Here is a 230686-nt window from a genome sequence, read left to right as displayed (position 1 = left end):
GCCGCATATTGGTTCGGCCACCGGTGAAACCCGCGAAGCCATGGCCAACCGCGCCGTGGACAACCTGCGCAGCGCCCTGCTGGGCCAACGCCCGCAGGATCTGGTGAACCCACAGGCCTGGAAGGGCTGACACTGGACTTAATGTGGGAGCTGGCTTGCCAGCGCCCACATAAACAGTGCCCGACACAAAAATCCGGTTAAAGCCCAGGCCAGCCAAGTCGATAACTCTCTATAGATCGTCATCCCTGATCCACAGAAGGTTTTTATGTCCACCACCAAAGCCCGCGCAGACTCACTCTCGCTTCTGCTCTTTACCTTGCGCAGCGGCAAGCTGATGGCCATCAACCTGTTGAAAGTCAGTGAGATCATCCCCTGCCCGCCGTTGACCAAGCTGCCGGAGTCCCACCCGCACGTCAAAGGCATCGCCACCTTGCGCGGCGCTTCGTTGTCGGTGATCAACTTGAGCCGCGCCCTGGGTGAAATGCCTTTGCAAGACCCGGACGGCGGCTGCCTGATCGTCACCGATGTCAGCCGTTCCAAGCAGGGCCTGCATGTTCAGGCGGTGAGCAAGATCGTGCATTGCCTGACCACCGATATCCGCCCGCCGCCCTACGGCTCCGGCGGCAATCGGGCGTTTATCACCGGTGTGACCCAGGTGGAAGGTGGCCTGGTGCAGGTGCTGGATATCGAGAAAGTCATCCACGGCATCGCCCCGGCACCGATTGAAGCGGCGCCGACCGACCTGACCATGGAAGAAGCCGAAGTGCTGGGCAACGCCCGCATCCTGGTGGTGGACGACAGCCAGGTGGCTTTGCAGCAATCGGTACACACCCTGCGCAACCTCGGCCTGACCTGCCACACCGCCCGCAGCGCCAAGGAAGCCATCGACGTGTTGCTGGAACTGCAAGGCACGGTTGAACAGATCAACGTGGTGGTGTCGGACATCGAGATGTCTGAGATGGACGGCTACGCCCTCACCCGCACCCTGCGCGAAACCCCGGATTTCAAGGACCTCTATGTGCTGTTGCACACCTCTCTGGACAGTGCGATGAACAGCGAAAAAGCGCGCCTGGCCGGCGCCGACTCGGTACTTACCAAGTTCTCATCCCCAGAGCTGACCAAATGCCTGGTGGTCGCCGCGCAAACCGTGGCGCAAAAGGGGCTGTAAGCCTTGGCCGAGTATTACCAGTTGCTGCGTCGCGACCTCACCGGCAGCCTGCCCGCCCCGCAGTGGCCAGCGAATACCCGGCTGGATCATTATCGCGATGAGCTAGCTCCGGCGATCCATGCCGTGCTGCGCATGACCCAGGACCAGGGCGGCGGCCGTGTCGGCCACCTGGAGGAGTGGCGCCAGCAGTTCGTCACCGATGCCGACTACGACCCGACGCTGTGTCTGGTGGCCAGTAACCACGACGGTATTCTCGCTGTGGCACAATGCTGGACCAGCGCCTTTATCAAGAACCTGGCCGTACACCCCTGTGCCCAAGGCCAAGGGCTGGGCCGCGCCTTGCTGCTGCACAGCTTCCAGGTATTCAAGCAGCGCGGTGAACCCTATGTGGACCTCAAGGTGCTGGAGAGCAACCTGCGCGCCCGGCAACTGTATGAAAGTGCGGGCATGCGATTTGTGCTGCGCGACATCGTATCCAAGGGCTGATCCTCACTGGCGCATAACTTGCTTCCAGAGCCCCTGAGCGGTAGATAGAGGTAAAAACCCGTCACCCCTCAAGCGTGCCCTCTGACCTTGCCTGGTGACAGATCCGCCATGAACACACACTTTTCCTGCGTCGGTTGCGGTAAATGCTGCAGCGACCATCACGTGCCCCTGACCCTCGAAGAAGCCCGCAGTTGGGCGGCGGACGGTGGCAACGTCATCGTTCTGGTCGAGGGCTTTCTTGGCAATGGCCTGGGCCTGCCCCTGCAACAACGGGAACACGCTGAGCGCCGCTCAGTGGTCGTGCCCAGCGGCAATACCGAGGCGTTTGTGGCAATTACCTTTGCCGCCTACAACGCCGGACGCTGCCGGAATCTTGACGAAGACAACCGCTGCCGCATCTACGAACGGCGCCCGCTGGTGTGCCGCATCTACCCGATGGAGATCAACCCGCATATCCCGCTGAACCCGAGCGCCAAGGACTGCCCGCCCGAATCCTGGGAGCAAGGCCCCGCGCTGATCGTCGGTGGCGAGTTGATGGACGCACAACTGGCCGAACTGATTCGCCGCTCACGCCAGGCCGACCGTGATGACGTGCAGACCAAAGAAGCGGTGTGCGCGCTGCTCGGCATCCGCACGACCGCGCTCAAGGGCGACGGGTTTACCGCGTACTTGCCGGATATGCAGGCGTTTGCCCAAGCCATTGAACAGGCGGTTGAACAGCCGGCGGTGACCCATGAATGGGTGTTTCATGTGTCCGGGATGGACGTCGCCGAACAGGTGCTGGATGCCGGAGCGCAAATTGCCACTGAGGTGCCAGCCAATTATGCGTTTATCTCGTTGAGGGCGGCTTAAGCCGCTGCGGCTTCATGACGGTATGGGTATCTAATTCAACTTCGGGTGCAAAGCTGCACACACATTAGCGCTCATGGACGGGCGGGCAATACACCGAGGCGATAGGGCTGGAGGATGCGTTGGTATTCGCCATTCTGCATCAGTTGCTCAAGCGCATGATTAAGCTCATTACGCAACGCGGTATCGGTTTTTCGCACCGCGATCGCCACGCTATTACCCAGCAGGCCAGACGACACAGGCGGGCCCATGAAGTCGAAGTCCAGGCCATCGGCCGTGTCGAGCAGGGCTTCACGGATCTCCACGACGCCTTGCAGGGTCGCATCGATATCGCCCGAAACCAGGCTCTGCACCAGTTGGTCGTTCAGCCAGAAACTCCTGATGATCACTCCCGCCGGAGCCCACTGCGACAGGGCGTAGGCTTCACGATTACTGCGCACCAACACCCCGACCCGCTTGCCCTTGAGCAAGCGCCGATCAGGGCGCAGGCCTGAGGTTTTACGCGCCACCAGCCGCGTGGTGATCGGGTAGAGGTCATCGGTGAAACTCACCCGTTTGCGCCGACGACAGGTGGGCGCCATGCCCATGATCGCGTCGAACTGCCTGGCTTCAAGGGCCGGGAAGTTTTCCATCACGACCTGGTCAACCCAGGTACAGCGCACGTTGAGCTGCTCGCAGAGGGCATTGCCCAGTTCGATATTCAGCCCCACCAATTGCCCTTGGGAATTGCGGCTTTGAAATGGCGGGAAATGCGCGGCAACGGCGAAACGGATTTCACGCCGCGGTTGCACGTCGACGGCAACCGCAGTCGACGAGAGCAAGAGGACGAGCACCGCACAGAGGTGTATCAGGGCCACGGGAATGTCCTTTTCCGGAAAGCTGACTCACCACGCCCCGATGAGCGTCATCGGGACGAAGCAAACGCTGTGCAAGCTTTCAAGAATCGGTCGCGGACCTACAAGCAGAAATTTCTACGGGCAATGTAGGTAACAGCCTATAACGCACCTACGGTTTTAATCTCAGCGTTTACCCATGGACCGGCGAGTGCCCGGAGGCGCCATGCCCGGCGTCTTGGTATGGCCGTTCTTGGCGCCGCCTTTGTACCAGGGCTGGCTGGCATGCTTGGCGCCAGCCAGCTCGCCCGGTTTGAAGGGGAACTTAAACGCCGGGATCTCGGTTTTTTCAACGCCGTCGGCGGTGGCCGAATCGACGAGGTCAGCCGCGTCGACAGGGGGTTGGGTTGGGGAAGTCATAGGGGCTCCGGCGCAGCTATAGGTGTAAAAGCGCGAGTATACGGGGGCAAAGCAGCAAGCGGTAAGCTTCAAGCCACAAGTAAAAAGCGCTAGCTGTCGCGGCTGTCAGTTTCGCGTCACCGTGCTGACCGTATTACCGGGCTATAAAGCAGCTACCCAACCTTCAACTGGCAGCTTGCGGCTTAAAGCGTGCAACTGCGTCCGGCGCCTCCCATGCAGATAAAACGAAACACGGCCCTGATGGTGGGCGTCCTCTTGATACTAGCGGTGGCCGCCTGGGCCGTAACACGGCCTGCCAAGCCCCGGCTGGCTGCGCCCACAGCGATCCCGGTACGGGTGGTGAGCGTCGCGCAACAGGACGTTCCCAGGTTCATCAGCGGCATCGGCTCAGTGCTGTCGTTGCACAGTGTGGTGATTCGCCCGCAGATCGACGGCATCCTCACCCAGTTGCTGGTCAAGGAGGGCCAATCGGTGAAGGCCGGCGACTTGCTGGCGACCATCGATGACCGTTCGATCCGCGCCAGCCTCGACCAGGCCAGGGCGCAATTGGGCGAAAGCCAGGCGCAGTTGCAAGTGGCGTTGGTCAATCTCAAGCGCTACAAAGCGCTGAGCATCGACGACGGCGTGTCCAAACAGACCTATGACCAGCAACAGGCGCTGGTCAACCAGCTCAAGGCCACTGCGCAAGGTAATCAAGCGGCCATTGATGCAGCTCAGGTACAACTTTCCTATACCCAGATTCGCTCCCCGGTCAGCGGCCGCGTGGGCATCCGTAACGTGGACGAAGGCAACTTCCTGCGCATGAGCGACACCCAGGGGCTGTTTACCGTCACCCAGCTCGACCCGATTGCCGTTGAGTTCTCCCTGCCACAACAGATGCTGCCGACCTTGCAGGGCCTGATTGCCGCCCCCACCCGGGCCACCGTCGACGCCTACCTGGGCGCCGACACCGACAACCAGACCGGCGACCTGCTCGGCGAAGGCCACCTGAGCCTGATCGACAACCAGATCAGTTCCACCACCGGCACCCTGCGGGCCAAGGCCGAGTTCAGCAACCCGGCGCATAAGCTATGGCCGGGGCAACTGGTGACCATCAAGGTCCAGACGGCCCTCGACAAGAACGCCCTGGTGGTACCGCCGACCGTGGTGCAGCGCGGGCTGGACTCACATTTCGTGTACCGCGTAAGCGCTGACAAAGTCGAGGTGGTGCCGGTGCAAGTCGCCTACCAGAACAGCGACATCAATATCATCAAAGGCGTGCAGGCCGGCGATGTGCTGGTCAGCGATGGGCAATCGCGGCTCAAGGCCGGTGCGCAGGTGGAGGTGCTCAAGGAGCCGCCGCAAGTGATCCACACCGCCAACGCCCAGGTGCAACCATGAGTGCAAGCCGGTCGCCCTCGGCCTGGTGCGTTGACCACCCGGTCGCCACCCTGTTGCTGACCTTCGCCCTGGTGTTGCTGGGGATTATTGCCTTCCCGAACCTGGCCGTCGCGCCACTGCCGGAAGCGGAATTCCCGACCATCCAGGTCACAGCGCAACTGCCCGGCGCCAGCCCGGACACCATGGCCTCATCGGTGGCCACGCCTCTTGAGGTGCAGTTCAGTGCCATCCCCGGCATGACCCAGATGACCTCCAGCAGCGCCTTGGGCTCCAGCCTCTTGACCCTGCAGTTCACCCTGGAAAAAAGCATCGACACCGCCGCCCAGGAAGTCCAGGCCGCGATCAACACCGCGTCCGGCAAGTTGCCCAGCGACATGCCGAGCTTGCCCACCTGGAGGAAGGTCAACCCGGCGGACAGCCCGGTGTTGATCCTCAGCGTCAGTTCCAGCAGCATGCCCAGCACCGAGCTGAGCGACTACGTGGAAACCCTGCTGGCGCGCCAGATCAGCCAGATCGACGGCGTCGGCCAGATCAACATCACCGGCCAGCAACGCCCGGCGATCCGCGTGCAGGCGTCGCCCGACAAGCTCGCGGCCATCGGCCTGACGCTCGCCGACATACGCCTGGCCATCCAGCAGTCGAGCCTGAACCTGGCCAAGGGCGCGATCTATGGCGAAAACAGCGTGTCCACCCTGTCGACCAACGACCAGCTGTTTCACCCGGAGGAATACGGCCAACTGATCGTTTCCTACAAGAACGGTGCGCCGGTTCAACTGCGCGATATCGCCAAGGTCATCAATGGTTCGGAAAACGCCTACGTGCAAGCCTGGTCCGGCGATACGCCAGGGGTGAACCTGGTGATTTCACGCCAGCCTGGCGCCAACATCGTCGACACCGTCGACCGCATCCAGGCCGAGTTGCCGCGCCTGCAAGACATGTTGCCAGCCTCGGTGCAGGTCAGCGTGTTGACCGATCGCACCAAGACTATCCGCGCCTCACTGCATGAAGTGGAAATGACCCTGCTGATCGCCATCCTGCTGGTGGTGGCGGTGATGGCATTGTTCCTGCGTCAACTGTCGGCGACGCTGATTGTGTCTGCGGTATTGGGTGTGTCGCTGGTAGCCAGTTTCGCCCTGATGTATGTGATGGGGTTCAGCCTGAACAACCTGACCTTGGTGGCCATCGTGATCGCCGTGGGCTTTGTGGTGGACGATGCGATTGTGGTGGTGGAGAACATTCATCGGCACTTGGAAGCCGGCTTGGGCAAACGTGAAGCGGCGATCAAGGGCTCGGGTGAAATTGGCTTTACCGTAGTGTCCATCAGCTTCTCGCTGGTGGCGGCGTTTATTCCGCTGCTGTTCATGGGCGGCGTGGTCGGTCGGTTGTTCAAGGAGTTTGCGTTGACGGCCACCGCGACCATTCTGATTTCAGTGGTGGTTTCGCTGACATTGGCCCCGACGCTGGCCGCCTTGTTCATGCGTGCCCCTACCCACCCTGCCCACGCCAAACCCAGCTTCAGCGAACGCCTGCTGGCCGGCTATGCGCGCAACCTGCGCCGGGCCTTGGCGCACCAACGCAGCATGGCCGCGATCTTCGTGGTAACCCTGGCCCTGGCGGTGGTCGGCTATGTGTTCATTCCCAAGGGATTCTTCCCGGTGCAGGACACCGGTTTCGTGCTCGGCACCAGCGAAGCGGCGGCCGATGTGTCGTACAAGGACATGGTCGCCAAGCACAAGGCCCTGGCCGAGATCGTCAAGGCCGACCCGGCGGTGCAGGCGTTTTCCCATTCGGTGGGCGTTACCGGCAGCAACCAGACCATCGCCAACGGCCGCTTCTGGATCGCCTTGAAAGACCGCAGTGAGCGCGATGTGTCCGCCAGCCAGTTCATCGACCGCATCCGCCCACAACTGGCGAAGGTGCCTGGCATCGTGCTGTACCTGCGCGCCGGCCAGGACATCAACCTGAGCTCCGGCCCCAGTCGCGCCCAGTACCAATACGTGCTTAAGAGCAACGACGGCCCGACGCTGAACACCTGGACCCAGCGCCTCACCGAAAAACTGCGCGCCAACCCGGCGTTTCGCGACCTGTCCAACGACCTGCAACTGGGCGGCAGCATCACCCATATCAGCATCGACCGCCAGGCCGCCGCACGTTTCGGGCTGACCGCCACCGATGTCGACCAGGCGTTGTACGACGCCTTCGGCCAGCGCCAGATCAACGAGTTCCAGACCGAGATCAACCAGTACCAAGTGATACTTGAACTGGACAGCCAACAGCGCGGCAAGGCCGAAAGCCTCGACTATTTTTACCTGCGCTCGCCATTGACCAACGAGATGGTGCCGTTGTCGGCCTTGGCCAAAGTCGACCCGCCCACGGTCGGGCCGTTGTCCATCAGCCATGACGGCATGTTCCCTGCTGCCAACCTGTCGTTCAACCTGGCGCCCGGCGTAGCCCTGGGCGATGCAGTGATCATGCTCGACCAGGCCAAAAACGAAATCGGGATGCCGAGCACAATCATCGGCAACTTCCAGGGTGCGGCCCAGGCGTTCCAGAGCTCGCTGGCCAGCCAACCCTGGCTGATCCTCGCGGCGCTGGTGGCGGTCTACATTATTCTGGGTGTGCTGTACGAGAGTTTTGTGCACCCGCTGACGATCATTTCCACCCTGCCCTCGGCGGGCCTCGGTGCGCTGGTCATGCTGTGGCTGCTGGGCCAGGACTTTTCGATCATGGCCTTGATCGGCCTGGTGCTGCTGATCGGCATCGTGAAGAAAAACGGTATCTTGATGATCGACTTCGCCCTGGAGGCGCAGCGGGTACGCGGGCTGCCGCCCGAAGATGCGATTTATGAAGCCTGCGTGACACGGTTCCGGCCGATCATCATGACCACCCTTGCCGCGTTGCTCGGCGCCGTGCCGTTGATGCTCGGCGCAGGCCCTGGGGCGGAACTGCGCCAGCCGCTGGGCATCGCGGTGGTCGGTGGCTTGCTGGTGAGCCAGGCGCTGACGCTGTTCACCACGCCGGTCATATACTTGTACCTTGAACGTTTTTTCCACAGGCCCAAACCAGCGCTGACGCTGGCGACCACACACTGAGGCGGTCATGCGCGTCCTGATTATTGAAGATGAAGAAAAAACCGCGGACTACCTGCACCGCGGCCTGACCGAGCAAGGCTACACCGTCGATGTGGCCCAGGAAGGTATCGAGGGCCTGCACCTGGCGCTGGAAAACGATTACGCCGTGATCGTGCTCGACGTGATGCTGCCCGGCCTGGATGGCTTCGGTGTGTTGCGTGCCTTACGCGCCCGCAAGCAGACGCCGGTGATCATGCTCACCGCTCGCGAGCGCGTTGAAGACCGCATCCGCGGCCTGCGCGAAGGCGCCGACGATTACCTGGGCAAGCCGTTTTCGTTCCTGGAACTGGTGGCCCGCCTGCAAGCCCTGACCCGCCGCAGCGGCGGCCATGAACCGGTGCAGGTCACCGTTGCCGACCTGTGGATCGACCTGATCAGCCGCAAGGCCAGCCGCAACGGTGTACGCCTGGACCTGACCGCCAAGGAGTTCTCGCTGCTCAGCGTATTGGCGCGACGCCAGGGCGAGATCCTGTCCAAGACCGCGATTGCCGAGATGGTCTGGGACATCAATTTCGACAGCGATGCCAACGTGGTGGAAGTGGCGATCAAGCGTCTGCGCGCCAAGCTCGACGGGCCGTTCGAACACAAGCTGCTGCACACCATTCGTGGCATGGGCTATGTGCTGGAGAACCGCATGCAGGAAAACCACAGTGGTCGCTAATTCCATCGCCCTGCGCCTGAGTGGCATGTTCACCCTGGTGGCGCTGCTGATCTTTCTGTTAATCGGCGGCGCGCTGTACCAGCAGGTCGACCGTGGCCTGGGGCTGTTGCCAGGTGCCGAGTTGGATGCGCGCTACAGCGTGCTGGAATCGTCGATCAATCGCTTCGGCACGCCGGAACATTGGGCCAAGATCAGGTCCAAGCTCAAGCTGTTGGGGGAAGAAGACAAGCGCATCCGTTTCTGGGTGGTCAGCAGCGACCCGAGCTACGAATACGGTGAGCCGGACGCGCAGATTCGCGCCTTTGCCGAAGGCGCCACAGGTAAGCGCGACCTGCGCCTGCCGGGTCACGATTATCCCTTCAAGGTGCTGGTCAGCCAATTTGCAGCCAAGGACCAGCGCCCGGCGTTGCGCTTTATGATTGCCATCGACACGGAGAACTTCCGCGCCACCCAGCATCACTTGCTGGTGGCGTTGATCAGCCTCGCGCTGGTGGGTGTAATACTGGCGGCACTGCTGGGGTTCTGGGTCGCGCGTATCGGCCTCAAGCCCTTGGGCAAACTCTCGGATGAAGCGCAAAAGCTTGCGCCGCCGAAACTCTCCGGGCGCCTGCAATTGTCACCCTTGCCGCCCGAGCTGAGCCAATTCGTCAATTCATTCAACGCCACCCTCGACCGGGTTGAGCAGGCGTATTCGCGCTTGGAATCGTTCAACGCCGACGTTGCCCATGAACTGCGCTCGCCGCTCACCAACCTGATCGGCCAGACCCAAGTCGCGCTGACACGCGGGCGTTCGGCCGAACACTATTTTGAGGTGCTGCAATCGAACCTGGAGGAGCTGGAACGGCTGCGCTCGATCATCAACGACATGCTGTTCCTTGCCAGCGCCGATCAGGGCAGCAAAGCCACCAAGCTGATCGAATGCTCCCTGGCCGATGAAGTGGCCACCACCCTCGACTATCTGGATTTTATCCTCGAAGACGCCCAGGTTCAGGTGCGCGTGGACGGCGATGCCCTGGTGCAGATCGAAAAAGCCCACCTGCGGCGTGCGCTGATCAACCTGCTGAGCAATGCCGTGCAACACACCGCACCCGGACAGATTATCGACGTGCATATCCAGGTGCAGGAGAAGCAGGTGGCAATCGGCGTGACCAACCCCGGCGACGCGATTGCCAGCGAACACTTGCCACGCCTGTTCGAACGCTTCTATCGGGTGGATGCCTCGCGCAGCAACAGCGGGGCCAATCACGGATTGGGGCTGGCGATCGTCAAGGCGATTGCGTTGATGCATGGCGGGGATGTGTTTGTGCGCAGTGAAGGCGGTGGCAATACGTTTGGTATCACCCTGCCGATCTAAACAACTCGGTCAAAATGTGGGAGCTGGCTTGCCTGCGATAGCATCACCACGGTAGGCCTGGCATACCGAGGTGTCTGCATCGCAGGCAAGCCAGCTCCCACAGAAGATCCCATGGCCCTCACTGTTGCGATTTGGGCAATAGTTATTATCTTGTTACACTCTGTATCGCACCGCTCCCCTGCGTTACTTTGACGCATCGATGAGCGCGACGGCAAAGACAGCTGACCACTCACCCGAATTTCCCTCGACTTATTTCCAGGGCTCTACACTGGGAATCTGTCTTAAAGCCGCTGACTTCAGCGGCTTTTTTTTGCCGTGAAAAAAGGCCGGGCACACCCCACGACACTGGCCGTTCATGATTGACCAAAGGAGCTCCACCGGTGAAGAACTCGCTGACGTTCACCCCGTTATTCCTCGCAATCGCAGCAACGATCATCCCGCTTGCCCACGCGGCAGACGCCCCGCCCGTCGAAGGCTTCGTCGAGGGTTCACACCTCACGATCAACACCCGCAACTACTACATGAACCGCGACCGGCGCGATATTCATACCGATGACAGCAAGGAGTGGGGTCAGGGTTTTATCGGCACCTTCGAATCCGGCTACACCCAGGGCCCCATCGGCTTGGGCCTGGACGTCAATGCCATGCTCGGCCTCAAGCTCGACGGCGGTGGCGGTACGGATGGTTCCAGCATCCTTCCGTATGGCAGCGGCAACGGCAAAGCGCCGGGTTCGTTCTCGACGGCTGGCGGCACCTTGAAGCTGCGCGCCTTCGACACCGAACTGAAAGCCGGCGACCTGTTCCTCAACAACCCGGTGATCGCCGGCGGCATGACACGCATGTTGCCGCAGACTTTCCGTGGCGTGAGCCTGACCAACCACAGCTTTGACGGCTGGATGTTCGAAGGTGGCCAGGCCAGTTTCACCAAACTCTATAACCAGAGCGGCCATCGGCGTATTGGTACCAGCTACGGCACGCTGCCCGCCAACACCGACAGCCAGCACCTGGACTGGGCTGGCGTGTCGTTCAGCGGGATCGAGGGGCTGACCAGCAACCTGTACGCGTCCGAGCTCAAGGACGTCTGGCACCAGTATTACTACGACCTGGAATACACCTACGCCCTGAACGACCTGGTCAGCCTGACGCCCGGCCTGCACTACTACCATACCCAGGACACCGGTCAATCGCTGCTGGGGGATATCGACAACAACACCTACAGCCTGCATTTCACCGTGGGCGTGGGTAACCACAGCGTCACAGCGACTTATCAGCGGGTCAATGGCAACACGCCGTTCGATTACATCACCCAGGGCGACAGCGTGTACCTGGACAACTCCCAGCAGTACTCGGATTTCAACGGGCCCAATGAGCGCTCCTGGAAGCTCAAGTACGCCTACGACTTTGCCGGCCTCGGCGTGCCCGGCCTGACGTCCGCCGTGTCCTACATCAGCGGCAAGACCGACCTGACCAAGGTCGACCCCAACAGTCGCGGCTACAGCAACTGGTACAGCGCCGATGGCAAGGATGCCAAGCACTGGGAGCGCGATATCGACCTGAAATATGTGGTGCAGGACGGCAAGGCCAAGGACTTGGCCGTGCGCCTGCAATGGGCGACCAATCGCGGCAGCAATGGCTACTCGGCGGTGGACCGGGATGTGGATGAATACCGTGTGATCGTGGACTACCCGATCAACGTGTTCTGAGTACAGGTAGGAGCGAGCTTGCTCGCTCCTACAGGTTGGCTTTGCGCCATATTTAAGAGTTGCTACTACGCTAAGGGCATTCTCAATGCAGAAGTGTGCCCGATGAGTTCAAGCCCTACCCGCCCCAACCGCCGCCCGGAGCGCCTGCTGATCCTGGGCAGCACGCTCACGGTGTTGCTGATCGTGGGGGTCGTCACTGCGCTGCTGATTCGTGAACATGCCAACACCCTGCAGACGGCCAAGCGCACCGCCAACACCATCACCCAATTGATCGACGCTGACGTGCTGCGCAATGTCGAACTTTACGACATGGCCCTCAAAGGCTTGATCAGCGCCACCGAGCGCACCGACCTGCAAGACGTTTCAGAGAGCATCCGTCATTTGGTGCTGTTCGATCGTTCCGCAGCGGCGCCCTACAAGGGCGATATCCTGCTGTTGGACCCGGCTGGCGAGGTGATTGCCGATTCCTCCCTGCTCACGCCCAAACTGGGTAACTTTGCCGACCGGGACTACTTTCGGGCGCACCGCACCAACCCCGACCTGGGCCTGTATATCAGCCGTCCGTTCATGGCGCGCTGCCAGTGTGCCGACCCCTGGCGCATCGCGTTCAGCCGTCGCGTTTCGTCACCGGATGGGCGCTTCCTGGGAGTGGCAGTCGCGTCCATGCGCCTGTCGTACTTTCATCAGTTATTCAGCAGCTTGAACATCGGCAGCAACAGCACCATCAACCTGCTCAACCACCAAGGCATCCTGCTGGCGCAAGAGCCTCTGCTGGAAGCAGATATCGTCGACAAGGACCTGAGCCAGCGCCCGAATGTGGCGCGCATGCTGCGCGAACGGGACGGCAGCTTCCAAAGTATCTCCAGTGTCGATCGCCAGGCACGGCTCTACAGTTTTTCGAATGTGGGCAACTTGCCGCTGATCGTGGCAGTGGCCTTGTCCAGCAATGAAATGTTCGCCCCCTGGCGACGCGCGGCGTGGCTGGTCAGCATCGCGACCGGAGTGTTGTGCGTGGGCCTGTTGTGGCTGACCTGGGCACTGTGCATGGAGCTGCGCCGTCGCCATCGCGCCGAACAGGTGCTGTCAGAACTGGCAGCCACCGACGCCCTTACCGGCCTGGCCAACCGCCGCACGCTGGACGAACGCTTGCGGCTGGAATGGGACCGGGCACAACGCTCCATCGAGTCGTTGAGTGTGCTGATGATCGATGTGGACCACTTCAAGGCCTTCAACGACCGCCACGGCCACCAGGGCGGCGATGAGGCGTTGCGCGCAGTCGCGCAGGTGATCGCCAGCCATATCCGCCGCCCTGCCGACCTGGCGGCGCGCTATGGCGGAGAGGAGTTCGCGGTGGTGTTACCCAATACCGACGCCAAGGGGGCGTGGGTGATCGCCGAGCATATCCGCAAGGGGGTCCAGCACTTGCCGCGCAAGGCCGGGGATGAGCAACCAATCACGGTGAGCATCGGCATGAGTACTTGGCAAAAGCACAGCCGTATTTCCCTTGAAGACCTGCTGCTCAAGGCTGACCAAGCGTTGTATCAGGCCAAGCACAGCGGCCGTAACCGGATAGTGGATGTTTCAAAGACCTCAAACTGATGAGGTCAGGTGTGGGAGCTGGCTTGCCTGCGATGGCGGTGGGGCAGCTATCTATAAGCTAACTGGCCGACCGCTATCGCAGGCAAGCCAGCTCCCACATTTGGATATTCGTCAGGCATAAAAAAAGGCCACCCGAAGGCAGCCTTTCAAAACTAAAGAAAGAGAGTTGTTACTTACACCGCCGCAACGGGACGCATGTAAGAGATCGGTGCGGTGCTGGCATCTTCGAAGGTCACGACTTCCCAAGCGTCTGTCTGCTCAATCAACTTGCGCAGCAGCTGGTTGTTAAGGGCGTGGCCCGACTTGAAGCCTTTGAACTCGCCTATCAGGCTATTGCCCAGCAGGTAGAGGTCACCGATTGCATCGAGGATCTTGTGCTTCACGAATTCGTCTTCGTAGCGAAGGCCGTCTTCGTTCAGTACACCATCCGCGTCGACCACAATGGCGTTTTCCACGCTGCCGCCGAGTGCGAGGTTGTGCTTGCGCAGGTACTCGATGTCACTCATGAAACCAAAGGTACGGGCGCGGCTGACTTCTTTTACAAACGAAGTGCTGGAAAAATCCACGCTTGCACTTTGGGTGCGGTCACGGAATACCGGGTGATCGAAATCGATCTCAAAGCTCACTTTAAAGCCTTCGAACGGGACGAAGGTGGCGCGCTTGTCGCCGTCTTCTACTGTCACTTCCCGCAGAATGCGAATGAACTTCTTGGCTGCGTCCTGTTCTTCCAGGCCGGCAGATTGAATCAAGAATACGAAGGGTCCAGCGCTGCCATCCATGATCGGGACTTCGGACGCGGAGAGCTCGACGTAGGCGTTATCGATGCCCAGGCCAGCCATGGCCGAGAGCAAGTGCTCCACCGTGTCCACTTTGACGTCACCGTTGACCAGAGTGGTCGACATCGTGGTTTCGCCAACGTTTTCCGCGCGAGCAGGAATCTGCACCACAGGGTCCAGGTCGGCACGAACAAACACGATGCCGGTGTCGACAGGTGCGGGCTTGAGGGTCAGGTATACCTTCTCCCCGGAGTGCAGACCTACACCTGTGGCACGGATAATATTCTTCAGGGTGCGTTGTTTAATCATGGCTTGGACCGCTTCAGCGCAAATTGCGAACTGGTATCAACAAAGGCTGGCGATAATAACAGACCAGACCTTTGCTGAACACCAATCACCTTCATAGCCCTGATACATTCCATTAATCGGCCTGACGACGCAGGAATGCCGGGATGTCCAGGTAGTCCAGGTCATCTTGCGGATTCGGGCTACGGGACGCCGCAGCACCGGCCTGAGCCTGGTTGCGCATCACGGTCGGACGGTCCAGGTCACGGTAGTTCACCGACGGCAGTTCCTGGCGAGCAGGGGCTGGGGCAGCAGTTGCCTGGCTGGCCTGGCTAGTGTGCAGGGTGTTGTCGATGACCTTTACAGGCTTCTCGATTTTCGCACCCAGGCCGGTCGCAACCACGGTTACATGCAGTTCGTCGCGCATGTCCGGATCGATAACGGTACCCACCTTGACCATGGCGTGCTCGGACGCGAAGGCTTCGATGATGCTACCCACGTCGGAGTACTCACCCAGGGACAGGTCGGGACCGGCGGTGATGTTCACCAGGATGCCGCGTGCGCCTTGCAGGTTCACGTCTTCGAGCAACGGGTTGCGGATGGCCGCTTCGGTGGCCTCGCGTGCACGGTTCGGACCGCTGGCGCAGCCAGTGCCCATCATCGCCATGCCCATTTCGCTCATGACCGTACGAACGTCGGCAAAGTCGACGTTGATCATGCCCGGACGCTTGATGATGTCGGAGATACCGCGAACGGCACCGGCCAGTACATCGTCAGCCTTGGCGAACGCAGACAGCAGGCTTGCGTCCTTGCCCAGGATGGTCAGCAGTTTCTCGTTGGGGATGGTGATCAACGAGTCGACGCTTTCAGACAGCAGACGGATACCTTCGTCGGCGATCTGCATGCGCTTGCGGCCTTCGAACGGGAACGGACGCGTCACGACAGCAACGGTCAGAATCCCCATTTCCTTGGCCACTTCGGCAATGATCGGTGCAGCACCGGTACCGGTACCGCCGCCCATGCCGGTGGTGATGAACACCATGTTGGTGCCTTGCAGCACTTCGGCAATACGCTCGCGGTCTTCCAGGGCGGCTTGACGGCCGACTTCCGGATTGGCGCCAGCGCCGAGGCCTTTGGTCACCGCGGTGCCCAATTGCAGGATGGTCCGCGCGCCGATGCTTTTGAGCGCCTGGGCATCAGTGTTGGCGCAGATGAACTCAACGCCTTCAATGTTGCTCTTGACCATGTGGTTGACAGCGTTGCCGCCGCCACCGCCGACACCGATTACTTTGATAACCGGGCTAGCGGGGATGTTGTCTACGAGTTCGAACATGTTCCCTCTCCTTTCATTTTCTCTAGTTTTTTCGCCTACTGCTTGTTGCGGGTGTTGCGGTGTCGCGGTAAATCTTTAGAAATTGCCTTGTACCCAGCTTTTGATCCGGTCCAGCAGCGGCGCTTTCTCATCGTCATCGCTGCGGTAGCTGTCACGGATGCTCGGGCCCGACAGGGAAATGCCGTCGGTCTGCTTTTGCAGCCCGTACAACAGCAAGCCCACACCGGTGGAATAAATCGGGTTGCGCACCACGTCGCCCAGGCCCTTCACGCCATGGGGCACGCCCAGGCGCACCGGCATGTGGAAGATCTCTTCGGCCAACTCGACCGCGCCTTCCATCTTCGAGGTACCACCGGTCAGCACGATGCCGGCCGGGATCAAATCTTCGTAGCCGCTGCGGCGCAGTTCAGCCTGAATCAGGGTGAACAGCTCGTCGTAGCGTGGCTCGACCACTTCGGCCAGGGCCTGGCGCGACAGCTCGCGGGGTGGACGATCACCCACGCTTGGCACCTTGATGGTCTCACCGGCACCGGCCAGCTTGGCCAGGGCGCAGGCGTAGCGGATCTTGATTTCTTCGGCGTACTGGGTCGGTGTGCGCAACGCCATGGCGATGTCGTTGGTGACCTGGTCGCCGGCAATCGGGATCACGGCGGTGTGACGAATCGCACCCTCGGTGAAGATCGCGATGTCGGTGGTGCCGCCGCCGATGTCCACCAGGCACACGCCCAGCTCTTTTTCGTCGTCGGTCAGTACCGAGTAGGCCGAGGCCAACTGCTCGAGAATGATGTCGTCGATTTCCAGGCCGCAGCGGCGCACGCATTTTTCAATGTTCTGTGCGGCGTTGACGGCGCAGGTCACCACGTGAACCTTGGCTTCCAGGCGAACGCCCGACATGCCCAGGGGCTCGCGCACGCCTTCCTGGTTGTCGATCACGTAGTCCTGCGGCAGGGTGTGCAGCACGCGCTGGTCCGCCGGGATCGCCACGGCCTGGGCGGCGTCGAGGACGCGCTCAAGGTCGGCCGAGCTGACTTCACGGTCGCGGATCGCCACGATGCCGTGGGAGTTCAGGCTACGGATGTGGTTGCCCGCCACGCCGACGAACGCCGAGTGAATCCGGCAACCGGCCATCAGCTGCGCTTCTTCGATAGCGCGCTGGATCGACTGCACGGTGGACTCGATGTTCACCACCACGCCCTTCTTCAGGCCCCGGGACGGATGCGTGCCAATACCGACGATTTCGATCGCGCCGTCTTCCCCGACCTCGCCCACCAGCGCCACCACCTTGGAGGTGCCGATATCGAGACCGACGATCATTTTGCCGCTTTGCACGTTTGCCATGGGTCCTGCCTCTTCTTAATTCTTCGCGACAGCGGGTTGTGCTGCCGTGGGCGCAGCCGGTGTACGCCAGCCGACGGCCAGGCCGTTGGCGTAACGCAGGTCGACGCTCGCAATGTTCGTAATCTGTTCTTTCAAGGTTTTTTCATAGATGGCAATAAAGCGGCGCATCTTTTCCACCAAGCGGTCGCGTCCCAGCAACAACTCGATGCCCGGGCCGGAACTGCCTGCCCCGGTCGTCAAAAACCAGCTGCCCCGCTCACGCAATTCCAGGCGTGCAATGGAGAAGCCCAGTGGCCGCAGCATCTGGCTCAAGGCCTGGTACTGCTGCATCACTTGCTGCTGCGCCCGCTGCGGCCCGAACAGCTGCGGCAGGTGTTCATAATTGGCCAGCTCACGCGGGGTGAACGCCTGGCCCTGGTTGTTCAACAGCGCTTCATCGCCCCAACGGGCCACGGGCAGTTGTTCTTCCAGGCGGATCGTGACCTGGTCCGGCCATACACGGCGAACTTCGGCGTGGGCGATCCACGGCATCTGTTCCAGCTCCGAGCGCATGCCAGCCAGGTCGATGGTAAAGAAGCTCGCCGCCAGGTATGGGCCGATGCGCTGCTGTACCGCTTGCTGGCTGATGTAGCTCAAGTCGCCCTGCACGCTGATCTTGGTGATCGGCCGGTCGGCATACGGCAACAGACGCTGCGCGCCTTCGTACGTGCCAAAGCCCAGCACCACCAGCAGCACCGGCCAGAACAGCGCCTTGATAAAACCAAAGTTGGCTTTTGGCAGGCGCGCCGACATCGGCTCTTTAGCCACCATTCGGCTTGCACCCCGTGGCACCGGCTTGCGGCTCGGTGCTTGTGGGGGCTGATGACGAAGCGATGCGCCGTTCATGTGTTTAGCCTCTTGGCTCAATGCTGTCGGCCAGGATCGCCAGCACTAACTGCTGGAAATCCAGACCGGCGGCACGGGCAGCCATGGGAACCAGGCTGTGATCGGTCATGCCCGGTGCGGTGTTGACTTCAAGGAACCAGAAATTCCCTTGGTCATCCTGCATCACGTCTGCCCGCGCCCAACCGGCGATACCCAGCGCCTCACAGGCTTTCGCCGTGAGGTCCATCAATTCTTGTTCCTTGGTTGCTTCGAGGCCGCATGGGATCCGGTACTGAGTATCGGAAGCCAGGTACTTGGCGTCGTAGTCATAAAAGGTGTGGGGCGTGCCCAAAGCGATGGGCGGCAATACCTGGCCACGCAGGGTGGCGATGGTGTACTCGGGACCGGAAATCCACTGTTCCACCAACACTTGCGAATCGTAGGTACTTGCCGCTTTCCATGCGTCGATCAATTCGGCGGCCGAGTTCACTTTGGCCATGCCGATACTGGAGCCTTCATGGGCTGGTTTGACGATCAAAGGCAGGCCCAGTTCCTTGGCCGCAGAAATACAATCGTCTTCACTGCACAGTACGGCGTGACGTGGGGTCGGAATACCCAGGCTGTGCCACACCTGCTTGGTGCGCAACTTGTCCATCGCCAAGGCCGATGCGAGGATGCCGCTGCCGGTGTAAGGGATGCCGGCGCATTCGAGCAGGCCCTGCATGCTGCCGTCCTCACCGCCGCGGCCGTGAAGAATGAGAAAGGCGCGGTCGATTTTTTCAGCCTGCAGACGGGCAAGGAAGTCATCGCCCACATCGATACCGAAGGCATTCACGCCAGCACTTTGCAGCGCCTCAAGCACCGCATTGCCGGACTTGAGCGACACTTCGCGCTCGGCGCTCTTGCCGCCGAACAACACGGCCACGCGACCGAAGTCGGCAGGCGCAAGGGTGGAAAACAGGGAGCCGTAATCAGTGGTCATTTCGACTTCCCCTTGGCGGCGGCTGCAAACAGCGGGCTCGCCAGCAACTTGGGCGCAAGGCCACCGATATCACCGGCGCCCTGGCACAGCAGGATGTCGCCGGCGCGCAGCAGCGGCTTGACGATAGGCGCCAGGTCCACGCCACGCTCGATGTAGATCGGGTCCAACTGGCCGCGCTGGCGGATGCTGTTGCACAACTTGCGGCTGTCAGCGCCCGGGATCGGTTCTTCACCGGCCGGGTAGACTTCCATCAGCAGCAGCACGTTGGCATCGGCCAGTACATTGACGAAATCGTCGTACAGGTCGCGGGTGCGGCTGTAGCGGTGCGGCTGGTACACCATAACCAGCCGGCGCTCCGGCCAACCACCGCGCACGGCCTTGATAACGGCCGCAACTTCGGTCGGGTGGTGCCCGTAGTCGTCCACCAGCATCACGTCACCACCTTCAACCGGCAGTTGGCCGTAGACCTGGAAGCGACGGCCCACACCGGCAAAGCGCGACAGGCCCTCGACGATGGCTTCATCGCTGACGCCTTCATCGGTGGCAATGCAGATGGTCGCCAAAGAGTTCAGCACGTTGTGGTTGCCCGGCATGTTCACCGACACGTCCAGCGGCTCGCGATCGGGGCGCAGCACGGTGAAGAAGGTTTGCATGCCTTCCTGGCGCACATTGATTGCGCGCACGTCGGCGTCTTCGCTGAAGCCGTAGGTCACGGTAGGGCGTTTGACCTGGGACAGGATTTCACGCACCACCGGGTCGTCCAGGCACACCACCGCCAACCCATAGAACGGCAGGTTGTGCAGGAAGTCGACGAAGGTTTTCTTCAACTTGTTGAAGTCGCCGTCGTAGGTCGCCATGTGGTCTTCGTCGATGTTGGTGACGACGGCGACCAGCGGTTGCAGGTGCAGGAAGCTCGCATCACTTTCATCGGCTTCGGCGATCAGGTAGCGGCTGGTGCCGAGCTGGGCATTGGTACCGGCTGCATTCAGGCGGCCACCGATGACGAAGGTCGGGTCCAGGCCACCGGCGGCGAACACCGAGGCGATCAGGCTGGTGGTGGTGGTCTTGCCATGGGTGCCGGCGACGGCGATGCCGTGGCGATAGCGCATCAGCTCGGCGAGCATCTCGGCACGCGGCACCACAGGGATACGGCGCTCAAGGGCGGTGGCCACTTCCGGGTTGGACGTGTTCACGGCGCTGGACACCACCAGCACATCGGCCTCGGCAGCGTTCTCGGCACGGTGGCCGATAAAGATCTGCGCGCCAAAGGACTTCAGGCGCTCGGTGACCGGCGACTCTTTCAAGTCCGAGCCGGACACCTGGTAGCCCAGGTTCAGCAACACTTCGGCAATCCCGCACATGCCCACGCCACCGATACCGACGAAGTGAATACGACGGATACGGCGCATCTCGGGTTGCGGCATGGCTTTCTGATTCTCAACCATGGGCCACCTCCAGGCAGATATCGACCACGGTGCGGGTTGCGTCAGGTTTGGCCAGGCGGCTTGCGGTGCTCGCCATGCTGTTGAGTCGTTCCGGTTGCATCAAAACCTCGGTCAGGCGTGCGGCCAAATCGGCGGCGCCAGTCGTTCTTTGCGGCAGCAGGAAGGCAGCGCCCTCCCCGGCCAAATATTCGGCGTTGCGGGTCTGGTGATCGTCGATGGCGTGGGGCAAAGGCACCAGCAAGGACGGCAGACCGGCGGCCGCCAGTTCACTGACGGTCAGCGCACCAGCGCGGCAGACCACCAGGTCGGCCCAGCCATAGGCTTGGGCCATGTCTTTGATGAAGGGCTGTACATTGGCCTCTACACCGGCCTCGCGATAACGCGCGGCGGTGACTTCATCGTGGTTCTTGCCGGCCTGGTGGAAGATCTCCGGGCGCACATCCTCAGGAAGTTGCGCAACGGCTTCAGGCAGCAATTTATTCAGCGGCTCGGCGCCCAGGCTTCCGCCCAGGATCAGCAGGTGAGCCTTGCGCCCCGCCAGCGCGTCACGCGCAATGGCCATGAACAGTTCGGTACGCACCGGGTTACCGGTGGTGCGAAGCTTGTCGGAGGCGGCGAAGGTTTTCGGGAAGGCTTCACACACCCGCGCAGCCAACGGCACTAGCAGACGGTTGGCAGTACCGGCGACGGCGTTCTGTTCGTGAACGATCACCGGCACACCCGCGAGTTTCGCCGCAACACCACCAGGGCCGGTCACATAACCGCCAAAGCCGAGTACACACACCGGCTTCAACTCGCGAATGATCCTGCGCGCCTGCATGACCGCCTTGAGCAACACGAACGGTGCCTTGAGCAATGACAACTTGCTCTTGCCACGCAGGCCGGTGACGTTGATCAAATGCAGCGGCAAGCCGGCATTGGGCACCAAGTCGTTTTCAATGCCACGGGGCGTACCCAGCCAGTGCACGGTGTAGCCACGGTTCTGGAATTCACGGGCGCAAGCCAGGGCCGGGAACACATGGCCCCCGGTGCCGCCCGCCATGATCAGCACGTTAGCGCCCATGGGTCGGCTCCTCGGCGAAGTCGCTTTCGCTGAACTCCATCTCTTCGCTGCCCAGGTGGGTGCGACTCTCCCACTCGATACGCAGCAACAAACCGAGACAGGCGCAGCAAATCACCAACGAACTGCCGCCGTAACTGAGGAACGGCAAGGTCAGGCCCTTGGTCGGGAGCAGGCCGACGTTCACGCCGATGTTGATCAGGAACTGGCCGATCCACAGGAAAGCCAACCCATAGGCCACGTAGGCGGCGAAGAACTGCTTGGCCTTCTCGGCCCACAAGCCGATGTACATGGCGCGCACGCAGACGAATACAAACAGTGCCACGGTGCACAGCGAACCCACCACACCCAACTCTTCGGCCAATACCGAGAACACGAAGTCGGTGTGGGCTTCCGGCAGGTAGAACTGCTTCTGCACACTGTTGCCCAGGCCCACACCCAGCCACTCGCCGCGACCGAAGGCGATCAGCGCCTGGGTCAACTGGTAGCCGGAGCCGAACTGGTCGGACCAGGGGTCGGTAAAGGTGATCAAACGCGCCATCCGGTAGGGTTGCGCCTGCACCAGGATGGTCACCGCCGCGACGGCCAGCACCACCATCAAGGTGAAGCGGAACAGCCCGACACCACCCAGGAACAGCATCGCGGCGGCGGCGCCCATCATCACGACCGTGGCCCCGAAGTCGGGCTCCATCAGCAGCAGGCCAGCCATGGGCAGCAGCACGATGAACGGCTTGAAGAAACCCATCCAGCTTTCGCGTACTTCTTTCTGACGGCGCACCAGGTAACCGGCGAGGTAGATCACCACGAACACCTTGGCGATTTCCGACGGCTGCACGTTGAACGCGCCGAAGCCGATCCAGCGCATCGAACCGTTCACCTCGCGGCCGATGCCGGGCACGATCACCATGACCAGCAAGCCGAACGCACCGATCAGCATCAGCCAACCCAGACGCTGCCAGGTAGCAATCGGAATCATCATGGTGACGATGCAGGCGCCCAGGCCGATCACCAGGTACACCAGGTGGCGGATCATCATGTACAGCGTGTTGCCCGACTGCACGGCGGCCACTTCGGAGGACGCCGAAGTGATCATCACCAGGCCCAGGCCGAGCAGCGCCAGGCAACCGGCGAGCATCGGGAAATCGAGGTCGATGCCGCGCCCGGTAATGATCGGCGACGGGTATGGCTTGATGATGTTTCTCAGGTTGAGGCTCATGCCAAAGCCTCCACGGCGCGGGCGAACAGTTGGCCGCGCTCTTCATAGTTCTTGAACATGTCGAAGCTGGCGCACGCGGGCGACAGCAACACAGCATCGCCAGGCTGGGCCAGGGCTTTGCACTGGGCAATGGCGTCGTCCAGGGAAGCTGCGCGTACTTGCGGTACAGCGTCACCGAGGGCGGCGGCGATCAGGTCCGAATCGCGGCCCATCAGCACCACGGCGCGGCAATGGGCGGCCACTGGAGTTTTGAGGTCCTTGAAGTCGGCACCCTTGCCATCACCACCGGCGATCAGCACCAGCTTGCCGTCGATATCGGCCCCCAGGCCTTCGATGGCCGCCAGGGCTGCACCGACATTGGTGGCTTTGGAGTCGTTGTAATAGCTGACGTCATTGAGGTCGCGCACCCACTGGCAGCGATGCTCAAGCCCGGCAAAGGTGCGCAGGCTCGCGAGCATGGCGTCGAACGGCAGGCCAACCGCGTGACCGAGCGCCAAGGCCGCCAGGGCATTGGACTGGTTGTGTGCGCCACGGATTTTCAGTTCGCGTACCGGCATCAGGTTCTGGAATTCGAACGCCAGGTACTTCTCGCCGTTCTCTTCACGAATGCCGAAGCCTTTGAAGTCCGGTTTGCCCAGGCCGAAGGTCCAGCAGGGCATGCCCTCGCCTATCAGCGGACGGCTCAGGGCATCCTGGCGGTTGACGACAAATTGCTTGGCGCCACGGAAGATCCGGTGCTTGGCCAGGTGATAAGCCGGCAGGCCGCTGTAGCGGTCCATATGGTCTTCGCTGACGTTCAATACCGTCGCCACTTCAGCGCCCAGGTCGTGGGTGGTTTCCAGCTGGAAGCTCGACAACTCCATCACGTACAACTCGACGTCGTCGCTGAGCAAATCCAGTGCCGGCACGCCAAGATTGCCGCCGACGGCCACACGCTTGCCCGCCGCAGCCGCCATCTCGCCGACCAGAGTGGTGACGGTGCTTTTGGCGTTGGAACCGCTGATGGCCACGATCGGCGCCTTCGCGTTGCGTGCGAACAGGTCGATATCGCCAGACAGCTTCACACCACGGGCCGCAGCCGCTTGCAGGGCCGGTGTCGCCAGGGCCAGGCCCGGGCTCACGTAGAGCTCGTCGGCACGGCACAGAAACTCGACATCCAGCTCGCCACAGCGCACTTCCACGTGCGGGTAGTCACGGCGCAGCGTGACCAGCTCCGGTGGATTTTCCCGCGTATCGGCCACGGCAAACGACGTGCCCCGGTTCGCCAGGAAGCGAACCAGGGACATGCCGCTCTTGCCGAGGCCGACAACGATGCGGAAGTGGTCTGAAGCGATCAGGGACACTCGTTTCTACCTCAGTTTCAGGGTGGCAAGGCCGACCAGTACCAGAATCACGGTGATGATCCAGAAGCGGACAATCACGCGTGGCTCAGGCCAGCCCTTGAGTTCAAAGTGGTGGTGAATCGGCGCCATGCGGAACACGCGGCGCCCGGTCAACTTGAAGGACGCCACCTGGATGACCACCGACAGGGTTTCCATCACGAACACGCCGCCCATGATGAACAGCACGATTTCCTGGCGAACGATCACCGCGATGGTGCCCAAGGCCGCGCCCAGCGCCAGTGCGCCGACGTCGCCCATGAAGACTTGTGCTGGGTAGGTGTTGAACCACAGGAACCCCAGGCCGGCACCGATCAGCGCACCGCAGAACACGATCAGCTCACCGGCGCCCGGTACATAAGGGATCAGCAGGTATTCAGCGAATTTCACGTTACCGGAGAGGTAGCAGAAGATGCCGAGCGCGCCGCCCACCATCACCGTCGGCATGATCGCCAGGCCGTCGAGGCCATCGGTCAGGTTCACCGCGTTGCTGGAGCCGACGATCACGAAGTAGGTCAGCACCACAAAACCGACACCCAGTGGGATGCTCACATCCTTGAGCATCGGGATGATCAAGGTGGTTTCCACGGCACTTGGCGCGGTGGTGTACAGGAAGATCGCGGCGGCCAGGCCGAACACCGACTGCCAGAAATACTTCCAGCGGCTTGGCAGCCCCTTGGAGTTTTTCTCGATCACTTTGCGGTAGTCATCCACCCAGCCGATGGCGCCGAACAGCAGGGTCACCAGCAGCACCACCCACACGTAGCGGTTATGCAGGTCGGCCCACAGCAAGGTGCTGACGCCAATGGACGACAGGATCAGCGCGCCGCCCATGGTCGGAGTGCCAGACTTGGACAGGTGCGACTGCGGGCCGTCGTTACGAACCGATTGACCAATTTGCAGGTTCTGCAGGGTGCGGATCATCCACGGCCCTAAAAACAGCGACAAAGACAGCGCGGTCAGCACACCCAGAATCCCGCGCAGGGTCAGGTACTGGAAGACCGCGAAGCCTTTGTGGAACTGTTGCAGATACTCAGCCAGCAGCAGCAGCATTAATGTTTCTCCGTACTTGAGCCACACAAGGCTGCGACGACGTTTTCCATCACCGCGCTGCGCGATCCCTTGATCAAAATGGTTGTGTGTTTGTCATGTTCAGCCGCCGTCAACGCCTGGATCAGCTCGGCCTGGCTTGCGAAATGCCGCGCGCCAGGGCCGAAAGCGTTGACCGCATGGGCCATGTTCGTGCCAACGGCGTAGAGCGCATCCACTTTGCCGGCGGCATAGGCGCCGACTTCACGGTGGCCTTGTTCAGCCCAATCGCCCAACTCGCCGATATCGCCCAGCACCAGCACCTTGCGCCCATCGAAGCCTGTGAGCAGGTCCACAGCGGCATTGATGGAGGACGGGTTGGCGTTGTAAGTGTCATCAATCACGCGCATGCCGTTGCCAGCCAGTTGCGCCACAGTGCGGCCCTTGACCGGCTGCACCGCGCCCAGGCCCGTGGCAATGCCGAACAGCGACACACCCAGGGCATGGGCGGCAGCGGCGGCGGCCAAGGCGTTGGCGACGTTATGGTTGCCCAGCAGGTTCAACTGCACGTGCTCATCACCTTGCGGAGTGTGCAAGGTGAAGGACGGGCAGCCACGGGCATCGACATTGATGTTGGAAGCGTGAAAATCGGCTGCGGCATTCAGCACTGCAAACGTCAGGACCTTGCGACCGGCGGCGCGTACACGCCAGGTCTCGAACGCCTTGTCATCCAGGTTCAGTACCGCAGTGCCCGAGGCGTCGAGGCCCTCAAGGATTTCGCCCTTGGCTTCGACGATTTTTTCCGGGCCGCCGAACTCACCGACATGGGCGGTACCGGCGTTGTTGATGATCGCCACGTGAGGCCGGGTCAGCGCCACGGTATAGGCGATTTCGCCGATGCGCGAAGCCCCCAGTTCAATCACTGCCGCCGTGTGTTCCGGGGCCAGTTCGAGCAGGGTCAGCGGTGCGCCGAAATCATTGTTCAGGTTGCCACGGGTCGCGAGTACCGGCCCGCGCGTACGCAAGACGCCAGCAAGCAGTTCCTTGACCGTGGTCTTGCCGCTGGAACCGGTAATGGCCGCCACCGGCTTATCAAAAGCAGCACGGTTAAGCGCACCCAGTTGGCCCAGGGCCAGGCGGGTGTCGGCTACCAGCAATTGCGGCAGGGCAGAATCGGCCACTTCACGCTGTACCAGGGCACCGACGGCACCTTTGGCGGCAACGTCGTTGAGGTAGTCGTGACCATCGAAACGCGGGCCGGCCAGGGCGACAAACAGCTGCCCCGGCTGGATGTTACGACTGTCGATACTGACGCCGGTGAATGTGCAGTCGCTCGACAGCACACGGGCCGACAGGGCCTGGGCCAGTTCGCTGAACGTCATCGCTTTAAGCATGGGCGACCTCCCAGGCGGTCAAGGCGTGATCCGCCTCGACCAGATCGGAGAAGGCATGGCGCTCACCGTTGATTTCCTGATAGTCCTCGTGGCCTTTACCCGCGAGCACCACGACGTCGTCCGCGCCGGCACTGGCGATCAGCTGGGCAATGGCGGCGCCGCGTCCAGCCACAAACGTAACCTTGGAGGCGTCTTTGAAACCGACACGGATGTCGTCGAAAATCTGGCTCGGGTCTTCGCTGCGCGGGTTGTCGTCGGTGACAAGTACGCCGTCGGCCAAACGCTCGACGATCTCGGCCATCAATGGGCGCTTGCCGCGATCGCGATCACCGCCGCAACCAAACAGGCACAGCAGTTTGCCTTTGGCATGTGGGCGCAGGGCTTCGAGGACTTTTTCCAGGGCATCCGGTGTGTGGGCGTAATCGACCACCACCAGCGGTTGCGTGCCGCCACCCAGGCGCTGCATGCGACCGGCCGGGCCTTCCAGCTTCGGCAGTACCCGCAGGATTTCATCCAGGGCGTAGTCCAGGCCCAGTAATGCACCGATAGCGGCGAGCACGTTGCTCAGGTTGAACCGCCCGAGCAAGGTGCTGCGCAAGTGGTGCTCGCCCTGCGGCGTCACCAATGTGGCGCGCACGCCTTCATCATTGAATTGGGCTTCGCGGCAATACAGGTAGGCACTGGCATCTTGCAGGCTATAGCTGATCAGGCGCGCATCGCTGTCTTCGCCCGCCAGTTGGTGGCCAAACGCGTCGTCGAGGTTGACCACCCGGCACTTCAGGTCATTCCAGGCAAACAGCTTGGCCTTGGCGGCAGCATACGCCTCCATAGTGCCGTGGTAGTCGAGGTGATCGCGGGACAGGTTGGTCATCACCGCCACGTCAAAGGCCAGAGCAGTGACACGCCCTTGGTCCAGGCCATGGGAAGACACTTCCATGGCAACCGCCTTGGCGCCGGCCTTTTTCAGGTCGGCCAGGGTCGCTTGCACGGCAATCGGGTTTGGCGTGGTGTGCAGGCCGCTTTGCAGCGAGCCATAGAAGCCGGTGCCCAGGGTGCCGACGATGCCGCAGTGCTGACCCAGCAGGTCCAAAGCCTGGGCGACCAATTGGGTCACGCTGGTCTTGCCGTTGGTGCCCGTCACGCCCACCAGGTTGAGCTGGCGGCTCGGGTCACCATAGAAACGCCCGGCGATGTCAGAAAGCTGCGCAGCCAGGCTCTTGACCGGAATCAACGGCACATCGGTGATCGGCAGCACGGTGGCGCCTTCCACTTCATAGGCGACCGCAGCCGCACCGCGTTGCAGGGCATCGGCGATATGCGCACGGCCATCGAGCTTGCCGCCAGGTACCGCCAGGAACAGGTCGCCGGCGCGTACATTACGACTGTCCAGGGTCAGCTCACGAATCAGCAGATCGTGGCCGGCATGGGCAAAAATCTTGTTCAGGCTAAGAGACATCAGCCGCGCCCTCCATTGGCTTTGACAGCGGCAGCCGGTGGACCAGCGTTGGCTTGTTGCGTCGGCGGCAGGTTGTCCGGCGTGATATTCATCAAGCGCAGGGTGCCGGACATCACTTTGCTGAACACCGGCGCCGAAACCAGGCCACCGAAGTAGCCGGCTTTACTAGGCTCGTCGATGACCACGACGATGGCGTAGCGAGGGTCGCTCATCGGGCCGAAGCCGGCGAACAGCGAACGGTAGGAGTTTTCGGCATAGCCCTTGGTGCCCACCGAGGTCTTACGCGCCGTACCGGACTTGCCAGCAACGTGGTACGCCGGCACCTGGGCGCGGAATACGCCGCGCGGTGCCTCGATCACTTGTTGCAGCATGCCTTGCATGGTCTTGGCGACGTTTTCCGGGATCACTTGGGTGGCTTTTGGAGCTTCGTCGACGTGGATCAGGCTCAGCGGAACCATACGGCCGTTATTGGCCAATACAGAGAACGCGTGGGCCAACTGGATGGCGGTCACCGACAGGCCGTAGCCGTAGGACAGCGTGGCAGTCTCGGCTTTTCTCCACTCGCGGTAGTTCGGCAGGTTACCGACCCGCTCGCCCGGGAAGTCGAGGCCGGTGGGTTGGCCCAGGCCGATCTTTTGCGCCAAGTGATAAATAGTCTCGCCGCCGATATCGAAGGCCACCTTACTCATGCCGACGTTACTGGAGTTGATCAGGATGCCGGTCAGGTCCAGCACTGGCCCCTCGGTGCGGGACACGTCACGAATGGTGTACTTGCCCAACTGCAAGGTGCCTGGGTAAACCTCGACCTTGTCGCTGGGTTTCCAGCGGCCGGTTTCCAGGGCAGCGCTCATGGAGATCGCTTTCATGGTCGAGCCCGGCTCGAACACGTCGATCATCGCGCGGTTACGCATCATCGCCGGCTGCAGGTTGCGACGGTTGTTCGGGTTGTAGGTCGGCTGGTTGACCATGGCGAGGATCTCGCCAGTCTTCACATCCATGATCACCAGGCTGCCGGCCTTGGCGCCGTTCTCGATGATCGCGTTACGCAGTTCGCGGTTGGCCAGGTATTGCAGGCGCAAATCGATCGACAACGCCAGAGGCTTGCCGGCCTTGGCGTTTTTGGTGACCTGGACATCCTTGATCAGTCTGCCGCGCCGATCCTTGATGACCTGCCGCTTGCCGGGAACGCCGGCCAGCCATTCGTCGTAGGCCAGTTCGACACCTTCGCGACCATGGTCATCGATATCGGTAAAGCCGACCATATGCGCGGTGGTTTCACCGGCCGGGTAGAAACGACGAAACTCCTCGATGCCGTAGACACCGGGGATTTTAAGGTCGAGCACTTGCTGGCCTTGCTCAGGGGTAAGCCCGCGCACCAGGTAGATGAATTCTTTGTTGGCCTGGGCTTCCAGGCGCTCGGTCAGGGCCTTGCGGTCTTGCCCCAGGGCAGCGGCCAGTTCAGGCCACTTGTCCTTGGCAACTTGCAGTTCCTTGGCGTTGGCCCACAGGGTGGTCACCGGGGTACTGACGGCCAGAGGCTCGCCGTTACGGTCGGTGATCAGGCCACGGTGCGCAGGAATCGGAATATGCCGCAGGCTGCGGGCGTCACCCTGGCCGATCAGGAAGTCGCGGTCGACGACCTGCAGGTCGAAGATGCGCCAGACAATCGCCCCCACCATCAATGCCAGCAAGCCGAGCATCAGGCGAAAGCGCCACGGGTAGAGTGCCCCTTCGAGTTTCATCATGGCGCCACCATGCGAACTTCAGCCGCGCCAGGGATGTGCATCTTCAATTGCTCAGTGGCCAGCACTTCGATACGGCTGTGAGCCGTCCAGGTGCTTTGCTCAAGGATCAGCCGGCCCCACTCTGCCTGGGCTTTGTCACGCACGCTCAATTCCCCGTACAGGGTATTGAGCAACTGGCGGTTCCAGTGGGCGCTGTAGGACACCGCAATCGCGGATACCAACACGCCGACAAACAGCAGCAACATAAAGAAGCTGCCGCCCGGGAGGGGCTTGGCGAAAAGCTTGCTCACCGCAATTTCTCCGCAACACGCATGACGGCGCTACGGGAACGCGGGTTGGCCTTGAGTTCGGCTTCGGAAGCGAACTGCGCTTTGCCATGGATTTTGATTTTCGGCACAAAGGCTTCGAAACGCACCGGCAGGTTGCGCGGCAGGTTATCGGATTCGCCCTTGACCAGGCGACGCATGAACAGTTTGACGATGCGGTCTTCCAGGGAGTGAAAGCTGATCACCACCAGGCGACCGCCCACTTCCAAAGCATCCAGAGCGGCTTCGAGGCCGGCCTCCAGATCGCCCAATTCGTTGTTGACGTGGATACGCAGGCCCTGGAACGCGCGGGTAGCCGGGTTCTTGCCCTTTTCCCAGGCAGGGTTGGCCACTTTCAGCACTTCGGCCAGGTCAGCGGTGCGTTCGAACGGCTGGATTTCGCGGCGCTCGACCACGGCACGCGCCATTCGACCGGCGAAGCGCTCCTCACCGTATTCCTTGAACACACGGGCGATTTCTTCCACCGGCGCGGTGGCGATGAATTGTGCGGCACTGACCCCACGGGTAGGGTCCATGCGCATATCGAGGGGGCCGTCGTTCATGAAACTGAAGCCGCGCTCCGGGTCATCGAGCTGTGGCGAAGACACGCCCAGGTCGAGCAGAACCCCGGCCACCTTGCCCGCCATGCCGCGCTCGGCAACTTCGGCCCCCAGCTCGGCAAAGCTGCGCTGCACAACGACAAAGCGGCCGTCTTCGGCCGCTAGCGCTTGCCCGGTGGCAATCGCTTGAGGGTCTTTGTCGAACCCAAGGAGTTTGCCGTCGGACCCGAGCTGGCTGAGTATCAACCGGCTATGCCCGCCCCTGCCGAATGTGCCATCGACATAGCAGCCATCCGCGCGTACGGCGAGAGCCTCGACGGCTTCGTCAAGCAGTACGGTGATGTGGTTAAAGCCGCTATCAATAGTCACAGGATCAAATCACGCAGTTCATCAGGCATGGCGCCCGGTTGTTGAATAGCAGCCAGGTCCGCTGCAGACACAGCATCCCAGGCATCTTCGTCCCACAATTGGAACTTGTTCAGTTGGCCTACTAGCATTGCGCGCTTGTCGAGCTTGGCGTACTCGCGCAGTCGCGGCGGCACCAGGAAACGACCACTGCCATCGAGTTCAAGGTCGACGGCATTACCGATCAGCAAACGCTGGAGTCGGCGGTTTTCTTCACGCAATGAAGGCAGCGCGCGCAACTTGGTTTCAATCAACTCCCACTCATCGAGGGGGTAAACGCATAAACAAGGATCAACGGCGTCAATCGTGATGATTAATTGCCCTGAACTTCGCGAAATGAGCTCGTCACGATACCGGCTCGGCATAGCGAGACGGCCTTTTGCATCGAGACTGATAGCGTTAGCTCCGCGAAACACAGATGCGTTTCTCCAAATTTTAGCGTTTTACGTTCAAAAAACCCACTTTGTGCCACTTTCCGCCACTTGCGCACACTATAGGAATGCGCCTACCACACCGTCAAGGCGCGTATTCAAGGAAAAGCCTTACAGAACGGAGATTTAGGAGGGTAAAAGGAGGAGAAACGAGAGTTTTGCGATGTTTTTGACTCAACAACAGCAAATAGCTCAAAGAGCTAGAGCGCAAAGTTAAAGTAATTTATTAAGAGTAAGATTTTTTTGGTATTACGAAGATGCATCTGCCAATGATTTGGCAGGGAGGGATTCTTGCGTTACTACCGGGTTTGCGCACGAGATTCGAACGCAAGGAAAAAAGGTGGAGAGTCGATCTGTAAGCCGGGTTCTGTCTTGAACAGTCATTCGTCTACGATGGCCATCACTGGACATCTTTAGCAACCTACCCGGTCCCAGCGCGGGCCACGCCTTGGGACCCTATTTGGTCTTGCTCCAAGTGGGGTTTACCTAGCCACGAACTGTTGCCAGTCGTGCGGTGCGCTCTTACCGCACCTTTTCACCCTTACCGGCACCGAAGTGCTTAGGCGGTTATTTTCTGTGGCACTTTCCGTAGGCTCACGCCTCCCAGGCATTACCTGGCACTTCGCCCTATGGAGCCCGGACTTTCCTCCCCCCCCTAATTTTCATAGAGGGCAGCGACTGTCCAATCGACTCTCCGCCGCGAAGGTTAACGGCACGGCGGCTTGAGGACAAGTATTAAAAGTGCAGCATTGCCATCACGTTCAGACGAAATACAGATTTGCCCCTGGAACTATTCGGCCTTCTGTTTATCGAGCGCGACCTGATACAACACATTCTTGCGCACACCGGTAATTTCGGCAGCCAGGGCGGCGGCGCGCTTGAGCGGCATTTCCTTGAGCAGCAAATCGAGGACGCGCATGGCCTCGCTGCCCACCGCGTCTTCATTCTCCGGCGCGGTCCAGCCTGCTACCAGCACCACGCATTCGCCGCGCTGCTGATTGCTGTCGCCCTCGACAAACGCTCGCAGTTCCTCCAGCGGCAACCCCTTGAGGGTTTCGAAGGTCTTGGTCAACTCCCGGGCCAACAAGGCCAGGCGCTCGCCGCCGAACACCAGCTCCATGTCTTGCAGGCATTCAAGAATGCGATGCGGGGCCTCATAAAAGATTAAGGTGCGCGGCTCTTCTTTAAGTGCCTGCAGACGCGCCCGACGCCCTACGGCCTTGGCGGGCAGGAAGCCTTCGAAGATAAAGCGGTCCGAGGGCAACCCGGCGGCCGATAATGCAGCAATCAGCGCGCAGGCTCCTGGAACAGGCACTACATTGATACCAGCGGCGCGCGCCTGGCGGACCAGATGGTAACCAGGATCGGAAATCAGGGGCGTGCCCGCGTCGGAAATCAGCGCCACGTCATCACCCGCCAAAAGACGCGTGATAAAGCGGCTACCCTCTTCACGTTCGTTGTGTTCGTGGCAGGCCGCCAATGGCGTGCTGATACCAAAATGCTGCATCAACCGTTGGGAGTGCCGCGTGTCTTCTGCCGCGATCAATTTCACCTCGCGCAACACCTTCAGCGCCCGGGCACTGATGTCGTCCAGGTTGCCAATGGGCGTCGCCACCACAAAAAGCGAGCCAGCAGTGGAATTCAAAGGACCTGGAGCAGTCAAAGCGCACACCTCGATGGTTGGCAAAAGCCACATTGTAGCGCGTAGACGCCTTGAAAATATGCCATCACGGCCGATGCCGTTTCAGCCACCGTCAGCTATTGGCAACATTTGCACGACCTAAATCCACGGTTTAACGCCATGAACATCGCGCCTGGGCCAGTGCTTGGGTACACTTCCACGCTAATTTGATCGGTATCAGGAACACTTACATGATCGCTTGCCTGCGGCTGCTCTCCGCCCTCTGCCTCGCTGCCTTGCTGGCCGCTTGCGCCAGTTCGCCCTCCTCCAGTCTTGGCGAACTGCCACGCACGCCCGATGCCAGTATCGAGCAACTGCTCGAACAGGCGACGAACGCCAAGACGCCAGAAAAAGCCGCGTTGCTGCGCCTGAGCGCGGCGGACCTGGCCTACCAGCAGAACAATCCCGGCCGCTCCTCGCAGATCCTTGCGCAAGTGCCCCTGGATGCCCTGAAGCCAGCCGCGCAAGTATTTGCCAGCACCCTGGCCGCAGAACTGGCCATGGGGCGCAACCAGCCCAAGGCGGCCTTGGCAGCGCTGAACCACCCTAGCCTGCAAAACCTGAAGGAACTGCCGGCCGACCAGCAGATCCGCACCGGTACCGTACATGCACGCGCCTATGAAGCCGACGGCCAGACCCTCGCCGCCGCTCGCGAGCGGGTGGCCATGGCGCCCCTGCTGACGGCTGAAGCTGCCAGCAGCAACCACGAGGCTATCTGGGTATTGATTGCCGCGCTGCCAGCCGAACAGCTGCAAGCTACCGGCAACCCGACGCTCGATGGCTGGATCACTCTGGCCCAGGCGGTCAAGGGCGCCGGTACGCTGGAGCAACAACAAGCCGCCATCGACACCTGGCGCGCTCAGAACCCAGGGCACCCGGCGGCAGTGCAACTGCCAGCACCGCTGACCAAGCTCAAGGAACTGGCCAGCCAGCCCCTGAACAAGATTGCCCTGCTGCTGCCGCAGGAAGGTCCGCTGGCTGCTGTAGGCAAAGCGCTGCGCGAAGGCTTCATGGCGGCGCACTACCAGGCTGAGCAAGCCGGGCAGAAGCCGCCGGTCATTGAGTTCTATGACAGCTCGCGCCTGGCCTCCCTCGACGAGTTCTATGCCAAGGCCCAGGCCGCCGGTGTGCAACTGGTGGTCGGCCCGCTGGAAAAACCGCTGGTCAAGCAACTCAGCGCGCGCCCGCAGTTACCGATCACCACCCTGGCCCTGAACTACAGCGAGACCGATCAGGGCCCGGCGCAGTTGTTCCAATTCGGCCTGGCCGCTGAAGACGAAGCCCGCGAAGTGTCGCGCCGTGCCCGTGCCGATGGCCTGCATCGCGCCGCCGCCATGGTGCCCCGTGGCGAATGGGGTGAGCGTGTCTACAAGGCGTTCCGCCAGGATTGGGAAGCCAATGGCGGCACCGTCATGGGCGTTGAATATGTCGACCAACCTGTGGCCCTGGCCCAGCAGATCGCCGATCTGTTCCAACTGCGCAAGAGCGAAGGCCGCGCCAAGAGCCTGCAAAGCACAGTCGGTACCGACGTCGCCGCCCAGCCTTCGCGTCGCCAGGACATCGAGTTCATCTTCCTGGCCGTCACGCCGCAACTGGCCCAGCAGATCAAGCCGACCCTGAACTTCCAGTACGCCGGGGATGTGCCGGTATACGCAACCTCCCACGTGTACAGCGCCAGCGGTGATCGTAACCAGTACCTGGACATGACCAACGTGATGTTCTGCGAAACCCCTTGGCTGCTTAATACCACCGACCCACTGCGCAACCAGGTCGCCGCGCAATGGCCGCAAGCCAATGGCAGCCTGGGCCGCCTCTACGCGATGGGCGTCGATGCCTACCGCCTGGCGCCACGCCTGGGCCAGCTCAAGGCACTGCCGGACACCCGTGTCGACGGCCTCTCGGGCAACCTGGGTATCAGCGCCAACCAGCGCGTTGATCGCCAGATGCCGTGGGCGAAGTTCGTCGGCGGCGACATTCAGCGCCTGCCCGATACCCCACGCTGATGCCCGAGCGGTCCAGCGCACACAGCGGCAAGGATGCCGAACTGCATGCACTCAACTACCTGCAACAACAGGGTCTGCGCCTTCTGGCGCAGAACTGGTTATGTAAACGCGGCGAGCTTGATCTGGTCATGCTTGACGGCGATACAGTAGTATTCGTCGAAGTCCGCTACAGAAAACACGCACAATGGGGTGGCGCGCTCGCCAGTATCGACGGGCGCAAGCGTCAAAAGCTGATACTCGCTGCGCAGTTTTTTCTGCAAAAAGAGCATCGCTGGGCTGACTGCCCCTGCCGTTTCGATGTGGTTGCCATGGAAAGCACCCCGTCAGGCACAGCTGATCTGACCTGGCTCAAAAATGCCTTTGACAGCTGATTCGCCGGGCACCTTCACCACTCATTTTTGCTCTTTGCTTTGCGGGCTGCACATTACCTGTGCCAAACAGCCGCGCTACTTAAGGTCACACAGATGGACATGCAATCCCGAATTCGCCAGCTTTTCCAGGCCAGCATCGACACCAAGCAACAGGCGATGGACGTACTTGCACCGCACATCGAGCAAGCCAGCCAGGTGATGGTCAATGCCTTGCTCAACGAAGGCAAAATGCTTTCGTGCGGCAATGGCGGTTCGGCTGGCGATGCCCAGCATTTTTCCTCCGAGCTGCTCAACCGTTTCGAACGTGAGCGCCCGAGCCTGCCGGCTATTGCCTTGACCACCGACTCATCGACGATCACTTCGATTGCCAACGACTACAGCTACAACGAAATCTTCTCCAAGCAGATCCGCGCCCTCGGCCAGCCGGGCGATGTATTGCTGGCGATTTCCACCAGCGGCAACTCGGCCAATATTATTCAAGCGATCCAGGCCGCACATGATCGCGAAATGATTGTCGTAGCCTTGACCGGTCGCGACGGCGGCGGCATGGCTTCGCTGCTGCTGCCGGAGGACGTGGAGATTCGCGTCCCGGCCAATGTCACTGCACGCATCCAAGAAGTTCATCTGCTGGCGATCCACTGCCTGTGCGATCTGATCGACAGCCAACTGTTCGGGAGTGAAGAATGACCGTTAATCGCCTCAGTCTTTTGGCCATCACGCTGTGCGTCGCCATCAGCGGCTGCAGCTCGGCTATCACCGCTACACGGGACACCCCTATCCAGGACGACCGTGGCACACGTACCTTCGGCAGCACCATCGATGATTCGCTGATCGAAACCAAGGTCAAGGTCAACGTCGCCAAGGCGGCTACCGACCTGGGCAACGGTGCCTCGCGCATCGTGGTGACCAGCTTCAACGGTGTGGTCCTGCTGGCAGGCCAAACCCCGCGCGCCGACCTCAAGGCCCAGGCCGAGCAAGCCGCCGCCGGCGTGCAACGCGTCAAGAAGGTCCACAACGAACTGCAGGTCATGGACCCGATCACTCTGCTGGCCATCAGCAATGATGCGCTGCTGACCACCAAAATCAAGGCCCAGATGCTGACCGACAGTGCAGTGCCAGGCTCGCGGATCAAGATCGTCACCGATAACGGCATCGTCTACATGATGGGCCTGCTGACCCAGGCAGAAGCCACCCGCGCCGCCAACCTGGTACAGGGCGTGTCGGGCGTACAGAAGATCGTGAAGGTGTTCGAATACATCGACTGATGTAGATCGAAGGTGCCTGATCGTTCCCACGCTCTGCGTGGGAACGCATCCCGTGACGCTCCGCGTCACCGCACACGCTTCAGCTTTTGCGCCAAGAGTAGGACGCGGAGCGTCCGAGCGGGCATTCCCACGCAGAGCGTGGGAACGATCAAAACACGCAGCCACTAAAAAGGGCGCCGTGCATTGACTGCACGGCGCCCTTTTTAGTGCCCAGGGGTTTACTGGTATTGCTGGTACGGGTTGCCCTGGAACTGGTTGTTCTGCTGTGGCGCCTGCTGCTGGCCAGGCTGGCCGTATTGCTGGCCAGGGATCGGGCCGAGGTTGACCTCGACACGACGGTTCTGGGCACGGCCATTCACGTCGGCGTTGCTGGCAATCGGGTTATCCGGGCCGGCCCCGCGTGCGCTCAGGTTGGCACCGTTGACACCTTGGGAGGTCAGGTAGTTGGCCACGCTCTGCGCACGGCGCTGGGACAGGTCCATGTTCAGTTGACGGCTACCGGTGCTGTCGGTGTAGCCAACGATCTGGATGGTGTTCTGGTTGAACTGCTTGAGGGAGTTGGCCAGGTTGTTCAGCGGCTGATAGAAGCTGCTGGAGATCGCGTCCGAGTTGGTGGCGAAGGTAATGTTACCCGGCATGATCAGCTTGATCTGGTCGCCCTGGCGCTGCACCTCAACCCCGGTATTGGCCATGCTTTCGCGCAGTTTTTTCTCCTGCTGGTCGGCGTAGTAGCCGTAGCCCGCCGCACCGGCACCCGCAACGACTGCGCCAATCAGCGCGCCCTTGCCACGGTTGTTATGGTCGATGGCTGCACCGGCCAATGCGCCAGCCAGCGCACCGAGGCCGCCGTACTTGGCGGTTTTGCTCATGCCGCTTTCGGAACCATTGCTGGCCTGTCCCTGGCTGCCGTCATAAGGGTTAGGTGAAGCGCAGCCAGACAACAGGGCTACGGCGGTAGCGACAACAAGCAGACGACGCGGAGTGAACATGAAGGAAGCTCCTACTTTTGCATTCTGTGATGCAGAGGACATTGGCAATGGACCTGTGCCGAGTTTGGAACGCGACAAACGGCAAAAATTCCGTGCAGGGGTGCGTAAAGCATAGCTGTCTTTGGCTCGGGCCTGTGCCTGTGTGTCTGTACCGGCTTGTATCAGAGCCGACAACCCATCACGCACGCACGAAAGGATTCTCCCGCATCTCATCGCCCAGCAACGTATCCGGCCCATGCCCAGTGACCACCGTCGCGCCTTCGTCCAGCGTATACAGGCGCTGCTTGATCGACCGCACAATCGTCGCCTGGTCGCCGCCCCATAAATCCGTACGCCCTACCCCGCGACGAAACAAGGTATCGCCGGCGATCAACAGCTTGGCGTCGGCAAACCAGAAACTCATCGAGCCCGGTGTATGCCCTGGGGTGTGCAAGGCCACGCCGCAGCCGCAGGCCAGTTCTTCGTCATGCTCCAGCCAGCGATCCGGAGACGGCACCGGGACGTAGGGCACGCGAAACATTTGGCATTGCATTTCCAGGTTGTCCCACAGAAATTGATCATCCTTATGCAGGTGCAACGTAGCACCGGTCTTTTCCTTCAATTGGCCGGAAGCCAGGAAATGATCAAGGTGAGCATGGGTGTGGATAATGCTCACCACCTTCAGGCCCAGCGCATCAAGGCGCGCCAGAATCAACTCGTGATTGCCGCCGGGGTCGACGACGATGGCTTTTTTTGTGACCGGGTCACCAATGATGGTGCAGTTGCACTGCAACGGGCCGACGGGAAAGGTTTCGCGAATCAACGGTTGTTTTTCAATAGTCATGGGTGTCCTGCAAGCTCTCTGGCGCGTTCCAAGTGCAGTATGGTGTAGCTTGCCCCTGCTCTGGAAGGAGTCGATTGCGCGGTCTATCCGCTGCTAAGCTACACACGCGCCATTGAAATCCCCCGCTGCAGTCAGTCGCATTTGGAGCAACACCCATGGCGAATCAACAGATCATCTGCGAGCACTGCGACTGCGTGTACGAGAAAGTCACGCTCGCCAAACATCAAAAAGCCCTATGCGTACGTTGCTCGGGCGTACTGCAGCGCTATAACGGCTTGTCGGTGCAGCAACGCCTCGCCCTGACGGTGACTGCCGCAGTGCTGTGGACCTTCGCCAACTTTTATCCGGTGATGAGCATCAGCCTGCAGGGCTTGAAAAACAGCGCCACCCTCTGGGACTCAGTGGTTGCACTGAGCCTGGGGCCGATCACGTTCATTGCCTTGGTAGCGGCGATTTCCATCATTATCGCGCCGGTGTTTCAGCTGCTATTGCTGATCTGGGTGCTGAGTTTCGCCTTGGCCGGCAGGCGCTCGCCGGCGTTCAAGCTGTGCATGCGCTGGCTCGAAGCACTCCGGCCCTGGAGCATGCTGGAGGTGTGCCTATTGGGCGCGATGGTCGCGGTGTTCAAGCTGGCCGGCATGCTGGATGTGATCCCAGGCACCGGCCTGTTCGCCTTGGCCGCCCTGAGCCTGTTGCTGATCCGCATTGCCGGGCGCGATGTGCGCGACCTGTGGGACACCGTATGAATTCACCGCCCACCGCCCGCGAGCTGAACCTGTGCCTGTGCCACACCTGCGGCCAGCCCTGCGACATGCGCCTTGAGCCCACCGAGTGCGACCGTTGTGGCGCCGCGCTGCATCGGCGCAAGGTGCAGTCCCTGACCCGAACCTGGGCCTACATGCTCACCGCCCTCGCCTTTTATGTCCCGGCCAATTTATTGCCAGTGATGAACACCACCATGCTCGGCTCGGGCGCAGACAGCACCATCATGAGCGGCGTGCTGGAGTTCTGGCAACATGGCGCCTGGGACATTGCGCTGATCATTTTCATCGCCAGCATTGCCGTGCCGGGCATCAAGTTCCTGTCGCTGGGGCTGCTGCTGGTCACTGTGCAGCGCAATAGCCAGTGGGCGCGCAAGGAGCGTTCGAAGCTGTTTCGGTTTATCGAACTGATCGGCTATTGGTCGATGCTCGATGTCATCGTGGTCGCCCTGGTGGCCGCACTGGTGAAGTTTCAAGCCCTGGGCACGATAGAACCGCGCCTGGGCATTCTGTTTTTTGGCCTGGTGGTCGTGTTTACGATGCTCGCGGCCATGAGCTTTGATCCCCGGCTAATCTGGGAAAACCCACATAACGAGGAGACCTCGGATGAGCTCATCCAAGGCTGACACCCCTGCGGGGCAACCCGTGATCAAGACGCGTCGTTTCAGTGTCTCGCTGGTCTGGATCGTGCCGATTGTCGCCGTACTGGTGGGGATCTCGCTGGTGATTCACAGCGTCATGCAACAAGGGCCGACCATCGTCCTCAACTTCAAGACCGGCAGCGGGCTGGTTGCCAACAAAACCGAGGTCAAATACCGCAACGTGGTGATCGGCCAAGTAACCGCCGTAGCTCTGAGTGATGACCAGAAAAGCGTCAATGCCACCGTCGAGCTGGTCAAACAGGCCGAAAGCTTCACCCGCGAAGATTCGAAATTCTGGGTGGTGCGCCCGCGCATCGGCGCAGGCGGCGTGTCGGGCATCGACACGTTGTTGTCCGGCGACTACATCGGCGCGGACATCGGTCAATCCGAGACCCGCGCCAAGCACTTCACCGGCTTGGAAAACCCGCCGCCCATCACCTACGGCGAGCCGGGCAAGCGCTTCACCCTACACACCCAGGCCCTGGGCTCCCTGGATATCGGCTCGCCAGTCTATTACCGGAAGATCCCGGTGGGCCAGGTAGTGGCCTATGAGCTGGACAACGAGGGCAAAGGCGTGAATGTCGAAATCTTCGTGCATGCGCCCAATGATGTGTACATCACCGAGAACACGCGGTTCTGGAATGCCAGCGGCGTCGACTTGAGCGTCGGCGCCAATGGCTTTGCGCTGAAAACCGAATCCTTGTCGTCCATGTTGATGGGGGGGATTGCCTTCCAGGCGCCGCCCTACAACCCCAATGACAAACCGGCCGAAGAAAGTCGCAGCTTTGAATTGTTCGAAGACCAGCAAAGCGCCCTCGCCCCGCCCAACGGCAAGGGGCAATACATGGTCCTGCGCTTCGATCAGGCCCTGCGCGGGCTGAAAGTCGACGCACCGGTGGAGTTCCTCGGCGTCGAGTTCGGCAGGGTTGTATCGATCAACCTGGATTTCGATGCGAAGAAACGCACCTTCCCGGTCAATGTCGGCATCGTGATCTACCCGCAACTGCTCGGCGAGGCCCACACCAAGCTGCTCAAGGCCATGAACAATAACCCTGACGATGAGGCAGCCGGCGTACGCCTGATCGGGACCTTCATCGAAAACGGCCTGCGCGCCCAGGCTCGCAGCGGTAACTTGCTGACCGGCCAGCTCTACATCGCCCTGGACTTCTACCCCAAGGCGGAAAAAGTCGCGTTCGACCCGAACCAGCGCCCCGTGGGCATCCCCACCATCCCGGGCAACCTGGAACAGCTGCAAGAGAAGTTCGAAGGCATCGTCAACAAGATCAGCCAACTGCCTGTCGAGCGTATTGCCGGCAACCTCGACGCCAGCCTGGTCGAACTGCGCAAGGGCCTGGCGCAATTCAACGCCAAGACGCTGCCGGGTGTGCAAACGACCTTGGCCGACGTGAGCAAGACCCTGCAATCGGCCAGTTCAACCCTGGCCGAAGACTCGCCGCAGCGTGAACAACTGACCCAGACCCTCGACGAGTTGGGGCGCATGTCGCGTTCCCTGCGCGAGCTTTCGGATTATCTGGGCCGGCATCCGGAGTCGCTGATTCGCGGCCGCCCCGATAACGCCGCACCGACGGACCTGCAAGGGCCACCCAGCAAATGACCATTGGAGCCGCCATGACATTGCCGTTGAAGATCACGTTACTGAGCGCCCTGCTGCTGCTCGGTGCCTGTCGCAGTGAACCCATCGCTTTTCATACCCTGACCCCGGCGCACTTGAGCCCGAGTACGCGAGCAGAGGCCGGCGGTGTGCGCATTGAGAGCATCAGCGTGCCGCCTCAGGTCGACCGCGCGCAGATAGTGATCCGCCAGGGCGACAGCGGCCTGGCGATTCTTGAAACCCAGTGGTGGGCCGCCACCCTCGCCGATGAACTGAGGAGCGCCTTGGTCGATCAATTGGCCAACAGCAATGCCCGGCAAGCCGTGGCTTTACGCGTAGACGTGCAGCGGTTTGACTCGGTACCGGGGCAGTACGCATTGCTCGATGTGCGCTGGCGCCTGAGGCAAGTCAATGGCGATCGCCCGGCCTTGACCTGCCGCACCACCTTGCAATCACCTGCCGGGCCGAGCATCGACGAGTTGGTGGTGGCGCATCAGAACAACCTCAAGCGTTTCGCGGCGCTGATCAATCAGACCGTCGACACCTCACTCAAAGGCTGCCCGACCACGCCATAAACCCAGGGCTCAGGCCAACAAGCCCATGGCCTTGGCCCGCGCTACTGCCTGGGTACGACGCTCCACGCCGAGCTTGCTGTTGATGTGGCTGGCGTGGGTCTTCACCGTGTGCAGAGAGATGAACAACTGGTTGCTGATTTCCTGGTTTGAACAGCCTTGGGCAATCAGTTGCAGCACCGCCAGCTCTCGGGTGCTGAGGGTTTCCTGTTGAGGTGCGGCTTCAACTGCGCTGACTTGGGGCAGCAACGCCAGCAAGCTCTGATTGAGCAGCCCATGGGAATCCTTGCCCAACTGCTCGCGCATCCACTGCGGGTAACCCTCCAACAACCGTTGAAACGGCTGCAACGCACCACCCGAACCGGCTTCCAGGGCACGGGCGAACACCGGCCTGGCCTTGGCTTCCTGGCCATTATCCAGAAGTAACTGCACCTGCTGGACCAGCGCCATCAGGGCAATCATCTGGCGCCCACTGTCATGAGCCTGCTGGGCCAGCGCTTCCAGGCGTTGCAGCGCGCTGTCGGGCTGATGGCGCGTGGCATCGAGCGCGGCTTGTTGCAGCTCGATATGTTGCGGCAAGTGCGGATGAAACTCGGGGGCGGCCGCAGCGTGCTCGCCGTTGTAGGTCTGCCCCAGGCGGGCCAGCCAGGCGTCGGCCAGGTCAGTGCGCCCCTGGGCCAGCCACAACTCGCATTTGATCAGGGTGATCATCGCCAGGTAATAGATCGGCGGCACATCCCAGATGTGCATCAAGCGCTCGGCCTCGGCCAGTTCGGCAAAAGCATGGGCAAACTCCCCACGCCGCCCTTCGAAGCTGGCGATGACGCAGTGCCCGATCAGCACGCTGATATCGCGGCAGGCACGGGCCTCGGCCAGGCCGGCGCGCAAACGCGCCAGGCCGGCTTCGGGCTGGTAACGCACCAGCAGCAGGTACCCCTCGTACAGCGACAGGCGTGCGCGCACGGCATACAGGCGCTGGGGCGCCAGCCCATGCAGGCGCTCGAGGCCCTGGCGGGCTTCATCCAGGGAACGCAGGATCTCCCCCCGCGCCTGCAGCACCCGCGCCCGGTCGTAATGGGCCAAGGCTTCAAACAAGGGGTTACCGACGCGCTGCGCCAGCTCCAACGATTCGCGGTTCAGACCACGAGCGCGCCACAGGTCGGCATCGACGATCGCCAGGTTGGACAGGGTCGAGAGGCACATCAGGCGCTGGCCGTAACGCTTTGGCGGCAAGCTTTCCAACGCTTCGTTGCAATAGCGCTGGGTCAGCTCACGGTCTCCGCGCCCACGGGCAATAATCCCGCTCAGCGCCAACCATTGGGCCAACATGGATTTTTGCGCGGTGGCCGATGGCGCCGGCAGGAAGCGGCTGAGGTAGCTGGACAGCTCCTGCGCTGCATCCAATTGGCATGCGAGCCCCAGCGCCCAGCTGTACAGCACGATCAAACGCGGCGTGCTGATCAGCAGGCTGTCGGGCAAGTCCATCTTCCAGCGCAGCAGCATGCCGATGTTCTGCTCTGCCAGCAGTTGCTCTTCGGACAGGTTCTGCACCAGATTCGCCGCCACATCCAGATGCCCGGCCCGCAGCGCCTGCTCCACCGCCTCGTCGATCAAGCCCTGGGTGTTAAACCAGCGACAGGCGCGCAAGTGCAGGCTGGCCGGCGGCAAGGTGGCGCTTTTCTCGCGGCGGGTACGCAGCAGGTCGGAGAACAAATGGTGATAACGGTACCAGTGCCCTTGCTCATCCAACGGCACCAGGAACACTTGATGAGCCTGCAAATAGCGCAGGATTTCTGCGCTGTCATGGGCCTCGCGGACGGCGTCGCATAATTCGCTGCAAAAACGCTCCTGAGGTGCGGTGTCATACAGGAACGCTTGCACTTCTGCGGGCAGGCAGTCGATGACTTCTTCGAGCAGGTAATCGCGAATCAGCCCTTCGCCACCGTGCAGGCTTTGCGGCAAGGCGCCCTCACTGCCGGCTTCGGAGGCCGCCAACAACCAGAAGCGCAGGCCGGCGACCCAGCCCTCGCTACGACGGATCAGGTTTTCCAACGCCTCACCGCGCAATGCATTGCCGTGTCCATCCAGCACCGCCAGGGATTCGTCATGGGTCAGGCGCAGGTCTTGCTCATGCAGTTCCAACAGGTGTCGCGACAGACGCAGGCGTGCCAGGTGCCAGTCCGGACGCTGCCGGCTGGTGACCAGCACCACCAGGCCATCAGGCAAATGATTGAGAAAAAACTGCAGGCAGCGATCCAGCACCGGGCCTTGGGCCAAGTGATAGTCATCCAGCACCAGCAATAACGGCGAACGTGCAGACAGGTGCACGGCCAGTTCGTCGAGCAGGCCATCGAGCCATTCTTCGAAGGCAAAGGGTTGGTGACGCTGGCGCATTTTCAGCAACCCCAGGGATTGGGCGCCGAGTTGCGGGAAATACTGTTGCAAGCCGTCGAGCAGCCGCTCCAGGAAACGGCCGGGGTCGCTGTCACGAGGGCTCAGGCCCAACCACAGGCTTTGCCACTGGGCTGGCAAGCCCTGGCAGAACTCCACCGCCAACGAACTCTTGCCGAACCCCGCGGGCGCGCTGACCAGCAACAGTCGCCCATCAAGGCCCGCATTCAGCCGTTCGCACAGGCGCGGGCGCAGCACGTAGCCGTCAGGCAGCGGGGGCCGGTAGAAGCGGCCTTCCAGCGGCGGCATCACCACACTGGCAGGCCCATGGGTTCGGGACAGATCAGTCATCGCCGGGCTCTTGTAGAAGGCTGTTGTCGGCATTGCAGATGTCCGCAGACTAGCGGTAAAAGCGGCGGGATTGTAGATCTTTGCAACAAATGGCTGAAAAAGAACTGCGACAAGAAATATCCCTTCCAGCCGCCAAGCAAGAAGCAGGAGCGAGCTTGCTCGCGAAGCACAAAAAAAAACGCGCCCATCCAGGAATGATCGTTCCCACGCTCTGCGTGGGAATGCAGACTTCGACGCTGCGCGTCGACTTTTGAGGCGTGACGCAGAGCGTCACAGGAAGCACTCCCACGCAGAGCGTGGGAGCGATCATTCAGAGAGCATCAGCAGAGGTTAGCGAACACCGTCCTGGCGCAGGGCCGCAGGGGTGAAGTCGCTGGTGCTGGCGGTGAAGCCGAAGTCATAGGCCTGCTTCTCTTCGTTCTTCATGCCCAGGGCTAGGTAGCGGCCGGACTGCAGGTCGTAGAGGGTTTCCAGGGCGTACCACGGCACTTGCTTGTCGTAGTAGTTCTCACCATGGGCCTCGGCGACGCGCCACAGTTGGCCACGACCGTCGTAGTGGTCGATCACCGCTGCCTGCCAGGTGTCTTCGTCGATGTAGAAGTCACGCTTGGCGTAGATGTGGCGCTGGCCTTCCTTCAAGGTGGCGACCACGTGCCAGACACGGCGCAGCTCGTAGCGAGCCAGGTCCTGGTTGATGTGGCCAGCCTTGATGATATCGGCGTACTTGAGCTTGGGATCGTCGATCTTGTAGCTGTTGGAGGCAATGTAGATTTCTTTCTTGCCTTCCAGCTTCCAGTCGTAGCGGTCCGGCGCACCGTTGTACATGTCGAGGTTGTCGGAGGTGCGCAGGCCATCGGCGGCAGTACCCGGCCCGTCATAGGACACTTGCGGCGCCCGACGCACACGGCGCTGCCCGGCGTTGTAGACCCAGGCCGAACGCGGTTCTTTGACCTGGTCCAGGGTTTCGTGCACCAGCAGCACACCACCGGCCAGGCGCGCTGGCGCAGTCACTTGCTGCTTGAAGTAGAACAGCACGTTGCCTGGGTTTTTCGGATCGAAATCCTTCATCTTGTCACGGAACACGAACTGGTCGCGGAAGTACACCAGGCTGTAGGAACCGTTGGTTTGCGGGGTGGCCTGGGTAACCAGGCGGGTCACGCTGCCGCCGCGGTAACGGGTAATGTGGTTCCAGATCACTTCAACGCCGCTCTTGGGAATCGGGAACGGGACGGCGGTTTCGAAGTTTTCCAGACCGTTGCCGCCGGACACCAGGTTGGTGGTGGTGGCGTTTTTCTTGATCGAGGCAAACACCTCGGCCGGCACGGTGGCGCCGCGATGGGTCGGGTACACCGGCATCTTGAAGCTGTCCGGGTAACGCTTGAACATCGCGTATTGCCCGGGGGCCAGCTTGTCTTTGTACTGCTCGACGTTCTGCGCGGTGATGGTGAACTGCGGTTGCTCGCTGGCATACGGGTTGGCGAGGAAACCACGGGCGTCGACCGCACCGGCATTGGTCGGCAATGGCGACCATTTTGGAATGGTGCCGGCCGCGTTACCGGCCATCTCGGCGCCCATCGGGGTCAGGGTCGTGCCGAGCTTGGCGGCTTCATCTGCCGAGACTGCCGCCATGACGTTACTCGCCAGGATCGACAGCCCAAGCACACCCACGTGCAACAGACTTTTTGTTATTTTCATGCTCTGGTCTTCCTGAATACATGCCACTTGAAAAGAGTGTGCTTAGAAGTTGGCGCCGAAGCTCAAGGCGACAAAGTCGCGGTCATCCACGGTGCTGAACTTGCCACCAAAGAAGTTGGTGTACGCCAGGCTCGCGGTATAGGTGTTCTGGTATTCGGCATCCAGGCCCAGGCTGACCGCCTTGCGACCTTCTTCAAAGTTGCCGCCAGGGCCTGGCGAGTAACCTTTGACGTCATGGGACCAGGCCACGTTGGGTTTGAGGTTCACGCCGGCGAACACGTCCGGGTATTCCCAGATGGCACGGGCGCGGTAGCCCCAGGACGTTGCGGTGGTATAGCCGTCGTTGTTGCAGTTGGTGTTCAGGCCAGCAGCGTTGGGCAAGCCGGCGCCGTTGGCGGTGGAGTTGTTGAGGGCGTTGCAGAACCCACCTGGCAGCGTGCCTGGGCCGAACACCGGGTCGCGGCCGTAACGAGCCTGGGATTTGCTTTCCAGGCCACCCACGTGGGTCACGCCGATTTCACCGACGGTGGTGAGGCGGCTGGCGCCCATGACCTGGTCGAAGAAGTGCGTGAAGGTGGTCTGGAACTGGGTGACCTCCTTGCGGTTGTAGCCGTGCAGGTCCTGGCCCGGCGTGCCCTTGAGCACGGACGCATTGCCAAAGCCGGGGATCGGCGTGACACCGGCGAACAGAATGTCAGTGGTGCTCAACTGCACCGGCGCATTCGGACGGTAGCTCAACTCACCGCTCCAGGCGGTGCCGGTAGGCAAGGTGGTGGAGAAACTCAGGCCGTAGAGGCGAATATCTTCCGGGTACTCGACGAAGTAGTTCGAGCTACCCGCCACGATCAACGGTCGCAAGGCCCCCAGTGGCCCCAGCGGACGCGTGTAGGCCGCCGATGGCGCGCCCTGCGCGCTGAAGATCGGCGCACGGCTGTGGTAGTTCATGAAGTAGGCGCCGAATTCGGTATCCAGCGGTTCGAAGTTGTAGCGCATGGCCACGCCAAACTGGCCGCTGTCGCGGGCATCACGGTCCGGCCCACGGCGCACCAGCACGCCTTCGCTGTTCACGTCCACCCCCAAGGCACCCAGGGTCGGCAGGGCGGCGGCAGGAATGGTCGAACGCTTGTTCAGTACCCGCAGGTTATTGCTGCAACCATCGGAGATCACGTCCGGCTGCGAGAAGAACGTGCCGCAGTTATCGGTCACGGTCTGGTCCCACTCCAGCTGGTAAAACGCCTCGGCCGACAGGTTGTCGGTGAGCGACTGGGACACGTAGAACATGTTCACCGGGATCAAGCCTTCCTTGATCTCGGCCCCCGGACGGCGAAACGCCGACACGTCGATCGGGTTAATGGAGTTGATGCCGCCGCCGATGAAGGTACTTTCGCCCCAGCTCACCACCTGCTTACCAAAACGCACGGAACCCGGCGCATCGGCAATCGAGTAGTTGTGGTAGACGAATGCGTCGAGAATCTGCCCGCCCGAAGACTTGGCGCCTTCCTTGCGGTTGTTGTCGCTGATGTCCTTGAACGGACGGCTTTCGTCCTTGAGTTCAAAGTCGTACCAGTACTTGCCCCGCACAAACACACCGGTGTCGCCGTACTTCAGTTCCAGGTCGTGGATGCCCTTGAAGATCTTCGAGAACGTCTCGCCGCGCTTGAAGTTCAAGTGCCCGTCATCGGAGGTCTGGGACAGGCCCTTGCCGCCGTTGTTGGCACCGATCAGGTCACGATTGGGTTTGGCCGTGGACCAGCTCGCCCCCACGGAAAGCGACGAGTCAAAGCTCCCTTCGATTTCACCAATGTTGAAACTGACGCCGAATGCCGGCCCGGCGAGCGTAGAAGCGAGGCTGACGGCCAGGGGCAGTCTTGCCCGGCGCCAGAACTGGTTTACTGAGGTCATCGACGCTACTCCATGTGCATATTTTATTGTTATGGCAGTGAGCCCTTTCTTCAGATGTAACGGCCGGGATACAACGATTCCAATGCCGCATCGCCACCGAGCCTCCATGGCTCGAAGCGCAACATCCGCGAAAAACTCTGAAAGGGACTATAGCCAGAGGGGGGTAGTGCTTGATCCCTCTAAAGTGTGATTTGCATCACCAACCTGTCTGCCACAACCCTTTCGCCACGCCGACGAAGGTCGACGCGGGAAGGATGGCTGAAATTCGGCAAATCACAAGTAAAGGCTTGATATAGAGCATTGCCGCGCCCGAACGGGCGCGGCGAGAAGGTTTAGAGCGTGGACAGGAACGTGCTGTTGTTGGCCTGCCATTCGATGATGTCGACACGGATACGTTTCTTGTCGAGTTTGCCGACACTGGTCTTGGGAATTTCAGTAACAACGGCGATCTGGCTCGGGATCGCCCACTTGCTCAAATGGCCCAGCTCGACAAAAGGCTTGAGGTGTTCCTTGAGCTCTCGCGCATCGATCACATGCCCTTCACGCACCACCAACAAGGCGAAGGGCCGCTCGCCCCATTGCGGGTCGGCAATGCCCACCACCGCCACTTCCCGTACCGCCGGGTGGCGGCTGACCAGATCTTCGAGTGCCAGGGAAGAGATCCATTCGCCGCCGGTCTTGATCACATCCTTGATGCGGTCGCGGATATCAATCACACCGAAGGCATCCAGCGTGGCCACATCACCGGTGTGCAGCCAGCCACCGGCCCATAGCTCGGCGCCCTTGTGCGGCTCGTTGTAGTAACCCTCGGTCAGCCACGGCGCGCGCAGCACCAGTTCGCCCTGGGTTTCGCCATCGGCGGGTAGGAAACGACCGTCGGTGTCCATGATTGCCGCCTCGACCAACGGGCCCGGCACACCGGCCTTGATGCGGTAGGTGGTGCGCTCATCTTCGCTGCCGGCCATCAGCTCATCATTGAGGTGAGCGCAGGACACCAGCGGCCCGGTCTCGGACATGCCATACGCAGCGGTCAGCTGAATGCCACGAGCCTTGGCAGCTTCATACAGCGAACGGTTGAGGGCGCTGCCGCCGATGACGATTTTCCAGCCGCCGAAATCCACGTTCTGCGCAGCCTTGGCGTTGAGCACCATTTGCAGAATGGTCGGCACACAGTGGGAGAACGTCACCTTCTCCTTGCGCCACAGTTCCACCAGGTATTCGGGGTCGTAGCGGCCGGGGTACACCTGTTTGAGCCCGAGCATGGTCGCCACATACGGCAAGCCCCAGGCGTGTACGTGGAACATCGGCGTGATCGGCATATACACATCGTTGGTGCCCAGCAGGCGCACACTGTCGACGCTGCCCATGATGGTCGCCACGCCAATGGTGTGCAGCACCAGTTGCCGGTGGGTGAAGTACACGCCCTTGGGGTTACCGGTGGTGCCGGTGGTGTAGAAGGTGGTGGCGACCGAGTTTTCGTCGAAATCCTCGAAGTCATAGATGGGGCTGGCCGCGGCCAGCAGGGTTTCATACTCACCCACCAGGTTGGGTAGCTCGGCGGTGAGGGTGTCACCATCGGTAATCAACAAGGTCTTGTCGACGGTGGTGAGCTGCCCGGCAATGGCCTGGTAGAGCCCCACGAACTCACTGTTGACCAGCACAAAGCGGTCTTCGGCGTGGTTCATGGTGTACAGAATCTGTTCTGGCGACAGGCGCACGTTGATGGTGTGAATCACCGCGCCGATCATCGGGATGGCGAACATACACTCTAGGTAACGGTGGCTGTCCCAGTCCATCACCGCCACAGTATCACCAGCCTTGACCCCGGCTTCGGTCAGCACATTGGCCAGGCGCGCAACGCGCTCGATCAGCGTCGGGTAGCTGTAGCGCAGCTTGTCGCGGTAGATAATTTCCCGGGTCTTCTCGTAGCGAGTCCCGGACATCAACAGGCGCTTGATCAACAGCGGGTACTGGTACGCACCTTCGGCGGGCGGGATAACACGGGTCTGCAACATAAGAATCCCTTTAATGACTGCACGGTCTTGGCTTGAAGACCTGCACTGTAGAGCGCTTATGTTTCAGCCAAATCAGCCAAAGGAATGATTTGCAGGGACCAGCAAATGCTAGCGTTACGCCATTACCGAGGACCTAATGAGACCCAATGTGGGAGCGGGCTTGCTCGCGAATGCGGAGTGTCAGCCAGTATATCTTTGACTGAACCACCGCATTCGCGAGCAAGCCCGCTCCCACATTTGGACTGTGCTGACTTGAGAAAAGTGATTATTTCATGCTGGTAAAGGCCAGCTTCACCCCGATGGCAATCAACACCGCGCCCATGGTCCGATCAAACCAATGACCCATCTTTGCAAACCCGGCGCGCACGCGCTGCTGGCTGAACAACATGGCCACCAGGCAAAACCACAGGGCCGTGGCCACCGCCAGGTACACACCGTAACCAGCCTGTACCGCCAGCGGCGTGTGGGGGTTGATCACCACGGTGAACAGCGACAGGAAGAACAGCGTGGCCTTGGGGTTCAAGCCATTGGTCACAAAGCCTGCGGTAAACGCGCCGCGTGGGGTGCGCTCGCCCGCTTCACGGTGCAACTCGCCCTCGGCTGCAGGCTTGGCCGGCTGAGCGCGCAGGGCCTTGAAGCCGATGTACAGCAGGTACGCGGCTGCGGCCCACTTCAACGCATTGAACAGCACAATAGACTGGGACACGATCAAGCCGATACCCAGCAACGAGTAACCCACATGCAGGAAAATCGCCGAACCGACACCCAAGGCCGTCCAGGTTCCGGCACGGCGGCCGTGGGTCACGCTTTCACGCACCACCACGGCGAAATCCGGGCCGGGGCTCGCCACTGCCAACAAGTGAATCAAGGCTACGGTCAAAAACTCGGCGACGTACATGCTCACTCCATTAAGTAACTGATTATTTCATCTGATAGGCTCGGCAGATTACGCCTTCGAACCTCGTCGCAAAAGGTACAGTTGATCATGAACAATCGCCGCGCCGTCTTCCTCGACCACCCTTCCCTGGACTTGGGCGACCTCGACCTCAGCGGTTTGCATGACTGCTTCAGCCAGCTTCAGTTGTTTGAACAGACCACGCCAGAAAATGTGCTGGAGCGCTTGCAGGGCGCCCAAGTCGCCATCAGCAATAAAATCCCGCTCACGGCGCAAACCCTGGCCGCCTGCCCCGAGCTCAAACTGATCCTGGTGTCGGCCACTGGCACCAACAATATCGACCTTGAAGCGGCCCGCGCCCACGGCATCACCGTGAGCAACTGCCAGGGCTATGGCACGCCGTCGGTGGCACAACATACGATCATGCTGCTGCTCAACCTCGCCACGCGCTTGAAGGACTATCAACAGGATGTGGCCGCTGGCAAATGGCAGCAGGCCAAACAGTTTTGCCTGCTGGACCATCCGATCGTCGAACTGGAAGGCAAAACCCTCGGCCTGCTCGGCCACGGTGAATTGGGCAGTGCCGTGGCACGCCTGGCTGAAGCGTTCGGCATGCGCGTGGTGCTCGGCGCGATACCTGGGCGCCCTGCCCGCGCCGACCGTGTGCCGCTGGACGAATTGCTGACCCAGGTCGATGCGCTGACCCTGCATTGCCCACTCAATGAACACACCCGCGACTTTATCGGCGCCCGTGAACTGGCGCTGCTCAAGCCCGGCGCGTTTATCGTCAACACCGCACGCGGTGGCTTGATCAATGAACAGGCCCTGGCCGACGCGCTGCGCAGTGGTCATCTTGGCGGCGCGGCGACTGACGTGTTGAGTGTCGAGCCGCCAGTCACTGGTAATCCGCTGCTGGCGGGAAACATTCCACGCTTGATCGTCACGCCCCACAACGCCTGGGGCAGTCGCGAAGCGCGGCAGCGCATCGTCGGCCAGCTCACGGAAAACGCCCAGGGCTTTTTCAACGGCACCCCGCTGCGCGTCGTCAGTTGATAAACTGCGCCCCTTTTCAAGGAGCAGACTATGGATCCGCGCAGTGAAGTACTGCTTCGCCAGGCCGAACTTTTTCAAGGCAACCTGCTGCTCGTAGGTTTGCCTGCCGACGATTTGCTTGGGCGCCTGCCCAATGCCCACGGCTGGTGCTGGCATGCCGGTGACCAAGCGGCGCTCGATGCGCGCTTCGCAGAGCGCAGCCAGTTTGGCGTGACGGTGCCAGAGCGCGCCTTTGATGCGGCGGTGATTTTCCTGCCCAAGTCCAAAGACCTCACCGACTACCTGCTCAACGCCGTGGCCGCGCGCCTGCCTGGCGCTGAGCTGTTTCTGGTGGGCGAGAAAAAGGGGGGTATCGAAAGCGCCGCCAAACAGATGGTTCCGTTCGGCAAACCGCGCAAGCTCGATAGTGCACGGCATTGCCAGCTGTGGCAGGTCACCGTCGCCAACGCGCCGCACGCCGTGGAGCTTGAGAGCCTGGCACAGGTCTTCGACGTACCGCTGGCCGAAGGCCCGCTGAAGGTGGTGAGCTTGCCAGGGGTGTTCAGCCATGGTCGCCTGGACCGCGGCACCGAGTTGTTGCTGGAGCACTTGGACAAGCTGCCCAGCGGCAACCTGCTCGATTTCGGTTGCGGCGCCGGGGTGTTGGGGGCTGCGGTCAAACGCCGCTACCCGCATAACACCGTGACGATGCTGGATGTGGATGCCTTCGCCGCCGCCAGCAGTCGCCTGACGCTGGCAGCGAACGGCCTGGAAGCTGATGTGTTGACCGGTGACGGTATCGACGCCGCGCCCATGGGTTTGAATGCGATTTTGAGCAATCCGCCGTTCCATGTCGGCGTGCACACCGATTATTTCGCCACGGAGAACCTGCTGCGAAAAGCGGCGAAACACCTGACAAAAGGTGGCGAACTTCGCTTGGTCGCCAATAGTTTCCTGAAGTACCAGCCACTGATCGAAGAGCATTTGGGCATCTGCGCAATCAAGGCCGAAGGCAATGGTTTTCGCATTTACCGCGCCAAGCGTCCCTGACGGAGGTTTGAAAAAGAACGCTTGCCGAATGGGTTTTGCCTAGGCAGAATCCGCAGCGTCCTAGGGGAGTAGTCTCCCACGAGCGCCATGCTCGTCCGGCATACGTCAACATACTTGGTCAGCAGACCATGGCGTATGCGACCCAGGAGTCCGCACAGACGGACCGGGGTTTGACAAGACCTATGACACGCACACCTTACCCGGGGCGGGAAGGCTGTACGTGTCATAGCCGTGTCGACCCGCCCCTGGAAACTACCTGATGCTGGATTCACTACTCGTTCCTACCGCAATCGTTGCCTTGGCCGAAATCGGCGACAAGACGCAACTGCTCGCACTCATCCTTGCTGCGCGCTTTCGCAAGCCCTGGCCGATCATCGCCGGTATCGTCGCCGCGACCCTGGCCAACCATGCGGCGGCCGGTGCCGTGGGCGCCTGGTTCGGGAGTTTCTTCTCGGATGCGGTGCTGCACTGGATCCTCGCCGCGAGCTTCTGCGCCACGGCGCTGTGGACCCTGGTGCCGGACAAACTCGATGATGACGAAGCCAGTACCACCCGTAAGTTCGGGCCCTTCCTGACCACCTTGATTGCATTCTTCCTCGCCGAAATCGGTGACAAGACCCAGATCGCCACGGTGATGCTGGCGGCGCAATACCCGGAACTTTGGCTGGTGATTATCGGTACCACCCTGGGCATGTTGATTGCCAACGTTCCGGTGGTGCTGGCGGGGAATTTTGCCGCGGAGAAGCTGCCGCTGACCTTGATTCGTCGCTTGGCGGCTACGGCGTTCTTCGTGCTGGCGATTATTGCGGTGTACAAGGCCATGCAGAGCAGCGGCTGGCTGTAAACCGATCAGGGCGGGAGGAGCGGGCTTGCCCGCGATAGCGGCGTATCAGTCACTGAATCTGTTGCTGAACGGGCGTTATCGCAGGCAAGCCAGCTCCCACAGTGGTCCAGAATCAGCGCCTGGCATAGGACCCTGTGGGAGCGGGCTTGCCCGCGAAGGCGAGGTATCAGTCACTGAATGAGTCACTGCAACACCGCATTCGCGAGCGAACTCGCTGCCACAGGGCGTCGATCAGGACTTCTTGGCCTGCTGGTAGAGCGGCATTACCTTCGGAATCGCCGCCTGCAAGGACGCGATGCGGCTGTCGGAAGCCGGGTGCGTGCTCATGAATTCCGGCGGTGCGCCTTCCGAAGCCTTGGCCATCTTGTTCCACAAGGTGATGGCCGCGTTCGGGTTGTAACCAGCGCGGGCGGCCAGTTCCAGGCCGATCAGGTCGGCTTCGTTTTCATTGCTGCGGCTGTTGGGCAAGGTCATGCCGTAGTTGGCCACGGTATCGGCCAGTGCCAGGCTGTCCTGGCCGAGACCGAATATTGCCCCGGCGCCCTGCTTGGCCATCTGGATACCGTAAGCCTTGGACATGGCTTCTCGGCCGTGCTCACGCAAGGCGTGGGCGATTTCATGGCCCATCACGGCGGCCAGTTCGTCATCGGTGAGCTTGAGGTTGTCGATCAAGCCGCTGTACACCAGGATCTTGCCGCCAGGCCCGCAGTTGGCGTTCATCTCATCGCTTTTGATCAGGTTCACATCCCAGTTCCACTGGGCCGCATCCGCGCGGAAAGTCGGAGCCTGGGCGATCAGGCGCTTGGCAATGGCCTGCACGCGCTTGGCGTTGGCGCTGGTCTTGTCCAACACCCCTTTGCTGCTGGCTTCACCCAGGGTCTGCTGATAAGACTGGGCATACATCTGGTCGACTTCCTGGCTCGACAGCATGCTGAACATGTACTGCTTGCGCTCCACCCCAACGGCGCCGCCGCTGGTGGTATTGACCGACTGACAACCCGCCAGCAGCATCGCTGCAACCAAACCGCTTACCACCAATGACTTCTTCATGAACACGCTCCCTGAAAACATGGCGCGTATCGTAGGCGGTCATTGGTATCTGCGCCAGATACACCAGACGTTTAACCGCTGAATTTCAGATACATCCGAACGCGACCGGACTGGCAAAGCTCACGCCGGGGTCAGGCACTCGGGCCCATTGAGCTTCGGATCGTTGACCATATTGGCCAGCACCCGCTCGCGCAGCACGGCAGGCTCAGCCGCCAGCAGGCTCTGCAATACATGCAGCGGTGTCTCGGGGTCGAGCCAGGCGGCCTGCGCTGCCGCGTCCAGGATCAATGGCCGGCGCTGACTTTGCGCCGCTTGGGTAACCACCGCCGTACTCAGCCATACCTGCTCCTGCACCGGATACGCTTCCCACACTGCGGCAAAGAACAACGTGGAGCCCTCCCCCGGCGTGAGCCAATACGGGCGCTTGCGCTGGGTGCCGCGCCATTCGTAGAAACCGTTGGCCGGCAGCAGGCAGCGGCGCTGGCGGAACGCTTCACGGAACATCGGTTGTTCGGCCAGGGTTTCGGCGCGGGCATGGGCTGGAGTACGCGACAGGTCTGTCAGCCAAGGCGGCGTAAGGCCCCAACGGGCACGCGCCAGGGTGAGCTGGCCTTCGCTCAGGCGCTGGATCAGTACCGAATCATTGGGGGAAATGTTCCACTGGGCCTGCTGATCCGCGGGGAAGCCGGGCAAGGCAGCAAAGGCAGGGTTCCAGCGAAACAGGGCATAACGTCCACACATGGGGCAACACGACTCTTGGGGTAAACCGACCGACAGCCTAACAGACCAATACGTCGGGGAAGCTGTCGGGTTCGTCGCCGGGCAACGGTTGCGCGCCGATATAGGCAGTGATCAGCTCGCGGGCAACAGCCGCCTGATCGTTATCGACCTCCAGCCCCAGCAAGCCGAAGATCGGCAACTCGCCCGTGCCGCCGAGCAGGTGGCGCCCCACCAGATGCGCCTCGATGCCTTCACTGGCAAGCATCTGCTGCAACAACTCGCCCTCCATCAGGTTTTCCGGTTCGTAGACTCGCTGCATGGGCGTACCTTTTTATTCGTTCCCGCTGCGCATTATTCATTTTCGCTGCGGGTTTCAAGCATCCACTCTTCACCATGAACTTGCAGGTCGAATGTGATCGGCCGGCAACACACTTGGCAGTCTTCTATATAGGTCTGGTCACCACCGGACAAATCCACCGTTGTCTCGACCCCTTCGCCACAATAAGGACAATCGTACAGCGCAGTTTCGAGCATCGCAGTCTCCCAGGTGACTTGTGCGTATAATCGCCGGTCTATTTACAGGGCTATTCTTGGCCGGCCCCTTATTCGGACCGCACCCTGACATTTCCTTTTACTTACCCTAGCCGTTTCTAACAAGAGAGCATGATGGGCGAATTCGATACCATCCGACCTTACAACGACAGCGAAGTCCCGGCAGTGCTGGCGCGCCTGTTCAGTGACAAGGCCTTTCTGGACATCCTGACCCACTTCCGCTTCCCGCGCTTTGCAGGCGCCCTGGGCTGGCTGCTCAAGCCAATGATCGCGCGCAAACTGCGCCGTGAGTTCGCTGGCGTCACCACCGTGGCCACGCTGCAGGACAAGGTCGAGTACTACGTTGACCACACCATTGACCGGGCGACCGACGGCGTGACCTATACCGGCGTCGAGCAACTGAAATCCGGCACCGCCTACCTGTTCCTGGCCAACCACCGCGACATCGTGATGGATCCGGCCTTCGTCAACTACGCCGTGTACCACGCCGGCCTGCCGACGCCGCGCATCGCCATCGGCGACAACCTGCTGCAAAAGCCGTTTGTCAGCGACCTGATGCGCTTGAACAAGAGCTTCATCGTGCACCGTTCGATCACCGGGCGAAAGGAGAAGATGGCGGCTTACAACCTGCTGTCGGCCTACATCAACCATTCGATCCGCAACGACTGCCAGTCGATCTGGATTGCCCAGGCTGAAGGCCGGGCCAAGGATGGCGATGACCGTACCGAATCGGCGATCCTCAAGATGTTCCACGTCAGCCGCAAGGACGAGCCATTTGCCGAGGTCATCCAGTCGTTGAACCTGACGCCGGTGTCCATCAGCTACGAGTACGACCCTTGCGATGCCGCCAAAGCCCGCGAGTTGTATATCCGCGCCACCACCGGTACCTACAGCAAGGCACCGGGCGAGGATGATGTGAGCATTGCCCTGGGCATTACCGGCTATAAAGGCCGGGTGCACGTGAACTTTGCGCCGCCGATCACCGAGCGTTTCGAAGACACCAAGCTGCTGGCCGTGGAGATGGACCGGCAGATCCTGGGCGGCTATCGGTTGTTCCCGGTGCACTACCTGGCATATGCGCAGTGGAGTGACGCCGACCCGCAATTGCAGGTGCCCAAGGCGGCGGACGTATTCCCGGCCGATGAGCTGGCCAAGGCCAAGGCGGAATGGGAGCGGCGCTTGAACGAGTGCCCGGCGGAGCACCGGCCTTATCTGGTGGTGCAGTATGCGACGCCGGTACGCAACCAATACCGAGTCAAGGCTGGGATCCCTCTATAAACACCCAACCCAAATATGTGAGCCCACTGGGGATATGGGGCAGGCGCTGATTCTGTGGGCAGTACATGGCCAGTGTGGGAGCTGGCTTGCCTGCGATAGCGGTGGGTCAGTTAAAGATTCAGCGGCTGATACACCGCCTTCGCGGGCAAGCCCGCTCCCACATTTGGTTTTGCAGTGGAATTAGAAGTGGGTGCTGAGCCAGGAGATGGCCAGGGCCAAGCCAAGGCAAGCAAAACCGACGCGGTACGCCAGGCGATGCGCCCGTTCGGTGCGTGTATCCAGAAACAGCATCGGCTGGTCGATAGCGCGCTCTTCGCTGCGCAGGGCCAGGTCGGCCATCGCACGCTGTGCATGCAGGCGGGTGATGAACAGCACCCAGGCGCCCGAGCAGGCAACCAACAGGGCAACAATATTAATGAGCAGTGCGGGCAGCGCCATCGCAAACCTCGGTGAACCAGTGTTCGGGTATCAGTCCAGATACACTCCTGAACGATCGTCGCCTCCTGCGCCTTTAATGCTCCTTCCCCATGGACGGCTAATGTATCCAGTAATTTACGCCGTCACCTGAACGTCACCTTAACAAGCCACTCTGTTGCCCTTCGACGCTTGAGGAGCTTGTCATGCTGCATGCGCAAAACCAGGATCGGCTGTATCTGATCGCCCAGAGCGATGAACAGGAGGCGCTGATCGGCAGCCTCGCGTTCAACGTTCAGGACCGCCATTGGCTGGTGTATTGCGCCCTCGGCGGGCACCAGCATGCCGATCTGCCGGAGCTGGATGTGCTCACCGGCGTGAGCATGCTGGACTTTTATGTCGATACGGCGGCATGACAAAACCACAGGCATAAAAAAACCGGGCTCAGCGATGAGCCCGGTTTTTTTGTGAGCGGCTTATTGCGCGCTGAGCAGTTGGCCGATGCTTGGGTCCTTGAACAGGCGGGTCAGGGCATCGCTGAGCACGTCGCTGACCAGCTTGGTGTTGGTTTCCTGGTTGGGCGACATGCCGAAACGCTGGTTGAGCGAGGCGGCGTAGCGGCCACTGTAACGGCGGGTGCCGGCACTGACGTCAGACTTGAAGGTGGCGCCGATGGAAGCCTCGGTCACATACAGGCCGTCTTTGGGCGACTGGTATTTAAGCTCGGCCAGGGTCACGGTCAGTTGTGGTACGCCTGGCGAGTTGGTCGGCGTAAAGCCCAACAAACGCACAGCAGCTTCAGCCTGGGCCTGCAACTTGGGCAGCACATCCTGGCCGGTCACCGAAATCAGTGCGGTCTCCGGGTACAGGCCGCCACGCGAGCCCAGGGTCGGCGACGGACGACCGTCGACCACGCGCACCGACACCGGCTGGCCATGGCCTACCGCAGCCAACGGCGCAGTGACTTTAGGTTGCGGGCTGAGTTGTTGCGGGCTGTTGGCGCAGCCGACAAGGGTCAAACTGGTCACAGTGATCAAACCGAACAACAGGCGTTGCAACATCGCATTTCTCCAGGACTAGGTGCAGACAGGTCGCCAGTATAACGGTGCACGCGCGCCACTCACCAGCGATCCTGAACGACGACTGAAGCCCCGGTGCAAATTACAAATTCGCATAAATTCGTCACCCCAGTGTCATGCCACACTGGCAACCTTCAAGCATGTAACACACCAGGTACACAGCCATGCGCCTTCTCAAGACCCTGTTCATGTCACACACCCGCCATCGTCACTTTGCCTTGCTCGATGCCAAAGGCCATTGCCAGGCATTCAAGCAGTGCAGCCTGCCGCCCGTCGGTGAAGGCTGGGTGGAAGTGACCGAGACTCACCTGGGCTGGATGCACCGCCCACTGCCGGCCAGCGCCCGGGTCAGCCCGCAGGTTTTTCGCGCACAACATCGGCAAGCGTTGGCCTCCTGACCGGGACCCGAATAAAAGTCATAAAACACGCCCATTTCCTTGGCATTCTTCGCTACAATCTCCCCCCGATTATAAGGACGTCTCCTGATCGGGCCCCGCAGCATCGTTAATGCCCAGGCATTAGCCCCCAAAATCGCCCACAGAGAGCCGCCCACACAGATCGAGTGAAGCTGGCGTGCTTGCTGTTTCCTTTGCAAACCACCCCGTCTTTCATCGAATCTGCCAGAGCTGCCATTGCGCTCGGCCACTTGAGTTGTTTGCCCGTTTTGCCGCGTGTCGGCAGAGGTTTACGGGCCAGGTGCCAGGCTGGGGCAGCCCTTTTTTGAGGTTCACGTCTTCAAAAGAGCGTGAAAAAACGGGTTTTCACAACTTCACAAGAGTGTGGCGAGCAAATGAATAGTTTGGCGTTTGTACAAGCACCATCAGCGTCTGGGTCAGCCCAATTACACAGGATCGAGCCTTCCTCAAAAACCGGAGCTTGAGCCTGTCCGCTACGGATTGGTTGCACGAATCGCACGCTTTGACCATAAGTCGAATTGCCACAGGCGCCCATGAATGCGTTCATAGGCAGATTAGCCCGGCAGGAAGCGTGTGCTGAAGTTGCAAAGAATTGCGAAACGGACATGGCGATCCTGGCCATGGGTAACCTGGGGCAACACGTGAATCGCCCCGTCACTCCTGGCAGCCATGCCGTCAATTTGGTGCTGCAGATTTTGGAGACGCGTTAAATGGCGCATAACGAAGCAGTCGACGTAGTACTGGTAGGGGCCGGCATCATGAGTGCCACCCTGGCCGTACTGCTCAAAGAGCTCGACCCCAGCCTCACGCTGGAAGTCGTTGAGCTGATGGACTCGGGTGCCGCGGAGAGTTCCAACCCGTGGAACAACGCCGGCACCGGCCATGCCGGGCTGTGTGAGCTGAACTACACGCCACAGGCCGCCGATGGTTCCATCGACATCAAGAAAGCCGTGCACATCAACACCCAGTTCGAGGTGTCGAAGCAGTTCTGGGCTTACCTGACCAAGAAAGGCACCTTTGGCTCGTCCAAGTCGTTCATCAGCCCGGTGCCGCACCTGAGCTTCGTGCAGGGCGACAAAGGCGTGTCCTTCCTCAAGAAGCGCTTTGAGACCCTCAGCCAGCACCACGCGTTTTCGGACATGCACTACACCGAAGACCGCAGCGAAATGGCCGAGTGGATGCCGTTGATGATGCCGGGCCGCCCGCTCGACGAAAAAATCGCCGCCACCCGCGTGATGAACGGCACCGACGTCAACTTTGGCGCCCTGACCAATCAGCTGCTCAGCCACCTGACCAGTTCGCCAGACGCCCAGGTCAAGTACTGCAAGCGCGTAACCGGCCTCAAGCGCAACGGCGCAGGCTGGACCGTGAGCATCAAGGACGTCAACAGCGGTAACAGCCGCGACGTCGATGCCAAGTTCGTGTTCCTCGGCGCTGGCGGTGCGGCGCTGCCGTTGCTGCAGGCCTCGGGCATCGAAGAGAGCAAAGGCTTCGGCGGCTTCCCGGTGAGCGGCCAGTGGCTGCGTTGCGACAACCCGGAAGTGGTCAAGCAGCACCAGGCCAAGGTCTACAGCCAGGCTGCCGTGGGCTCGCCGCCGATGTCCGTGCCGCACCTGGACACCCGCGTGGTGGATGGCAAGAAATCCCTGCTGTTCGGGCCATACGCTGGTTTCACCACCAAGTTCCTCAAGCACGGCTCGTTCCTTGACCTGCCGATGTCGATTCGCGCCGGCAACATCGGCCCGATGCTGGCCGTGGCCCGCGACAACATGGACCTGACCAAGTACCTGGTCAGCGAAGTGCGCCAGTCCATGGAACAGCGCCTGGAATCCCTGCGTCGCTTCTACCCGGAGGCGAAAGCCGAAGACTGGCGCCTGGAAGTGGCCGGCCAGCGCGTGCAGATCATCAAGAAAGACCCGAAGAAAGGCGGCGTGCTGCAGTTCGGCACCGAACTGGTCGCGGCCAAGGACGGTTCGCTTGCGGCACTGCTGGGCGCGTCTCCTGGTGCTTCGGTCACGGTCTCGATCATGCTGGAGCTGATCGAGCGCTGCTTCCCGGAGAAAGCCGCCGGTGAGTGGGCTACCAAGCTGCATGAGATCTTCCCGGCACGCGAGAAAGTGCTGGAGACGGACGCCGAGCTGTATCGCAAGCTCAACACGCAGAACAACATCAGCCTGGAGCTGGTGGAGCAAAGCAACGAGGCTGAAAGCTACGCGTGAGGTCGTGACGCAGAGCGTCACAGAATGCATTCCCACGCAGAGCGTGGGAACGAGCGCGAAACGCCCCGGCCTCTCATGAGGCCGGGGCGTTTTTTTGTGGCTCGGATAATCAGCCGCGGGCGTTGTCGATCAGCTCGATGTATTCGGCGGCGTTGCGCTGGTCTTTGATCAGGTCGACGAAGGTCTGGCCATGCTCGTCCTTGCCGTCCAGGTCCAGGCCTGCTTCTTTGAAAAAGCCCAGGAAACGCTCGAAGTCGTCGATACGCAGGCCGCGATAGGCCTTGATCAGTTTGTGCAGGGACGGCGACGTCGCATCAACCGGCTCGAAGTCCAGGAACAACTTGATCTGGTCGTCACCGATTTCGTCGCCAATCACCTGTTTCTTATCTTTACGCATTACCGACTCCAGCCTGCAGACATTTACACGGGGCTTGAAGTCTACCTGCGCGACGCCGGCTTCGAAAGCGGTGAGAAAGCAATGTGGGACGGGGCTTGCTCAGTCGAACTGGGCAAGCATCCAGCGATGATACTCAGCCATACCTGCCTCGCCTTCACGGGGAGCCCAGTCGGCCAGCTCACCCTCACCCACAGCGCGGTAAGGGCCAGCCTTGCACTCAAACATCACGCTGTCCGGCTCAAGCACTACCAGGCCATGGAACACGCCGGGCGACAGGTCGACGCCCTGGCATTCCCCGCCCGCTTCCAACACACGCGTGCTCAACACTTCCCCCGTCTCGCTGAAAATCAGGATTCCCAGACGCCCTTTGAGCACCAGCAACGTCTCCGCCTTATCGGCACTCAGGTGACGGTGAGGCTGTACATAGGTGCTGGGCTGCAAACCGACGGCCATGCGATGACAAGGCTCTTGCATCTCATGGAAGTTAACGTTTTGACGACCACGGGGATTGGCGGCCGCTTTCTCGGCCAACTCGGCAAACAGCGTCTGATCAAGAAAGCGGGCCATCGATTACATTCCTTTAACGGCGTAGATGCCATTGGCATTACGCCAGTAGCCCTTGTAGTCCATGCCATACCCGAAGATATAACGGTCGACGCACGGCAACCCGACAAAGTCGGCTTTCAGCTCTGGGCGCGCCTTGCGGTCGTGGTCTTTGTCGATCAGCACGGCGGTGTGCACTTTGCGTGCGCCGGCATGTTTGCAGAAATCGATGATAGCGCCCAGGGTGTGACCTTCATCGAGAATGTCATCGATGATCAACACATCGCGGTCGATGAACGACACTTCCGGCTTGGCCTTCCAGAACAAGTCGCCGCCGCTGGTCTCATTGCGATAGCGGGTGGCGTGCAGGTAAGAGGCTTCCAGCGGGAACTGCAGGTGAGTCAGCAATTTACCGGCGAAGATCAGGCCACCGTTCATCACGCAGAAGACCACCGGGTTGGTGTCGGCCATTTCGCGGGTGATGTGCGCGCCAACCTTGGCGATCGCTGCTTCGACTTGCGCTTCGGTGTACAGGCAGTCAGCCTCGTGCATGATTTGACGGATATGCTCGAGATCAGCAGACATGGCGCTCTCCAAGGGGGTGCTGTGGCAAGAAAAGCGGGCGAAGGTACGCTTCTCGTGCGCTCCAATCAAGCCTTTATGGACTAACGTACTTGATGTCTATAGGACAACACCCTCGGATAGATTAATCTAGGCCGGTTTTTTTGCCCGCCGCCGGAGCCTTTCCTATGCCCACTCGCGAGATCCGCCACCCGCTGATCCGACACAAACTCGGCCTTATGCGCCGTGCCGACATTAGCACGAAGAACTTCCGTGAGCTTGCTCAGGAAGTCGGAGCGTTGCTCACTTACGAAGCCACCAAGGATTTGCCCCTGGAAACCTACGAGATCCCCGGTTGGGCTGGTCCCGTACAAGTGGAGAAAATCGCCGGTAAGAAAATTACCGTCGTCCCTATCCTGCGTGCCGGTATCGGTATGCTCGAAGGTGTACTCAGCCTGATCCCGGGCGCCAAGGTCAGCGCCGTGGGCGTAGCCCGCAATGAAGAAACACTGCAGGCCCACACCTACCTGGAAAAACTCGTCCCGGAAATCAACGAACGCCTGGCCATGATCATCGACCCGATGCTCGCCACCGGCAGTTCCATGGTCGCCACCATCGACTTGCTGAAAAAAGCCGGTTGCCGGGACATCCGCGCCATGGTGCTGGTGGCCGCGCCAGAAGGCATCGCCGCCGTCGAGAAGGCCCATCCGGATGTACAGATCTACACCGCATCCATCGATGAGCGCCTGAATGAACACGGCTACATTATCCCGGGCCTGGGCGATGCCGGTGACAAGATCTTCGGCACCAAGCAGAAGGACGCGTGAGCATGCAGGATGAATTCAACGACCCGCTTTGGCGCCAGATCCTGTCTGGCGCACAAATGCTCTTCGTAGCATTTGGCGCGTTGGTGTTGATGCCGCTGATCACAGGTCTTGATCCAAACGTCGCGCTGTTTACCGCAGGCCTGGGCACGTTGTTGTTCCAGGTGGTGACAGGGCGGCAGGTGCCGGTATTTTTGGCATCGAGCTTCGCGTTCATCACCCCGATCATTCTCGCCAAGGGCCAGTTCGGCCTGGCGGCGACCATGGGCGGCGTGATGGCGGCGGGTTTCGTCTATACGTTCCTGGGACTGGCCGTGAAGGTCAAGGGCACCGGTTTTATCGACCGGCTGCTGCCGCCCGTGGTGATTGGCCCAGTGATTATCTCGATCGGCCTGGCCATGGCGCCGATTGCCGCCAACATGGCCATGGGCAAGTCTGGCGACGGTGCAGAGCTGATCCACTATCAGACGGCGATGCTGATCTCGATGCCAGCGCTGCTTACCACTTTGATCGTGGCGGTGTTCGGCAAGGGCATTTTCCGCCTGGTGCCGATCATTTCCGGCGTGCTGGTGGGTTTTGCCATGTCGTTCTACTTTGGTGTGGTCGACACGGCGAAAATCGCCGCCGCCCCCTGGTTCGCCCTGCCCCACTTCACCGCGCCGGAGTTCAACTGGCAGGCGATCCTGTTTATCGTCCCGGTAGCACTGGCCCCGGCGATCGAGCATATCGGGGGTGTGATTGCGGTAAGCAGCGTGACCGGCCGCGATTACCTGAAAAAGCCTGGCCTGCATCGCACGCTGCTGGGTGACGGTATCGCCACCACGGCTGCCGGCATGTTTGGCGGCCCGCCGAACACCACCTACGCCGAAGTGACCGGCGCCGTGATGCTGACCAAGAACTACAACCCGAAAATCATGACCTGGGCGGCAGTGTTTGCCATCAGCCTGGCGTTCATCGGCAAGTTCGGCGCGCTGCTGCAGAGCATCCCGGTGCCGGTGATGGGCGGGATTCTGTGCCTGCTGTTCGGCTCGATTGCCGCGGTGGGGATGAACACGCTGATTCGCCACAAGATCGACCTGGGCGAGGCGCGCAACCTGGTGATTGTGTCGGTAACGTTGGTGTTCGGGATTGGCGGTGTGCTGGTGGGTACCGGCACCGGCCCGGATGATTTCGGCCTCAAGGGCATCGCCCTGTGTGCGGTGGTGGCAATTGGTTTGAACTTGCTGCTACCGGGCAATGATGGCTGGAAGAACAAGAAGCCGGATGAGCCGCTGCTGTAACTGACTAAACGCAAATCAGTGTGGGAGCTGGCTTGCCTGCGATAGCGGTGTATCAAACGACAGATAGGTCGACTGTTACACCGTCATCGCAGGCAAGCCAGCTCCCACATTTGATTTTCAGCGTCTGTTAGAGCTCACCGAGCCCGTCGATCAGCGCCTGGTTCTGCTCCGGCGTCCCGATGCTGATCCGCAGGAACTGGGCAATCCGCTCCTGCTTGAAGTGCCGCACGATCACCCCTTGCTCACGCAACTTGGCGGCCAGCCCTGCAGCGTCATGCCGCGGGTGACGGGCGAAGATGAAGTTCGCTGCCGATGGCAATACCTCGAATCCCTTAGCTTCCAATTGCGCGACGACCTGGTTGCGGCTGTCGATCACCCACTGGCAGGTTTTCTCAAAGTATTCACGGTCGTCAAACGCGGCCGCCGCGCCAACAATCGCCAACCGATCCAACGGGTAGGAGTTGAAGCTGTTCTTGACCCGCTCTAGCGCCTCGATCAGGTCTGGGTGGCCCACAGCCAGGCCCACACGCAAACCGGCCAGTGAGCGCGATTTGGACAGGGTCTGGGTCACCAGCAGGTTCGGGTAACGGTCGACCAGGCTGATGGCAGTTTCGCCGCCGAAGTCGATATAGGCTTCATCGACCACCACCACCGAATCCGGGCTGGCCTTGAGGATCTGCTCCACCGCGTCCAGCGCCAGTACGCAGCCGGTGGGCGCGTTAGGGTTGGGGAAGATGATCCCGCCGTTGGGCCTGGCATAGTCAGCGGCCCGAATCTGGAACTGTTCGTCCAGTGACACCGCGTCGAACGTAATGCCGTACAGGCCGCAGTACACCGGGTAGAAGCTGTAGCTGATATCCGGGAACAGCAGCGGCAGATCGTGCTGGAACAGGCCATGGAAGATGTGCGCCAAGACTTCGTCAGAACCGTTGCCGAGGAACACCTTGCCGGCATCGATCCCGTAATACCTGGCCACGGCCTGCTTGAGCAGGTCGCTGTTGGGGTCCGGGTACAGGCGCAAGTTGTCGTTCAACTCGGCCTGCATTGCCGCCAGCGCCTTGGGCGATGGGCCGTAGGGGTTTTCGTTGGTGTTGAGCTTGACCAGTTTGGTCAGCTTCGGTTGCTCACCGGGTACGTAAGGCACCAGGTCCTTGACGAAAGGGCTCCAGAATTTGCTCATGCCTTACGCTCCCTTGACGATGCGGTATTCAGCGCTGCGTGCGTGCGCGCTGAGGGATTCACCACGGGCCAGCACCGAGGCGGTCTTGCCCAGCTCGGAAGCGCCTTGTGGCGAGCAGAAGATAATCGACGAGCGCTTCTGGAAGTCGTACACCCCCAGCGGCGACGAGAAACGCGCAGTGCCGGAGGTGGGCAACACGTGATTGGGGCCGGCGCAATAGTCGCCCAGGGCTTCGCTGGTGTGACGGCCCATGAAGATCGCCCCAGCGTGACGGATCGATGGCAACCAGGCCTGTGGGTCCGCTACGGACAGCTCAAGGTGCTCCGGTGCGATGCGATTGGCCACTTCAATGGCCTGCTCCATGTCACGCACCCGAATCAGCGCACCACGGCCGTTGATCGACTTCTCGATGATCTCGGCACGCTCCATGGTCGGCAGCAGCTTATTGATGCTGGCGGCGACCTTGTCGAGGAACTCGGCATCGGGGCTGACCAGGATCGCCTGGGCGTCTTCATCGTGCTCCGCCTGGGAGAACAGGTCCATGGCGATCCAGTCCGGGTCGGTCTGGCCGTCACACACCACGAGGATTTCCGAGGGCCCGGCGATCATGTCGATACCGACCTGGCCAAACACATGGCGTTTGGCGGTGGCGACGTAGATATTGCCGGGACCGACCACTTTATCGACCTTCGGCACGCTTTCGGTGCCATAGGCCAGCGCTGCAACGGCCTGGGCGCCACCAATGGTGAATACCCGGTCGACACCGGCGATGCAGGCGGCAGCCAGCACCAGCTCGTTGATCTCGCCACGGGGGGTCGGCACCACCATGACCACTTCGGTCACGCCGGCGACTTTGGCCGGGATCGCATTCATCAACACCGACGATGGATACGACGCCTTACCGCCCGGCACGTACAGGCCGGCGCGGTCCAGTGGCGTGACCTTCTGGCCCAGCACAGTGCCGTCGGCCTCGGTGTAGCTCCAGGAGTCCTGCTTCTGTTTTTCGTGATAGCTGCGTACCCGCGCCGCAGCGACTTCGAGGGCTTCGCGCTGCGGTGCGGTGATGCGCGTCAGCGCCAGCTCCAGGCGTTCACGCGGCAGGATCAGGTCAGCCATGGACTGCACGTCCAGGCCGTCGAACTGGCGGGTGAAATCCACCAGCGCAGCATCACCGCGCTCACGCACGGCCTTGATGATGTCGAGCACCCGCTGGTTGACCGAGTCGTCAGACACGCTTTCCCAGCTCAGCAGATGATCCAGATGATGGGCGAAATCCGGGTCGGCAGCGTTGAGTCGGGCAATTGCAGTGGACGTGGTCATAGCGAGGGCCTCAATAGAATTGGCAAAAACTCAGGCGCCCTAAACTAGCAGTCGTTTCCGCTTGGGCACCTGAGAATTCTGGCTATGAGGCGGATAGACGGGCGCAGCTCTTCAGCTACGCGGGTGAGTCAACCGCGGTGTCGAGACTCCACTGCCTTGCGCAGGGTGTCGATCAACGCCTGAATACGGGCGTGCTGCATCTTCATCGATGCTTTGTTGACGATCAGGCGGGAGCTGATGTCAGCGATAAAATCCTGGGGCTCCAAACCGTTGGCACGCAGGGTGTTGCCGGTGTCGACCACGTCGATGATCTTGTCGGCCAGCCCGATCAGCGGTGCCAGCTCCATGGAGCCGTAGAGCTTGATGATATCGACCTGACGGCCTTGTTCGGCGTAATAGCGCTTGGCAACGTTGACGAACTTGGTGGCGACCCGCAGGCGGCCCTTGGGCTCGACATCACCCACGCGGCCAGCGGTCATCAGCTTGCACAGGGCGATGCGCAGGTCCAGAGGCTCGTACAGGCCCTGGCCACCGTATTCCATCAGCACGTCCTTGCCGGCAACACCCAGGTCGGCGGCGCCATGTTCAACGTAGGTCGGCACGTCGGTAGCCCGCACGATCAGCAGGCGCACGTCGTCCTGGGTCGTGGGGATGATCAGCTTGCGGCTCTTGTCCGGATTCTCGGTCGGCACGATGCCCGCTTCAGCCAGAAGCGGCAACGTGTCGTCAAGGATGCGGCCCTTGGACAGTGCGATGGTCAACATGGGAAATGTCAGTCCTTCATCAGGCTATTGCTGTCCGGTCGCAAACGGCGCCAGACACAGATCGAGGCCATGACAGCCTCGATTTGAAACAAACCAGTCAACAACAAACTGTGGCGAGGGAGCTTGCTCCCGCTGGGACGCGAAGCGGCCCTCGAAGAGCGGGACTGCTACGCAGTCCAGCGGGAGCAAGCTCCCTCGCCACAAACAGGGACTAGCCCGGTACGCGGCGAATCTTCGCGCCGAGCATCTGCAGTTTCTCTTCGATGCACTCGTAACCACGGTCTATGTGGTAGATGCGGTCGATCAGGGTGTCACCTTCGGCGCACAGTGCCGAGATTACCAGGCTGGCCGAGGCACGCAGGTCGGTTGCCATTACTGGCGCGCCCTTGAGCTTGTCGATCCCGGTGACGATGGCGGTGTTGCCTTCGACCTGGATCTTGGCGCCCATGCGGTGCAGTTCATACACGTGCATGAAGCGGTTTTCGAAGATGGTCTCGATCACAGCACCGGTGCCTTCGGCAATCGCGTTCAAGGAGATGAACTGCGCTTGCATGTCGGTCGGGAACGCCGGGTACGGAGCGGTACGCACGTTGACGGCTTTTGGCCGCTTGCCGTGCATGTTCAGCTCGATCCAGTCTTCGCCGGTGGTGATCTCTGCGCCGGCTTCCTTGAGTTTTTCCAGGACGGCTTCCAGGATGGTCGGATCGGTGTCCTTGACCTTCACACGGCCACCGGTCACGGCAGCGGCAACCAGGTAGGTACCGGTCTCGATGCGGTCAGGCATGACTTTGTAGGTGGCGGTGTGCAGACGCTCTACACCATCAATAGTGATGGTGTCAGTGCCAGCGCCGGAAACTTTGGCGCCCATGGCGTTGAGGAAGTTGGCCAGGTCGACCACTTCCGGCTCGCGTGCGGCGTTCTGCAACACGCTGCGACCGTTGGCCAGGGCAGCGGCCATCATGATGTTCTCGGTACCGGTGACGCTGACGGTATCAAAGAAGAAGTTCGCGCCGCGCAGGCCGCCTTCCGGCGCCTTGGCTTTGATGTAGCCGCCTTCGACGTCGATGACTGCGCCCATGGCCTCAAGGCCACGGATGTGCAGGTCGACCGGACGCGAACCAATGGCGCAACCGCCAGGCAAGGCTACTTCGGCTTCGCCGAAACGGGCAACCATCGGGCCCAGCACCAGGATCGACGCACGCATGGTTTTCACCAGTTCGTACGGGGCAATCAGGGTCTTGATGGTACGTGGGTCAATTTCGACAGCCAGTTTCTCGTCGATCACCGGCTCAATGCCCATGCGACCGAACAGCTCGATCATGGTGGTGATGTCGTGCAGGTGCGGCAGGTTGGCCACAGTCACCGGGCCATCGCACAGCAGGGTCGCTGCCAGGATCGGCAAGGCGGAGTTTTTCGCACCGGAAATGCGAATCTCGCCATCAAGGCGGGCACCGCCGGTAATAATCAATTTATCCATAAGAATCTCGACGCCTTGGGGGCTCAGGTGCGCTCGGCCCAGGCCGCGCGGCTGAAAAATTTCATAGTGACCGCATGGATGCTGCCATCGGTGATCCATGGGTTCAAATGGGCATAGATCTGCTGCTGACGCTTGACCGGGCTCAATGCCGCCAGTTCATCGCTAATCACGTTCAGCTGGAAATTGCAGCCTTCGCCTTCGACTTCTACAGTCGTTTCAGGCAGCTTTCCTTCAAGGAAGCTCTTAACTTCTAGGGCCTGCATGCTCAACCTCTATCGGCGCCCAGTGCGCACGGGTCGCACATCATACAAAAAAGCCCCGCGCCTGCGAACCCCGCATAGCAGGACTCTGACGGGGGGCTTCTTTAACAATGTGTATTAAGGATGCGCCAGTAGCTCGGTCAAACCGGAAACTTCGGCAATTTCGCGCATGTCTTCCGGCAACGCACGGATACTGACCGGTTTTTTCGCCGCCTCGGCATCACGCATGAAGCACAGCAACAACGACAGGCCGACGCTGCTGGACTTGGTCACCGCCGAGCAATCAAGCACCAGCTCTGGCGCTTTGCTGGCCTTGATTAACGCCTGGCCCTGCTTGCGCAGGTCAGGCCCGGTGCGGTAATCCAGCACGCCGCTGAGGAACAGCTCGCCGGCGTCGCCGATACGAACAGCCGACTCGGTCATTGCGCAGGCTTCCCGGCAGCTTTGTCGGTTTCTTCCTTGGCCTTGGCCACTTCACCGGCCCAACCGTTGATGGTCTTGTCCAGATCGTTGCCATTGCGCTGCATCGCGTCGGCGAACTGATCACGGAACAGCTTGCCGATGTTGATACCGTTGATGATCACGTTGCGCAGTTTCCACTCACCGTTGATCTTCGTCAGGGTGTAGGACACAGGGTACACGGCGCCATTGCTGCCGGAGACTTTCATCCCGACTTCAGCACGGTCGCCCGACTCGTCCTTGGGCGCATCAACGATAATGCCCTGGTTGTTGTATTCCAGCAGAGCGTTGCCGTAGAACTGGAACAGACCCTTCTTGAAGTTTTCCTGGAACGTCTGCATCTGCGCAGGCGTAGCCTTGCGCGAATACTTGACCGTCATGATGCTTTTGGAGATGCCTTCAGCATCGACCACAGGGCCAACGATCGTGTTGAGCGCGTTGTAGAACTTGGAAGGGTCTTGCTTGTACTGTTCTTTATTAGCCTTGAGGTCAGCCAGCATTTTGCTGGTGGTGTCCTGCACCAAATCGTGGGCAGAACCTGCCGCGTTGGCCATCATCGGCAATGCTGCAAGCAGTACCAGCAGGCCACGTCGCAAGGTAGAGATCATGAACAGATTCCTCATTTGGCGTCTTTATTGACCGTATTGAGCAAAAATTTTCCGATCAGGTCTTCAAGCACCAGCGACGACTGTGTGTCGTGGATGGTCGAACCATCCTTGAGCAGGGCTGTTTCCCCGCCCACGCTGACCCCGATGTACTTCTCGCCCAGCAAACCCGCAGTGAGGATAGATGCCGTGGAGTCAGTTGGCAGATTATCTACCTTCTTGTCCAGTTGCATCGTCACCCGACCGGTAAAGCTGTCGCGATCCAGATCGATTGCCGTGACTTTGCCGATGGTGACACCGGCCATGGTCACTTTGGATCTGACCGTCAAACCGGCGATATTGTCGAAGTACGCGTAAAGTTTATAGGTATCGGCGGTAGGGCTGGCCGACAGGCCGCTGACTCGCAGGGCCAACAACAGTAAAGCCAGGATGCCAGCCAGCAAGAAAAGGCCGACACCGATTTCCACAGTGCGGTTTTGCATCAGAAATCTCCAAACATCAAGGCGGTCAAAATGAAGTCAAGGCCCAGTACCGCCAACGAGGCGTACACAACGGTCTTGGTGGTGGCACGGCTGATCCCCTCTGAAGTGGGCTCACAGTCATAGCCTTGGAATACGGCAATCCAGGTCACCACAAAGGCAAAGACGATGCTCTTTATAATGCCGTTGAGCACGTCACCGGTGAAGGTCACGCTGTTTTGCATGTTGGCCCAGTAGGAGCCGTCGTAGACCCCCAGCCAGTCAACCGCCACCCACGAACCACCCCAGATACCCACCACGCTGAAGATCATTGCCAGCAGTGGCAGGGAAATGAAGCCGGCCCACAGGCGCGGGGCAACGATGTACTTGAGCGGGTCCACGCCGATCATTTCCAGGCTGGACAGCTGCTCGGTGGACTTCATATTGCCGATTTCAGCGGTCAACGCCGAGCCCGCACGCCCAGCGAACAACAAGGCGGTGACCACCGGGCCAAGCTCACGCAACAGGGTCAGGGCCACCATCTGCCCTACCGCCTGCTCCGAGCCGTAGCTGGACAGGATATTGAAACCCTGCAGGGCCAGCACCATGCCGATGAACACGCCGGAGACCACGATGATCACCAGGGACATCACCCCCACCGAGTGCAGTTGCTTGACCAGCAGGCCAAAGCCGCCGCCGATGCCGCCGCGCCCCAGCAAGGCGTGAAACAGGAAAATGGTCGAACGCCCCAGCACTTCGACGATGTCGATGCCCGAACGACCGAAAAGGCGAACCTTCTCGATAAGAGATGTCTTGCGCATCAGCGCTTCCCCAGAAGATCTGAGCGGTAGTCCGCCGCCGGAAAGTGAAAAGGCACCGGGCCATCGGGGTTGCCGGTCATGAATTGGCGAATGCGCGGGTTATCGGCGTTCATCAACTCTTCAGGCGTACCCTGCCCCAGCACCTGGCCATCACCGACTACATACAGATAGTCGGCAATGCTCGCGGTTTCGGCCAGGTCGTGGGAGACCACGATACTGGTGATTCCCAGTGCATCGTTGAGCAGGCGGATCAGGCGCACCAACACGCCCATGGCGATCGGGTCCTGCCCCACGAATGGCTCGTCATACATGAGGATCTGTGGGTCGAGGGCAATGGCCCGCGCCAGGGCGACACGGCGCTTCATGCCACCGGACAACTCGTCCGGCATCAGGTCGATGGCGCCGCGAAGGCCTACGGCCTGCAGCTTCAGCAACACGATGTCACGAATCATTTCATCGGACAGCTGGGTGTGCACCCGCAGCGGGAAGGCCACGTTTTCGAACACATCGAGGTCGGTAAACAGCGCGCCGCTCTGGAATAGCACGCCCATATGCTTGCGCGCATCGAACAGATCGCTGCGTGACAGCGTCGGCAGGTTCTGGCCGTTGACCCACACTTCCCCGGCACTGGGGCGCAATTGCATGCCCATCAGGCGCAACAGGGTGGTCTTGCCGCAACCGGAAGGCCCCATGATGCCCGTGACCTTGCCGCGAGGAATGCGAATATCGACGTTATTGAAGATGCTGCGCGTCCCGCGCTTGAAGGTAAGACCCTTCAGCTCGACCGCGTAGGCGTTATCGGCACTCATCTAATCTCCTTGGGATGCAGCCTTTCACTCAGACACCATGTGTGCGACTTTGGTTTTCAACAGATGCGCAATAGTTGAGCACATGGGTTGGGCGGACCGAACTGGCGGCGAACTATATCACTGCTGGTACAGAGCGCCCAAGGCCGGAACAGCGCTGGTTCAGATTTGAGACAGGGAAAAAACGTTGCTTGCTATGTTGCCCACGGTGGTTTTCAGTTATCCCGCGCACAAAGCCTGACGAACTTGCGTGAGGGAATCGATCATTACCGCTATAATCGCCGACTTTTCGTCAGGCTATACGATTTCAGACATGAGCCAATCCAGCGACCTTATTCAATCCGCACAACGCACCATACGCCTTGAGCTTGAAGCCGTAGAGGGCTTGCTGGCGCATATCGACGCGGATTTCGTGCGCGCCTGCGAGATGATTCTGGCCAGCAAGGGCCGCGTTGTGGTGGTCGGCATGGGCAAGTCCGGCCACATTGGCAACAAGATCGCGGCGACCTTGGCGAGCACGGGGACCACTGCGTTTTTCGTGCACCCGGCCGAAGCCAGCCACGGCGACATGGGCATGATCACCAAGGATGACGTGATTTTGGCGCTGTCCAACTCCGGCACCACCAACGAAATCGTGACCCTGTTGCCGCTGATCAAGCGCCTGGGCATCCAGATGATCAGCCTCACAGGTAACCCTGAGTCAACGTTGGCCAAGGCTGCCGACGTCAACCTGAACGTGCACGTGACCCACGAAGCCTGCCCACTGAATCTGGCGCCCACCTCCTCCACCACCGCCGCGCTGGTAATGGGCGATGCCCTGGCGGTGGCATTGCTGGAGGCTCGCGGGTTTACGGCCGAGGACTTCGCATTTTCACATCCGGGTGGCGCACTGGGCCGTCGCCTGCTGCTGAAAGTGGAAAATGTCATGCATCGCGGCGCCGAGCTGCCGAGCGTTCCACGCGGCACTCTGCTTCGGGATGCGCTGATGGAAATGACCCGCAAGGGCTTGGGCATGACCGCCATCGTCGAAACCGATGGCCGGCTGGCCGGGATATTCACCGACGGCGACCTGCGTCGTACCCTTGACCGCACCATTGATATCCATACCGCGACCATCGACGCCGTGATGACCCCTCACGGCAAGACCGCCCGCGCCGAAATGCTCGCGGCTGAAGCGTTGAAAATCATGGAAGACCACCGGATAGGCGCACTGATCGTGGTCGACCACGATGATCGGCCGATCGGGGCCCTAAACCTAGGCGACTTGCTGCGCGCAGGAGTGATGTAAATGATCAGCGACCTGATGCAACGCGGTAAAAACATCAAACTGGCGATTTTCGACGTTGACGGCGTGCTGACGGATGGCCGCCTGTACTTCCTCGAAGACGGCAGCGAATTCAAGACCTTCAACACCCTCGATGGCCAAGGCATCAAAATGCTGATGGCAGCGGGCGTGCAAACCGCAATTATCAGCGGTCGAAAAACACCGGTTGTGGAACGCCGCGCACAAAACCTCGGTATTCCTCACCTGTATCAGGGCCGCGAGGATAAACTGGTGGTGCTGGACGAGCTTCTTGGCCAACTCAACCTAAGCTATGAACAGGTCGCCTATCTGGGCGACGACCTGCCAGACCTGCCGGTGATTCGCCGGGTGGGCCTGGGCATGGCCGTCGCGAATGCCGCGGCGTTTGTCCGCGAACACGCCCATGGCATCACCACCGCCCGTGGCGGCGAAGGTGCCGCCCGCGAGTTCTGCGAGTTGATCCTGCGTGCCCAGGGCAGCCTTGAAGCGGCCCACGCCGCCTACCTATAGAGCGTTATATGCTGAGCAAAAAGATTCGCAACTTCCTGTTATTCGGGGTCATCGCCGCGCTGCTCCTGGCGGTGGGCTACTGGAATATCAGCCCGGAGCGCTTCCTCGACAAGCCTGTTGCGCAGGTTGACGAAGGTCTTATCGACTATTACGCCACCAATGCCTACAGCATTCAGTACCTGCCTGACGGCAAGGTGCAGTATGAGATGACATCGGACAAGGTCGAGCACTTGAAGGCTTCCGAAGTCAGCCTGCTGACCAATCCGGACCTGAACCTGTATCGCGGCACCGAATTTCCCTGGCACGTCACCAGCAAGCGTGGCGAGGTCAACCCGGATGGCACCGAAGTTGAACTGATCGACTCGGTTCGCGTCGCACGTACAGACGCGCAGAACCGCGACACCATCATTACCAGCAGTCGCATGACCGTATTCCCACAGAAGCAATATGCGCAGACCGAGCAAGACGTTAGAATCGACGGCGCTGGCGGTGTATCGACTGGCAAGGGAATGAAAGCGTATTTGAAAGAAAGCAGGATACACCTGCTATCGAACGTAAGAGGACAGTATGAGGCTCGTTAAAACCCTCCCTATTTTGCTCGGTCTGGGCGCAGCACTGGGAAGCGTGAGCGCCTGGGCTCTGCCGAACGATAGCCAGCAACCGATCCATATTTCGGCTGACGATGCACAGCTCGATGACAAGAAAGGTGTTGCCACCTATACAGGCGGCGTGATCATCACCCAGGGCTCGATGAAGATCACCGGCAACACGGTGACTCTGACGCGCACCCAGACAGGCGACATTGACGTGGTGACGTCGGTGGGCAACCTGGCTTATTTCGAGCAGAAGCAGTCCGCTACCGACACCGGCCCGATGAAAGGCTACGGCAAGACTATCCAGTATCACGCCCAGCAGAATCGTATCGTGTTGATCGACCAGGCCAAGGTACTGAGCCCAGACGGCAACTCGACCGAAGGTGAAAAGATCACCTATGACACCGTCAAGCAGATCGCCAACGCCGGTCGCGCCAACGGCTCCAAGGTCACTGCACCGCGCCCGCGCATCGACATGGTTATCCAGCCGAAGAAGAAGGCCGAGTAATGGCAACCCTGAAAGCCCAGCATCTGGCCAAGGCCTATAAAAGCCGCCAGGTGGTACGCGACGTCAGCCTGTCGATCGACAGCGGCCAGATCGTCGGTTTGCTCGGCCCCAACGGTGCCGGCAAAACCACTTGCTTCTATATGATCGTCGGGCTGGTCCAGGCAGACCAGGGTCGTGTATTGATCGACGACCTGGATGTCAGCCATCAACCCATGCACGGTCGTGCACGGGCAGGTATTGGCTATCTTCCCCAGGAAGCGTCGATCTTCCGCAAACTGTCGGTAGCCGATAACATCATGGCGATTCTCGAGACCCGCAAGGAACTCGATCGCGATGGCCGCCGCCAGGAGCTGGAAAGCCTGCTGCAGGAATTCCACATCAACCATATTCGCGACAACCTCGGCATGAGCCTGTCCGGTGGTGAGCGCCGCCGCGTGGAAATCGCCCGCGCCCTGGCGACCGCGCCGAAATTCATCCTGCTGGATGAACCCTTTGCCGGTGTCGACCCGATTTCGGTGGGTGACATCAAGCAGATCATCCATCACCTCAAGGCCAAGGGCATTGGCGTGCTGATCACCGACCACAACGTGCGCGAAACCCTCGATATCTGCGAAACAGCGTATATCGTCAACGATGGTCAGCTGATTGCCGAAGGCGATGCCGAGACTATCCTGGCTAACGAGCTGGTGAAGGAAGTGTACCTGGGTCACGAGTTCCGCCTGTAAACACAGGGGTATCGCGCTTTTCCCTGGAGCGCGCGGGAGTCAATGGAAACCTCGGTTTTTTTATTGTTACCGCGCTCTAGGCAAAGGCCCCGAGATCAGGCATATAATTTGCTTATGTTTGGCGCTCACGCGCCCTGTCGTGGATGGCGCATTGCGCCGGCGAATAAGGTGTTAAGCCCCTGCCATGAAACCATCGCTAGTCCTGAGAATGGGCCAGCAGCTGACGATGACACCGCAGCTGCAACAGGCCATCCGCCTGCTCCAATTGTCGACCCTGGACCTGCAACAGGAAATCCAGGAGGCCCTGGAGTCCAATCCGATGCTCGAACGCCAGGAAGAAGGCGACGACTTCGATAATGCAGACCCGCTGGCCGACAACATCGAGCAAAAACCCAATCCCGACGTGCAGGAACCCTCCTATCAGGAAACCGCCCCGACGGTGGACAACCTGGAGGAAGGCGACTGGAACGAACGCATTCCCAACGAGCTTCCCGTGGACACCGCGTGGGAAGACGTCTACCAGACCAGCGCCAGCAGCCTGCCGAGCAACGATGATGACGAGTGGGACTTCACCACCCGTACGTCGGTGGGCGAGAGCCTGCAGAGCCACCTGTTGTGGCAACTGAACCTGGCGCCGATGTCCGATACCGATCGCCTGATCGCGGTCACCCTGATCGACTGCATCAACAACCAGGGCTACCTGGACGAAACCCTCGAGGAGATCCTTGAGGCCTTCGACCCGGAACTGGATATCGAACTGGACGAAATCGAAGCCGTCCTGCACCGCATCCAGCAATTCGAGCCCGCCGGCATTGGTGCCCGCACACTCAGCGAGTGCCTGTTGCTGCAACTGCGCCAATTGCCGGCCAAGACCCCATGGCTCACCGAAGCGCAACGCCTGGTCAGTGACTACATCGACCTGCTGGGCAGTCGCGACTACAGCCAACTGATGCGCCGTATGAAGCTCAAGGAAGATGACTTGCGCCAGGTCATCGAGCTAGTGCAAAGCCTCAACCCGCGCCCAGGCTCGCAGATCGAATCCAGCGAAGCCGAATACGTAGTGCCCGACGTCATCGTGCGCAAGGACAACGAACGTTGGCTGGTGGAGCTGAACCAGGAGTCGGTACCGCGCCTGCGGGTCAACCCGCAATACGCAGGTTTTGTGCGCCGCGCCGACACCAGCGCCGATAACACCTTCATGCGCAACCAGTTGCAGGAAGCGCGGTGGTTCATCAAGAGCCTGCAAAGCCGCAACGAAACCCTGATGAAAGTCGCAACCCAGATCGTCGAACACCAGCGCGGTTTTCTGGAGTACGGCGACGAGGCCATGAAGCCTCTCGTGCTGCACGACATCGCCGAAGCCGTCGGCATGCATGAATCGACGATTTCCCGGGTGACCACGCAGAAATTCATGCATACCCCACGGGGTATTTATGAGCTGAAATACTTTTTCTCCAGCCACGTCAGCACCTCTGAAGGCGGTGAATGCTCGTCCACGGCGATCCGCGCGATCATCAAAAAACTGGTTGCCGCTGAAAATCAGAAAAAGCCGTTGAGTGACAGCAAGATCGCTGGTTTACTGGAGGCACAAGGCATTCAGGTCGCCCGTCGAACCGTCGCCAAGTACCGCGAGTCCCTAGGGATCGCGCCATCCAGCGAGCGTAAGCGTTTGATGTGACGGGCGGGCCACAGCGTTCCAGTGGTGGGTATTCCTGCCCACCGCTTTATGCACTGGCAACGAAGGAGAAGCTGTATGCAAGTCAACATCAGTGGACACCAGCTGGAAGTCACCAAGCCCCTGCGTGAATACACCGAGAGCAAACTGAACAAGCTTGCGGGGCATTTTGACAAGATCACCAACGTGCAGGTCATCATGGAGGTCGATAAGCTCAAGCAGAAAATCGAGGCCACCCTGCACGTACCGAATGCCAAGCTCGTCGCCAATGCGGAACATGAAGATATGTACGCGGCCATTGACTCCCTCTACGACAAGCTCGACCGCCAACTCATAAAGCATAAGGAAAAGAATCTGCACCTGATGCAAGGTACAGGTCGTTAACTCTCCCCCCATGATCCGACTTGAAACCATCCTGACCCCCGGCCGTTCCCTCGTGAACGTGCCGGGCGGCAGCAAGAAAAAAGCCCTCGAACAAATTGCCAACCTGATCGCACGCGAAGTGCCGGATCTGGAGATGCAAGATGTCTTCGAAGCGTTGATTGCCCGTGAAAAACTCGGTTCCACCGGTTTTGGCAACGGCATCGCCATTCCGCACTGCCGCCTCAAAGGCTGTGAAACACCTGTGAGCGCCTTGCTGCACTTGGATCACCCCATTGATTTCGACGCCATCGACGGCGCCCCGGTCGACCTGCTCTTCGTGCTGCTGGTCCCGGAAGCCGCCACCGATGCGCACCTGGAACTGCTCCGGCAGATCGCCAGCATGCTGGACCGCAAGGATGTACGCGACAAACTGCGCAGCGCCTCCAGCAATGAAGCGTTGTACCAAGTTGTCCTGGATGAACAAAACGGGCAGTAATCATGCGTTTGATCATCGTCAGCGGTCGCTCCGGCTCGGGTAAGAGCACCGCCCTCAATGTGCTTGAGGACAACGGCTTCTATTGCATCGACAACCTGCCCGCCGGCCTGCTGCCAGAGCTGGCGGAACGCGCACTGATCCATACCGAATTGGCGCAGCCGCTGGTGGCGGTCTCGATTGATGCGCGCAACCTGCCTAGCCACCTCTCGCGGTTCCCGGAACTGTTGGAAGAAGTGCGTGCCAAGCACATTCATTGCGATGTGCTGTACCTGGATGCCGACGAAGAGACCTTGCTCAAGCGGTTCTCCGAAACCCGTCGACGCCACCCCCTCAGCAGCGCCAACCGCTCCCTGGCCGAAGCCATCGAGGACGAGACCAAGCTGCTCGGGCCGATCATTGACCTGGCCGACCTGAAGATCAACACCACCAATCTGAACCTGTATCAGTTGCGCGACGCGATCAAGCTGCGCCTGCTGAACCAGCCTGAGCCGGGGACGGCGTTTCTGGTCGAGTCATTTGGCTTCAAGCGCGGCATGCCGGTAGATGCCGACCTAGTGTTCGATGTGCGCTGCCTGCCCAACCCTTACTGGAAGCCGGAGTTGCGCGATCAGTCCGGGCTGGATCAGCCTGTGATCGACTACCTGGCCGCACAACCGGATGTGGAAGAGATGTTCCAGGACATCTCCAGCTACCTGCTCAAATGGTTGCCGCGCTTTGCCGCCAGCAATCGAGCCTATGTCACCATTGCCATTGGCTGCACCGGCGGCCACCACCGCTCGGTCTATTTGACTGAACGGCTGGGCCAGGTGCTGCAACAAACCCTCAAGAACGTCCAGGTTCGCCACCGCGACCTGAGTTGAAAGGAACACCTGCGCGATGCCTGCTCTGGAAATTGAAATCATCAACAAGCTGGGCTTGCACGCCCGGGCGTCGGCTAAATTCGTCGGCGTGGCCGGGCAGTTCCCCTGCCAGATCCGTGCTGGGCGTACGCCAGAGTCCATGGTCGATGGCAAAAGCATCATGGCGATGATGATGTTGGCGGCCGGCAAAGGCACCAAAATCCATCTGCGCACCGAAGGCGAGCAAGAAGACGAAGCAATGGCCGCACTGGTCGCGTTGATCAACAACTACTTCGACGAAGGCGAATAACCCTACTGTAGGAGCTTGCTCGCGAAAAACGTCAACGATAACGCGGGCATCCTGGTTAACGCAGTGCTCTCAGTTTTTTTGCGAGCAGGCTCCCTCCTACAGGGAACCACCCTCAGCCTAACGCCGTATCCATCACCATCATCAGGCAAAACCCGAGGCACAGCCCAAGGCTGGCGAGATTTTCATGGCCATTGCGGCGCGACTCGGGGATGACTTCATGAGTCACGACCAGCAACATTGCCCCGGCGGCCAACGCCAAACCCAGCGGCAACAACACTTCGGCAAGGCTCACCAGCCATGCACAGAGCACCGCAAATACCGGCTCAACCAAGCCTGATGCAGCGCCAATCAAAAAGGCTTTGATCCGCGACATTCCCGCCCCAGCCAATACCAGCGCAATCACCAGCCCTTCAGGCACATCCTGCAGGGCAATGCCCATGGCGAGGCTGTCGGCATCCGCCATGCCTCCGCCCGCAGAAACCCCCACAGCCATGCCTTCCGGAATGTTGTGCGCAATGATGGCAAACACGAACAACCAAATACGCGGCGGGATAACCGGTTTATCCGGTGTACCCACCAGCATTTCCGGGCTGGCGCCAGAAACCTTGCGGTCTACGAGGTACAGGCCGAACGCCCCGAGCATGATGCCGAAGCTGATCAAGCCACTGGCGCCCCAAGGTGAAAGTCCCAGGCTTTCGGCGGCGGCGATGCCCGGTACCACCAGAGAAAACTCAGTCGCCGCCAGCATCACACCGGCACCAAAGCCCAGCAGGGTGTCGCTAAGCGCCATCGGCATGCGCCGAATCACCAACACCGGCACCGCGCCCAGCGCCGTGCCAAGCGCGCAGATCGCCCCACCCTGCAAAGCACGCAGTATGCGCGGTTCCAGGTTCAACCAGGCCAGCCCATGGGCCACCAATAACGCAGTACCTGCCAATAGCAGCAGCGTGCCAAACGCATAACGAAACATTCGCACGCTACCGATCGCCAGTGTTTGAGTGCCCATAGTCGGCCTTAGATCTTGTTATGGAGTGAATGTCAGGCCAAAGCGGCCTGATAGCGCGCGGCAACCTCCGGCCAGTTGATGACGCTATAGAATGCATTGATGTACTCCGGTCGTCGGTTTTGATATTGCAGGTAGTAAGCGTGCTCCCAGACGTCCAGGCCCAGCACCGGCGTATTGCCGCTCATCAGCGGGCTGTCCTGGTTGCCGCTGCTTTCCACCACCAGCGTTTTTTGTGGCGTAACGCTCAGCCAGGCCCAACCGCTGCCGAATCGCGTCAAGGCCGCCTTGGTGAACGCCTCCTTGAAGCTGTCGAAACCACCCAATTGCTCGTCGATAGCCTTGCCCAGCGCGCCCTCGGGTTTGCCGCCCCCTGTCGGTGACATGACTGCCCAGAACAACGAGTGGTTCGCATGCCCGCCTCCTTGGTTGACCACAGCAGCGCGTAATTTCTCCGGCAATGTTTGGACGCTGGACACCAGCTTCTCCACCGGCCAGCCGGCGAACTCAGTCCCCTCGACCGCAGCATTGAGGTTATTGATGTAGGTCTGGTGGTGCTTGGTGTAGTGAATTTCCATGGTTTGCGCGTCGATATGCGGCTCGAGGGCGTCGTAGGCGTAAGGCAAGGCCGGCAAGGTATAGGTCATATCAATGTGCTCCATAGTGGGACGTGGACGTTGGCGTCGCAGCACTGCCCAGCAGCCGATGAGTGCGTGGGTATTCGCCGTGATCGCTGATGAAATTCAGCAGCTCGACGTAGGTCTTGCTGCTTTGGCGCAGCGCGGCCTCGCGCAGTGACGGGCTGAGTCGCGGGTTCTGCATGGTCTGTAAGAGGCGCTGATGGATAGCGCAGAGGTATTCCGCGCTTTCCTCAGGCTGGTTCAGGCGCAAGTGCAGGTCCGCCAGGTTGTGATGGGAAATGACGCAAGCCGCCACCGCTTCGTCAGCATCCGCCCAGCGTTCGAACAACACTTGGGCCAGGGCCAGGGCTTGCAGATAGGCCTCGCGAGCGTCAACCAACTCGCCTGCCATAAAGCAGCGATTGGCCCGTTCGATCGTGCGTTTCCAGTGCTCCATGGTGAGCCTCCAGGGCAGGGTCGTTGATTACACGCCGCCAGCGGTGAGCTTTTCCGGGTCCAGCAGGACTTCCAGTTGGCTGCGCGGCAGGTCGGTGTGTTCGAGGGCGACATCGATCACCGGGCGGCCTTGCTGATACGCCTTCTTGGCGATTTCAGCGGCTTTCTGGTAGCCGATGATCGGGTTAAGTGCGGTGACCAGGATCGGATTGCGTGACAGCGCTTCCTTGAGCTTGGGTTCGTTGACCTTGAAGCTGGCAATGGCCTTGTCCGCCAGCAACCGGCTGGCATTGGCCAGCAACTCCAGGCTGCTGAGCAGGTTTTGGGCAATGATCGGCAGCATCACATTCAGCTCGAAATTGCCCGACTGGCCGGCCACCGTGATCACTGTGTCATTGCCGATGACCTGGGCGGCCACCATGGCGGTCGCTTCCGGGATGACCGGGTTGACCTTGCCCGGCATGATCGACGAGCCCGGCTGCAGCGCCTCCAGTTCGATTTCACCCAGGCCGGCCAATGGCCCGGAGTTCATCCAGCGCAGGTCATTGGCGATCTTCATCAGCGACACCGCCGTGGCTTTCAACTGACCAGAGACCGCAACGGCGGTGTCCTGGGAGCCAATCAGCGCAAACAGGTTCTTGCCGGGTGTGAACTTCACTCCGGTCAACAGGCTCAGTTGCTGGCTGAAACGCCCGGCAAACTCGGGGTGTGCGTTGATCCCGGTGCCAACCGCCGTGCCGCCCTGAGCCAATGCTTGCAGCGCCGGTAGCAGGTCCTGCAAGTGACCGATATTGGCCTTGAGCTGCTGCGCCCAGCCGTTCAACACCTGGCTCATGCGCACCGGCATGGCGTCCATCAAATGCGTGCGGCCGGTCTTGATGAACGGGTGAACCGCCTCGGCTTTTCGCTCGATGACTTGCACCAGATGCAGCAGGGCCGGCAACGTTTGCTCGTGCAGCACCAACGCGGCACTGACGTGGATGGTGGTGGGGATGATGTCGTTGCTGCTCTGGCCGCAATTCACATGATCGTTGGGGTTGACCGCCTCGCCCAGCAAACGGCTGGCAAGGGTCGCGATCACTTCATTGGCGTTCATGTTGGAGCTGGTGCCGGAGCCGGTCTGGAAGATATCCACCGGGAAGTGCTGCATGTAGTCGCCTTCCAGCAATCCTTGGGCAGCATCGACAATAGCCTTGCCCTGCCCTTCGCTGATTTGCTTGAGGTCGACGTTGACCTTGGCCGCGGCTGTCTTGGCCAGGATCAGCGCGCGGATGAATTGCGCCGGCATGGGTTGATGACTGATCGGAAAGTTGTTCACCGCACGCTGTGTTTGTGCGCCATACAAAGCTTCTTGCGGCACATGCAGTTCGCCCATGCTGTCGCGTTCGATACGGGTGTTACTCATCATTAGATCCTTGCACCAAGTCAGAAACGGAAATCGAAGGCAGTAATTCGCAGCTCGCCAATTGCCAGGCAAAGGTCTGCCAGCGCTTGAGGCGGCAGGCACAGTGGGAGAGTTTTTCCAGGTCGCGCAGTGGTCGCCAGGCCTGGTCCAGGCACAGGGAGCGCCAATGCCAGGGCAAGGCGACATCAGCGGCGGTGTCGATCAACAAACGAAATGAGGTTTCAGCGATGGTCCACGGATGGGTTGCGGTGCAACACGCCAGGTACCGACCTTCGTTCAGGTAATGCTCAATCAGGCGGGGTTCATTGGGATCCAGGCCACAGCGAATCTGGCGGCTCATCCAACGCCAGCTTTCCAGATAGGGATCCTCATGCAAGACAGAACTCATGAGACACACTCATTCGGTAATGATATTTATTATTAAATGATATTGAGAATCAAAACAAGAGTGGCCCATTAATCCTGTCAAAAGAGGCGCAATAAAAAAGGCGCGCCATCTTTGCGATGGCGCGCCTTTCAGAACGTGCGGGAGGGATTAGCTGCCAGCGACCGTCATGCGTTCAATAAGCACCGAACCCGTGCGGATATTGCTGCGCAGTTCAAGGTCGTTACCCACGGCAACGATCTGCTTGAACATATCGCGCATATTGCCCGCGATGGTCACTTCCTGGACGGCGAACTGAATCTCGCCATTCTCCACCCAGAAGCCCGCCGCACCACGCGAGTAGTCACCGGTGACCATGTTCAGGCCATGGCCCATCAATTCAGTCACCAGCAACCCACGCCCCATCCGCCGCAACAACGCCGCCTGGTCTTCATCACCGTGGGTCACGAACAGGTTATGCACGCCGCCTGCGTTAGCGGTGCTTGGCAGGCCCAGCTTGCGACCGGCATAAGTGCCCAGCACATAGGACACCAGCTCACCTTGCTCGACAAACGGCTTGGCATAGGTCGCCAGGCCATCGCCGTCGAACGACGAACTGCCCATCGCGCGCATCAGATGCGGGCGCTCGTCGATGGTCAGCCACTCAGGGAACAGCTTCTGGCCGATGGCGCCTTCCAGGAACGAAGACTTGCGATACAGGTTGCCACCGGAAATCGCGCCGAGGAAGCTGCCGAATAAACCACCGGCCAGCTCTGCGGAAAACAGCACAGGCACTTCGCAGGTCGGCACCGGGCGCGCGCCCAGGCGGCTCGCAGCCCGTTGCGCCGCACGCAGGCCAATGCTTGCAGGGTCTGCCAGTAAATCGCCTTGGCGGTTTACGTCATACCAGTAATCACGCTGCATCTGCCCGTTGGCTTCGGCGATCATCACGCAACTGAGGCTGTGACGCGTGGACGCATAGCCACCGATAAAGCCATGGCTGTTGCCGTAGACGCGGCAACCCTGATGGGTACTCAAGGTGGTGCCGTCCGCATTCTTGATGCGGGCATCGGCATCGAAGGCTGCCGCTTCGCAGGTCAGCGCCAGCTCGATGGCTTGCTCAGGCGTGATATCCCAGGCGTGGAACAGGTCAAAATCCTGCACATCCTTGGCCATCAACGCCTTGTCGGCCAGGCCCGAGCTTTCATCCTCGGAGGTGTGCTTGGCAATCGCCAGTGCTGCGGCGACGGTCTCGCGAATCGCCTCAGGGCCACTGGCGGAAGTGCTGGCCGAGCCTTTTCGCTGGCCCGCATACAAGGTAATGCCAAACCCTTGGTCGCGATTGAATTCAACCGTTTCCACTTCCCGCTGGCGCACCGAAGTCGACAACCCTTGCTCCAGCGACACCGCCACTTCACAGGCGCTGGCCCCCTGGCGCTTGGCTTCGGCAAGGATCTGCTCGACTTGTTCCTGCAGGGCCGGTAACGCTTGTGGACCGACGCTTTGGGCTGCACTCATGGTTTTCTCCACTCAAATTCTGCTTTCGGTAATGGCCATCGAGCGACCGGGCCGGACAAGCGGCCCCCGACTGGTTATCATGGCGGCGTTTCTTTGCGGACTGCCACCATGGTTGATTCTTACGACGACTCCCTCGATGGGGAGAAAAGCAAAACCCAGGTCAAACGTGAGCTGCATGCTCTGGTTGACCTTGGCGAGCGCCTTACAACGCTCAAAAAAGATTTGGTTGCCAAACTGCCACTGACCGACGAAATGCGTCGGGCCCTGGCCGATGCGCCCAAGCACACCGCGAATATTGCGCGTAAACGGCACATCTCGTTTATCGGCAAACTGATGCGCGACCAAGACATTGACGCCATTCTGACTTTGCTCGATCAAACCGATGCCTCCACTCGCCAGTACAACGAACGCTTCCACAACCTGGAACGTTGGCGTGACCGCCTGATCTCGGGCGATGACGCGGTGCTGGAGAAATTCGTACTGGACTACCCGGACGCGGACCGCCAGCAATTGCGCTCCCTGATCCGTCAGGCCCAGCACGAGCTGGCGCATAACAAGGCGCCGGCCACCAGCCGTAAAATCTTCAAATACATCCGTGAGCTGGACGAGACTCAACGCGGCCTGCGCTGATCCTCTTCCCCGGGTGGCGGTCTTCGCCACCCGAAGCTTGCGTTCCTACGATCCCGTACCACCCACGGTGATCGCATCAATTTTCAAGGTTGGCTGGCCGACACCTACCGGCACCGACTGCCCATCCTTGCCGCACGTGCCCACCCCGCTGTCCAGCGACAGGTCGTTACCGACCATCGACACCTTGCTCATGGCTTCCGGGCCGTTACCAATCAGCGTCGCCCCTTTGACCGGCGCGGTAATCTTGCCGTCTTCGATCAGGTACGCCTCGCTGGTGGAGAACACGAACTTGCCGCTGGTGATGTCCACCTGGCCGCCGCCGAGGTTGGCGCAGTAGATACCGCGTTTTACCGAGGCAATGATTTCTGCCGGATCGCTTTGGCCACCGAGCATGTAGGTGTTGGTCATGCGCGGCATTGGTAGATGCGCATAGGATTCACGACGACCATTACCGGTGCGCGCCACGCCCATCAGGCGCGCGTTGAGCTTGTCTTGCATGTAGCCCTTGAGCACGCCGTTCTCGATCAGGGTGGTGCATTCGGTCGGCGTGCCTTCGTCATCGACACTTAGCGAACCACGGCGGCCGGCCAGGGTGCCGTCATCGACAATGGTGCACAGCTTGGACGCAACCATTTCGCCCATGCGCCCACTGTAGGCGGAACTGCCCTTGCGGTTGAAATCGCCTTCCAGGCCATGGCCCACGGCTTCGTGGAGCAACACGCCAGACCAACCCGAGCCCAGCACCACCGGCAAGGTGCCGGCGGGTGCCGGAATCGCTTCCAGGTTGACCAATGCCTGGCGCAGCGCCTCACGGGCATAGCCCATGGCACGGTCGTCAGCGAGGAAATAACGGTAGTCGGTGCGCCCGCCGCCGCCATGCCCTCCGCGCTCGCGGCGCCCGTTCTGTTCGACGATCACACTCACATTGAAACGCACCAGCGGCCGTACATCCGCCGCCAGCCCACCGTCTGTGGACGCCACGAGGATGCGCTCCCACACGCCCGCCATGCTCACGGTCACTTGCTGGATACGCGGGTCCAAGGCGCGGGTGGCTGCGTCGATTCGCTTGAGCAGCTCGACCTTTTCCGCACGGCTGATCACTTCCAAGGGGTTATCCGGCGCATACAACTGCGCCACGTCCTGGGTACTGAACGCCTGCACCGTGCCATTCTGCCCGGCACGGGAAATCGAACGGGCGGCACGCGCCGCCAGGCCCAGGGCCTCCAGGGTGATCGCATTGCTGTAGGCAAAGCCGGTTTTCTCACCCGATTGCGCGCGAACGCCTACGCCCTGGTCAAGGTTGAAACTGCCTTCCTTGACGATCCCATCTTCCAGCGCCCAGGACTCGGAAATCTGCCCCTGGAAATACAGGTCAGCCGCATCGATACCCGGCCCGGCCAGATCGCCGAGCACGGTTTGCAGGCTTTCGATGGTCACGCCACCGGGTGCCAGGAGGTGATCACTGACTGAGGACAACAACTCGCTCATAGGTTTGGCCTTAAATTCATCGTTCTGAAGCAGGCCGCTGCGCGCCCTGCGAGAAAAAGCGCCGGTGATTGGCCACCGGCATGCGCGCCCGTATCGACGCCTGTTCACTGCTATCGCGTTCGGCCAGTAACACCGCCTCGCCTTGATCCTGTTGCGCCAGCACTCGGCCCCAAGGGTCGACAATCGCCGCGTGGCCAAAGGTTTCCCGTGGGCCTGGGTGCACACCGCCCTGGGCGGCTGCCAGCAGGTAGCACTGGGTTTCGATGGCACGTGCGCGAATCAGCACATCCCAATGCGCAGCCCCTGTCACTGCCGTGAAGGCCGAGGGCGCGGTAATCAGTTCAGCCCCCGCCGCACGTAACTCGCTGTACAGTTCGGGGAAACGCAGGTCGTAACACACCGTTAACCCCACACGGCCCACCGGCGTATCCGCCACCACCACCTGGTTACCGAAAGCATAGTCGTCAGATTCGCGATAACGACCGCGAGCATCCGCTACGTCCACATCAAACAGGTGGAGTTTGTCGTAGCGAGCGACTATTTCACCCTGATCGTTGATCAGCAGCGAGCAAGCATTGGGTTTGGCGTGGGGCTGGTCCTTGGGTGGCAGCGGCAAGGTGCCGGCCACTATCCATAAGGTGAGGTCGCGGGCGGCCTGTTTCAACCAGGGCAGCACAGGGCCTTGCCCCAACGCCTCGGCGCGGCCAATGTCGGCCACATCGCGGCGCCCCATGGCGGCGAAATTCTCTGGCAGCACCGCGAGTTTCGCGCCATCGGCCGCCGCCTGCTCCAGCAGGCGACGCGCCTGGGCGAGGTTGGCCAGCACGTCACTCTGGCTGACCATTTGAATTACCGCAAAGGACATGGGCCGACACTCCATACAGGGCATGGGGCCATGCTACTCCACAGGCTCTCAGTTTGGCTTTTCAAATGGCTTGTCGAAGGTGATTTTTGGATCCTTCCAGGGGCCTTGCACCTTGTATTGCACACTGGCGAAGCGCGAAACCCGGTCACCGATCAGCTTGTCGATCAAAAACAGCGCACCACCAATGGCCGGCGCACCGACAATCAGCGCCGCAATCGGCAGGTTGTTGGTCACAGGCAAGGTGACCAGCAATTTGGCGTCGACGCGATCGGCAACCAGATCCAGGGTGCCGTTAAGCTCCAGATTGGTGGAAGGCCCGGTCATGGTGATGGGCTCGCGGGTCACGAACACGCCATTACTGGCGGCCAACAAGCCCTTGACCCTGTCGTAGCTCAAGCCCTTGCCGAACAAGTCGGAAAAGTCCAAACGCAAACGCCGGCCAATGGAGTTGAAGTTAAGCAGGCCAAACACTCGCAATGCCTGGGCCCCGCCCTCCACTTCGACGAACTGACCTTTACGGAACGCGGCATCCAGGCTGCCGGAAAACCGCTTGGGCCCGACCCAGGCCGGCGAGCCCGGCCAGCGGCCATCGACGTCCAGATGAAAGTCTTCGCTGGTCACCGTAGGCGCAAAACCCCAGCCCTTGAGCACGTCGGCAATGTTGCGCCCATCGAGGCGGCCCTTGTACCAACTGCTGCTGGCGCCTGGCGCACCTTCCCAACCCCCAGCGCCCTTGAGCAGCATGCCCTTGAGGCCAAGGTCGAGGTTATTGAAGGCCAGGCCCTTGGCGGTCGGGCGGATTCTCAGCGACCAGGCCCCGATCAGGTCCGAGCCCTGGAACAGCTGGTCGACGGCAATATCCAGTGCCGGAATGCTCTTGGGGTCGATATCGGCCAGCGGGTCCGGCGCGTTTTCGTCCGCCTGCGCGGTCGGGTCTGGCGCAGGCAATTTCACATACTTGAGGTTGACCGCAATCGGCGCGCCTTTGGCGTCCGGCAGGTTCACCGCGCCCTTGGCTTGCTGGCTATCGAGTTGCAGGCCCCAGGCCGCTGGTTTGCGATCGAGCTGCAAGCTGACCTGGTCAAACTGGGTACCAAACCCGGTCAGCTTGCCCACTTTGAAGTCCGCACCGCTGAGCAGTTGCTTGGCATTGCCACCTGGATCATTGCCCGCGTAGCGATCCACAAGTTTCTTCCAGGGATCGATATCCAGTTCCGACAGCACGCCACGAATGCGCAGGCCCTTGGCACCGGGCAGCACGGCATCACCATCGCCGAGGAACAGTTCGCCGCGGCCATCATTGAACTTGTCCGGCGGCGCAGCAAAGGTGAAGTTAGCCAGCTCGCCGTAATCAAACCAGTAACGGCGTTCAGCGCCCTGCAAAGTCATGCGGAAGGTGCTGTCACGTCCCTGGCTGGCCGGCATGCCGAACGGTGCCGGCAGGTCCACCGCGACACCCTTGAGGTTGGAATTGACCATCAACTGGCTGTCCGCGCCGTCGAGGATCACTTGCAACTGGTAGGGAATATCGCCGGAGACCGGCAACGGCTGGCTGATTTTCAACCAGTCCGTAAGGCGCTTGACGGTGACCTGGCCATTGGCAGTCACCCGCGTGCTGATATTGCCCGGTTTGCCTTCGGCAAAGATCTGCGCCGTGATGGGGCGGTCGAACGCCTGGGCCGAGATCTTCTGCCCGCTCAGGCCCTTGGCGCTGTCGAAGCGAAAATCACCCTTGAGCTGGGTCAGGTCCAGCGGCGGTTCCGCCAATTGCAGGCGCGCTTTGTCGGTCTTGAAGTCCACCACGATCTTGGGCTCAGTGCCTTTGGCCAGCGGTACGTCCAGGTCCAGGCTACCTTGCAGGTCGCCCTCGCCTTTCCAGCCAGCGAACGTAGACGCCGTGCCAATCGGGGCTTCTTGAAGGATCTTGAGGCCGTCGCCCAAACCGCCGGAGAACCCGCCCGTGAGCAGCAGATGACTGTCCCCGCCCGCTGGGGCGTGGGGGATATTGACGTAGACATCCTTGACCTGGGTGTCGAGCAATTGGCCCTTGCTCGCCAGAATGCGTACGCCGCTCTCCTCGACAAACACTTCGCCATTGACCTTGTTCACGTGCGGCCAGCCCGGCTGGAAGGCGAGTTCGGCATCATGCACCTTGAAGAACAGGCTGATATTGCGCGACGCGGGCAGTGCATTGTGGCTGAGCGAACCCTGGTACTGGAAGAAGCCTTCGTCCACCGCGCCCTTGAGGATCGCCGTGCGCAACCACTCATCCAGCGCCGGGCTCAACACGGCGGGCAGGTACTTGGGGGTGAAACGGCCATCGCCATCGACCATGCCGACCCGCAGGTCCATGTAGTCTTCCTGGCTGTGGTCGAAATGCAGGCGAATCAGGAAGTCCGCCGCCACCTTGCCTTCCTCGCCCAGTACCTTGATATATGGGGCGATCAGGGTGAAGCCTTGCTTGTCCAGCTTCCAGGTCAGGCGTGCATTGGCCTGGATGTACTGCCACGGCTTGGCGAAGATCGGATACAGATGCAAGGAAAAGTCCTTGCTGTCCATGCGCAACTCGCCCTGGCCCAGGTCGCCACTGATGCTGCCGGACACATTGCGTGCGGCTGGCGCGCCAAAGTAGGCATCGAAGCCGACACGTTCCAGGTTGGCGGCAAAACTGAGTTTTCGGTCGGTGGTGTCTTGCGGTCGGAAGTCCACCAGCACATTGCGTAACAGGCCAGTGGCTTTGAGGTGTTCGACGGCCTTGGCGAAACCGTCCGGCAGCGGCGCCAAGGCGTTGAGCAGCGGGGTAATGGGGGCCAGGTCGAGACGGTCGGCCTGCAATTTCCACACCTCCTGTTCTTTGTCGGTCGCCAGGTTTTGCTGCAATTGCAGGCGCGATTCCCAGCGGGTTTCGCCAATGTTCATCGCCAGGGAATCAAACAGCACCTTGAGGCCAGTGTCACTGCGTTGCAGGTAGGCGGTCAGGGCCAGGTTTTCAAGGTGCACCGGCTTACGGTCGGCGTAGCTGCCCTTCACTTGGGGCGAATTGAGGCGTACCGCCGCGCTTTGCACCGTGCCTTTGGCCCAACTGAGCCAAAACTCACCGCCGGCCTTCAATTGCGTCAGCTTCCATTGCTGGGTCAGCCTGGCGGGAATCCACTTGGCCCAGTCGCTTTGCGGCAGGCTCAGGTAGGCATCGACCTCAGCGTCTTTCCACTGACTGGCGCGAATGCGGCTGCGCAGGCTGACCGCCAACGGTTGGCCATCGGGCAATGTCAGGCGAGCATCCAGACGCTGCTGGCTCATGCCGGTATGCAGGCTCAGGCCCACATAGGTCACGGTCACTGGCGCCTGGTCGAAGGGTTGCAGGGTCACCTGGCTGTCCAGCACCGACACGCGCTTGACCATTTGCATGCGCGTCAGCAGTTGTTGCGGGTCCAACGGCTGGTCGTCCTGCACCGGCAAGCCTTGCAGGGTCCAGCGGCCGTCCTGGTCCTCCTTGACACTCAGTTGCAAGCCACTGACTTGCAGATGGGCGATACGCACTTCACGGGCCATCAGGCTGGCCCACATATCCGGCACCACTTCCACCTGGTCCAGGCGCAAGGCACTGCTGCCCTCGCCGACCATGACGTCGTGGGCCAGCAATACCGGGGCAAACCCGCTCCAACGGCCTTCAAGACTACCGATATGCAGCGGCGTATCCAGCGCAGCCTGGGCCTTGGCCTCGACTTCGGCGCGGTATTCAGCCACCAGCGGGGTGAGTTCGCGCCCCAGGCTCACATACACCGCCGCCAATACCAGCGACAACGCACACAGGCCCAGGCCCCAACGGGTCAAAGCGGCAAAAAAGCGTATCAGACGCTCCATGTCAGGCGACCCTCAAAAAACAGTTAGCGGACCGCAGATCAAGGTCTGCCGGTCTCGAAGAAAGTGCACAGTTGGGGATCAGAGCAAGACCACGTCGTATTGTTCCTGGGAATACATGGTTTCGACCTGGAAGCGAATCGTGCGACCGATAAAACTTTCCAGTTCGGCGACGTTACCGGACTCTTCGTCCAGCAGGCGATCCACCACTTTCTGATTGGCAAGTACTCTATAACCTTCGGCCTGATAGGCGCGTGCCTCCCGCAGGATCTCGCGGAAAATCTCGTAGCAAACCGTTTCCGGGGTCTTCAGTTTGCCGCGCCCTTGGCAACTGCTGCACGGCTCGCACAGGACCTGTTCCAGGCTTTCACGCGTGCGCTTGCGAGTCATCTGCACCAGGCCCAACTCGGTGATGCCGATGATGTTGGTCTTGGCGTGATCGCGCTCCAGTTGCTTCTCAAGCGTACGCAGCACCTGGCGCTGGTGCTCTTCATCTTCCATGTCGATGAAGTCGATGATGATGATGCCGCCCAGGTTGCGCAGGCGCAGTTGGCGGGCAATAGCGGTAGCCGCCTCGAGATTGGTCTTGAAGATGGTCTCTTCAAGGTTGCGATGGCCCACGAATGCGCCGGTATTGACGTCGATGGTGGTCATGGCTTCTGCCGGGTCTACCACCAGGTAGCCGCCGGACTTGAGTGGCACCTTGCGTTCCAGGGCTTTCTGGATTTCGTCTTCGACGCCATACAGGTCGAATATCGGCCGCTCGCCGGGGTAGTGTTCCAGGCGATCGGCGATTTCTGGCATCAACTCAGCGACAAATTGCGTGGTGCGCTGGAAGGTTTCCCGCGAGTCGATGCGAATTTTCTCGATCTTCGGGCTGACCAGGTCGCGCAGCGTGCGCAGCGCCAGGCCAAGGTCTTCATAGATGACGCTGGGCGCGCCGATGGTCTTGATCTGCGCGTCGATCTGATCCCACAGGCGCCGCAGGTAGCGAATATCCATGAGGATCTCGTCAGCGCCAGCGCCTTCTGCGGCGGTGCGCAGGATAAACCCACCCGCTTCCTTGATGCCCTCGGCGGCGACGCAGTCGCTGACCACCTTCTTCAGGCGCTCGCGCTCGGCTTCATCTTCGATCTTCAGGGAAATGCCCACATGGGCAGTGCGCGGCATGTACACCAGGTAGCGCGAGGGAATCGACAACTGGGTGGTCAAGCGGGCGCCCTTGGAACCGATAGGGTCCTTGGTGACTTGCACCACCAGGCTCTGGCCCTCGTGCACCAGAGCGCTGATGCTTTCCACCGCAGGGCCCTCGCGCAGGGAAATTTCCGAGGCATGGATAAACGCTGCACGGTCCAGGCCGATGTCGACGAAGGCCGCCTGCATGCCCGGCAATACACGCACCACCTTGCCTTTGTAGATATTGCCGACGATCCCGCGCTTTTGGGTGCGTTCGACATGCACTTCTTGCAGAACACCGTTCTCTACCACCGCCACGCGCGATTCCATCGGCGTGATATTGATCAGAATCTCTTCACTCATGGCTGGGTCTCGTTCAGGCGTTTTCACAATAGTGACCGGTCGCTTAAGGCTTGGCGCTGGAATACGGCGTTCAGCACACGGTAAGGTTTTGCCAACAGGGTATGCCGAATTGCGCCAGGAGTTGCGCGGTTTCGCACACAGGCAGGCCCACCACCGCGGAATAACTGCCATTGAGCCCGGCAACGAACACCGAACCCAACCCCTGGATAGCATAGCCGCCGGCCTTGTCCTGCGGTTCACCACTGTGCCAGTAGGCGGTAGCCTCCTGAACAGAAACCTCGCGAAAACGTACACGACTGCTTACACATCGGGTTTCGCAACGCTGGCCGTCAGTCAGGGCAATGGCGGTGAGCACTTCATGTTCTCGACCGGAAAGTGCCATCAGCATCGCCAGCGCATCGGCCTGGTCAACGGGCTTGCCCAGGATCTGGCCATCCACGATCACAGCCGTATCGGCTCCCAATACACAGGCGCCCAAGGTATGGCCAAGCGCAATAAAACCCGCCGTCGCCTTGCCGCGCGCAAGGCGCTCGACATAGGCAACGGCAGGCTCGTTGGCAAGAGGGGTTTCATCAATAGCGGCGCTGACCACGGTGAAGGGCACACCGATCTGGGTCAACAGCTCACGTCGCCGCGGGGAGCCCGAGGCCAGGTAAAGCGAATTCATTGCAGCCTCTCCCTGTTGAGTTCGATAACCAGGCAGAGCCTCGCAACCATTCAATTGATTTTATAGCGCCGACGCAGCCCGCGCAGGCCAAAACTGATCCAGGGCCACAACAATGCACTGACCAGCGCCGGCAAGACCAACGCCAGCGTAGGCTGACGGTTGCCGGTCAAGGCGCTCAGCCACAGTTGCACCAACTGCGCCAGGCCGAAGATCACCAGGATCACCAGGCACTGCTGCCACATCGGGAACATGCGCAGGCGCTGTTGCAACGACAGCACCAGGAAGGTAATCAGTGTCAGGATCAACGCGTTCTGGCCCAGCAAGGTGCCATACAGCACATCTTCGGCCAACCCCAGGCACATGGCCGTGACCATGCCCACCTTGTGCGGCAGGTTCAATGACCAGAACGCCAGCAACAAGGCCAGCCAGAGCGGGCGCAGGATTTCCATGAACTGCGGCAGCGGCGAAACGCTGAGCAGCAAGCCGATGGCGAAGGTCAGCCAGACGATCCAGCCATTGCGTGAATGAGTACCCGCCATTAGTCCCCCCTCTGCGGTGTGGTGGCCGGAGCGGCGGTCGGTTTAGCTGGGCGCGCGTTATGCGCGGCAGGTTTGGCCGGCGTTGCCACAGGTGCTGCCGGTGCAGGTGACGTGGCTGGCGCGGGTGCAGGCGGACCAACAAAAGCAGGTTTTGGCACCGTGGCCGGCACGATAGGCGCGGTGCCATTCTGCTGGTCCTCCGCTTCCTGGGCCTGGGCAGCGTCGTTAGCGCGCTCTTCCGGGGTGCGGTTGTCGCTGAACACCAGCAGCAGGTAACGGCTGCGGTTCAGCGCGGCAGTCGGTACCGCCCGAACGATAGCGAACGGCTGGCCGGAATCGTGGATCACCTCTTTGACCGTCGCCACCGGATAACCCGCCGGGAAGCGCTGGCCCAGGCCAGAGCTGACCAACAGGTCGCCTTCCTTGATGTCAGCGGTGTCGGCCACATGGCGCAGTTCCAGGCGTTCCGGGTTACCGGTGCCGCTGGCAATCGCGCGCAAACCGTTACGGTTGACCTGTACCGGAATGCTATGGGTCGTGTCCGTCAGCAACAGCACCCGCGAGGTGTAGGGCATCAACTCCACCACCTGGCCCATCAGGCCACGGGCGTCGAGCACCGGCTGACCAAGCACCACACCGTCGCGCTCACCCTTGTTGATGATGATGCGGTGGGTAAAGGGGTTGGGGTCCATGCCGATCAGTTCGGCCACCTCGACCTTTTCGTTGACCAGTGCGGAAGAATTGAGCAACTCGCGCAGCCGAACGTTCTGCTCGGTGAGGGCCGCCAGCTTTTGCATGCGCCCCTGCAACAGCAGGTTTTCAGTCTTGAGTTTTTCGTTCTCGGCGACCAGTTCGGTGCGGCTGCCAAATTGGCTGGACACGCCCTGGAAGAGACGTTGCGGCAGGTCGGTGATCCAGTAGGTCTGCATCAACACCAGCGACATCTGGCTGCGCACCGGCTTGAGCAGTGCAAAGCGGGCATCGACCACCATCAGCGCGACCGAAAGCACGGTCAGCACCAATAAGCGCACACCCAATGAGGGGCCTTTGGCGAAAAGCGGTTTAATAAGCCGCTCCTCCCAGGCAAATGTTCTCTTTATTCATACGGCATCAAACCGGCCTGGATGCAGATTGAAGAAGATAAACGCCAACAGGCAGCACTGCAAAGTGCTGCCTGCCGACGAAGCATGAACCATCCAGGCAATCTTATTCGCTGGAGAGCAGGTCCATGGTGTGTTTATCCATCATTTCCAGCGCACGACCACCGCCACGGGCAACGCAGGTCAACGGGTCTTCGGCGACGATCACCGGCAGGCCGGTTTCCTGGGCCAGCAACTTGTCGAGGTCGCGCAACAAGGCGCCACCACCGGTCAGTACCAGGCCACGCTCGGCGATATCGGAAGCCAGCTCCGGCGGCGATTGCTCCAGGGCACTTTTCACCGCCTGAACGATGGTGGCCAGGGACTCTTGCAGAGCCTCCAGCACTTCATTGGAGTTCAGGGTGAAGGCACGTGGAACGCCTTCGGCCAGGTTGCGACCGCGCACATCGACTTCGCGCACTTCGCCGCCTGGGTAAGCGGTGCCGATTTCCTGCTTGATGCGCTCGGCGGTGGATTCGCCGATCAGGCTGCCGTAGTTACGACGCACATAAGTGATGATCGCTTCGTCGAAGCGGTCGCCGCCCACGCGCACGGATTCGGCATACACCACACCGTTCAGGGAAATCAGGGCGATTTCGGTAGTACCACCACCGATATCCACCACCATCGAACCGCGCGCTTCTTCCACCGGCAGGCCGGCACCGATCGCAGCCGCCATCGGCTCTTCGATCAGGAATACTTCACGGGCACCGGCGCCAAGGGCCGATTCACGGATGGCACGACGCTCCACCTGGGTGGACTTGCACGGAACGCAGATCAGCACGCGAGGGCTGGGCTGCAGGAAACTGTTTTCGTGAACTTTGTTGATGAAGTACTGCAGCATCTTTTCGCAGACGCTGAAATCGGCGATCACGCCATCCTTCATCGGACGAATGGCAGCAATATTGCCTGGTGTACGGCCGAGCATGCGCTTGGCCTCGGTGCCAACGGCAACGACACTTTTCTGATTACCATGGGTCCGAATGGCCACAACCGATGGCTCATTCAGAACGATTCCGCGCTCGCGCACGTAAATAAGGGTGTTGGCAGTGCCCAGGTCAATGGAGAGATCGCTGGAAAACATGCCACGCAGTTTCTTGAACATGGGGAAAGGACCCTAGGCAACGCGTGGGTAAAAAAGTGCGGCAAACTCTAACAACGACAGGGATTTTGGGCAAGGCGCCAATGTGCTAAATTGGCCGACTTTCTGTGCACCAACCCCCACAATCGCGGCCTTATGACCGTAGAAATGCGGTAGTGTTCCGACAATCTAACACACGGACGCCCTCCGTTCTGTTTTCCACTGGAGAATCCCATGGCGCTTGAACGCTCCGACGTGGAAAAAATCGCACATTTGGCCTCGCTTGGCCTTAATGATGCCGATCTTCCACAGACCACCGCAGCCCTGAACAGCATTCTCGGGCTGGTCGACCAAATGCAGGCCGTGAATACCGACGGCATCGAGCCCCTGGCTCACCCACTGGAAGCCAGCCAGCGCCTGCGCGCAGACGTCGTGACCGAACGCAATAATCGCGAGGCCTACCAGTCCATCGCGCCAGCGGTCGAAAACGGCCTGTACCTGGTTCCGAAAGTCATCGACTAAAGGGAAAGAGCCTTTCATGCATCACATGACTCTGGCCGAGATCGCCCGCGGTCTCGCCGACAAATCGTTTTCTTCCGAAGAGCTGACCCAGACCTTGCTGGCGCGTATCGCCGCGCTCGATCCGAAGGTCAACAGCTTCATCAGCCTCACCGAGGAGCTGGCCCTGAGCCAGGCCAAGGCCGCCGACGCCCGTCGCGCCAACGGTGAGAATGGTGCGCTGCTCGGCGCACCGATCGCCCACAAGGACCTGTTCTGCACCCAGGGCATTCGCACCAGCTGCGGCTCGAAGATGCTCGACAACTTCAAGGCGCCCTACGACGCCACTGTGGTCGCCAAGCTGGCCGCCGCCGGCGCCGTGACCCTTGGCAAGACCAACATGGACGAATTCGCCATGGGTTCGGCCAACGAGTCCAGCTACTACGGCGCGGTGAAAAACCCGTGGAACCTGGAACACGTCCCGGGTGGTTCGTCCGGTGGTTCGGCGGCGGCCGTGGCCGCGCGCTTCCTGCCGGCCGCTACCGCCACCGATACCGGCGGTTCGATCCGCCAGCCAGCCGCCTTCACCAACCTCACCGGCCTGAAGCCGACCTACGGTCGCGTTTCCCGCTGGGGCATGATCGCCTACGCCTCAAGTCTCGATCAGGGCGGCCCTCTGGCACGCACGGCTGAAGACTGCGCAATATTGTTACAAGGCATGGCAGGCTTCGATAAACAGGACTCCACCAGCATCGACGAGCCAGTGCCGGACTACAGCGCCAGCCTGAACACCTCGATCAAGGGCCTGCGCATCGGCGTGCCGAAGGAATACTTCAGCGCTGGCCTCGACCCGCGTATCGCCGAACTGGTGCAAAACAGCATCAAAGAGCTCGAAAAGCTTGGCGCCGTGATCAAGGAAATCAGCCTGCCGAACAACCAGCACGCGATTCCCGCCTACTACGTGATCGCGCCAGCAGAGGCCTCTTCCAATCTGTCGCGTTTCGACGGCGTGCGCTTCGGCTATCGCTGCGAGAACCCGAAAGACCTCACCGACCTGTACAAACGCTCCCGCGGCGAAGGCTTCGGCAGTGAAGTGCAGCGCCGGATCATGGTCGGTGCTTATGCCCTGTCCGCCGGCTACTACGACGCGTACTACCTCAAGGCGCAAAAAATCCGTCGCCTGATCAAGAACGACTTCATGGCCGCCTTTGAAGAAGTCGATGTGATCCTCGGCCCGACCGCGCCAAACCTGGCGTGGAAGATCGGCGCCAAGACCGGCGACCCGATCGCCGAGTACCTGGAAGACCTCTACACCATCACCGCCAACCTCGCGGGCTTGCCGGGCTTGTCCATGCCCGCAGGTTTCGTCGATGGCCTGCCGGTGGGCGTGCAATTGCTCGCCCCGTATTTCCAGGAAGGCCGCCTGCTCAATGTGGCGCACCAGTACCAGTTGAATACCGACTGGCACACCCGCACCCCTACCGGCTTCTGAGGAGAACACTATGCAATGGGAAGTTGTGATCGGGCTGGAGATTCATACCCAGCTCGCCACCCAATCGAAGATTTTCTCCGGTAGCGCCACCACGTTCGGCTCCGAACCCAATACCCAGGCCAGCCTGGTCGACTTGGGCATGCCCGGCGTGCTGCCGGTGCTGAACCAGGAAGCGGTGCGCATGGCCGTGATGTTCGGCTTGGCGATTGACGCCGAGATCGGCCAGCACAACGTGTTTGCGCGCAAGAACTACTTCTACCCGGACCTGCCCAAGGGCTACCAGATCAGCCAGATGGAACTGCCGATTGTCGGCAAGGGCCACCTGGACATTCCCCTGGAAGACGGCACCATCAAGCGCGTCGGCGTCACCCGTGCGCACCTGGAAGAAGACGCCGGCAAAAGCCTGCACGAAGAATTCCCGGGCGCTACCGGTATCGACCTGAACCGTGCTGGCACGCCGCTGCTGGAGATCGTGTCCGAGCCGGACATGCGCAGCGCCAAGGAAGCCGTGGCCTACGTCAAGACCATCCACGCGCTGGTGCGCTACCTGGGCATCTGCGACGGCAACATGGCCGAAGGCTCGCTGCGTTGCGACTGCAACGTGTCGATCCGCCCAAAGGGCCAGGTCGAGTTCGGCACCCGCTGCGAGATCAAGAACGTCAACTCGTTCCGCTTCATCGAGAAGGCGATCAACAGCGAAGTACGTCGCCAGATCGAGCTGATCGAAGACGGCGGCAAGGTGATCCAGCAAACGCGCCTGTACGATCCGAACAAAGACGAAACCCGCGCCATGCGCAGCAAAGAGGAAGCCAACGACTACCGTTACTTCCCCGACCCGGACCTGTTGCCGGTGGTGCTGGAGGATTCCTTCCTCAATGACATCCGCGCCACCCTGCCGGAACTGCCGCAGCAAAAACGCGAGCGCTTCCAGGAGCAGTTCGGCCTGTCGGTCTACGATGCCAGCGTCCTGGCCTCCAGCCGTGAACAAGCCAACTACTTCGAAAAAGTCGTGAGCATTGCCGGCGACGCCAAGCTGGCGGCCAACTGGGTGATGGTCGAGCTGGGCAGCCTGTTGAACAAACAAGGCCTGGAAATCGACGAAGCGCCGGTCACCGCCGAACAACTGGGTGGCATGCTGCTGCGCATCAAGGACAACACCATCTCCGGCAAAATTGCCAAGACCGTGTTCGAAGCGATGGCTGCCGGTGAAGGCAATGCCGACGAGATCATCGAGAAGCGTGGCCTCAAGCAAGTCACCGACAGCGGCGCCATCTCGGCCGTGCTCGATGAGATGCTCGCGGCCAATGCCGAGCAGGTCGAGCAATACCGTGCGGCAGACGAAGCCAAGCGCGGCAAGATGTTCGGCTTCTTTGTCGGCCAGGCGATGAAAGCCTCCAAGGGCAAAGCCAACCCGCAACAGGTGAACGAACTGCTCAAAAGCAAGCTCGAAGGCTGATTGCAGTGAAATGGTCGGAGTGGAGTTTCACCTACACCCCGACCTTTTGTGGGAGCTGGCTTGCCTGCGACTCAGGCACCTCGGTGTTTCAGTTACACCGAGCCGATGCTATCGCAGGCAAGCCAGCTCCCACATTTACATCTGGGACTTCCTGACAATGAAGCGTCTACTCGGCCTCCTGGCCCTGTCCTCCCTGCTGGCCGGTTGCGCCAGCGGCCTCATCGACCCCAACGGCTACGACGAAACCGGCACCGCGTCTTATTACGGCGCCAAGCACCATGGCAAGAAAACCGCCAGCGGTGAACCTTTCAACCAGAACGCCTTGACCGCCGCCCATCGGCGCCTGCCCTTCGGCACCCAGGTCAAGGTGACCAACCTCGACAACAACCGTTCTGTCGTGGTGCGTATCACTGATCGCGGCCCGCATACCCGTGGGCGCCTGATCGACCTTTCACGCAAGGCTGCCGAGCAGTTGCGCATGCTGCGCAGCGGTACCGCACGGGTACGCGTGCAAGCCCTGAACAACTGATCGAGGCAGCCTTGAGCATTTTCGGATTGAACGCCCTCTCACCCTGGAGCCTGCTCGAACTGGTGGGCGGCCTGATCTTGCTGATCATCGGCGCTGAAATCCTGGTACGCGCCGCGGTACGCCTGGCGGCGAGCCTCAAGGTGCGGCCACTGATCATCGGCTTGAGCATCGTCGCCTTCGGCAGCAGTGCGCCACAGATGACCGTCAGTCTTCAGGCCACGCTGGCCGGCAACACGGACATTGCCGTAGGCAGCGTCATCGGCAGCAGCATCTTCAATATCCTTGTGACCCTGGGTTTGTCCGCACTGATCATTCCGCTGCGGGTCTCGCGGCAGCTGGTGCGCGTGGATATCCCGGTGATGATCGTCGCCGGCCTGCTGGTGTTTATCCTCGCCGCCAATGAAATGCTGACGCCCTTCGATGGCGCCGTGCTGCTGGTGGCGCTGGTGGCCTACCTAGGCGTATTGCACTACCAGACACGTCATTCCCGCCGCCCGCGCACTCTGGACACCGTGGCGAAGGCGCCATGGCTGAGCAGTGTGCTGCTGATGCTCGGCGGTTTGCTGGTGCTGGTGCTCGCCGGGCATTTGTTGCTCGGCGCAGCGGTGGAGGTGGCGGGCGATCTCGGATTGTCGGAGCGCGTCATCGGCCTCACGTTGATCGGCGTCGGCACCTCGCTGCCGTGCCTTGCCACGTCGCTGATCGCCGCGTTGCGTGGCGAACGGGAGATTGCCGTAGGCAACGTGATCGGCAGCAACCTGTTCAACCTGCTCGGCGTGCTGGGTTTTACCGCACTGGTGGCGCCGACACCGCTTTCGGTATCACCCAACGCCCTGGACTTCGATTTACCGGTGATGCTCGGCGCCATCATCCTGTGCCTGCCGGTGTTCTATACCGGCTATCGGGTAACACGTATCGAAGGGCTGGTGCTGCTGGGGCTGTACCTGGCGTACGGGCTGCATGTCATGGCCTTCACCACGGGCATGCCGCTGGCCAACAAGCTTGAACAATTGATGCTGTATTACGTCCTGCCAGCGTTAGTGGTTTTGCTGTTGTTCACCTCACTGCGCGCCTGGCACCGCCAACACAAGAGGGAATCGCAATGACCGATCAGAAAAAACCCGGGGTTGAAGTACGTCGCCAGGTCATGGGCGATGCGTTCGTCGACCGCGCCCTGGGCAATGCCACGGCGTTCACCCAACCGCTGCAGGACTTCGTCAACGAGCACGCGTGGGGCAGCGTCTGGAACCGCGAGGGTTTGCCGCTCAAGACCCGCAGCCTGATCACCCTCGCCGCCCTCACCGCCCTCAAGTGCCCGCAGGAACTCAAGGGCCATGTGCGCGGTGCACTGAATAATGGCTGTACGGTGGAGGAGATCCGCGAAGCGCTGCTGCATTGCGCGGTGTATGCCGGGGTGCCGGCGGCGATTGATGCGTTTCGGGCGGCGCAGGAAGTGATTGAGGCGTATCAGGCGGATCAGCAGTGACTGCCAGATAGTTATCGCAGGCAAGCCAGCTCCCACACTTGAGTGTATTCACACATCCACATGTGGGAGCTGGCTTGTCGGGTCGCCGCATCGCTGCGATGGGGCCTCAAGCTGCCCGCCTATTTCAGATCCAACCACCCACCTGCAACACAAAAATCCCGATATTCGTGGTCACCGCCGCCATCAACGTGGTGATCACGATAATCGCGGCCGCCAGCTCATGATTACCCTGCGCCGCCCGAGCCATCACAAAGCTTGCGGCGGCGGTCGGCGCGCCGAAATACAGAAACAGAATCCCCAACTCCGGCCCTCGGAACCCCAGCAACCAAGCGCCCAACGTGGCGATCACTGGTAGCCAGATCATCTTCATCAGGCTCGCGCTCAATGCCATGTTGCCGCTCTTGCGCAGCGCGGCCATGGACAAGGTGCCACCGATGCAAATCAACGCCAGCGGCAACGTGGTATCGGACAGGTACTGCAAGGATTTCTCAAGCCAGCCGGGCACGCCGATCTGGAAGTACGCGAACGGCGTGGCGACGATCACGCTGATAATCAGCGGGTTGGCCAATACACTTTTGAAGATGCTCCACGGGTCGGACTTGATCACTGGGCTATAGACCGCCAGCACAATGGTCGACAGCGTGTTGTAAAAGAGGATCACCAGCGCGGCGAGGATCGCGCCCAGCGATATACCGTAGTCGCCGTACATACTGGCCGCCAGCGCCAGGCCGATGACCCCGTTATTGCCACGAAACGCGCCTTGGGCGTAGATGCCTCGGTCTTCGCGCTTGCAACGAAAGATTGCCCAGCCCCAGGCCATGGCAAAGCTCACCAGGGTGGCGACGCAAAAGTAGATCAGCAACCCCGGCTTGAGCGCCGAGTGCAGGTCGGCATGCAGAATGCCAAGGAACAGCAGCGCCGGCATGGCGACGTTGAACACCAGGGACGATGCGGTGTGGATAAAGTTGTCATTGATCCAGTTGATGCGCTTTAGAAACACGCCCAGGAACAGCATGGCAAACACCGGCGCGGTGATGGTGAGGGTGGTGAGGAAGATTGCCAGCATGCCGGGGAGAACCTTGGTGGGCGTCGTTAGTTGGCTAATGATAAGCCAGTCCGAGCGGGTTCGTGTGGGCAACGCCATTCAAATGTGGGAGCTGGCTTGCCTGCGATGGCGATATGTCAGCCGATGCACTCATAATTGATGCACCGCTATCGCAGGCAAGCCAGCTCCCACAGGTTAGCGCCTGGTTTCAGGTAATCGGCGCCGGGTTGAACAGCGTGATGTCGTTATGCAGCTTATGCCGCTCTGCCCAGGTCTGCTTCTTGCCGCTGGCCACATCCAGATAGAAGTGGAACAGCTCCCAACCCAGCTCCTCGATACTCGCCCGCCCCGTGGCAATGCGCCCGGCGTCGATATCGATCAGGTCCGGCCAACGCTGGGCCAGTTCGGTGCGGGTGGAGACCTTCACCACCGGCGCCATCGCCAGCCCATACGGCGTGCCGCGCCCGGTGGTGAACACGTGCAGGTTCATCCCCGCCGCCAGTTGCAAGGTGCCGCAGACAAAATCACTGGCCGGTGTGGCGCAAAAGATCAGGCCCTTTTCCTTGAAGCGCTCACCAGGGCCAAGCACGCCGTTGATGGCACTGCTGCCGGATTTGACGATGGAGCCCAACGACTTTTCGACAATATTCGACAGCCCGCCCTTCTTGTTACCCGGCGTGGTATTGGCGCTGCGGTCTGCCTCGCCCTTGGCCAGGTAACGGTCGTACCAGTCCATTTCCCTGACCAGCTCGCGGGCAACGTCCGGGTTCTTCGCGCGTGAGGTCAGCAGGTAAATCGCATCGCGCACTTCAGTCACTTCGGAAAACATCACCGTCGCGCCGGCACGCAGTAACAGATCCGAGGCATACCCCAGCGCCGGGTTGGCGGTGATGCCGGAAAACGCATCGCTGCCGCCGCACTGCATGCCCAGGATCAACTCGGAGGCCGGCACGGTTTCGCGGCGACGCTGGTTGAGTTTTTTCAAGCGCACGTCGGCCAGGGCCATGATCTGCTCGATCATTTCAGTAAAGCCGTGGCTGGAATCCTGCAAGCGATACAGCCATGGCTCGCTCAGGTCCACGGAGCTGTCGTTATCGTGCATCACCTGCCCTGCCTGAAGCTTTTCGCAGCCCAGGCTGATCACCAAGGCCTCGCCGCCCAGGTTGGGGTTGCGCGCCAGGTTGCGCACGGTGCGGATGGGGATATAGGCATCCGTCGCCGTAATCGCCACGCCGCAGCCGTAGCTGTGGGTCAGCGCCACCACATCATCGACATGCGGGTACTGGGGCAGCAACTCGTCCTTGATGCGCTTGACCGCATGGTCCAGCACGCCGGTAACGCATTGCACGGTGGTGGTAATGCCGAGGATATTGCGCGTGCCCACGGTGCCGTCTGCATTGCGATAGCCCTCGAAGGTAAACCCCTCCAGGGGCGCCTGGGTTTCAGGCACCTCGGTGGACAGCGGCAAGCTGTCCAGCGGCGGTGCGGTGGGCATGCGCAACTGGTCCTCCTGCACCCAACTGCCGCGCGGAATCGGCGCCAGGGCATAACCGATGGTCTGGCCGTAGCGAATAATCTGGCCGCCCTCGGGGATGTCTTCCAGGGTCACCTTGTGGCTCTGCGGGATGAAATCCACGGTGACGAGGCCGTCGGGAAACTCGGTACCGGCGGGTACCCCTTGATCGTTCACCACGATCACCACATTGTCGCGCTCGTGCAAACGTATCGAGCGCGGCGAGTCGGCATGTTCAATCAACTGCATCACACGAACCTCAGGAATGCGCTTGGGAAAGGTTGGTCAACTCCGGGCCTTTGGTGGGCGGCTCCTTGAGCACCACGCGCTTGATCGGGCCGACAATCACCAGGTAGCTGAATACCGCCACCAGCGCGTTGGCGCCGACGAACACCAGCGCCCATTTGAACGAGCCGGTGGTGCTGATGATGTAGCCAATCACAATCGGCGTGGTGATCGACGCCAGGTTACCGAAGGTGTTGAACAAGCCGCCACTGAGCCCGGCGATTTGTTTCGGCGAGGTGTCGGACACCACCGCCCAACCCAATGCGCCAACGCCTTTGCCGAAGAAGGCCAAGGCCATGAAGCCCACCACCATCCATTCGATGTCCACGTAATTGCACGCCACGATGCTGCTGGAAATCAGCAGGCCACCGATGATCGGCGCCTTGCGTGCGAAGGTCAGCGAATGGCCTTTGCGCAGCAGGTAGTCGGAAATCACCCCGCCGAGCACCCCGCCGATAAAGCCGCAGATCGCCGGTAACGAGGCAATGAAGCCGGCTTTGAGGATGGTCATGCCACGCTCCTGCACCAGGTACACCGGAAACCAGGTCAGGAAGAAGTAGGTGATACCGTTGATGCAATACTGGCCCAGGTAGACGCCAAGCATCATGCGGTTGGTCAGAAGCTGGCGGATGTAATCCCACTTGGGCCCGTCGGTTTTCTTACCCTTGCCCTTGTCCTGATCCATATCGACCATCGCGCCATTGGCGGCGATGTGATTGAACTCGGCCTCGTTGATCATCGGATGCTGGCGCGGGCTGTGGATAACTTTCAGCCAGATCAGCGAGAAAACAATGCCGATCACGCCCATCACGATAAACACGTGCTGCCAGCCAAAGCGATAGACGATCCAGCCCATCAACGGCGCGAACAACACCGTGGCGAAATACTGGGCCGAGTTGAAGATCGCCGACGCAGTGCCGCGTTCCGCCGTAGGAAACCACGCCGCAACAATACGGGCATTTCCCGGAAACGACGGCGCCTCGGCCAAGCCCACCATAAAGCGCAGCATGAACAGCGCGACCACCGCAGTGGAGACGCCAAACTCACCGACATAGCCTTGCAGCACGGTGAACAGCGACCAGGTGAAGATGCTCAGGGCATAGACTTTTTTCGAGCCGAAACGGTCGAGCAGCCAGCCACCGGGAATTTGCCCGGCCACGTAGGCCCAACCGAATGCAGAGAAGATATAACCGAGGGTGACCGCGTCGATGCCGAGGTCTTTTTGCAGGCTGGAGCCGGCGATAGCGATGGTGGCCCGGTCGGCGTAGTTGATCGTGGTCACCAGGAACAGCATGAGCAGGATCAAATAGCGGACATGGGTCGGCTTGGTCGCTTGCATGTAGAAGTACTCCCACTAATTATTTTTTTTGCGGGTAATCATTTTTTTTGCCGTGGAAACCGCACTATGTGGGAGCCGGGCTTGCCCGCGATGCAGGCACCTCGGTGTGTCAGCGAGACCGAGGTGAGGCTATCGCAGGCAAGCCAGCTCCCACCTGGAGCCGGTGCCACGGGGTGCTGCGTGTTACGAACCGATGTAGCTGGTTTTCACCACGGTGTAGAACTCTTGCGCATAGCGACCTTGCTCACGCGAACCGTAGGATGAGCCCTTACGGCCACCAAATGGAACGTGGTAGTCCACCCCCGCCGTCGGCAGGTTGACCATCACCATTCCAGCCTGGGAGTGGCGCTTGAAGTGGTTGGCATATTTGAGCGAGGTGGTGGCGATGCCGGCCGACAAGCCGAACTCGGTGTCATTGGCCATGGCCAGCGCCGCCTCGTAGTCCGCCACGCGCACCACGTTGGCCACCGGGCCGAAGATCTCTTCACGGCTGATGCGCATCGCCGCTTCACTATCGGCAAACAGTGTGGGCGCCAGGTAATAGCCTTCGGTGTCGCAGGTGACCAGGCCGCCACCGCTCACCAGCCGGGCGCCTTCGCTCTGGCCGATGTCGATGTATTTCATGTCCTGATCCAACTGGGCCTGGGACACCACCGGGCCAATGTCGGTACCACTATGCAAAGCGTGGCCGACCTTGATCGACTTCATGCGCTCGGCCATGGCGGCGACAAACTGGTCGTGGATCCCCGCGGTGACAATCAAGCGGCTCGAGGCGGTGCAACGCTGGCCGGTGGAGTAGAACGCACTCTGTACCGACAGCTCGACAGCCTGCTTGAGGTCGGCATCGTCGAGAATGATCTGCGGGTTCTTGCCGCCCATTTCCAACTGCACCTTGGCCTGGCGCGATACACAGCTGACGGCGATCTGACGCCCAACACCCACAGACCCGGTGAAACTGATGCCATCGACTTTCGGGCTGTTGACCAGCACGTCGCCGACCACACGGCCACTGCCCATCACCAGGTTGAACACACCGGCAGGGAAGCCGGCGCGGGAGATGATTTCGGCCAAGGCCCAGGCACAGCCCGGCACCAGTTCGGCAGGCTTGATCACCACGCAGTTGCCGTAGGCCAGGGCCGGAGCGATTTTCCACGCGGGGATGGCGATCGGGAAATTCCACGGGGTGATCAGGCCCACCACACCGAGGGCTTCGCGGGTCACTTCAACGTTGACGCCCGGGCGCACCGAAGGCACGTAATCGCCCGACAGGCGCAGGCACTCACCGGCGAAGAATTTGAAAATATTGCCGGCGCGGGTCACTTCACCAATGGCTTCGGGGAGGGTCTTGCCCTCTTCGCGGGCCAGCAGGGTGCCGAGTTCTTCACGACGGGCGAGAATCTCGCTGCCGACTTTATCCAGCGCATCGTGACGCGCCTGGATACCGGAGGTGGACCACGCCGGGAACGCGGCGCGGGCAGCGTCGATGGCCGCGTTGACTTGGGCCACGTCGGCTTTGGCATATTCGCCAATGGCGTCGGACACATCCGAGGGGTTGATGTTGGTGCAGTAGTCGGCGCCGGTTACCCATTGGCCATTGATGTAGTTCTCAAAACGCTTTGCTTGGGACACGAATCTTCTCCTGACGCAAAAGGCCGCTGATTGCTCAGCGGCCTTGTGGATAATTTATTGCGCGCCTTGCTTGTCGATCAGCGCGGCGAGGGCTTCGTACTCTTCCGGCAGCAGGTCGGTCAGTGGCGTGCGCACGGGGCCGGCGTCATAACCGACGATTTTCGCACCGGCCTTGACGATGCTCACCGCGTAACCGGCCTTGCGATTACGGATATCCAGGTACGGCAGGAAGAAGTCGTCGATGATCTTGCCGACGGTGGCGTGATCTTCGCGGGCAATGGCGTGATAGAAATCCATCGCCGTCTTGGGGATGAAGTTGAACACCGCCGAGGAGTACACCGGCACGCCCAGGGCCTTGTAGGCTGCGGCGTAAACCTCTGCGGTCGGCAAGCCACCGAGGTAGCTGAAACGGTCGCCCAGGCGACGGCGGATCGACACCATCAATTCGATATCGCCCAGGCCATCCTTGTAGCCGATCAGGTTCGGGCAGCGCTCGGCCAGGCGCTCCAACAGCGGTGAGGTCAGGCGGCAGACATTGCGGTTGTACACCACCACGCCGATCTTGACCGACTTGCACACCGCTTCAACGTGGGCGGCAACCCCGTCCTGGCTGGCTTCGGTGAGGTAGTGCGGCAGCAGCAGCAACCCTTTGGCGCCGAGGCGTTCGGCCTCTTGGGCGTACTCGATGGCTTGGCGGGTAGCACCGCCCACACCGGCCAGGATCGGCACGCTGGACGCGCAGGTATCCACGGCGGTTTTCACCACCTGGGAATATTCGCTGGCCGCCAGGGAGAAAAACTCACCTGTGCCACCCGCGGCGAACAAGGCGCTGGCGCCATAAGGGGCCAGCCATTCCAGGCGCTTGATGTAACCCGCCTGGTGGAAATCACCCTGGGCGTTGAAATCGGTCACCGGGAAAGACAGCAGACCGTGGGAGAGGATGGACTTCAGTTCTTGTGGATTCATTATTCGAACACCCTGGGCGAAGACCTTCTAACGAAAGGTTGTTGTTGGTTTTGATGATGTCGTACGTCATCGTACAACTATAAATAAATTCGTCAACTGCAATTCATCCGGCGTACTCCTGCGAAGGCTTAAGACGCGGCTCTTGACGTAGGAAATTTCTCACCTATGATCCATATAACTGTATATGTATACAGTTATAACGGAAGATTCCTACGACATAGCAAGGAGCTAACATGTCAGGTCTTGAACTCGCAGCACCCGAAAAAAACCCGCCAACCCTGCGCTTCGAAGGCGGTGAACACACCGCCATCGGCGATGACACCCTGCTTCGCTTCAGCAAGGACGCCCCGGCCATCCCTGCGCGCCAAGTCGAACTGCACCTGCCCAACGGGCTCGCGCTGACCTATGGTCAAGTAATCGCCCTGGGCGGCGACTTCTATGGCATCCCCGGCCAACCGATCAGCGATGGCAACTCCCCGTCCGAGCGCGTGCAACGCTTCACCGCCGCTTTCAACTCTCTCGCCGTGTTGCCCGCTTCACGGCAAGAAGCGCAGAAGATCCTGGCGGTGATGCAAAAGGAGATCAACGCCGTCAACCAGGCGATCAAGGACGGCAAACAGCCGCACGAAGCCTACGACGCCCTGGGTGATACGTTGTCCGAGGAGTGGAACCGCATCACCGGCGGCGGCAGCGCTGTTTCGGCCCTCGTGCCACTGGGCCGCTACTTGAAACTGGCAGCCGACAACGCCGACCACTTCGGTGAGTGGGCCTTGTCGGCCTACATGGCCGGCCATACGGCAGCACTGCAACAGGCAGTGGTGGCCCATCAGACCGGCACCGACCAGGCCCTGGAATTGGCTTACGCCATGAACAGCTTTGCCGATCACTTTTTGACCGATCTGTTTTCCGCCGGCCACCTGCGGGTACCGCGCAAACAACTGGCGGCAGTGGTGACGCCAGGAGAACTCGGCTCGCTGATCAGCCGCTTCATGCACGATGAAGACAGTAAATTCGGGCTCAAGGTGCGCAATGCCATGGGCGCTCAGTGGCATGCCTACGGCGACAAGCGCTACTTCGACAGCATTGACGCCGACAATCGCGTGCAGGTCAAACGGGCGGTACAGGCCTCGGCAGATGAAATCTTCGAAACCTTCATCAGCGGCATCGCGCCCTCCCCGGCTGAGTTCAAGGCACCGCTGTATGTGCCCGACCTGAACGCCGCGCAGAACCCGGCGAATAACTTCTCGCCGCTGTTCAAGATGGAGGGGGACAAGGTGCTGCGGCGCAAGGACGTCAACGATTTGAACGACAAGCACTGGACCAATGATTGGTGGGGATGGAGTACGTACTTGTTGCTTAAGGACTACAAGCCAAACCAACCCGCCAACTAACGGCTGGCATGATCGTTCCCACGCTCTGCGTGGGAATACAGCCTATGACGCTCCGCGTCACCCTGCGAGGGCTTGAGAAATTCACGCGCATCGGGACGCGGAGCGTCCATAGAGGCGTTACCACGCAGAGCGTGGGAACGATCAGCCCCGCTGCGCCTCTGCCTCTTCATGGGCATGGCGCAGTCGCTCGCGACTGTTGGTCAAATGCAAGCGCATCGCCGCCCGTGCCGCATCCGAATCCTGGCGGGCAATCGCCTCATAGATTTCTTCGTGTTCGCGGCTCAAGCGGCTCATGTAGTGCTGTTGGTCATCATGGGCCAGGCGCGCCGAATTCAGGCGGGTACGCGGAATGATGCTGGTGCCCAGGTGGGTCATGATGTCGGTGAAGTAGCGGTTGCCGGTAGACAGCGCAATTTCCAGGTGGAAGGCAAAGTCCGACGCCACCGCATCGCCGGCGTGGGCCGCACTTTCATTCAAGGCATCGAGGGCCGCACGCATGGCCGCCAGTTGCTCATCGCTGCGACGCAGCGCCGCGAGGCCCGCAGACTCCACTTCCAGGCTGATACGCAACTCCAGAATCGCCAGCACATCACGCAAGGTCACCACCGTGGCCGGGTCTATGCGAAAACCGCTGGGGCTTGGCGTGTCCAGCACGAAGGTGCCGATACCATGGCGAGTCTCGACCTGCCCCGCCGCCTGCAGGCGCGAGATGGCTTCACGCACCACCGTCCGGCTGACGCCATGGGCGTCCATGATCGCCGACTCGGTGGGCAACTTGTCGCCGCGTTTGAGCTGGCCATCGCGGATCTGCTCGGACAACACCGTGACCAATTCCTGGGCAAGGCTGCGGCGCTTGCGGGGAAGACGTGGGGCGGCGCTGGCGTTTTCCATGATGAACCATCTTTCTCGACGAACTAAAGACCGCATCATAGCCCATGGTGGTTGTACGATCACCGTTCTGGCGCGACTTTCATCCATATCCTTCACGCAAAAAAAATGCCCCGATAGACGTCGGGGCATTTTTCAGATGGGTCTGTAAGCGAAATCCGCCTACTTCACCACTTTCAAGCTTGGCCGACCGCTAGGGCGCGGCGGCTCGGTATCCGGTGGCGGTACATCATCACCGTCTTCGCCTTCGATCGTTTCGTCATCCTCTAAAGGCGACTCCAGATCGAACACCATGCCCTGGCCATTTTCCCGGGCGTAGATCCCGAGGATGGCGCCGATGGGCACGAACAGCGTATGGGGCACACCGCCGAAACGCCCTTCGAAGCTCACCGCTTCGTTGTCCATGTGCAGGTGGCGCACGGCACTGGGCGATACGTTCAGCACAATTTGCCCGTCACTGGCAAAACCCTGGGGTACCTGAACCGCAGGAAATTCGGAATTGACCAGCATGTGCGGGGTGCAATCGTTGTCCACAATCCACTCATAGAGCGCGCGGACCAGGTAAGGTCGACTGGAGTTCATCAACGGCTCCTTAAGCCTTAGCGCATATCGCGTTCGGCACCAGACAGACTCGCCTGGAAAGCCTCACGCGCAAACTGGCGCTCCATGTAATCAAGCAACGGCTTGGCCGGCCGTGGCAGTTCAATGCCCAGAATCGGCAAGCGCCAGAGTATGGGTAATAGGCAGCAATCCACCAAGCTTTGTTCCTCACTGAGGAAAAAAGGTTTATCGGCGAACAACGGCGAAACGCCGGTGAGGCTCTCGCGCAATTCCTTGCGCGCCTGCACACGAGCGGCTTCTTTGGAACGCGAATCCAGGATCACATCCACCAACCCGCACCAGTCACGCTGGATCCGATGGATCAGCAGGCGGCTGTTGGCACGCGCCACCGGGTACACCGGCAGCAAAGGCGGATGAGGGTAACGCTCATCCAAGTATTCCATCACCACGGTCGACTCCCACAACGCCAGGTCACGATCGACCAGGGTGGGCAAGCTGCCGTAAGGGTTCACTTCGATCAGCTTCGGCGGCTGACGGCCCGCCTCCACACTGATGATCTCGGCGCTGACACCCTTCTCTGCGAGCACGATGCGTACTCGGTGGGAATAGTGGTCGGCGGGGTCGGAGTAACAGGCCAACCGGTTGGTCACGCCCATGGCGGTCCTCCTCGCTTGTTGAAATTATCGAAAGCTCAAAAACGAGCGCGCCCAGAAAGCATCCCTGTAACGACCGGTTCAAACCGGCGCTACGTGTTCAGAGATGCCGCTGGGCGCGCAAGATTAACAGCAATTGCTTACGGTTGGATCAATGCACATCCTTCCAGTATTCACGCTTGAGCAAATAAGCGAATACGAAGAAGAAAGCCAGGTACAGCAAGACGTAGGTACCGATGCGCTGATGCTGCAGTTTGACCGGGTTGGCCGAGTAGGCCAGGAAGGTCACCAGGTTCTTGACCTTCTCGTCGAACTGCTCTTCGTTCAGCGTACCGGTCTTGGGCACGATGGTCAGTTGATCGCACGCTTCATGGGTCAGCGGCGTGCCGGTCAACGGATCATATTGCTTCTTGCCGTCTTCAACGACCTGAACCTGCTTGCATCCTACCACTTGGCGCCCCTGCAGGCCGACCAGAACGTTCGGCATGCCGACGTTCGGGAAGACTTTGTTGTTCACGCCATAGGGGCGTGCAGGGTCTTCGTAGAAGGACTTGAGGTAACCGTAGAGCCAGTCGGTACCGCGTACACGGGCCACCAGGGTAAGGTCGGGCGGTGCGGCGCCGAACCAGGTCTTGGCGTCGGCCGGTTGCATGCCGATGTTCATGTGGTCGCCGATCTTGGCACCCGTGAACACCGCGTGGCTGAGCATCACTTCATGGGGAATGCCCAGGTCATCGGCAACGCGCTCGTACCGTTGGAACTTGGCGCTGTGGCACCCCATGCAGTAGTTGGTGAATGTACGCAGCCCGTCCTGCATGGCGGCTTTGTCAGACACATCGATATCGACTTTTTCCAGCTGCGCACCATGTTCGGCAGCGAAGGACAGTAGCGGCAGTGCCGCAAGCACGAATGCAACGAGTAATTTTTTCATCAGCCAGTCACCCTTTCCGGAACCGGTTTGGTCTTCTCGAGCCGGGTATAGAACGGCATCAGAATAAAGTAGGCGAAGTACAGGAAGGTGCAGACCTGCGACAGCAACGTCCGCTCAGGGGTGGGCGCCAATACACCCAACACACCCAGGATCACAAACGAAATGCAGAACACCCACAGCCAGATCTTGCTCAGCCAGCCTTTGTAGCGCATTGACTTGACCGGGCTACGGTCGAGCCACGGCAGCACGAACAGCACCGCGATGGCCGCGCCCATGGCGATCACGCCCATGAGTTTGTCGGGGATCGCGCGCAAGATCGCGTAGAACGGCGTGAAGTACCAGACCGGGGCAATGTGCTCAGGTGTCTTGAAGGCGTTGGCCTGTTCGAAGTTAGGCTTCTCCAGGAAATAACCGCCCATCTCCGGGAAAAAGAACACGATCGAGCAGAACACAAACAGGAACACGACCACGCCGACAATGTCTTTCACGGTGTAGTACGGGTGGAACGGAATGCCATCCAGCGGGATGCCGTTCTCGTCCTTGTGCTTCTTGATGTCCACGCCATCCGGGTTGTTGGAACCCACTTCGTGCAGCGCCAGGATATGCAAGACCACCAGGCCCAGGATCACGATCGGCAAGGCCACCACGTGCAAGGCGAAGAAGCGGTTCAAGGTGATGCCGGAGATCAGGTAGTCACCACGAATCCACTGGGTCAGGTCGTTGCCGATCACCGGGATTGCGCCGAACAGCGAGATGATCACCTGGGCGCCCCAGTACGACATCTGGCCCCAAGGTAGCAGGTAGCCCATAAAGGCTTCGGCCATCAGTGCCAGATAGATCAACATGCCGAAGACCCACACCAGCTCACGGGGCTTCTGGTACGAGCCGTAGAGCAGGCCGCGGAACATGTGCAGGTAGACGACGATAAAGAACGCCGACGCACCGGTGGAGTGCAACAGGCGCAGGATCGAGCCGTACTCGACATCACGCATGATGTATTCGACAGAGGCAAACGCCTCTTCCGCCGACGGCGTGTAGCTCATCGTCAACCACACGCCAGTGACGATCTGGTTGACCAGCACCAACAGCGCCAGGGAGCCGAAGAAGTAGAAGAAGTTGAAGTTTTTCGGCGCGTAATATTTGCTGAGATGGTCTTCCCACATTTTAGTGGCGGGGAAGCGCGCATCCACCCAATCCATGAACTTGCTCATCACGCGTTCTCCTTGTCGAGGCCAATGACAATGATGTCGTCAGATTCGTAATTGTGAGGAGGAACCGGCAGGTTCAGGGGCGCAGGCTGGGATTTGTAGACGCGGCCGGCGAGGTCATAGTGGGAACCGTGGCACGGGCAGAAATAACCGCCGACCCAGTCTTTGCCCAAGTCGACAGGCGCCACTTCCGGGCGGAAGGTAGGTGAACAACCCAAGTGGGTACACAGACCAACCAGCAGCAGAATTTCTGGCTTGATCGAACGCGCTTCGTTCTTGGCGTAGGCGGGCTGGTCGGACTTTTCGGACGTCGGGTCAGACAGCTGGCCTTCGATCTTCTTCAGATTCCCCAGGATTTCCTCGGTACGACGAACAATGAAAACCGGCTGGCCGCGCCACTCAGCAATCATCTGCTGGCCTGGCTCGATCTTGCTGACATTCACCTTCACCGGTGCACCTGCGGCTTTCGCCTTGGCACTGGGAAACCATGACCCCACGAACGGGACCGCAGCCCCCACCGCTCCTGCAGCACCCACCACGGATGTGGCTGCTACCAAGAAGCGACGCCGGCCTGCATTCACGCCGTCATTGCTCATTCAGTCCTCTCCCATCAGCTTTTTGGCCTGTTAAATCAGGCGTCTACTAAGTGTTGAATCTTTACTTATAAAAATTTTGACGGATGGTAATGAAAAGCCCCACGTATGACAAGGGAATTGCCCGGGGCTCCGCCTCCAGGCCTTGTAGTATAGGGGGTCTACGGATGTGGCAAGTTGTCACGGCGAAAAATGTGCATAAATCGCAGGCAATAAAAAACGCCCAGCTCCGTGAGGAGGCTGGGCGTTTTTGTGGAACGTAAAGCGAATTAACGCTTCGAGTACTGCGGACGCTTACGCGCTTTACGCAGACCGACTTTCTTACGTTCAACTTCACGAGCATCGCGAGTCACGAAGCCAGCTTTGCGCAGAGCGCCACGCAGGGTTTCGTCGTACTGCATCAGAGCGCGAGTGATACCGTGGCGGATTGCGCCAGCTTGACCACTTACACCGCCACCGATAACGGTGACGTAGATGTCGAACTTTTCAACGGTCTCGGTCAATTCCAGCGGCTGACGAACTACCATGCGGGCAGTTTCGCGACCGAAGAAGTTGTCCAGGGAGCGGTTGTTGATCGAGATGTTACCAGTGCCCGGACGCAGGAAAACGCGTGCGGTTGCGGTTTTGCGACGGCCAGTGCCGTAATTTTGAGTCGCCGACATAATGAACTATTCCGTTAAAACTTCAGTTCTTGGGGCTGCTGAGCAGCATGAGGGTGTACAGCGCCCGCATAGACTTTCAGCTTGCGAAACATATCGCGACCCAGTGGGCCCTTAGGCAGCATGCCTTTGACCGCGATTTCGATCGGGGCTTCAGGCTTCTTGGCAATCAGGCCTTCGAAGTTGGAAGACTTGATACCGCCTGGGAAACCGGAGTGACGGTAGTACATTTTGTCGCTTGCTTTGTTGCCGGTTACACGAACCTGCTCAGCGTTGATGATGACGATGTAGTCGCCGGTATCAACGTGCGGGGTGTATTCAGGCTTGTGCTTGCCACGCAGACGGCTGGCGACTTCAGTGGCCAGACGACCCAGGGTCTGACCAGCGGCGTCGACGACAAACCAGTCGCGCTGAACTGTTTCCGGTTTTGCAGTAAAAGTTGTCATTCTTTAATAGCCTCAGGGGCCGCCTGTAAATTTAGACGGCGGATCTTACTGAATAGTGCGTACTTTGACAAGGTCAAAGGCAGCCGGATACAGACGCTATCGGGGGCTCGGGTCGGCGCGTCCGTTCAACGGCAAGATTCTTCGGCAGGCGGCGCATCACTTCCACTGCAGAAAGAGGTGGGCAATTATGCAGATTGCGAAAAAAAATTCAACCTGCTTTTATGATTGTTTTCCCCCGAAGGAGTACCCGATGGATTACCGACAGCTGGGCCGCACCGATCTGAATGTCAGCGCGATCGCGTTGGGCACCATGACCTGGGGCGAGCAGAACAGCGAGGCAGAGGCCTTCGCGCAGATCGAACGGGCCAAGGCCGCGGGGATCAACTTCCTCGACACCGCAGAAATGTACCCGGTGCCGCCCAAGGCCGACACCTACGCCACCACCGAGCGCTACATCGGCAACTACTTCAAAAGCCGTGGCGACCGCGCCGACTGGATTCTCGCCAGCAAGATCGCCGGCCCCGGCAACACCATCGACTACATCCGCGATGGCCACCTGCGCCACAACCGCAAGCACATCGCCGCAGCCCTGGACGCCAGCCTCAAGCGCCTGCAGACCGAGTGGATCGACCTCTACCAACTGCATTGGCCGGAGCGCAGCACCAACTTCTTCGGCCAGTTGAGCTACAAGCACAAGGACGAAGACGACCTCACGCCACTGGAGGAAACGCTCGAAGCCCTGGATGAACAGGTGAAGGCCGGCAAGATCCGCCACATTGGCCTGTCCAACGAAACGCCGTGGGGCGCCATGAAATTCCTCGCCCTGGCCGAAGCCCGCGGTTGGCCGCGCGCCGTGTCGATCCAGAACCCCTACAACCTGCTCAACCGCAGTTTTGAAGTGGGCCTGGCGGAGGTTGCCATTCGTGAACAGTGCGGCTTGTTGGCCTATTCGCCTTTGGCGTTCGGCATGCTCAGTGGCAAGTACGAAAATGGCGCTCGCCCGGCCAAGGCGCGCCTGACCGAGTACAGCCGCTTCAGCCGCTACTTCAACCCGCAATCGGAAGCGGCGTGCAGCCGGTATGTGGCTCTTGCGCGGGAACATGGCCTGGACCCGGCGCAGATGGCGCTGGCGTTTGTGACGCAGCAACCGTTTGTGACCAGCAATATTATTGGGGCCACATCGCTGGAACAACTGGACAGCAACATCGCCAGTGCCGACATGAAATTATCGAAAGAAGTGTTGGAAGGGATTGAGGCGATTCAGAAGGATCATCCCAACCCAGCACCTTGATTGATCCGCACTGATCGTTCCCACGCTCTGCGTGGGAATGCCGCCTTGGACGCTCTGCGTCCGCTTTCAGAGTCGTGACGCGGAGCGTCACATGAGGCGTTCCCACGCGGAGCGTGGGAACGATCAATCAAGAGCACCTAACAATCAAAGTGCCCGCGCAATGATCTCCTTCATGATCTCATTGGTCCCCGCATAAATGCGCTGCACCCGCGCATCCGCCCAGGCCCGGGCAATCGGGTATTCCCACATGAAGCCGTAGCCGCCATGCAACTGCACGCACTCATCGAGCACCTTGCACTGCAGGTCGGTGGCCCAGTACTTGGCCATCGCCGCCGTGGGCACGTCCAGCTTGCCTTCCAGATGCAAGGCCATGCACTGGTCGACAAACACACGGCCAATCTGAATCTCGGTGGCCATCTCCGCCAGCTTGAACCGGGTGTTCTGGAAGTCGGCGATCGCCTTGCCGAACGCCTTGCGCTCACGGGTGTAGTCCAGGGTCCACTGCAACGCCGCTTCGGCTGAGGACAGCGCGCCAATCGCCACGGTCAGGCGTTCTTGCGGCAACTCTTGCATCAGGTAGGCAAAGCCCATGCCCGCCTGGCCCAGCAGATTTTCCTTGGGCACGCGCACATCCTGGAAGAACAGCTCCGAGGTGTCCTGGGCCTTCATGCCAACTTTCTCCAGGCGCTTACCTTTGTCGAAGCCCGGCGTGTCGGCTTCCACCAGGAACAGACTGGTACCCTTGGCGCCAGCCTTGGGGTCGGTCTTGGCGACGACAATCACCAGATCGGCCAGGTAACCGTTGGTGATAAAGGTCTTGGAGCCGTTGATCACATACTCGTCACCGTCCAGCACTGCGCTGGTCTTGACCCCTTGCAGGTCGGAACCGGCGCCCGGCTCGGTCATGGCAATGGCTGTGACCCTCTCTCCGGAGATCAACTGGGGCAGGTACTTGTGCTTCAGCGCTTCACTGCCGTAATGCAGGATGTAGGGCGCGACGATATCCGAATGCAGGGAAAAACCGATGCCGGTCAAACCCAGGCGGCTGACTTCTTCGATCACCACCGCGCTATAGAGAAAGTCCGCGCCCAGCCCGCCATACTCCTCTGGCAGGTGGGAACACAACATGCCCGCCTCCCCCGCCTGGTTCCACAAGTTACGGTCGATATAGCCCTGCTTTTCCCATTGCCCATGGAAGGGCACGGCATGCTTTTCGAGGAAAGTGCGTACGCTCTCACGGAAGAGTTCGTGCTCCGAGCTGAACAAGGTTCTGGGGATCATGGGTCACCTGCGTGGATTGTCGGACAAGGACGAGCCCACAGAGCCTATGCCCCGAAGGCGTCACGGGACACTGGACACATGCGACAAAAAATAAGACGATCCAGCCGTCTGGTGACCACTTTCCCCTATAAGAATAAATGAAATTATGTCTAACCAAATCTCCACGCCGTTGCGGCGCGTCAGCATTTTGGCCATTGATCGGGTATTCGCTTCAACCCTCATGCAAGCCAAGGATTTCTTCCATCTCGCCAGCCTGCGCCATGGCAAACAGCAAGGGCTGGGCCTGACCCCAGGGTTCGAAACGCGCCTGGTCAGCCCCGACGGCCAGTCCGTGCGCAGCTTCAGCGATGTGATCATGCCAGTGGACGGCGGCCTCGAAGACGCCGACATCATTGTGCTGCCGGCCTTCTGGGACGACTTCGATGCCCTGTGCTCCCGCTACCCGCAAGTGCTGCCGTGGCTGCGCGAACAGCACGCCCGCGGCGCCGTACTCTGCGGCGAGGCCACCGGGGTGTTCTGGCTGGCCGAAGCCGGGCTGCTCGATGGCAAGGAGGCGACCACCTACTGGCGCTTCTTCAATGCCTTCAGCGAGCGCTTCCCCAAGGTGCAACTCAACCAGGACAAGCACCTCACGGATGCCGATAACCTGTACTGCGCCGGCGGCACCACGTCGGCCTGCGACCTTTATATCTACCTGATCGAACGCTTCTGCGGCGCCAACATCGCCCAGGCGGTGGCCCGCGACATTCTCTATGAAGTGCAGCGCAACTATTCACCGGGGCGGATCGGGTTTGGCGGGCAGAAGCTGCATCAGGACGTGATCATCCTGCAGATCCAGCATTGGCTTGAAGAGCACTTTGCCGACAAATTCCGCTTTGAAGACGTCGCCCGGGAACACGGCATGAGCATCCGCAACTTCATGCGCCGATTCCAGACCGCCACCGGTGACAAGCCGCTGCATTACCTGCAGCGCCTACGCATCGAAACGGCCAAGGGCTTGCTCTCGGGCAGCCGCAAGAGCATCAAGACCATCAGCTACGAGGTGGGTTACGACGATGCGAGTTTCTTTGCGCGGTTGTTCAGGCAGCACACGGAGTTGTCGCCGAACCAGTACAGGCAGCAATTCCAGCAAGCCGCCTGAGCTCAGACCAACACAAACCATTGTGGGAGCTGGCTTGCCTGCGATGACGGTGTATCAGCCAGCCTATAGTTGGCTGATACACCCCCATCGCGGGCAAGCCCGGCTCCCACATTAGCTCTCCATTGAGCTGGAGATTGCTTAAGGCTTGTGGCCGCGCGACAGGAACTCGTGGGACTGCATTTCCAGCAGGCGACTCAAGGTGCGCTGGAATTCGAAGTTCAAGCGGCCGCCGGTATAGAGGTCCTTGAGTTCGACTTCCGCCGAGATGATCAGCTTGACGTTACGGTCGTAGAACTCATCGACCATGTTGATGAACCGTCGGGCGATATCGTCGGTAGTCACGCCCATCTGTTCCACACCACTCAAGATCACGGCGTGAAAGATCTTGCCCAGCTCGATGTAATCGTTCTGGCTGCGTGGCCCATCGCACAGTTGGCGGAACTCGAACCAGGCCACGTCATCGCAGGTGCGCAGCGCGATGATTTCGCGGTTCTCGATCATCAGCTTGTCGTTTTCCACCGCCTGGGTGCACTCCGGCGTCAGCGCACGGAAGCTTTTCTTGAGGCTTTCGTGTGCTGCTTCGTTGAGCGGGAAGTGGAACAGCTCGGCTTGCTCCAGATGACGCAAGCGGTAGTCGACGCCGCTGTCGACGTTGACGATATCGGTGTTCTGCTTGATCAGCGCAATGGCCGGCAGGAAGCGTGCACGTTGCAGGCCGTCCTTGTACAGGCCATCGGGCACGATGTTCGACGTGGCCACCAGGGTCACACCGTTCTTGAACAGTTCTTCCATCAGGGTGCCAAGGATCATGGCGTCGGTGATGTCGGAGACGAAGAATTCATCGAAGCAGATCACCCGGGCCTCTTGGGCGAAACGCTTGGCGATGATGGTCAGCGGGTTTTTCTCGCCCGGCAGGGTCTTCATCTCTTCGTGCACGCGCTTCATGAAGCGGTGGAAGTGCGTACGCACCTTTTCCTTGAACGGCAGCGCTTCAAAGAAGGTGTCTACCAGGTAAGTCTTGCCCCGACCCACGCCGCCCCAGAAATACAGGCCCTTGACCGGCGTGTGGTCTTTCTTGCCAAACAGCTTGCTGAACATCCCTGGCTTGCTTTGCGACGCGGCCACGAGGTCCTCGTACAGGCGCTGCAAATGACGCACGGCATTTTCCTGGGCCGCGTCGTGGAAGAACTCGGGGCGTTTCAGATCAGCTTGATATCGTTCTAGGGGCGTCATAATTTCGTTAGCAAGGCAACAAAAACGGGCCGACACTGTAACGACGGCCCTGGATAATGGCAATCAACCCTTGGTCGGGTTAATCCTCGATTGGGGTCAACGCAGCGCGCAAGGCTTCGATGGCCGCGTCACGCGATGGTTGATCGGCGTACTCGGCGCTGTCAGCGACTGCGGCGCCGTCCAGCCATACGCTGAAGCCCAGGGCCTCGGCGCGCACGTCCAGCGCATCACCACTTTGCAGTTGCTTGGTCACCGCGCCGGCTGCTTTGCCATCGGCAAAGTTGCGCGACAGCAGCAGTTGCTCGCCATCAGCGGCCAGCAGGCGGAAGCGGAAGCTGCCGTCAGTTTCACGGAAGCTCACAAACCGCGCAGCCTTCGCTGCTTTTTTCTTGGTGGCGACCGGCGCCGCCGCCTGGTTGACGAACGAACGCAGGCCCACCGCTTCACGCAGCTCGGCCAGAAACGGTGCCGCCACGGCACGGGCTTTTTTCGCGCCGACCTGCAGCAGGTCTTCCATGTCCGATGGGCGCGACATCAGTTGGTGGTAACGCTCGCGCGCTTCGCCGAGCTGGCCGTCGAGCAGTTGGAACAGACGGTTCTTTGCCTCGCCCCAGCCCAGGCCTTCTAGCAACTGACCACGGAATTCGGCTTCCTGGGCCTTGGTCGCGAACGCCTGGTAAAGGGTGAACAGGTGCGAATTGTCCGGATCCTTGGGTTCGCCTGGCGCGCGGGAGTCGGTGACGATCCGCGAGATCGCGTCCTTCATGTCCTTGGCGCTGGTGAACAACGGGATGGTGTTGTCGTAGCTCTTGGACATCTTGCGGCCATCCAGGCCCGGCAAGGTGGCCACGCTTTCTTCGATCAGCGCCTCGGGCATGGTGAAGAATTCTTTACCGTTGCCGAACAGGTGGTTGAAACGCTGGCCGATGTCGCGGGCCATTTCCACGTGCTGGATCTGATCGCGGCCCACCGGCACCTTGTGCGCGTTGAACATCAGGATGTCCGCGGCCATCAGCACCGGGTAGCTGTACAGGCCCATGCTGATGCCCGCATCCGGGTCTTCGCCGTTCTCCACGTTCTTGTCCACCGAGGCCTTGTAGGCATGGGCGCGGTTGAGCAGGCCCTTGGCGGCAACGCAGGTCAGCAGCCAGGTCAGCTCGGGAATTTCCGGGATGTCCGACTGGCGGTAGAAGGTCACCCGGTTCACATCCAGGCCACCGGCCAGCCAGGTCGCGGCGATTTCCATACGCGAGCGCTGGATGCGCTGCGGGTCATCGCATTTGATCAGGGCGTGGTAGTCGGCCAGGAAATAGAAGGAATCGGCATTCGCGTCTTCGCTGGCGAGGATCGCCGGGCGAATCGCACCGGCGTAGTTGCCCAGGTGCGGCGTGCCGGTGGTGGTGATGCCGGTGAGGATACGGGTACGGGTCGTCATGGGTGATCGCTTGTCATCAATTCGAAAGGCGTGGCAGCACCAGATCCTTGAGATCGGTCAGCTTGCCGTGAAAAAAGTGTCCGCATTCTGCCACTTTCAGCAACTCATGGGGGCGTTTGAGGGCGGCGGACCAGTCGTACACCAGCTGCGGGTCAACCACTTCGTCGCTTTCCGGTTGGATCAGGGTCAACGGGCAGCCCAGCGGTAACGCGTCGGTATCGCGCAGGCGCATCACCGCAGCGGCGATCATGAACAGGTGTGCGAGCTTTTCACCTTTGGCTTCCAGGCGGCCGCCGAGGCTGGCGGCCACATATCCACCGAAAGAAAAACCGAGCAAGGTGATTGGCAGGTCCGGGTGCTTTTCCCGCAGCCAGGTGGCGGCCGCTTCAGCATCGTCGACCTCACCGGTGGCCATATCGTGAGTACCGGCACTGGCACCCACACCACGGTAATTGAAACGCAAAGTAATCAAACCCGCATCGCGGGCAGTGCGTTGCAGGGTCGAGACGACTTTATTGAGCATGGTGCCACCCTGCACCGGGTTAGGGTGGCAAACCAGCGCCAGGCCACGTGGTTCGGGGTGATCCAGGTACAGGGCTTCCAATTGGCCCGCCGGGCCATCGATCAAAACGGGGGTTTCACGCATGAGCAAGGATGAACTCCGTGACCTCTCAAGGGGTCGACTCGTCTAGCTAAAAGTCTGTGCATGGCATCATTGCGAGCTTAATCGCGGTATACAGCGCAGGTTTGAGCCGTTAACGTAAAGCAAAGCCGTTTATAGAGGAAGGACTCGTGGAACACTCGCTCTTAGTTTGGTTGTTGCCGACTCTTGCCCTGGTTGCCGGTGTCGCCATTGGTTTCCTGGTTGCCCGCCTGCTGCCGAATGCCGCGCCTAACCGCACGCAGCGTCAGCTGGATGACATTCAGGAACGTTTTGACAGTTATCAGAACGAGGTTGTTACCCACTTCAACAGCACCGCGACCCTGGTCAAGAAGCTCACCCAGAGCTACCAGGAAGTACAGGATCACCTCGCCGATGGCGCTAACCGCCTGGCCCTCGACGACATCACCCGCCAGCGCCTGCTGGCCGCGCTGCATTCCGATGCACCGCAAACCCCACGGGAACGCCTGACCCCGCCTCGGGAAAACCAGGAGCCACCACGGGACTACGCGCCAAAGACGCCGAACGCTCCAGGCATGTTGGATGAGCATTACGGCTTGAAGAAGTAAGTCATCTTCGGGCAATAAAAAAGCCCGGCTGATCGATGATCAGCCGGGCTTTTTATTAGGTGCCTGAATCATCAGACAACACCGCCTCCTGTGGGAGCTGGATTGCCTGCGATAGCGGCGTGCCCGTTGACACACCTGCCTCAGACACTCCGCCATCGCGGGCAAGCCCGGCTCCCACATCGAGCGCGCACGCGTTCAGGTCGGTTGTTGTTCCTGCAACCGCCCACCGTCGATGCGCACATGCCGCCCATGGAAACGCTTGAGGCTGCTGCGGTGGCCGACGCTGACGATGCTCAACCCCGGCAACTCATCGATCAACGCCTGGTACAAGGTTGCTTCGTCTTCTTCATCCATGGCCGAGGTTGCCTCATCCATGTACAGCCATCGCGGTGCAAACAACAGCGCACGGGCAAAGGCCAGGCGCTGTTGCTCACCCGGCGAGAGCATGCGTTGCCAGTGGTTGGCTTCATCCAGGCGATTGACCATGTGCGGCAGGCGGCAAGTCTCCAGGACCTGGGCATAACGTTCTGCCGGATAGACGCTGTCGTCCTGTGGATAACTCAACACGGCCTTGAGCGTACCAATCGGCAAGTAAGGCTTCTGTGGCAGGAACAGATAGCGCGTCGCCGGTAAGCGAATGCTGCCATGACCGGCGGGCCACAGATGCCCCATCGCCCGCAGCAAAGTGCTCTTGCCGCTGCCGGAACGCCCGCTGAGCATGACGCGCTCGCCAGGCTCCACGGTCATGTCGGCATCAGTGAGCAGGTGACGGCCGTCGGCCAGGTCCATGCCCAGGTCCTTGATCACCAGGCGCTCGCCTTCAGGGCGCACGTCGATCGCCGGCGTGCATTGCTCGTTGTCGCTCATGGCCTGCTGGAAACTCAGCAGACGGTCGCTGGTGGCGCGCCAGGTTGCCAGCTCCGAATAGGCGTTGATAAACCAGCTGAAGTTCTCTTGCACGTTGCCGAACGCCGAGTTGATTTGCATCAGCTCGCCCAGCTCGATCTTGCCGGTGAAATAGCGCGGCGCGGCGACGATAAAGGGGAAGATGATTGCGATCTGGCTGTAGCCGGCGGTGAAAAAGGTCAGGCGCTTGGACACTTTCATGATGTCCCAGAAGTTCTGCCAGACTTTGCCGAAGCGGGTGCTCAGGCGCTGCCTTTCATTCGGCTCGCCGTTGTACAGGGCGATACTTTCGGCATTCTCACGCACCCGCACCATGGAAAAACGCAGGTCCGCTTCAAAGCGTTGTTGCTGGTTGCTCAGGCCAATCAAGCGCCGGCCGATCAGGTGCGTCAGCCAACTGCCCACGGCGGCGTACAGCAACGCACACCAGAACATGTAGCCGGGAATGGTGATGCCGAACACTTCGATGCTGCCCGAGACACCCCACAGGATGATCGAGAATGACACCAGGCTGACCACGTTACGCAGCAACCCAAGGCCCAGGCTCAAGGTGCCGGACGTAAAGTTGTTGAGGTCTTCGGAAATCCGCTGGTCCGGGTTATCGGTGTAGCCGCCCTGCTCCAGCTGGTAGTAATTCTTGTGGGCCAGCCAACGGCTGAAGTGTTTTTCGGTGAGCCAGGCGCGCCAGCGGATAGTCAGCATCTGGGTCAGGTAAAGGCGGTACACCGCGCCGAGTATCGCCACCGCCGCGATCCCGCCGAAATAGCCGATCAACTGCCAGAAGGCCGCGGTGTCCTTCTTCTCCAGGGCGTTGTAGAAGTCTTTGTACCAGTGGTTGATCCACACGGAGATCGCCACGCTGAACAGCGACAGGCCAATCACTGCGGCCAGCAGCAGCCAGGCCCTGCCCTTCTCTTCACTGCGCCAATAGGGTGTGATCATCGCCCAGGTTCGGCGGAAGAATTGCCCACGCACCGCGTCGTTGACCGCGCGATATTCAGCATTCTGATTCATCGTTCAGGCTCGGTAGGAAAAAGTCACAGGCGTTTGAACCGATCATAGGGGATCGGTTCGTGCGTCCGTGCAGCCTGAAGCGAGTTGTTCAGTCGCCGTTCAGCGTCGTACCGGGCGCTTCTGCAACTTGCGCTGCAAGGTACGCCGATGCATGCCCAAAGCGCGGGCGGTGGCGGAGATATTGCCTTCGTGCTCGGTCAGCACGCGCTGGATGTGTTCCCACTGCAGGCGGTCCACCGACATCGGGTTTTCCGGCACCAGGGTGTCGAGGTCGGCATGCTCGGACAGCAAGGCGGCCAGCACGTCGTCGGCATCCGCGGGTTTGCACAGGTAATTGCAAGCGCCGCGCTTGATCGCCTCGACGGCGGTGGCAATGCTGGAGTAACCGGTGAGGATCACCACGCGCATTTCCGGGTCGAGTTCCAGCAGCTTGGGCAGCAGTACCAGGCCCGAGTCGCCGTCCATTTTCAGGTCGAGGGCGGCGTAGTCCGGCAGGTCGGCCTGGGCGATGGTCAGGCCCTCTTCGGCAGAGCCTGCAGTGCTGACACGAAAACCGCGCCGGCTCATGGCGCGTGCCATCACGCGGGTAAAGGTCGCGTCGTCATCTACCAGCAACAGGTGCGGCAGTTCTTCGCCTTCGACTTGGATCTCGTCACTCATCGATATCTCCTCGTGCGACACGGGGCAGGCGCAGCTCGGTGAGCGTGCCACCTTCCTCATGACTATAGAGCTTCACTGAGCCGCCCGCGCGGGTCACGCTGGCCTTGCTCAAAAACAGGCCCAGGCCGAAGCCTTTGCCCTTGGTGGTAAAGAAGGGTTTGCCGATCTGCTCGGCAATGGCCAACGGCACGCCCGCGCCGTGGTCACGAATGCTGATGGTGACGTTTTCCGCGTCCCAGTCCAACTGCACGCCGAGGCCTTCAGGGCAAGCGTCGGCTGCATTGTTCAGCAAGTTGAGCAGCGCCTGGGTCAGGTCCGGCGGTGGCGCCATGCGCGGCACGCTGCCTTGGCCCAGCAGGTTGAAACGGTAACTGGCTTCGGGACGCATCAGGTGCCAGCGGTTGAGCGCCTCATCGAGCCACTGGGTGACGTCCTGCATTTCGACCGCCAGACGGCGATTGGCTTCGGCGGCGCGCACCAGTTGCTGCAACGTCAGCTTGCACTGCTTGACCTGTTCCTGCAGCACGCTCAAATCGTCCTGCAGGGCCGGGTCGTGATGGTCCTGGGTCATTTCCTTGAGCAGCACGCTCATGGTCGCCAGCGGCGTGCCCAACTCATGGGCAGCGCCTGCGGCCTGGGTGGCGACAGCCAGCAACTGCTGGTCACGCAGGCCTTCTTCACGGCGAATGGCGCGCAGTTCTTCCTGGCGGCGCAGTTCTTCGGCCATGCGCGCGGCAAAGAAGGTGATGACTGCCGCAGACAGGGCGAAGCTCAACCACATTCCGTAGATCTGCAGGTTTTCCCGGGCGATGGGGAACGTCTGCAAGGGGTAGAACTGCGCCAACAGCAGGGTGTACAGCGTCAGCGCAATCCCCGACAGCACCACCGAATAGCGCCACGGCAGGGTGACGGCAGCGATGGTCAAAGGCACCAGGTAGTAGGAGACGAAGGGGTTGGTGGATCCACCGGAGAAGTACAGCAACACGCTGTGGATAAACAGGTCACAGGCCAGTTGCAGAGCATATTCCAACTCGGTCACCGGCCAAGTGGTACGCAATCGAATGGCGGTGAACACACACAATACGGTGGAAAAACCCAGGGTCACGGCCAGTTGCAGCCAGGGCAGCGGCAGCAGGTCGAACCAATAGGCAAGCCCGACGGAACCAGCCTGTGCGGCCAATACCAGGGTGCGAATGAACGTCAGGCGCCAAAGGTTCTGGCGAGTGGCGGAAGTCAGTTTTACGGCGGCGAGCATGAGCTCTCCCGTTGAGCGCTGCAGGCGGATCGGCACGAGTATAAACGAAGCAGACCTGCTGGCACGGCGTGTGTGGCTCTTTGACGCAGGCCGGGTAAATGACCGTTCGTCGGCGCCGGCATAACTTGTAGGTAATGTGTAAACCCGAAGAACCCAGTGCCAACGTCTACAGTCATACCGAGCACGACTATCTCAAGGAGCTTCCATGTCTCGTTTCATTCGCAGTGCAGCCATCATTACCCTCAGCGCCAGCGCCCTGGCCAGCCTGCCGGCCATGGCCGCCGATGCATTGCATTACAACCAGATCTCCCTGCGCGCCGAAGCCAGCCAGGAAGTGGCCCGCGACAAGATGATCGTCACCCTTTACACCGAATCGCAAAACGCCGACCCGGCCAAGCTCGCGGCCGAAATCACCACCACCCTGAACCAGGCCCTGGGCCAGGCGCGCGAAGTCAAAGGCGTGACCTTGCGCCAGGGCAGCCGCAACAGCTACCCGATCTACGACAGCAAGAACCAGAAGATCACCGGCTGGCGTGAACGCGCCGAGCTGCGCCTGGAAAGCGCGGACTTCCCGGCGCTGTCCAAGCTCACCGGCGAGCTGTTGAACACGTTGAAAATGGACAGCATGGACTTCGCCATCGCCGATGCCACGCGCAAGGCCAGCGAAGATGCGCTGCTCAAAGACGCCGTGGCTGCATTCAAGGCGCGCGCACAATTGGCGACCGATGCACTCGGTGGCAAGGGCTACAAGATCGTCAACCTGAACTTCAACACCAATGGCTACCCGATGCCCTACGCCCGCAATGGCGGCATGATGATGAAAGCCGCGATGGCCGATTCAGCACCGACGCCGGAAGTGGAAGCAGGTACCAGCCAGGTCAGCATGAGTGCCGATGGTGTGATCGAAGTTTTACAGTAACTTTTTAGACAGAACAAAGGCGCAGCCCCACGGGATTGCGCTTTTTTTGCGCGCACGCGCGCCGTCATATACGGCAGCACATCTCGTAGGAATCAAGTGTCCGGTTTTCACGACTCATTACTGCCATAGCTACCAGGGAGGGCTGTGCTGGCATTTATTCATACAATGAGAGCCGAATTCATGTCCCTATCACTCGATCCAACCCCCTCGTTATCGCTGCCACCCGTCGTCGCTACTGCGACATCCAACACTCAAGCTCAGGCGACGCCGGCATCGTCACCGCCCACGCCAAAGGCTGTCCAACCCGATGAAACAGCACTGCTCAAGGCCTACCTCGAGGCCGTACAACGCAAGGTGTTGCACGGCAATGCCGGGCTTATAACCGTGCCGCCCCAAAGCACTCTGGGCCAATGGCTCGGGCTGTATCGCATGCATGTGGAAAACGCCGTGGTACAGGGCTGGCTGCGCGAACAACACTTCGCCCCGGACACCTTGCTTTCAATCAACCCGTCTACAGGTACCTTGTCCGCCGAGATCGAGGGCAAAACGAAAACCTTCCATCTCTCGGATACATCAGGCTGGGGACAAATTTCAGGCCCCTTGCTGGAGACCGCAAAAGTTATCGCCCCTGGCAATAACGGTGATTTGCGTGTGAGGCTGGGTAAGGACTCCATACAGGTCAGTGCAAAAGTGGTGGCCAACTTTGAAGGCGTGTCCCTTCCCCAAACGCTGTCCCAGGCTCGAACACAAATAAGGTATCTGGAACATAAAGACAGCTTCGACCCTATCCCCGCCAATGACCGCCTGCGCCCTGCCAGCAGCCGCTCTTCACAAGCGCTGCAAGTGCAAAAACACAATGCCGCCAATTACTACAGCACCGCACCACAGGCGTTGGCTTACAAGCGTTTGGCGGTTGACGTCGCCAACAACCTGCCCAATACGCGGGCAGAGGCCAAAAAGTGGGCGGATGACCTGCTGCTCAAACTCACGGGCAAACCTATCGACTCCGACACCGTGTACCTGAACCGTTTCAAAGGTGGCGAAAGTGCAGACACGGCGACCGGCTGGGAACACACATTCCAAGAGCCCTGGTCTTCGCTGCGCCTGCCCGACGCCCTGCTGAAAAACTTCTCCGAGCACGATTGGGTGCCCGGCAACCTGGACCTGGAAGCGGGGCTGTATACCCAACCTGCTGGGCAAAGCGAAAAAGGCGGCTACGGCAAGCACAACCAGATCGACCTCAAACCGTCGCAAGTGATGCATGAAAGCTGGAAGACTGACTTCCAGAGCCAAATGACCCAGAAGATCGACAACTTCTGGAACTCTCATTCCGATAGCTACCAGACGGCGATCAAAGGCGAGTTCACCTTCCAGGCCCGCAAACAATTCAAGACAGCTCAAGCATGGCCTGCAGTTGAACGTGCGCTGCAAGCACCCGAACACCAATTCACTCGTGACGACTACAAGATGGTGATGGCAGCAGTACCCGACCTGCCCCTGGATGAAAATGCACCGATCAGCGTCGACCAACTCAAAGCCAAAACACCGATAAAAGCCCCTGTACAGGCGAATGCCTTGAGCATCCACGGTTTTACCTCCAGCGACATTGTGCGATTCAGCGCGGGCGACGGTGGCCGGCAAGTGCTTTACATCCCAGGCGCCGAGCCGGCGTTTCTCAGGTTCGACTCTGCGCAAAAGCTGGAACAATGGCTGATTGATCAGGCAAAAGATCCGAAAAAAAGTGAGGCCTTGGCGAGTCACTTCCCGATGATTTATCGCCAGGACCAAACCGCCGGTTTTGCCGCCAGAGCGGCGAAAGTACTTATGCCCCTCCTGTGGTTCACCCACGTAGGCGAAACGAAAGATGGCTTGGATACACACCTGAAGAAAATGGCCAGCGGCGAACTGAAGGGACCGGCAATCGATGCAAGCCACTCGAAAATTACCGGCGACTTATTTACTACCCTGGCGACCACCACCCAGGAGCGCATGAAAAGCGATGCTGACGTGGTCATCAAGTCAAACAGCGAAGAGACTCGAGACACCTGGCTCAACGACATTACCGTGGCGGCTGGCTTATTGGCCAAACTTGCGCCGATTGCCGCACCCGTGGCCGCGGTAGCCGTCGTGACAGGATTGACCGAATTGGCGCTGGGCGTAGAAAAAACCTCGTCTGGCGACACAGTGCAAGAGCGTGACGAGGGTGCCTCCAAGGCGTTCGATGGCTTACTGAACACACTCTTCTCGGTCGGAGCCAGCTCAGTCCCCGAAGACCCTTTTGCATTGCCTCCCGAAAAAGAATTACCACTGGGTGAACCGATTACCCCAACCCCCGCCAATGAAGTCGCGGAACCACAACCGGGACCGTCCGGGGGTACGCGCGCTGGCAAACCTGCTCCACAGCCCCTGCCTGACTCCCGGTCACTCATCCCGCTGGCCAAATATGCGGTCCCTGAGGGTGAGGCATTGATAAAAAATGCCACCCGAGATGCACTGGGGGTTTATCGAATGACTGACGACACCGGGGCGTTCCGCCAATTCGTACGCCTTACTGATGAAACAGGGACGAGCAAGGTCTTTGAAATATCCGGGCGCTACAGGACCGGCGACTCATTTGCCAAAATTATTGACCCGGATACTCGCGCAGGGCTGACGGTAATAACACCCGGGCGCGATGGCGAATGGGCTCGCGCGCCCGGCGACGGTGCTGGGTTGTTTGCATGGCTACGTCGTCCAGTTTCGCCAACGCCGAGTGATGACCTGAAGTCCCCACCCACTTTTGCCGATGAATTTGTCGATATCGATGGAAAAAAAATAGCCGGTGCCGAACAGTTCGATGAAATCTTGAAGAACAAAGCGGGAACCAACTACGAGTTCTCTTTCAGTCACATCGAGGAAGAAGGAATAATTAAAAAAAAGCTCATCACCTCGTGGACCCTTGAAGAACCGAATTTTACCTTGTTGCCGGAAGAGATAGCACACACCACGGAATACGGTGCCAGCGAGTATTCGCCCGCCTTCGTCAAGGATATCGATCGTAATCCTTACACTGTCACCACTACCGAAAACGCCTTGTCAGTGACTACTGAGCTGAACGCAACAGCAGACACGACGGCGGGTGCCAAGCAAGCAAGGATTGCGCAGTTCGAAGCGGCAATTCCCAATGCCGATCTGCGGGCTCGCATCTCCGAAGTGGCTCATCAAGGCTCTGCCGGGCCCGCTATCGTTGACCTACACGAACTTGACCTGAACAAAGAAGAGGTGACTCTGCAGAAGGGCTATTTTTTTAAGGCTGACAATACCCAGTTTCAGATTGAATACGATCCCTCGAACAACCTGGCCAAGGTCCATATGACTTCTGAAGGACACTTCTCTAACGCCGATAAAAATATCCAAAATGCTCCGGGTGTAAAGTTAACAATCAACAGGACCTTCACGATACGGGAGAGTAACGAGTTGGACGGTGCCTATGCGATCGATAAAGATGCTCCTACCAAGGTCGAGGTCACCTACATAGTAAATGCATAAACCGGCTAATGGCCCCTTACCTGAAACACCTGAACGGCGGTAACCTCGGTAACCGCCGTTTTTGTTTGGGCAGCCTAATATGCTTGCCATTTCAGGGGTCTCCATGGAAAGAATCGCCTTCAAACCACTATTGATCGCCGCAAGCCTGCTGGCCTGTATGCCCATGGCCCAGGCCGCCACCACCCTGGTCTATTGCTCCGAAGCCAGTCCCGCCGGCTTCGACCCCAGCCAATACACCAGCGGCACCGATTTTGATGCCTCCGCCGAAACCGTGTTCAACCGCCTGACCCAGTTCAAGCGTGGCGGCACCGAGGTAGAACCTGGTCTGGCGACAAGCTGGGATGTATCGAAGGACGGCCTGACGTACACCTTCCACCTGCGTGACGGGGTCAAGTTCCACACCACCGACTACTTCATCCCGACCCGCAATTTCAACGCCGATGACGTGCTGTTCACCTTCAATCGCTTGCTCGATACCGACAGCCCGTTTCGCAAGGCCTACCCGTCCGAATCGCCCTACTTCACCGACATGGGTTTGAACACCACGATCAAAAGCGTCGAAAAACTCGACGAGCACACTGTGCGGTTCAACTTGAACACTGTCGATGCTTCGTTCGTGCAAAACCTGGCCATGAGCTTTGCCTCTGTTCAATCGGCCGAATACGCCGCCCAGTTGTTGAAACAAGGCAAGGCCGAGCAGATCAACCAGCAACCGGTCGGTACCGGGCCGTTTGTGTTCAAGCGTTATCAGAAGGACTCGCAGATCCGTTATGTGGCCAATAAACAGTATTGGAAACCCGAGGATGTGAAGCTCGACAACCTGATATTCGCCATCACCCCGGACGCCGCCGCGCGCCTGCAGAAACTCAAGGCAGGCGAATGCCAGGTCAGCGGTTACCCGCGCCCTGCCGATATCGAAATGATGAAGCAAGACCCCAACCTGCGCGTATTGCAACAAGCAGGCTTCAACCTGGGCTTCCTGGCCTATAACGTGACTCACCCGCCGCTGGATCAACTCAAGGTTCGTCAGGCCCTGGACATGGCCATCGACAAGCCCGCCATCATCAAGGCCGTTTACCAGGGCGCCGGACAATTGGCGCAGAACGCACTGCCTCCCGCGCAGTGGTCTTATGACCCCACGATACACGATGCGCCCTACGACCCGACCAAGGCCCGGTTGCTACTAAAAGAAGCAGGGGTTGCACCAGGTACCACCATTAACCTATGGGCGATGACCGTACAACGCGCCTCGAATCCTAATGCACGGATGTCCGCGCAGATGATTCAACAGGATTGGGCCAAGGTCGGTATCAAGGCCAACATCGTCAGCTATGAGTGGGGCGAGTACATCAAGCGCGCCAAAAACGGCGAGCACGATGCAATGATTTATGGCTGGACCGGCGACAACGGCGACCCCGATAACTGGCTAGGCGTGCTCTACAGTTGTGCCGCGGTCAAGGGCAGCAACTATGCCAAATGGTGTAACCCGGCCTACGACAAGTTGGTGCAACAAGCCAAGGTCAGCAGCGACCGCGAGCAGCGCGTCAAGTGGTATCAACAGGCCCAGAAAATCCTTAAGGAACAAGTACCTATAACGCCCATTGCAAACTCGACGGTTTTCCAGCCTATGCGCAAGCAAGTGCAGGATTTCAAGATCAGTCCGTTTGGACTGACGCCCTTCTACGGCGTGGGTCTAGATAAGTAACATCAATGCCCCAACCGAGTGCGCTAGACGCCTCGGATGGGCATTTTTGGTGCGCCATTTGCACCGAAAAAACCCTCCAAATAAGCACTTTTGTGTCGAAACTTTCATAATTGCGACATTCCTGTACGTTCGTACCACAGTTTTCCCTTTGCAACCGCTCTGCATCTTGCATTGGGTATGGCGCCTGCATAAGTATCCGCAGGCCGACTCACGAGGTCGCCCTCACCACCAAAAATGACAACAAATCATGAGGCCAACATGCTTAAACACGCAGTCCTTCCGTTATTAGTGAGCGCTGGCCTTATGGCCGCAGCCCCCGTAGCCCTTGCGGCAACTAACCTGGTGTTCTGCTCCGAAGGGAGCCCGGCCGGTTTCGACCCAGGCCAGTACACCACCGGAACAGACTTCGATGCCTCGGCCGAAACCATGTTCAACCGCCTGAGCCAGTTCGAACGTGGCGGCACCGCCGTCGTTCCTGGCCTGGCCACCAGCTGGGACGTTTCCCCGGATGGCCTGACGTATACCTTCCACCTTCGCGAAGGCGTCAAGTTCCATACCACCCCGTACTTCAAGCCTACTCGTGAATTTTCGGCTGACGACGTACTGTTCACCTTCAACCGAATGATCAATAAAGACGATCCGTTCCGTAAGGCCTACCCTACCGAGTTCCCGTACTTCTCGGACATGGAGATGGACAAGAACATCAAGAACATCGAGAAAGTCGATGACCACACCGTCAAGTTCACCCTTGGCACCGTGGACGCGGCGTTTATCCAGAACCTCGCGATGAGCTTTGCATCGATCCAGTCGGCCGAATATGCCGCCCAACTGTTGAAGGAAGGCAAGGCCGCCGACATCAACCAGAAGCCGATCGGCACTGGCCCGTTCGTGTTCAAGAGCTACCAGAAAGACTCCAACATTCGCTTCACCGGCAACAAGGAATACTGGAAGCCTGAAGACGTCAAGATCGATAACCTGATCTTCGCAATCTCCACGGACCCTTCAGTACGCATCCAGAAACTGAAAAAGAACGAGTGCCAGATCACAGCCTATCCTCGCCCGGCCGATATCAAGCCGCTGGAAGCGGACAAGGACATGAAGATGCCTCACCAGGCCGGCTTCAACCTGGGCTACATCGCCTACAACGTGATGCCTGTGCTCAAGGGCCAGACGACGCCAAACCCGCTGGCTGACCTGCGGGTTCGCCAGGCTTTGGACATGTCGGTGAACAAGCAGCAGATCATCGACTCCGTGTACCAGGGCGCTGGGCAATTGGCCGTCAATGCCATGCCACCCACCCAATGGTCGTACGACACTACGATCAAGGACGCCAAGTACGACCCTGCCAAAGCCAAGGAACTGCTCAAGGAGGCTGGCATCAAGGAAGGCACCGAGATCACTCTTTGGGCCATGCCGGTTCAGCGTCCGTACAACCCGAACGCCAAGCTGATGGCCGAGATGCTGCAGAGCGACTGGAAACAGATCGGCCTGAAGGTCAACATCGTCAGCTACGAGTGGGGCGAGTACATCAAGCGTTCCAAAGGTGGCGAGAACCAGGCGATGATCATCGGCTGGAGCGGTGACAATGGTGACCCTGACAACTGGCTGGGCACCCTGTTTTCGTCCCCGGCGTTGAACGGTAACAACTTCTCCAAGTTCGTTAATAAACAGTATGACGACCTGATCAGCCAGGCCAAATCGACCACGGATGTCGCCAAGCGCACCGAACTGTACAAACAGGCGCAACAGCTGCTTAAACGCGAATTGCCTTACACACCTATCGCGCACTCGACGGTGTATCAACCCATGCGTAATACCGTGCAGGACTTCAAGATCAGCCCGTTTGGCTTGAATTCCTTCTACGGCGTTAGCGTCAGCGGCAAGTAAGGACCAATAACGGCGACGTTTCATAACGTCGCCGTTATTCCATCCGCCTGGACCTTAGGAAACAGACTACGTTTGCAAGCGTTGCCGTCTTACAGCAATGAACTGCGACCCGTGCCTCCGTTGCCTACAAGGTCAGTCAGAATTGACGCATTTACTGCAAGGTCAACGCCCCATAAGGTCGTAGGACAGCAGAGGCATCACTCTGGGAAGGGCACTTGCTGTGTGTGGGATCAGTGAGGTCTGCCTGGCTGCACGCCAGCAGGTAGGCTCGCTGTTGATAACTACAAACAAGGACCGGGATCGTCATGCGCCATACCACCGTTGTATCCGCTCTGTTTGCCACCAGCCTGCTGGCCATGGCCACCATGGGCCAAGCCGCCGAGAAAAAGAGCCTGGTGTTCTGCTCCGAAGGCAGCCCGGCAGGGTTTGACACTGCGCAATACACCACCGCTACCGACAACGATGCGGCGGAGCCTTTGTATAACCGTTTGGTGGAGTTCGAAAAAGGCGCGACCGACGTCGTCCCTGGGCTGGCAACCAAGTGGGATATTTCCCCTGATGGCCTGACCTACACCTTCCACCTGCGTGAAGGGGTGAAGTTCCACAGCAACAAGGAATTCAAGCCGACGCGAGACTTCAACGCCGACGACGTGCTGTTCACCTTCAACCGCATGCTTGACCCCGAGCACCCGTTCCGTAAGGCCTACCCCACCGAGTTTCCGTACTTCAACGGGATGAGCCTGAACAAGAACATCGCCAAGGTCGAGAAAACCGGCCCCTACACCGTAGTGATGACGCTGAACACGGTCGACGCAGCCTTCGTGCAGAACATCGCCATGAGCTTTGCCGCGATCCTTTCGGCGGAATACGCCGAGCAGTTGCTCACGCAAGGCCGGCCCAGCGACATCAACCAGAAGCCGATCGGCACTGGCCCCTTCGTGTTCCAGCGTTACCAGAAAGACTCGCAGATCCGCTACGTGGGCAACAAACAGTACTGGGACCCGAGCCGCGTCAAGCTGGACCAACTGATCTTCGCCATCAACACCGACGCCTCGGTGCGCGTGCAGAAGCTCAAGGCCGGCGAATGCCAGGTGACCCTGCATCCACGCCCCGCCGACGTCGAAGCCCTCAAGACCGACCCGAACCTGCAACTGCTGACCAAACCGGGCTTCAACCTGGGCTATATCTCCTACAACGTACGCCACAAGCCGTTCGATCAGTTGGAAGTACGCCAGGCGCTGGATATGGCGGTGAACAAGCAGAGCATCCTCAATGCTGTGTACCAGGGCGCCGGGCAACTGGCGGTCAACGCCATGCCACCCACGCAGTGGTCCTACGACGACAGCATCAAGGACGCCGCCTACGACCCGGAAAAAGCCAAGCAGTTGCTCAAGGCCGCTGGCGTCAAGGAAGGCACCGAGATCACCCTGTGGGCCATGCCGGTGCAACGCCCGTACAACCCCAACGCCAAGCTGATGGCGGAAATGCTGCAGAACGACTGGGCCAAGATCGGTCTCAAGGTCAAGATCGTCAGCTATGAATGGGGCGAGTACATCAAACGCACCAAGAACGGTGAGCACGATGTCAGCCTGATCGGCTGGACCGGCGACAACGGTGACCCGGACAACTGGCTCGGCACCCTCTACAGCTGCGACGCCATCGGCGGGAACAACTACTCCATGTGGTGCGACCCGGCGTACGACAAGCTGATCAAGCAAGCCAAGGTCGTGACCGACCGTGAACAAAGGACTGTTCTGTACAAACAGGCGCAGCAACTGCTCAAGCAGCAGGTGCCGATCACGCCCATCGCCCACTCGACGGTCAACCAGCCGTTAAGCGCCAAAGTCGAAGGCTTCAAGGTAAGCCCCTTCGGCCGCAACGTGTTCTCGGGCGTCAGCATCAACCCATAAGAAAATAACCGGATGGCGGGGAGCGAAATCAGCTCCCCGGCAAACGTGCAGGCTTTTGTTGGGAATTTTCCTACGCCAAACGTTTGCAATAGCTTGAACAAGTTCCACACCCAATAGCCGGATCACCCAAAAAGACCGGCATTAAAAAAGAGAACCAAAGGAGCTTCACCCATGAAACTGAGCAGCAAAGCGCTTCTGGCCTTGGCCATCAGCAGCATCACGGCCACCGCCTACGCTGAAACGCAAAGCCAGGACTTCGTTCCTACCACCCTGGCCGGCACCAGCGCCCAAAGCGAGGCCAAAGGCTTTATCGAAGATTTCAGCCTGGGCGGCACCACGCGTAACTGGTACTCCCATGAAAGCAAATACCGCGGGGGCACCTTCTCGTACCAGAAACACGGCCAGACCCTGACCGATCGCAACCGTACCAACTGGGTGCAAGGCACCATCCTCAACGCCAGCTCGGGTTTCACCCAGGGCACCGTTGGGGTCAAGACTGAAGTGGCGGTGTACAACGCCCTGGTACTGGACCGCAGCAAGCGTGATATCAAAGGCGGCTCCAACCGTACCCTGGCCGACTCCAACGGTGATGCCGTAGACCAGTGGAGCAAACTGGGCCTGGCCAACGTGCAATTCCGTGTGTCCAACACCACACTGACCGCCGGTCGCCAGAACTTCAGCAGCGGCATCGTCGACACCATCGGCAACCGTGCTCTGCCTTCGAGCTTCCAGGGCGTGAGCTTCAACAGCGAAGAGTTCAGCAACCTGTCGTTCCAGGGCGGCGTGTTCGACCGCGTTTCCCCACGTAGCGAGCAGAGCCTGTCGAAATTCCGTAGCGAATACGGCAATGGCGCAGAAACCGACAAAGTGTCGACCCTGGGTGTGAACTACCAGCCGCTGAAAAGCCTGAAGACCAGCTTCTTCGCCGCTAACGTGAAGGACTTCTGGAACCAGTACTACTTCGGCGCCACCCACGAGCTGGGCGACGCGCAGCAGTTGGGCCTGACCACCGGCTTCAACTACTACAAGACTGTCGATGAAGGCAAAAAAGAGATGGGGGAAATCGACAACGATACCTTCTCCCTCTCCCTGGGCCTGACTCACCAGGCACACAGCCTGACCTTTGGCTACCAGCAAGTGAACGGTAACGAGTACTTCGACTACCTGCACGAAACCAACGGTATCTACCTGGCCAACTCCCTGACGTCTGACTTCAACGGCCCGAACGAGAAATCCTTCCAGATCGCCTATGCCATCAACATGGCTGAATACGGCGTACCTGGCCTTAAGTTCAACGCCTACTCGGCACGCGGCTGGGGCATCGATGGTACCCACTACACCGGCAACAATGGCCGGGCCAAGTTTGCCTATGACGGCATCCAGTCCCAGGACGGCGAGAAGCACCAGGAATACGGTGTAGGCGCCTCTTACGCGCTGCAGAGCGGCCCGCTCAAAGCCACCACCGTGCGCGCAACCTATGTTGAGCACCGTGGCAGCGAGTTCCAGTCCGACGGCAGCATCAAAGAGTTCCGTCTGGTTACCACCATCCCGTTCAACATCCTTTAATTAATGCCAGGCAGGCGGCGAGCTCAGGACGAGCTTGCCGCCTACGCTTTTCTGGTTCCATCGATTGCAGAGGGCTCTGAATGAAAATGCTCCCACTACAAGCCGCCATGGCCGCTGCGCTGTTGAGCGTGGCGATCGGCGTTTCGGCCAAACCGCTGGTGGTCTGCACCGAAGCCAGCCCGGAAGGTTTCGACCCGGTCCTGTACACCACTGCCGTGACCGCTGACGCCGCCGCTGAAACCATGTTCAACCGCCTGGTGGACTTCAAGCCCGGCACCACAGAAGTGGTGCCTGCCCTGGCCAAAGACCTGCCGGAAATCAGCGCCGATGGCCTGACCTACACCTTCCACCTGCGTGACGACATCAAGTTCCACACCACCGACTATTTCAAACCCACGCGCAACCTGAATGCCGATGATGTGCTTTGGAGCTTCCAGCGCCAGCTGGACCCGAATCACCCTTGGCATAAAAAGTCCAACGTGGGCTATCCGTACTTCGAAAGCATGGGCTTTAAAGAACTGCTCAAGAGCGTAGAGAAAACCGACGATCACACCGTCGTCTTTACCCTGACCCGTCCTGAAGCCCCGTTCCTGGCCGACCTGGCCATGGCGTTTTCCTCGATTCACTCCGCCGAATATGCCGACCAGTTGCTCAAGTCCGGCAAGACCGATGACCTGAACGCCAAGCCCATCGGCACCGGGCCGTTCATCTTCAACCGCTACGCAAAAGATGCCCAGGTGCGTTTCAAGGCCAACCCGGAGTACTTCCGTGGCAAGCCGCCGGCCGACCCGCTTATTCTGGCAATCACCACCGATAGCAATGTGCGCCTGCAAAAGCTCAAGGCCAACGAATGCCAGATCGCGCTGTATCCCAAGCCCGATGATGTACCCAGCGCCAAGGCTGATCCCAACCTGAAAGTGGCGGAACTAGCGGCGATGACCACCAGCTACACCGCCATGAATACCACCCACAAGTACATGAGCGATGCGCGGGTACGTCACGCGATCAATATTGCCTTCGATAAAAAGGGCTACAACGAATCGCTGTACGGCAAAGGCAACGCCGTCGATGCCACCGGGCCGTACCCGCCGACCCTGCTGGGCTTCAGTGACAAGCTGAAAAACCCAGTTCGCGACTTGGACAAGGCGCGCGCCCTGCTCAAGGAAGCCGGCGTACCGGAAGGCACCGAGTTCACCCTGTTTACCCGTAACGGCGGCGGCCCGACCAACCCCAACCCGATGCTCGGCGCCCAGCGCATGCAGGCGGATCTGGCCCAGATTGGCCTGAAGGTCAATATCAAGGTCATGGAGTGGGGCGAAATGCTCAAGCGCGCTAAAGCCGGCGAACACGACATGGTTTCTGCAGGCTGGGCCGGGGATAACGGCGACCCGGATAACTTCCTCACCCCTAACCTGAGTTGCGACGCAGCGAAAAACGGCGAAAACTACGCCCGCTGGTGTAACAAAGAGTTTCAAGACTTGATCGACAAGGCCCGCGCCGAGGCTGAACCCGCCGAACGCGCCGCACTCTATGAACAAGCTTTGGCCGTTTTCGAGAAGGACCAACCGTGGATCCCCATGGCCTACCCGAAAATGTTTACCGCCATGCGCAAGAACGTCGAGGGTTATACCCAAAGCCCTCTGACTACCAATAACTTCGCCACCACCCAGGTGAAGTAAATAAGAAAAACGCTCGGCACCGTCGACACTGACGGTGCCGGACCTGCCTAACCGGCTGATTGAGGTACACACCAAGATGTTTAGTTTTATTGCCCGCCGACTGGGGTTATTGATCCCCACGTTCTTCGGCATCACGTTGCTGACCTTTGCGTTGATTCGCATGATTCCAGGCGACCCCGTAGAAGTCATGATGGGCGAGCGACGGGTTGACCCCGAAATGCACGCCCAGGCAATGGAGCGCCTTGGCCTTAACAAGCCGCTGTATGCGCAATACCTGGATTACGTCGGCAAGCTCGCCCAGGGCGACCTTGGCGAATCGTTGCGCACTCGCACCAGCGTGTGGACCGAGTTCACCGCCCTCTTCCCCGCGACCCTGGAACTGTCCATGGCCGCGCTGTTGTTCGCCGGTATTCTGGGCCTGTTGGCCGGGGTGATCGCGGCACTCAAACGAGGATCCCTGTTCGACCACGGGGTGATGGGCATCTCCCTGGCGGGATATTCGATGCCGATCTTCTGGTGGGGCCTGATCCTGATCATGTTCTTCTCGGTGAGCCTGGGCTGGACCCCGGTGTCCGGGCGTATCGACCTGCTCTACGACATCGAGCCACGCACCGGCTTCATGCTGATCGACACCCTGCTGGCCGACGAGCCGGACGCGTTCTGGGATGCGTTGCACCACCTGATCCTGCCAGCCATCGTACTCGGCACCATCCCGCTGGCGGTGATCGCGCGCATGACCCGTTCGTCGATGCTCGAAGTGCTGCGTGAGGACTACATCCGTACCGCCAAGGCCAAGGGCCTATCGCCGGCGCGCGTGGTGTTCGTGCACGGCCTGCGTAACGCGCTGATCCCGGTGCTCACTGTGGTCGGCCTGCAAGTCGGCACGCTGCTGGCCGGTGCGGTACTGACCGAAACCATCTTCTCGTGGCCCGGCATCGGCAAATGGCTGATCGAAGCCATTGGCGCGCGGGACTACCCGGTGGTGCAAAACGGCATTCTGCTGATCGCCTGCCTGGTGATCCTGGTGAACTTCGTGGTGGATATCCTCTACGGCTTCGCCAACCCACGCATCCGTCACCAGCGCTGAGATCATGACCATGACCACACCTACTCAAGTGTCAGCAGTCGATCAGAGCCTGCTGTACCCGTCCCCGTACAAAGAATTCTGGCAAGCCTTCTCCAAGAACAAAGGCGCGGTTGCCGGCCTGCTGTTCATGTTGCTGATCGTGTTCTGCGCGATCTTCGCCCCGTGGGTTGCGCCGCATAACCCCAGCGAGCAATACCGAGACTTCCTGCTCACGCCACCGGCCTGGCTGGAAGGCGGGCAGATGCAGTTCCTGCTGGGCACCGACGAACTGGGCCGCGACTTGCTCTCGCGCCTGATCCAGGGCTCGCGCCTGTCGTTGCTGATCGGTTTATCGTCGGTGGTGATGTCGCTGATCCCGGGCATCCTGCTGGGCCTGTTCGCTGGGTTCTTCCCGCGCTTGCTCGGCCCGACCATCATGCGCTTGATGGACATCATGCTGGCCCTGCCATCGCTGCTGCTGGCCGTGGCGATTGTCGCCATCCTCGGCCCTGGCCTGATCAACACCGTGATCGCCATCGCCATCGTGTCGTTGCCATCCTATGTGCGCCTGACCCGCGCCGCCGTGATGGGCGAACTGAACCGCGACTACGTGACTGCCGCCCGCCTCGCTGGCGCCGGCCTGCCACGCCTGATGTTCATCACCGTGCTGCCTAACTGCATGGCGCCGCTGATCGTACAAGCGACCTTGAGCTTTTCCTCGGCGATTCTCGATGCCGCGGCCCTGGGCTTCCTCGGCCTTGGCGTACAACCGCCAACCCCTGAGTGGGGCACCATGCTGGCTTCGGCCCGCGACTACATCGAACGCGCCTGGTGGGTGGTGAGCCTGCCTGGCTTGACCATTTTGCTCAGCGTGCTGGCAATCAACTTGATGGGTGACGGCCTGCGCGATGCGCTGGACCCGAAACTCAAGAACGCCGCCTGAGGAGATTCCCATGTCACTGTTAGAAATCAAGAATCTCAACGTGCGCTTCGGCGACAAGACCGCCGTGCCGGTGGTCGATGGCCTCGACATTTCCGTCGACAAGGGCGAAGTCCTGGCAATCGTTGGCGAGTCGGGCTCGGGTAAATCCGTGACCATGATGGCGCTGATGGGCCTGATCGAGCACCCCGGCATCGTCACCGCCGATGCGCTGAACTTCGACGGCAAGGACATGCTCAAGTTGAGCAACCGCCAGCGCCGCCAGATCGTCGGCAAAGACCTGGCGATGGTGTTCCAGGATCCGATGACCGCGCTGAACCCCAGCTACACCGTGGGTTTCCAGATCGAAGAAGTGCTGCGCCTGCATTTGAAAATGTCCGGCAAACAAGCACGCAAACGCGCCATCGAGCTGCTGGAAAAGGTCGAGATCCCAGGCGCTGCCAGCCGTATGGATGCCTACCCGCACCAATTGTCCGGTGGTATGAGCCAACGCGTGGCAATCGCCATGGCGATTGCCGGCGAACCGAAACTGCTGATCGCCGATGAACCGACCACTGCGTTGGACGTGACCATCCAGGCGCAGATCATGGAGCTGCTGTTGGCCCTGCAAAAAGAGCAGAACATGGGCCTGGTGCTGATCACTCATGACCTCGCGGTAGTGGCTGAAACCGCCCAGCGCGTTTGCGTAATGTACGCAGGTCAGGCAGTGGAAGTCGGCCAGGTGCCGCAGTTGTTCGACATTCCGGCACACCCGTACAGCGAAGCGTTGCTCAAGGCGATTCCCGAGCACAGCCTGGGTGCCACGCGCCTGGCCACGCTGCCGGGCATCGTGCCGGGCCGCTATGACCGTCCGCAGGGTTGCCTGCTGTCGCCGCGCTGCCCGTATGTGCAGGACTCCTGCCGCGCCCAGCGGCCGGGCCTCGATCCGAAAAGCAACAGCCTTGCCCGCTGCTTCTACCCGTTGAACCAGGAGGTGGCGTAATGGCCGTCGTACTTACCGCCCGCGACCTCACCCGTCACTACGAAGTGTCCCGTGGCCTGTTCAAGGGCCATGCCACCGTGCGTGCTCTTAATGGTGTGTCTTTTGAGCTGGAAGCCGGCAAGACCCTCGCCGTGGTAGGCGAGTCGGGCTGTGGCAAATCCACCCTGGCCCGCGCCCTGACGCTGATTGAAGAGCCCTCGTCGGGCTCGTTGAAAATCGCCGGGCAAGAAGTGGCCGGCGCCAACAAGGCTCAGCGCAAGCAATTGCGCAAAGACGTGCAGATGGTGTTCCAGAGCCCCTATGCCTCGTTGAACCCACGCCAGAAAGTCGGTGATCAACTGGCCGAACCGCTGCTGATCAACACCCACCTGTCCGCTGCCGAGCGCCGCGAAAAAGTGCAGGCGATGATGAAGCAAGTGGGCCTGCGCCCTGAGCATTATCAGCGCTACCCGCACATGTTCTCCGGTGGTCAGCGCCAGCGTATCGCCCTGGCTCGGGCAATGATGCTGCAACCCAAGGTGCTGGTGGCGGACGAACCGACCTCGGCGCTGGACGTGTCGATCCAGGCACAGGTGCTTAACCTGTTCATGGATTTGCAGCAGGAATTCAACACCGCCTACGTGTTCATTTCCCACAACCTGGCGGTGGTACAGCACGTAGCTGACGATGTGATGGTGATGTACCTCGGCCGCCCGGTTGAGGTGGGCCCCAAGGAAGACATCTACGCACGCCCGCTGCACCCTTACACCCAGGCGCTGCTGTCGGCCACGCCGACCATTCACCCGGACCCGAGCAAGCCAAAGATCAAGATCGTCGGCGAACTGCCCAACCCACTGAACCCGCCGCCGGGTTGCGCGTTCCACAAGCGCTGCCCGTATGCGACCGAGCGCTGCAGCAGTGAGGAGCCGCTGTTGCGGCCGTTGGATAACCGGCAGGTGGCTTGTCACTACGCGGAGCAATTCGTGGCCTGAAGCAACATTGTTTCCCTCTGTGGGAGCGGGCTTGCTCGCGAATGCGTGGGTTCAGCTACAGATGGGTTGCTGACACACCGTCTTCGCGAGCAAGCCCGCTCCCACAGGGGTAATGCGTGATATCGAGTTCCATCGCCCTTCCCGCCAGATTGCGCATCAGTCTGGCTGGAGGGGCTTTTTTTTGCGCGGTTGTAACAAAAAACATACCGTTTGAACCCATGCCAAAAGCCCTGAAAACATTGAGCCAGAGCGTTTCGAAAAGTGTATAGATTGTAAATGCAATTTACTTCTGTTTGAGAATCAATACCATTACGACGCACGGAGAGCGCTGGATGCACGACAAAAATTCAGACGCCTCTCGTTCAATCGCCCCTCCTAAAGGACTTTGTGGACATGTCGTCTCAATTCAGGCTCAGCCATCTCTCGCTGGCGTTTATCGCTACCCTTTCGTCCCCCGCGCTGCTGGCGCAGAGTGTGGAAAAAGAGCGCGATAAAGTGCCGATCCAAGCGACAGACCTGCCTGTGGATGGCACGCCCCAAGCCCTGGTGCTGGGCGAAACGCGTGTATTGGGCACCGCTGCCGAAGAACTCAAGCAGGCGCCCGGTGTGTCGATCATCACCGCCGAAGACATCAAGAAACGCCCGCCCACCAACGACCTGTCGGAGATCATCCGCCGCGAGCCGGGCGTGAACCTGACCGGCAACAGTTCCAGCGGCAGCCGTGGCAACAACCGCCAAATCGACCTGCGCGGCATGGGCCCGGAAAACACCCTGATCCTGATCGATGGCAAGCCGTCCACCTCCCGAAACGCCGTGCGTTATGGCTGGAGCGGCGACCGCGATACCCGTGGCGAAACCAATTGGGTGCCGGCCGAAGAAGTCGAACGCATTGAAATCCTGCGCGGCCCGGCCGCCGCCCGTTATGGCTCCGGTGCCATGGGCGGTGTCATCAACATCATCACCAAACGCCCCACCGACCAACTGCACGGCTCGCTGACCGCCTACACCGCCTTCCCCGAAAACGATGCCGAAGGCGCGAGCAAACGCACCAACTTCAACCTCAGCGGCCCGTTGACCGACACACTGGCGTTCCGCGTCTATGGCGGCCTGAACAAGACCGACGCCGATGACGCCGACATCAACCGCGCAGCACAGGCGACCCCAGACTCGCTGGTGGCCGGCCGCGAAGGCGTGCGCAATAAAGACGTGAACGGCTTGCTGAGCTGGCAGTTCACCCCCGAGCAAACCCTCGACCTGGAAGCCAGCTACAGCCGCCAGGGCAATATTTTCGCCGGTGATACCATGCTCAACGGCGGTGGCGCATTCGTGGAAAGCTTGGTGGGCAAGGAAACCAGTGTGATTCAGCGCAGCAGCTTTTCTGCCACGCACCGCGGCGAGTTCGACTGGGGCTCGACCCTGGCTTCGCTAACCCACGACCTGACCCGCAACGAACGCCTCAATGAAGGCCTGGCCGGTTCTGGCGAGGGTGCGCCGTCTGCCAGCGCAGGCCGTTTCGAGTCGCGCTTGCGCAACACTCGGGCCACCGCCGAGGTCAACCTGCCCCTGAGCGTCGGTGCCGAACAGGTGCTGACCCTGGGCAGCGAGTACCTCTACGAGTCGATGAACGACCCAGGCTCGTTGCGCCCGCAAAGCTATGACCCAGGCACCGGCGGCGTCCCCGCCATCCCGGGCGTGAGCCGCAACAGCACCAAGACCACCGCCTCGAGCTACGCCTTGTTTGCCGAGGACAACATCGAGCTAGGCAGCAAGACTGTCATCACGCCTGGCTTGCGCTTCGACGACCATGAGGAATACGGCGGCAACTGGAGCCCCAGCTTCAACGCCTCGCACCAGTTGACCGATGAATTGAGCATCAAGGGTGGCATCGCCCGCGCCTATAAAACACCCAACCTGTACCAGTCCAACCCGAACTATTTGCTGTACAGCCGTGGCAATGGCTGCAACGCCAGCGAAGCCAACATGGGCGGTTGCTACCTGGTGGGTAATCGCGACCTGAAGCCGGAAATCAGCGTCAACAAGGAAATCGGCCTGGCTTTCGACAAGGGCACCTGGCGTACCAGTGCGACGTACTTCCGTAATGACTACAAGAACAAGATCAACGCCAGTAACGAGGCGGCCTTCCGCCTGGGCAACGGTCGCCGCGTGCTGGAGTGGGAAAACAGCGGGCCCGCCTTGGTGCAGGGCGTTGAAGGCAACCTGTTCATCAGCCTGCGCGATGATCTGGACTTGAATACCAACCTGACCTACATGATCGACTCCAAGGACAAGGACACCGGCGAGCCCTTGAGCATCATCCCCAAGTACACCGTCAACACCACGCTGGATTGGCAAGCCACTGACAAGCTGTCATTCCAGGTCAGCGGCACCTATTACGGCAAACAAGAAGCACCGACGCTCAACTCACGCAGCGCCAGCAGTTACGAGCGCAGCGCCCAGCAGGACGTCGACCCGTACGGGTTGATGGGCCTGAGCAGCGGCTACGAATTCAGCAAAAACCTGAGCGTACGCGTGGGCATCAACAACCTCCTGGACAAGCGCCTGTCTCGCAAAGGTAACGCCGACGACGCCGGTGCCCAGACCTACAATGAACCGGGCCGCGCTTACTTCGCGTCGGTGACTACATCGTTCTAAGGCATTGTTTGAGGTCTGAAAAGCGCCTCCCACCAGCTATAGGCTGGCGGGAGGCGCTTTCTTTCTAGCGAGCCTACGTTTGGCTATCGCCTTCGTCTGCGTCTGCGTCGTCGCTGTCGGGCTCGTCGGTAGTAGAGTCATCATCACCCTCGCTGCCGCCCTGGCCCTGATCGCCTGGTTCGGCTTCGGACTTGGCCAACTGCAAGTGCGATGCCTGACCACTGGTCACCACCGCTGCGCTCGGTACCGGGTTATGCGCCCAGGCCGTCGACATCCCCAACGACAACAGCACCAGCACTTTCATCAACAGCACTATTCGTTGAAAAATACTCATGATCGATTCCGTCCAGTCAGTAAATGGGCCCCGCACGGCAGTCATTAACTGCCACCAGCGTTTACGCTAGTCGCGATGCCGGATTACCGCCAATCCCCAGCCTTTAGGAGGTCAAAATGTGGGAGGGGGCTTGCCCCCGATTACGGAGTGTCAGAGCCCAATACACTGGCTGACACACCGCTATCGGGGGCAAGCCCCCTCCCACATTCTCTGAACCGCTCAAACCTTAGTGGTGTTCGCGGGTCGCGCGGAATTTCACATCCGGCCAACGCTCTTCCATCAGCGCCAGGTTGACGCGGGTCGGCGCCAGGTAGGTCAGGTGACCACCGCCGTCGATTGCCAGGTTTTCCACGGCCTTGTTGGAGAACTCTTCCAACTTCTTCTTATCGCTGCAATCAATCCAGCGCGCCGAATACACGGTGATCGGCTCATACGAACACTCAACCTTGTATTCCTCTTTCAAGCGGCTGGCGACCACATCGAACTGCAGCACACCCACGGCGCCGAGGATGATGTCGTTGCTGCGCTCGGGGAAGAACACCTGGGTGGCGCCCTCTTCGGCCAATTGCTGCAAGCCTTGGCGCAGTTGCTTGGACTTGAGCGGGTCACGCAGGCGCACGCGGCGGAACAGTTCCGGGGCGAAATGCGGAATGCCGGTGAAGCCCAGGGCTTCGCCTTCGGTAAAGGTGTCGCCGATCTGGATGGTGCCGTGGTTGTGCAGGCCGATGATGTCGCCGGCAAACGCCTCTTCCAGCTGTTCACGCTCGGAGGAGAAGAACGTCAGGGCGTCGCCGATGCGTACGTCCTTGCCGGTGCGCACGTGGCGCATCTTCATGCCTTTTTCGTACTTGCCGGAGCAGATGCGCATAAAGGCGATACGGTCGCGGTGTTTCGGGTCCATGTTCGCCTGGATCTTGAACACGAAGCCGGTGAATTTCTCTTCCACCGGTTCCACGGTGCGCTCGTTGGCAACGCGGGCCAGGGGCTTTGGCGCCCAGTCCACGACGGCGTCGAGCACGTGGTCGACACCGAAGTTGCCCAGCGCGGTACCGAAGAACACCGGCGTCAGTTGGCCGTCGAGGAATTCCTGCTGGTTGAACTCATGGCAGGCGCCCTGCACCAGTTCCAGCTGGTCGACGAAACGATCGTACTCGTCGCCCAGGTGGGCACGGGCTTCGTCGGAGTCGAGCTTCTCGATGATCTTGGTTTCGGTGCGTTCATGGCCGTGACCGGCGGTGTAGACAATGATGTAGTCGTCGGCCAGGTGGTACACGCCCTTGAAGTCGCGGTAGCAACCAATCGGCCAGGTGATCGGCGCCGCTTTGATCTTCAAGACGGCTTCGATTTCATCCAGCAACTCGATGGGGTCGCGGATATCGCGGTCGAGTTTGTTGATGAAACTGACAATCGGCGTGTCACGCAGACGGCACACGTCCATCAACGCGATGGTGCGCGGTTCGACGCCTTTACCGCCGTCGAGGACCATCAGCGCCGAGTCCACCGCGGTGAGGGTGCGGTAGGTATCTTCGGAGAAGTCTTCGTGCCCCGGGGTGTCGAGCAGGTTGATCATGTGCTCGCGATACGGGAACTGCATGACCGACGTGGTAATGGAAATACCCCGTTGTTTTTCCATTTCCATCCAGTCGGAGGTGGCATGGCGGTCGGATTTACGCGATTTCACCGTGCCGGCCACCGCGATCGCCTTGCCCATCAGCAACAGCTTTTCGGTGATGGTGGTCTTACCGGCATCGGGGTGGGAAATAATGGCGAAAGTGCGGCGTTTCGCGACTTCGGCGGCCTGGTGGGTCATGGGAAATCGCCTGGCAGGTGAGTCAAAAAAGGGCGGCGAGTATAGCGCAAACGCGAGGGTACGGACCACCGTTGAGCCCATTGGGGGTGGCTAAATGCGCCCAAGTGTGGAACCTTTTAAAAGGTCGAGACGTCCACTCCCCTGCTATCGCACTCGGAACAGGGGCTGAAATATCAGCAAGTTAGCCTGACGAGGCTGCGCTCATGGCTCGATCGCATACTGCATTGCCAGTATCGGCGAGTTGCTTTTCGCGAACTCATTCAGAGGCAGCCAGGAATGGCAGTGCCGCCGGAAAATGTGTTCGCCGACAAAAGAAAAAAAGGAGTCCGCCTGTGGCTATTCGCTATGGCAAAGGGCTGATAGGAGGCGCGGTTGTCGTCGCGCTCCTGGCCCTGCTGGTCCACTGGATCGGCATCAACACGATCGAACTGTACCGCGACGATTTGTTGTTTTACCTGCAAGCTCACCTGATTCTCGTCCTAGTCTCCATGCTGGCAGCCCTGATTGTGGGCATCCCCGCCGGTATCCTGCTCAGCCGACCCAACATGGTCGGGCGCGCAGAACGTTTCATGCAGATCTTCAACATCGGCAACACCGTCCCTCCCCTGGCCGTACTGGCCATCGCCCTCGGCGTCCTCGGCATCGGCAGCGGCCCGGCCATCTTCGCGCTGTTCCTTGCCTCGCTCCTGCCCATCGTACGCAACACCTACGAAGGCCTGAAAAACGTTCAGGGCTCCCTCAAGGAAGCCGCCACCGGCATCGGCATGACGCCGCGCCAGGTGCTGTTTCGCGTGGAGCTGCCCAACGCCGTGCCGATCATCATCGGCGGTGTGCGCGTGGCCCTGGCGATCAACGTCGGTACCGCACCGCTGGCGTTCCTGATTGGCGCCAACAGCCTGGGCAGCCTGATCTTCCCCGGCATCGCCCTGAACAACCAGCCGCAACTGTTGCTCGGCGCCGCCTGCACCGCGCTGCTGGCATTGCTGCTTGATGGCCTGGTGACCATGGCCAGCCGCCTCTGGCTGGAACGCGGGTTACGCCCGTCTTAAGCCCGGTAAAGGAATTCACATGAAAAAACTGAGCTTGATATTAGGCTGCGTCCTGCTGCTTGCAGGTATTGCGCAAGCCGCCGAAAAACCCGTGATCCGCATCGGCGCCCGGGTGTTCACCGAGCAGACCCTGCTCGCCGAAATCACTTCCCAATACCTGCGCACCAAGGGCTACGACGCCCGCGTGACCGGCGGCCTGGGCAGCAACCTGGCGCGCAGTGCCCAGGAAAGCGGGCAACTGGACCTGATATGGGAATACACCGGCGTGTCGCTGGTGGCCTACAACCATATCGACGAGAAACTCGACAGCGAGCAGTCCTACGCTCGGGTCAAAGAACTCGATGCGAAAAAAGGCTTGGTCTGGCTGTCGCCGTCGCGTTTCAGCAACACCTACGCCCTGGCACTGCCGGAGAAAGTTGCTGAGGAACATCCCGAGATCAACAGCATCAGCGATCTCACCAACGCCATGGCCGAGGACATCAAGGAACAGCGCCTGGTCGCCCTGGACACCGAGTTCGCCAACCGCTCCGACGGCCTGGCGGGCATGGTCAAGCTGTACGACATGAACCTGACGCGCAAAAACACCCGGCAGATGGACGCGGGCCTGGTCTACACCGCCCTGCGTAATGGCCAGGTGTTTGCCGGACTGGTCTACACCACCGACGGGCGCCTCAACGCCTTTAAGTTGAAGCTGCTCGAAGACGACAAGCACTACTTCCCGGATTACACCGCAGCCCCGGTGATCCGCCAGGAATACCTCGACAAACACCCGCAACTGGCCGCCGAACTCAAGCCTTTGGCCCACCTGTTCGACGATGAAACCATGCGTCAGCTCAATGCACGGGTCGACGTCGACCATGAAAGCCCGTCCGCCGTTGCCGCCGATTTCCTGCGCCAACATCCAATCAACTAAAAAGGAGAAGACATGGAATTTTTGAACGCCTTTTCCCATCTTGATTGGGCCCAGGTCCTGCACCTGACCTGGCAGCACATCACCCTGGTCGGCATCGCAGTGATCCTCGCGATCTTCATCGGCGTGCCCCTGGGCATTCTGATGACGCGCTTCCCGACCCTGGCCGGCCCGTTGCAAGCCAGCGCCACAGTGTTGCTGACCGTGCCATCCATCGCGCTGTTCGGCCTGCTGCTGCCGTTCTACTCCAAGTTCGGCCAGGGCCTGGGGCCAATGCCGGCGATCACCGCCGTGTTCCTTTACTCCCTGCTGCCAATCATGCGTAACACCTACCTGGCCCTCACCGGCGTTGAGCCAGGCATTCGCGAAGCCGCACGCGGCATCGGCATGACCTTCGGCCAGCGCCTGCGCATGGTCGAACTGCCGATTGCGGTGCCGGTGATTCTCGCTGGCGTGCGTACCGCCGTGGTGATGAATATCGGTGTGATGACCATCGCCGCCACCATCGGTGCCGGTGGCCTGGGTGTACTTATTCTGGCTTCCATCAGCCGCAGCGATATGTCGATGCTGATCGTCGGCGCCGTGCTGGTCAGTCTCCTGGCCATCTTCGCCGACCTGCTTCTGCAATGGCTGCAACGCTCGCTGACTCCAAAAGGATTGCTCAAATGATCGAACTTCAAAACCTGTCCAAGACTTTTCAAAGCAACGGCAAGACCGTCACCGCCGTCAACGATGTAAGCCTGACCGTCAACGAAGGCGAAATTTGCGTATTCCTGGGGCCCTCGGGCTGCGGCAAGAGCACTACGCTGAAGATGATCAACCGTCTGATCAAGCCCTCCTCGGGCAAGATCCTGATCAACGGCGAAGACACCACCGACCTCGATGAAGTAACCCTGCGCCGTAACATCGGCTACGTGATCCAGCAGATCGGCCTGTTCCCCAACATGACCATCGAAGAAAACATCGTGGTGGTGCCCAAGCTGCTCGGTTGGGACAAGCAAAAATGCCACGACCGCGCCCGCGAATTGATGAGCATGATCAAGCTGGAGCCCAAGCAGTACCTGCATCGCTACCCGCGTGAATTGTCGGGTGGGCAGCAACAGCGCATCGGTGTGATCCGCGCCCTGGCGGCGGATGCGCCGCTGCTGCTGATGGACGAGCCGTTCGGCGCGGTCGACCCGATCAACCGCGAGATGATCCAGAACGAATTCTTCGAGATGCAGCGCGCGCTGAACAAGACCGTGATCATGGTCAGCCATGACATCGACGAAGCCATCAAGCTGGGTGACAAGATCGCCATCTTCCGCGCCGGCAAGCTGCTGCAGATCGACCACCCGGACACGCTGCTGGCGCACCCGGCCGACGAGTTCGTCAGCAATTTCGTGGGCCAGGACAGCACCCTCAAGCGCCTGCTGCTGGTAAAAGCCGAAGACGCGGCGGACAACGCCCCGTCGGTGAGCCCGGAAACACCCGTGGCCGATGCGCTGGAATTGATGGACGAGCACGACCGCCGCTATGTGGTGGTCACCTGTTCGGAGAACAAGGCGCTGGGCTACGTACGCCGTCGCGACCTGCACCGCCAGGCCGGCACCTGCGGCCAGTACCTGCGCGAGTTCAATGCCACGGCGGCGTACGACGAGCATTTACGCATCCTGCTGTCGCGCATGTACGAGTTCAACCGTTCGTGGTTGCCGGTGATGGATGCCGAGCGCGTGTTCCTGGGTGAAGTGACCCAGGAGTCGATTGCCGAGTACCTGAGTTCCGGTAAATCCCGTGGCGGCAAGACCAGCATTGTCTCGCCTGCCGAAACTGCTTTGGCTTGATAGATCGCTATCGCAGGCAAGCCAGCTCCCACAGGGGAATGCATTCCAGCATAAGAATGCAGTTCAAATGTGGGAGCTGGCTTGCCTGCGATGAATACACCGCAAATCCATCTGATTGGCCCCATCCGGGGAACATCAATCCGTCACACCGGTCGGTTACATAAGTAGCTGCACGCGGCCGCGCGACGAACGCGTGCAAAAACGCGACATTTTTAGTTGATCCCACGCCCGCCAAGCCCTAAAGTTCGCGCCGAACGTCCATGCTGGAAACGATCCATCCGGCTCAAGTACTGACGACGAGACAGCAAGGCCAAGGGCAGCTTACCCCATGGCCTTTTTGCTTTCGGCGACATGCCTTGGGAAGTAGGCGAACCAAAGTGGGGATACGGAGGACGTTCATTTGCACCCATTGATCAAATTAGTTTGCCCTTAGGAGTTCCCAGCATGTCGATCAACGTCGAAGATTATTTCGCGCGCGCCACTTTTGACAAAATGAAGGCGTTCGCCGACAAGCAAGAAACCCCGTTCGTGGTGATCGACACCGCGATGATCAGCCAGGCCTACGACGACCTGCGCGCCGGTTTCGAATTCGCCAAGGTGTATTACGCCGTCAAGGCCAACCCGGCCGTTGAGATCATCGACCTGTTGAAAGACAAGGGTTCGAGCTTCGACATCGCCTCGATCTATGAGCTGGACAAGGTCATGGACCGCGGCGTCAGCGCCGACCGTATCAGCTACGGCAACACCATCAAGAAATCCAAGGACATCCGCTACTTCTATGAGAAGGGCGTGCGTCTGTTCTCCACCGACTCCGAAGCCGACCTTCGCAACATCGCCAAGGCCGCGCCGGGTTCGAAAGTGTATGTGCGTATCCTCACCGAAGGCTCGACCACTGCTGACTGGCCGTTGTCGCGTAAATTCGGCTGCCAGACCGACATGGCCATGGACCTGCTGATCCTCGCCCGCGACCTGGGCCTGGTGCCTTACGGCATCTCGTTCCACGTCGGCTCGCAACAGCGCGACATCAGCGTGTGGGACGCAGCCATCGCCAAGGTCAAGGTGATCTTCGAACGCCTCAAAGAAGAAGACGGCATCCACCTGAAGCTGATCAACATGGGCGGTGGCTTCCCGGCCAACTACATCACCCGCACCAACAGCCTGGAAACCTACGCCGAAGAAATCATCCGTTTCCTTAAAGAAGACTTCGGTGACGACCTGCCGGAAATCATCCTGGAGCCTGGCCGTTCGCTGATCGCCAACGCCGGCATCCTGGTCAGCGAAGTGGTGCTGGTGGCGCGCAAGTCCCGTACCGCCGTCGAGCGCTGGGTGTACACGGATGTGGGCAAGTTTTCCGGCCTGATCGAAACCATGGACGAAGCCATCAAGTTCCCGATCTGGACCGAGAAGAAAGGCGAGATGGAAGAAGTGGTCATCGCCGGCCCGACCTGCGACAGCGCCGATATCATGTACGAAAACTACAAGTACGGCCTGCCGTTGAACCTGGCCATTGGTGATCGTCTGTACTGGTTGTCGACCGGTGCCTACACCACCAGCTACAGCGCGGTGGAGTTCAATGGGTTCCCGCCGCTGAAATCCTTCTACGTTTAACCCCCCCCTCCGATCGTTCCCACGCTCTGCGTGGGAACGCCTCCTGTGACGCTCTGCGTTACGCGCTCAAGTGCGGACGCGGAGCGTCCAGGGCGGCATTCCCACGCGGAGCGTGGGAACGATCAGCTCGTAGCTCGTTGCTGGTACAACTCGGCCATGGCGCGAATTCGCGGGTCATCCGCCCGTGCCAGCGCCTTGTGTGCCGTTTGCAGAAACTTGAGATTCCCGCCTGCCAGCGCCTTGTGCAACCACTCCAGCGCCGCGTCGACCTGGCCGCTGTCTGCCAGCACCGCCGCATGGCTAAACTGCCCACGAAAATCACCTGCCTCGGCTGAGCGGCGGTACCACTCAACGGCCGCCTCAACATCCTTGGGGCAATGCTGCCCGTCTTCCAGGTAACGCCCGAGCAGGTTCATCGACTTGGCATGGCCCTGTTCGGCAGCCTGGCGATACAGCGCCAGTGCTTGCGCCTGGTCTTCAACAACGCCACGGCCGGTAGCCAAGAGGTTGGCGTAGTTGTACTGCCCCCAATCCAACCCGGCGTGTGCCGCCAGACGATATTCCCGTGCTGCGGCGGCTTCATCGACAGCGCAGCCCCAGCCATGCTCGCGGCAACGCCCGATCATATTGCGCGCCATCAGGTGCCCGCCCTGCGCGGCAATCTGGAACCAGCGCAGCGCCAGGGCCTCATCGCGGGCAATGCCGCGCCCTTCCAGCAAGATTTGCCCGAGCAGGGCCTGGGCATCGACCACGCCTGCCTTGGCCGCGATCAGAATGGCCTGAGCGGCGCGCACCGGGGAGTCATCGAGCATGCTCTGCAATTGTTCGACATTGAGCACTTCTTCGCGGCGCAATAAAAAGCCCATGCTCAGACCTCGACCCAGCGGCGCAACAGGTTGTGGTAGGTGCCGGTGAGCTGGATCAGCGCAGGGTGGTCGGGCACGTCGCGGGTCAGTTGCTGGATCGCGCCGTCCATTTCAAACAGCAAGGTGCGCTGGCTGTCTTCGCGCACCAGGCTTTGGGTCCAGAAGAACGAGGCATAACGCGCGCCACGGGTCACCGCGTTGACTTTGTGCAGGCTGGAGCCGGGGTACAGCACCATGTCGCCGGCGGGTAGCTTGACCCGCTGCAGGCCGAACGTGTCCTGGATCTCCAGTTCCCCACCGTCGTAGTCGTCGGGGTCGCTGAAGAACAGCGTGGACGACAGGTCGGTGCGCACGCGCTCATGGCTGCCTTTGGGTTGGCGCACCGCGTTGTCGATATGAAAGTCGAAACTGCCGCCAGCGGTGTAGCAGTTGAGCAGTGGCGGGAAGACTTTATGCGGCAGCGCGGCCGACATGAACAGCGGGTTGCTCCACAACCGTTCCAACATCGCCGCGCCGATTTCCTTGGCCAGGGGGTGGCCTTCGGGTAATTGCAGGTTGTGCTTGGCCTTGGCCGACTGGTGCCCGGCGGTGATTTTGCCGTCAGCCCATTCGGTCTCTTCCAGGGCTTGGCGAATGCGCAGCACCTCCTCGCGAGAGAACAGGCCGGGAATGTGCAGCAACATGAGGCAATACCTGCGATCAGAGAGGCGCCAATGGTATTGATTCTTATCCGCCCTGTAAAACGCGAGGACGAACGAGAACACAAAATCCGTAAAGAAAAAGTGTAAAGAATGTAAATTTGATGCGAATAGCAATATCTCGCAATTGATACAAAGTCTTGTTGGCCCTATATTCCGCGGCCTCACATCCTTGGGGAAGGGACACGTCATGTCGCGCACTATTCTAAAAATACCGGCCAGTTCACCACGCATGCTGGCCTCCGCCATTGGCGTTGCCCTGAGTGCCGGCTCCGCCGCCCACCTGGCGCAGGCGGCTGAAAATACCGAGCCAACAGGCGAGCGCAACCCTATCTCCCTCGGCGCCACCAACATCACCGGCCAGGAGCAGGACAACACCTCCTACCAGGTGGAGAAAGCCTCGTCGCAGAAGTACACCGCGCCGCTGGTGGACACGCCGCGTTCGGTCACCGTGGTGCCGCAACAAGTCCTCAAGGACACCGCCGCCACCTCGTTGCAGGACGCCTTGCGCACCGTACCGGGTATCACCTTCGGTGCCGGTGAAGGTGGCAACCCTCAGGGCGACCGTCCGTTCATCCGTGGTTTTGATGCCCAGGGCGATACCTACCTCGATGGCGTACGCGATACCGGCGGCCAGAGCCGCGAGATCTTCGACATCGAGTCCATCGAAGTCAGCAAAGGCCCGAACTCTTCGTTCGGCGGCCGTGGCTCGGCCGGTGGCAGCCTCAACCTAGTGAGCAAGACCCCACAAGCGCGGGACTTCACCAACGGCGGCTTTACCTACGGCTCCGACCAGACCCGCCGCTACGTGCTCGACGTGAACCGCCAGTTCCTGGACGACAGCGCGGCATTCCGCCTGAACCTGATGAGCCATGAACAAAACGTGGCTGGCCGCGATGCGGTGAACTACGACCGTTGGGGCGTGGCACCGTCGCTGACGTTTGGCCTGGGCACGCCGACCCGCGTCAACCTCAGCTACTACCACATGGAAAGTGACGACCTGCCGGATTCGGGGATTCCGTATGGCTATGGCAGCACAGCCAAGAATGCCGTGCACGTTCATGACAAACCTACCGATGGCGGCGATAGCAGCAACTTTTACGGCTTAAAAAGCCGCGACTTCCGCAAAACACGCGCCGACATCAGCACGGTCTCCATCGAGCACGACCTGAACGACAACATGACGCTGAAAAACACCCTGCGTCATGGCAGCACCGGCCAGGATTACGTATTGACGCAGCCTGATGACAGCCAGCACAACGTCAACCAGTTCGGCACCGTGTGGCGTCGGGCTAACAGTCGCGTGTCCACCACTACGACGACCACTAACCAGACCGATCTGTTTGGTAATTTCCAATTGGCGGGGATGAAGCATTCCTACTCCACTGGTTTGGAGTTCACGGGCGAAGAAACCCGCGTAAGTGGCTACACGGTCACTCCAAACAGTAACCCAATACCCAATGGCTGCACGCCTAGCGTAGTCGGCAGCAGCGGCGGCAATTGTACGTCTCTCGGCAACCCGAATCCGGATGATGCCTGGAACGGCAACGTTGCGCGCAACTACAACGGCACCAACACCAAAGCCACCAGTCGCGCTGCCTATGTATTCGACACCATCGAACTTGATCCTAAATGGCTGCTCAATGTCGGCCTGCGCTACGACACTTTCGACACTCAAGCCAATACCAATGCCGCTACAGGACGTACCAAGCTCAAGGACGACAGCCAATTTTTCAACTGGCAGGCCGGGCTTGTGTGGAAACCCACGGAAAACGGCAGCATCTATACCTCCTACGCTACCTCAGCTTCGCCAGTTGGCGGCTTAGTAGGTGAAGGTCAGGAACCCAATGGTTTCGTCACCGGCATTAACACCAGCGACCTGGAACCCGAAGAAACAGTCAACTACGAACTCGGCACTAAGTGGGATCTGTTTCATGATCGCTTGTCCCTAACTGCTGCCGTGTTCCGCACTGAGAAGAAAAACACACGAATTCTGGTGAGTTCCAACACCTTCGAAAACGGCGGTGAATCCCGAGTCGATGGCTTGGAGCTGTCTGCCAGCGGAAAAATCACCGATCAATGGCAAGTGTTCGCTGGTTACAGCTATCTGAAAAGCGAGCTGGTAGATCCTGGCAGAATCGGCAACCGTCAAAACGTGGTGAGTGCCGGTTCCAACAAAGGCAACCAGATGCCCAACACGCCGAAGAACTCCTTCAGCCTGTGGACCACCTACGACATCACCCCCAAGCTGACCGTCGGCGGCGGCGCGTTCTACGTCGATGAGGTTTACGGCGATGCAGGCAACACCGTGTACGTGCCGTCCTACACCCGCTACGACGCCATGGCCAGCTACAAGCTGACCAAAAACGTCGACTTGCAATTGAACGTACAAAACCTCACCGACAAGACGTATTACGATAAGGCCTACTCGGCGCACTTCGCCAACCAGGCGGCCGGTCGTACCGCTCTGTTGACTACCAGCTTCCACTTCTAAACGCAGTCAATGCTCGACCCAAGGCCCCACGCATCGGATGCGTGGGGCTTTTGTGTGTAAAACAGAATTTTTCTCGATAACCCACGGCATAATGCGCGCCGTGACATCGATATCCAGATAAGCGAGGCGGCCCGACGTGTTGAAGAAAACCCTGTTCCAGTTGCATTGGTTCTTCGGCATCACGGCCGGGCTGGTGCTGGCCTTGATGGGGATCACCGGGGCTGCGTACTCGTTCCAGGATGAAATCCTGCGGGCCCTCAACCCCACGGTTTTGAGCGTACAGAAACGCGAGGCCGGTGTACTGCCGCCCGCCGAGCTGGTACGCAAGCTGGAAGCGGCCGAAGGCAAGACCGTGGCCATGCTGTGGGTAGAAAGTGAAAGCGGCAACGCCGGCCGCGTGTCCTTCACCCCGCCACCGGGCGAGCGCCGTGGCCAGATGCGCTACTTTGACCCGTACACCGGCGACTACATGGGTGACGCGGTCGGCCAGGACCTGTTCGGTTTTATCCTGCAATTGCACCGCTTCCTCGCCATCGGCGATACCGGGCGCAATATCACCGGCGCCTGCACCCTGATCCTGCTGTTTTTCTGCCTCTCCGGCCTGTACCTGCGCTGGCCGCGCCAGGTGAAAAGCTGGCGCGTCTGGCTGACCCTGGACTGGCGCAAAAAGGGCCGCAGCTTCAATTGGGACCTGCACTCGGTATTCGGCACCTGGTGCCTGTTGTTTTATCTGCTGGCGGCACTGACAGGGCTGTACTGGTCCTACGACTGGTACAACCGTGGCGTGACCAAACTGCTGTCCGACGCGCCGCAGAACGAGCGCATGCGCAAGCGCGGCCCGCCGCCCTCAGGCCCGGCTCCGGTGGCCAACTATGACGCAATCTGGAGCAGCATCTACAGCAACGCCGGCCCCGACTTGAGCGCCTACAACATTCGGATGCCCGCGGTCGCCGGGCAACCGGCCACCGTGTATTACCTGCTCACTTCATCGCCCCATGACCGTGCCCTGAACCAGATCAACCTGGACCCGGCCACCGGCGAGGTCAAATCCCACGAGCGCTACGCCAGCAAAAGCCTCAAGGCGCAGTTGCTGACCAGTGTGTATGCGCTGCACACCGGCAGCTATTTCGGCCTGGTCGGGCGCATCGTCCTCACCGTCAGCTCACTGCTTATGCCGCTGTTTTTCATCACGGGCTGGCTGCTGTACCTGGACCGACGCCGCAAAAAGCGGCAGGTCCGCGATGCCCGCAAAGGTTTGACAGATAACCACAGCAATGCCCCGGCCTGGCTGATCGGCTTCGCCAGCCAGAGCGGCTTTGCCGAACAACTGGCCTGGCAAACGGCCGGGCAACTGCAGGCTGCGGGCCTGGCGGTGAAGGTGCAGCCTTTGGGCAGTGTCAGCCGCGACGACCTCAGCCAATTACAGAACGCGCTGTTTGTGGTCAGTACCTTTGGCGACGGCGAAGCCCCCGACAGCGCCCGAGGTTTCGAGCGCAGCGTGCTCGGCCATTCGCTTCCCCTCACAGGCTTGAACTACTCGGTGCTGGCCCTGGGTGACCGGCAGTACGAACATTTTTGCGGCTTTGCCCGGCGCCTGCATTTCTGGCTGACCAACCAGGGCGGCACCCCGCTGTTTGCCCCGGTGGAAGTCGACAGCGGCGACGCAGTGGCCCTGCACACCTGGCAACAGCAACTGGGCCAGCTCACCGGGCATGCGCCGGCAGCGGCCTGGCCGACGGCCCAGTACGAAAACTGGACCCTGAGCCAACGCACCCTGCTCAACCCCGACAGTGTCGGCTCGCCCGTCTACCTGCTGGGCCTCACATCCACGTCTGCGCACAGCTGGCTGGCCGGCGACCTGGTGGAAGTCCTGCCGCGCAATTGCCCCTGGGCCATCGAACACTTCCTGGCCGGCCTGGGCTTGGTCGGCAGCGACGGTGTGGTGATCGACGGCGTGGCCCACACCCTTGATCAGGCCCTGGCCACGCGCCAACTGCCGGACAACCGCACGCACCTGGTCGGCCTGCACGCCCAGGCGTTGGTGGACGCGCTGGTCCCACTGGGCATGCGCGAATACTCCATCGCCTCGATTGCCAGCGACGGCGTGCTGGAGTTGATCGTGCGCCAGGAACGCCACCCCGACGGCAGCCTGGGGCTTGGCTCCGGCTGGCTGACTGAACACGCCGCCCTCGGCTCGGCCATCAGCCTGCGCCTGCGGCGCAACAGCGGCTTCCATTTGCCCGACGCGCCTGTGCCACTGATTCTGCTGGGCAACGGCACCGGCCTGGCGGGCCTGCGTAGCTTGCTCAAGGCGCGTATTGCCGGCGGCCAGCAGCGAAACTGGCTGCTGTTCGGCGAGCGCAATATCGCCCACGACTACCTGTGCCAGGACGAACTGCAAGGCTGGCTCGCCAGTGGAGACCTGGCCCTGCTGGACCTGGCATTTTCCCGCGATCAAGAGGAGAAGGTCTACGTACAGGATCGCCTGCGCGAGTCAGCGGATGTGCTGCGCAAATGGCTGGCGGATGGCGCGGCGATTTATGTGTGTGGCAGCTTGCAGGGGATGGCGACGGGGGTGGATCAGGCACTGGCAGACATCTTGGGCAAGGAGGCGCTGGAGCGCCTGATCGAACAGGGCCGCTATCGTCGGGATGTCTACTGACCCGAGAAACAAAGAAGATCAAAGGTGGGAGCTGGCTTGCCTGCGATGGCGGCCTATCAGTGAAAGATTTTTTCACTGACAGATCGCTATCGCAGGCAAGCCAGCTCCCACAGTTTTGGCTGCATTCCGATCAGGCCGGTTGCAGTTTTTGCTCGAACACTGAAACCCCGTCCAAGTCCCGTAGCATCACCGTCAACTCCGCCGTCTGCCCATCTATCTGCACTTCACCAAAAAACTGAAAGCCCGCAAACGGCGAGGTATTCTGCGCCGGTGGCGCCTTCTGGAACACCACGTGCGGGCCAAAGGTTTTATCCAGTGGGTTGGGCCCGAAACTCCCAGCATTCAACGGCCCTGCCACAAACTCCCAGAACGGCTCGAAATCCTGGAACGTCGCACGGTCAGGGTGATAGTGATGCGCTGCACAGTAATGCACATCGGCCGTCAGCCACACGTGGTTGCGCACCTTATGCTCATGCAGGAACCCCAGCAGTTCGGCGATCTCCAGCTCACGCCCTTGCGCCGGGCCAGGGTCGCCATTGGCGATCGCTTCCCAACGCGCCACGCCGGGGCTGACTTCACCGTCGGGCACGCCCAGACCGATGGGCATGTCGGCGGCGACCACCTTCCACTGCGCTTGCGAGGCCTTGAGCCCGCGTTTGAGCCAGTCCAACTGTTCCCGCCCGAGGAAGGGCTTTTCCGCGCCCAGGTTGTCATCATTCGGCCCACGATAGCTGCGCATATCCAACACAAACACATCCAGCAGCGGCCCATAACTGAGCTTGCGATAAATGCGCCCGCCACCGTCGGCGCTCTGTCGGCGCATGGGTGAATATTCCAGCCAGGCCTGGCGGGCACGGCCCACCAAGGTATTGATGTCGCGGGTCTGGTAACGCTCATCCAACTGCTTGCTCGATGACCAGTTGTTGATCACCTCGTGATCGTCCCACTGCCAGATCTGCGGTACCTCGGCATTGAAGCGGCGCACGTTTTCATCCAGCAGGTTGTAGCGGTAATTACCGCGATATTCATCGAGGGTTTCCGCGACTTTGCTTTTGGCTTCGGTGGTAATGTTGCGCCAGATGCGCCCGCCTTCAGTGGTGAGCTGCGCGGGGACCGGGCCGTCGGCATAGATGGTGTCGCCGCTGTGGATAAAAAAGTCCGGCAGGCGCAGGCGCATGGCTTCATAGATGCGCATGCCACCGATGTCCGGGTTGATGCCGAAGCCTTGGCCGACAGTGTCGCCGCTCCACACAAAACGGATGTCACGCCGCTGTTGCGGCACGCTACGCAAGTGGCCGAACCAGGGTTCACTGGCAATGCCGGTCTGGGCGTCTTCGAAATGCACGCGGTAGAAAATCGCCTGGTCGACCGGCAGCCCGGTGAGCTCGACACGGGCGGTAAAGTCGGTGCGGCTGTCGGCCAGGGGCGAGACGAATCGGCGCGGGTTGCTGAACACGCTGCGGGTATCCCACTCCACCACCATCTTCGCCGGGCGGTCACTGCGGCTCCAGATCATTGCGCGATCGCCCTGCAGGTCGCCCGATTGCACGCCGTCAGTGAGTTGCGGTCGGTCCTTCACCGAAGCGATCACCGCCGGCGCCAGGCCCGGCAACAACAGGCCAGCGCCCACGGCTTGCATCACACGGCGGCGACCGAGATCGAAGTGGCTCATGCAGGTGCCCTCTTGAGTATCAAAAGGGCCACTAAAGCATGATGGGATGAAGCGGATGTGACACCGATTAGCAGAACGGTCGAGTTCACCTGTGGGAGCTGGCTTGCCTGCGATGCAAACACCTCGGTGTATCAGGCAAACCCCGTCGAGGCTATCGCAGGCAAGCCAGCTCCCACATTTTCTGCCAGTGTCAGGCAGTCACGGCCAGTTCGGCCGCTTCCGGTCGCTTGAGCACGGCATACACCAAACCGGTCAACACACTGCCCGCCACAATCGCCAACAAGTACAACAACGCATGGTTCATCGCATTCGGAATCACCAGCACAAACAACCCGCCATGGGGCGCGGCGAGTTTGCAGCCGAAGTACATCGACAGCGCACCGGTCAACGCGCCACCGGCGATGCTGGCCGGAATGACGCGCAGCGGGTCTTTGGCGGCGAAGGGAATCGCGCCTTCAGAGATAAAGCACAGCCCCAGGATCATCGCCGCCTTGCCGGCCTCGCGCTCGGTCTGGGCGAACTTGCGCCGGGCCAGCAACGTGGCGATGCCCATGCCAATCGGCGGCACCATGCCGGCGGCCATGGTCGCGGCCATCGGCGCGCCGCTCGACGCGGCCAGCAGGCCAACCGAGAACGCATAGGCCGCCTTGTTGATCGGCCCGCCCAAATCCACACACATCATGCCGCCGAGCAGAATGCCCAGCAGCACCGCGTTGGTGGTGCCCATGGTGCTGAGGAAATCCGTCAGGCCCGTGAGCAAGCGGGCGACCGGTGGGCCCACCAGGTAGATCATCACCAAGCCGGTAAACAGGCTCGCCAATAACGGGATGATCAGGATCGGCTTGAGCGCTTCCAGGCTCTGAGGCAGTTGCACTGCGCGGCTGATCAGTTTGACGCAATACCCGGCGACGAAGCCGGCCAGGATGCCGCCGATAAACCCAGCCCCCAGCGTCCCCGCCAGCAGCCCGCCGATCATGCCGGGCGCAAGGCCAGGACGGTCGGCAATCGAGTAGGCGATGTAGCCCGCCAGCAGCGGCACCATCAACAGGAACGCCTGGTCACCCACGGATTTGAGCGCCGCCGCCAAGGTGCCGGGCTGCTCGAAAGCATGGATGCCGAACACAAACGACAAGGCGATCAGCAAGCCCCCCGCCACCACCATCGGCAACATATACGACACGCCGGTGAGCAGGTGTTTGTAGACGCCGGTTTTCTCCGCCTTGGCCGGTGCACCGCCGGCCGCACTTTCCACCGCGCCTTCGGCCAGGGCTTTGTTGAGGATGGCTTCGGATTGCTTGAGGGCAATGCCGGTGCCACAGCGGTAAATCTTCTTGCCGGCGAAACGCTCGGTGGCCACTTCGATATCCGCCGCGAGCAACACCACATCGGCATCGGCAATCGCTTGCGGGCTTAACGGCGTGCGAGCGCCCACCGAGCCCTGGGTCTCGACCTGCAGGTCATAACCCAGGCGCTGAGCAGTCTGCTGCAAGGCTTCGGCGGCCATGAACGTGTGGGCCACACCGGTGGGGCACGCGGTAATCGCGACGATACGCGGCGCAGCCTTGGCCGCCACCGGGGCGGCGTCGGCGACATACACCTGGGCTTCTTCGGCGCCCCGGCGCAGTACGCCTTCGACATCCGCCAACGCCTGGGCCGGCGTGCTCTGGAACACACGCTTGCCGACAAACCGCTGCATATCCACCGGGGTACTGCTGACCAACAGCACCCACTCGGCATCATCAATCGTCGCCTGGGACAACTGGCGCTCCGGACGCTGCACATCGACGACTTCAACACTGGTGTGCAAGCCCATGCGCTGGGCGGCGGCGTCCAACAAGCGGGCGCACAGCACACTGGTGACCATGCCGTTCGGGCAGGCGGTAACAATGGCTAACTTCATCACAAACCCTCTTATTGTTCTGTCAGCGTGCGTACTTCGACGCCGCTTTCGAGATGCGCCAACTGGGCGTCATCGCTGATGCCAAAACCGATCTGTGTCACCGCCATCGCGGCAATCGCCGTGGCCCGGCGCAGGGTGTGCTCCGGCGTGTCGCCACTGAGCAAACCGTGGAGCATCCCGGCCAGCAGCGAGTCGCCGGCACCCACGGTACTGGCCACTGCCACCTTGGGCGGCGTGGCATGCAGCGCCGCACCCGGGCGGTACCAGGTCACACCGGCGGCCCCGTCGGAGACCACCACATGTTCGACGCCTTGCTGATGCAGGCGGCTGATGGCATCGGTGGCGTTACCCAAGGCCTCGGCCAACTCTTCGGTATTGGGTTTGACCAGCCACGGGCCAACCTCCAACCCCAGGCGCAGCGCTTCGCCGCTGGTGTCCAGGGCGATTTTCAACCCGAGGTCTTTCAACGCCTCCAGCAAACCTTTAAACCACTGCGGGCTGACGCCGCGCGGCAAGCTACCGGCCACCACGACCGCATCGAACTCCGGGCCAATGATCGCGACCATCTTGAGCAGCGCTTTTAGCGCCTCTTCAGTTACCAGCGGCCCCGGTGCATTGATGTCGGTGACACGCCCATCCTGTTCGGCAATCTTGATATTGCTCCGGGTTTCGCCGGGAACCCGGATGAAGGCATCGCCAAACCCACGGCGCTTGATCAGCGCATTGAAAGCCTGGGGGTTGGCACTGCCGAGGAACCCGCCCACGCTGACGTAATGGCCCAGGTCCGCCAGCACTTGCGCCACATTCACGCCTTTGCCGGCCGCGTGGGTGAGCATCGCTTCACTGCGATTGACCTCACCGGGTTGCAGGTGCGCCAGACGTACCGTGAGGTCCAACGCCGGGTTCAGCGTCAGGGTCAGAATATTTGCCATCTACACGGCCTCCACTAGGGCACGCACTTCGGCGGGCGAACCCACTGCCAGTGCTTGTTGCGCCAGGCCCTGGGCCTCGCTCAGACTGAATTCACGCACCCGCGCCTTCACTTCAGGAATGCTGCGGGCCGACACGCTCAACTCATCGACGCCCAGGCCGACCAGCACCGGCACCGCCAGCGGGTCCGCCGCCAACTCGCCGCACACGCCTACCCATTTGCCGTGGGCATGGGCGGCGCGCACGGTGATGTCGATCAGTTGCAGGACTGCCGGATGCAAGCCATCGGCCTGGGCCGACAGGGTCGGGTGGCCGCGGTCGATGGCCAGGGTGTATTGGGTCAGGTCGTTGGTGCCGACGCTGAAGAAGTCGACTTCCTTGGCGAGGACCGGCGCCAGCAACGCGGCTGAGGGCACTTCGATCATGATCCCCAGTTGCAGGTCCGCCACTGGGATCTCCAGGCGCAGGCGCTCGGTCATGTCCCGGGCGGCGCGCCACTCATCCACGCTGCCGACCATGGGGAACATGATGCGCAGCGGGCGGTTATCCGCAGCACGCAGCAGTGCCCGCAGTTGCGCTTCCATGATCTGCGGGCGTTGCAACGTCAGGCGAATGCCGCGCACACCCAGGAAGGGGTTTTCCTCTTCGGCGATCGGCCAATAGGGCAAAGGCTTGTCGCCGCCCACATCCAGGGTGCGCACCACCAACGGGCGACCATTGAGGCCGTCGAGTACGCGACGGTATTCGGCCTCCTGGGTGGCCTCGTCCGGCGCCTGGGGGTGGGCCATGAAAATCAGTTCGGTGCGCAGCAGGCCAATGCCTTCGGCGCCCTGCTCCACGGCACTGGCCACCCCGGCGCTTTCGCCAATGTTGGCGAACACTTCCACGGCGTGTCCGTCGCGGGTCAGCGCCGGTTCATGGCGTTGGGCCGAAGCGGCTTGCAAGCGCTGCTCGCGGCTGTCGCGCTCCACGGTGGCCCGTTGCAGGGTGGCGGCGTCGGGGTCCACATGCAGGCGGCCGCGCTGGCCATCGAGCAACAGCGGCGTGCCCGCGTTGAGCAATAACACCGCAGCACCAGCGCCGACCAAGGCCGGAATGCCCAGGGCGCGGGCGACAATGGCGCTGTGAGCGGTGGCGCCGCCCCGGGCGGTGAGAATGCCGGCAACGCGGGCCGGGTCCAGGCGCGCCACGTCCGAAGGGCCGACTTCTTCCATCACCAGGATGTAGGGCTCGCTCGGTTCCTGCACGCTTTGGACGCCGCACAACTGGGCCAGCACGCGGCGGCCGATGTCGCGCAAGTCGGCAGCACGCTCGGCCAGCAAGGCATCCTGCAAGGCTTCCTGCTGTTTGGCGGCGGCTTCGATCACGCTCATCCAGGCGGCTTCGGCGCTTTCGCCTTGCTTGAGGCGGGTGTCGACTTCGTCGGTGAGTTCCGGGTCGTCGAGCATTTCCTGGTGCGTGATGAAAATCTCGCGGATGGCCTTGGCCTGGCTACGCTCGATCAAGCCCTGGATATCCGTGCGCACCTCGCTCAAGGCCGTGTGCAGACGCTGGCGTTCGGCGGCGGCGGACTCACCGCGCAACGGGTAATCGAACACTTGCGGCACCTGGATATGGGCCGGGCCGATGGCGATACCCGGTGCGGCGGCAATGGCCTGGAGTTGGCTACCGCTCAGTGGCGCGCTGAGCACCGGTTCGATATCGACCTGTGCTGGCTGTGCGCTCACGGTGGGCAAGGGCTCGACCTCTTCGCCAAGGCCCTCTTGCACGGCGGCCAAGAGGGCGGGCAGTGCATCACCGGCCACCGTCGGCTCGGCCACGAACTCCAGCACCTGACCACGACGTGCGCCGAGGCTGAGCAACTTGCTCAGGCTTTTGACCGACACGGCGCCCACCGCGCCATCGACGATGCGCACGCGGATATCGCCATCAAAACTTTTCGCCAATTGCGCCAGGATCTTGGCCGGGCGCGCGTGCAGGCCGTGGGCGTTGGCCAGGGTAATACGGGCGCTGGGCCAGTCCGACGGCAGTTCACCGCCCAGCACTTCCAGCACCGCGCGGCTGCTGGTGGCGCGCCCCAACTCCTGGCCGCGCCCTTCAATGAGCAAGGCACACAGGCGTTCAAGCAGGGTCTGGTGCGCTTCACCGAGGCTCGCCAGGCAGAACAGGCCGTGCAGGGGCTGGCCGAGGTAACGCATGGGTTTGTCCGGCGTCACAAAGGCCAGGCCCGGACGCTTGACCGTCTGCTCGCTGTGCAACCACCACAGGCCATCGCCCAGGGGCAGCGCGTCGACCTGCTGCAATACAGCTGCAAAACCATTGCTCACGCAGTCGGCCTGGCGCAGCAGGCGCGCACCGCGCCACACCAACTCTTCAAAATCATCGGCCGACACGCCCAGGCTGATCATCTGCGCATCCAGCGCCAGTTCCTGGGGCGCGCCTTGCAACAGTTTCAACAGCGCTTCGGCGCTGCCGGCACGGCGCAACGCCTGGCCCAGGTCGGTTTCGCCGAGGGCACGGGTGAGCAGTTGCAACAGGCGCAGGTGTTCATCGGATTTAGCCGCGATGCCAATCGCCAGGTAGACGATCTGGCCATCGCCCCAGTCCACCCCTTCCGGGAACTGCAGCAGGCGCACACCAGTGGAAAACACCTGGTCGCGGGTTTCTGGCGTGCCGTGGGGAATAGCGATGCCTTGGCCGAGAAAGGTCGAGCCTTGGGCTTCACGGGCTTGCAGGCCACTGAGATAACCTTCGGCAACCAGGCCATCGGCCACCAGTTTGTCAGCGAGCAGGTGCAAGGCAGCAGATTTATCCACAGCCACCTGGCCCATGGATATCTGCTCTACAGTGAGCTCAAGCATGCCGTTCTCCTAGTTAGTGCGACGGGCGCACTAGGTATTGTTGTAGGTAAATAAGTTCGAAATTAACTGACTGAGCGGTCAATTGGCAGTGGTCACTCAGTGGCGAACATCGTAAAAATACGCTTGCTGAAACGTTTAATCTAGAATTTATGGCAGATTACGCGTTAATTGCGCAAGCTTGAAGGGCCACTCGGCGCTTGCTGTGGGACATTGGTCGAATGCTGGAATCGGTTACGATTGGACAAAATGTCGGGGCGAGCGCCAAAAAACAAGGAAATCCCGGTTTGAAACTCAGTGATATCGCACGTCTGGCCGGTGTGTCCGTTACCACCGCCAGCTATGTCATCAACGGCAAGGCCGAACAGCAGCGCATCAGCAACGCCACCGTTGAGCGTGTGCGTGCCGTGGTCCAAGCCCATGGCTTTACCCCCAACCCTCAAGCCGCCGGGCTGCGCAGCCGGCATACGCGAACCTTGGGGTTCATCCTGCCAGACCTGGAAAACCCCAGCTACGCACGCATCGCCAAACTGCTGGAACAAGGAGCACGGGCGCGGGGCTATCAGTTGCTGATCGCCAGCTCCGATGATGAAGCGGACAGCGAACGCCAACTGCTGCAACTGTTCCGGGCGCGGCGTTGCGATGCGTTGTTCGTCGCCAGTTGCCTGCCAGCCAGCGATGACAGCTATCGCGAGCTGCAGGCCAAGGGGCTGCCGGTGATTGCCATCGACCGGGAGATGGAGCCGAACCAATTCTGCTCCGTGGTCAGCGACGACCACCAGGCCTGCAGGCAACTCACCAGCAGCCTGCTGCAACCGTTGCCCAAGCAGATCGCACTGATTGGCGCGCGGCCCGAGCTGAGCATCAGCCAGGCACGTACCGCCGGTTTCCGTGATGCGCTGCAAGGCTTTACGGGCGAAGTGATTATCGAACAGGGCGAAGCCTTCAGTCGTGACTGCGGCCGAGAGCTGATGGAGCAACTGCTGCAACGCCTGGGGCATTTGCCGGACGCGCTGGTAACCACCTCCTACGTACTGCTGCAAGGCGTGTTTGATGCGCTGCATGACTTCCCCCTCAAGTCACGTCCCCTGCGCCTGGGCACCTTCGGCGATACCCAGTTGCTGGATTTCCTCCCGCTGCCGGTCAACGCCATGGCCCAGCAACATCAATTGATTGCCGAGACCGCCCTGCGCCTGGCCCTGGCCGCCATTGAAGAAGAACAGTACCAACCCGGCGTGCATGCGATTGGCCGGACTTTCAAGCAGCGTATCCACGAGGCCTGAGCGTGGAGCTGATCGACACCCACACGCACCTGGACTTCGAGGACTTCGACCAGGATCGCTCGCACGTCCTTGCCCACAGCCGTGAACTCGGCGTGCGGCGCCTGGTGGTGCTGGGGGTGTACCAGAAAAATTGGCAGCGGCTGTGGGACTTGGTGCAACAGGACGAAGGCTTGTTCGCCGCCTTCGGCTTGCACCCGGTGTATCTCGATGAGCATCGCCCCGCCGACCTGCTGGAGCTGGGCGACTGGTTGACGCGCCTGCATGGCCACCGGCAACTGTGCGCCGTGGGCGAAATTGGCCTGGATTACTTTCTCGAACAGTTGGACCACCAGCGCCAGCAACAGTTATTTGAAGCCCAGCTGAAACTCGCGGTGGATTTCCAACTGCCGGCCTTGCTCCACGTTCGCCGCAGCCACGCCGCCGTGATTGCCACCCTCAAGCGCATCCGCGTGCCCAGAGGCGGCATCATCCACGCGTTCGCTGGCAGCGCTGAAGAGGCGCGCGAGTACATCAAGCTGGGGTTCAAACTGGGTCTGGGCGGCGCTGCCACCTGGCCCCAGGCGCTGCGCATGCACCGGGTACTGGCGCAGTTGCCACTCGACGCCGTGGTGCTGGAAACCGATGCGCCGGATATGGCTCCGGCCATGTACCCCAACCAGCGCAATAGCCCGCAGCATCTGCCAGATATCTGCACGGCCCTGGCCGAGCGCATGGGTATCAGCCCTCTATTGCTCGCTGAGACGAGCACACGCAATGCGTGCGAGCTGTTCAACTGGTAGCGGACTGATCACCTGCAACTTCAAGATCATTGTCTGTCGGTGCCGGGCATAGCGCACCACCAGCAAATGGATCAGCACGGCGACCAGCGAAACGTTCAGTTGCCCGATCACACTGAGCAGCCCCAACCATTCAGCGAACAAGGCCACCAGCAAGGTCGCGCATGTCAGCATGATCATGCTCGGCCGCACCAGCGCCCATTGGTCCAGGGCCCTGAACTGCCGCAACTGCTTGGCGCACCCCAACTGCAACCCCGAGTGGCAATACGTACAGTCAAAAGGCACATCAATGGCAATGGCATTCAGTTGCCAAGGCTTGAGTTCAAACGTCATGTCGCACTGGGCGCAATGCCCTTTGATACCGATTGCAGCGGCCATCGTCGTGTCTCCTCGTGACCGTGACGGATGAAATAAATTTTCACCTATTCACGACGCGATAAAACACGCCCAGGCAAATCAAGACATCGGCCACAGGGTCGGTAGCTACATCCTTCAGAACCTCCCTACACCCGAAACGCACCAATCAATTGCTTCAACTCAACCACCTGGATTGCCAACTGCCGACTGGCCGCTTCCGTGTGCTGGGCGCCTTGCGCTGCATGCTCGCCAGCACGGTTGATTTCGACAATGTTCTGGTCGATGTCGTGGGCGACCGCCGTTTGCTGTTCCACGGCGGCGGCGATCTGCTGGTTCTGGTCGACGATCATCCCTACCGCTCCCAGGATATTTTCCAGGGCTTGCTGGACTTTTTCCGACTGCCCCACCGTGCCATTGGCCATCTCATGGCTGCTGCCCATAGCCTTCACCGCCGCGCCGACGCCGCTGTGCAAGCGGCTGATCATCTGCTCGATTTCCTCGGTAGAGTGCTGGGTGCGCCGAGCCAGAGTGCGCACCTCGTCGGCCACCACCGCAAACCCGCGCCCTTGGTCACCGGCGCGCGCGGCTTCGATGGCCGCGTTGAGCGCCAGCAGGTTGGTCTGCTCAGCAATGCTCTTGATCACTTCCAAAACGCTGCTGATGGACTGGCTGTCGGCTGCCAGCTGGTTGATCACCCGCACCGATTCGTCGATCTCCGCCGCCAGGCGTGCGATGCCGCCTTGCTGGGATTGCACCAGCGCACGCCCGCTGACCGTTTCATCATTGACGCTCTGGGCACTGCTGACCGCCGCCGCCGCGCTGCGCGCCACCTCTTGGGCGGTGGCGGACATCTGGTTCATCGCCGTCGCCACTTGTTCGATCTGGCTGCGCTGGCCGGACACCGCCTGGTTACTCTGTGCCGACACCGCCTGCACCTGGCCGGCCTGCAACTCCACCTGGCTGACCGTATGCCCAACGCGCTCGATCAGGTCATGAATCTTGGCCACGGTGCCATTGAACACCTGGCCCAGGTCGCCCAATTCGTCACGGCTTTGCGCAACGAAAGTGACGGTCATATCGCCCGCCGCCACTTTGTCCATCATCGCCCCCAGGCGGCGCAAGGTGGTGCGAGTGGAAACAAAGAAACCGGCATAGAGATAGAAAATCAGCGCAAACACCGTCGCCAGGGCCGTGACCAGCAACACCATGTGCAGACGGTTCTGCGCCAGGCGCTGCTGCAACTGCTGCCCGAGGAACGCCAGGGTGGCGTCATCCAATTGATAGGTCTTGGCCATTAGTTGGCTGACGCCGTCATAAAACCCCTGCCAAGGCGCGTCGAGGGTTTCGGCCATCACCACCTGCTCTTCGAAAAACTCACTGCCTTGCTTGAGGCTCGCCTGGCTGGCTTGCGCCGACACCTCGAGGGCGGCGTGCGCGGCCTTGCTGGCGCCCAGCGCGTCCTGCAGCTTCAGGCCATATTCACCATGGAGTTTTTCCAACTGCTGCAGCAGTTCGTCAAAACGGGTACTGGAGGACGAATTGATAAAGCCCTGCCCCAGGGAGTACGCGCCCATCGCACGGCCTTCACCCAAGGCCTGGGTGACCTGAGGGGTGACGGTGGTGACCAGGTCGCTGAGCTGGCGCAGATCACTTTGCGGATCACGGTTCAAGCCGGCCTGGCTGGCAATAATCTGGCTGAACATCTGGGCCTGGTTGAGTAACTTGCCGATCAACGCTGCTTTGTTGAGCAACGAGGTTTCCTGTTGCTGAGCCTTGAACGCAGCGATCAACTCATCGCGCTTACTGTCGAAGACGGCAACGTGCTCGGGCTGGGTCGCGATCGCGTGCAAGCCCTGCAAGCGCTCCACTACACTGGCTTCCAAGGCGCTGATCCTGGCCTCCAGGTCTGCCGCTTTGCCTGACTGGCCGAGGGTGGCGTTGATCTGTACCTGGTTGTTGAGGGTTTCCAACTCCCGACGCAACGCCAGACTACTGCCGAGCAGGTCAAGGCTTTGCAGTTCGACGCGGGTGCCCTGGTATTCGCGCCACGAGTCGCGCACCAGGTAATAGTTGGTCGCCAGCATCGGCAGCAGGAACAGCACGCTGATCAGGCTGAACTTCATGCCGAAGCTCAGGCGGTTCATCAGCGCGACGGCGGGATAGAGCAAGCTCTTCACAGGTGACCTCCCCTTCTTTTATTTTTATTGAGGCGCAGGGCGACGGCAGATAGCCACTATTTGGCGCTCTATCTGTATAGCTCAATTCGAAAGGGAGTTTTGTAACGTAAGGTTAACGGCGGGAGTGATGGATGCACCCCGCCGCTATTACTCAGGGCAACACCGTCCAGATGGCAAACCCGGCATACCACAGCACTGCCGCACGTAGCAGCAGCTCCCACAGGCGATCCAGGCTGTTGATGCCATCGGCCCCCACCACGGGGGGAGGAATTTCCGCGGCGGCCAGGCCGACTTTTTCCATCAGTTGGGCAGCGCTGATGTCCCAGCTCAGCAGTTCGTGGAGCATCACCCGGCTGACCCCGACGAAATTGCCCACCAAGGCAAAGCTGGCCGCCAGCAGGCGTACCGGCAACCAGTCAAACGCGTGGCGCAATTGCGTGGCGCGCTCGGCCACCAAGGGGTTCTGGCTGTTTTCGCTGGCCAGCGCCAACAGGCGGTACGCCAGGGCGGCCACCGGGCCCAGCAGGAAATACCAGAAAATCACCGCGAAAAAGCTTTGATACGCCTGCCACAGCAGGTAGCCCTGAACACGCTCCAGCAGTTGCTCGCCACTGTCGGCGCCAAGCTTGAGGTCGCGTTCGGCCACATGCTCGGCCGCTTGCAGGTCACCGCGCCGCCAGGCATCGCGAAACGGCCCCAGCCCGGCCAATAGATCGCCACGGCCCAGGCTGTAGATCACCACCAGCAAGTGCACCGGCAATGCCAACAGGCCATAGGCCACTGGCTCCAGGACCAGCAACAACAACGCCAGCAACGCCACCGGCAGCAGCACCAATACCAGCAGGATCAACCAGGGCCGCTTGCCCATGCGCGGGCTCGATTCCAGCTTGGCCAGCTCACGCAGCCATCCACCGTCACGCTGCAACCGCAGGCGCAAGGCCGAGAACTTCTCGATCCATACCGCCAGCACCAACACCAGGAAACTCATCGTTCGTGTCCTCCATCCTGCAGGGCGCTGCGAAAGCGCATCCAATCAAAAGCGGGGCCCGGGTCGGTCTTGCGACCCGGAGCGATGTCGCTGTGACCACAAATACGTTGATGGGTGATCGCGGGGTAAGCGGCCAACAGTTGGCGTGCCAGGTCGATCAACGCCGCATACTGGGCATCGGTGAACGGTAGGTCATCCGTACCTTCCAGCTCGATTCCCAGAGAAAAATCGTTGCAGATCTCGCGCCCCTCAAAGACGGAAATACCGGCATGCCAGGCCCGGTCACGGCACGAAACAAATTGCGTCACAGTGCCGTCACGTTCAATCAGAAAATGCGCAGACACCCGTAGGCTGGCAATCCCTTCAAAGTAGGGATGTTCTGAGATATCCAGGCGGTTCTGGAAAAACTCCTGCACCTTACCGGTGTTGAACTGCGCCGGAGGCAAACTGATGTTATGCACCACCAACAGCGAGATTTCGCCTTCAGGGCGCTCGTTGAAGTTGGGCGAAGGGCAATGACGAATGCCCTGGCACCAACCGCTGGCGGGGTCCAACTGCATACAGGCTCCTTGAGTGAGACGAGGTGTGACCAGTATGCCGCGTTCCACCCTGCGGTTGCGATCACTTGCCGCGATTGAGTTGCCGCAGGTCGCCCACCACGGCGGCCAGTGCACGTTCGAACAGCGGGCCATCATTCAAGGTATGCAGGGCGCCCTGCTTGAACGCCAAGGCTAACTGGCCCGCGCTTTTCTCCAGCACCTTAAGACCCGCTCGGCTGACAAAAATATAGGTATCGGCGGGCGGCATGATTGCGGTCAACTTGCAGCGCAGGTTACCGGCTTCATTTTGCAGCAACGCTACCCAGTCACCGACGCGCAACTGCTGGGCCTTGAGCAGGTCGGGGTCATCAGGGGGCAGTGGTTCGTCGGCAGCCGGCGGGCCAGCCCACAGGGCAAAAGGCTCACGGACTTCAACCAGCGCCTCACTGTCGAGCGGCTCAACATGCATGGCCTGCAACCGCAGGAAGAACTCGCGGGTACTGAAAGGATCGAACGCCGCATCGGCCAACCCACTACGCAATGCCTTGAGCAGCCCGGGTAATTGCTCGAGCAAACGCCGGCCCGCTTCGGTGTCTTCACGCAGGCCGACGCTCCAGACCAATTCATCCAGGGTACGCAGCGCCGTCTGCCACTGCAGCGAGTGTTCACCGTGCTTGAGAACGGCCACTAACAGCACCTGGCTCCAGGCCTGCTGTACAAATTGCAGCACCGATTGCGGCAAGGTTTCGCCCACGAGCCGTCGATTGAGCACGTGCGCCACACGCTGGCGCGCCACCTTGATATGCAGATGCTCTTGCTCGACGTCACGGGTATATCGCTCAAGGCGTTCGCTGCGCTTGCGCTCTTGGGCTATGAATTCGCTGAAGGTGGTGAGTAACTGGGAGAGAATCGTCGGGTCTTCGACGAACTCATTCAGCAAGCGCTGTACGAGTTGCTCGATACACAGGTAGAGGTTGTCCCGTGTGTGGTCATGGGGCGAACTCCAGCCGATGACGGCGCTCGCGATATCATTGAGCAAGCGCCGCGCGGGATGCTCCGCGCAACTGAACAGACTTTTGTCCAGCACCGCCACTTTCAGCAGCGGGATCTGCAAGCGAGCGATCAGCGCCTTGAAAGCGTCCGGCACACTGCTGTCATCGAGCATGAACTCGAACAGCATGGCGACCAGATTGATCACATCTTCGTCTGCTTCTTCTAACACCCGCGACTTGCCACTTTTGACACTGACCCGGGTGAGCAGCTGTTCCAGCTGGTTGCGCAGGTCGAAATCGTCCTCGCACTCCGGCTCCGGTACATATTGCTGCAGATGCGACAGCAGACGCAGCAGATCGCGGCTGACAACGGGTTGCGGTTCGGCGCTGGCTTCAAGGGTCGGGGCCACGCTGCCACGCACGGCTACCAGCAACTTCTGCAAGGCACTGAACGCTTGCTGGCCGCTTTTATCCAGCGGCGGGTCGGCCATCGCCTGGCCGGTGCAATGCTGGTGCTCCCGGGCCGCACGTCCGCCGGCTCGACGGGATGGGAGCGCCTTGAGCTCCGGCAATACGCCAGTGGCGATCAGTAATTGGTTGGCCTCGCCATACAACAAGTCTGCGTCACTGAGCACGTATTTCTCAAATAGCTTGAGCATGACCAGCTTGACGCGGATTTCCACCCCCAGGCTGCGCCCTGCTTGCAGGAAAAACTCGCACAACCGCGCCGGGCCCAATGGGTTTTCAGGATCGTCCAGGCGCCTGCCGAGCAATGCACTTACGCGCGCGTTCAACTGCCCCAGCGCCAAACCATCACGGTGATGCACCCGACCGAGCATCGCCTCCAGGGCCACGGCTTTTTCCACGTCATCGGCGCCGGTGCCGGGGACCTCCTCATAAGACACCACCGGCACCAGGTGTGCCCCGCTGCACCGGGCCTGGCCAAGGTTGGCGAACGCCACGAACAGCTGCTCCATGAACACGCGCTCGAAGTTCTTGCGCTTGAGGCGCAGGTCGCGCATGGCCTCGAAAAAAATATGATGGTCGACGGTGCTACGGGCCTTTTCGGCCATTTCGAACAGGGTGTCGTCGGCGTTATCGAACAGTTCCTGCAAGCCTTGCTGCAGCTGTTGCGCAGCCTTGTCACGCACCTGCAGCAACACCACCGGCAGGCGCGCGAGCGGCGATGGCGTGGCCTGCGCCCTGTTGATAGGCACCACCTTCCCGTCATTGTGCATCCTGGCCTCCTGAAACGGCGGTTTTGAGAGGTGGAGAGACGGAGCGCAGGCCCGGCAGGCACTGCAAATACCCGATCACCACCAAGACGTCAAAGCTATGACGCCAATTGCAAGGCGCGAGATTATCTTGCAAACGAGGGCAGTTGCGCCAGCACACTCTGACTTTGTGCGGTAAATGAGTGGCGAGCCTGGGTTAGAACGCACGCTGGCCCTATAATCGAGGCACTTTGTTTGTGGAGCCTGTTATGCCGAACCTCCGTCTTGCCGACCTCACCGCCGAAATCGAAGCCAACGTGCGCCGCGCACTGCTGGAAGACATCGGCAGTGGTGACATCACCGCACAGTTGATCCCGGCCGAACGGCTGGCCAAGGCCACGATCATTACCCGTGAGGCGGCTGTTATCGCCGGCACGGCGTGGGTGGACGCAGTGTTTCGTCAACTGGACCCTCGGGTTGCCGTGCACTGGCAGGTGGCTGATGGTGAACGGGTGAGCCCCAACCAGGCGTTGTTCCACCTTGAGGGCCCTGCCCGCTCGCTGCTCAGTGGTGAACGTTGCGCGTTGAATTTTCTGCAATTGCTGTCAGGGGTTGCCACCCGTGCGCAATTTTTGGCGGACTTTGTCGCCAGCACCCAGGTCAAGCTGCTGGATACCCGCAAGACATTGCCCGGCCTGCGTTTGGCGCAGAAGTATGCGGTGACCTGCGGCGGTTGCCACAACCACCGCATCGGGCTGTATGACGCATTCCTGATCAAGGAAAACCACATCGCCGCCTGCGGTGGTATTGCCCAAGCAATCACCGCCGCCCACAAGATCGCGCCGGGCAAGCCCGTGGAAATCGAAGTGGAAAACCTGGAGGAGTTGCGTGAAGCCCTGTCGGCGGGTGCCGACATCATCATGCTGGATGAACTGAGCCTGGACGACATGCGCGAAGCCGTGCGCCTGAACGCCGGCAAGGCCAAACTGGAAGCCAGCGGCGGGATCAATGAAACCACCTTGCTGCCTATCGCTGAAACCGGCGTGGACTACATCTCCATCGGTGCGATGACCAAGGATGTGAAGGCGGTGGACCTGTCGATGCGCCTCAGTATCTGAAAGATGCCGTAACTGTAGGAGCGAGCAAGCTCGCTCCTACAGGCTGCTTTTAAACTACAAGATTATTCATCTCGCAGTACTCTTCCCAATCGACACCCAGCACCTCGGCCGCCTCTTTGTGCAAGGCCAACCGCGCAGCTTCGAACTCTTGTGGTGTCGAGGTGTACTTGAGGGTCAGCTCCCAAGGCTGGTAGCCCTGACTCTCGGCCTCATCTTCGAATGCCCACTGAATCTGGTCGCGCTGATCGTCGGCACTCAGGTCCTTGATCTCTTCTTTAAGCTGCGGCGTGTCCTCAAGGTAGTGCTTGAGTGCTTGTTCGTGCCGAGCGGCCTGGGTCATTTCGGTCGTGGTCATATTGTTCTCTTAGATCGAGGAATGGGAATGCATCTGGGTCTTCAAGGTTGCGCAGTTACAAAAGAGCGGGCGCAAATGCCCGGCTCACCTGGCCTTCAGAACCATTCTGGGATCATCTGAAAACATTGCCGTTGAAACAGTGGTGCCTGTGGTGCCCGAGACAGGAATCGAACCTGCGACCTTCGCGTTACGAGTGCGCTGCTCTACCGGCTGAGCTACACGGGCGGTGGGCTAAAGCTAGCACTGCATTGGGCATGCAGCAACTTGCTCGCTCACCGCCCGGCGACTGTCACGCGCCGTTGGCGCCGCAGCCCTTGGCAGCGTACTGCGGCTCTACCGTGGTGGCACAGCTCCAGCCGGTGGTGGCGCTGCGGGTCAAGGTGATGGTCTTGCCGAGCACGGGCGCGGGTGCATCGAGGATTTCACAACGCAGGGTGCCTGCGCCCGAGGCCACATCGCCTGTCACCTCGATCGCGCAGTTGGCGGTAGGGCTGGTGCCCCCGATGAGGGAAAGGGTCGGCGTGGTGCCCTGGTTGATGACGTCCTCATAGCCGGCCTTTAACGCGCTGATTTCAGCCAACCCCGCGGTGAACTTGGCCTTGGCCTGGTGCTTGGTGTACATGGGCAGGCCAATGGTGGCCAAAATGCCGATGATTGCCACGACGATCAATAACTCGATCAAGGTAAAACCTTTTTGACGCATCTCTTTCACTCTCCAGAATAGAACCATGACAAGGCACGTCCTGCGCCCCGTAGTGTGCAACGGCGCCAGTGTACTCATCCCAACGCAGTCCATCGCCTGCAAGACGCACAATCTGACATTTTATCGCCTAGCGCCAGCCTGCCCGAATCCGCCGCCTGACTAAGCTATAAATTCTTCACGACCTGGGTGCGTCAACCTCACATGAACGACACGTCGACAATTTATGCCTGGGAAGGCATCAACCGCAAAGGGCGCCGGGTGTCCGGGCAAATCGCCGGCCATAACCTTGCGCTGATCAAGCTACAACTGCGCCAGCAAGGGATCTGCCCTGAGCGTGTGCGCAAGAAATCTTATGGTTTACACATCTTCAAGACGCGAATAACGCCTGCAGATATCGCCCTGTTCACTCGCCAGTTGGCCACCTTGCTCAAAGCCGGCATCCCGCTGCTGCAAGCCTTCGACATCATCAGCGAAGGCGTCGAAAACCCACAGCTGCGCGAACTGGTCAAGGCGTTGAAACAGCATATTGCCAGCGGCCACCCGTTGGCCGCTGCCCTGCGTCAATATCCCCGCCATTTCGATGAGCTGTACTGCAATCTGGTGGCGGCTGGCGAAATGGCCGGCGCCCTGGAAACCCTGCTGGAGCGCGTGGCGATTCATTTGGAAAAAAGCCAACGGCTCAAAACCAGGATCAAGAAAGCCATGACCTACCCTATCGCGGTACTGGTAATTGCCACAGGGGTGAGCACAGTGCTGTTGATCCATGTGGTGCCGCAATTCCAGAACTTGTTCGCCGGGGTCAACGGCCAATTGCCCGGGTTTACCCTGGGGGTCATCGCGCTGTCGGAACTGCTGCAACAGGCGTGGTGGATGCTGGGGCTGGGTGTGGGCGCGGCGCTGGTTGTGGGGCGCCACGCCTACCGTACTTACCCGGGGTTTCGCCATTGGTGGGCAGCAGGTTTGTTGAAAGTGCCCATGGCAGGCAAACTGCTGCACAAATCTGCGGTCGCCCGCTACGCTCGTACACTTTCCACCACCTTTGCGGCGGGCGTCCCTCTGGTACAGGCATTGGGTTCGGTGGCCGGCGCCGTCGGCAATGGCCCCTTCAAACAGGCAATCGAACGTATGCGCCACGATGTATCCACAGGCATGCAGTTGAATCAATCGATGCATAACAGCGGCCTGTTCCCAGGCATGGCGATCCAGATGACCGCAATCGGGGAAGAGTCCGGCACCCTGGACCGCATGCTGGAAAAAGTCGCGAACCACTACGAGTCAGACGTGGATACCTTGGTCGACAACCTCACCAGCCTGATGGAGCCGCTGATCATGGTCGTATTGGGGGGGATTGTCGGCGCGCTGGTAGTGGCCATGTACCTGCCGGTGTTCCAATTGGGGACGGCATTTTGAGCCTGCTGCTGAGCGAACATCCCTGGGCGTTTGTTGGCCTGGCGCTGGTGTTGGGCCTGATCGTCGGTAGCTTCCTCAATGTGCTGGCGTGGCGCCTGCCCAAAATGCTCGAGCGGGAATGGCGTGCACAGGCCCATGAGATTCTCGACTTGCCAGCCGAGCCCGGTGGGCCGGCCTATAACCTGATGCGTCCGAACTCCTGCTGCCCGCGCTGCGATCAACCGATTCGGCCTTGGGAAAATATCCCGGTGCTCAGCTACCTGTTGCTCCGGGGGCATTGTGCCCACTGCCGTGAGCCCATCGGCCTGCGTTACCCCCTCACCGAACTCGCGTGCGCGCTGATCTCAACCGCTGTCGCCTGGCACTTCGGCTTCGGCTGGCAAGCCGGCGCGGTGATGCTGTTGAGTTGGGGCTTGCTGGGCATGAGCCTGATTGATCTGGACCACCAACTGCTGCCGGATGTGCTGGTGCTGCCGCTGCTATGGCTGGGGCTGATCCTCAACAGTGCTGACCTGTTGACGCCACTGCCCGATGCAGTGTGGGGCGCGGTTATCGGCTACATGAGCTTGTGGTGCCTGTTCTGGCTGTTCAAGATGGCCACCGGCAGAGACGGCATGGGCCATGGCGACTTCAAGTTATTGGCCTTGCTGGGAGCCTGGGGCGGCTGGCAGATTCTGCCGATGACCCTGCTGATGGCCTCGCTGCTGGGCGTGCTTGCCGGGCTGATCCTGCTGCGTTTGCGTAAGGCCCAGGTGTCAGCGCCGATGCCGTTTGGCCCCTGCCTGGCAATTGCCGGCTGGATTGCATTGCTCTGGGGTGGTCAAATAACCGACTTCTATTTGCAGTCTGTCGGTTTCAGATGACCACTTCTGTTGCAACACCCTGGATTCTTGGGCTCACGGGCGGCATTGGCAGCGGCAAAAGTGCTGCGGCCGAGCACTTTATCAAGCTGGGCATCGACCTGGTGGATGCCGATCACGCCGCGCGCTGGGTGGTCGAGCCTGGCCGCCCGGCCCTGGCACGCATCGCCGAACACTTCGGCAGCGACGTGCTGCAAGCCGACGGCCAACTGGACCGTGCCGCGCTGCGCAAACTGATCTTTGAGGTCCCGCAAGAGCGCCTGTGGCTGGAAGCCTTGCTGCACCCGCTGATCGCCGAGGAAATTCGCAGCCACCTGGCACGCGCCCAATCGCCCTACGCGATCCTGGTGTCGCCGCTGCTGATCGAGTCCGGGCAGTACAGCATGACCCAGCGCATCCTGGTGATCGACGTGCCGCAATCACTGCAGATTCAGCGTACCCTGCAGCGCGACGGCATCAGCGAACAACAGGTGCAGGCGATTCTCAAGGCCCAGTCCAGCCGCGAAGACCGCCTGAACCATGCCGATGACGTGCTGGTCAACGATAAGGACCTCGCCTGGCTGCACGGCGAGGTCGAGCGACTGCACCACTTTTACCTTACTTTGCGTGGAGGCCGATCATGAGCCAACCCCTGACCGTCGACTGCCCAACCTGCGGTGCACCCGTGGAATGGAAAGCGACCAACCTCAACCGACCGTTCTGCTCGGACCGTTGCAAGCTTATAGACCTGGGCGCCTGGGCCGCTGAAGAACACAAGATTCCCGTGGCCCCTGACGCCGAAGATGAACTGTTTTCCGAAGACCTGCCGCCACGCCACTAAGGGCGCATAAAGGCATATTCCTGCTGGTCGTCGAGGTTCTCTGCAAGGTATTGCAACTCGTCGGCCAGGTCTTCAAAACTGCGTACACCCTTGCTTTGCTGCACGACCGCACTGAGCATGGCCCGCAAGGTCAAGCCGGGGTCAAAACCGATTTCCTGCGCTGCATCCTGGCTTCTGCGCAACTCCTGCCGTGCCCACTCGTACACACTCATTGTCCGTGCTCCTGAAAATTTTGCAGAGCATGGACCCGCGCCGCGGCCTGGCATTTGACCTGGATCAACGCCGCGAATCGTCGTCCTTCCACGGCGCCGAGAGGTAGCGAGTGCGGTTGAACGTCTCCAGCCATTCCGGGCAAAACACCACCAGCGCGCTGATGACCATGCCGTTGATAAAGGCTTCGGGAAAGATGATCAGCCACAGGTAACCGACAAAATCTTCCAACCACTCAGGCATCGCAAAAAGACCGTCGAACCACAACAAGCCCAAGCCGGCCAACAGGCATAGCAATGCCGAGAGGGCGGCAGCAAAAAAGCCCGAACAGAAGATATACACAAAGGGGTTTCGCGGCTGCGCCCGCTCTACCAACAGCGCGCACCCTTCGGTGACCAGCACCGGCAGCACGATCAGCAGCAGGCCATTGACGCCAAGCGCGGCCAGATCCTGGCGCCCCAACAGCATCAAGCCAAGCTGGGCGGCAAAGCCACCGACGATTGCCAGCGGCCAATCCAGCAGCAAGGTCACGGCGGTCATGCCGATAAAGTGGTAGGACACGCCGGTATCGAAATCCCGTCGCACGAGCCACAGCATGAACAGCGCGAACACCGTGCCGAACAGCAAATGCTGGCGCCGACGGTCGGCAAACAGCTCCACCCATGGCGAGCGCAGCATCGCCCACATTAACACGGGCGTATACACCAGCCAGCCGATACCGAGGGTCTGGGGTGCCAGAACCGCTGCACTGATCACGGATGCTCTGCCTTTACCAAAAACCTCATCACACACCTCGTCCCTGGGCCTGCTCCACATCAGCATTCTACACCCGCGTTTTTAAGGCAAGACTTCCTGTGGTCATCATTTGAACGCTAAGCTGCGACTATGGATGACTCAGATTATTTGCGCCTGCTCACCGTAGCAGCCGAACAAGCCAATGCGTTTCTGTCCAATGCCCGCAAGTGGGAGCGTGAGCGTTGGGTCTGCCAGCGCCTGCTGCAAGGCTTGAACGTGCCCTACCGCGTCGAAGAGTTTCACGCTGCGGGCCAGGAGCCGCCCGACGTGTTGTTTCGCGACGCCAGCTTCGAGGTCTTTTTTGTGCTGGACGAAGGCCGTCGCCTGAACGACGAGTGGCGCGATGAGTTGCTGCGCAGGCGCAGTGCTTTCTCCTTGAGCCAACTGGTACGGCGCGAAGCCAAGCCACGGCGCATTCCCGCCCATGAATTCCTGCTGCGCCTGGCCCCCACACTGCGTAAAAAAGCCCACAACTACAAAGAACGCGGCATGGACCTGGGGGAGTTGGACCTCATTGCGTTTACCAGCCTCAAACGCGAAGTGCTGGACCTTAACAGCCATTTTCCGCCGCCGACCGAATACCTGCGCCAAGGCTGGCGCTCGCTGTCACTGGTGGGGCCAACCTTTGCCAGGGTGCTGTTTGCACATCCCGACGCGCCGGACTTCTTGCGCAACAACCTGGGCCGCAGCATAGTGTTTGATGTCGGCATCAGCCTTTGATGCCCCTGGCTGTAACGTGGCGCCCCTTTGCAACGTCTACCTGACGAGGCCTTTATGACCAGCCGCCTGAAACCCGATGACCAAGAGCGTGTCGAAGAGTACCTGCGACTTACCCAGCACAGAGTCGAGCGCAAGCCTTTCCGGCCGTGGCTGCTCCTCTGCGTGGTGCTGGTCGTGGTAATCGGGCTCGGTGCGCTGAGCCGCCTATTGAGTTACCTGACGCTATGAGCCGCCTGGCGCTCGCGAGGGTAACTGCTCCGATTTCTTTTAGCCTTGCGAGATATCCCCATGACCCATCGTATTATTATCGTCGGCGGCGGTGCCGGCGGCCTGGAGTTGGCTACCCGCCTGGGTAAGACTCTGGGCAAGCGTGGCAAGGCCAGCATCACGCTGGTCGACACCAACCTGACCCACATCTGGAAGCCGTTACTGCACGAAGTGGCGGCCGGCTCGCTGAATTCCTCGGAAGACGAACTCAACTATGTCGCCCAAGCCAAATGGAACCACTTCGAGTTCCAGCTGGGCCGTATGAGCGGGCTTGATCGTGAGCAGAAGAAAATCCAGCTGGCCGCCACCCTCGACGAAGAAGGCCGCGAACTGGTGCCTGCCCGCGTGCTGGGCTATGACAGCCTGGTGATTGCGGTAGGCAGTACTACCAACGACTTCGGCACTGAGGGCGCAGCGCAACATTGCCTGTTCCTCGATACCCGCAAGCAGGCCGAGCGCTTCCATCAGCAACTGCTCAACCACTACCTGCGCGCCCATGCCGGGCAGACCGACGCCGTTGAACAGATCAGCGTCGCCATCGTGGGCGCCGGTGCCACCGGGGTCGAGCTGGCCGCCGAGCTGCATAACGCCGCCCATGAACTGGCTGCCTATGGCCTTGACCGTATCAAGCCAGAAAACATGCACATCACCCTGATCGAAGCCGGCCCGCGGGTATTACCTGCACTGCCGGAGCGGATCGGTGGGCCAGTGCACAAGACCCTGGAAAAACTAGGGGTGACGGTACTGACCAACTCGGCGGTCAGTGAAGTAACTGCCGACGCCTTGATCACCAGCAGCGGCCAGGTGATTCCGGCCAGCCTCAAGGTCTGGGCGGCCGGTATCCGCGCCCCCGGTTTCCTCAAGGACATCGACGGCCTGGAAACCAACCGCATCAACCAGCTGCAAGTCCTGCAAACCCTGCAAACCACCCGCGACGAAAACATCTTCGCCTTTGGTGATTGCGCCGCCTGCCCGCAGCCGGGCACCGACCGCAATGTACCGCCACGGGCCCAAGCGGCTCACCAACAGGCTTCATTGCTCGCCAAGTCGCTGAAGCTACGAATCGAAGGCAAGGAGCTGCCGACCTACACGTACACCGACTACGGCTCGCTGATCTCGCTGTCGCGCTTTTCCGCGGTGGGTAACCTGATGGGCAATCTGACGGGCAGTGTGATGCTGGAAGGCTGGCTGGCGCGGATGTTCTACGTGTCGCTGTACCGCATGCACCAGATGGCGCTATATGGGTTCTTCCGCACGGCGATGCTGATGCTGGGCAGCAAGATCGGCCGCGGCACCGAGCCACGCCTTAAATTGCACTAACAACCTGGTCTCGAAGGAGGCCTGGCAAATGTGGGAGCGGGCTTGCTCGCGAATACGGTGGTTCAGTCACAGATGTACTGACTGACACAGCGCATTCGCGAGCAAGCCCGCTCTCACTTTATTTTGCGGTGAGTTCAGAATTTACGAGCACAAAAAAAATCCCCGTATCTTTCGATACGGGGATTTTTAATATGGTCGGGGTAGGGGGATTCGAACTCCCGACATCCTGCTCCCAAAGCAGGCGCGCTACCGGACTGCGCTATACCCCGGTAATAAAAAGGCGACCTTTCAGTCGCCTTCTCCGATCAGCGCTTTTGGCCTCTGATCTTAAGATTCGATTCCAGCGTTAACTGGTCTCAAAAATGGTGGGTCGTGTGGGATTCGAACCTACGACCAATTGGTTAAAAGACAATTGGTTTTAGTGCTTCAAAGCCCAGGATCGTGTTCGCTACACATGGCTATTTCCGTGGCCTCGCAGCCTCTAATGAACCCACATTAGAGGCTCCAAACCATGATGATTACTGCGGTCGTTTCGACCAAAGGCGGCGTTGGCAAAACCACCATTGAGGCCAACCTCGGCGCATTCTGCGCGGACGCGGGCCTTCGCACCCTCCTAATCGATCTGGATCCCGCCCAGCCTTCGCTTTCCTCGTATTACCAATTGGTCGAGGAAGCTCAGGGCGGCATCTATGACCTGCTCGCGTTCAATATCACCGACTCCCTCAAGATCATCTCCAGCACGACGATTCCAAATCTGTCCCTGGTGATCTCGAACGACGTAAATAACCAATTGAACAGCTTGCTCCTGCAGGCACCGGACGGCAGATTGCGACTGGCCAACCTGATGCCGGCATTCGAAGGCCATTTTGACCTGGTACTGATTGACACCCAAGGTGCCAGATCGGCCATGTTGGAAATGGTAGTTCTCGCGTCTGACTTGGTCATATCCCCTCTTCCACCCAACATGCTCGCCGCACGCGAATTCAGCCGTGGAACCATGCAGATGTTGGATGGCCTCCGTGCATATGGGCGCCTGGGTATGAAAATTCCTCCCGTGCGGATCGCTATAAACAACCTCGATCAAACCACCGATGCGCAGGTGATTGAGCAGTCAGTCCGCGAAATATTCCAAGACAATGAAGAAATCAGCGTTTTGGACAGCATTATTCCTACTGCAGTGGTGTTTCGTAGCGCTGCGTCCCAAGGCGTTCCTGCACACCGCCTGGAATATCGCCAGCCTTCCAACCGCAAATCCCCAGCAGCCCTAGTCGTCATCCGCCAATTGGCCATTGAGCTATTTCCAGAATGGCGCGACCGCTTCGAGGCCATGACCGAAGAGAAGGTAGCCAAATTGGTGAGGGAGGATCGTTGAGATGGCGAAGCCCCCTATCACCGATGCTCGCAGCATTTCTGCAGACGTCATCCTTGAGATTGGCAAGTACTACAGCGCTCAACAATTGCGCAGCTTGCAAGCCAAGCTAAGTGGAACCGCACGGGACATCAATTCCCTGACAACCGGTACCCATCTGCCCGGCCGTATAGGCGCTCATTTGAGCTTTGAACAGCGTCAACTTTTGCAGGACGCCGCGAAGCTTATCGAGTCAGTGAATTCGAACATAAAGCACGCAAAGGAGAAGCGCGGCCGCGACGAAAGCCAGGCCAAGCGTCGTCAACAAGCGCGAGATTCCGAAGCTAAGCGACTGGTAGCTGAAACATATCTGGAACCTTTCGTCCCTGATCCAGCAGCTCTGGAACCTCTCCTGGATATTCTTAAAACAGCGCTGACGCTCAATCGCGCAGACGTTTTCAGGAATGGTTATTCCCCTGGTGAGTTCAATCTCAGGCTGCGTGATTACCTGTCGCCTGCCCGAACTCGAAAGCTCATCGGCTGGACCAGCCCAAGTGCGTTCTGGATAAACACGGTCCTCTCTCTGCGTAATGACGTTGTGCAAGCTATCGAGCAGGACATTGCTTACGACGATGGTTCCAGCGTCCAGGACCGTCTCAATGTGCTGAAACAGAAGGTTTCTGACTGTCGTGCCCAGGTTTACCTCTCTGTAGATGAAGAGGAAACACTGCGTCTTTGGTCAGAGGCGCTCTCCCCTCGTACCAAGCACGAAGGGGGTGAGTGATGGATAAGCAACGAGTTCTTGAAAAAGTTGCTAAATGCTTTGCACTGGCCAACTCCAACGGTGCATCGCCTAATGAAGTTGAAACAGCGCTTCGCCAGGCCCGAAACCTGATGAAACAGTACAACCTCGAAGCCATCGAGGTTGCGGCTCATACGGTAGATGAAGCGAGCGTTGCCACACATACCCGCCGCGCTCCCCAAGATTGGCTTCACCTGCTGGCTCAAACGTGTGCGCGAGCGTTCGATTGCCAACACATTGCCTACTACAACCCTTTACAGGGCTGGTCCTTCAAGTTCTTGGGCAAAGGTATTTCGCCAGAGCTCACTGCACACGCGTATTCCGCACTACTTCACCAATTGGTGGCAGCACGCCGTGAGCATGTAGCCCAACAAAAGCGATGCCAACTGAAAACCAAGCGTCGTCGCGGCGCTCTGTTTGCCGAAGGTTGGATAAACGCCGTGAGTTACAAAGTGGCTGAATTCGCCGGCTCTATGGACAGTGAAACAAGCAAAGCTATCAGCGCCTACTTGGAACACCACCATCCAATGCTGAAAACCTTCGAGATCCAGTCCCGTGAAGCCAAAGGCCACGATACCGGGTCGCTAACCGCAGGTTGGAAACAAGGGCAAAACGTTCGGCTCCACCACGGTGTAGGGAAAACAGGCCATACCGCTCTCATTTCTGGAGGTGGGCAATGACACGTCAATGTCTATCCCCTCTGGCTAAGGCTACCTTGGAGCATGCGCGCTCCCAATTGGGGCTGATGCCGGTTCAAAAGCATCATATTTGGAGTGAGGCTGAGGAGCGCATGCTCATTGCCCGCTATCCCAACGAAACGACCCAGGCCCTGGCAGATGAAATTGGACTCAGCGTCTATCAGGTTTATGCCAAGGCCAAACGCCTTGGCATATCCAAGAGCGCTGAATTCCTAAGCAGCAATCTCTGTGGCCGATTTGATGGTAGCTCAGGCACGGAGCACCGCTTTGCCAAGGGCATGACCCCTTGGAACAAAGGCGTCAAGGGACTCCCCTCACTCGGCCGCATGGCAACAACACAGTTCAAGGCTGGAAACCGGCCCGAGAACTGGCTCCCCGTTGGCAGCTTGCGCACAACACCAGATGGGTATCAACAGCGAAAAATCACTGACACCGGTTACCCACCAGTTGACTGGCAAGGTGTGCACATCCTGCTGTGGGAAGAGCATTACGGTCCCGTTCCTATCAACCAATGCGTGTGCTTCAAGGACGGTAATAAGGCCCATATCGCTCTCGACAATCTTGAGCTGCTCACACGAGCGGAGCGTATGCGCCGCAACACCATCCATCGCTATCCGGAAGAGCTGAAGACCTTAATCCGCGCCGTCGGCAAGCTCAATCGAACCATTCGTGAGGCTGAACATGAAAAATAAGATTGAGGATCTCCGTAACCACCTGTTCGCCACTATTGAAGGCCTGCTGGATCCAGACAAGCCAATGGAACTCGATCGCGCCAAAGCCGTGGCCGAAGTTGCGCAGGTGATGATCAATTCGGCCAAGGTCGAAGTGGCGATGGTGAAGGCTCTGGACGCGGTTAGTGGAAGCGGCTTTATGCAGATTGGTCAGGAGCCGTTGAAATGAACCACCTCGACCTCTCACCCCCCCACTCCGTCGAGGCAGAACAAGGCGTATTAGGAGGGCTTCTGCTCGACAATAACGCCTGGGATCTCGTCGCAGATAAGCTGGAATACTCCGATTTCTTTCGGCACGACCATCGCTTGCTGTTCGAGACAATTGCCAGCCTGGCCGACAAAGCCATTCCGTTCGATATCGTGACCGTACATGACGCATTGAAGAATCCCGACCAAGCGGGTGGCCTCGCCTACCTCGCCGAGCTGGCGAAAAATACCCCGTCAGTGGCCAACATAGAGCACTACGCATTCATAGTACGTAATCGCTCTCAGCTCAGGCAGCTTATGAGCCTGGGCTACCAGTGCTCTCGCGAAGCTACAGATCCGCAGGCCGACGCCACGGAAGTTCAAGAGTCCATCGAGCAGCAACTCTTCGCCTTGGGGGAAGGTAAAAGCGCATCGGAATTCGTCAACATCAACAAGTGCCTGACGGCGGTCGTCGAGCAAATCGATGAGCACTTCAATGGTGACGTAGTGGTGACCGGTGTGCCTTCAGGCCTGGACGACCTGGACGAGATGACATCTGGGTTCCAGGAAGCCGACTTGATCATCCTCGGCGCACGTCCGTCGATGGGTAAAACATCCCTGGCCTTGAACTTTGTGGATACAGCACTGCAGGCAAAGCCTGATCGTACTGTCCAGGTTTTCAGCATGGAGATGCCCGCTAAAGCGCTGCTCTATCGACTGATGGCCATCCTTGGCCATCTCGATCTTGGCAAGTTGTTGAAGGGCAGGCTCGATGACGAAGACTGGCCAAAACTGACCGCCGCAGTTTCGCGCATCAATAGCTACGGTGAGCGCTTGGTCATAGACGACTCATCAGGTCTCACACCTGGTGCGATCAGGGCCAAATCCCGCCGTGCGGCCCGCCGATTCGGCCACCCGAGCCTGATCCTTATTGATTATCTGCAGCTCATGCGCTGCCCAGGTCAAGAAAACCGGGCGAATGAAATCAGCGCTATCTCCCAAGCACTTAAAGCGCTGGCCAAGGAGATGAACTGCCCTGTAGTCGCCCTTTCTCAGCTCAATCGGGAACTGGAACGCCGCCCGAACAAGCGCCCAATCAACGCCGATTTGCGTGATAGCGGCGCTATTGAACAGGACGCGGACGTGATCATGTTCGTGTACCGCGACGAGAAGTATCACCCGGAGACCGAACACAAAGGCATTGCAGAAATCATCATCGGCAAGGCTCGTAACGGCCCGACCGGAACGGTGCGCACCGCCTTTATTCCACACCAAACCCGCTTTGCAAATCTCAGTGCTAACAGTGGCTGGCAAGGGGTTCAGCCATGAAAAATACTCCCGCTATCTCTCATTGGTGCCGTCATTGTGACGGTCACCATCCGATACATCAGGTGAGTGGAGTTGTACCGGCCTCCCCTGACGGTGAAGTGGACGTGCTGATTTGCCCAACTTGCAATAGCTATGACATCGAGGAGCTTCTGGAGGTGCCAGATGCACAGTAACGCCTCGCTTTTCCCAAGCATTCATGCCGGTGCCGGGTTCGAAGCCTCAGCCGTGGTTCACGCTTATAAAACGGGGATCAACCCCGTTGAACTGGACGCTCTTGCTCAAGCGATTGGTCGCCTTACTCGTGACCACAGCACAGTGGTCCCGTTGAGTATGCGTGGCGATCTTCTGGAGTTTCAGAAGCTCGGCTACATCGAGGTATCCGAAACAGCAAGTTCAACGCTCACCGTCGAACTGCTCTGCGCAGGTGCATTGCTCTCAAGCTACTTCTGGTCGGTTTGGGTTCCCCGTCATCTCCAAAGCTGCTCGTTGAAAGTGGCGGTGATGTCCCACCTGCAACATCCAGAGCCAGTTCAACACTGCAGCGTTGTATTCCGCGTGCCAGGCGCACGTGAAGCAACACGTCATTTTCTACACGAGCTGGGAACCAAGTTTCCGGGTGACCAGGCTGAAATCATTGCGATTCAGGCCGGAAACGTTCTGGCAGACAAGGATGTTGATCAATGAACGCCAGCCGTTTACGTGGACAGCACGAGAACCTTCGCCACTTGGTGGAGTTTGCTGAGGCTAACGGCTGGACCGTCTCTCGAACTCACGGTGGCCACATCAAGTTCACCAAAGCTGGGCTTGGGTCCATTTACACCTCGTCGACCTCAAGCGATCACCGCTCAGGCCTCAATGCTAAGGCCCGACTTCGTCGCGCTGATCGGACTCAATCTCAACGTACTCAGGATGCCATCTAATGCCTATTCGTCATTGCATCGTTCACTTGATCGACAAGAAGCCCGACGGCACACCAGCTGTCCTGCATGCCAGCCAACACGAATTGGCCAATTCGCAAGCCCTTGAAAATATGCTGTCCGACTTCAACGAAGCCTACAACGCCAAACAGGGCAAGGCTTGGGGCTTCTTCCATACAGAGTCCGGCGCACACCCTTTCAGTGGCTGGCTGAAGATGTACTTCGACGGTAACCAGGACTTCACGCAGTTTAGCCTGGAGGCAGTCGAGCACCTGCAACGATTGATGGAAGAGTCAAATCTGTCCACGGGTGGCCACGTGCTATTCACGCACTATCAGCAAGGCATGACCGATTATCTGGCGATCGCCTTGCTGCACCACAGAGAAGGCGTGACGGTGACGGACGATTTGGACGTATCCCCATCGCGTCACCTCGACCTTGGTCAACTGCACCTGGCAGCGCGGATCAACGTGTCCGAGTGGCAGAAGAACAAGCAATCCAAGCAGTACATCTCATTTATCAAGGGCAAGAGCGGCAAGAAGTTCTCGGAGTACTTTCGCGACTTCATCGGCTGCCAGGAAGGCGTCGACGGCCCGGGCGAGACCCGCACCCTGCTCAAGGCATTCAGCGACTTCGTTGAAAGCGAAGACCTGCCGAACGAATCCGCACGCGAAAAAACCAAAACCCTGGTGGACTACGCCAGTAGCCAGGCCAAGCTCGGCGAGCCCATGGGCCTGGAAGAACTGTCGAGCTTGATCGATGAAGATCGGCCAAAAGCGTTCTACGACCATATCCGCAACAAGGACTACGGCTTGTCGCCGGAAATCCCGGCGGATAAGCGCACCCTCAACCAGTTCCGCCGCTTCACCGGCCGCGCCGAGGGCTTATCCATCAGGTTCGAAGCGCACCTGCTGGGCAACAAGATCGAGTACGACGAGGCTTCAAGCACGCTCACCATCAAAGGTTTGCCTACCCAACTCAGTGATCAGTTGAAACGTCGCTGAACATACCCCTGCCCGATAAGTAATGGAGAACGCTATGAGCAATGAAACCAAACGTCAGCTCGAAGAAAAATTCGTAGTCCGCCTTCCGGACGGAATGCGCGAGCGAATCGCACTGCAGGCACGTGAAAACACCCGGTCAATGAACTCGGAAATCGTTCACCGCCTGGAAGCAACCGCAGGGCTTGAAGCCGCTTTGGATCGAGCCCACAAGATCATCGACCAACTGTTGGCTGCAGCTCCGGCCAATGAGCAAGCTGGGGCAAGAGTATGAAACCGTCATTGGCCCAGAGCATGAAAGAAAAGCTGCAGTTGCCTGGCTTCGAATCCAAGTCGCCTGCAGCCGCCCGCTTGAGCGATCCCATCGTCGACACACCGATGTTACTGACATTGGATGAGACGCTGCCGTATGACGAGAACCCACGGACCACGCGCAATCCAAAATACGACGACATCAAGGAGTCGATCCGTCAGCGTGGCCTGGATACGCCACCGCCGGTGACCCGTAAGCCAGGTGAGGAGAAGTTCCGGATCAGGAACGGCGGCAACACTCGACTCGCGATTCTCAATGAATTGTATCGTGAGACTGGGGACGAGAAATTCTTCAGGTTCCACTGCCTTTTTCGTCCATGGGATGCAGTCCGGGGGGAGATTATTTCTCTCACCGGACACTTGGCCGAAAACGATCTGCAGGGGCAGCTTCTTTTCATCGAGCGGGCAATCGGTGTCGATAAAGCAAGAGCGCTCTATGAGGAAGAGGCTGGTGAGTCCATATCTCAACGTGAGTTAGTGAGACGGTTAGCCGCTGATGGATACCCAGTTTCGCAACCTCACATCAGCCGCATGCAAGACACTATTCGCTACTTGCTCCCGGTTGTTCCTGCATTGCTGTACTCGGGGCTAGGTTTTGACCGGATTACTAAGCTGTTAGGGCTGAGAAAAAGTGCACTCCAATGCTGGGAGCGCAATTATCAAGAACATGAAAAAACTCCGAGCCTCGAATTCGAGACTGTCTTCCAAGATGTTCTGTCTCAGTTCGAGGGCGATGCAGAAGAGTTTCTGTTTCAGCGCTTTCAGGACGAGTTGATAGCTCAACTGCAAAAGCCGCTGCATCTCGGGTACGAGAAGATCCTGCTGGAGATCACCCAGAATCAGGACCAATTGCGCAGATCCACACCGATACTCGAACTACCTCAACCCACCATAACCTTCGGCAGTGTGCCGCAGGGTGTTAGCACGACCGAGGGCGGTAACAATCCCCCTCAAAACCCGGCACAACAATCTTCAGCCCCCCAAACCGGGGGGACGATTCAAACGAGCACAACTCAACAAATAAGCAAAGAGCCAAGTAAGCCGCAGCTCACGCCACCGCCCCTGGAACAAATGAGTCCGGAGGAACAGAAGAGCCGGCTAGACGGGCACGTTGCGAGCCCGGTGAAAACATCTGCCCGGGTCGAAAAGATGAAGCGCGAAGTCGCAGCGCTTGATGGGGAAATACTGCCCGACTTTGCAGCCAATGCTTTGGTGGCCATCCCGGTCCAGGCCGGTGGACTAAATCCAATTTCTGACCTCTGGTACATCGAACGCGAGATCGATAATCCGGTCACCCTGCGTCAGCATATAGCTCAGTTGGCGCGTGAAGTAGCGAGTTCAGTAAAAGCACCAGGTGAGTTCCTAGATGTCAACGGTGGGGTGGGCTTTAGCTATCGCCATCCGAGTGAAGACGTTGAAGTCACTGCCACAGCTCAGCATACCTTGACGCTCCTTCAGTCACTGAGCGGATCGATTGCTATCGCACTGAAGATGATTCAGCAACAGCCCGAATTGCAGGCTGAACAGGCTGGCTCTCTTGCCGATTTTGAATTTGCTGCAGGCCTCGGCCAGATCCTTTTAGGTCAACCCTCTGCCAAGGATCAATCGCCAGAAAACGAAAACCGTCTTGGCGATGGCGCCCTAGTGAAGCTATTTCGAATCATTCGTCTTGCAAGACGTTTGATCGACTTAGAAATCAAGTCTATGGCCAACAACGGTCCGAATTCACTTAGCTGATCTGGTCGATGGCAGGGAGAGAGTCATATGTCCAAAACACCTATCAATGAAGCAATCCTGTCTCAGGTACTGCACCACATGCGCAACGGCCAACTCCGGCGCTGCATTGAGATGGGATTGGAGCCAGAAATTTTGGCCCAGCTTCAACAACCCTCAGTGCTGAGCTTGCTGCTTAACACTCCTGTTTCCTGGTGCAGCGTCACGATTGATGGGGACATGGTGAAGAAGCTACTGACCGGGGCCCAACGTTCAGACGAAGAAGTACGCATGATTGAGCGTGCTCTCCGATTGGGGGCTACGACGCAGATGCTACAACAGTTCTTTGGCTTGTCCCCCCAAGACGTAGCCCTTCAACGCCTGGTGATCGGCGTAACGGCACGACGTGGACGATGGAGAGAGTTCAGTGAAGAAATGGATGCTCAGCTTTGGTACCGGTGGACCCACCTGATGAAAGAACATCAGGTTGAATTAGACGATAGCCTGGCGTTGCTGGACGTGGCCATGCTGGTGGCAGAGGAGCTCAATGCCCCACAGGGCGCCGACTCAACTGAAGGCACGGAAACCCTCAGCTTAGCGATTATCTGGCACCGCGTTCAGTCCTGGATCAGAGACGGTCTTTATCCGCCTTCACATCCTAACGCTGGATTTACAAAAGGTTTGAAGCTGGTGTCATCGGCCAACCATCAGTTGGCCCTACCGGTAGTGACAATGGGGCAAGGTGACAACGATCTATGAAGTTGTCCCGGCTCCCCTTCTCGACACTTCTGGACTCTGCATCAGGGCATCTTGAGGCTCATCTGCGTCAGAAAAAAGAGTCGACGCCACCGGGGATTCAGGGCTCAGCGCCCTACTCCGGCATCATTTTCAGCGGTAACCCTCATGAGACAGTTCCTCGACGATTGCTACTGGATGATCGACTGTCTCCGCTTGAACGAAACACCTGGCAGGTATTCCGCCTACTGATTAATGACGACGGCCTGACGGCGTTCCCCACTTATGAACAGCTACGGCCATACCTGGGCATGCTACCCGGCAGGCCGGCGTCCCGTGAAACGGTATCAAAAGCCTTGGTCACCCTTCGCCTGACTCGCTGGCTCAGCCTCGGTCGTCGCGTACGTAATGACCTGAGTGGCCAGGTTCAAGGCAACGTCTATCTCCTTCACGATGAACCTGTAACACCTGGTGAAGCGCTGGAATTCGACAGAGACTATCTGCAGTTACTCGCTCAATCTATGGAGCATCAGACCAAGGCGATTCGTGAAGTCGCTGAAATTGCCTGGAAGGAGTTCGCAGCGGATCCAGAGGTTGGACGGTGCTTACCAACCCGGCTGAACGTCATCGAAGCCCGCTTGAACAGTCAGTCATGGGTTCAAGCAACAACCCTTCAGCCTTTGACTGCGCCCGAGTTCGGCATCCGAACTCAGCAAAATATAGCTGCCTCCACCCTGAGTTCGGAATCCGAACTCAGCGAATCCAACGATAAGCGAATCGCTTTTGAGCTGGGTTCGGAATCCGAACTCAGCCGTAAATCACTGAGTTCGGACTCAGTTCGGAATCCGAACTCATATAGTACGTATACAGATACAAACAAAGATGTTTGTAAAAGCTCTGTACATGTACCGCCCACGTCAGATGACACGACTGCAGATTTCCTGGGTGCCCTGCACCGGCTGCCCATGGATCAGAAACAGAGTGCCCTTGTGGCGTTGCAGAAAGTCCCTCCAGAGGTGAAACCTGCGCTCATCAAGCAATGGGTGCACCGTTGTGAGATGGGAAGCGTTCGAAACCCATTGGGGTATCTGATGACGCTAGTCACCACGGCGGTACGAGGCGACTTCAACAGCAACTGGAAACCGGATGAAAAGCCACGTCCCTGTCACATGAACACTGATAGACAACCGACGGGCTCAAGCACCGTGGAAGTTGCTCAACCGGTAAAAGCGATGGTGACTCCCCGCAATCCGGAATCAATACAAACTGCGAATCAAACACTGAGCGAAATGTTCAATCTACTGAAGCCTCATCGGGGCACGCAGCCATGATTCTGTGCGGAAATACTGCTCAAGCAAACGATGCAGCCCGCAACGCTCAGCCAACACTCATGTCTGATAATGCCACTCCGCCAAGAGATGTGGGCCACATCACTCAGCCGAGGCCCATGATCGATGTTGCCACCTCGCCAAGTGATGTGGGCCACATCACTCAGCCGAGGCCCATGATCGATGTTGCTACCTCGCCAAGTGATGTGGGCCACATCACCCCACCAGGCTCCGAGATCGGCGTTGGCAGCGAACTGGGTGATTCGGCCCGAATCACCCAACCAAGATACCAGATCGGTTGGTGTATCGAGTTGGGTGTTGCGGCCCGCAACACTCAACCACGATCCAAGACCGATGGTGGCACACAGCCAAGGTCCGACAAAAACGATGTAACTCAGGCAGTCGGTCCTCCTAGGCTCTTTCTATATATAGACGCCTCAACAAATCCCCTTCCGTCTGACTATGGATTTATTGCTGCTTCCGTAGCAGCCCAATTGCAGCATGGCCATGTCAATCCTCTTTCCAAGGAATAACAGCACCATGGCTGACAATTACCGGCTCAATATTGGCTCACTACGCAGCGATGTGAAGCTCACCCTTCACACCCATCATGCTGCACGGATCTGGATGGGACGCCCAAAAAACGATGTCAAGGTTGGCATCATCGGATTGTCTGGCTTCTGCACTGTAGTCAATCGCATGTCACGTGGCGCCCAGCAAGATGATCCGTATTCGGATTGGTGGATGATCCAGCTGGAAGAGAAAATCCGGGATTCAAAGGAGGCACTTAAAACCATCGAAGATCGACTCGACACAGCCATGGCTTCCCTTCCCCCGGCCATCAGCATCAGTGAGAACCTGTCCATCCAGCCTGTCAGCCTCCCTCTATACATCGCCAATCCACTCGGCTTCCAAGCCGTGTACCTGCTGACCAACTACGACGAAATTGTCAGGCGCATTTTGCTGGCCCAGCACGTCGGTCTGGTCGGTCGCCATGACATGGAAACCTGGATCGATGAAGGCGCAGCCGTACTGCGCAGACTTTTTGGCCTGGCCCAGATCTACAAATACTCCGGCGCTGCACGCGATGACTTCGCCGCCAACAATGCCAAGGCTGAAGCAGCCCGCAAAATGTATGAGCGTTACGGAGAACTGCCGCAGGACATCCTGGAAGGCACCCGCCGTTCGAACTTTGCTCCCCCCATCATTCGCGGCCAACAGCAATCCGAGGCGAGTGATCACTTTGATGATGCCGAGGAAGGCTGATGGTCATGGGCCAGACGTCCTCAGAAGACGGCGTGCTGCAACAGACCGCCTTCCGACCACTGCAACAGGATGCCTTCCAACGACTGCAACAGGCTGCCTCACTAAAAGGCCTTTTAAAGCCTTTTAAAGGTAAGGGGGAGTTGAGCCAATTTGCCGATCTATGCCGGGTTCAAGAATCGGAATTGAAAGCACTTGCCCAGGAAGTGCTGAGCCAGGCTCGCCGGTATCCATTCACCCTTGTGCCAGTTCGACTGACAGAACAGAACACCCAGGCCGGAACCCAATTTCTGAGATGGCAGCAGGTGACGGACCGCCGAATGGGCGTCGGTGTTTGGGCAGACATGATGGGTTCATCCAGAACACCAGAAACCATGCTGCAGGACTTGTACGCAATGGAACTGCAGCGCATCACGCTGAACATGCAAATGAGCTTGATGCACTCCATTGCCAAACAGGCCGCCGAGTGCGCTGAAAAAATGGGCCAGGCAGAGGCCGTGTACACCGCTCGACTGCAGCAGCTCACCAATCAAACGCAACATCCATAACGTCGGAGAACACTCATGTCCACACCCGTACAAGGCTGGGAAGGCAATATCGGTTCCACTCCGGAATTCAAAGAATTCCCTAACGGCAATAAGGATCCACGGAGGCTCATGCGAGTCAACGTCTACTTCGACAATTCGATTCCTGACGGTAAAGGCGGATTCGAAGATCGTGGGGGGTTCTGGGCGAACGTCGAGTGGTGGCACAAAGATGCTGAACACTACTCGCACCTGTTTCAGAAGGGCATGCGCGTGATCGTTTCCGGCCGAGCCGTAATGGATCGCTGGGAAAAAGACGGTGAGGAAAATGCGGCTCTGAAAGTTCAAGCCTCGCGGGTCGCTATCTTGCCGCACAGGATTGCGAGCGTGACCCTGTCACCGTCGCAGAGCCAAGGCAGCCCGTCACGTGATCAGTCCAGTCCGCAACCTGTCCCGGATTTCGAAGACTACCCGGACCCCGACCGTCCGTTCTGATTGCAGGGGCTTAATTTTGGCCCCCCAATCGTGAAGCTCGTGGTGGAGGGAAAAACATCAACGTCTTTCCCTCCCCAACCGTGAAGCCTTAAGGTGTATGACAATGCGGGACGATGATGAGGTGAGGTGTCCAGATGGCTGGCTTCTGGTAGCAGCGGATCACCCCACGTTGGGACGGCTGTACTGGCGGTACTGTGATGAGAGCGACGTCAACGCAGCAGACTTCTACGGTATCACCGATAACATTCGACTCGCCTCCTGGATAAAGGCTGGTTGGCGTGATAAAGACGTCTGGGCTGATGACTACAGTGACATGAACTCATTCGTCGCACGAAGATTCATACAAGAGCTTTTGAATCCAGATCGCCACGACACCAACTACTTCGAACTTTTCAACTGGGATGATGAGTCTGAGGATCTTGAGCTTTATGGCGATTTACACGATTTGCAAAGACGAAGTGGTCAGTCCGTCGAGTTCTTCGTGCATTGGCTAAGGGCCGCCAATTGGTTCGACATCCCGGCACCTGGCTGCAACACTCTCCCGTAAAAAAATCGCGCCATGCGCGGATCTGCTGGTAGATGAATTTGAGCATCGAGGAGCAACCGGCATGGGTGATAACGCTTTCTTGCCTAAGACCTCTGACAAGCGAAGTTGCAACAACCCTCACCTGACGGTTATTGCCACTGGTGCGGCCGCTGCGCGGAAAGGGCTACGGGTGTATGACTGCCCTTACCAACATCCCGCTATGGGTGCGTCGTGACTAAAGGGCTTTGCCCAGGCACAGCAGCTCTCGCTGGACCTATAGCCGCTTAATGCCCTCCCCCGCGTATTGACCATTTCCTATTGAAGCCCTACCCGCCTGACGCAACAGTCCCGCTCTGATTATTTGAGAGGGACACACCGTGAAGCTATTGATCATCGAGGCACCTGGTAAGCTGAAAAAGCTCCAGCCAATGATGAAGAAGCTACGCCCAGGCGAAGACTGGCAGGTGGTTGCCAGTGGTGGGCACATCCGCGACCTGCCGGCCAAAGGACAGGACGACAGCATGATCACCACCGGAGTTCGTAAAAACTACACACCGGTGTATGAGATCTTGGATAAGAGCGCCAGGGCCGTCAAAACCATCAAAGCCGCAGCGAAACAGGCCAGCGAAATTTACCTCGCAACCGACCCTGATCGTGAAGGTGAGAGCATCAGCTGGCACATCCAGCAGGTTCTGGCGGTCAAAAACTACAAACGCATTACCTTCAACGAGATCACTCTCAAGCGCGTTGAAGAGGCACTGGCCAATCCACGACAAATCGATCTGAACAGGGTTGCCTCACAGGAGTGCCGGCGTGTTCTGGATCGCTTGGTGGGTTACCTGGTGACCCAAGAGTTGCGGCGCCTGATGGGCAAACCTACTTCTGCTGGCCGCGTTCAATCACCCGCCGTGTTTCTTGTGGTCTTGCGCGAACGCGAGATCCGCAACTTTCAGGTGATCAATCACTTTGGCGTGCGTCTGTTCTTTGCCGATGTAAGTCGGGGCACCACTTGGTTTGCCGAATGGCAACCGGTACCGGATTTCGCAAGCAAGGACTTCCCCTATGTTCAGGATAGCAACCTGGCTCAGCACGTCGCCGGCACTCGAAACGTGGTCGTGGAGTCCTGCGAAGATCGCAAGGCCGAGCGTCATCCTCCCGCACCATTCATCTCATCGACTCTTCAACAGGCCGCCAGCAACGCGTTGAAATGGGACCCCGATAAAACCATGCAAGTGGCCCAGCGCTTGTACGAGCAAGGCGTGATCACTTATCACCGGACAGACAACCCCAATGTCCCAGACGAAGCCATGGAGGATATTCGAACGGTGGCCAACGCTCTTGGGATGAAGGTCGTGAATGAACGACGCACGTTCAAAGCTGCAGAAGGCGCGCAGGAAGGTCACCCTGCCATCACACCTACCTATTGGTCCGAAAGGTCAGCCGGTGAAAACGATGACGAACTGGCCCTGTACAAGTTGATCTGGGCTCGGGCGTTGGCCAGCCAGCTCGAAGCCGCTATCTACGACGTGCGTACTGCGAAACTGCTCGCCGTTGGTCCTGGCGGTAAAGCGCTGCGCTTCACTGCATCGGGCAAAACACTCTGCCATCCGGGATGGCTGAAGCTACTCAAGGGCGATGATACCGATGAGGACGAGGACGCAGAAGCGAACAACCCCGTGCCGGCGCTTTCCCCAAAACAAATTCTGGCAGTCCACAGCGGCGAACTGCTGAAGAAGAAAACCCAACCACCTTCACGCTACACCAAGGCCAGCCTGATCAAAGAAATGGAACGCCGCGGTATAGGTCGGCCCAGCACATTCGCCTCGATCTTGAAGAACATTACCAGCAAAGGACTGATCGAGGAAAAGAGTCGCAAACTGGTACCCGCGCCGCTGGGGGAGGAAACGATTGCGAAGCTCGAAGGTTTTTTCAGTTTCGTTGAGCTGGATTTTACGCGGGAGCTGGAGCGCGACCTGGACAAAATCGCCCAGGGCCAGGACACCTACGGCGCCGTCGTTGCACGTCTGCATAAGCGCCTGGAAGAGGAACTGTCTCAGCAACATGGAATGCCAAGTGTGCCAATGTCCTCGGGTTCACGCCCAGCCGTAGCTACTGGCGATTTCAACTGTCCCAAATGCAATCAGCCCCTCGTAAGGCGGCAGAAGAAAGGGGATGGTGGATATGACTTTTGGGGGTGCACGGGCTTCAAATCGAATGGGTGCAAGGTGAGTTTTCCAACCTTGAATGGCAAACCCGATCTCAAAAAGCCCAGAGGGATGTAACTTCCAACATTGCCAACATAAATCACTGCCACGCCGATACGCATTAACCCTAGAAGCGCGCTCCCCTATACCTGACATTCCTCTGCGATATTGCAGAGGAGGTCATGGGTGAGCGTACAGAAGAGACAATCGGTGTTGGGACTGCGCATCTTAGCGCCGAAGCTGGAGAAGTTCTCTGATCGCCAGATTGAAGTGGCCCAGACTTGGGCTTTGCACTTTCAGATCTCACATTCCCTCCTGACCTCGTTTATCGAGCACTACCTCAACTCTAATGTCCACTCCCGCTGCTGGTGTGTGGCTTGGGACAGTACCAATGCTCAAACGCGCCAGGTTCTGGCCAGGATCGGCAACCAGCTTCAGTACTTCGACGGCCAGCAATTAATGGCCTGCAAGATCGTAACTAAAGATCGCGTACATAAAAAAAAACCGTCCGTCCAAGTAGCCCAGCAGCTGGTGATGAGGTTTAAGGGACGTTGGTTTGCAGATGTGCTTCTGACATCGTTTTGTAAGTCGGCACGAGCGGCAGCAGTAGCGCTCGCCGTTGAGGATCTGGGTAGTTTTATTCGCAAAGGCTCGGATGCGTCTGTAAGCAACAATCGTTACTTCAACCCGCGCACGCAGTTTTACTTGAAACAGATCGGCAGCACGCTGAAGCAGTATCGCCAGTGCCTGGACCAGGAACTTCTATTCGCTATCCGTTCAGCGCAGTGCCCTTCCCCAAAGCTCTATAACTGGCTGGCTCAAGGCGACCGGACACGCCGAATGCAGGCGCTGAAAGCTCAACCGGTGCTGGTACCTCTCTTAGTTTTGGCCAACCAATGGCCTTGGCCATGGGACGAAGAGCAAAAGATTTTCCTGGAAAGCCCATGGAATGAACTTCAAGAATTTCGACCTATCTTGTGCGACGACGACTACTACGTGGAATCCAGGGAATGCCTAATGGGCCGCATCACGGACACTGGCCTCCCACTTATCGACATCTTGGCATGGCTCTTACAAGCTCCAAGAACATCAGTTCGGTACTTGGGCCAACAACGCGTTTATGATACCGGCAGCGCATTGACGCGAATAAACCGTGAAGGTCCGGAAACTCCGTGGCATCGATTGCTGCTTGGAGCATCAATGGTCAACCGCCGCCCCTCGACCAAGACGCATTGGAAAACCTTTTTTGCATTGCTGGATAAGATTCCCTATCAACTTTTGGAGCAGACAAAAGACTGGAGCAGGTTGTTCTCAGGATGCCCGACAGAGTGGTCCAACCCTGATTGGCTTCAAATTGCTGATAGGCTGCAAGATCTGAATGATGTTTTTAATAGCGTTGATGAAAGCGACGGACCCGACGCCCGTGACGCACTGCAAAAAATCAATAGCTTCATAGGTACTGCTACCTATCACCAGATCGCCAACTTAGTGGATGGCTTTCACTTGGCACTGATAGACATACGTGAAGCTCTTGATGCCGCAGATCCCCAAACAAAAGCGGACTCTTCAACGCCCTGGAAGACGCTGCTTAATTCAAACGACACACTTCTCGTAAGCCCGAATGGGCTGCAAATTGTCGAGCTGAAATGCCCAGCGGACCTTGATGCAGAACATCGAGCGCTTGGCCATTGCATTGATGGTTACGACTACAGCGCTTATCGGGGCAACTGCCGTCTTTTTTCAGTACGCGAAAATGGGCAATCGTTGGCCTCTGCTGAAGTCCAACTGGATGAGAGTGCCTGGGGCGAAGCACCGGCAAAATTGACTCCCAAACATCTCGTGACGACACAACTGAGAGGGCTCGGCAATCGCACGCCTAAGTCGGGCTCTAGGGTTGACCGGGCTTACCAATGGTTTTGGGCAAAGGTCAAATCAGGTGAGCTTGAGGTCAACCTAGAATGGCCCGACCAAACACTATCCATGTCTCGCTATACAAATCGAAACCGCAAAAAGCTGCATGCTCAAGCGTGCGCGGAATGGATCAACCTGCGTCTGAGCAGAACATGAGCCGTCCGCGCCTCATGAACCGCCAGCAGGACCTGGTCGAAAAGGTGATCTTCGACGGCTATGACTTCGGGATCCTGCTGCAGTACGTCGAGGGGGCCAACCGCCTGTTTCTTGAGCGTGACGGTTTCTACATCCGCCGTGCAGAGCATCCTAAACATCGCTACTGGCGAATGCCCAAGGGTAAATTGCTGGATGACCTGGATCTGCTCTTCCACCGCCTGATGGAGTTGACCGAAAGTCGTTTCAATGAGAGCTGGCAAACCTTCTCTTCAAAGCTTGCAGCAGCGCAAAAATCACCAGACCGGCAAGCCTTCACCTGGGGTTTGACGTTCAGAATTGCCCCACTGGCTCAGGGGGGCATTCTGCTGTCGGGCGACTATCACCCTGGAGCCGTCGCGGTATCTCGGCGTATGCACGGCGTGTTCCTTGGCCAGTCCAAGTCTTGGCGCATTGATTCGACCGCCGAACTGGTACGTTCCAACCTCATTCTTGAGCTGGGGCTTTCTGAAGATCAGTTTGAGATCCTGGACACCGTGCAGGAACTACTGACCGACGGTTCCATTGTCCCCGCTGATGAGGTCACCCGCATCAGCCTCGGAGGTCCGCCGCAAGAGCGCGCAGCCCCAGTCGGGCACGAAGACGTCTCAACAGACGTTTACCTTGCCGCTGTGCCATCCATCCAGCGAACCGAATTTACCAGTGAGCAAATCGATCAGGCGTTGACCGGGCATTCATTGCTGGATCATCAACCAGCGGGCATACGACATCTGCTGCAACGAACGAGCGCTTTACTCGCTGATGACATGGGCCTAGGAAAAACACGTCAGGCCATCATCGCCGCCGCTATTCGAGCGGGAGACGGCCCCATCCTCGTCATCACCTTGTCGACTCTGATCATCAACTGGCAACGTGAAATCCAGATGGTGTATCCCGAAGCCAGAATAGGCCTGCAGGTCTTCGATCCCTCGTTGCAGTGGACCATCATCAACTACGAGCGCTTGGGCGACTATGTCCTGCAGGCCGGCCATTTTGAAGTGATGATCATCGATGAGGCTCACCGCCTGAAAGAGCCCACCGCGGCGTGGACGCGCCATGGCTTCGACATTGCCGCCAAGGTGCCCAATCGCTATTTATTGACCGGTACACCGGTGCTCAATCGCGAATCAGAACTTCACACACTTCTACGATTGTCAGGGCATCCTGTTGGAAAGCTGTCACTCAAGGAGTTCTGCGAACAGTTCGCCGGCAGTCCAGAGTTTCGCAAGAACCTTCGAGAGGCGATTGGCGACTGGATGCTTAGACGCCGCAAGGACGTGCTCACGGAGCTCAAGGGTAAGCAACGGCAGACTTTACCGGTAGAGCTCTCAGTCGAGGAACGTCGTGAATACGACCGGATACGCCTTGAAGACAGACCAAGTCTTGCCAGGCTAGGCTCACTGCGCCAGTTGCTGGAGCAGGTGAAAGTTCGGGTCGTCATGGAGCTGCTGTGCGAACTGGATGTGGAAGACAAAGTCATCTTGTTCTGTGAGTTCAAGGACACGGTCAGCACCCTGCGTGCGCAGTGCGAGAAGGCCGAATACGGATGCGTTACCGTGGTAGGCAGTGACTCCCTCGGCAAACGCCAAAAAGCGATCGATCGTTTTCAAAGCGATCCTGACACAAGAGTGTTCGCAGCGACCACCTCTGCCGCCGGTACCGGAAATAACCTGACGGCTGCCAACTATGTCATGTTCCTGGGACTACCCTGGACGCCAGGATTACAGGATCAGGCTGAGGATAGAGCCTACCGGAATGGGCAGTTACGCATGGTTGTGGTGAAAATCCCTCTGGTGGAGAACACCATTGATCAAATGCTATGGCAAATGCTGCTTGATAAACGACAACTAGCGAGCGACCTGATAGAGCCGGATGCAGCGGCCAACGCTAGATCCGAACTAGTGAATTACTTGTGAGCAATTCAGTAGGCTTTCTCCAAGACTGAATATCACGATGTTATGGGCAGACGACTTGGTTTAGCGCTCGCATAAAAACCCTAAGGCGCAGTTCTCTATTTCCTGCTGCGCCGCTAATGACTGGCTGTCACTGTGCCTCCATCATCAAAGGGGGCCTTTCGGCACATGATCAGGCACTTCACCACACTCTCCCTGCTCGCACTCGTCGCCAGTTGCGCAACCCACACGCCACAGACGCCTAAACCGGCGTTTGATAGCAGCCGTAACCCGGACATGTTGACGCCGGACCTCTACCCTAGCGGCGCCGTGCCTGAGAAGGAACCGGTCGTACGCTATGGGCGTTACACCCTGGTCAGTACCTTGCCTGACTCGGGTCAGCGTGACCTGATGGCTCAGATCATTGACATCAGCATTCCTGCCAACATGCACCCCAATGTGCGCGATGCCATGCAGTACGTCGTGGATCGCTCAGGCTACACGCTGTGCTCGCCCGACACCGGTCACGTCAACATCCTTTACACGCGACCACTCCCAGCGGCCCAGTACAAGCTTGGGCCAATGACACTGCGCAACACGCTGCAAGTACTGGCCGGCCCCGCGTGGCAGGTGAAGGTGGATGAAGTGAATCGCCAGGTGTGCTACGTGCTTCGCCCTGGTTACCAGCTCCCGGAAACATCGCGCACTGCTCCAACCCAAGTGGCAGCCATCTCCGTACCTCCCACTCCATCGGCTGCAGCGACTCCGAAAAACACCACCAGCGGCGAAACGCCCAGCACCGTTGTGGTCGCCGCCGTACCCTCACCGGCGCCGATCAAAACCGCTCCTGCAGCACCTGCAGATGCAACCCCAGTATCTACCCCAGCAGTGCCCGCCAAGGATGGCTCTATTACGACCTCTTCCGGGAAATCCACGTCGAGCCCGGCAGCCACCTCCCCGATCAACGCTTCGACCACTCAGCCTGCAAGCATTGGGAAGTCTGGAAACGTTGCCTCAAGTACCTCAGTCGCGCCAAAGCCTGCTCTCGCGGTGGTAACCGCTCCAAAGCCGCTGGCCCAGATATGGACGGCGACCACTGGCTCAACACTTCGGCAAACCGTGGAAGCCTGGGCAGCAAGGGCCAAATGGACGCTGATCTGGAAGGTCGACGACTTGGATTACCCCATTGACGCCCCGCTTCGATTCGAAGGCAGCTTTGAAGAGGCTATCAAAGAGATCTTTCCGCTGTACGACTCAGCCCCTCGGTCATTCGTCGTGGACGGCAGCCCAGCACAGTTGGTGCTTTACATCGCAGAGAGGAAAAAATGATGACTGTACGCCTCTGGATTCGAGGCACAGCCTCATTACTGGTCATGGCTCTGATCAGCTCCTGCTCACTGCAGCGCGTGAATGAGTCGGCCAGCCGTGCCGAAAACGACGCAGCGACCGCCTCCCAATACAGCCGCTTCTTGCGAAGTCAGCAACAAGAGCCGGCACGCGAAACCGTCGTTTTTAGTGACAAGCCTTGGGTCTCAAAGCAACCCATGGTCGCCAAGCGCGGTTTGCCGCTGGCTATGGATTGCGACATTACTTATCGCCCTTCTTACAACGTTGGGATCGCAGAGGTCGCGAACTACATCACGAGCGAGTGTGGCGTTCCGGTCATCGTGGCTCCAGATGCGATCGATCCAAGCGTCCTATCCATTCGCAATCAAGGTAACGCAGGATCTAATTCGCCTCCGGTTATGGCCTCGCCGGATAACTTGTCCAGTTTCATGCCAGCCGGTGTCATCGGCAACATGCCGAGCAACGCCCGATCTTCGAGTATGGATGGGCTCTTTGCGCCTCGTTCATTCCCAGTTAAGTACAGCGGCAAGCTGTCTGGTTTGTTGAATCAGGTGACCGCTCAACAGGGCCTGGCATGGAACTATTTATCCGATGATCGCAGCGTGCACATCACCTACTTCGATACCAAAACGTTCGATGTCTGGGCCTTTGGTGATGATCAGGTCATTGAAAGCACTGTGAAATCCGGTTTGCTGACATCCACGGGCAGCGGGAGCTCCGGAGGGGGTGGCGGATCTTCATCATCAGGCGCGTCGGGCGAGTCTGGCAGCAACCAGAGCACCACCGTCTCAATCAAAACATCACTGATCGGGGACATTGAAAAAAACGTCCAAGCGATGCTAAGCCAGCAGCCGCAGGGTCGTATGTTCCTTTCTCGGTCCACTGGGACTTTGACGGTAAGCGATCGCCCGGAGGTTCTTTCCAACGTTTCGAAGTACTTGGCCTCCCTCAACCGCAGCATCACCCGCCAGGTGCTGTTTAATGTCAAAGTTTTCGAAGTGACCCTCACCGACAAGGATCAAACAGGCCTAGATTGGTCTGCGGTTTACACTAATCTGAGCAGCAAGTGGGGCTTTTCCCTAAAAAATGCCACCACTGGAATTACCACTAATGCGGTCTCCAGCTCGTTCAATGTTTTAGATACCTCCAAGTCACCTTGGGCTGGGTCGAATCTGATCATTAAAGCGCTATCTGAACAGTATCGAGTTTCAAACGTCCGATCTCCCTCGATCACAACTTTGAACTTACAGCCTGCACCTATCCAAGTCGGTAACGTGCAAAGCTATATTGCCTCGAGCTCTACGACCACAACAGCCTCGGTCGGATCGTCCACATCACTGACTCCCGCAACGATCACCAGCGGGTTCAACATGATGTTGCTTCCTCGCATTATCGACCAGGACAACCTGCTGTTGATGGTCACCTTGAGCATGAGCAGCAAACCCACCTTCACGCCCTTCACCAGCAACGGCTCCAGCGTTCAGACAGTCGATTACGACACCAGGAACCTGTCTCCCAAAGTCAAATTGCGCAGCGGCCAAACGTTGGTTCTGACCGGCTTTGAGGAGAACAGCGAAAACGCGACCAAATCCGGTGTCGGTGATCCTGGATTCTTCGGCCTGGGTGGTAGTCGCATCCGCAGCACGGAGCACAACGTGCTGGTCGTGCTGATTACTCCTGTTGTTGATAGCGACACTGGAAGCCCTAGCGCCCGGAGTATTCCTGCCGCCAATGATCCTTGGGGCTCTTGCCCCAGCCCTTTGCTGCGTTGCAGCGCATTCAAGGGTTAAGTCATGGCCGCGGAAATCGCAAAAAGCACACGCTCTGCGCGGGTCCAGGTCCTGCAGCACAGAGGAAAATCATTCGTCACAGGCCTACGCTGGCATCCATTGGGCAGCGTCACCGGCCACATGAAGGAAGCACGGCAGTACGGCCGTGAACACCAGTTAGATATCGTCGCCATTCGCAGAACACCGGCCATCATCCAGGCCGGTTTCGTTGCGCGCAGTGACGAAGTCACCAAAGGCATGTACTCGCTCGCAGCGACCCTGGCAGGCCAGTTGGGGGACTCGTGGATTGCGGCCTGGAGAACGGACGCTGACCTTGACCAATACGCCCTTGTCGCGGTGTTTCAAGGAGGCGTGATATCCGGATGCGACATGATCGGCACCGGTGCCGAGGTTCGTCGGAGAGTCGTTCAGCAGCGCAGTCGGGGCATCCAGTTCAGTCAGGAGTACCTGCCTTCAGAATTTGAAATGGGTGGCCAACCGCTCGACATTGACGAGCTGCTCCAACCCTCGCATTTGAAACGTGAGTATCGACTGAGGCCACTTGTCTTTGGGTTATCCAAAGCAGAGTTGGTGCGACTGACGATGGTTGGTGCGCTGATCGTTGCCGGCATCATCGCGTGGGTTCAATGGCAGAGTCATCAGGACCGGATAGCCAAAGACGCAGCTTTCCAGGCTGAACAGCTTCGACTCGCAGAGTTAGCCAGGTTGCAGCAAGAGTCTGGCGTGGAACAGTTGCCCCAGGCGCTGGAGCACCCTTGGGCTAAACGGCCCTCCGTCACAGACTTTCTTGTGGGTTGCAGCAACGTTATTTATCAGTCCCCCCTATCCATTAAAGGATGGCTCTTCACGAAGGCGATCTGCGATGGCACACAGGTCTTGTCATCGTACAAGCGCACGGGCAATAGCACGGCCGATGAACTGATACAGGCCACTCAGGGCCACTATTCTGATCGGCCAGCCTTTTTTGACGAGGGCAACTCGGCCACGTTGAAGCTCGACATTTCCTTACCGGCTGCAGGCGACGAACCGCTCGAAGAAGCGATCGTCATGTTGGCGAACTTATCTTCCTGGCTGAATAGCTTCGGGCAAAACCCCGTTTTGAAAGAGATGCCGGTCGTTGTTCCGATCCCGCCGGCAGTACCTGGTCAGCCTGCTCCACCACCGCCTCCTCCACCTCAGTGGAAGCTATTCGAACTGCGTTACAGCACCGGGATTACGCCACTGGACTCTTTGTCCAGTGCCCCCAGTCAAGGCCTACGGCTGAGTGAAATCAAAACCGAGTATCAGGCTGGCCATCTTATCTGGTCAGTAACAGGTGACCTTTATGCGAAATAAAAAACTGCAGTTGATCTGCGCCGTGATTGCTCTTGGCTCCTCTGTGAGCTTCGCTGCAGAAAGCAACCTGGCCGGTGTCAACGTAGGAGAGCTGGCCATCGTTCAAAGTCAGACGATCCTCCTCAAAGCGCAGGCGGAAAGGGCTCAGGCTCAGCGGTCAATCAATGGCGATGACAACCATTCAACCGCTCAGTCTCCAGCCTCATTCGTACCTCAAGGCCTACTCCCACCCCCTATTACCGCCACACGCGCTACCGATACCCAACAAGAACTGCCTGTCGTCAAAGCCATATTCGGCTCCGCAAGGCGGCTGCGTGCCACGTTGCTCTACAGCAGCGGATTTGAAGTGGACGCTGATGCCTCGTCGCGGGAACTCCCAGGAGGCTACCGCGTGGCGAACCTCACCCTGGACAGCGTGACACTGAAACGTGATGGCAAGCGTTTCCCCCTCGGATTTTCCAATATTCCACCGGGAAGCGCCCCCAGTAGTAGCAACCCTGGCTCCAGCAGCATCCCGTCAGCCACCACGCTGCCCGGGTTGATCCAAGGACAACGGTGAAGGTGCGAGCCAATGACGACTTTGACTGAAGTACAAACTGAAGCGGAACCGGTTCTCGATGAGGCCGCTGCCGAGCTGCTGAATTCGCATCAGCAATTGCTCACTGCGCCTGGCGGATCGTTCGAGCTGAAACCGGAATTACGTCAGCTGTGCGCACTGACCAACGATGGAATCCTTTATGTGTCCGCCCAGCATCAAACCGATCCCTATGTCATGGCTTTCGAGGATGAGTTAGAACACAAAAATCATCAGTTTGCAGTCAAGGTCTGCTCGATGAGCACGATCAAGGCGCTCTACCAGGCGAATGACGACGCTAATGGCAGAGCCCTCTCGACCACCGAGACCAAACGCCAGGCGCAGGTGGTACAACTGCTAGACAAGGCACATCGGGATAATGCAAGCGATGTTCACTTTGTGGTGGGCCACGACATCACCAAGATCTTCTTTCGCATCCACGGGCTGTTGTGGGAGGCAGAGCAGCATCAAAGTCAGGTGGGCCTTGAGCTCTGCTCATCCCTCTACAACAGCATGTGTGATGTTGCGAAAGACCACTACCAGCCACAAGTCAGCCAGGACGCACGTATCAAACGATCCTACGTGGATCAACTTGGTCTGTTTGGTGCCCGGGTTGCCACCAGGCCACTCGTAGAGGGGCCTTTAATGGTTCTGCGTCTGCTGTATGACGACAAAACCAAAATGACCCTTGAGGCTCTCGGTTTTCTCCTCGAGCAAATTGAGGCGTTTAGCCGTATCCGCAGCTTTCCTTATGGCGTGAACTTGGTCACCGGCCCCACAGGATCCGGCAAATCCAAGACTCAGCAGGTCAACCTGAACCTGCTCTATGAAGAGTGCGGTGGCACAAAACACATTTTGACCATGGAGGATCCGCCCGAATATCCAATCATGGCCAACCAGTCCCCTTTAGGCGCAGGAGAAACCTGGAGCGACGGCATCACCAACTCGATGCGACTCGATCCGGACGTCCTGATGTATGGGGAAATCAGAGACCTTGCCTCGGCCCAAGCGGCTTTCCGCGGCGGGATGACTGGGCACCTGGTGTCTTCTACTTTGCACACCAATAACGCGGTGGCGGCGCTTCAGCGGCTAATCGATATGGGGGTAGACCGCTACCTTGTGACAGATCCCGCGCTAATGACCAGCATCGTCAATCAGTCCTTGCTTCCCGTGCTGTGCCACCACTGTCGTGTACCTGCCGCAGCTCACCTGGACCAGCTCAACGGTGCATTGGTGCAACGCCTGCGCGGCCTGGACGCGGTCGACCTGACCTACCTCAAAGGTCCTGGATGCCCACACTGCAAAGGTTTGGGCGTCGTTGATCGTACGGTAGCCGCGGAGGCGCTCATCACCGACAACAATTTCATGCACGTTTTTAATAAAAAAGGGGCCAGTGCAGCACGTCGTTACTGGGTGAAGGAAATGGGCGGCATCACCAAAACTGCCCACACAATCCTCAAGCTCAAACAAGGTTTGGTGGATCCACGTCACGCCGAAATGATGGTGGGGCCGTTGGACTTTGACCGGCAAACTCTGGAGCTCGCCCATGCTGAGTGACGTCAGAGCGGTGCTAAACCGCTGGGCAGAGACCTTCTACGCCAAACAGTTCGGCAAAAACGAGCGAATCCAATTCTATGAAAGCCTTATGGGCATACACGGGGATGGCGTTTCACTTGAAGATGCCCTGAATACTGTTGCGCGAGCTTTCAGTGATAACGGCCAAAAACGGCATCCCGTATCGATTGCCTGTCGTGAAATCGCGCAATCGGTCAAAGGAGGCAAGTCGTTCAGCGTGTCATGCGAAGGCTGGGTGCCTTATGACGAAAACTCTTTGATCGCTTCCGGGGAAGATACCGGCAACCTGGTGCAGGCCTTTAGGGATTGCGTGAGGATTATTGAAGTACGCCAGAGGATCGGCAAGCTGGTGGCCTCAGCCACGGTTTACCCTTCGGTGGTGTGGAGCGTTATGGCAGCGCTGCTGTATGTGATCGCCGCGTGGATGGTGCCTTCAATGACAAAGCGCTCCAATCCCGATGCCTGGACAGGTGTGCCGGCGTTTCTCTACGCCCTATCGAATTTCGTGACCCACTACGGACTGGTGACCCTGGTCGCGGTCGTCATCTTCACCCTCGTATCGATCTTCACGCTGCCGGTGTTTTGCGGGCTTCAGATCACGGCCGCCAGCCCATCATGGAAGCTACAGTTGAACAAATTGCTCCAGGTCCTGAGAGTCCGAGCAGAGCGCCTTCCCCCTTGGTCGGTCTACAAGGCGCTTCACGGTTCCATCTTTTTGCTCAACATGGCCGTGATGTTGCGCTCAGGCATCAACCAGCTCGACGCATTGAAGTCGCTGCAGCGCAACGCATCTCCATGGCTCAAGGAACGGTTGAGCGCCATTCATTACGGTGTCAGTGCCGGCAAAAACTTCGGTACTGCCTTGAAACTTGCTGGCCATGAATTTCCAGACCCAATGGCCATGCATTTTCTTGAAGTGCTCGCCACCCGCAAAGGCTTCGCCGAATCGATGGAAAGGTTTTCCAACCGCTGGCTGGAGCAAACGCTCCAGCGTGTCGAGGCCATCGCGAAGTCGCTTATTGGGGTGTCCTCGATGGCCATGGGAATCATGATGATTCTGGTGGTGATCGGCATCTTCCAGTTGGCCGGAAATGTGACTGAAACCCTTAAATAAACCCAAATGAGGTCGTAAAGATGAGAACTAATACCCGCCAAAACCAACGCGGATTTCTTTCCTTGGACGGGATGTTCTGGCTGATGCTGATTGCCGTGGCACTCGGTTTTATCGTGTTCATGGGGTACAGGACATTCGGTAGCTCGGACGTCACCATTGAACAGAGCAACCTGGGCACTTTGCTGAGCAATACCAAAAGGCTGAAAAGCACAACAGGGTACGCAACAGCCGGTACCAACCTGGCCCCGTCCTTGATCAACCTGGAGGCCACAGGCGGTATGAGCATTAACGGCAACGCCTTATCCAACCGTTGGAACGGAGCCGTTACTGTGACCAGCAACGGCATGACCTTCACCATCACCGAATCCAACCTTCCGAAGAATGCCTGCATCACGCTTGCGTCCAACATGGCCAAGGACAAACAGACCACAACGGCGATCAACGGTGGTACTGCCATTGCCGGCGAAATCACAGCGGTGGCCGCTGCGACTAGTTGCTCTTCGGACGCCAACACCATCGCCTGGACCTCGTACTAAGGAGTCCTGTGTGAGCGTGATCTCCGAAGCAGAATTCGTCGACCTGTACCTAGGTGACGATTTTGCCGATGCCAAAGGCCTACCGGGACAGGCGCGAAGGGTTGAAGCACCCGTCGAGTGGCGGACAGCGCTTGACCGCTTACGTGTGCAATGTGAAACGAAATACGCTGAGACAAAGGATCCTGAGTTCGCTCTGATTGAAGATGGAGTAGTCCTTCGCGTCACACAGCTGCTGGACTTGAACGGCAAGCCCGTTTTCGTCCTGAGCAAATCATCGGTTCAGATCCGTCCCTTGGACATGTTGGGCTTGCCTGATTACCTCCAGGACGAACTGATGAGTGAAACAGTCCGTGGCCTGATTTTTATCTGCGGCGAAATGGACTCTGGGAAAACCTCCAGCGCGGCCTCGCTGGTAAAAGCGCGTCTTGAAACCTGGGGGGGAATCTGCGTCGCTGTAGAGGACCCACCGGAACCCTATTTAAACGGTCAACACGGCAATGGTCGCTGTATCCAGGTTCCAGTCTCACGCAGGATGGGCGGCTACGAGGAGGCGTTGATATTGGCATTGCGCACCCGAGCTGATTTGTTGTTTGTCGGTGAAATTCGCGACAGTGCAACCGCCGCACAAGTCATTCAGGCGTCCATCAACGGGCACCTAATTATTTGCACCGGCCATGCCGGCAGCGTCACTCAAGGTATTGAGCGTATATCAGCCCTAGCGCAGCCCCTGCTGAGTAACGCCCGTGAATTACTTTCCAAAGGGCTTGTAGCCGTCGTTCACCAGGCTTTGTCGTCGGGCAGTGAGGGCACTCGTCGATTGACACTGCAAAGCCTGCTCTTCACGGGTTCTGACAGTGCCAGCATTCGAGGGAAAGTCCATGCAGGGAAGATCACACTGCTGGAACAAGATATCGCTCACCAATCATCAAGGAGCCTCTGGAATGACCAGTAAAACTAAACAACAGGGCTTCTTGAGCCTGGATATGGCAATCGGGTTGCTCGTATTTGGTGTGGTTGTGACCTTGGCGATGGTTTGGCAAATCAAACAAATGGATGGCCAGGACTATCGAATTGCGGCCGATCAGCAGCGAACTATTTCAGAGGCCCAGGCCAAGTACTTGAAGGACAATTTCAACGTAGTGCTCGCTAATGCGTCGGCTACCGTGCCAGTGCAAATTACGGTGCCGATGCTCATCAGTACCAACTACCTGCCAGCGGGTTTCAGCTCTACCAATGTTTTCGGGCAGACCATTCTAGGCCTGGCTCGAAAACCCAATCCCAATCAGCTAGAAGCGATTGTGGTCACCACGGGCGGACAGACGCTTCCGGAAATGGGTGTGCGTGCCATTGCTGAAAACCTTGGAGGACCTGGTGGTTTCATATCTACAACCAACCCTAACGTCGTTCAAGGCATCCGCGGTGGCTGGCAAGTCGCGCTCAGTAATTACTCCATTGCGCCTGGGCCAGGCCACACTGCCAGTGCACTGTTTCTCATGGACGGCGCCTTGGCCAACGATTACTTGTATCGAAATGCTGTGCCAAATCATCCTGAGCTCAACACGATGAATACTGACCTTGGTATGGGCAACCACAACATTAATAATGCAGGGAGCATCTCCGCCTCTGGCAACGTTACGACTGGAGCCGACGTGACAGCTCGCAACGTCACAGCAACCGCGAATGTGAACGCGGCGACCGCGAACGTCACGGGCGAAACGTACACGGGTGGATGGTTCAGAACTCGGGGCGACACTGGCTGGTACAGCGAAAAATGGGGAGGCGGTATCTATCAGAACAGCCCCGATTGGGTCCAGGTGTACAACGACAAAAACTTCTCAACCGGCGGCCAGCTCTGGGGTGGGAAGATCACTTCAACCGGCAAAATTACGGCCTACGATCGAATCGCTACCATCGAATTCATCTCCGTCGGTGGTCTTGCTACAGAAGGTTCCGCCTGCAGCGATCGCACGCTCATTGCAAAGAGTGCGGTGGGAATAGTGCTCTCTTGTCAGAACGGCGTATGGAAAGGCGTGGGCGGCGCCGGCAGATGGGGCGGTTCATTTTGGACAGCCACGCACACTGCAGGTGGCTGCCCAGGGCCAAATCCATATACAGGTTCATGCAGTTGTCCAGTTGGGTACCGCACAAATACCCAGTTTGCCGTTGCCATCGGTGGCTGCAATCCGTGCGTCTCTTATTCTTGCTACAAAGAAGAATGAAAACATTGCATGCCTGTTTTGCTGTCCTTCGCAAGCGTAGAGGTCACCAGATATGACACTGCAATGGGCTGTCTTGATGATTCTGATCATTGCCACGGGGATCTTGATGGAAACCCAGCAACAGGCCCAAACCGCCTCCGACTTCGCCTCCGTTGATTCGCTTGGACGGAACTTTCTGGTTTACCGATCGGCTGCCGCCGGGTTTGCGCAGTCCAATCCTGGCTTCTCTGGAAAGCCTGACGACACTGCACTGAACCTGCCCACGTGGTTTGTGAAACCGCTCGGTATCGAGGCCTACATCAATGCTGGAACAACGTACACCTTTTACAACGGCACGGCGCCGGCGGGGACGCCATCGACGCTCGTCGATCTGACTCAGTCGACTACCGTTGGCGTAAATCGCGCGGGAATGCTTGTCTCCCCGAAAGCTGGAGTGACCGGTATCCCCATTCCATCTGTTGTTCCCGACGGTGCCGTCACTGCAGTGAACTGACCAAAGCCCAGGTCAACACTGCCTATGTTGCATATCGCCCAGCCTAACAACATAATGCACGCAACAACGTTTCCACCCCGTTGGCTACTGGCGGTCATCAGTAGCGCCCGGAGATGCGGTTCGCCTCATCTCCATCCCCAAAGCACGCTGAGCTCCGGGAAGGGCGTGCGGATCTGGTTCAAAGCTCTCCCTGTGTCTCCCTGTTCAAGCCAGACACGCAGCCGTCTAACTCGTGAATTGCGAGTTCAAAGGCACATAGAGCTTTGTTGAGGTTCGAAGCACAGTAATCTCAGGGCCACACTGGTGTTGTGGCCCACATTTTTTAAAGCTCACACAAAGGGTAGCCTGATGATCTTGCGAAGGATTATCAGGCTACCCTTTGGTATCTGCTATTCCCTGCCGGTGGCCCGCCGGCGAAACGCAGGGCTCCCTTTGTGCGCGGATGCGTGCCTTATGTTTGCTGGCCTCAGCCACGATAATCGGCCAGGTGTAGGAAGTGAGACGTTCAGATCACAGCCCAGGGATCGATGACGCCTTTACACCACACAGGTGGTATTTTTTTCTGAAAGACGCTTAGTACTACATCCGAGAGTGACTGTTGACCCAGCTACTCTCGGTAGCTTCTCCTGTAAAATTCGATCTGCTTTGACCTCCTCTGGGTATTTGCACTCCACCTGACCACCCGTTTGCATCGCATTTGCCCACTCATTTGCATTCGACTTGACCAGTCGTTTGCATCGGATTTGACCAGCAGACTGGGTGGCCCTAAATGGCAGAAGTCGGCCAAAAGCGGCCAATGGCAATGGACAGTTAAAAGGCCATTGGAGCAGGCGAAGCTTACCTATCGCTTATTAGTAACTCTAGGATGTTCGTTCAATCCAACAGGGCCGCTGCTCCATCGACAAGAGACGCCATCACACTCGGCTTTTCACTTATTTCGCAAGGAACTAAGTCTTTTCAACGACCATCGCCTGACGCCTTCAGAAAAGGTAGGACGAGGAGGCCAGACAGTGATTCTTTCGAAATCTATTTCTAAAGCGTCGCCGACAAAGCGCCCTCTAAAGGTGCGGACGTCAGTGTAGACCGTATCACCCGTTCTACTTAGGAACGGGGTTCGCGAAACCGCGTTTAAATCGTTTTCAGTTCGTGTGTATGGCACCGGGCTGCCAACATCGAGACCGGCGCCCTTCATGTAGGAGTCAAATTTTTTGAGTACATCATCCGGTTTTTCTACGGTGCGCCAATAGATGAAATGGCTGTCATCAGTAAATACCAAATAGACGTGCCAAGGGGCGGTGGCTGGTCTCTCTCCTTCGGAATACCACACTTGCTCGCGCACATCAGAACTGACGCTTGTTGTGCAACCAGAGAGGATCATTAGGCAAAACGTAGCAATTAATAAGCGAATCATATTTCCTTCCTTGTGTTAACTATCCAACTCGAAGCGTCGCACGCAGGCTGGCTCTAAGAATTTTTAACTACCTCTGCCCTGCCGATCCGTAAAAGTGGTTCAGCATTCTTAACTAAAGCACTGCCGCGAAGACGCAGAGCGCCACGAGTCAAAACTGAAGACTCGCTTACGGTCGAGTCACCCCAACAGACCAGCGCTTACAAAATCGAGCTCAAGATCATCCCGAAGGATATATGGGGCGCCTGGAAGCCTCGAGGGCACTGACCTTAGCCACAACTGAGCTTTATACGTGCCAATCGATGCAGCTGCATTCGAGATACGTCAAGCGATGTCGCTTTGAACCTTTCATCTATTGGAGTATGGGGAATTGATCTTCATTCCTCCGCGCATTTTTTTTACACCCGGCTCCATATCCACCGGGCACGCGCCCTGAAAGCTGCCATTAATCACTGTGTGTTGTCTTTCAATTTTTCCATTTAGCTCAAACGACGTATCGGCCGTCAGTACATAGGATTTCGCAAGGTCGCCTTTGAAAGTTCCGGCCATAATCGCTTCAGGGCAGCGTGATTTGAAATTGTAGCTATCGACGTTACCGCTTTTAGATTCGATTTTGCACTCCTGTTCGAAGTCACTCCACAGGTCGTCATCTATAAGCCTGTCTTTCTCATGGTCGACGCATATTTCCCAAGAAAACGGCGAGGTGGACGGAGTAACCTTCCACAAACCTGAAGCGCGTTGCAGACGCAGCGATGGTTCAGCGGCTGACGCCAACGATGTTACTGAGAGAGCAATTGCAGTCGACAACAATATGGCGAAGTACTTCATCACACGTCCTATTTGTAGATGATCCCGCTGAGTAGGATACTTGAAAAACAAGTGCTCCTGGCTTGGCAAGAGTCATTGATTCACAGCCGCGAGCCGAAACTGCCCACGCCATGGTCAGCGTTACTCGCGTAGCCCGCACTACTCAATGTGCCCCAGCGCATGCTCAACGAATTATTGCCATCACCGACGCCGGTGACCAAGGATTGATTGCGCTGCTGGCGTGCCAGTGTAAGTCAGAGTTTTGGCCCCCTGAGCACTTTAAGTTCCATCAGCAACCGTCGATTCTCCCTGAACAGGTGGTCGCGCTGTTCGGTAACAAGGTCGATGGGGCGAAAACCCACATTTTCGGACACCTCATAGCTATGGATAATATGCGTCCAAGCGCTTCCCGCAGTTCTGCCTCTACAGCGGCCTTCTCAATAGCGAGCAGGTCGTTCATCTGAACAAGGCCAGTGACATTGGCTCTCGCTGTACGCAACATCGCCCCAGCCTGGATGAGCTCGTCCTCAAGCAGGGCGCGCTGATGTTGCTACATTTCCAGGGACGTAGGGCATCCGAGCTACTCGCAGGTGTCTTGAACGATTGGCATGGTATGGAATCTCTAAAGCTATACGTGCATACAGCAATCGACGTTTGAGCGTGATGCGATCTGAGGCGACGAGCAGCACTATTTCCGGTGATGGTGAGTTGCTCCTGGTTTCGTAAACGCCCGACGGCCGCCTCCGACCCAAAGCAGACAGCTTCTTGACGTAGGCAGCCCTCGCCAGTCCTAAAATCGGGACGACGATTCATTTCCAGTTTCGATCTGTGAAAAGACATGATCTGGATCTTCTTGGCACCAATATCTGAACAGAAGGCGAGGTTCGGTATCCCCAAAATACTGACTCAGGGTGCTCTCGGCGGAGATTAGCAATATAGTTTCTGGCCATTGCTGAGCTAAAACACCTATTTGTTTGCCAGATGAAAAAATAATCCACGTCGACTTGCCTCCACTGATACCAGGCGGTTAACCCATACCTTGGATCATTTCGAACAAAGCGCGCAGTGTTACTGCTGGATCAAGCCTGATTGATGTCCTATGACTTTCCAGATCATCCCCTGCATGCACGCTATCGCGATCAAGTTCAATGACCAACATGAATGTTCCTTGTTAGCGTCGTGTGGTTACTAGAATGCTAGCGTACGGATGACAGCAGCTATCTGTGCACAGTCCGCTTTTGGCCGATCTCGGTCTATAACCAAGGGTAGCAAACCTTAGTGGCCAGCATGCGACAGATGATTTCGTGCGCGGCATGAAAATCGCAGTGATGACCTATCCGCCTACCCAGACTTGGCCCTACACTTTCTACAGGTAATAAACGCCCCTCCTCCCAGAGCTCAGTGATATGCCCAAAGAAATCCGGCAACCAAGACTTCACTAAATGTCGGTGTTCAATGACTCAGTGTTCAATGACTCAGTGTTCAGTATTCAGTAACTCAGAATCCCGCCGCGGCCCGTTCTAGCAATAGGCGGTAAAAGCCAATGCTCGGCATCAATTGAAGATTTAGCAAACGATTGAATTTCAACGGAATACCCAAGCCCTCACATTCGATATAAAAAAGTATTCTGCACTTTGGGCATCTCGCTCTCTCATGATCTCCAGTAAAGCAAATCCGCAAATTATATCTTCATCACCATAGACTATGGCGATGTAGCGATTGCCTGCTCGTTCCGCCCCCCCCAGACGTCCAATACGCATGCCAGTTTTCTATAACGAGCACATGGGATTCAACGGCATCTGAAGGTCGGTGAGCAAGCGGGTGCTCGACTCAAGGTAACTGTTCGGCTCGCATTAATTCTGAGACGTACTTTGAATATATTTTAGACGTGCGTCTGTTGTGATTTACTAGGTAAATCGAGTCGACATCGCTAGGTCAATTTTCGCCTGCAGCTCTCGTTCGTTGAAAGGCTTTTGAATAATCAAGCCATCAGTCAGGCCCAATGCATCGAAGTCTGCAAAGCCTGTGATAAATACCACTGGGAGCATTGGGTAAATAGGTCTGATCGCGTTGACTAGCTCGGCTCCAGTCATACCCGGCATAGCATAGTCGGTAATCAGTAGATCGATATCGTTATTGAGCATCTTGATTGCATCGGCCCCGCTGCGAGACTCTCTGACAGTGTGCCCCAAAGATTCTAAGATCATTGCAGCCACTGCACGGACCGAATCATCATCGTCCACCAAGAGGATGGTGAAGCTTCGCTCTAAAGAATCGTATTGGCTTGGCATATCGTCCACTACGAGGTTTGCGTCATTCGTCCTCGGCAAATAAACGGTCACCGTTGTGCCTTTGCCGAGTTCGGATTGAATTGATACGCCTCCTCCTGATTGCTTGGCGAAGCCAAAAACCTGAGCCAGACCCAGGCCCGAACCTTTGCCCACCGGTTTTGTAGTGAAAAACGGCTCGAATACCTTTTGGAGAATTTCAGGCGTCATGCCTGTTCCAGTGTCTTTGACTGAGATTGCCGTGTAACTGCCAGGCTCAGGGTTTTCAGAGCGCTTAGGTTTTACATCGATGACCTGATTATGAGTCGATATGCTGAGCGTTCCACCCAAGCCAATCGCGTCCCGGGCGTTGATTGCAAGATTAAGGATGATCATCTCGGTCTGCGTGGGATCTGCCGACGCCATCCATAAATCGTCCGCCAGGTCGGTTTCAAGCCAAACACTCGGGCCCAATGCTTTCGCCAGTAATCCTTCCATGTTGAGAAGAATATCATTGAGGTCTACAGGAACAGGATCAAGTCGTTGCTTGCGAGAAAACGACAGCAATTGAGCAGTCAACTTTGCGCCGCGCTCTCCTGCACCTCGGATGTTATCCAATCGAGCCGCGACCTTATCTAAAGCACCGCGATCACAAGCTTTTTTTGCCAGTGCGGTGCCGCTTAGAATAATGGTGAGCAGGTTATTGAAATCGTGTGCAATGCCGGCGGTCAGTTGACCTACTACTTCCAGTCTTTGCATTTGTTGCAGTGCACTCTCGGCCTTTTCGCGCTCGCGGATTTGCTCCATCAATCGCTCATTGAGAGCCTCCAGCGCCTGCGCGGCTACGCGCTCCTCAGTGATATCTCGGACTGCGGCATACATGAGGCCGGCGTCGGGAACAATTGTCCAGGACAGCCAACGATACTGACCACTGGCGTGGCGCATCCGGTTGACGAAGCGAGTTGAAATTTGGCCTTGAGCAATTTCACGGGTTACTCGAACGGTTGAATCCACATCGTCTGGGTGGACCAATTCCCATAGGCGCATAGCAGCCATTTCATCGCGTGACCACCCCAACGCCGCCTGCCAGGCTGGATTGAAAGCTACTAAAGTCATGTCAAATTTGAGGGCCGCCAGCAGTTCTCTAGATAGCTCCCAGGTACGATCACGCTCACGGGTCCGCTGTTCTACGCTCTCGCCCAAGGTCTCGTTGCGCTCTTCAAGCGCATTGCTTGCCTGTTTGCGTTCAGTAATATCTTGGATAACACCTGAGAAGCGAATACATCGACCATCCCTGAAAAGAGATCGCCCGTTGGAATTGAGCCACTTGACTCGATTGCCAGGCAGCAAAATTCGGTATTCGGCACTGAAATTGGATTCAATCTCAATAGCCTTTTCAACTTTGACACTAAGCATCTCGATGTCGTTTGGATGGGTTTGATCCAGAGCCTGTTGCAGATCTAGTAGGGTTCCCGGTGGAAGCTCGTAGAGCACCGTGCAACGCTCGTCCCATATAACTTGCATTGTCGTTAGATTTAGCTCCCAAACGCCCATGTCGGCGGCCTCAATCGCCAGACGTGCGCGTGCTTCGACTTCTTCAAGGGCGAGCTCAGCCTCAACACGACGGTTGCGTTCACTTACCTCGGCAACTGCTCTTTTGAGAATTTTTGGCAGCAGCTTGAGATTGTGTTTGAGCACATAATCACTTGCGCCAAGCCGAAGAGCCTCAGCAGCGTACTGCTCGCCCGACATTCCGGAAAGGAAAATGAAGGGAGTCGTCGGCGCGAGTTCTTTCGCAGCTTCGAACACTTCCAATCCTGAGGATGATGGAAGCAGCGAGTCGCTGATAATCGCATCGAACTTTTGTTGCTGGAGTGCCATTTTCGCGCCGTGGTGGTCATGAACCACCACGGGTTTGATCACTAACCCGTGCCTTTCGAGAGCAAGCAAAGTCAGTTCAACGTCATGAACGCTGTCTTCGATGAGTAATAACTTGATCGGTGTAAGGGGCATGGAGCCAGTCACCTAGTGGATTTTTGATTACACCGGTTTTATTGGCGATCGGCGGGCTGACCCTGGCGGCGGCTCATTCAGAATGGCCCAGAAGACGCCTAGACCACTGATGGCACTGACGAACTCTTTGAATACGACTGGTTTGACCACGTAAGCGTTCACACCCAACTGATAGGCACGACTGAGGTCCAGTTCCTCACGGGAAGTGGTCAGCATCACAACTGGAATGCTGCGCAGAGATTCATTGCTTTTGATGGTTTCAAGTACTTCCAATCCATCAATTCTCGGTAATTTAAGGTCGAGCAATAACACTGCGGGATTACCCTTGGCTCGCTCGGTATGCTCGCCGCGATAAAACAGATAATCCAACGCTTCCACGCCATCTCGTACTACCACGACCTCATTTGCCAACTGGCTACGCTCGAGAGCGACCAGTGCTAGCTCCAGATCGTGTGGGTTATCTTCGACCAGAAGGATCGGTTTTAACATGGCAAATCCTTGGCTGCAGGGGAGCCCAGATGGAGTGATTTTTTGGGTAACGAGAAGAAAAACGTAGCACCTTCATCCAGCGCGCCTTTGGCCCATACTGACCCATCGTGACGCTCGATGATGCGGCGTACGTTGGCCAAACCTATCCCAGTCCCTTCAAAATCCTCTATCCGGTGCAAACGCTGGAAGACGCCAAATAGTTTGCCGACGTACTTCATGTCAAAGCCAACGCCATTATCCCTGATGCTGATGACGATGTCGTCTAATCGCTCTTCACTACCAATATCAATCGTCGCTACAGCTCGATTTTTTGAATACTTTAACGCGTTAGAGATCAGATTGCGCATGGCCAAGTGCAAAAACGCCGGATCGGCAATGACCATAGGCAAATTGGCATAGCTCCAATGAATTTCACGACCCTCAAAATCTGGCTTCAGTTCTGAGCGGATTGACTCAATCAAAGCTGTAAGATTGACCTCCGTGACATGCATTGCAGAGCGTCCCATTTGCGAAAAACTCAGTAGATTGTCGACGAGATTCCCAGCGAATTTGGCGGCATTTTCAATAGTTTCAAGAAACCTTTGCCCACGTTCGGTCATAGTTGGAGATTCCATGTCGGCCAACAGCTCAGCATAGCCGGCGATATGGCGTAATGGAGCCCGTAGATCGTGCGAAACGCTGTAAGAAAAGGCTTCAAGTTCTTTGTTGGTCTTTTCAAGGTCCTCCGAAAGCTGTGCTAGTTCTTCAGCCTTGCGCAGCACGATGCCCAGTACTGCCAAGCGCAGTTCCTGAACCCCTACTGCCTCAGCTGAACTCCAGGGCGTTGAAAATCCTTCGACCACTTGTTGCCATTGATCAAAGCTCTGCCTTGGATTGAGCGAGCCAGTATCACTGATGGTCTTGTCAGGCTTGCCTGCCCATTTCACAACCTGAGCTTGCTCGGGCTTGAACCATATCAAGTAATGAGAGTGCAGCTCCGAAATAGAAACAGCCAAAACGCCGCTCGCGGCAGTTGCTATCGCAGGCAGACCTGGGATGTCGCGTCCTGCATTGTCAGTTTGGAAAAACTCCGGTTCCTCGCGAGTCGCAAGCCATTCGGCTAGCGCCTGGACTTGCAGTTTGGAAGGGGTACGACCATAGATATCGCAACCTACGCCTGAGACGACAGCAGCGCCGGACGCATTCGCAAAATCGATAAAAGTGTCAGGAACAGCGCGTAACCCAAGTAACACGCTGTCATGGTCCGCGATCGCCGCCAATAGGTTCACGATGCGTCGGCGGATATCCAACATCTTCAGACTTTCGGTATGTGCTTCACGGTTTTCGATTTGCAGCGAAAGCACGCGACCCAACAGTTCGCAAGACGTGCGGGTTTCAAAACTGACCGGGTGAACAGAGTCATGATGGCAAGAAATTAGCCCCCAAAGACGTCCTTCAACCACGATTGAGATCGACATCGAGGCCAGAGTTTCCATGTTCCGCATGTACTGCAGGTGTACCGGTGAAACGCTGCGAAGCGTCGCATAGCTTAGATCCAGCGCTTGACCTGTTATTGGGTTCAGGGCCGGAACCAGTTTTGCCGGAACATAGTTGGCGTCTTCGATCACTCTGATTCGGTTGGTGCAATACAACGCTCTTGCTTGGGCTGGGATGTCTGATGCCGGAAAGCAAAGCCCTTGGTAGCTGCGATATCCTTCATCCAGCACTTCAGCATTGACTAAGCCGTTCCCGGCTTCATCGAAGCGGTAGGATTTCACGCGGCCAAAACCCGTCAAGCGTTTGATCAGACGCGCAGCGCGATCGCAGACCTGGTCGACGCTCTCGATGTCCGAAGATCGGCTGATGAACGATCTCACCATGGGATAAAGGCGGCTATGAGTAACGACTAGGCTGTTGGGCCGGGAGAATTCAGCGATCAGCACTTGATCATAGCGATGCAGCATCATGGCGATGGGCAAATCGCGATGTCGACCAACCAGAAATTTCACATCGGCAACATGATAGGGATGAGATTCGTCTTCTTCTAGCTCTTCAAGGCGATCGACCAGCGTTTCACCATGCTCCACCAATGAGCCGAAGCGTTGCCCCAGGATCTCTTCAATATCAACGCCTAACCATTCCGGCAGGTTTTCGCTGACCTGAAGAACATGCATGGTCGGTTCTTCGATGGCTAACAAAAAACCCTGTGGCTGGACGCTGCCAGGAGTGCGGATAGGCTCCTGAGCGCAGCTATCGATGGCGTGCTGGAGTGAGGGGGAAACATCGGTATTGGGCATCTGCGCTCCTGACGGTAGTACGCCTAGGCTTGAAAATCAGCAACATAGACTGTCAGGATATCAAAACGTCACCATTAGAGGCCAAGTAACCTTGGAAAAGCCTGAGCGAGTCGACGGTAGGTAGGAACGACTCGATATAGAAATTTGTCACAACCAACACGAGTACGGTGTGCGACCGCTTGATCTGGGCTTCAAGCCTGTACTATCCCACCTGCTGATTCTGTATTTCTTGCTAGCGTTGCGGAGCCTGTTGCAGCGGAAAATGCTGCTATATCCGGGTAAGCAGTGCAAAAATTCAAAAAGGTATACTTACATGGCTGTTTCGATAAAAAAGTTGGAAGGCGAAGAGATTCCAACCGAACACCGAGAGTTGGGTGTTACAGCTGTTTTTAGGGTGACCGATGAGGATGGGGTAGAATATTTCTGTGTCGATGACGTTGAAGCAGCGAGGCTGACCGTCGAACTCAGCGAAAAAAATCGCGGATCCTGATTTCAGTAGACCGTAACCGCAAGGCATGGTTGCAGGTGAGTCAATGGCAAATCAATGGCGCAGTCGTTTCGCTGTATAGATTGTCTGCTTTTGCAGGTGTGGAAAGACGCCTTAAGGCGCCCTCCCACGTGCACTGGATGTCACCGTTTCTTTTTACGAGTAACTGATAACTCAAACATCAGGGTCGACCTTCCCGTCACCTGGTAGCTATCGCCAAAATTGAATGGCGCGCCGGCATCTAAATCCGATACGTTGGTGTCAAGCAGAAGCTTCCAATGCTGGCCTTGAGGGACTTCGGGCAATACAAACTCGACCACATCGTGGTGAGCGTTGACCACCACTAATAACGAGTTGGCATCTCCTGCTTTGCGGATACCCGTCGGTTGCGCTCGACCATCGAGCAGAATACCCATGCAACGACTGCTCGCATCACTCCACTGCTCCGCCCCCATTTCGTGGCCATTGGGCTGAATCCAACTGACGTCTTTGACCCCGATTTGCTCGTTAAAAACGCCGGTGAAGAAACGGCCACGGCGAAGTAGCGGGTATTGGTTGCGCAGCTCAATGAGGTAGCGCGTAAAGTCCTGCAACTCTGCACTCTTTTCGCTGACATCCCAATTGATCCAACCTATCTCGCTGTCTTGGCAGTAGGCATTGTTGCTGCCGCCTTGTGTACGAGCGAATTCGTCGCCGGCTAACAACATCGGCGTACCTTGGGCCAGGAACAACGTGCTGAGCAAATTACGCATCTGTCGGTAGCGCAGCTCAATGATTTCCGGGTCATCGGTTTCACCCTCGACGCCACAGTTCCAAGACCGGTTATCGGAGTGACCGTCCCGATTATCTTCGCCATTGGCTTCGTTATGTTTCTCGTTATAAGACACGAGATCGTTAAGGGTGAAGCCGTCGTGAGCAGTAATGAAATTCACGGATGATGCGGGTTTGCGTCCTCGCTGATTGAACTGTTCGCCTGAGGCTAAGAAAATTTTGGCGAAGTCACCTAAACGATCATCGTCGCCCTTCCAAAAAGCGCGTGAGATATCCCTGAACTTGTCGTTCCATTCCATCCATCCTGGCGGAAAATTGCCCACTTGGTAACCGCCTGGGCCACAGTCCCATGGTTCAGCGATCAGTTTGACCTGATTCAGTGTGGGGTCCTGACGGCACGCGTCGAGAAAGCCTCCGCCCTCATCGAAACCGTGAGGTTCGCGACCTAAAATAGTGGCAAGGTCGAAGCGGAATCCGTCCACACCCATTTCGTTGCTCCAGTAGCGCAGCGAATCGGTCACCATTTGCAGTACGCAAGGGTGACTCATGTTGAGCGTGTTGCCTGTGCCGGTGTCATTGATGTAATAGCGAGCATCATCAGGCATCAGACGATAGTAGTTTGCATTGTCGATACCTTTGAGCGAGAGGGTCGGCCCCATCTCGTTACCTTCTGCAGTGTGGTTGTACACCACGTCCAGGATTACTTCGAGGCCAGCTTTGTGCATGCGCGAGACCATGACTTTGAACTCGCCAATCGAATGACCAGCCATGTAGCGGGCATGCGGCGCGAAAAAGCCCAGAGTGTTATAGCCCCAATAGTTGCGCAGCCCTTTTACCAGCAGGTGGTTGTCGTCCAGAAAGTAGTGGATCGGCATCAGTTCGACCGAGGTCACACCCAGCGACTTAATGTAGTCGACTACTTCGCTTTCGTGGAAAGCCGCGAACGTACCGCGTACTGACTCTGGCACGCTGGGGTGCTGTTTGGTGAAGCCTCTAACATGGGTCTCGTAAAAGATAGTTTTATCCCAAGGAATGTTGGGTTTAGGCTGATTTCCCCAAGTAAATGCTGGGTCAATAACTCGGCAACGAGGCATAAACTGTGCGCTGTCACGCTCATCGAATGACAAGTCTCCATCCGGATGGCCGACAATGTAGCCGAACAGTGCATCGTCCCACTGCAGCTCGCCGACAATTTGCTTGGCATACGGGTCAATCAGCAATTTGTTGTGGTTGAAGCGATGCCCCTGAGCAGGCTCATACGGGCCATGGACTCGGTAGCCA

Annotated in this window: 212 protein-coding genes, 2 tRNA genes, 1 other RNA gene, 1 pseudogene, 1 CRISPR repeat array and 1 riboswitch (2 of these 218 cut by a window edge); of the genes and pseudogenes, 110 read left to right on the top strand and 106 right to left on the bottom strand. The window is 59.2% G+C overall.

What is annotated here, in order from left to right:
* The 4 genes from GH769_RS01655 to GH769_RS01640 form a co-directional block, all read left to right on the top strand.
* Positions 1–130, top strand: the final stretch of a protein-coding gene (locus GH769_RS01655; protein WP_032903350.1) for a D-glycerate dehydrogenase. 845 nt of this gene lie to the left of the window's left edge; 130 of the gene's 975 nt are visible here — the last part of the coding sequence; its start codon lies off the left edge, out of view; it ends in the stop codon at positions 128–130.
* A 135-nt stretch (positions 131–265) separates the two neighbouring features.
* Entirely contained in the window at positions 266–1168 is a 903-nt protein-coding gene (locus tag GH769_RS01650; RefSeq protein ID WP_032903352.1) for a chemotaxis protein CheV, read from the top strand.
* 3 nt (positions 1169–1171) lie between these two features.
* A complete protein-coding gene (locus GH769_RS01645) occupies positions 1172–1654 on the top strand; it encodes a GNAT family N-acetyltransferase (protein ID WP_032903354.1) in 483 nt (160 codons plus the stop codon).
* Positions 1655–1762: 108 nt separating this feature from the next.
* On the top strand, positions 1763–2506 hold the full coding sequence (locus tag GH769_RS01640) for a YkgJ family cysteine cluster protein (protein ID WP_014716986.1): 744 nt from the start codon (positions 1763–1765) through the stop codon (positions 2504–2506).
* Between the two features lie 71 nt (positions 2507–2577).
* Here the strand turns inward: GH769_RS01640 and GH769_RS01635 are convergent, their stop codons facing one another.
* Entirely contained in the window at positions 2578–3360 is a 783-nt protein-coding gene (locus tag GH769_RS01635) for a transporter substrate-binding domain-containing protein (protein WP_014716985.1), read from the bottom strand.
* Between the two features lie 162 nt (positions 3361–3522).
* Positions 3523–3756, bottom strand: coding sequence for a hypothetical protein (locus tag GH769_RS01630; RefSeq protein ID WP_032903355.1), 234 nt, complete (start codon positions 3754–3756; stop codon positions 3523–3525).
* Positions 3757–3969: 213 nt separating this feature from the next.
* Between GH769_RS01630 and GH769_RS01625 the strand changes: the two genes are divergently transcribed.
* The 6 genes from GH769_RS01625 to GH769_RS01600 all read left to right on the top strand — a co-directional run bounded on the left by GH769_RS01625 (position 3970) and on the right by GH769_RS01600 (position 13584).
* A complete protein-coding gene (locus GH769_RS01625; protein ID WP_032872214.1) occupies positions 3970–5136 on the top strand; it encodes an efflux RND transporter periplasmic adaptor subunit in 1167 nt (388 codons plus the stop codon).
* Positions 5133–8228 (top strand): multidrug efflux RND transporter permease subunit, encoded by a 3096-nt coding sequence (locus GH769_RS01620; RefSeq protein ID WP_153649476.1) that lies wholly within the window; start codon positions 5133–5135, stop codon positions 8226–8228. The genes GH769_RS01625 and GH769_RS01620 overlap by 4 nt, the downstream gene beginning before the upstream one ends.
* Positions 8229–8235: 7 nt before the next feature.
* Positions 8236–8928, top strand: coding sequence for a heavy metal response regulator transcription factor (locus GH769_RS01615; RefSeq protein WP_032903358.1), 693 nt, complete (start codon positions 8236–8238; stop codon positions 8926–8928).
* The gene (locus GH769_RS01610; RefSeq protein ID WP_019816941.1) at positions 8918–10282 is read left to right on the top strand and encodes a heavy metal sensor histidine kinase; all 1365 of its coding nucleotides are present in this window, start codon (positions 8918–8920) and stop codon (positions 10280–10282) included. The genes GH769_RS01615 and GH769_RS01610 overlap by 11 nt, the downstream gene beginning before the upstream one ends.
* A gap of 380 nt (positions 10283–10662) precedes the next feature.
* Positions 10663–11985, top strand: a complete 1323-nt coding sequence (locus GH769_RS01605) for an OprD family porin (RefSeq protein ID WP_032903359.1) — start codon at positions 10663–10665, stop codon at positions 11983–11985.
* Positions 11986–12087: 102 nt separating this feature from the next.
* Positions 12088–13584, top strand: coding sequence for a diguanylate cyclase (locus tag GH769_RS01600; RefSeq protein WP_014716978.1), 1497 nt, complete (start codon positions 12088–12090; stop codon positions 13582–13584).
* Positions 13585–13757: 173 nt separating this feature from the next.
* Here the strand turns inward: GH769_RS01600 and lpxC are convergent, their stop codons facing one another.
* The 18 genes from lpxC to rsmI form a co-directional block, all read right to left on the bottom strand.
* Positions 13758–14669, bottom strand: coding sequence for a UDP-3-O-acyl-N-acetylglucosamine deacetylase (gene lpxC / locus GH769_RS01595; protein ID WP_003171886.1), 912 nt, complete (start codon positions 14667–14669; stop codon positions 13758–13760).
* 112 nt (positions 14670–14781) lie between these two features.
* The gene (ftsZ, locus tag GH769_RS01590; protein WP_014716977.1) at positions 14782–15978 is read right to left on the bottom strand and encodes a cell division protein FtsZ; all 1197 of its coding nucleotides are present in this window, start codon (positions 15976–15978) and stop codon (positions 14782–14784) included.
* Positions 15979–16053: 75 nt separating this feature from the next.
* Positions 16054–17316, bottom strand: coding sequence for a cell division protein FtsA (gene ftsA / locus GH769_RS01585; protein ID WP_014716976.1), 1263 nt, complete (start codon positions 17314–17316; stop codon positions 16054–16056).
* A gap of 15 nt (positions 17317–17331) precedes the next feature.
* Entirely contained in the window at positions 17332–18201 is an 870-nt protein-coding gene (locus GH769_RS01580; RefSeq protein ID WP_019816943.1) for a cell division protein FtsQ/DivIB, read from the bottom strand.
* A gap of 4 nt (positions 18202–18205) precedes the next feature.
* Positions 18206–19162 (bottom strand): D-alanine--D-alanine ligase, encoded by a 957-nt coding sequence (locus tag GH769_RS01575; RefSeq protein ID WP_014716974.1) that lies wholly within the window; start codon positions 19160–19162, stop codon positions 18206–18208.
* Positions 19159–20607: a UDP-N-acetylmuramate--L-alanine ligase gene (gene murC, locus GH769_RS01570; RefSeq protein ID WP_032903361.1), complete on the bottom strand. Its 1449-nt coding sequence runs from the start codon at positions 20605–20607 to the stop codon at positions 19159–19161. Before murC ends, GH769_RS01575 begins: the two co-directional genes overlap by 4 nt.
* Positions 20600–21670, bottom strand: a complete 1071-nt coding sequence (gene murG, locus GH769_RS01565) for an undecaprenyldiphospho-muramoylpentapeptide beta-N-acetylglucosaminyltransferase (RefSeq protein ID WP_014716973.1) — start codon at positions 21668–21670, stop codon at positions 20600–20602. The genes murC and murG overlap by 8 nt, the downstream gene beginning before the upstream one ends.
* Complete coding sequence (ftsW, locus tag GH769_RS01560; RefSeq protein WP_003188673.1) at positions 21660–22883, bottom strand: putative lipid II flippase FtsW; 1224 nt, start codon at positions 22881–22883, stop codon at positions 21660–21662. Before ftsW ends, murG begins: the two co-directional genes overlap by 11 nt.
* Positions 22880–24226 (bottom strand): UDP-N-acetylmuramoyl-L-alanine--D-glutamate ligase, encoded by a 1347-nt coding sequence (gene murD, locus GH769_RS01555; RefSeq protein WP_014716972.1) that lies wholly within the window; start codon positions 24224–24226, stop codon positions 22880–22882. Before murD ends, ftsW begins: the two co-directional genes overlap by 4 nt.
* A gap of 6 nt (positions 24227–24232) precedes the next feature.
* Positions 24233–25315, bottom strand: a complete 1083-nt coding sequence (gene mraY / locus GH769_RS01550; RefSeq protein WP_003188670.1) for a phospho-N-acetylmuramoyl-pentapeptide-transferase — start codon at positions 25313–25315, stop codon at positions 24233–24235.
* Entirely contained in the window at positions 25315–26685 is a 1371-nt protein-coding gene (murF, locus tag GH769_RS01545; protein WP_032903362.1) for a UDP-N-acetylmuramoyl-tripeptide--D-alanyl-D-alanine ligase, read from the bottom strand. Before murF ends, mraY begins: the two co-directional genes overlap by 1 nt.
* A complete protein-coding gene (locus GH769_RS01540) occupies positions 26678–28141 on the bottom strand; it encodes a UDP-N-acetylmuramoyl-L-alanyl-D-glutamate--2,6-diaminopimelate ligase (RefSeq protein ID WP_032903364.1) in 1464 nt (487 codons plus the stop codon). The genes murF and GH769_RS01540 overlap by 8 nt, the downstream gene beginning before the upstream one ends.
* Positions 28141–29883 carry a penicillin-binding protein 2 gene (locus GH769_RS01535; RefSeq protein ID WP_019816949.1) on the bottom strand — a complete coding sequence of 581 codons (1743 nt, stop codon included), beginning with the start codon at positions 29881–29883 and terminating at the stop codon, positions 28141–28143. The genes GH769_RS01540 and GH769_RS01535 overlap by 1 nt, the downstream gene beginning before the upstream one ends.
* Positions 29883–30176, bottom strand: coding sequence for a cell division protein FtsL (gene ftsL, locus GH769_RS01530; protein WP_003188663.1), 294 nt, complete (start codon positions 30174–30176; stop codon positions 29883–29885). Before ftsL ends, GH769_RS01535 begins: the two co-directional genes overlap by 1 nt.
* The gene (gene rsmH / locus GH769_RS01525; RefSeq protein WP_003188661.1) at positions 30173–31120 is read right to left on the bottom strand and encodes a 16S rRNA (cytosine(1402)-N(4))-methyltransferase RsmH; all 948 of its coding nucleotides are present in this window, start codon (positions 31118–31120) and stop codon (positions 30173–30175) included. Before rsmH ends, ftsL begins: the two co-directional genes overlap by 4 nt.
* Positions 31117–31572, bottom strand: coding sequence for a division/cell wall cluster transcriptional repressor MraZ (gene mraZ, locus GH769_RS01520; protein WP_003171868.1), 456 nt, complete (start codon positions 31570–31572; stop codon positions 31117–31119). Before mraZ ends, rsmH begins: the two co-directional genes overlap by 4 nt.
* Positions 31573–31927: 355 nt before the next feature.
* An RNA gene (gene rnpB, locus GH769_RS01515) (RNase P RNA component class A) lies at positions 31928–32281 on the bottom strand.
* 96 nt (positions 32282–32377) lie between these two features.
* Positions 32378–33283: a 16S rRNA (cytidine(1402)-2'-O)-methyltransferase gene (rsmI, locus tag GH769_RS01510; protein WP_020301255.1), complete on the bottom strand. Its 906-nt coding sequence runs from the start codon at positions 33281–33283 to the stop codon at positions 32378–32380.
* A gap of 176 nt (positions 33284–33459) precedes the next feature.
* Here rsmI and GH769_RS01505 point away from each other — a divergent pair, with 176 nt between their 5' ends.
* From GH769_RS01505 to GH769_RS01490, 4 genes are all read left to right on the top strand, one after another.
* Positions 33460–35271 carry a penicillin-binding protein activator gene (locus GH769_RS01505; protein WP_032903365.1) on the top strand — a complete coding sequence of 604 codons (1812 nt, stop codon included), beginning with the start codon at positions 33460–33462 and terminating at the stop codon, positions 35269–35271.
* Positions 35271–35642 carry a YraN family protein gene (locus GH769_RS01500; RefSeq protein ID WP_014716967.1) on the top strand — a complete coding sequence of 124 codons (372 nt, stop codon included), beginning with the start codon at positions 35271–35273 and terminating at the stop codon, positions 35640–35642. Before GH769_RS01505 ends, GH769_RS01500 begins: the two co-directional genes overlap by 1 nt.
* A 93-nt stretch (positions 35643–35735) precedes the next feature.
* Positions 35736–36329 (top strand): phosphoheptose isomerase, encoded by a 594-nt coding sequence (locus GH769_RS01495; RefSeq protein ID WP_007904374.1) that lies wholly within the window; start codon positions 35736–35738, stop codon positions 36327–36329.
* Positions 36326–36907, top strand: a complete 582-nt coding sequence (locus GH769_RS01490) for a BON domain-containing protein (protein WP_003188655.1) — start codon at positions 36326–36328, stop codon at positions 36905–36907. Before GH769_RS01495 ends, GH769_RS01490 begins: the two co-directional genes overlap by 4 nt.
* A 218-nt stretch (positions 36908–37125) precedes the next feature.
* Here the strand turns inward: GH769_RS01490 and GH769_RS01485 are convergent, their stop codons facing one another.
* Both GH769_RS01485 and GH769_RS01480 read right to left on the bottom strand, forming a co-directional pair.
* Complete coding sequence (locus GH769_RS01485; protein ID WP_019816951.1) at positions 37126–37896, bottom strand: OmpA family lipoprotein; 771 nt, start codon at positions 37894–37896, stop codon at positions 37126–37128.
* A 178-nt stretch (positions 37897–38074) separates the two neighbouring features.
* A complete protein-coding gene (locus GH769_RS01480) occupies positions 38075–38719 on the bottom strand; it encodes an MBL fold metallo-hydrolase (protein ID WP_014716965.1) in 645 nt (214 codons plus the stop codon).
* 155 nt (positions 38720–38874) lie between these two features.
* Here GH769_RS01480 and GH769_RS01475 point away from each other — a divergent pair, with 155 nt between their 5' ends.
* The 4 genes from GH769_RS01475 to GH769_RS01460 are packed head-to-tail and all read left to right on the top strand — an operon-like array spanning position 38875 to position 42308.
* Positions 38875–39465, top strand: coding sequence for a paraquat-inducible protein A (locus GH769_RS01475; RefSeq protein WP_014716964.1), 591 nt, complete (start codon positions 38875–38877; stop codon positions 39463–39465).
* The gene (locus GH769_RS01470; RefSeq protein ID WP_014716963.1) at positions 39462–40106 is read left to right on the top strand and encodes a paraquat-inducible protein A; all 645 of its coding nucleotides are present in this window, start codon (positions 39462–39464) and stop codon (positions 40104–40106) included. Before GH769_RS01475 ends, GH769_RS01470 begins: the two co-directional genes overlap by 4 nt.
* On the top strand, positions 40087–41736 hold the full coding sequence (locus GH769_RS01465; protein WP_153649475.1) for an intermembrane transport protein PqiB: 1650 nt from the start codon (positions 40087–40089) through the stop codon (positions 41734–41736). The genes GH769_RS01470 and GH769_RS01465 overlap by 20 nt, the downstream gene beginning before the upstream one ends.
* Before the next feature lie 14 nt (positions 41737–41750).
* Complete coding sequence (locus GH769_RS01460; protein ID WP_019816952.1) at positions 41751–42308, top strand: membrane integrity-associated transporter subunit PqiC; 558 nt, start codon at positions 41751–41753, stop codon at positions 42306–42308.
* A gap of 9 nt (positions 42309–42317) precedes the next feature.
* On the opposite strand, the gene GH769_RS01455 is transcribed toward GH769_RS01460, so the two are convergent.
* A complete protein-coding gene (locus GH769_RS01455; RefSeq protein ID WP_014716960.1) occupies positions 42318–45047 on the bottom strand; it encodes a LuxR C-terminal-related transcriptional regulator in 2730 nt (909 codons plus the stop codon).
* A gap of 89 nt (positions 45048–45136) precedes the next feature.
* On the opposite strand from GH769_RS01455, the gene GH769_RS01450 reads away from it, so the two are divergent.
* Positions 45137–45301, top strand: coding sequence for a hypothetical protein (locus GH769_RS01450; protein ID WP_153649474.1), 165 nt, complete (start codon positions 45137–45139; stop codon positions 45299–45301).
* Between the two features lie 76 nt (positions 45302–45377).
* Here the strand turns inward: GH769_RS01450 and GH769_RS01445 are convergent, their stop codons facing one another.
* The 4 genes from GH769_RS01445 to GH769_RS01430 all read right to left on the bottom strand — a co-directional run bounded on the left by GH769_RS01445 (position 45378) and on the right by GH769_RS01430 (position 51557).
* Entirely contained in the window at positions 45378–46742 is a 1365-nt protein-coding gene (locus GH769_RS01445) for a DUF1329 domain-containing protein (RefSeq protein ID WP_014716959.1), read from the bottom strand.
* A 42-nt stretch (positions 46743–46784) separates the two neighbouring features.
* Positions 46785–48644 carry a DUF1302 domain-containing protein gene (locus GH769_RS01440; protein WP_003188640.1) on the bottom strand — a complete coding sequence of 620 codons (1860 nt, stop codon included), beginning with the start codon at positions 48642–48644 and terminating at the stop codon, positions 46785–46787.
* A gap of 332 nt (positions 48645–48976) precedes the next feature.
* Entirely contained in the window at positions 48977–50659 is a 1683-nt protein-coding gene (locus GH769_RS01435) for a fatty acid--CoA ligase (protein WP_014716958.1), read from the bottom strand.
* Between the two features lie 265 nt (positions 50660–50924).
* The gene (locus tag GH769_RS01430) at positions 50925–51557 is read right to left on the bottom strand and encodes a LysE family translocator (RefSeq protein ID WP_014716957.1); all 633 of its coding nucleotides are present in this window, start codon (positions 51555–51557) and stop codon (positions 50925–50927) included.
* A gap of 84 nt (positions 51558–51641) precedes the next feature.
* Between GH769_RS01430 and GH769_RS01425 the strand changes: the two genes are divergently transcribed.
* The 3 genes from GH769_RS01425 to GH769_RS01415 all read left to right on the top strand — a co-directional run bounded on the left by GH769_RS01425 (position 51642) and on the right by GH769_RS01415 (position 54480).
* Entirely contained in the window at positions 51642–52607 is a 966-nt protein-coding gene (locus GH769_RS01425) for a 2-hydroxyacid dehydrogenase (protein WP_032872246.1), read from the top strand.
* 30 nt (positions 52608–52637) lie between these two features.
* Positions 52638–53636, top strand: coding sequence for a class I SAM-dependent methyltransferase (locus GH769_RS01420; RefSeq protein ID WP_032903366.1), 999 nt, complete (start codon positions 52638–52640; stop codon positions 53634–53636).
* 51 nt (positions 53637–53687) lie between these two features.
* Positions 53688–53807, top strand: a riboswitch (yybP-ykoY riboswitch).
* An 88-nt stretch (positions 53808–53895) separates the two neighbouring features.
* A complete protein-coding gene (locus GH769_RS01415) occupies positions 53896–54480 on the top strand; it encodes a TMEM165/GDT1 family protein (RefSeq protein ID WP_014716954.1) in 585 nt (194 codons plus the stop codon).
* Positions 54481–54711: 231 nt separating this feature from the next.
* Here the strand turns inward: GH769_RS01415 and GH769_RS01410 are convergent, their stop codons facing one another.
* The 4 genes from GH769_RS01410 to GH769_RS01395 all read right to left on the bottom strand — a co-directional run bounded on the left by GH769_RS01410 (position 54712) and on the right by GH769_RS01395 (position 56784).
* A complete protein-coding gene (locus GH769_RS01410; RefSeq protein ID WP_014716953.1) occupies positions 54712–55530 on the bottom strand; it encodes a M48 family metallopeptidase in 819 nt (272 codons plus the stop codon).
* Between the two features lie 120 nt (positions 55531–55650).
* Positions 55651–56271 carry an SOS response-associated peptidase gene (locus tag GH769_RS01405; protein ID WP_014716952.1) on the bottom strand — a complete coding sequence of 207 codons (621 nt, stop codon included), beginning with the start codon at positions 56269–56271 and terminating at the stop codon, positions 55651–55653.
* A gap of 37 nt (positions 56272–56308) precedes the next feature.
* The gene (locus GH769_RS01400) at positions 56309–56569 is read right to left on the bottom strand and encodes a putative signal transducing protein (protein WP_014716951.1); all 261 of its coding nucleotides are present in this window, start codon (positions 56567–56569) and stop codon (positions 56309–56311) included.
* A gap of 32 nt (positions 56570–56601) precedes the next feature.
* A complete protein-coding gene (locus GH769_RS01395) occupies positions 56602–56784 on the bottom strand; it encodes a CPXCG motif-containing cysteine-rich protein (RefSeq protein WP_032903367.1) in 183 nt (60 codons plus the stop codon).
* 132 nt (positions 56785–56916) lie between these two features.
* Here GH769_RS01395 and GH769_RS01390 point away from each other — a divergent pair, with 132 nt between their 5' ends.
* Positions 56917–58080 carry a 1-acyl-sn-glycerol-3-phosphate acyltransferase gene (locus GH769_RS01390; protein ID WP_014716949.1) on the top strand — a complete coding sequence of 388 codons (1164 nt, stop codon included), beginning with the start codon at positions 56917–56919 and terminating at the stop codon, positions 58078–58080.
* A 180-nt stretch (positions 58081–58260) separates the two neighbouring features.
* Here the strand turns inward: GH769_RS01390 and GH769_RS01385 are convergent, their stop codons facing one another.
* Positions 58261–58518: a hypothetical protein gene (locus GH769_RS01385; protein WP_014716948.1), complete on the bottom strand. Its 258-nt coding sequence runs from the start codon at positions 58516–58518 to the stop codon at positions 58261–58263.
* A 182-nt stretch (positions 58519–58700) separates the two neighbouring features.
* Between GH769_RS01385 and GH769_RS01380 the strand changes: the two genes are divergently transcribed.
* Positions 58701–58910, top strand: coding sequence for a hypothetical protein (locus tag GH769_RS01380; RefSeq protein WP_014716947.1), 210 nt, complete (start codon positions 58701–58703; stop codon positions 58908–58910).
* 60 nt (positions 58911–58970) lie between these two features.
* On the opposite strand, the gene GH769_RS01375 is transcribed toward GH769_RS01380, so the two are convergent.
* On the bottom strand, positions 58971–59555 hold the full coding sequence (locus tag GH769_RS01375; protein ID WP_014716946.1) for a YajG family lipoprotein: 585 nt from the start codon (positions 59553–59555) through the stop codon (positions 58971–58973).
* A gap of 182 nt (positions 59556–59737) precedes the next feature.
* Here GH769_RS01375 and GH769_RS01370 point away from each other — a divergent pair, with 182 nt between their 5' ends.
* Both GH769_RS01370 and mqo read left to right on the top strand, forming a co-directional pair.
* The gene (locus GH769_RS01370) at positions 59738–59971 is read left to right on the top strand and encodes a hypothetical protein (protein WP_014716945.1); all 234 of its coding nucleotides are present in this window, start codon (positions 59738–59740) and stop codon (positions 59969–59971) included.
* Between the two features lie 728 nt (positions 59972–60699).
* Positions 60700–62208 (top strand): malate dehydrogenase (quinone), encoded by a 1509-nt coding sequence (gene mqo / locus GH769_RS01360; RefSeq protein WP_014716944.1) that lies wholly within the window; start codon positions 60700–60702, stop codon positions 62206–62208.
* A 109-nt stretch (positions 62209–62317) separates the two neighbouring features.
* Here the strand turns inward: mqo and GH769_RS01355 are convergent, their stop codons facing one another.
* The 3 genes from GH769_RS01355 to GH769_RS01345 form a co-directional block, all read right to left on the bottom strand.
* Complete coding sequence (locus tag GH769_RS01355) at positions 62318–62605, bottom strand: PA4642 family protein (RefSeq protein ID WP_003188614.1); 288 nt, start codon at positions 62603–62605, stop codon at positions 62318–62320.
* 99 nt (positions 62606–62704) lie between these two features.
* On the bottom strand, positions 62705–63172 hold the full coding sequence (locus tag GH769_RS01350; RefSeq protein WP_020301262.1) for a WbuC family cupin fold metalloprotein: 468 nt from the start codon (positions 63170–63172) through the stop codon (positions 62705–62707).
* A 3-nt stretch (positions 63173–63175) separates the two neighbouring features.
* On the bottom strand, positions 63176–63733 hold the full coding sequence (locus GH769_RS01345; RefSeq protein ID WP_003188610.1) for a hypoxanthine-guanine phosphoribosyltransferase: 558 nt from the start codon (positions 63731–63733) through the stop codon (positions 63176–63178).
* A 164-nt stretch (positions 63734–63897) separates the two neighbouring features.
* Here GH769_RS01345 and upp point away from each other — a divergent pair, with 164 nt between their 5' ends.
* Positions 63898–64536: a uracil phosphoribosyltransferase gene (gene upp, locus GH769_RS01340; protein WP_003188608.1), complete on the top strand. Its 639-nt coding sequence runs from the start codon at positions 63898–63900 to the stop codon at positions 64534–64536.
* Between the two features lie 2 nt (positions 64537–64538).
* The gene (locus tag GH769_RS01335; protein ID WP_032903371.1) at positions 64539–65813 is read left to right on the top strand and encodes a uracil-xanthine permease family protein; all 1275 of its coding nucleotides are present in this window, start codon (positions 64539–64541) and stop codon (positions 65811–65813) included.
* Positions 65814–65940: 127 nt separating this feature from the next.
* On the opposite strand, the gene hisC is transcribed toward GH769_RS01335, so the two are convergent.
* The 10 genes from hisC to GH769_RS01285 all read right to left on the bottom strand — a co-directional run bounded on the left by hisC (position 65941) and on the right by GH769_RS01285 (position 73966).
* Positions 65941–66993 (bottom strand): histidinol-phosphate transaminase, encoded by a 1053-nt coding sequence (hisC, locus tag GH769_RS01330; protein ID WP_014716942.1) that lies wholly within the window; start codon positions 66991–66993, stop codon positions 65941–65943.
* Positions 66994–66996: 3 nt separating this feature from the next.
* Positions 66997–68313, bottom strand: a complete 1317-nt coding sequence (gene hisD / locus GH769_RS01325) for a histidinol dehydrogenase (RefSeq protein WP_020301263.1) — start codon at positions 68311–68313, stop codon at positions 66997–66999.
* Between the two features lie 128 nt (positions 68314–68441).
* Positions 68442–69077, bottom strand: a complete 636-nt coding sequence (gene hisG / locus GH769_RS01320; protein WP_003188599.1) for an ATP phosphoribosyltransferase — start codon at positions 69075–69077, stop codon at positions 68442–68444.
* Between the two features lie 211 nt (positions 69078–69288).
* Entirely contained in the window at positions 69289–70554 is a 1266-nt protein-coding gene (gene murA / locus GH769_RS01315; protein ID WP_003188598.1) for a UDP-N-acetylglucosamine 1-carboxyvinyltransferase, read from the bottom strand.
* 23 nt (positions 70555–70577) lie between these two features.
* Positions 70578–70817 (bottom strand): BolA family protein, encoded by a 240-nt coding sequence (locus tag GH769_RS01310; RefSeq protein ID WP_003188597.1) that lies wholly within the window; start codon positions 70815–70817, stop codon positions 70578–70580.
* A gap of 114 nt (positions 70818–70931) precedes the next feature.
* Positions 70932–71237: a lipid asymmetry maintenance protein MlaB gene (locus GH769_RS01305; protein ID WP_003188596.1), complete on the bottom strand. Its 306-nt coding sequence runs from the start codon at positions 71235–71237 to the stop codon at positions 70932–70934.
* On the bottom strand, positions 71234–71881 hold the full coding sequence (locus GH769_RS01300) for a phospholipid-binding protein MlaC (RefSeq protein WP_014716940.1): 648 nt from the start codon (positions 71879–71881) through the stop codon (positions 71234–71236). Before GH769_RS01300 ends, GH769_RS01305 begins: the two co-directional genes overlap by 4 nt.
* 11 nt (positions 71882–71892) lie before the next feature.
* The gene (mlaD, locus tag GH769_RS01295; protein WP_003188593.1) at positions 71893–72360 is read right to left on the bottom strand and encodes an outer membrane lipid asymmetry maintenance protein MlaD; all 468 of its coding nucleotides are present in this window, start codon (positions 72358–72360) and stop codon (positions 71893–71895) included.
* A complete protein-coding gene (gene mlaE, locus GH769_RS01290) occupies positions 72360–73157 on the bottom strand; it encodes a lipid asymmetry maintenance ABC transporter permease subunit MlaE (RefSeq protein WP_003188592.1) in 798 nt (265 codons plus the stop codon). Before mlaE ends, mlaD begins: the two co-directional genes overlap by 1 nt.
* On the bottom strand, positions 73157–73966 hold the full coding sequence (locus tag GH769_RS01285) for an ATP-binding cassette domain-containing protein (protein ID WP_003188590.1): 810 nt from the start codon (positions 73964–73966) through the stop codon (positions 73157–73159). Before GH769_RS01285 ends, mlaE begins: the two co-directional genes overlap by 1 nt.
* 310 nt (positions 73967–74276) lie before the next feature.
* Here GH769_RS01285 and GH769_RS01280 point away from each other — a divergent pair, with 310 nt between their 5' ends.
* The 10 genes from GH769_RS01280 (at position 74277) to GH769_RS01235 (ending at position 81285) form a co-directional block, all read left to right on the top strand.
* Positions 74277–75251: a KpsF/GutQ family sugar-phosphate isomerase gene (locus tag GH769_RS01280; protein WP_014716939.1), complete on the top strand. Its 975-nt coding sequence runs from the start codon at positions 74277–74279 to the stop codon at positions 75249–75251.
* Positions 75252–75776 carry an HAD family hydrolase gene (locus tag GH769_RS01275; protein WP_014716938.1) on the top strand — a complete coding sequence of 175 codons (525 nt, stop codon included), beginning with the start codon at positions 75252–75254 and terminating at the stop codon, positions 75774–75776. It abuts the gene before it with no gap.
* 8 nt (positions 75777–75784) lie between these two features.
* On the top strand, positions 75785–76357 hold the full coding sequence (gene lptC, locus GH769_RS01270) for an LPS export ABC transporter periplasmic protein LptC (RefSeq protein ID WP_014716937.1): 573 nt from the start codon (positions 75785–75787) through the stop codon (positions 76355–76357).
* Positions 76344–76877 (top strand): lipopolysaccharide transport periplasmic protein LptA, encoded by a 534-nt coding sequence (lptA, locus tag GH769_RS01265; protein WP_020301264.1) that lies wholly within the window; start codon positions 76344–76346, stop codon positions 76875–76877. Before lptC ends, lptA begins: the two co-directional genes overlap by 14 nt.
* Positions 76877–77602 (top strand): LPS export ABC transporter ATP-binding protein, encoded by a 726-nt coding sequence (gene lptB / locus GH769_RS01260; protein WP_003188582.1) that lies wholly within the window; start codon positions 76877–76879, stop codon positions 77600–77602. The genes lptA and lptB overlap by 1 nt, the downstream gene beginning before the upstream one ends.
* Before the next feature lie 184 nt (positions 77603–77786).
* On the top strand, positions 77787–79280 hold the full coding sequence (locus tag GH769_RS01255) for an RNA polymerase factor sigma-54 (protein WP_014716935.1): 1494 nt from the start codon (positions 77787–77789) through the stop codon (positions 79278–79280).
* A 75-nt stretch (positions 79281–79355) separates the two neighbouring features.
* Positions 79356–79661 carry a ribosome hibernation-promoting factor, HPF/YfiA family gene (gene hpf, locus GH769_RS01250; protein WP_003171804.1) on the top strand — a complete coding sequence of 102 codons (306 nt, stop codon included), beginning with the start codon at positions 79356–79358 and terminating at the stop codon, positions 79659–79661.
* A 10-nt stretch (positions 79662–79671) separates the two neighbouring features.
* A complete protein-coding gene (ptsN, locus tag GH769_RS01245) occupies positions 79672–80136 on the top strand; it encodes a PTS IIA-like nitrogen regulatory protein PtsN (protein ID WP_014716933.1) in 465 nt (154 codons plus the stop codon).
* A gap of 2 nt (positions 80137–80138) precedes the next feature.
* Positions 80139–80996 (top strand): RNase adapter RapZ, encoded by an 858-nt coding sequence (gene rapZ, locus GH769_RS01240; protein WP_019816957.1) that lies wholly within the window; start codon positions 80139–80141, stop codon positions 80994–80996.
* 16 nt (positions 80997–81012) lie between these two features.
* Positions 81013–81285 carry an HPr family phosphocarrier protein gene (locus GH769_RS01235; RefSeq protein WP_014716931.1) on the top strand — a complete coding sequence of 91 codons (273 nt, stop codon included), beginning with the start codon at positions 81013–81015 and terminating at the stop codon, positions 81283–81285.
* A gap of 112 nt (positions 81286–81397) precedes the next feature.
* Here GH769_RS01235 and GH769_RS01230 read toward each other — a convergent pair whose 3' ends face one another.
* The 6 genes from GH769_RS01230 to pmbA form a co-directional block, all read right to left on the bottom strand.
* Entirely contained in the window at positions 81398–82291 is an 894-nt protein-coding gene (locus tag GH769_RS01230) for a ZIP family metal transporter (RefSeq protein ID WP_032903372.1), read from the bottom strand.
* 32 nt (positions 82292–82323) lie between these two features.
* Positions 82324–82935: a superoxide dismutase gene (locus tag GH769_RS01225; protein ID WP_014716929.1), complete on the bottom strand. Its 612-nt coding sequence runs from the start codon at positions 82933–82935 to the stop codon at positions 82324–82326.
* Position 82936: 1 nt separating this feature from the next.
* Positions 82937–83365 carry a hypothetical protein gene (locus GH769_RS01220; RefSeq protein WP_014716928.1) on the bottom strand — a complete coding sequence of 143 codons (429 nt, stop codon included), beginning with the start codon at positions 83363–83365 and terminating at the stop codon, positions 82937–82939.
* Between the two features lie 27 nt (positions 83366–83392).
* Positions 83393–84769, bottom strand: a complete 1377-nt coding sequence (locus GH769_RS01215; RefSeq protein WP_032903373.1) for a lyase family protein — start codon at positions 84767–84769, stop codon at positions 83393–83395.
* The gene (locus GH769_RS01210; RefSeq protein ID WP_003188570.1) at positions 84762–85157 is read right to left on the bottom strand and encodes a hypothetical protein; all 396 of its coding nucleotides are present in this window, start codon (positions 85155–85157) and stop codon (positions 84762–84764) included. Before GH769_RS01210 ends, GH769_RS01215 begins: the two co-directional genes overlap by 8 nt.
* Positions 85158–85304: 147 nt before the next feature.
* Positions 85305–86651, bottom strand: coding sequence for a metalloprotease PmbA (gene pmbA / locus GH769_RS01205; protein WP_014716925.1), 1347 nt, complete (start codon positions 86649–86651; stop codon positions 85305–85307).
* 108 nt (positions 86652–86759) lie between these two features.
* Here pmbA and yjgA point away from each other — a divergent pair, with 108 nt between their 5' ends.
* Positions 86760–87281 carry a ribosome biogenesis factor YjgA gene (yjgA, locus tag GH769_RS01200; RefSeq protein ID WP_003188568.1) on the top strand — a complete coding sequence of 174 codons (522 nt, stop codon included), beginning with the start codon at positions 86760–86762 and terminating at the stop codon, positions 87279–87281.
* A gap of 45 nt (positions 87282–87326) precedes the next feature.
* Here the strand turns inward: yjgA and tldD are convergent, their stop codons facing one another.
* The 8 genes from tldD to mreB all read right to left on the bottom strand — a co-directional run bounded on the left by tldD (position 87327) and on the right by mreB (position 98484).
* Positions 87327–88769, bottom strand: a complete 1443-nt coding sequence (gene tldD, locus GH769_RS01195) for a metalloprotease TldD (RefSeq protein WP_003188566.1) — start codon at positions 88767–88769, stop codon at positions 87327–87329.
* Positions 88770–88785: 16 nt separating this feature from the next.
* Complete coding sequence (locus GH769_RS01190; RefSeq protein WP_014716924.1) at positions 88786–89634, bottom strand: carbon-nitrogen hydrolase family protein; 849 nt, start codon at positions 89632–89634, stop codon at positions 88786–88788.
* Positions 89635–89682: 48 nt separating this feature from the next.
* Positions 89683–93498: a YhdP family protein gene (locus GH769_RS01185; protein ID WP_032903374.1), complete on the bottom strand. Its 3816-nt coding sequence runs from the start codon at positions 93496–93498 to the stop codon at positions 89683–89685.
* A 78-nt stretch (positions 93499–93576) separates the two neighbouring features.
* On the bottom strand, positions 93577–95034 hold the full coding sequence (gene rng, locus GH769_RS01180; RefSeq protein WP_003188562.1) for a ribonuclease G: 1458 nt from the start codon (positions 95032–95034) through the stop codon (positions 93577–93579).
* Between the two features lie 70 nt (positions 95035–95104).
* Positions 95105–95701: a nucleoside triphosphate pyrophosphatase gene (locus GH769_RS01175; RefSeq protein WP_019816960.1), complete on the bottom strand. Its 597-nt coding sequence runs from the start codon at positions 95699–95701 to the stop codon at positions 95105–95107.
* Positions 95702–95751: 50 nt separating this feature from the next.
* Complete coding sequence (gene mreD / locus GH769_RS01170) at positions 95752–96240, bottom strand: rod shape-determining protein MreD (RefSeq protein ID WP_003188558.1); 489 nt, start codon at positions 96238–96240, stop codon at positions 95752–95754.
* Entirely contained in the window at positions 96240–97307 is a 1068-nt protein-coding gene (gene mreC / locus GH769_RS01165) for a rod shape-determining protein MreC (protein WP_073451631.1), read from the bottom strand. The genes mreD and mreC overlap by 1 nt, the downstream gene beginning before the upstream one ends.
* 139 nt (positions 97308–97446) lie before the next feature.
* Positions 97447–98484 carry a rod shape-determining protein MreB gene (gene mreB / locus GH769_RS01160; RefSeq protein ID WP_002555108.1) on the bottom strand — a complete coding sequence of 346 codons (1038 nt, stop codon included), beginning with the start codon at positions 98482–98484 and terminating at the stop codon, positions 97447–97449.
* Between the two features lie 210 nt (positions 98485–98694).
* Between mreB and gatC the strand changes: the two genes are divergently transcribed.
* From gatC to GH769_RS01130, 6 genes are all read left to right on the top strand, one after another.
* Positions 98695–98982, top strand: a complete 288-nt coding sequence (gene gatC / locus GH769_RS01155; RefSeq protein WP_003188556.1) for an Asp-tRNA(Asn)/Glu-tRNA(Gln) amidotransferase subunit GatC — start codon at positions 98695–98697, stop codon at positions 98980–98982.
* A gap of 16 nt (positions 98983–98998) precedes the next feature.
* Positions 98999–100450 carry an Asp-tRNA(Asn)/Glu-tRNA(Gln) amidotransferase subunit GatA gene (gene gatA, locus GH769_RS01150; RefSeq protein WP_014716920.1) on the top strand — a complete coding sequence of 484 codons (1452 nt, stop codon included), beginning with the start codon at positions 98999–99001 and terminating at the stop codon, positions 100448–100450.
* Positions 100451–100460: 10 nt separating this feature from the next.
* On the top strand, positions 100461–101906 hold the full coding sequence (gene gatB / locus GH769_RS01145) for an Asp-tRNA(Asn)/Glu-tRNA(Gln) amidotransferase subunit GatB (RefSeq protein WP_005784800.1): 1446 nt from the start codon (positions 100461–100463) through the stop codon (positions 101904–101906).
* A 157-nt stretch (positions 101907–102063) separates the two neighbouring features.
* Positions 102064–102435 (top strand): septal ring lytic transglycosylase RlpA family protein, encoded by a 372-nt coding sequence (locus GH769_RS01140; RefSeq protein ID WP_014716919.1) that lies wholly within the window; start codon positions 102064–102066, stop codon positions 102433–102435.
* Positions 102436–102461: 26 nt separating this feature from the next.
* Complete coding sequence (locus GH769_RS01135) at positions 102462–103541, top strand: calcium/sodium antiporter (protein WP_014716918.1); 1080 nt, start codon at positions 102462–102464, stop codon at positions 103539–103541.
* Positions 103538–103921 (top strand): carboxymuconolactone decarboxylase family protein, encoded by a 384-nt coding sequence (locus GH769_RS01130; protein ID WP_014716917.1) that lies wholly within the window; start codon positions 103538–103540, stop codon positions 103919–103921. The genes GH769_RS01135 and GH769_RS01130 overlap by 4 nt, the downstream gene beginning before the upstream one ends.
* Positions 103922–104045: 124 nt before the next feature.
* Here GH769_RS01130 and GH769_RS01125 read toward each other — a convergent pair whose 3' ends face one another.
* From GH769_RS01125 to kdgD, 5 genes are all read right to left on the bottom strand, one after another.
* The gene (locus GH769_RS01125) at positions 104046–104987 is read right to left on the bottom strand and encodes an AEC family transporter (protein WP_032903375.1); all 942 of its coding nucleotides are present in this window, start codon (positions 104985–104987) and stop codon (positions 104046–104048) included.
* 187 nt (positions 104988–105174) lie between these two features.
* On the bottom strand, positions 105175–106728 hold the full coding sequence (gene garD / locus GH769_RS01120; RefSeq protein ID WP_032903376.1) for a galactarate dehydratase: 1554 nt from the start codon (positions 106726–106728) through the stop codon (positions 105175–105177).
* Positions 106729–106738: 10 nt separating this feature from the next.
* On the bottom strand, positions 106739–108103 hold the full coding sequence (locus GH769_RS01115; protein WP_014716915.1) for an MFS transporter: 1365 nt from the start codon (positions 108101–108103) through the stop codon (positions 106739–106741).
* A 183-nt stretch (positions 108104–108286) separates the two neighbouring features.
* The gene (locus tag GH769_RS01110) at positions 108287–109732 is read right to left on the bottom strand and encodes an aldehyde dehydrogenase family protein (protein WP_014716914.1); all 1446 of its coding nucleotides are present in this window, start codon (positions 109730–109732) and stop codon (positions 108287–108289) included.
* A gap of 54 nt (positions 109733–109786) precedes the next feature.
* Positions 109787–110698 carry a 5-dehydro-4-deoxyglucarate dehydratase gene (kdgD, locus tag GH769_RS01105; RefSeq protein WP_153649472.1) on the bottom strand — a complete coding sequence of 304 codons (912 nt, stop codon included), beginning with the start codon at positions 110696–110698 and terminating at the stop codon, positions 109787–109789.
* A 233-nt stretch (positions 110699–110931) separates the two neighbouring features.
* On the opposite strand from kdgD, the gene GH769_RS01100 reads away from it, so the two are divergent.
* Positions 110932–112089, top strand: a complete 1158-nt coding sequence (locus GH769_RS01100) for a hypothetical protein (RefSeq protein ID WP_014716913.1) — start codon at positions 110932–110934, stop codon at positions 112087–112089.
* Between the two features lie 141 nt (positions 112090–112230).
* Here GH769_RS01100 and GH769_RS01095 read toward each other — a convergent pair whose 3' ends face one another.
* From GH769_RS01095 to rplM, 8 genes are all read right to left on the bottom strand, one after another.
* Positions 112231–112980, bottom strand: a complete 750-nt coding sequence (locus GH769_RS01095) for a FadR/GntR family transcriptional regulator (protein WP_003188534.1) — start codon at positions 112978–112980, stop codon at positions 112231–112233.
* Between the two features lie 159 nt (positions 112981–113139).
* The gene (locus GH769_RS01090) at positions 113140–113559 is read right to left on the bottom strand and encodes a ClpXP protease specificity-enhancing factor (RefSeq protein ID WP_014716912.1); all 420 of its coding nucleotides are present in this window, start codon (positions 113557–113559) and stop codon (positions 113140–113142) included.
* Positions 113560–113576: 17 nt separating this feature from the next.
* Positions 113577–114194, bottom strand: coding sequence for a glutathione S-transferase N-terminal domain-containing protein (locus tag GH769_RS01085; protein WP_003188529.1), 618 nt, complete (start codon positions 114192–114194; stop codon positions 113577–113579).
* 148 nt (positions 114195–114342) lie between these two features.
* Positions 114343–115122 carry a cytochrome c1 gene (locus tag GH769_RS01080; RefSeq protein WP_014716911.1) on the bottom strand — a complete coding sequence of 260 codons (780 nt, stop codon included), beginning with the start codon at positions 115120–115122 and terminating at the stop codon, positions 114343–114345.
* The gene (locus GH769_RS01075; protein ID WP_003188526.1) at positions 115122–116333 is read right to left on the bottom strand and encodes a cytochrome bc complex cytochrome b subunit; all 1212 of its coding nucleotides are present in this window, start codon (positions 116331–116333) and stop codon (positions 115122–115124) included. Before GH769_RS01075 ends, GH769_RS01080 begins: the two co-directional genes overlap by 1 nt.
* Complete coding sequence (petA, locus tag GH769_RS01070) at positions 116333–116926, bottom strand: ubiquinol-cytochrome c reductase iron-sulfur subunit (RefSeq protein WP_003188524.1); 594 nt, start codon at positions 116924–116926, stop codon at positions 116333–116335. Before petA ends, GH769_RS01075 begins: the two co-directional genes overlap by 1 nt.
* Positions 116927–117192: 266 nt before the next feature.
* On the bottom strand, positions 117193–117585 hold the full coding sequence (gene rpsI, locus GH769_RS01065) for a 30S ribosomal protein S9 (protein WP_002555064.1): 393 nt from the start codon (positions 117583–117585) through the stop codon (positions 117193–117195).
* A 14-nt stretch (positions 117586–117599) separates the two neighbouring features.
* Positions 117600–118028, bottom strand: coding sequence for a 50S ribosomal protein L13 (rplM, locus tag GH769_RS01060; protein ID WP_003188508.1), 429 nt, complete (start codon positions 118026–118028; stop codon positions 117600–117602).
* 250 nt (positions 118029–118278) lie between these two features.
* Between rplM and GH769_RS01055 the strand changes: the two genes are divergently transcribed.
* On the top strand, positions 118279–119319 hold the full coding sequence (locus GH769_RS01055) for an NADP(H)-dependent aldo-keto reductase (RefSeq protein ID WP_014716910.1): 1041 nt from the start codon (positions 118279–118281) through the stop codon (positions 119317–119319).
* Between the two features lie 144 nt (positions 119320–119463).
* Here the strand turns inward: GH769_RS01055 and GH769_RS01050 are convergent, their stop codons facing one another.
* Entirely contained in the window at positions 119464–120600 is a 1137-nt protein-coding gene (locus GH769_RS01050) for an acyl-CoA dehydrogenase family protein (RefSeq protein ID WP_019816964.1), read from the bottom strand.
* A 220-nt stretch (positions 120601–120820) separates the two neighbouring features.
* Between GH769_RS01050 and GH769_RS01045 the strand changes: the two genes are divergently transcribed.
* Complete coding sequence (locus GH769_RS01045) at positions 120821–121741, top strand: GlxA family transcriptional regulator (protein WP_169918830.1); 921 nt, start codon at positions 120821–120823, stop codon at positions 121739–121741.
* 138 nt (positions 121742–121879) lie between these two features.
* On the opposite strand, the gene zapE is transcribed toward GH769_RS01045, so the two are convergent.
* From zapE to GH769_RS01030, 3 genes are all read right to left on the bottom strand, one after another.
* The gene (zapE, locus tag GH769_RS01040; RefSeq protein WP_014716907.1) at positions 121880–122974 is read right to left on the bottom strand and encodes a cell division protein ZapE; all 1095 of its coding nucleotides are present in this window, start codon (positions 122972–122974) and stop codon (positions 121880–121882) included.
* A 79-nt stretch (positions 122975–123053) separates the two neighbouring features.
* Positions 123054–124409, bottom strand: coding sequence for a tryptophan--tRNA ligase (locus GH769_RS01035; protein ID WP_032903378.1), 1356 nt, complete (start codon positions 124407–124409; stop codon positions 123054–123056).
* A gap of 16 nt (positions 124410–124425) precedes the next feature.
* A complete protein-coding gene (locus GH769_RS01030; RefSeq protein WP_032903380.1) occupies positions 124426–125055 on the bottom strand; it encodes an alpha/beta hydrolase in 630 nt (209 codons plus the stop codon).
* Positions 125056–125201: 146 nt separating this feature from the next.
* Here GH769_RS01030 and GH769_RS01025 point away from each other — a divergent pair, with 146 nt between their 5' ends.
* A complete protein-coding gene (locus tag GH769_RS01025) occupies positions 125202–125639 on the top strand; it encodes a YhcB family protein (protein ID WP_003171734.1) in 438 nt (145 codons plus the stop codon).
* Positions 125640–125834: 195 nt separating this feature from the next.
* On the opposite strand, the gene GH769_RS01020 is transcribed toward GH769_RS01025, so the two are convergent.
* The 3 genes from GH769_RS01020 to GH769_RS01010 all read right to left on the bottom strand — a co-directional run bounded on the left by GH769_RS01020 (position 125835) and on the right by GH769_RS01010 (position 129474).
* Positions 125835–127559, bottom strand: a complete 1725-nt coding sequence (locus tag GH769_RS01020; protein WP_020301275.1) for an ABC transporter ATP-binding protein/permease — start codon at positions 127557–127559, stop codon at positions 125835–125837.
* A gap of 99 nt (positions 127560–127658) precedes the next feature.
* Entirely contained in the window at positions 127659–128219 is a 561-nt protein-coding gene (locus GH769_RS01015) for a response regulator transcription factor (protein WP_003171731.1), read from the bottom strand.
* Positions 128212–129474, bottom strand: a complete 1263-nt coding sequence (locus GH769_RS01010; protein ID WP_003188495.1) for an ATP-binding protein — start codon at positions 129472–129474, stop codon at positions 128212–128214. Before GH769_RS01010 ends, GH769_RS01015 begins: the two co-directional genes overlap by 8 nt.
* A gap of 205 nt (positions 129475–129679) precedes the next feature.
* On the opposite strand from GH769_RS01010, the gene GH769_RS01005 reads away from it, so the two are divergent.
* The 12 genes from GH769_RS01005 to GH769_RS00950 all read left to right on the top strand — a co-directional run bounded on the left by GH769_RS01005 (position 129680) and on the right by GH769_RS00950 (position 149279).
* On the top strand, positions 129680–130393 hold the full coding sequence (locus GH769_RS01005; protein ID WP_014716903.1) for an SIMPL domain-containing protein: 714 nt from the start codon (positions 129680–129682) through the stop codon (positions 130391–130393).
* 180 nt (positions 130394–130573) lie between these two features.
* Entirely contained in the window at positions 130574–133921 is a 3348-nt protein-coding gene (locus GH769_RS01000; RefSeq protein WP_032903382.1) for a dermonecrotic toxin domain-containing protein, read from the top strand.
* Between the two features lie 103 nt (positions 133922–134024).
* Entirely contained in the window at positions 134025–135626 is a 1602-nt protein-coding gene (locus GH769_RS00995) for an ABC transporter substrate-binding protein (protein ID WP_108538571.1), read from the top strand.
* A gap of 258 nt (positions 135627–135884) precedes the next feature.
* Complete coding sequence (locus GH769_RS00990) at positions 135885–137513, top strand: ABC transporter substrate-binding protein (protein ID WP_014716900.1); 1629 nt, start codon at positions 135885–135887, stop codon at positions 137511–137513.
* A gap of 305 nt (positions 137514–137818) precedes the next feature.
* Positions 137819–139423, top strand: coding sequence for an ABC transporter substrate-binding protein (locus GH769_RS00985; RefSeq protein ID WP_032904009.1), 1605 nt, complete (start codon positions 137819–137821; stop codon positions 139421–139423).
* Between the two features lie 171 nt (positions 139424–139594).
* Entirely contained in the window at positions 139595–140989 is a 1395-nt protein-coding gene (locus GH769_RS00980) for an OprD family outer membrane porin (RefSeq protein WP_003188488.1), read from the top strand.
* An 80-nt stretch (positions 140990–141069) separates the two neighbouring features.
* A complete protein-coding gene (locus tag GH769_RS00975) occupies positions 141070–142668 on the top strand; it encodes an ABC transporter substrate-binding protein (RefSeq protein ID WP_032904008.1) in 1599 nt (532 codons plus the stop codon).
* Positions 142669–142744: 76 nt separating this feature from the next.
* A complete protein-coding gene (locus tag GH769_RS00970; RefSeq protein WP_003171721.1) occupies positions 142745–143755 on the top strand; it encodes an ABC transporter permease subunit in 1011 nt (336 codons plus the stop codon).
* A gap of 10 nt (positions 143756–143765) precedes the next feature.
* Positions 143766–144677 (top strand): ABC transporter permease subunit, encoded by a 912-nt coding sequence (locus tag GH769_RS00965; protein ID WP_003188486.1) that lies wholly within the window; start codon positions 143766–143768, stop codon positions 144675–144677.
* 10 nt (positions 144678–144687) lie between these two features.
* Positions 144688–145656 (top strand): ABC transporter ATP-binding protein, encoded by a 969-nt coding sequence (locus GH769_RS00960; RefSeq protein ID WP_014716896.1) that lies wholly within the window; start codon positions 144688–144690, stop codon positions 145654–145656.
* Positions 145656–146627 carry a peptide ABC transporter ATP-binding protein gene (locus tag GH769_RS00955; RefSeq protein WP_014716895.1) on the top strand — a complete coding sequence of 324 codons (972 nt, stop codon included), beginning with the start codon at positions 145656–145658 and terminating at the stop codon, positions 146625–146627. Before GH769_RS00960 ends, GH769_RS00955 begins: the two co-directional genes overlap by 1 nt.
* A 393-nt stretch (positions 146628–147020) precedes the next feature.
* Positions 147021–149279: a TonB-dependent siderophore receptor gene (locus GH769_RS00950; protein WP_020301281.1), complete on the top strand. Its 2259-nt coding sequence runs from the start codon at positions 147021–147023 to the stop codon at positions 149277–149279.
* 73 nt (positions 149280–149352) lie between these two features.
* Here the strand turns inward: GH769_RS00950 and GH769_RS00945 are convergent, their stop codons facing one another.
* Positions 149353–149613 (bottom strand): hypothetical protein, encoded by a 261-nt coding sequence (locus GH769_RS00945; RefSeq protein WP_032904007.1) that lies wholly within the window; start codon positions 149611–149613, stop codon positions 149353–149355.
* 226 nt (positions 149614–149839) lie between these two features.
* Positions 149840–151423, bottom strand: a complete 1584-nt coding sequence (locus GH769_RS00940; RefSeq protein WP_003188476.1) for a peptide chain release factor 3 — start codon at positions 151421–151423, stop codon at positions 149840–149842.
* A gap of 332 nt (positions 151424–151755) precedes the next feature.
* Here GH769_RS00940 and GH769_RS00935 point away from each other — a divergent pair, with 332 nt between their 5' ends.
* The 5 genes from GH769_RS00935 to GH769_RS00915 all read left to right on the top strand — a co-directional run bounded on the left by GH769_RS00935 (position 151756) and on the right by GH769_RS00915 (position 156813).
* The gene (locus GH769_RS00935; RefSeq protein ID WP_004372306.1) at positions 151756–152472 is read left to right on the top strand and encodes an ABC transporter permease; all 717 of its coding nucleotides are present in this window, start codon (positions 151756–151758) and stop codon (positions 152470–152472) included.
* 19 nt (positions 152473–152491) lie between these two features.
* Positions 152492–153385 carry a glycine betaine ABC transporter substrate-binding protein gene (locus GH769_RS00930; protein WP_032904006.1) on the top strand — a complete coding sequence of 298 codons (894 nt, stop codon included), beginning with the start codon at positions 152492–152494 and terminating at the stop codon, positions 153383–153385.
* Between the two features lie 12 nt (positions 153386–153397).
* Entirely contained in the window at positions 153398–154051 is a 654-nt protein-coding gene (locus GH769_RS00925; RefSeq protein ID WP_003188473.1) for an ABC transporter permease, read from the top strand.
* Positions 154048–155205, top strand: a complete 1158-nt coding sequence (locus GH769_RS00920) for a betaine/proline/choline family ABC transporter ATP-binding protein (protein WP_014716891.1) — start codon at positions 154048–154050, stop codon at positions 155203–155205. The genes GH769_RS00925 and GH769_RS00920 overlap by 4 nt, the downstream gene beginning before the upstream one ends.
* 444 nt (positions 155206–155649) lie before the next feature.
* Positions 155650–156813 carry a type III PLP-dependent enzyme gene (locus tag GH769_RS00915; protein WP_014716890.1) on the top strand — a complete coding sequence of 388 codons (1164 nt, stop codon included), beginning with the start codon at positions 155650–155652 and terminating at the stop codon, positions 156811–156813.
* Positions 156814–156935: 122 nt separating this feature from the next.
* On the opposite strand, the gene GH769_RS00905 is transcribed toward GH769_RS00915, so the two are convergent.
* Positions 156936–157679: a tetratricopeptide repeat protein gene (locus GH769_RS00905; protein WP_032904005.1), complete on the bottom strand. Its 744-nt coding sequence runs from the start codon at positions 157677–157679 to the stop codon at positions 156936–156938.
* Positions 157680–157681: 2 nt separating this feature from the next.
* Entirely contained in the window at positions 157682–158362 is a 681-nt protein-coding gene (locus tag GH769_RS00900; RefSeq protein ID WP_003188464.1) for a Fe2+-dependent dioxygenase, read from the bottom strand.
* 205 nt (positions 158363–158567) lie between these two features.
* Between GH769_RS00900 and GH769_RS00895 the strand changes: the two genes are divergently transcribed.
* On the top strand, positions 158568–160871 hold the full coding sequence (locus tag GH769_RS00895; RefSeq protein ID WP_032904004.1) for a TonB-dependent siderophore receptor: 2304 nt from the start codon (positions 158568–158570) through the stop codon (positions 160869–160871).
* Between the two features lie 136 nt (positions 160872–161007).
* Complete coding sequence (locus GH769_RS00890; protein ID WP_032904003.1) at positions 161008–163533, top strand: sulfite reductase flavoprotein subunit alpha; 2526 nt, start codon at positions 161008–161010, stop codon at positions 163531–163533.
* A gap of 130 nt (positions 163534–163663) precedes the next feature.
* On the opposite strand, the gene GH769_RS00885 is transcribed toward GH769_RS00890, so the two are convergent.
* The 4 genes from GH769_RS00885 to ptsP form a co-directional block, all read right to left on the bottom strand.
* Positions 163664–165205 (bottom strand): alkaline phosphatase, encoded by a 1542-nt coding sequence (locus GH769_RS00885; RefSeq protein ID WP_014716886.1) that lies wholly within the window; start codon positions 165203–165205, stop codon positions 163664–163666.
* 190 nt (positions 165206–165395) lie between these two features.
* Positions 165396–167105, bottom strand: a complete 1710-nt coding sequence (locus GH769_RS00880; protein ID WP_032904002.1) for a PTS fructose-like transporter subunit IIB — start codon at positions 167103–167105, stop codon at positions 165396–165398.
* 11 nt (positions 167106–167116) lie between these two features.
* Positions 167117–168037 carry a 1-phosphofructokinase gene (pfkB, locus tag GH769_RS00875; RefSeq protein WP_014716884.1) on the bottom strand — a complete coding sequence of 307 codons (921 nt, stop codon included), beginning with the start codon at positions 168035–168037 and terminating at the stop codon, positions 167117–167119.
* Positions 168038–170896 (bottom strand): phosphoenolpyruvate--protein phosphotransferase, encoded by a 2859-nt coding sequence (ptsP, locus tag GH769_RS00870; protein ID WP_032904000.1) that lies wholly within the window; start codon positions 170894–170896, stop codon positions 168038–168040.
* A gap of 284 nt (positions 170897–171180) precedes the next feature.
* On the opposite strand from ptsP, the gene cra reads away from it, so the two are divergent.
* Entirely contained in the window at positions 171181–172176 is a 996-nt protein-coding gene (gene cra / locus GH769_RS00865; protein ID WP_014716882.1) for a catabolite repressor/activator, read from the top strand.
* 2 nt (positions 172177–172178) lie between these two features.
* Positions 172179–172955, top strand: coding sequence for a TatD family hydrolase (locus GH769_RS00860; protein WP_032903998.1), 777 nt, complete (start codon positions 172179–172181; stop codon positions 172953–172955).
* Here GH769_RS00860 and GH769_RS00855 read toward each other — a convergent pair.
* The 5 genes from GH769_RS00855 to GH769_RS00835 all read right to left on the bottom strand — a co-directional run bounded on the left by GH769_RS00855 (position 172902) and on the right by GH769_RS00835 (position 179243).
* Positions 172902–173330, bottom strand: a complete 429-nt coding sequence (locus tag GH769_RS00855; protein WP_032903996.1) for a hypothetical protein — start codon at positions 173328–173330, stop codon at positions 172902–172904. The two genes, GH769_RS00860 and GH769_RS00855, sit on opposite strands and share 54 nt — an antisense overlap.
* 125 nt (positions 173331–173455) lie before the next feature.
* On the bottom strand, positions 173456–174160 hold the full coding sequence (locus tag GH769_RS29310) for a methyl-accepting chemotaxis protein (protein WP_371918789.1): 705 nt from the start codon (positions 174158–174160) through the stop codon (positions 173456–173458).
* Between the two features lie 1477 nt (positions 174161–175637).
* Positions 175638–176474, bottom strand: a complete 837-nt coding sequence (gene ampE / locus GH769_RS00845; protein WP_014716879.1) for a regulatory signaling modulator protein AmpE — start codon at positions 176472–176474, stop codon at positions 175638–175640.
* Positions 176471–177034 carry a 1,6-anhydro-N-acetylmuramyl-L-alanine amidase AmpD gene (ampD, locus tag GH769_RS00840; protein WP_014716878.1) on the bottom strand — a complete coding sequence of 188 codons (564 nt, stop codon included), beginning with the start codon at positions 177032–177034 and terminating at the stop codon, positions 176471–176473. Before ampD ends, ampE begins: the two co-directional genes overlap by 4 nt.
* A 61-nt stretch (positions 177035–177095) precedes the next feature.
* A complete protein-coding gene (locus GH769_RS00835) occupies positions 177096–179243 on the bottom strand; it encodes a DUF1631 domain-containing protein (RefSeq protein ID WP_153649471.1) in 2148 nt (715 codons plus the stop codon).
* 245 nt (positions 179244–179488) lie between these two features.
* On the opposite strand from GH769_RS00835, the gene nadC reads away from it, so the two are divergent.
* Complete coding sequence (gene nadC / locus GH769_RS00830; RefSeq protein WP_014716876.1) at positions 179489–180337, top strand: carboxylating nicotinate-nucleotide diphosphorylase; 849 nt, start codon at positions 179489–179491, stop codon at positions 180335–180337.
* Positions 180338–180386: 49 nt separating this feature from the next.
* Here nadC and GH769_RS00825 read toward each other — a convergent pair whose 3' ends face one another.
* The 3 genes from GH769_RS00825 to GH769_RS00815 all read right to left on the bottom strand — a co-directional run bounded on the left by GH769_RS00825 (position 180387) and on the right by GH769_RS00815 (position 181395).
* Positions 180387–180692: a DUF6388 family protein gene (locus tag GH769_RS00825; RefSeq protein ID WP_014716875.1), complete on the bottom strand. Its 306-nt coding sequence runs from the start codon at positions 180690–180692 to the stop codon at positions 180387–180389.
* Positions 180693–180841: 149 nt separating this feature from the next.
* A tRNA-Thr gene (locus GH769_RS00820) sits at positions 180842–180917 on the bottom strand.
* 64 nt (positions 180918–180981) lie between these two features.
* Entirely contained in the window at positions 180982–181395 is a 414-nt protein-coding gene (locus tag GH769_RS00815; protein ID WP_014716874.1) for a pilin, read from the bottom strand.
* Between the two features lie 201 nt (positions 181396–181596).
* Between GH769_RS00815 and GH769_RS00810 the strand changes: the two genes are divergently transcribed.
* The 4 genes from GH769_RS00810 to yacG are packed head-to-tail and all read left to right on the top strand — an operon-like array spanning position 181597 to position 184485.
* Positions 181597–182805, top strand: coding sequence for a type II secretion system F family protein (locus GH769_RS00810; protein ID WP_032903994.1), 1209 nt, complete (start codon positions 181597–181599; stop codon positions 182803–182805).
* Positions 182802–183668, top strand: a complete 867-nt coding sequence (locus tag GH769_RS00805; RefSeq protein ID WP_032903993.1) for an A24 family peptidase — start codon at positions 182802–182804, stop codon at positions 183666–183668. Before GH769_RS00810 ends, GH769_RS00805 begins: the two co-directional genes overlap by 4 nt.
* A complete protein-coding gene (gene coaE, locus GH769_RS00800) occupies positions 183665–184288 on the top strand; it encodes a dephospho-CoA kinase (RefSeq protein ID WP_032903992.1) in 624 nt (207 codons plus the stop codon). Before GH769_RS00805 ends, coaE begins: the two co-directional genes overlap by 4 nt.
* The gene (gene yacG / locus GH769_RS00795; protein WP_003188437.1) at positions 184285–184485 is read left to right on the top strand and encodes a DNA gyrase inhibitor YacG; all 201 of its coding nucleotides are present in this window, start codon (positions 184285–184287) and stop codon (positions 184483–184485) included. The genes coaE and yacG overlap by 4 nt, the downstream gene beginning before the upstream one ends.
* Here yacG and GH769_RS00790 read toward each other — a convergent pair.
* Positions 184482–184697 (bottom strand): hypothetical protein, encoded by a 216-nt coding sequence (locus GH769_RS00790; RefSeq protein ID WP_003171680.1) that lies wholly within the window; start codon positions 184695–184697, stop codon positions 184482–184484. The two genes, yacG and GH769_RS00790, sit on opposite strands and share 4 nt — an antisense overlap.
* A gap of 64 nt (positions 184698–184761) precedes the next feature.
* Positions 184762–185451 carry an energy-coupling factor ABC transporter permease gene (locus GH769_RS00785; RefSeq protein ID WP_032903991.1) on the bottom strand — a complete coding sequence of 230 codons (690 nt, stop codon included), beginning with the start codon at positions 185449–185451 and terminating at the stop codon, positions 184762–184764.
* Between the two features lie 129 nt (positions 185452–185580).
* Here GH769_RS00785 and GH769_RS00780 point away from each other — a divergent pair, with 129 nt between their 5' ends.
* The 3 genes from GH769_RS00780 to GH769_RS00770 are packed head-to-tail and all read left to right on the top strand — an operon-like array spanning position 185581 to position 187797.
* The gene (locus tag GH769_RS00780) at positions 185581–186210 is read left to right on the top strand and encodes a DUF1780 domain-containing protein (protein ID WP_003188431.1); all 630 of its coding nucleotides are present in this window, start codon (positions 185581–185583) and stop codon (positions 186208–186210) included.
* Between the two features lie 54 nt (positions 186211–186264).
* Positions 186265–186438, top strand: a complete 174-nt coding sequence (locus tag GH769_RS00775) for a DUF3094 family protein (protein ID WP_014716869.1) — start codon at positions 186265–186267, stop codon at positions 186436–186438.
* Between the two features lie 60 nt (positions 186439–186498).
* Positions 186499–187797, top strand: coding sequence for an NAD(P)/FAD-dependent oxidoreductase (locus GH769_RS00770; RefSeq protein ID WP_032903990.1), 1299 nt, complete (start codon positions 186499–186501; stop codon positions 187795–187797).
* Positions 187798–187989: 192 nt separating this feature from the next.
* On the opposite strand, the gene GH769_RS00765 is transcribed toward GH769_RS00770, so the two are convergent.
* A tRNA-Pro gene (locus GH769_RS00765) sits at positions 187990–188066 on the bottom strand.
* A 242-nt stretch (positions 188067–188308) separates the two neighbouring features.
* On the opposite strand from GH769_RS00765, the gene GH769_RS00760 reads away from it, so the two are divergent.
* From GH769_RS00760 to pilM, 30 genes are all read left to right on the top strand, one after another.
* Positions 188309–189169 carry a ParA family protein gene (locus GH769_RS00760; protein ID WP_153649470.1) on the top strand — a complete coding sequence of 287 codons (861 nt, stop codon included), beginning with the start codon at positions 188309–188311 and terminating at the stop codon, positions 189167–189169.
* A gap of 1 nt (position 189170) precedes the next feature.
* Positions 189171–189929, top strand: a complete 759-nt coding sequence (locus GH769_RS00755; protein WP_153649469.1) for a hypothetical protein — start codon at positions 189171–189173, stop codon at positions 189927–189929.
* The gene (locus tag GH769_RS00750; RefSeq protein ID WP_178128909.1) at positions 189929–190627 is read left to right on the top strand and encodes a DUF2786 domain-containing protein; all 699 of its coding nucleotides are present in this window, start codon (positions 189929–189931) and stop codon (positions 190625–190627) included. The genes GH769_RS00755 and GH769_RS00750 overlap by 1 nt, the downstream gene beginning before the upstream one ends.
* Positions 190624–191337: an HNH endonuclease signature motif containing protein gene (locus tag GH769_RS00745; RefSeq protein WP_153649467.1), complete on the top strand. Its 714-nt coding sequence runs from the start codon at positions 190624–190626 to the stop codon at positions 191335–191337. Before GH769_RS00750 ends, GH769_RS00745 begins: the two co-directional genes overlap by 4 nt.
* Positions 191327–191545, top strand: a complete 219-nt coding sequence (locus GH769_RS00740; RefSeq protein ID WP_056791344.1) for a hypothetical protein — start codon at positions 191327–191329, stop codon at positions 191543–191545. Before GH769_RS00745 ends, GH769_RS00740 begins: the two co-directional genes overlap by 11 nt.
* Positions 191542–192891: a replicative DNA helicase gene (dnaB, locus tag GH769_RS00735; protein ID WP_153649466.1), complete on the top strand. Its 1350-nt coding sequence runs from the start codon at positions 191542–191544 to the stop codon at positions 192889–192891. The genes GH769_RS00740 and dnaB overlap by 4 nt, the downstream gene beginning before the upstream one ends.
* Positions 192892–193053: 162 nt before the next feature.
* Positions 193054–193575 carry a hypothetical protein gene (locus GH769_RS00730; RefSeq protein ID WP_153649465.1) on the top strand — a complete coding sequence of 174 codons (522 nt, stop codon included), beginning with the start codon at positions 193054–193056 and terminating at the stop codon, positions 193573–193575.
* Between the two features lie 235 nt (positions 193576–193810).
* Complete coding sequence (gene yejK, locus GH769_RS00720; protein WP_153649463.1) at positions 193811–194812, top strand: nucleoid-associated protein YejK; 1002 nt, start codon at positions 193811–193813, stop codon at positions 194810–194812.
* Positions 194813–194846: 34 nt separating this feature from the next.
* Positions 194847–195083, top strand: a complete 237-nt coding sequence (locus GH769_RS29255) for an Arc family DNA-binding protein (protein ID WP_020303012.1) — start codon at positions 194847–194849, stop codon at positions 195081–195083.
* Positions 195080–196858 (top strand): ParB family protein, encoded by a 1779-nt coding sequence (locus GH769_RS00710; RefSeq protein ID WP_153649462.1) that lies wholly within the window; start codon positions 195080–195082, stop codon positions 196856–196858. Before GH769_RS29255 ends, GH769_RS00710 begins: the two co-directional genes overlap by 4 nt.
* A gap of 27 nt (positions 196859–196885) precedes the next feature.
* Positions 196886–197593 (top strand): DUF2857 domain-containing protein, encoded by a 708-nt coding sequence (locus GH769_RS00705; protein ID WP_153649461.1) that lies wholly within the window; start codon positions 196886–196888, stop codon positions 197591–197593.
* 666 nt (positions 197594–198259) lie between these two features.
* Positions 198260–198425: direct repeats of the CRISPR family, unit length 24 nt; unit sequence CCGAGTTCGGCATCCGAACTCAGC.
* A gap of 591 nt (positions 198426–199016) precedes the next feature.
* Positions 199017–199430, top strand: a complete 414-nt coding sequence (locus GH769_RS00695; protein WP_153649459.1) for a hypothetical protein — start codon at positions 199017–199019, stop codon at positions 199428–199430.
* Between the two features lie 7 nt (positions 199431–199437).
* The gene (locus GH769_RS00690; RefSeq protein WP_153649458.1) at positions 199438–200163 is read left to right on the top strand and encodes a PFL_4669 family integrating conjugative element protein; all 726 of its coding nucleotides are present in this window, start codon (positions 199438–199440) and stop codon (positions 200161–200163) included.
* A gap of 5 nt (positions 200164–200168) precedes the next feature.
* The gene (locus GH769_RS00685; protein ID WP_153649457.1) at positions 200169–200708 is read left to right on the top strand and encodes a DUF3158 family protein; all 540 of its coding nucleotides are present in this window, start codon (positions 200169–200171) and stop codon (positions 200706–200708) included.
* 15 nt (positions 200709–200723) lie between these two features.
* Positions 200724–201179, top strand: a complete 456-nt coding sequence (locus tag GH769_RS00680) for a single-stranded DNA-binding protein (RefSeq protein ID WP_153649456.1) — start codon at positions 200724–200726, stop codon at positions 201177–201179.
* A 103-nt stretch (positions 201180–201282) separates the two neighbouring features.
* Complete coding sequence (locus GH769_RS00675) at positions 201283–201726, top strand: hypothetical protein (protein ID WP_153649455.1); 444 nt, start codon at positions 201283–201285, stop codon at positions 201724–201726.
* 61 nt (positions 201727–201787) lie between these two features.
* On the top strand, positions 201788–201940 hold the full coding sequence (locus GH769_RS00670; protein WP_153649454.1) for a CrpP family ICE-associated protein: 153 nt from the start codon (positions 201788–201790) through the stop codon (positions 201938–201940).
* Positions 201941–202082: 142 nt separating this feature from the next.
* Positions 202083–203987, top strand: coding sequence for a type I DNA topoisomerase (topA, locus tag GH769_RS00665; RefSeq protein WP_153649453.1), 1905 nt, complete (start codon positions 202083–202085; stop codon positions 203985–203987).
* 108 nt (positions 203988–204095) lie between these two features.
* Positions 204096–205976, top strand: coding sequence for a hypothetical protein (locus tag GH769_RS00660; protein ID WP_153649452.1), 1881 nt, complete (start codon positions 204096–204098; stop codon positions 205974–205976).
* Complete coding sequence (locus tag GH769_RS00655; protein ID WP_153649451.1) at positions 205973–207928, top strand: DEAD/DEAH box helicase; 1956 nt, start codon at positions 205973–205975, stop codon at positions 207926–207928. Before GH769_RS00660 ends, GH769_RS00655 begins: the two co-directional genes overlap by 4 nt.
* A 165-nt stretch (positions 207929–208093) precedes the next feature.
* Positions 208094–209233, top strand: a complete 1140-nt coding sequence (locus GH769_RS00650; RefSeq protein WP_153649450.1) for a TcpQ domain-containing protein — start codon at positions 208094–208096, stop codon at positions 209231–209233.
* On the top strand, positions 209233–211041 hold the full coding sequence (locus tag GH769_RS00645) for a PilN family type IVB pilus formation outer membrane protein (protein WP_153649449.1): 1809 nt from the start codon (positions 209233–209235) through the stop codon (positions 211039–211041). Before GH769_RS00650 ends, GH769_RS00645 begins: the two co-directional genes overlap by 1 nt.
* A gap of 3 nt (positions 211042–211044) precedes the next feature.
* Complete coding sequence (gene pilO2, locus GH769_RS00640) at positions 211045–212376, top strand: type 4b pilus protein PilO2 (protein WP_153649448.1); 1332 nt, start codon at positions 211045–211047, stop codon at positions 212374–212376.
* Entirely contained in the window at positions 212366–212935 is a 570-nt protein-coding gene (gene pilP, locus GH769_RS00635; RefSeq protein WP_153649447.1) for a type IV pilus biogenesis protein PilP, read from the top strand. Before pilO2 ends, pilP begins: the two co-directional genes overlap by 11 nt.
* Before the next feature lie 12 nt (positions 212936–212947).
* Positions 212948–214507, top strand: coding sequence for a GspE/PulE family protein (locus GH769_RS00630; RefSeq protein WP_153649446.1), 1560 nt, complete (start codon positions 212948–212950; stop codon positions 214505–214507).
* On the top strand, positions 214497–215639 hold the full coding sequence (locus GH769_RS00625; protein WP_153649445.1) for a type II secretion system F family protein: 1143 nt from the start codon (positions 214497–214499) through the stop codon (positions 215637–215639). The genes GH769_RS00630 and GH769_RS00625 overlap by 11 nt, the downstream gene beginning before the upstream one ends.
* Before the next feature lie 71 nt (positions 215640–215710).
* On the top strand, positions 215711–216175 hold the full coding sequence (locus GH769_RS00620; protein WP_020302994.1) for a type 4 pilus major pilin: 465 nt from the start codon (positions 215711–215713) through the stop codon (positions 216173–216175).
* Positions 216176–216185: 10 nt separating this feature from the next.
* The gene (locus tag GH769_RS00615; protein ID WP_153649444.1) at positions 216186–217127 is read left to right on the top strand and encodes an ATPase, T2SS/T4P/T4SS family; all 942 of its coding nucleotides are present in this window, start codon (positions 216186–216188) and stop codon (positions 217125–217127) included.
* The gene (gene pilV, locus GH769_RS00610; protein ID WP_153649443.1) at positions 217117–218394 is read left to right on the top strand and encodes a shufflon system plasmid conjugative transfer pilus tip adhesin PilV; all 1278 of its coding nucleotides are present in this window, start codon (positions 217117–217119) and stop codon (positions 218392–218394) included. Before GH769_RS00615 ends, pilV begins: the two co-directional genes overlap by 11 nt.
* A gap of 76 nt (positions 218395–218470) precedes the next feature.
* Positions 218471–218887 (top strand): type IV pilus biogenesis protein PilM, encoded by a 417-nt coding sequence (pilM, locus tag GH769_RS00605; protein WP_256670281.1) that lies wholly within the window; start codon positions 218471–218473, stop codon positions 218885–218887.
* A gap of 928 nt (positions 218888–219815) precedes the next feature.
* On the opposite strand, the gene GH769_RS00600 is transcribed toward pilM, so the two are convergent.
* Positions 219816–220298: a hypothetical protein gene (locus tag GH769_RS00600; protein WP_153649441.1), complete on the bottom strand. Its 483-nt coding sequence runs from the start codon at positions 220296–220298 to the stop codon at positions 219816–219818.
* A gap of 345 nt (positions 220299–220643) precedes the next feature.
* On the bottom strand, positions 220644–221123 hold the full coding sequence (locus tag GH769_RS00595; RefSeq protein ID WP_178128908.1) for a hypothetical protein: 480 nt from the start codon (positions 221121–221123) through the stop codon (positions 220644–220646).
* Between the two features lie 143 nt (positions 221124–221266).
* Here GH769_RS00595 and GH769_RS28940 point away from each other — a divergent pair.
* Positions 221267–221376, top strand: a pseudogene (locus tag GH769_RS28940) (lysis protein); the annotation flags it as partial.
* A 753-nt stretch (positions 221377–222129) separates the two neighbouring features.
* Here GH769_RS28940 and GH769_RS28935 read toward each other — a convergent pair.
* The 4 genes from GH769_RS28935 to GH769_RS00570 all read right to left on the bottom strand — a co-directional run bounded on the left by GH769_RS28935 (position 222130) and on the right by GH769_RS00570 (position 228147).
* Complete coding sequence (locus tag GH769_RS28935; RefSeq protein WP_256670280.1) at positions 222130–222261, bottom strand: hypothetical protein; 132 nt, start codon at positions 222259–222261, stop codon at positions 222130–222132.
* Between the two features lie 748 nt (positions 222262–223009).
* The gene (locus tag GH769_RS00580) at positions 223010–225382 is read right to left on the bottom strand and encodes a response regulator (protein ID WP_153649439.1); all 2373 of its coding nucleotides are present in this window, start codon (positions 225380–225382) and stop codon (positions 223010–223012) included.
* A 27-nt stretch (positions 225383–225409) separates the two neighbouring features.
* A complete protein-coding gene (locus GH769_RS00575; RefSeq protein ID WP_153649438.1) occupies positions 225410–225871 on the bottom strand; it encodes a response regulator in 462 nt (153 codons plus the stop codon).
* Positions 225865–228147, bottom strand: a complete 2283-nt coding sequence (locus GH769_RS00570; RefSeq protein ID WP_153649437.1) for an ATP-binding protein — start codon at positions 228145–228147, stop codon at positions 225865–225867. Before GH769_RS00570 ends, GH769_RS00575 begins: the two co-directional genes overlap by 7 nt.
* Positions 228148–228460: 313 nt before the next feature.
* On the opposite strand from GH769_RS00570, the gene GH769_RS00565 reads away from it, so the two are divergent.
* On the top strand, positions 228461–228637 hold the full coding sequence (locus GH769_RS00565; RefSeq protein WP_153649436.1) for a hypothetical protein: 177 nt from the start codon (positions 228461–228463) through the stop codon (positions 228635–228637).
* A gap of 140 nt (positions 228638–228777) precedes the next feature.
* Here GH769_RS00565 and glgX read toward each other — a convergent pair whose 3' ends face one another.
* Positions 228778–230686: the 3' portion of a glycogen debranching protein GlgX gene (gene glgX / locus GH769_RS00560; protein ID WP_153649435.1), read on the bottom strand. Its footprint extends 281 nt past the window's final position; the window shows 1909 of its 2190 coding nt (coding positions 282–2190); its start codon lies off the right edge, out of view; the stop codon is at positions 228778–228780.

The organism is Pseudomonas sp. CFSAN084952 (assembly GCF_009648855.1).
GTDB lineage: Bacteria > Pseudomonadota > Gammaproteobacteria > Pseudomonadales > Pseudomonadaceae > Aquipseudomonas > Aquipseudomonas paracarnis.
The sequence above is the reverse complement of the archived record's forward strand: the minus strand, read 5'-3'. Positions and strand labels throughout refer to the sequence as shown.

Bases quoted from the DNA above. Each gene is read 5' to 3' on its own strand.
- GH769_RS01650 (WP_032903352.1), top strand. From the start codon at position 266: ATGTCCACCACCAAAGCCCGCGCAGACTCACTCTCGCTTCTGCTCTTT.
- GH769_RS01640 (WP_014716986.1), top strand. From the start codon at position 1,763: ATGAACACACACTTTTCCTGCGTCGGTTGCGGTAAATGCTGCAGCGAC.
- GH769_RS01630 (WP_032903355.1), bottom strand. From the start codon at position 3,756: ATGACTTCCCCAACCCAACCCCCTGTCGACGCGGCTGACCTCGTCGAT.
- GH769_RS01625 (WP_032872214.1), top strand. From the start codon at position 3,970: ATGCAGATAAAACGAAACACGGCCCTGATGGTGGGCGTCCTCTTGATA.
- GH769_RS01620 (WP_153649476.1), top strand. From the start codon at position 5,133: ATGAGTGCAAGCCGGTCGCCCTCGGCCTGGTGCGTTGACCACCCGGTC.
- GH769_RS01615 (WP_032903358.1), top strand. From the start codon at position 8,236: ATGCGCGTCCTGATTATTGAAGATGAAGAAAAAACCGCGGACTACCTG.
- GH769_RS01600 (WP_014716978.1), top strand. From the start codon at position 12,088: ATGAGTTCAAGCCCTACCCGCCCCAACCGCCGCCCGGAGCGCCTGCTG.
- lpxC (WP_003171886.1), bottom strand. From the start codon at position 14,669: ATGATTAAACAACGCACCCTGAAGAATATTATCCGTGCCACAGGTGTA.
- ftsZ (WP_014716977.1), bottom strand. From the start codon at position 15,978: ATGTTCGAACTCGTAGACAACATCCCCGCTAGCCCGGTTATCAAAGTA.
- ftsA (WP_014716976.1), bottom strand. From the start codon at position 17,316: ATGGCAAACGTGCAAAGCGGCAAAATGATCGTCGGTCTCGATATCGGC.
- GH769_RS01580 (WP_019816943.1), bottom strand. From the start codon at position 18,201: ATGAACGGCGCATCGCTTCGTCATCAGCCCCCACAAGCACCGAGCCGC.
- GH769_RS01575 (WP_014716974.1), bottom strand. From the start codon at position 19,162: ATGACCACTGATTACGGCTCCCTGTTTTCCACCCTTGCGCCTGCCGAC.
- murC (WP_032903361.1), bottom strand. From the start codon at position 20,607: ATGGTTGAGAATCAGAAAGCCATGCCGCAACCCGAGATGCGCCGTATC.
- murG (WP_014716973.1), bottom strand. From the start codon at position 21,670: ATGGGCGCTAACGTGCTGATCATGGCGGGCGGCACCGGGGGCCATGTG.
- ftsW (WP_003188673.1), bottom strand. From the start codon at position 22,883: ATGAGCCTCAACCTGAGAAACATCATCAAGCCATACCCGTCGCCGATC.
- mraY (WP_003188670.1), bottom strand. From the start codon at position 25,315: ATGCTGCTGCTGCTGGCTGAGTATCTGCAACAGTTCCACAAAGGCTTC.
- murF (WP_032903362.1), bottom strand. From the start codon at position 26,685: ATGCTTAAAGCGATGACGTTCAGCGAACTGGCCCAGGCCCTGTCGGCC.
- GH769_RS01540 (WP_032903364.1), bottom strand. From the start codon at position 28,141: ATGTCTCTTAGCCTGAACAAGATTTTTGCCCATGCCGGCCACGATCTG.
- GH769_RS01535 (WP_019816949.1), bottom strand. From the start codon at position 29,883: ATGAAACTCGAAGGGGCACTCTACCCGTGGCGCTTTCGCCTGATGCTC.
- rsmI (WP_020301255.1), bottom strand. From the start codon at position 33,283: ATGTGGCTTTTGCCAACCATCGAGGTGTGCGCTTTGACTGCTCCAGGT.
- GH769_RS01505 (WP_032903365.1), top strand. From the start codon at position 33,460: ATGATCGCTTGCCTGCGGCTGCTCTCCGCCCTCTGCCTCGCTGCCTTG.
- GH769_RS01500 (WP_014716967.1), top strand. From the start codon at position 35,271: ATGCCCGAGCGGTCCAGCGCACACAGCGGCAAGGATGCCGAACTGCAT.
- GH769_RS01495 (WP_007904374.1), top strand. From the start codon at position 35,736: ATGGACATGCAATCCCGAATTCGCCAGCTTTTCCAGGCCAGCATCGAC.
- GH769_RS01490 (WP_003188655.1), top strand. From the start codon at position 36,326: ATGACCGTTAATCGCCTCAGTCTTTTGGCCATCACGCTGTGCGTCGCC.
- GH769_RS01485 (WP_019816951.1), bottom strand. From the start codon at position 37,896: ATGTTCACTCCGCGTCGTCTGCTTGTTGTCGCTACCGCCGTAGCCCTG.
- GH769_RS01480 (WP_014716965.1), bottom strand. From the start codon at position 38,719: ATGACTATTGAAAAACAACCGTTGATTCGCGAAACCTTTCCCGTCGGC.
- GH769_RS01475 (WP_014716964.1), top strand. From the start codon at position 38,875: ATGGCGAATCAACAGATCATCTGCGAGCACTGCGACTGCGTGTACGAG.
- GH769_RS01470 (WP_014716963.1), top strand. From the start codon at position 39,462: ATGAATTCACCGCCCACCGCCCGCGAGCTGAACCTGTGCCTGTGCCAC.
- GH769_RS01465 (WP_153649475.1), top strand. From the start codon at position 40,087: ATGAGCTCATCCAAGGCTGACACCCCTGCGGGGCAACCCGTGATCAAG.
- GH769_RS01460 (WP_019816952.1), top strand. From the start codon at position 41,751: ATGACATTGCCGTTGAAGATCACGTTACTGAGCGCCCTGCTGCTGCTC.
- GH769_RS01455 (WP_014716960.1), bottom strand. From the start codon at position 45,047: ATGACTGATCTGTCCCGAACCCATGGGCCTGCCAGTGTGGTGATGCCG.
- GH769_RS01450 (WP_153649474.1), top strand. From the start codon at position 45,137: ATGGCTGAAAAAGAACTGCGACAAGAAATATCCCTTCCAGCCGCCAAG.
- GH769_RS01445 (WP_014716959.1), bottom strand. From the start codon at position 46,742: ATGAAAATAACAAAAAGTCTGTTGCACGTGGGTGTGCTTGGGCTGTCG.
- GH769_RS01440 (WP_003188640.1), bottom strand. From the start codon at position 48,644: ATGACCTCAGTAAACCAGTTCTGGCGCCGGGCAAGACTGCCCCTGGCC.
- GH769_RS01435 (WP_014716958.1), bottom strand. From the start codon at position 50,659: ATGTTGCAGACCCGTGTTATCCCGCCCGCCGAAGGTGCGTACCAGTAC.
- GH769_RS01430 (WP_014716957.1), bottom strand. From the start codon at position 51,557: ATGTACGTCGCCGAGTTTTTGACCGTAGCCTTGATTCACTTGTTGGCA.
- GH769_RS01420 (WP_032903366.1), top strand. From the start codon at position 52,638: ATGGATCCGCGCAGTGAAGTACTGCTTCGCCAGGCCGAACTTTTTCAA.
- GH769_RS01415 (WP_014716954.1), top strand. From the start codon at position 53,896: ATGCTGGATTCACTACTCGTTCCTACCGCAATCGTTGCCTTGGCCGAA.
- GH769_RS01410 (WP_014716953.1), bottom strand. From the start codon at position 55,530: ATGAAGAAGTCATTGGTGGTAAGCGGTTTGGTTGCAGCGATGCTGCTG.
- GH769_RS01405 (WP_014716952.1), bottom strand. From the start codon at position 56,271: ATGTGTGGACGTTATGCCCTGTTTCGCTGGAACCCTGCCTTTGCTGCC.
- GH769_RS01400 (WP_014716951.1), bottom strand. From the start codon at position 56,569: ATGCAGCGAGTCTACGAACCGGAAAACCTGATGGAGGGCGAGTTGTTG.
- GH769_RS01395 (WP_032903367.1), bottom strand. From the start codon at position 56,784: ATGCTCGAAACTGCGCTGTACGATTGTCCTTATTGTGGCGAAGGGGTC.
- GH769_RS01390 (WP_014716949.1), top strand. From the start codon at position 56,917: ATGGGCGAATTCGATACCATCCGACCTTACAACGACAGCGAAGTCCCG.
- GH769_RS01385 (WP_014716948.1), bottom strand. From the start codon at position 58,518: ATGGCGCTGCCCGCACTGCTCATTAATATTGTTGCCCTGTTGGTTGCC.
- GH769_RS01380 (WP_014716947.1), top strand. From the start codon at position 58,701: ATGCTGCATGCGCAAAACCAGGATCGGCTGTATCTGATCGCCCAGAGC.
- GH769_RS01375 (WP_014716946.1), bottom strand. From the start codon at position 59,555: ATGTTGCAACGCCTGTTGTTCGGTTTGATCACTGTGACCAGTTTGACC.
- GH769_RS01370 (WP_014716945.1), top strand. From the start codon at position 59,738: ATGCGCCTTCTCAAGACCCTGTTCATGTCACACACCCGCCATCGTCAC.
- mqo (WP_014716944.1), top strand. From the start codon at position 60,700: ATGGCGCATAACGAAGCAGTCGACGTAGTACTGGTAGGGGCCGGCATC.
- GH769_RS01355 (WP_003188614.1), bottom strand. From the start codon at position 62,605: ATGCGTAAAGATAAGAAACAGGTGATTGGCGACGAAATCGGTGACGAC.
- GH769_RS01350 (WP_020301262.1), bottom strand. From the start codon at position 63,172: ATGGCCCGCTTTCTTGATCAGACGCTGTTTGCCGAGTTGGCCGAGAAA.
- GH769_RS01345 (WP_003188610.1), bottom strand. From the start codon at position 63,733: ATGTCTGCTGATCTCGAGCATATCCGTCAAATCATGCACGAGGCTGAC.
- upp (WP_003188608.1), top strand. From the start codon at position 63,898: ATGCCCACTCGCGAGATCCGCCACCCGCTGATCCGACACAAACTCGGC.
- GH769_RS01335 (WP_032903371.1), top strand. From the start codon at position 64,539: ATGCAGGATGAATTCAACGACCCGCTTTGGCGCCAGATCCTGTCTGGC.
- hisC (WP_014716942.1), bottom strand. From the start codon at position 66,993: ATGAGCAAATTCTGGAGCCCTTTCGTCAAGGACCTGGTGCCTTACGTA.
- hisD (WP_020301263.1), bottom strand. From the start codon at position 68,313: ATGACCACGTCCACTGCAATTGCCCGACTCAACGCTGCCGACCCGGAT.
- hisG (WP_003188599.1), bottom strand. From the start codon at position 69,077: ATGTTGACCATCGCACTGTCCAAGGGCCGCATCCTTGACGACACGTTG.
- murA (WP_003188598.1), bottom strand. From the start codon at position 70,554: ATGGATAAATTGATTATTACCGGCGGTGCCCGCCTTGATGGCGAGATT.
- GH769_RS01310 (WP_003188597.1), bottom strand. From the start codon at position 70,817: ATGCAGGCCCTAGAAGTTAAGAGCTTCCTTGAAGGAAAGCTGCCTGAA.
- GH769_RS01305 (WP_003188596.1), bottom strand. From the start codon at position 71,237: ATGACCGAGTCGGCTGTTCGTATCGGCGACGCCGGCGAGCTGTTCCTC.
- GH769_RS01300 (WP_014716940.1), bottom strand. From the start codon at position 71,881: ATGATCTCTACCTTGCGACGTGGCCTGCTGGTACTGCTTGCAGCATTG.
- mlaD (WP_003188593.1), bottom strand. From the start codon at position 72,360: ATGCAAAACCGCACTGTGGAAATCGGTGTCGGCCTTTTCTTGCTGGCT.
- mlaE (WP_003188592.1), bottom strand. From the start codon at position 73,157: ATGCGCAAGACATCTCTTATCGAGAAGGTTCGCCTTTTCGGTCGTTCG.
- GH769_RS01285 (WP_003188590.1), bottom strand. From the start codon at position 73,966: ATGAGTGCCGATAACGCCTACGCGGTCGAGCTGAAGGGTCTTACCTTC.
- GH769_RS01280 (WP_014716939.1), top strand. From the start codon at position 74,277: ATGAGCCAATCCAGCGACCTTATTCAATCCGCACAACGCACCATACGC.
- GH769_RS01275 (WP_014716938.1), top strand. From the start codon at position 75,252: ATGATCAGCGACCTGATGCAACGCGGTAAAAACATCAAACTGGCGATT.
- lptC (WP_014716937.1), top strand. From the start codon at position 75,785: ATGCTGAGCAAAAAGATTCGCAACTTCCTGTTATTCGGGGTCATCGCC.
- lptA (WP_020301264.1), top strand. From the start codon at position 76,344: ATGAGGCTCGTTAAAACCCTCCCTATTTTGCTCGGTCTGGGCGCAGCA.
- lptB (WP_003188582.1), top strand. From the start codon at position 76,877: ATGGCAACCCTGAAAGCCCAGCATCTGGCCAAGGCCTATAAAAGCCGC.
- GH769_RS01255 (WP_014716935.1), top strand. From the start codon at position 77,787: ATGAAACCATCGCTAGTCCTGAGAATGGGCCAGCAGCTGACGATGACA.
- hpf (WP_003171804.1), top strand. From the start codon at position 79,356: ATGCAAGTCAACATCAGTGGACACCAGCTGGAAGTCACCAAGCCCCTG.
- ptsN (WP_014716933.1), top strand. From the start codon at position 79,672: ATGATCCGACTTGAAACCATCCTGACCCCCGGCCGTTCCCTCGTGAAC.
- rapZ (WP_019816957.1), top strand. From the start codon at position 80,139: ATGCGTTTGATCATCGTCAGCGGTCGCTCCGGCTCGGGTAAGAGCACC.
- GH769_RS01235 (WP_014716931.1), top strand. From the start codon at position 81,013: ATGCCTGCTCTGGAAATTGAAATCATCAACAAGCTGGGCTTGCACGCC.
- GH769_RS01230 (WP_032903372.1), bottom strand. From the start codon at position 82,291: ATGGGCACTCAAACACTGGCGATCGGTAGCGTGCGAATGTTTCGTTAT.
- GH769_RS01225 (WP_014716929.1), bottom strand. From the start codon at position 82,935: ATGACCTATACCTTGCCGGCCTTGCCTTACGCCTACGACGCCCTCGAG.
- GH769_RS01220 (WP_014716928.1), bottom strand. From the start codon at position 83,365: ATGGAGCACTGGAAACGCACGATCGAACGGGCCAATCGCTGCTTTATG.
- GH769_RS01215 (WP_032903373.1), bottom strand. From the start codon at position 84,769: ATGAGTAACACCCGTATCGAACGCGACAGCATGGGCGAACTGCATGTG.
- GH769_RS01210 (WP_003188570.1), bottom strand. From the start codon at position 85,157: ATGAGTTCTGTCTTGCATGAGGATCCCTATCTGGAAAGCTGGCGTTGG.
- pmbA (WP_014716925.1), bottom strand. From the start codon at position 86,651: ATGAGTGCAGCCCAAAGCGTCGGTCCACAAGCGTTACCGGCCCTGCAG.
- yjgA (WP_003188568.1), top strand. From the start codon at position 86,760: ATGGTTGATTCTTACGACGACTCCCTCGATGGGGAGAAAAGCAAAACC.
- tldD (WP_003188566.1), bottom strand. From the start codon at position 88,769: ATGAGCGAGTTGTTGTCCTCAGTCAGTGATCACCTCCTGGCACCCGGT.
- GH769_RS01190 (WP_014716924.1), bottom strand. From the start codon at position 89,634: ATGTCCTTTGCGGTAATTCAAATGGTCAGCCAGAGTGACGTGCTGGCC.
- GH769_RS01185 (WP_032903374.1), bottom strand. From the start codon at position 93,498: ATGGAGCGTCTGATACGCTTTTTTGCCGCTTTGACCCGTTGGGGCCTG.
- rng (WP_003188562.1), bottom strand. From the start codon at position 95,034: ATGAGTGAAGAGATTCTGATCAATATCACGCCGATGGAATCGCGCGTG.
- GH769_RS01175 (WP_019816960.1), bottom strand. From the start codon at position 95,701: ATGAATTCGCTTTACCTGGCCTCGGGCTCCCCGCGGCGACGTGAGCTG.
- mreD (WP_003188558.1), bottom strand. From the start codon at position 96,240: ATGGCGGGTACTCATTCACGCAATGGCTGGATCGTCTGGCTGACCTTC.
- mreB (WP_002555108.1), bottom strand. From the start codon at position 98,484: ATGTTCAAGAAACTGCGTGGCATGTTTTCCAGCGATCTCTCCATTGAC.
- gatC (WP_003188556.1), top strand. From the start codon at position 98,695: ATGGCGCTTGAACGCTCCGACGTGGAAAAAATCGCACATTTGGCCTCG.
- gatA (WP_014716920.1), top strand. From the start codon at position 98,999: ATGCATCACATGACTCTGGCCGAGATCGCCCGCGGTCTCGCCGACAAA.
- gatB (WP_005784800.1), top strand. From the start codon at position 100,461: ATGCAATGGGAAGTTGTGATCGGGCTGGAGATTCATACCCAGCTCGCC.
- GH769_RS01140 (WP_014716919.1), top strand. From the start codon at position 102,064: ATGAAGCGTCTACTCGGCCTCCTGGCCCTGTCCTCCCTGCTGGCCGGT.
- GH769_RS01130 (WP_014716917.1), top strand. From the start codon at position 103,538: ATGACCGATCAGAAAAAACCCGGGGTTGAAGTACGTCGCCAGGTCATG.
- GH769_RS01125 (WP_032903375.1), bottom strand. From the start codon at position 104,987: ATGCTGGCAATCTTCCTCACCACCCTCACCATCACCGCGCCGGTGTTT.
- garD (WP_032903376.1), bottom strand. From the start codon at position 106,728: ATGCAGTTGATTGAACATGCCGACTCGCCGCGCTCGATACGTTTGCAC.
- GH769_RS01115 (WP_014716915.1), bottom strand. From the start codon at position 108,103: ATGCAAGCGACCAAGCCGACCCATGTCCGCTATTTGATCCTGCTCATG.
- kdgD (WP_153649472.1), bottom strand. From the start codon at position 110,698: ATGAATCCACAAGAACTGAAGTCCATCCTCTCCCACGGTCTGCTGTCT.
- GH769_RS01100 (WP_014716913.1), top strand. From the start codon at position 110,932: ATGTCAGGTCTTGAACTCGCAGCACCCGAAAAAAACCCGCCAACCCTG.
- GH769_RS01095 (WP_003188534.1), bottom strand. From the start codon at position 112,980: ATGGAAAACGCCAGCGCCGCCCCACGTCTTCCCCGCAAGCGCCGCAGC.
- GH769_RS01090 (WP_014716912.1), bottom strand. From the start codon at position 113,559: ATGAACTCCAGTCGACCTTACCTGGTCCGCGCGCTCTATGAGTGGATT.
- GH769_RS01085 (WP_003188529.1), bottom strand. From the start codon at position 114,194: ATGGGCGTGACCAACCGGTTGGCCTGTTACTCCGACCCCGCCGACCAC.
- GH769_RS01080 (WP_014716911.1), bottom strand. From the start codon at position 115,122: ATGAAAAAATTACTCGTTGCATTCGTGCTTGCGGCACTGCCGCTACTG.
- GH769_RS01075 (WP_003188526.1), bottom strand. From the start codon at position 116,333: ATGAGCAAGTTCATGGATTGGGTGGATGCGCGCTTCCCCGCCACTAAA.
- petA (WP_003188524.1), bottom strand. From the start codon at position 116,926: ATGAGCAATGACGGCGTGAATGCAGGCCGGCGTCGCTTCTTGGTAGCA.
- rpsI (WP_002555064.1), bottom strand. From the start codon at position 117,585: ATGTCGGCGACTCAAAATTACGGCACTGGCCGTCGCAAAACCGCAACC.
- rplM (WP_003188508.1), bottom strand. From the start codon at position 118,028: ATGACAACTTTTACTGCAAAACCGGAAACAGTTCAGCGCGACTGGTTT.
- GH769_RS01055 (WP_014716910.1), top strand. From the start codon at position 118,279: ATGGATTACCGACAGCTGGGCCGCACCGATCTGAATGTCAGCGCGATC.
- GH769_RS01050 (WP_019816964.1), bottom strand. From the start codon at position 120,600: ATGATCCCCAGAACCTTGTTCAGCTCGGAGCACGAACTCTTCCGTGAG.
- GH769_RS01045 (WP_169918830.1), top strand. From the start codon at position 120,821: ATGCAAGCCAAGGATTTCTTCCATCTCGCCAGCCTGCGCCATGGCAAA.
- zapE (WP_014716907.1), bottom strand. From the start codon at position 122,974: ATGACGCCCCTAGAACGATATCAAGCTGATCTGAAACGCCCCGAGTTC.
- GH769_RS01035 (WP_032903378.1), bottom strand. From the start codon at position 124,409: ATGACGACCCGTACCCGTATCCTCACCGGCATCACCACCACCGGCACG.
- GH769_RS01030 (WP_032903380.1), bottom strand. From the start codon at position 125,055: ATGCGTGAAACCCCCGTTTTGATCGATGGCCCGGCGGGCCAATTGGAA.
- GH769_RS01020 (WP_020301275.1), bottom strand. From the start codon at position 127,559: ATGAATCAGAATGCTGAATATCGCGCGGTCAACGACGCGGTGCGTGGG.
- GH769_RS01015 (WP_003171731.1), bottom strand. From the start codon at position 128,219: ATGAGTGACGAGATCCAAGTCGAAGGCGAAGAACTGCCGCACCTGTTG.
- GH769_RS01010 (WP_003188495.1), bottom strand. From the start codon at position 129,474: ATGCTCGCCGCCGTAAAACTGACTTCCGCCACTCGCCAGAACCTTTGG.
- GH769_RS01005 (WP_014716903.1), top strand. From the start codon at position 129,680: ATGTCTCGTTTCATTCGCAGTGCAGCCATCATTACCCTCAGCGCCAGC.
- GH769_RS01000 (WP_032903382.1), top strand. From the start codon at position 130,574: ATGTCCCTATCACTCGATCCAACCCCCTCGTTATCGCTGCCACCCGTC.
- GH769_RS00995 (WP_108538571.1), top strand. From the start codon at position 134,025: ATGGAAAGAATCGCCTTCAAACCACTATTGATCGCCGCAAGCCTGCTG.
- GH769_RS00990 (WP_014716900.1), top strand. From the start codon at position 135,885: ATGCTTAAACACGCAGTCCTTCCGTTATTAGTGAGCGCTGGCCTTATG.
- GH769_RS00985 (WP_032904009.1), top strand. From the start codon at position 137,819: ATGCGCCATACCACCGTTGTATCCGCTCTGTTTGCCACCAGCCTGCTG.
- GH769_RS00980 (WP_003188488.1), top strand. From the start codon at position 139,595: ATGAAACTGAGCAGCAAAGCGCTTCTGGCCTTGGCCATCAGCAGCATC.
- GH769_RS00975 (WP_032904008.1), top strand. From the start codon at position 141,070: ATGAAAATGCTCCCACTACAAGCCGCCATGGCCGCTGCGCTGTTGAGC.
- GH769_RS00970 (WP_003171721.1), top strand. From the start codon at position 142,745: ATGTTTAGTTTTATTGCCCGCCGACTGGGGTTATTGATCCCCACGTTC.
- GH769_RS00965 (WP_003188486.1), top strand. From the start codon at position 143,766: ATGACCACACCTACTCAAGTGTCAGCAGTCGATCAGAGCCTGCTGTAC.
- GH769_RS00960 (WP_014716896.1), top strand. From the start codon at position 144,688: ATGTCACTGTTAGAAATCAAGAATCTCAACGTGCGCTTCGGCGACAAG.
- GH769_RS00955 (WP_014716895.1), top strand. From the start codon at position 145,656: ATGGCCGTCGTACTTACCGCCCGCGACCTCACCCGTCACTACGAAGTG.
- GH769_RS00950 (WP_020301281.1), top strand. From the start codon at position 147,021: ATGTCGTCTCAATTCAGGCTCAGCCATCTCTCGCTGGCGTTTATCGCT.
- GH769_RS00945 (WP_032904007.1), bottom strand. From the start codon at position 149,613: ATGAGTATTTTTCAACGAATAGTGCTGTTGATGAAAGTGCTGGTGCTG.
- GH769_RS00940 (WP_003188476.1), bottom strand. From the start codon at position 151,423: ATGACCCACCAGGCCGCCGAAGTCGCGAAACGCCGCACTTTCGCCATT.
- GH769_RS00930 (WP_032904006.1), top strand. From the start codon at position 152,492: ATGAAAAAACTGAGCTTGATATTAGGCTGCGTCCTGCTGCTTGCAGGT.
- GH769_RS00925 (WP_003188473.1), top strand. From the start codon at position 153,398: ATGGAATTTTTGAACGCCTTTTCCCATCTTGATTGGGCCCAGGTCCTG.
- GH769_RS00920 (WP_014716891.1), top strand. From the start codon at position 154,048: ATGATCGAACTTCAAAACCTGTCCAAGACTTTTCAAAGCAACGGCAAG.
- GH769_RS00915 (WP_014716890.1), top strand. From the start codon at position 155,650: ATGTCGATCAACGTCGAAGATTATTTCGCGCGCGCCACTTTTGACAAA.
- GH769_RS00905 (WP_032904005.1), bottom strand. From the start codon at position 157,679: ATGGGCTTTTTATTGCGCCGCGAAGAAGTGCTCAATGTCGAACAATTG.
- GH769_RS00900 (WP_003188464.1), bottom strand. From the start codon at position 158,362: ATGTTGCTGCACATTCCCGGCCTGTTCTCTCGCGAGGAGGTGCTGCGC.
- GH769_RS00895 (WP_032904004.1), top strand. From the start codon at position 158,568: ATGTCGCGCACTATTCTAAAAATACCGGCCAGTTCACCACGCATGCTG.
- GH769_RS00885 (WP_014716886.1), bottom strand. From the start codon at position 165,205: ATGAGCCACTTCGATCTCGGTCGCCGCCGTGTGATGCAAGCCGTGGGC.
- GH769_RS00880 (WP_032904002.1), bottom strand. From the start codon at position 167,105: ATGAAGTTAGCCATTGTTACCGCCTGCCCGAACGGCATGGTCACCAGT.
- pfkB (WP_014716884.1), bottom strand. From the start codon at position 168,037: ATGGCAAATATTCTGACCCTGACGCTGAACCCGGCGTTGGACCTCACG.
- ptsP (WP_032904000.1), bottom strand. From the start codon at position 170,896: ATGCTTGAGCTCACTGTAGAGCAGATATCCATGGGCCAGGTGGCTGTG.
- GH769_RS00855 (WP_032903996.1), bottom strand. From the start codon at position 173,330: ATGGCCGCTGCAATCGGTATCAAAGGGCATTGCGCCCAGTGCGACATG.
- GH769_RS29310 (WP_371918789.1), bottom strand. From the start codon at position 174,160: ATGTCCGCCACCGCCCAAGAGGTGGCGCGCAGCGCGGCGGCGGCGGTC.
- ampE (WP_014716879.1), bottom strand. From the start codon at position 176,474: ATGAGTTTCCTGGTGTTGGTGCTGGCGGTATGGATCGAGAAGTTCTCG.
- ampD (WP_014716878.1), bottom strand. From the start codon at position 177,034: ATGCAGTTGGACCCCGCCAGCGGTTGGTGCCAGGGCATTCGTCATTGC.
- GH769_RS00835 (WP_153649471.1), bottom strand. From the start codon at position 179,243: ATGCACAATGACGGGAAGGTGGTGCCTATCAACAGGGCGCAGGCCACG.
- nadC (WP_014716876.1), top strand. From the start codon at position 179,489: ATGCCGAACCTCCGTCTTGCCGACCTCACCGCCGAAATCGAAGCCAAC.
- GH769_RS00825 (WP_014716875.1), bottom strand. From the start codon at position 180,692: ATGACCACGACCGAAATGACCCAGGCCGCTCGGCACGAACAAGCACTC.
- GH769_RS00815 (WP_014716874.1), bottom strand. From the start codon at position 181,395: ATGCGTCAAAAAGGTTTTACCTTGATCGAGTTATTGATCGTCGTGGCA.
- GH769_RS00810 (WP_032903994.1), top strand. From the start codon at position 181,597: ATGAACGACACGTCGACAATTTATGCCTGGGAAGGCATCAACCGCAAA.
- coaE (WP_032903992.1), top strand. From the start codon at position 183,665: ATGACCACTTCTGTTGCAACACCCTGGATTCTTGGGCTCACGGGCGGC.
- yacG (WP_003188437.1), top strand. From the start codon at position 184,285: ATGAGCCAACCCCTGACCGTCGACTGCCCAACCTGCGGTGCACCCGTG.
- GH769_RS00790 (WP_003171680.1), bottom strand. From the start codon at position 184,697: ATGAGTGTGTACGAGTGGGCACGGCAGGAGTTGCGCAGAAGCCAGGAT.
- GH769_RS00780 (WP_003188431.1), top strand. From the start codon at position 185,581: ATGGATGACTCAGATTATTTGCGCCTGCTCACCGTAGCAGCCGAACAA.
- GH769_RS00775 (WP_014716869.1), top strand. From the start codon at position 186,265: ATGACCAGCCGCCTGAAACCCGATGACCAAGAGCGTGTCGAAGAGTAC.
- GH769_RS00770 (WP_032903990.1), top strand. From the start codon at position 186,499: ATGACCCATCGTATTATTATCGTCGGCGGCGGTGCCGGCGGCCTGGAG.
- GH769_RS00760 (WP_153649470.1), top strand. From the start codon at position 188,309: ATGATGATTACTGCGGTCGTTTCGACCAAAGGCGGCGTTGGCAAAACC.
- GH769_RS00755 (WP_153649469.1), top strand. From the start codon at position 189,171: ATGGCGAAGCCCCCTATCACCGATGCTCGCAGCATTTCTGCAGACGTC.
- GH769_RS00750 (WP_178128909.1), top strand. From the start codon at position 189,929: ATGGATAAGCAACGAGTTCTTGAAAAAGTTGCTAAATGCTTTGCACTG.
- GH769_RS00745 (WP_153649467.1), top strand. From the start codon at position 190,624: ATGACACGTCAATGTCTATCCCCTCTGGCTAAGGCTACCTTGGAGCAT.
- GH769_RS00740 (WP_056791344.1), top strand. From the start codon at position 191,327: ATGAAAAATAAGATTGAGGATCTCCGTAACCACCTGTTCGCCACTATT.
- dnaB (WP_153649466.1), top strand. From the start codon at position 191,542: ATGAACCACCTCGACCTCTCACCCCCCCACTCCGTCGAGGCAGAACAA.
- GH769_RS00730 (WP_153649465.1), top strand. From the start codon at position 193,054: ATGCACAGTAACGCCTCGCTTTTCCCAAGCATTCATGCCGGTGCCGGG.
- yejK (WP_153649463.1), top strand. From the start codon at position 193,811: ATGCCTATTCGTCATTGCATCGTTCACTTGATCGACAAGAAGCCCGAC.
- GH769_RS29255 (WP_020303012.1), top strand. From the start codon at position 194,847: ATGAGCAATGAAACCAAACGTCAGCTCGAAGAAAAATTCGTAGTCCGC.
- GH769_RS00710 (WP_153649462.1), top strand. From the start codon at position 195,080: ATGAAACCGTCATTGGCCCAGAGCATGAAAGAAAAGCTGCAGTTGCCT.
- GH769_RS00705 (WP_153649461.1), top strand. From the start codon at position 196,886: ATGTCCAAAACACCTATCAATGAAGCAATCCTGTCTCAGGTACTGCAC.
- GH769_RS00695 (WP_153649459.1), top strand. From the start codon at position 199,017: ATGATCGATGTTGCCACCTCGCCAAGTGATGTGGGCCACATCACTCAG.
- GH769_RS00690 (WP_153649458.1), top strand. From the start codon at position 199,438: ATGGCTGACAATTACCGGCTCAATATTGGCTCACTACGCAGCGATGTG.
- GH769_RS00685 (WP_153649457.1), top strand. From the start codon at position 200,169: ATGGGCCAGACGTCCTCAGAAGACGGCGTGCTGCAACAGACCGCCTTC.
- GH769_RS00680 (WP_153649456.1), top strand. From the start codon at position 200,724: ATGTCCACACCCGTACAAGGCTGGGAAGGCAATATCGGTTCCACTCCG.
- GH769_RS00675 (WP_153649455.1), top strand. From the start codon at position 201,283: ATGCGGGACGATGATGAGGTGAGGTGTCCAGATGGCTGGCTTCTGGTA.
- GH769_RS00670 (WP_153649454.1), top strand. From the start codon at position 201,788: ATGGGTGATAACGCTTTCTTGCCTAAGACCTCTGACAAGCGAAGTTGC.
- GH769_RS00655 (WP_153649451.1), top strand. From the start codon at position 205,973: ATGAGCCGTCCGCGCCTCATGAACCGCCAGCAGGACCTGGTCGAAAAG.
- GH769_RS00650 (WP_153649450.1), top strand. From the start codon at position 208,094: ATGATCAGGCACTTCACCACACTCTCCCTGCTCGCACTCGTCGCCAGT.
- GH769_RS00645 (WP_153649449.1), top strand. From the start codon at position 209,233: ATGACTGTACGCCTCTGGATTCGAGGCACAGCCTCATTACTGGTCATG.
- pilO2 (WP_153649448.1), top strand. From the start codon at position 211,045: ATGGCCGCGGAAATCGCAAAAAGCACACGCTCTGCGCGGGTCCAGGTC.
- pilP (WP_153649447.1), top strand. From the start codon at position 212,366: ATGCGAAATAAAAAACTGCAGTTGATCTGCGCCGTGATTGCTCTTGGC.
- GH769_RS00630 (WP_153649446.1), top strand. From the start codon at position 212,948: ATGACGACTTTGACTGAAGTACAAACTGAAGCGGAACCGGTTCTCGAT.
- GH769_RS00625 (WP_153649445.1), top strand. From the start codon at position 214,497: ATGCTGAGTGACGTCAGAGCGGTGCTAAACCGCTGGGCAGAGACCTTC.
- GH769_RS00620 (WP_020302994.1), top strand. From the start codon at position 215,711: ATGTTCTGGCTGATGCTGATTGCCGTGGCACTCGGTTTTATCGTGTTC.
- pilV (WP_153649443.1), top strand. From the start codon at position 217,117: ATGACCAGTAAAACTAAACAACAGGGCTTCTTGAGCCTGGATATGGCA.
- pilM (WP_256670281.1), top strand. From the start codon at position 218,471: ATGATTCTGATCATTGCCACGGGGATCTTGATGGAAACCCAGCAACAG.
- GH769_RS00600 (WP_153649441.1), bottom strand. From the start codon at position 220,298: ATGATTCGCTTATTAATTGCTACGTTTTGCCTAATGATCCTCTCTGGT.
- GH769_RS00595 (WP_178128908.1), bottom strand. From the start codon at position 221,123: ATGAAGTACTTCGCCATATTGTTGTCGACTGCAATTGCTCTCTCAGTA.
- GH769_RS28935 (WP_256670280.1), bottom strand. From the start codon at position 222,261: ATGTTGGTCATTGAACTTGATCGCGATAGCGTGCATGCAGGGGATGAT.
- GH769_RS00580 (WP_153649439.1), bottom strand. From the start codon at position 225,382: ATGCCCCTTACACCGATCAAGTTATTACTCATCGAAGACAGCGTTCAT.
- GH769_RS00575 (WP_153649438.1), bottom strand. From the start codon at position 225,871: ATGTTAAAACCGATCCTTCTGGTCGAAGATAACCCACACGATCTGGAG.
- GH769_RS00570 (WP_153649437.1), bottom strand. From the start codon at position 228,147: ATGCCCAATACCGATGTTTCCCCCTCACTCCAGCACGCCATCGATAGC.
- GH769_RS00565 (WP_153649436.1), top strand. From the start codon at position 228,461: ATGGCTGTTTCGATAAAAAAGTTGGAAGGCGAAGAGATTCCAACCGAA.